We start from the raw sequence: 227,275 nt of genomic DNA on the forward strand, positions 1-227,275 counted from the left end.
CTACAACAACGCGGTTCAGCCGAAACACGCCATCGCTGCCGAGTAGGAATGCTTGGAATAGCACTTACCCAAGGGCGGCTTCGGCCGCCCTTTTCGTTGCGTCCGGCGTGCATCGACGCTTGGAACGGCCGCTGGCTCGGACTTCAAGGGCGGCGTTTGGGTGGACGTTCGTGCTGAAGCAGCCTATCTCCCTCGACGAGATACAAGGAGAAACAAGCCTATGGGCCAACTCAATGCCGGCGTCATTCCCGTCACAGCCTTTCAGCAAAACTGCACGATCCTGTTCGATACCGAAGACAAAGTCGGCGTGGTGGTCGATCCGGGCGGCGACGTCGACCAGATCCTTGCGGCGCTGACTGAAAACAAGATCAAGGCCGAGGCGATCTGGATCACGCATGGCCATATCGATCATGCCGGCGGCGCCATGGAACTGAAGGCTGCACTTGGGGTCGATATCATCGGGCCACATGAGGCGGACAAGCCGCTGCTGGACAATATCGAAGAACAGGGCAAACGCTTCGGCTTTCCAGGTGCCGTGCAGAACTGCGTGCCCGACCGCTGGCTTGCCGAGGGCGAGACGGTGTCCTTCGGTTCCCATGTCTTCGAGGTTCTGCACTGCCCCGGCCACGCACCCGGCCATGTCGTGTTCTACAATCGCGCGGCCAAGTTCGCGCATGTCGGCGATGTGCTGTTTCGCGGCTCGATCGGGCGTACCGATCTGCCCGGCGGCGACCATGCGGCGCTGATCCGGTCGATCAAGGAGAAACTCTTGCCGCTTGGCGACGATATCGGCTTCATCTGCGGCCACGGGCCGGGCAGCCGTTTCGGGGACGAACGGCGCGGCAACCCGTTTCTGGTCTGATCGAAAAAAGAGGCGGCGCACTCCGAGGAATGGCGCCGCCAGTCAGGCAGGAATGTCTTTGGCCGGCCGCGTCAGTTGGCGACGCAGAAATGCTGCTGGCCGTCATAGCCGGTGAAGGTGCCGGAGCGCGGCTGGAAGCTGCGATAGCGATCCTGGCAATAGGCGTACCACTCCGGCGTCCAGGGCTCGATCGAGGGCCGGTAGCTTGCATAGCCGCCGGAATAGCCGGGTTGTGGAGCAACCGGATAGTAATTGCGAACCGGAGCAGGGCGCTGGATTGGCGCACGGCGCAGCGGAGGATCGTAATAATCCGGATCGGGCGCACGCTGGTTGTTGAGCGCGCCGACGATCAACGCGCCTGCGGCGAGACCGAGCACGCCCGCGGCCAGGGCATCGCCATTGTTGTTGCGGTGCCGGTATTCGTAGCGCGGCCTGTCGTAGTCGCGGTAATGCCTGCGCCAGCCATCGCCGGCATAAGCAGCCGACAGGGCAGTCAGCGTGGACGCCGCGACTGCGGTTCCCAAAACGGCGGTCTTCAAAAAGCGGTTCATGGTTTTGTCTCCTTCGCGACCGCGCAACGCGTTCGATCACTGAGGACAAAAGTATCCGTTTCTATCTGAACGCAAGCTGAACAAAAGAGTGCCTGCTATGTCAGGGCCGGCGGATAGCTGAAGGGACGAGAGCAAGGCCTGTCGGCAAAGGCTAGTCGCGACCGTCACGAATTGGCGGGATTGCCGTGCTTGAAAAGACTACGACCGTCTTTGAACATGAACACATGTATCCGGTGCGCGTCCCGCCCGGAGTTTCCTTCGGATCGCCGTCTGGCGACGGCGCGAAAGGCGAGCCGGCCCGGCTCAGCCCACTGTCAGGTTTACCGCCTTCGGACCCTTGCCGCGCTTGTCAGGTTCGGTGTCGAAGGTCACTTTTTGTCCGTCTTCCAATCCGGGCAATCCAGATGCCTGCACTGCGGAGATATGCACGAAGACGTCCTTGGCGCCATCGTCCGGCGTGATGAAGCCGAAGCCTTTGGCGTGATTGAAGAATTTGACAGTGCCGGTCTGCGGCATTGGGAAACTCCTTTTACCCAACGATAGTTCAACGAGCCCGCTGGAACTCGAAGTAGAAATTTGTCCTTTATTTTTTTGGGTTGGGCAAGCGAAACTTTGATGCACTTCCGCGTCAATATAGTCGTGCCGATCAACGGCACCTCGATCAAAAAAGCGGACGAAACCCTTGGGGCCTCAAGACGGCGTAAGTGTCGAGGCCAGGATGGGTTTCAAATCAGCATAAGAAATAAGCAATTGCCTGCTCTATACATGTCTCAAAAAGAAAAAGGCGCAACGGAGGCCCGTCGCGCCTTTCAAAGACGATGTTTGGTCAGCTTAAGCCGCGCGCAGATTAACCGCCTTGGGGCCTTTGCCCATGCGGTCCGGCTCGACGTCGAAGGTAACCTTCTGGCCGTCGAGAAGCGTGCGGAGGCCGGACTTTTCGATCGCGGAGATGTGGACGAACACATCCTTGGCGCCGTCGTCCGGGGTGATGAAGCCGAAGCCTTTAGTCGCGTTGAAGAACTTTACGGTGCCGGTCTGGGCCATTTGGGAGAACTCCTTCACCCGTTTGGTAGGTTGGGACGATCTCCGCCTGCCGTCGGAGTAACATCCCGGTGGTTGCTTTGGCGGTCATGCATTCGCGCACAATATACCCCCCGCCTAAACGGGGCCGTCAGAGATTCACAGTGTCGGGGATAGGGTCGCGCAAAACGTTCCAGTCTCCGGGTCAGCAAATGCCCGAACACGATATTTATTGCACGGAAATATAGGGCTGGCAAGCACTTGGATGTTAGAGTTCAGCAAGCTCCAGCGTCCTCCTTATAGTCCTTTCGTTCCATATGAATATCAGCCAGATCGCGGCATCGATAGGTACAGCGATCAAAGCTGGCAACGCGGTCGATCATTTCAGCATCGTGCAAGTCGTGACTTTGCAAAGTCTTCTATCCGCTGCAGGATCGAACTTGCCGCTGGCGCGTTATTCGCTGGCGGGAAATAGGAGAGGGATTATGAGGCCGAATTTGAGGACTATCGTGCGGACGGGCGCGGTTGCCTTTTCGCTTTCCATGGTGCTGGCCGGCTGTACGGTCGTCGTCGACGAAGGGCAAGGACCGGGGCCTCGTCCGCCTCGACCGGGGCCTGGTCCGCAATTCTGTACGCGCGAGTATCAGCCGGTCTGCGGCGAACGGCGCGGCGACCGCACAACCTTCGCCAACCCTTGCGAGGCCGATCGCGCCGGGTTCCGGATCGTTCACGGCGGCCAATGTCGTGGCGGAGGAATACGCCCTGGACCCGGCCCTTGGCCAGGCCCAAGCCCATTCCCCGGTCCACGCCCGCCGCGTCCCGAGCCGGCGCCGCAATTCTGCACGCGGGAATACCGTCCGGTTTGCGCCCAGCGCGGCCGTTCGCTGCAGACCTTCGGCAATGCGTGCGAGGCCGATGCAGCCGGGTTCCGGGTTATCGACCGCGGACCTTGCTGAAGAACGACATTCCTGCAGCAATGCAGCTTGCTTACCAAAAAGGCGCCGAAGTCATCTGACTTCGGCGCCTTTTACAATTTATCGGCCCGGGCGCCCAGACTTCCCCGGCTTGCGCTTCTGCCGCGCGGCATCGGCGGGGTCCTCGTAGGAGCCGATGCCAGCGCGCTCCCGGCGCACCGGCTTGGCATCGTCGGCTCCCTTGATCGGTGTCGGCCTGGGGCCTTCGACCGGCTTTTCCGTGCGTCGCACCGTCATCTCGTCGAGGCTGTTCTTCTTGAACAGCGATCGTGAGACCGCGCCGGCCGGCTGTTCCATATCGGTGCCGGGGCCCATATTGTCGAGCGACGGTTTGCCGAACAAGGATTGCTTGCCGTCGTCTCCGACCGCGCGATGGATAGCGCGGCCCTTGTTGTGCTTGCCCTTTTCCCGGCCGGAGACGGGGCTTTCCATGTCGGCATATTTGGCCAGCGGATCGTCGGAGATCGCCAGTTCCATGTCGCGCAGCCGCTTGATCTCGTCGCGGATGCGGGCGGCTTTCTCGAAATCGAGATCGGCCGCGGCGTTGCGCATCTGCTTTTCCAGCGCCTCGAGATGGGCCTTGAGATTGTTGCCCATCATAGCGCCCGCATCGTCGGTGAACTGCGAGATGTCGGCGCGGACATGATCTTTCTCGTAGACCGAGTCGAGAATGTCGGCGATGCGCGACTTCACGCTTTCCGGCGTGATGCCATGAGCCTCATTATAGGCGACCTGTTTTTCGCGGCGGCGGCCGGTCTCGGCCATGGCGCGTTCCATCGAGCCTGTGACTTTGTCGGCATAGAGGATGACCTTGCCGTCGACATTGCGCGCCGCGCGGCCGATGGTCTGGATCAGCGACGTTTCCGACCTCAGGAAGCCTTCCTTGTCGGCATCGAGGATCGCCACGAAGCCGCATTCGGGAATGTCGAGACCCTCGCGCAGCAGGTTGATGCCGACGAGCACGTCAAAGGCGCCAAGCCTGAGGTCGCGGATGATCTCGATGCGTTCCAGCGTGTCGATATCTGAGTGCATGTAGCGTACGCGAATACCCTGCTCGTGCAGATACTCGGTCAAATCCTCGGCCATGCGCTTGGTCAGCACAGTGACCAGGCTGCGGTAGCCGGCTTTGCTGGTCTCGCGGATTTCGCCGACCACGTCATCGACCTGGTTTTTCGCCGGTCGGACCTCGACGGGCGGATCGATCAGTCCGGTCGGCCGGATGACCTGCTCGGCGAACACGCCGCCGGCCTGTTCCATCTCCCAGGTGCTGGGGGTGGCGGAGACCGCCACAGTGAGCGGGCGCATTGCGTCCCACTCCTCGAAGCGCAGCGGACGGTTGTCCATGCAGGAGGGCAAGCGGAAGCCGTATTCGGCCAGCGTCGCCTTGCGGCGGAAGTCGCCCCGGTACATGCCGCCGATCTGCGGGACGGTGACGTGGCTTTCATCGATGAAGACGAGCGCGTTGTCGGGGATGTATTCGAACAGGGTCGGTGGCGGATCGCCGGGCTGACGGCCCGTGAGGTAACGGGAATAGTTTTCGATGCCGGCGCAGGAGCCGGTTGCCTCCAGCATCTCCAGGTCGAAACGCGTGCGCTGCTCGAGCCGTTGCGCCTCGAGCAGGCGGCCCGCCCGCTCCAGTTCGACCAGTCTGCCCTTCAGCTCCTCCTTGATCGACTTGGTGGCCTGGTTGAGCGTGGGGCGCGGCGTGACATAGTGCGAATTGGCGTAGATCTTCACGCTTTTCAGTTCGCCGGTCTTGTGTCCCGTCAGCGGATCGAACTCCACGATCGACTCGATCTCGTCGCCGAACAGCGAGATGCGCCAGGCCCTGTCTTCAAGGTGGGCGGGGAAGATCTCGATGGTGTCGCCGCGTACGCGGAAGGAGCCGCGCACGAAGTTGATGTCCTGCCGCTTGTACTGCTGCGCCACGAGATCGGCGAGAAGCTGCCGCTGGTCGAGCCGGTCGCCGATCTGCATCTGGAAGGTCATGGCGGTGTAGGTTTCGACCGAGCCGATACCGTAGATGCAGGACACCGAGGCAACGATGATAACGTCGTCGCGCTCCAGCAGCGAGCGCGTCGCCGAGTGGCGCATGCGGTCGATCTGCTCGTTGATGGTCGATTCCTTCTCGATGAAGGTATCGGTGCGCGGCACATAGGCTTCCGGCTGGTAGTAGTCGTAATAGGAAACGAAATACTCCACCGCATTGTCGGGGAAGAAGTTCTTGAACTCGCCATAGAGCTGGGCAGCGAGCGTCTTGTTCGGCGCCAGGATGAGGGCGGGGCGCTGCGTCTGCTCGATCACCTTGGCCATGGTGAAGGTCTTGCCGGAGCCGGTAACACCGAGCAGCACCTGGGTGCGCTCATGCTCGTTGACGCCCTCGACCAGGTCGCGGATCGCGGTCGGCTGGTCGCCCGCCGGCTCGAATTCCGACTTCATGACGATCTGAATGCCGCCTTCCGACTTCTCGGGTCGGGCCGGGCGGTGGGGTGTCCAGATCTTGCCGTTCTTGTGCAGCGGATTGCCGCTTTCGATCAGCGCCGACAGGGCCGCGACGGTTGCCGTGACACCGTCCGAGGACAGCGACTCGGCATCTTCGAGGCTGATGTCCAGCCCGGCAACGGGGTTGAGACCAGCCGCCGCACGCTCCTTCGGCGAGGCGGCGCCACCCATCGACGTGCCGCGCGCGCTGCGCGTCGGTGCAGCGGAACGCTCAGGGATTTTCTTCGTCTTGCTGCTCTTTTCGCCGCCCTTTGCCCGTGGGGACAAACCTTCCTGCTCGGCTTCGCGCGCGATCTGTTCGGCCCAGTCCGAGATCGAGCCGGACAGCGGCGCGCCGGTGAACTCTGCCTGTGCCGCCTCTTCGAACCCGCCGCCGCGATGCAGCGGCTCGGAGGCATCGAGATAATCCGTCACCGGACTGCCCCGCTTGCGCGGCGCCGAACGGTCTTCTGACACCTTCGCAGGTGTTTTCTTTTCAGGAGCTTTGGCCATGCCGCGAATATGGTGAGAGTCTCGCGAAATGGAAAGGGTCGGCGGCGGGGACAGGATGTGGAAATGCCGCATACTGACAGGAGGGTGTCAGGATGCGGCTGTGGTGAGTGATCTCAATACGTCCGGTATCTCGCTTGCCGCTTCCATGTTAGATCGGAACGACCAAACAGGGAGGCAGGAATGGCGGCAGCAGATTTCCTTCCGCACGACGCAGCGGTCGCCGGCATCAAGGATGTCATTTCGAGACTGGAAGCCGAACGCGCCGCCGCACAGCGCCGAACCCGCTGGCTGCCTTTCGTAGCCGGTTTCTGGCTGATCGTTGGCGTCGTCGCGCTGTCTCTTGTCTTCAACGTCTATGCCGATCCTGCCGAGCAATGGTTCTCACCGCTGCATGTGTTTCTCTATGTCGGCGCCTTCGTGCTGGCTTATGCCGTCTACTACTGGACCAGCCGGCTCGACCCTTCGCTGCGGCAGAGCCAGCGGCTGGCGATCCTGTCGGCCGCTTTTGGTTTTCTGCCGGAAGTGCGTATCGGCCGTGGCAGCAAACCGTCGTCCTTTGCCCGCATGCCGCGCGAGGTGGCGGGAGATTTCGACGGCGAGAGCTTCGATGACGTCATTGCGGGACGCTACGAAGATTTCGGCTTCGAGCTTTACGAGGCTCGGCTGACGAAGGGTTCAGGCAAGTCGCTGGATGTTGCTTTCAAGGGCGTGGTCGTCGCGTTCGAACTGGTCGTGCCGTTTCCCGGTGTTCTGGTGGCCACGCGGAAGCTGGAACGGCAGACGGGTTTCCTGCGCGGCCTGTTCGCGCGCAGCCTCGAACCGGTGGAGAGCGGTGTGGCGGGGTTGGATGCGTCCTACGCCTTCCTGACCGACAACCCGCAGGCGGCGCAGCCTCTGGTGACGGGACAATTGCCGAAGGCGCTGGACTGGCTCGCCGAGGCGTGGCCCGAAGAGCCAGCGCGCGTCGCGCTGAATGGCAAGGACGGTTTTCTGCTGCTGCCGCTGCGCAAGAACTTCTTCGAGCTGCCGCCGGCGACGGAGCCGATCGACTACACGCTGCATGTCGAACCGATGATCGCCGATCTCAGCGCGATGCTGGCAACCGCCTCGCTGGTTCGGAAGATCGGCGCCGACGCTCAGCCGTAACGCAGCTCGACGCTGATAATCACAAAGGTGATGCCGTTGGCCATGACGATGGGCCACGAGCCGGCAGGAGAACTATGGCTCCTGAGATGTCGGTTTCCTGTGTGCTTTCCACTGTTGCGGAGCTTTTCGTTACACAGCCATCAGGATGTTCGCCTAGTCTGGCGGCGGAATAACGAGAAAAGGACGTGATGAATGAGCCGAATCCTGCTTGCAGCCGCTTTCATACTGTCGGCAACGGTCTTGGCCGCCGCCGATACGAAGGCTTATACGCTGAGCATCGGCGGCCGCGACTACCAGATCGATGCGGGCGACAGCGTCGAGGTGGACCTGCCGGACGGCCAAAAGGCGACGGTCAAGCTCGAACGCAACCCGTTCGCGCGCTATGCCGGCGAGAGCTTCGCCTTCGAACATCCGGCAGGCACCACGGTGGGACGGTCTGAGATCGACAAGACCATCGATCAGCATCTTCTGGCGACTGCGCTCGGCACGCTGATCATCCTCCAGGAATATAGGACACTCGATCCCACATCGCTTGACCAGCTGATGCTGCAGCAGCTGACGCAGGACGGAATCCGCGCCGGAGCAAAAGTTTCGCAGCAACCGGCGACGCGCACCCTGTCCGACGGAAAGCAGCTCAAGGGACTGACTGCCAGCGAAACCAGCCGTACTGAAACCATCGACTATGAGATCGTCAGCTATGGCGAAGAAGATCGCGGCGTGCTTGTCGTCACCCGGATCGACCAGGACAACAATGCCGCCGATGGTGAGATTCTCAAGCGGTTCTGGGAAACGCTGAAGATAGGCTTCTAAGCATCACTGCCCGTTGCGGAGCTTCGCGAGGGGCCGAGATAGCGCCACCCGCTGTTCAAGTGATGTCTCGCATCCGTGAAACTCCGATTCAAGCTGCTGCGGAGTTGAATCCGGCAGATGATACAACGGATTGTTCCGGCATATTTTCGGCACTGCGAGATGAGCGGAAATCTCCATGTCGCGGACGCCTGCTTGCGCGTTTCCCGGCAGACGGCTAGCAAAGGCCGACGCTTGCATGCCGCGCACAAAGGGAGGCACCATGGTTCAGTATGTCGAAGGCAGGCCGGTAGGCGAACTGACGCTGCGCACGCTGGCGATGCCGGCGGATGCCAATGCCGCCGGTGACATTTTCGGCGGCTGGGTCATGGCACAGATGGATCTTGCATGCGGCATCCGTGCTGCCGAGCGGGCCAAGGGCCGCGTGGTGACGGCGGCGGTGAAGGAAATGTCCTTCGCCAAGCCGATGAAGATCGGCGATACGCTGTGCATCTACACCCATATCGAGCGTGTCGGTCGGACCTCGATGACGCTCAAACTGCAGGCATGGGCGCAGCGCTATCTGTCGGATGTGATGGAGAAGGTCACCGAGGCTGACTTCATCATGGTGGCGCTGGACAAGGACGGCAAGCCGTCTCCGATCCCGGCTGAATAGATTAAGCCTCCTCGCGGGACAGGTCGAATCGGATCCGCGCGGCCTGCACGCGGTCGATGTTGCCGCGCGCCCAAGTGCCCAATGCGCTGACCGGCACCAGCAATTCTCGGCCGAGATCGGTCAGTTCGTACTCCACCTTCGGCGGGATGGTCGGATGGACGGTTCGCGTCACGAAACCATCGCGTTCGAGGCCGCGCAGCGTCGTCGTCAGCATCTTCTGAGAGATACCGCCGACGGCATGGCGCAGTTCATTGAACCGCAGCGTTCCCCCGCCCAGCGTGCTCACCACCAGAACGGTCCACTTGTCGCCGATATGCTGCAGGATATCGCTGACCGCCCGGCAGTCTTCGCTTAAGTGCAGGTGCCTTGGTTTCATAAAAGTGCCTTCTTGCGCGGTTTCGACCAGGTAACATAAATAGCGTCGGTATCCTTTTTATACCACAATGCGAATGGAGAAAACGCATGCCGAACGCTAAAGTCAAGATTGCCGTCGTTGTCGGTTCGATCCGCGAGAACCGCTTTGCCGAAAAACCGGCGCGCTGGATCGTCGATCTCGCCAATGCGCGCGGCGATATCGAGGCGGAACTCGTCGACCTCAAGGATTATCCGATGCCGCACTTTGCCGAGCCGACGTCGCCGGTATGGGGGCCTTCCAAGAACGAACATGCTCAACGCTGGCAAGCCAAACTCGACACGTTCGACGGCTATATCTTCACTGCGGCCGAATACAACCATGCGCCGTCGAGCGTGCTGAAGAACGCATTCGACTATGCCGGACCGCAAATCTTCCGCAAGCCCGCCGGATTCGTCGGCTATGGCGGTGTCGGCGGCGCGCGCGCAATCGAACATCTTCGGATGATCGCGGTCGAGATGCAGATGGCGCCCGTAAAAGCCGGCGTTCATATCCTCTGGCCCGACTACGTCACGATCCAGGGCGGCGCCGCGATGGAGACGCTCGACCACCTCAACCAGGCCGGCAAAGCATTGCTCGAAGACATCGCCTGGTGGAGCAAGGCGTTGCGCGATGCCCGCACTTCCGAGTTGAAGGCGCAGGCCGCTTGACTTGTTCGTGAGCTGAACAAGGCAGGGCCTGTCGAAACCAGGCTCTGCCGATCAAACGATGGGGAGTTCTCTCGCCAGAACCTTGTCGATGCGGCGTCCGTCGAGATCGACCACCTCGAAGCGCCAGCCCTGGGCGTCCACCGTCTCTCCCGTGACGGGCAGGTGGTGCAGCTGCGCCAGGACATAACCGGCCAGGGTTTCATATTCGCGATTTTCCGGCACCTCGATGCCCAGCAATTCGCCCATCTCGTCCGCCGGCATGTAGCCGGCCAGCAGCCACGAACCGTCTTCGCGTTGCACCGCATTCTCGGAATCGTTCTCGTCCAGGTCGGCGCGGAACACGCCTGTGATGGCCTCCAATATATCGGCCGGGGTGACGATGCCTTCGAAGTGGCCATACTCGTCATGCACCAGCGCCATCGGCACATCGGACTGCTTCAGCGTCGAGAGCACATCGAGCGCATCGGCCTGGTCATGGGCGATGGGCGCACTGCGGACATGCTTGCGCGGATCGAAGGGCTCGCCCTGCAGCAGGGTGGCAAGCAGCTCGCGCGTCTGGATCACGCCGATCATCGAATCGACGCTGCCTTCGCCCACCGGAAGGCGGGAATGCTGGGTTCCGATCAGCAGCTGACGCAGCGTTTCCTCGTCGGCTTCCAGGTTGAGCCAGTCGACATCGGTGCGTGGCGTCATCACCGCCCGGACGGCACGGTCGCCGAGGCGCATGACGCCGGCAATCATGCGGCGTTCGTCGGATTCGATGGTGCCGTGATGCTCGGCTTCGGCCACAAGCATCTTGATTTCCTCATCGGTGACCTTTTCGTCGGATTCGCCGCGTTGGCCGAGCAGCCAGAGAACCGAACGGCCGGAGATGTCGAGCAGCCAGACAAGGGGTGCCGCGACTATGGCAATCAACGCCATGGTCGGCGCCACCTTCGACGCGACGCGTTCGGGGTCGCGCAAAGCGATCTGCTTGGGCACGAGTTCGCCGATGATGAGCGAGGCGTAGGTGATCAGAGCGACGACGACAGCGACGCCAAGTGCATTCGCCGTCGTCTGGCTCAGGCCCGCCAGAACCAGCGTTTCCGCCAGGCGCTGACCGAGCGTGGCGCCCGAAAATGCACCCGACAGCACGCCGACCAGCGTGATGCCGATCTGGACGCTGGACAGAAATTTGCCTGGATTGGCACCGAGCTCGAGGGCCTTTGCCGCGCCGCTAACCTGTTTGTCGACCATCGCCTTGAGACGCGCTGGCCGCGAGGAAACGATCGCAAGTTCTGACATGGCCAGCAGGCCGTTCACGCAAATGAGGACGGCAACGATCGCAATTTCAAGGTATAACATCTGGTCTCAATAACATCAGGCCCGCACCCTAGGGAAGAGTGCAAGAGCAAGCATAGTGGCGTTTCCAGGATCAGTTCACAAGAGCATTGCAGGCTCGTGACGCTGCCTGCCGCTGTTCCGGCACAAAGCTATTTGCAGGCGCGGTATCCGTTTCGGCGCTTCATCAGGTCGAAATGGAAGTGGTCGGCATGGGCGGCGTTGTAGCCCGGCCCAAGCACGGTGGTGAAATACTGGCACCCGTCGGCGCGCACCGTGTTGAGCAGGCCGCGCTGGCGGAAGGCGAACAGGCCTGGCTTGCGCACTTCGATGTCGCTGCCATTGTTGAGCTCGATGCGCATGATGTCGATCGCGTTGCCCTCGCCATGGGCGGAGAGGGTGCGGCTGCCGGCGATGCGGCGGCAGGAGTAGCTCGATCCCTGATGGATCGTCTTGACGCCCGACCAATAGCGCAGGCGCGCCGCCGGTACGAGTTCGCGCCGGGTCCACATGCCGAGGCTGGACGCCATGTCGCAGGTCAATGTGGCCGCCGGACTGATTTTGACGCCGTTGATCGACGACACCTGAACGGCGTTGTCGATGCCGCAGCCGCCGCCCCCGCCGCCGTTGCCGACGCGGCCGAGTTCGCGATAGACAACGCCGAGTTTCTTCAAATCCCTGCGGCACTCCACGTCGTCGGCGTTCAGCGCGTTTGTGGGCGCAGAACGCGTCGGGTTCTGCACAGGCGGGTAGGCAACCATCATCGGGTTCGACGGCACAAGCGTCTGCATGCCGACGCCGGCTCGCGGCGTTGCTGCTTGGACTGGTGCGGGCTCGGTGGGATAGGGCTGAACCGGAGCGACTTCGACAGGATCAGGCTGAACAGGGGCGACGTCGACCGGCGCGACCTCAATCGGAGCCGGCACAGGCTGCTCGGGCACAACAACCGCGGCCGTCTGGGTGCCGACATCGACGGCGGGCTCAAGCGAAAAGACATCGCCGGTGGTGCAGGCCGAAACGGCCAGCCCGGCCAGAACCGTGCCGGCAATCAAGAGCGAAATGCGTGCCCGCCGGAAGCGCCCAGCCGGATTGGCGGCGCGGGATTGTGCGGCCATGCCACTGGTTCCTTGCCTTTTAAAGACAAAGACTAGCGGCCAAGAGTAAAGGAATGATCAGCGCCGCCGTTTACCGATACGGCGAAACTGGGGCGCGCTTACTGGCAAAAAGTGCCGCCATTGCGCCGTATGGCGAGATCTAGGTGCAAATGGCTGGCGTGGTCGGCATCGCTGCCGGGACCCAGAACGGTCTTGAAAGGTCCGCACGCCGCTTTGCGCACCTCCTCGACAAAGGTTTTCTCGGCTCCCGCGCTTTCCTTGCCGACTTCGAGGCTCGTGCCATCCGAGAAGTTGAAGCCGGCAATATCGAAGGCGTTGCCGAACGCATGCTCAGACAGTTTGCGGGTGCCGTTGCGCGGGCGGCAGACATAGCCTGAAGCCTGCGCAATACCGCTGACGGTCTTGTTCAACGTCTTCTTGGCAATGGGCTGAACGGTATCCGAGATGAAACGCGCAGCCCGTTCGGCCAAGCCGCAGGTGACGATCAGGCCGGGTTCGACCTCTATGTCTTTGCCGAAGCTCTTGAGGCTGAGCGGAAAGGGCAGGGCGCAGCCGGCGGGATCATTCTCGGAAGCCTGGCCGTCTTCGAAGTCCACGCCGATCTCCTTGAGACGAACCCGGCAGGCCTTGGCATCTTTGGGCATGGTCTCTGCCATCGGAAGGGTCGAGCGCGGATCGGGAAGCATGGATTCGTCTTCGTCGGGCTCAGCTTCTTCGGCCTCTTGTTCAGGCTCTGGAGCGTCCTTGTCGTCCGGTTTGGCTGTGTCTTCCGGCTTGGGTGTCGGCAGCGGCGGTTGCGCGCTATCGGCGGGAGCCTGTGCGGGCGGCTCAGGCTTTTCGTCCGGGCGGTCGGCTTGCTCCGGTATAGGGGCGCTTCTGGGCAACACCGTCGTCTCCGGCGCCGCCAGAGCTGTCGCCAGGAACAAACCGCTTATCGCAATCGAAAAATAAAAAACCCGCTTGCCCGCCATGCCAGCAAAACGACCCGATGCCGTAGCAGTTGCCGAGCATCGGTATCACTTTCGGTGACGGCTGATTACCGTCTCAGGCGCCGAGTGCGTCCAGCCCGCTTTCGAGGTAGTCGCCAAGCAATGGCATTCCCAGGAGATATTTTGCCGTCCGCTTGTTTCCGCGCTGGAGCGCTTCCGAGACCGCTTCCTGCCACTCGCCCGCTTCGTAATCGCCACGTCCCAGCCAGACCAGCGCGACGAGTTCGGCTGCCTCATCGACATTAAGGTCGTTGATCAGCTCGCGCAGTTCGATTTCGGTCAGGTTTTCGGACTCTTCTTCCGCCAGTCCGTCGTGCTGGTGCGTGTCATGACCGTTGCCGTCGAATTCGACTTCACGGTCGCCGCCGTCTTCATAGTCTTCGTTCACGCCGGCGCTGATCGCCTTTGCCTTGAGAATGAACAGCCGCACGGTATCGGGGTCGATTGAGAGATCCCACTCTTTTTCCGGCTGCATCTGCACGGCTTTCCTCCTTTAAGGCATGTTTTTGGACATGATAGCCGGAATTGTTCCTACGTCACCTGTCCGATGCCCCACTCCTGCCGAATTCCGTTGACAGGGCAGTTCGCCGCGATGAAATGGCGCCGTTTTCCCTCATTCATGGTTTTCCCAATGGCTACGCTGCTCTCGCCGAAAGTGCTGCCCATACTCATGCTTATCGCCTCGAACGTCTTCATGACGTTTGCCTGGTACGGGCATTTGAAGTTCAAGACATCAGCGCTTTACGTCGTGGTGATGGTTAGTTGGGGGATCGCCTTTTTCGAGTACTGGCTGGCCGTGCCCGCCAACCGCATCGGCAGTGACGTCTATTCGGCAGCGCAGCTCAAGACCATTCAGGAGGTGATTACCCTGACGGTCTTTGTCGCCTTTTCCGTATTTTATCTCAAGGAAGCGATCACATGGCACCATGTGATCGGCTTTGCCTTCATCGCGCTCGGCGCCGGCCTGATCTTTAGAGCGTAACTACTCCGAGCCGCTCCGCGAAAGCCTGACGATCAGGCCGTTGCTCTCGTCGGTCACCAGCCAGAGCGAGCCGTCGGGAGCGGCGGTGATGTCGCGAATGCGGCCGAACTCGCCTTCGAGCATGCGTTCCTCACCCGTCACCGCGCCCTTGTCGTCGCGGTCCAGGCGCGACAGGAGCTGGAATTTCAGCGAGCCGACAAGCAGGTCGCCCTTCCATTCCGGAAACATTTCGCCGTCATAAACGACGAGACCGGACGGTGCGATCGATGGATCCCAATAATGGATCGGCTGTTCGTAGCCCTCGGCTTCGGTGCCTTCGCCAATCTTCGAACCGTCGTAGTTGACGCCGTATGAGATCACCGGCCAGCCATAGTTCTTGCCGGCTTCAGGATAGTTGACCTCATCGCCGCCCTTGGCGCCATGTTCGACCGTGACGAGCGTGCCGGACTGCGGATCGAGTGCCGCGCTCTGGAGATTGCGATGGCCCTTGGACCAGATTTCAGGCAGGTGCTTCGACCCGTCCGGCGAAGGGTTGTCGGCCGGAATGGAACCATCTGCATTGATGCGCAGCACCGCACCCGCATGGTCCTGCATATCCTGGGCACGCTTGCCATCGCCGCGGTCACCCGTCGTCACGAACAGCGTGCCGTCGTCGTTGACGACGATCCGCGAGCCGAAGTGGTTGCCACCGTTGCTTTTTTTCGACATCGAGAAGATGACTTTCACATCGTCGAGCCGGGCTGAAGCTCCGTCGCGAACGAGCTTGGCACTGGCCACCGCCGTGCCCGCGCCGCCGGAGCCGGGTTCGGAGAACGAAAAGAACAGCGTGTTCGACGTCTCGAAGTCTTGTGCCAGGGCGATGTCGAGCAGGCCGCCCTGGCCGACGACGGCAACTTCTGGCACCCCTTCCAGCGGTTCGGAGAGGCCTGTCTCGGTCAGGATGCGGATGCGGCCGGGCAATTCGGTCACGATGACTGCGCCGTCCGGCAGGAAAGCCATGCCCCAGGGATTCTCGAGTCCGCTGGCCATGGTCTCGGCACGGATTTCGACCTCATCTGTCTTGAAGGTCCTGTCCTGCGCCAAGGCAGATGACGCAAAGGCGAAAAGGAGGGTTGGCAGGAGGGCGGCTTTGGCGGTGCTGTCGAGTGTGATCATGGAACCCGACATAGGTATGAGGTGGTATGAGGCAACCTTTAGGTCGGATTTAAATGCGCATGCGCTGATCACAAGGCGTTTATGTCAGTGTGATCGCGTGAGCCTGACTTGTTGCGCTGATAGGTGTTGCAGACTATCCAGCCTTATCTAGCGACGGGGGCCAAACGAACGCACAATGTCTTTTCGACCGACCAAGCGGCTGTGTTGGTAAGGCGAGGTAATGGATTTCGCCGCCTATTTCGGGCTTTTCGCCGCCGCGCTCATTGCCGCTTCGATCCTGCCGGGACAATCCGAGGTCGTCGTCGTGGCGATGCTGATTGCCGACTACTCTCCGGCGCTGGTGCTTGCGGTTGCGACTGTGGGCAATGTGCTGGGATCGGCTACCAGCTGGTGGCTTGGAACGCAGGTCGAGCGGTTCAAAAACAAAAGCTGGTTCCCCACCGATTCGAAAAACTTCGACCGGGCCAAGGCCTGGTATCACCGCTATGGCCGCTGGTCGCTTCTGCTGTGCTGGGTTCCCGTGGCGGGCGGACCGCTGACGCTGGTGGCGGGCGTCCTGCGCGAACCTCTCTGGAGTTTCATGGCGCTCGTGTCGATTGCCAAATTCGCCCGCTACGCCGTCGTAGCCGCCGTAACGCTGAACCTGTTTTAGAATTGTTTGCGGCGTCGGCAAAACTTTTTCAGGTGAAAAACCGGCGGCGTGTTGCTATATTCGTCGCGGATTGAGTTGGAACGGTCCCGTGAGCCGAGGCTTTCGGACCGTTTTCTTTTTGTGTCCGCCGTCGAAGGGTCGACGTCGGTTGGAAGGTCAGGAAAGGTTCAGGGAACAATGAACAAGGTGCCGATGACCGCTGGTGGTTTCGAAGCGCTCAAGGAAGAGCTGCGCTGGCGTCAGCAGGAAGAACGTCCCCGCATCATCGAAGCGATCTCCGAAGCGCGTGCCCATGGCGACTTGTCCGAAAATGCCGAATACCATTCGGCCAAGGAGGCGCAGAGCCTCAATGAGGGTCGGGTCAACGAACTCGAGGACTACATCGCCCGCGCCGAGGTCATCGACGTGTCGAAGCTCAGCGGCGACAAGGTGAAGTTCGGCGCCACCGTGGTTCTCGTCGACGAGGATACCGAAGAGGAAAAGACCTACAAGATCGTCGGCGACCAGGAAGCCGATGTGAAGTCGGGCCGCATCTCGATCTCGTCGCCGATCGCGCGTGCGCTGATCGGCAAATCCGTCGGTGAGTCTGTCGAGGTCAATGCGCCCGGCGGCGCGCGCGGCTACGAGATCATCAAGATCAAGTTCATCTGAGGCCAGTTCCATGCCGCATGCGGACAAAGGCCGGCAATCCGCCGCCGTCGATATGTCCCGCATCGAGGTCATCGCGCCCAATCTGAAAAAACGCCTGTCGGGGGTCACCAGCACCATCGTGCAACTGGTCCCCGTGCAGGCGCGCACTCTCGGCATCGCCACCATCGGGCCGGGCCTGCCGGACAGCCTGCCCAAGATCGGCCCGGCGCAGTTCTTCGGATTGTGGCGCAGGCCGGCTTCTGGTCGCAAGCGCATCTGGCATGCGCGGCGCAACACCGAGATGGTCGCAGGCCTGGTCCTGCGAGCGCTCGGCGCGCCCTTGCATCTGGTCTTCACCTCCGCCGCCCAGCGCCACCACCGACCGTTTACCCGCTGGCTTATCCGTCGGATGGATGCGGTCATCGCCACCAGCCGCCGATCGGGCAGCTTTCTGGAAGTGCCGCACGATGTCGTCATGCATGGCGTCGATGTCGCGGACTTTCATCCCGCTTCCGGGCCGGAGGATAAGTTCGCCGCGTCTGGATTGGGGGGCACCTGGGCCGTTGGCTGCTTCGGGCGGATCCGTCATCAGAAGGGCACCGATCTGTTCGTCGACGCCATGATTGCGCTTCTGCCGGCCCATCCTGGTTGGACGGCCGTCATCAGCGGCCGCGTGACGCCGGAACATGCCGCATTCGCTGACGAGCTGAAAAGCCGCATCGCTGATGCCGGACTGCGGGATCGCATCGTCTTCCTGGGCGAGGTGCCTGATATCAAGCTCTGGTATCGGCGGATTTCGTTGTATGTCGCGCCTTCGCGCAATGAGGGGTTTGGCCTGACGCCGCTCGAAGCCATGGCTTCCGGAGTGCCGGTGGTGGCGAGCGACGCCGGCGCTTATGCCGAAATGATTGTCGACGGCGAAACCGGCTCGGTCGTGCCGGCGGGGGACGGTCCGGCGCTTGTGCGAGCCATCGAGCCTTTCCTTGCCGATCCAGCCTACACCGCCGCCTGTGGTCGAAAAGCATTGGCCGATGTCGCGGCGCGGTTCCCGCTCGAGGGTGAGGCTGCCGGCATTCGCGCGGTCTATGAGAAGGTATGGGCGCGTGGCTGAATCCGCTCTGCCCGATTGGCTGTTCGTCGCGCGCGACAACAATTACGGGCTGACGCGCGACGTCGAGTTGCTGATGGAGGCTATCCGCCATGCGGGCGGTACAGCAAGCTTTGCCACCGTGCGAAGCCGTGGCCTCCTGGACATGCTGCTGCGCAGGCGGATCGCGAAACGCATCGTCCATGTCGAGCGGATCTTTCCACGCTGGTTCTCGGCGGGTGACGAGAACTGGCTGATCCCCAACCAGGAGCGCTTTCCGCGCCGGCATCTCAAGCGGTTGCGCCGCATCGACCGCGTGCTGGCAAAAACCCGGCATGCCGAGGCGATATTTTCATCCCTTGGCAAGGCGACCAGCTATCTCGGTTTTACCTCAGAAGACCGTCTCGATCCGACGGTTGAAAGGAACTGGCGCCGTTTCTTTCATCTTGCCGGCGGCAGCACGCTGAAGGGCACGGAGGACATTCTGGAGCTCTGGCGCGCGCATCCCGAATGGCCCGAACTGGTGCTCGTCCAGAAGGCGGACAACGCGCCGAAAACCGTCCCTGCCAATGTCACGCTCCTGTCCGGCTATCTCAGCGATGCGGAGCTCAAACGCCTCCAGAATGCATGCGGCGTCCATCTCTGCCCGTCGCGTTCGGAAGGCTGGGGCCACCATATCGTGGAAGGACTTTCCGTCGGCGCCGTTGTCGTGACCACCGACGCGCCGCCGATGAACGAGCACATCGACGACGGTTGTGGTGTCGTCGTGGCGGCACGGCGCTCCGAACCGCGCCATCTCGGCACGAATTATTTCGTCGACTCGACGGCATTGGAGCGGGTGGTAGAGTCGCTGATCGTGATGGACGACACAGAAATGGCTGAGATCGGCATCCGCGCGCGCCAACGCTACGAACGGATTAGCGCCGATTTCGCGGTTCGGCTGCGCGATATCTTCGCGCTATAGATCCTGAGGCTCACCGAGCGAGAGCCTGTACAGCTTGGTTTCGGTCAGGAAGCTGTAATGCGCGGCAAAGCTCGCATAGATGAAGCCGGCCTTGCCGCACAGCAGATAGCGCTGCATCACGTAAACCTTGAGGAAGCCCAGAAGCGGCGCGAACATCAGCCGGCCAAACGAGGTGCGGCGGCCGCGCGCGAACTTCTCTAGCGCCTTCAAGCTGCTGTACTCGTCCATTTTCTGGGCTTCTTGTTCGGCCGTGAGCGCCCGCATATGAAACATTTCACCGCCGGTAAACTTGGCCACGGGTCCGTCGCAATGAATCGCTTCATGGACCAATGCCGAGGTGTCGAAATGCGCGCGATCCTTGCGAACGAGACGCAGCAGCCAATGGGCATGGACCTGACGGGGAGGGTAGCCGAATCCTGGAAGATAGTCGCGCCGCCTGATCCGCAAGCCCACCGCGCCGAGGGCATCGAGGTCAGTTTCCATGAGTGTCTTCGATGTTCTCTCGTCAAGCCGTTCGTCGGCATCGAGCGAGAGGCACCATGGACCGGCGGTCTGGTCGAGCGCAAACTGCTTCTGCTTTGCGTAGCCTTCCCAGCGGTGTTCGATAAAGCGGATCGGATAGCCCTGGGCCTCGTATCGGCCGACCACGTCGCGCGTCGCATCCGTGGAGCCTGAATCGACGATGACGATCTCGCGGCATCCTTTCAGGCTTTCGATGCAGCGGCCGATGACGTCCATCTCATTCTTGCAAATGATGAATGCCGAGATCTGGCTCTTGAAGCTCACGTCCATGGTGCCCTCTACAGCGCCACCACGCCCTCGTCTTTCACCTTGCGCACCGTCAGCGCGGTGCGAACGGTGTCGACATTCGGCGACGATGTCAGGTCCTCGATGACGAAGGTCTGGAACGAGGCCAGGTCGCGGGCCACACAATGCAGCATGAAGTCGGAATCGCCCGAAACCATCCAGGCGTCGCGCACGATCGACCAGTTTCGCGTGCGTTCCGAGAATGCCTTGAGTTCGGCGTCGGACTGGTGCTGCAGGCCGACGAGGCAGAAAGCCACCACATCCATGCCAAGGGCCGGCGCGTTCAACAGGGCGCGATAACCACGGATGATGCCGTCATCCTCGAGTCGCTTGACCCGGCGCAGGCAGGGCGGCGCAGAAATGCCGACGCGGCGCGACAGCTCGACATTGGTCATCCGACCGTCGCTTTGCAGCTCGCGCAGAATCTTCCAGTCTATGGCGTCAAGGTCTGCGTTGACCGGCATGGCCGCTCCGAATCTCGCGCAACAATCTTTCGTGTTTTCGTAGTTAAACGAGTTTTAGGGTTTGAAAACCCTGGGGTGGGCAATTCGCCCTCTGTCCCGGCCGCAAATCCGCCGTGAATAAGGGGCTTCTGCACAGCTTTCGTTGGAGTTCTTCAAGCCAGCCTTGCATGGTGCGCATAGGAACACCTAAATTAGGGGCGATTTCGGCATGGCTTCATGCCGTTCGTTCGTCTCATCAAGTCTGAAGGCCTGTCATGACAGCCAAACATGCGCCTGTTCTCATCATCGGGTCCGGCCCGGCCGGTTATACCGCAGCGATCTATGCCGCGCGCGCGATGCTCAAGCCGATGCTGATTTCCGGCATGCAGCAGGGCGGCCAGCTTATGATCACCACCGACGTCGAAAATTATCCCGGCTTCGCCGACGCGATCCAGGGGCCGTGGCTCATGGATCAGATGCGCGCCCAGGCTGAGCATGTCGGCACCGAAATGGTGCATGACCTCATCACCGAGGTCGATCTCGACGTGCGGCCGTTCCGGCTCAAGAGCGACTCCGGTACCGAATACACCTGCGATGCCCTGATCGTGGCGACGGGAGCCCAGGCAAAGTGGCTGGGCCTGCCCAGCGAGCAGCTGTTCCAGGGCTTTGGCGTATCCGCTTGCGCGACCTGCGACGGGTTTTTCTACCGCAACAAGGATGTTGTCGTCGTTGGCGGCGGCAATTCGGCGGTGGAGGAAGCGCTGTATCTGTCCAACCTTGCCAAGACCGTGACGATCGTTCACCGCCGTGACCATTTCCGCTCCGAGCGTATCCTGCAGGAGCGGGTATTCGCCAAGGAAAACATCAAGGTGGTGTGGGACGCCGTGGTCGAAGAGATCGTCGGACAGCCCGCGCAAAAACCCTTGCCGCCTTCGGTCAATGGCGTGCGTCTGCGCAACGTCCACACCGGAGCGGTCACGGAGATGGCGACCGACGGCGTTTTCGTCGCCATTGGTCACGCGCCGTCCGTCGAGCTCTTTGTCGGCAAGCTCAAGCAGAAGCCGAATGGCTATCTCTGGACCGCGCCCGATTCGACCCGGACCAATGTTCCGGGCGTTTTCGCAGCGGGCGACGTCACCGACGATATCTATCGGCAAGCCGTAACCGCAGCGGGAATGGGCTGCATGGCGGCGTTGGAAGCCGAGAAGTATCTCGCAGGCATGGAGGTTCATCGCGAAGCGGCGGAATAAGCCAGGCGATGCGCCATTAACGACAAGAGGGGAATAAGCAGTTGGACTGGGATAAGTTACGCGTGTTCCACGCGGCCGCCGAGGCCGGTTCGTTCACGCATGCGGCCGAGGCGCTGCGTTTGTCTCAGTCTGCGATTTCACGCCAGGTCAGTGCGCTCGAGCACGAAATCGGTGTCCCTCTGTTCAACCGCCATGCGCGTGGGCTGGTGCTGACAGAGCAGGGCGAGTTGCTGTTTCGCACCGCCCATGACGTGCTGATGAAGCTCGACAACATCAAGACGCTGTTGACCGAGACCAAGGACAGGCCGTCCGGTGTGTTGCGTGTGACCACCACGGTCGGCCTCGGCGCAGGCTGGCTGACCGAGCGTGTGCATGAGTTCCTGGAGATCTACCCCGACATTCAGTTGCAGCTGATCCTCGCCAACGAGGAACTCGACCTGACCATGCGGCAGGCCGACTGCGCTATCCGCCTGCGCCAGCCGCAGCAGCCGGACCTCATCCAGCGCCGGCTGTTCACCGTGCATTTCCATCTCTACGCATCGCCGTCCTACGTCAACAAGTTCGGCAAGCCGGCGTCTATCTCCGAGCTGAAGAACCATCGAATCGTGACCTTCGGCCTTCCTGTGCCGGTACATTTGAGCGAGCTCAACTGGCTGGAGACCTTGGGCGACTTCGAAGGCGGCCAGCGCGTCGCCAATCTCCAGATCAACGACATCCTCTCCATCAAGCGTGCCGTGCAGTCGGGAGCCGGCATAGCGATGTTGCCTGACTACGTAATAGGCAAAGATGCTGGACTGCTTCAAATCATGCCAGAAACCGAAGTGCCGTCTTTCGACACCTATTTCGCCTATCCCGATGCTATGAAAGAGCAGGCAAAGCTCCATGTTTTCAGAGACTTCATTATCTCGAAGGCGCGTAGCTGGTCCTATTGACGCGTCGCGGACTGGTCCACAGCTCTAGCCTTTTTGCATGAATGCGATGCAAAAAACGTGATTGTTTATTAAGCAGTGAAGGCTCATATATTCATCATCTCAGGGGCGTGTTCTCCTCCCATTACCGCCCCCGAGTGTTCCCCTCTGGAGGTTGGCCCTAACGGGCGACTCCAATCAAACTCAGCCGGATCATTCTCGATCCGGCTTTTTTGATTCTGGGCTTAGCTTTGCATGACTGCACCGGCCCCATCCCGCGAGACCTCGCCTCCGGTCAACTCGCCGACGCGTGTAACGGTGACATGTAACCTGCGTAACGTTCTGCGCGGCCGCTGTCTGCCGTATCACTTGCAACAGGACGCGGTGTTGCGCGGTCGGAAGATGGGGGCATCGGATGATCGCGCGGGCTCAGGCAAGCCGCCGCGTCTCGCTGGTTTCCAGTCCTACTCTGCCACCCGCTTCCCCTACGGTGTTGGAGGTTACAGGGCTATGCGGCGGACCTGACGTCACGGCCTCCCGGCGGAAGTGGTTCGCATCAAGGCGGCGTTCGCAAAAGCGGACGTCGCCTTCTTTTTTAACATGAGTTCTTGAGCGCTGCTCGTCGGTTGCCATACCAATTATGGCGTGTGCGGGAAGCTGTGACCGGGTAGTGCCAAGGGATCCGATCAGCAACACCTTGAAACGCAGAGCCAAGGTGATTTCGCCAAAAATATCGGCAAATGCCGACTATCGCCTGTCGTTCAAGCGGCCAGAATGCTGCACCGCTTCATAACGACAGGAGGACAACGCAATGCCGACAATCCGCCAGGACCAGGCAGGTGATCCCATCCAGATTTTGACAGAGTATCTCGACCGGGACGGATGGGGGATCACCAATCTGACCGCCACCAGTTTCCGCTGGGCTGATGTCACCGGCCCCGTCTACACTTTGGGTTCGATGACGGTGACCGGGGTGAACTTCGTTCCCAATGCCTTGCTCGGAACGATCCATTCTCTCAAGATCAATCCCGGTTTCATCGTACCCGGTCAGCCGCCCTACGTGCCTTTAGAGATCACCGGGCTGAACATCACCGTCGCCCAATTGCTTTCGGCATCGCTGCAAGGCGAGGCGGCGGTCTACGATCTGCTCGCCGACTATGCCTGGACTTACCGGGGGTCGGACGGCGACGACACGTTCAAGGGCGGCAATCTCGCCGACTCGATCAAACTCGGCGATGGCAATGACACCGCTTATGGCGGGAATGGCGACGATTTCCTGGAAGGCTGGGCCGGCAACGACAAACTTTATGGCGGCGACGGCGCCGATCTGTTTTACGGCAATACCGGCAACGACACCATCTATGGCGATGCCGGGAACGATGTGGTCTACGCCGCGGAGGACGATGACAAGGTCTATGGCGGCAGCGGCGCGGATACGCTTTATGGCGAGGCCGGAAATGATCTGCTCAACGGAGGCACGGGCGCCGACACGATGAGCGGAGGTACCGGCAACGATATATTCTACGTCGACAACGCAGCGGACAAGACGATCGAGGTCAACGGGCAGGGCAACGACAAGGTGATTTCGACGGTGTCGTACTCGCTTGCCGGCCAATATATCGAAACGCTCGACCTCGTGGGGACCGGCAACATCAATGCCACCGGAAACAAGCTCAACAATGTGCTGGACGGCAACAACGGTTCGAACATTCTGAACGGCATGGCCGGCAAAGATACGCTGACCGGCAAAGGCGGTGCCGACCGCTTCGTGTTCGATCAGGCGCTTGGCGCGTCGAATGTCGACACGATCACCGATTTCCATGCGCCGGACGACAGCATCCGCATCGACAACGCTGTGTTTTTGGGGCTTTCAGCAGGCAATCTGTCGTCCGCCGCGTTCCGGGCGAACACAACGGGCAACGCCGCCGATGCTTCGGACAGGATCATCTACGAGACCGATACCGGCGAACTCTATTTCGACCGCGACGGCAGCGGCAGCACCTATCAGCCGGTCCTGTTCGCCATCCTGTCGAACCAGGAAACCATAAGCTACAAGGATTTCCTGGTCATTTGACGGGCAGCTTCGCTGCAGGGGCCGGTTCTGCACTGGCCCCTGCGCTCACATGTAAAGCGTGCTTTCATCCATGCCTTTGTAGAGGCCGGCGACCTGTTCGCCATAGCCGTTGAACAATAATGTCGGCACCCGGTCGCCAGTATGCAGCACGCGTTCCATCGCCTGGCTCCAGCGTGGATGCGGCACTTTCGGGTTCACATTGGCCCAAAAGCCGTATTCGCTCGGCTGTATCGCCTGCCACAGCCCTTCCGGTTGCTCCTCGACAAACTCGATCTTGCGGATCGACTTGATCGACTTGAAACCGTATTTCCAGGGCAGGGCGATGCGGATCGGCGCGCCGAACTGCTTCAGCAGCGGCTTGTCGTAAGCGCCGGTTACCACGAAGGCGAGGTCGTTGGCGGCTTCGGCCATGGTCACGCCCTCGACATAGGGCCAAGGGTAGAGAAAGTCGTTCTGGCCCGGCGCCATGGCTGGGTCGAGAAAGGTTTCGAAACGCACGAACTTCGCCGCCGATGTCGGTTTGGCAAAGGCCACGAGGTCCTTCAGCGGAAATCCCGTCCAGGGAATTGTCATCGACCAGGCTTCGACGCAGCGGTGACGGTAGAGCCGGCTTTCGAGCGGCATCTTTCGCACAAGGTCGTCAAAGCCGATTGTCATCGGCTTTTCGACCAGGCCGCCGATCTCCAAATCCCACGGTCGAGTTTTCAGTTCCTGCGCATTGGCGGCGATTTCCTTGTAGGTGCCGTATTCGTAGAAATTGTTGTAGTTCGCGTTGATCTTTTCGGGCGTCAGGCTGCGGTCGAGCGTGTAGGCCTCGTTCTTCTTGGCCGGATACAGATCGGCCGTCGGGTCGGCGTCCTGCGCGCGCGCGCCGCGTGTGCCGGCAAACATGGCGGCGGTCGCCATGCCAAGCCCCATGCTTTGCAGGAGGGCTCTTCGGTTGAGAAAAGCCGACTCGGGTGTGGCTAGATGCTCGGCGATGGCCCAGGTCGGGCGGCGATGAATGAAAACCATGGCTTCGTCTCCTTCGGGAGATGCTTTGGAACGCCTGTCTGCACAGGCATCTTATAGAAGCCACTACGGTTCGAAAGCGCCGGATGTTTCATTGACGCCTCTATTTAACGATCAAATAGCGGTGATCGGCCGCGTCCCGTTGGATGCGGGCGCGGCCGACAGGTCATTCAGGCGGCTTTTCCGGCATTCACAGCCTGGTCCGCCAGCCGTCCGCTGAGCTCGGCCATATGATCGAAGATGGCGCTGTAGCTTCCAACACCCGCCGTGGCCGAGCGCAGTTCGACGATCAGGTCGCCGATCTCCGACTGCGGCATCGAAGCCTCAACGATGTCCCACCCGGGCCAGCCGGGCCGGGCGTCATAGCCGAGAATCTGGCCGCGCCGTTGCGGGACCAGCGCGGTGACGCGGGCGGTCGCATCGGACGGCGTGTAGATACGCACCTTCATGATCGGTTCGAGAAGCACCGAGCCGCAGGCGGTGATGCCTTCCTTCATCGCAAGCTTGGCCGCCATCTGGAACGCCATGTCTGACGAATCCACCGTGTGATACGAGCCGTCCGAAAGGTTGACGGTCAGGTCAACGAGCGGAAAACCGAGCGGACCCGATTTCAGGAAATCGCGTATGCCGGCCTCGACCGAGGGGATGTATTGCTTCGGCACCACGCCGCCGGTGATGCTGTCGGTGAAGGAAAAGCCTTCGCCGCGCGGCAGGGGCTTGATGTCGAGGACCACGTCGCCGAACTGGCCATGCCCGCCCGACTGCTTGCGGTGGCGTCCGCGCTGTGTGACGCCGCGCTTGATCGTCTCGCGATAAGGCACGGTCGGCGGATGGCCTTCGACGCCGATCTGGTTTCGGCCTTCCAGCTTCTCGCGCACCACGCGCAGATGCATCTCGCCCTGGCCCGACAAAATGGTTTCGCCGGAATCCTGGTTCTGCAGGAAACTCACCGAGGGGTCTTCTTCACCCAGCCGCTGCATCGCGGCAGAGAGCTTCACATCGTCCTTTCGCTCCTTCGGCCGCAGCGCGAATGAGAAGACGGGCTCGATCGCCGGAAGCGTGAACAGGGCAGGGATGCCGCCTTTCGCGGTACTCAACGTATCGCCGGTGCGGACGCCGTCGAGCTTGCCGAGAGCCACGGTCTCGCCGGCTGCTGCGGAAGGCTGCTTGGTCTGATCCTTGCCGAGAAGCCGGTATAGGCCGGAAACCTTCGCATTCGGGCCGCCCGCGCGCCAGAGCTCGGCGCCGTCGGCAATGTCGCCGCAGAGGATACGGCAGACCGACAGCTTTCCGCCATGCGCGGTGTGGATGGTCTTCATGACCTGGGCGACGCCGGCGGCTCCTTCGGGAACGCCCAGCCGCCTGCGGGTTTCCTCCACGCCCGGCGCATCGTGGCGGATCGCCTTGAGCAGGCGGAACACGCCATTGCCGCGCTCGGCCGTGCCGATCATGACGGGTGTGACCGACCCGTCGCGCAAATCGGCCGAGAGATCGTCGAACACTTCGTCCTTCGGCGGTTCGCGCTCCTCCAGCAACTGCTCCATCAAAAGGTCGTCATGGTCGGCGAGCGTTTCCAGCATCGAGAAGCGCGCTTCGATCTCGCGTTCCTTGTCCTCGCCCGGAATGTCTACGATTTCGGCGGTGGAAAAATCCTTCCAGATGTAAGCGCGCTCCAGCGCCAGATCGATCGAGCCGACCACGGCTTCGCCCTTGCGCAGCGGGATCTGCCGCAGCAAGAGCGGCGCGGCGCTGGCGGGCTGCAGCATTTTCAGCGTGTCGCGGACGCCCAGCGTCGCCTTGTCGATCTTGTTGACAAACACGATGCGCGGCACGCCGAGATCGTCGAGGCGGCGCATGATCATCTGGACGGCAGGTATCTTCTTCTCGTCGGGCTCCACCACGACCACCGCCAGATCGCAGGCAGCGAGAACCGCCTCCGCCTCATAGGCGAATTCCACCGATCCCGGGCAGTCGACGAAGGTGATGCTTTCGCCCATGAAGCTGCAGGTGGCGAACACTGCCTCCACGCTCATCGCATGCGCGCGTGCCTCCGGACAGTGATCGGACACGGTGTTGCCCGACGATACGGAATTCTGCTTGGCGATTGCCCCGGTGCGGGCAAGAATGGCTTCAAGAAGAGTGGTCTTTCCGCTGGCGTGGGGACCGACGATGGCAATGCATTTCGGTCCCGTGCGTCTTCCTCCGGCGCGATTACCCATGACGAGCTGACCTCCACTCAGGCGTTTCCTCCGATGAGCGGCGGCCGGCCTGTTCGGCCGTCGCGGACGCGGTTTTCAGCGCTAACCGTTTGTCCGCGGGCATGGTCCCACGGCTTGCCTATCAGGGCAAGAGGTTTGAAATCGAGGCTTCAGGCAAAGAAAAGCCCGGCAGGTTTGCGCCTGCCGGGCTCCGCGGTCGGACGGTGAAGCCGTCAGTCCCTGTCGCTGAGATCCGTACCGAGCGTGTCCTTGATGAAGATCATGCCGATGATCAGCGTCATGGCTGCAATCGCTATCGGGTACCAGAGGCCGTAGTAGATATCGCCCCTGGCGGCGCTCATGGCGAAGACGGTCGCCGGCAGCAGTCCGCCGAACCAGCCATTGCCGATGTGATAGGGCAGCGACATGCCGGTGTAGCGGATGCGGGTCGGGAACATCTCGACCAGGATGGCGGCAATCGGGCCATAGACCATGGTCACATACAGCACGAGGATGAACAGGACGCCGATGACCTTCGGCCAGCTGACCTGCGCCGGATCGGCCACCATGGCATAGGTGCCTGTAGCCTCGTTCAGCACCAGCGGGTAGCCCGCATCGTGCAGCGACTTGTGGACCGCGTTGTTGAAGGCGGTGGTCTGTGCGGCGGCATCCGCGCCGGCCTGTATGGCATCGAACGACGCAACCGTCTCGCTGCCCACCGTCACGGTCGCCGGGGTGCCAGGCGCCGCTGTCGTCACCACGTCGTACGGCACCGAGTTGCGGGCGAGGAAGCCCGTGGCGATGTCACAGGAGGTGGTGAACTTGGCGGTGCCGACCGGGTTGAACTGGAAGGTGCAATCGCCGGGAGCGGCGGTCACCGTGGCGCGGATGTCCTGCTGGGCCTGGGCGAGGGCAGGATTGGCAGCCCAGGTCAGTGCCTTGAACAGCGGGAAGTAGGTGACGATGGCGAGCGCCAGGCCGGCCATGATGATCGGCTTGCGGCCGATTTTGTCAGACAGCCAGCCGAAGAAGACGAAGAAGCCGGTGCCGAGCGCAAGTGCGATGGCGATCATGATGTTGACCGAGACGCCGTCCACCTTGAGCACGTTCTGCAGGAAGAACAGCGCGTAGAACTGTCCGGAATACCAGACCACGGCCTGGCCGGCGGTGAGGCCGAACAGAGCGAGCAGGGCGATGCGGGCATTCTTCCACTGGCCGAAAGCCTCAGACAGCGGAGCCTTGGAGCCCTTGCCCTCTTCCTTCATGCGCTGGAAGGCGGGCGATTCGTTCAGCGACAGGCGGATCCAGACGGAGATGCCCAGAAGCGCGGCCGACAGCAGGAACGGTACGCGCCAGCCCCAGGCGGCGAACGTTTCCTTGCCGAGCCAGGTCTGGATGACCAGGATGACGACCAGCGACAGGAACAGGCCCAGCGTCGCCGTGGTCTGGATCCATGAGGTGTAATAACCGCGGCGGTCATCGGGCGCGTGTTCGGCGACATAGGTCGCAGCACCGCCATATTCGCCGCCCAGCGCCAGGCCCTGCAGCATGCGCAGGATGATCAGGATGATCGGAGCGAGAATGCCGATGGTCGCGGACCCTGGCAGCAGGCCGACCAGGAAGGTCGACAGACCCATGATCAGGATCGTCACGAGGAAGGTGTATTTACGGCCGACGAGATCGCCGAGGCGACCGAACACCAGCGCGCCGAATGGGCGCACGAGGAAGCCGGCGGCAAAGGCCAGCAGGGCGAAGATGTTGCGAGTGGCTTCGGGATACTGGCTGAAGAAGGCCGTTCCGATAAAGGCGGCGAGCGAGCCGTAGAGATAGAAATCGTACCATTCGAAGACGGTACCGAGCGAGGAGGCGAAGATGACCTTCTTCTCCTCGCGCGTCATTGAACGGCTGCGCGAGCCGCTGGTGGCCGAAATTGCCATGTGCTGTGTCTCCTCCCGAGATCGTGCCGGCGGACACGCGGAAATCCCCTCCTGGAAATCCACCGACCTTGACGACTCAGGAATCGTAACCCTGGAGTACCGCCCGCGCCAATCGCTGCTTTGGGCTTATGACCTTAGTCGTAATTTCGGGCGCCGAGATGCCAGCGGACGAACCGCACCGCAAGCGGGGAGCGGGAGACGCTGCGTCTCCCGCAGAGCCGTTTCAGGCTGCCTTGTCTTCGCCGTGCTCGAGATAGCCACGGTCGCGCAGCCAACGTGCGATGATGAGTTCCACCATGGAGGAAACCGAGCGGTGGTCTTCCTTTGCGGCCTTGATCAGCGCTTCCTTGAGGTCGCGTTCGATGCGGAAGCCGAGAGGGTGCGTCTTGGTCATGTCGTATCCTTGAAAAGTGCCTGAGCGCCTTGGCCTTCAATCGAGGGGGCGCGGGGTATTGCCGCGATCGAGCGGCAGGGCTTTTCAGGAAAGAGCCGGCGGGCCTCGTGGCGCGGCATCCCAAAGGTTCTGGCGCTCTGCCGGCGCAATCGGCTGATCGGTCCGGTTCGGCGCTGAAAGACGATTGCGATAGAGGTCCTTGGGCAGCGCAGTTGCGGACCCGTCGGTGTCGAACTCGACGAAGGCGAAGCTTTTCTTGTCCTCGTCGGGGACACCTTGATCAGGCAGGCCAGCGGAATTCGTCGGGAGGATGGGGAGGTCGGCGGATGTCGAATGGCCGGCAGATTTGATGCCGGTCGTTCCAAACCCCGTGGCCGCACGCAGGGGCACGAGCGACAATGCCAGCACGCAGATGAACAGCAGCAAGGTGCGAAGTTGCACTTTGCCCCGATCCGTCCGCTGCTGTTGACGTTTCTGCATGATGCCGGCCGAGAGTCCGTGTCCTAGGGGTCAATCCTAGCAAGTCGGGCGGGCGCATACAATGTATGAGGAGTCACGTTTTTCGTGAAACCAAGAAAAACCCTTGTTCCAGCAATGATTTTGGCTGGAGCGGGATCGATGGCGTAGATGGAGCTCGAAGGGTCCTAGAAGAGGCCGAGCTTGATGTCCGGTTCCGCCGCAACGGAAATGGACTGCACCTTGCGGCTGCGGACGCGATCCCGGCCGAGGCCGGTCTCGTCGAGCAGGCCTTTGCGCTTGGCATCGAAATAATAGCCGCGCTGGTAGAGCTTGTCTGCCAGCCTCTGGTCGCCGTCAGCGACCATGAAGGCGCCGCGCAGATATTTAACGGAGTATTTAAGGTTGGTCTCGGCATCGAGCAGGCCGTTTGCCGGGCCGTCATAGCCCATGCCGCGCGCCGTCGCATGCTTGATCTGCATCAGGCCCCAATGACCCTTGTTGTAGGCTTCGGCGCGGAAATTGCTCTCGCGCTTGACCACGCTGCGGACGAGATCGACCGGAACCTCGTAGAGAGCGGCGTATTTCACGATCAGGTTTTCGAGGCCGCTGCCGGATTTCGCAGGCGCCGCAGGCACCGGAATTGTCGCAGGCTTATCCAACTTGGCAAAAGCCACGAGCTGGGCCTCCGGCTGTTCTTCTGCAGGCGCTTTTTTGGCAGCAGTTGCCGTCTTCGCGGCCGTTGGGATCAGCGTCGGAGCCGGCGGGAAGACCGTGGTGTCTTCGCTCTTGGCAACGGTCGCAGCCTCGGCTTTGGGCGCCTGTTCCGTCTCCGCTGCTTTCACAGGGGCCGGAGCGACGGCCTGCGGGGCCGGCATTGAGGCAGTTTGGGTCGTCGCAGCTGCTGCATTTTCGGGCGTAGCGTCCGCGATGGCGGGCTCCTTGGCCGCTGCTTCGGCTGTTTCAGCCTGTGCCGTCGGCAGTTGAGCGGTCTGGAATGCAGCGGTGGTGGTGGTTTTCACCGCCGCGTAGGAAACGGGAACTACGGCAACAGTGTCGGGAAGGGCAAGATCGGCGTCGGCTGTTGCCGTGCTCTGCGTGGCGGGAGCAAGGCTCGTCGAAAGCTCATTGCTTGTGGTGCTGCAGCCGGAGAGTTGGGCGCCTGCGGCAATCGTCACGGCAGCCAAAAAGAAGGTGTTGCGCTTCATCCCAGCCCTTGAAAGCTGTTTCTCATTAACCAGCAAAGTCACGTTCATTACCGATCGTTAACTTCTGCCCGCTCGAAGCCCATGTACACCAGCAACGATAGTTGAGCAATCCGGGAGCGGATGAACAAGTATTTCACCGAGATAACAGGATGTTTTCACTCACTATTTTTGGCCTGATCCAAAGATGGGGAAATCCATGTTCCATATTTGTTCTTGGATTGGATCACTGCTATAGTTAGCCGTTGGAGGTCGCCGTGAATGCTTCGCACAAACCAGTCCATGGACATCAGCTGTTCGAAACCGCCTTGGGGTGGATGGGTGTGGCGTGGAGCGAAAAGGGCGTAAGGCGGTTTCAATTGCCCGACCGCGACAAGGATCGAACCGCCAGTCAGCTTGCATCGCGCCTACCCACCGGCCTCGTCTCGACAGCCGCTGCGCCTGATTGGATCGATCGGCTGATTCAGGATGTAAAGATGTATGCTGAGGGTGCCCCAATCCAGTTCGCGTCCGTTCCGGTCAATCTCGATGGTGTCGATGCGTTCAGGCTGGCGGTCTATGCCCGGACTCGCCAGCTTTCCTACGGCGAGACCCTGAGCTACGGAGAGTTGGCGGCGCGTTCGGGATATGAAGGGCTTGCGCGTGAGGTCGGCCAGGCGATGGGTTCCAATCCGGTGCCGCTCATCATTCCATGCCATCGCGTTCTAGCCGCCGGAAACCGTATCGGCGGCTTCTCAGCACCGGGCGGCTCTGCCAGCAAACAGCGCATGCTTTCGCTGGAAGGCGTCAGAACCGGGCCGCCGCCCCCGGCGCAGGCGTCATTCGGCTTCTGAGGGCCGGCTTCTGAGGACGTAACCGCTCAGCGCCGGGGGAAAATGAAAAAGTCGTCGCTGCGAATCTTCATCTTGCAGTTGTAGACGGGGCAGGATTGGCGGTCGGCGCTTGGAACGAAGGCGCGTGTCGCCTCCATGCCAGGCGAACAATATTGGTCGGCAAGAACATAGCGATCATAACGCTGTACGCCCGATTGCGGCGATTTCCAGCGCAGGATGACGGCGCCTTCATTGACGACGGCGGATTGAATCTGCCGACACTGCATCGATGTCGACGTGTAGCGCGAGATTGCCTGGGCATCGGCGGCTATCAGGCAGAGGCAGGCGGCCAGCAAGAATTTTTTCATGGGATCCTCCGGGAACCTAGACCCGTTGATCATAACACCGTTGCGGGATTTTTGTTGCCCGCCGCCGCCGACTTTTTCGCGCGGTTTTGGCGAGATGAGACCAATGTCTCTTGTGCTGTCGCTTTATTTGCCTTATATCTGCGGCGTTGATATTTGGCCGATTGATCCGGGCCTGCGGTTTTCCCGTTTGCTGACGTCTATCTCCAAAATTTCGATACCATCAGTTGGGTAAGGCCCTGGCTGGAGTCAGCGTTTAGATACAAAGGAAAACTATCATGGCAACCGGAACTGTTAAGTGGTTCAACGCCACCAAGGGATTTGGTTTCATTCAGCCTGACGCAGGTGGTGCAGATGTGTTCGTTCACATCTCCGCAGTCGAGCGCGCAGGCATGTCGAATCTGGTCGAAGGCCAGAAGATCAATTTCGAGATCGAGCAGGACCGCCGCACCGGCAAGTCGTCTGCTGGTTCTCTGAGCAAGGCAGCCTGATTTTCGAGCGCGCGCCGGACGAAGGTCCAAGGCGTGCGGCGAGTCACGGATGTACTGGCAGTCGCGTGTTGAGCGCGCTGGAGTTTGAAGACTGAAGGACGATGCGGCAGATTGCCGTGGGCCTTTGTCTGAAACCTCTTTATCAGGCTACCAAGCCACGGAAGGCGGGATCTGTCCCGCCTTTTTTGTTGTCTGCAAGACCCTTCTGGACGGGTAGGCGACCCGACTGCTGACAGAGGAAATCCGGCGAGGTGCGCTCCCTAAGCGGGCAGCCAATCCATCGGCACATGCCCCGGATCCTGTTCGACGCGCCTCAGCCATGCTGCAACCGCCGGATAGCGCTGCACATCGAAACCGCCTTCATCCGCGACATGGGTATAAGCGTAGAGTGCGATGTCGGCGACGCTGAACTCATCTCCCGCAAAGAAATCGTTGGCCGCGAGATGCTTGTCCATCACGCCGAGCGCCTTGTTGCCGCGTTCCAGTGTGGCGGCGAGACGCTCGGGCGTCGCATCCTTGGCCCGGTTGGGGAATGTCAGCAAAGCGCGGCGCACCGCGATATAGGGTTCGTGGCTGTATTGCTCGAAGAACAGCCACTGATAGGTCAGCGCGCGCGCATATTTGTCCTGGGGCAGAAGCCGTGTGCCCTCGGCAAGAAACAGAAGCATGGCGTTGGACTCGGCGATGAAGCGACCGTCTTCGAGCTCAAGCAGCGGCACCATGGCATTGGGATTTTTGGCGGTGAACGCGGCCGAGCGCGTTGCGCCGTCATGCGAGCTGACTTCCACATTGCGGAAGGGGATGCCCAGCTTGGCCATGGCCAGGCGTGGCTTGTAACAGTTGCCGCTGTCGATCATCCCATAAAGCGTCATCATTGCCGGTCGCTCCCATTCTGCACGCGCTTTATCGCGCGCAGGCAGGCATCAATCCAACGATTTGTTTTGCAGCGATCCATCAGCGAAATTGAAGGATCGTCGGTTCACCCGAACAGCGGGACGACGACGCCTTCTCTGGGCCGCAGCGCCGAAAGCGCTCGCGCCGTCATGTCGATCACCATGCCCACCGGTTGCGTCATCTGGAGATAGCGTCCCTGTAGAAGGTCCGCCTGAGAGGCTATGGCGACGTCGAGATGGTGCTCGGTCTCGATGCCCTCCACAAGGACCGTCATGCCCTGGTCCTGAAGGCCGGCAACGACCGAGTGGAACAGGTGGATCGTCGCCTTGTCGCGGCACGCCTGGGCGATCAGCGTGCGGTCGATGCGCACAAGATCGGGGCGCATGATCTCGATGGCGTTGGCGTCGGGCTGATCGGCGCCGCCGAGCCGGAGCGCGACACGGATGCCGAGCGCGCGCATGCGGTCGGCAGCGGCCAGAAGCTGCCTGGTGCTCTGGGCGGCGGCGATATGGCAGATAAGGCGGCTGGCGCGGATCGAACCCAGCTCGATCTGCGCGGTCATGAAGGCGAGCTTTTCGAAAACGCGTGCCGCCGTTTCGCTGCGGGCAGGGGCTTCCATGCTGAAGATCAGCGCCATGTCCGTGGCGCAGAGCTGGCGGTGGTTGGCGAGTTGAAGCATGCCGAGCATTTCGGCAACCAGCCTGCGGTCCTGCGCCCTTACAGTGTCGAAGAACTCTGCGAAGGTGGCCGGATGGCCGTGACGATACGGGACGAGAAAGGTCTCCATCGCCGCCGGTACGACCGTCACGCCATCGCAGGCGAAGGCGGCCTTTGTCATGTTGCGAATGCGGTACTCGCCGTACACGCCGTACTCGATCCCCAGTTCGTCGGCAACGATGGCCCGCTCGAACATCGGGGCGTCAACGCCCTTGTCTGTCACTCAATCACTCTCCGTCCGATGATCCCGACCGGTCTCTCGCCGGTCCGTCCAGGGGTTCGGGGTCTGTTTCCTCTGGGCCTGTTTTCGATGCCGACGGATCTGCGCCCGCCTTGTGCTGCTCGCCGTCTTCCGCCGCGAAGACCTCCGGTACGATCTGCGGGCGGGCGAGCGCAAAGCCCTGCATCATCGAGACGCCCGCCTTCTCGGTCAGTTCGATCTGCCAGCCCTGCTCGATGCCCTCGAAGACGGTGCGGATGCCCTTGGCCTCGAAATTGGCGACCAGTGCCGACAACAGGCCGTAGCCCGCGGACGAATCCATCAGCCGGTTTATCCAGCGGCCGTCGAATTTGATGATGTCGGGCCGCAACTCGCGGATGCGGTTCATGTCGGATTCGTCCGAACCGTAATCGTCGACCGCGATGCGGAAGCCGCACTTGCGGAGAGCCTCGACGAGCTGGCGCAGCGCCTCGCGGGAGCCCGATTTCTGCTCGGTGACTTCGCACACCAGCCGCGCGGGCGCGATGCCGGCGATGTCGAGCACGGAGCGCATGTCCTGCAGCGCTTGTTCGACGACGGTCTGGTGGGTGAACAGCGACGGGTTGAAATTGACGAAGATGTCGGCCTCGACCGGCAGGAAGGCGGCTGCGTTGACGAGATGCAGATTGCGCGTCAGCGTCTCGATGTCGAGACGGTCGGACGGCGCCAGACGCGACAGGAAGATGTAAGGCGACAGAGCCTCTTCGCCATGGAATGGCCGCATCAGACCTTCGAAGGCGATAACCACGAGGCGCTCGTCCTTGAAGGCAAAAATCGGCTGGAAGGCGCTGTGCAGAACGTATTCGCCCCACACGCCAACTGAGGACCCGTCATCCTGCCGGATGATATGGGCGAGCGCGGTATTGCGCGGCACGGTCCGTTCCACTCCGGGGCTGAATGCGATGCTGAGCATATCATGGCACAGAGAGTTTTATTCAGCGTTAACATCGAACGGCGCCGATGTGCCAGGCGACACAGTCCATTGCGCCGGCCGGCCCGAAAACCGGGCCAAACGGCTTGCGATTCGGCCCTATATGCGGCAATGGAAGCGCGCGCGTTTTGTGAGCCGCGCCAACCCAACCCGGAGACCCGATCATGGCGTTCCTTGCCGATGCACTTTCCCGCGTTAAGCCTTCTGCGACCATCGCGGTCACCCAGAAAGCCCGCGAGCTGAAAAATGCCGGCCGCGACGTTATCGGCCTCGGCGCGGGCGAGCCCGATTTCGACACGCCCGACAACATCAAGAACGCCGCCATCGATGCGATCCGCCGCGGCGAGACCAAATATCCGCCGGTGTCGGGCATCGCGCCGCTGCGCGAGGCGATCGCCAGGAAGTTCAAGCGCGAGAACAATCTCGACTACAAGCCCGAGCAGACCATCGTCGCCACCGGCGGCAAGCAGATCCTGTTCAACGCCTTCATGGCGACCTTGAACCCCGGCGACGAGGTCATCATTCCGCGTCCCTACTGGGTCAGCTATCCCGAGATGGTGGCGATCTGCGGCGGCACATCGGTGTTCGCCGAGACCTCCATCGCCAACGGCTTCAAGCTGACGGCCGAGGCGCTCGAAAAGGCGATCACGCCGAAGACCAAGTGGCTGTTGATGAACTCGCCGTCCAACCCCTCGGGCGCGGCCTATACCGAGGCCGAGCTGCGCGCGCTGGCCAACGTTTTGCTCAAGCATCCGCATGTCTGGACGCTGACCGACGACATGTATGAGCACCTGACCTATGGCGACTTCGTCTTCAAGACCATCGCCGAGGTCGAGCCCGCGCTCTACGACCGCACGCTGACCATGAACGGCGTCTCGAAAGCCTATGCCATGACCGGCTGGCGCATCGGCTATGCCGCCGGTCCCGTCCAGCTGATCAAGGCGATGGACATGATCCAGGGCCAGCAGACCTCGGGCGCCTGCACCATCGCGCAATGGGCTTCGGTGGAGGCGCTGAACGGGCCGCAGGATTTCATCCAGCAGAACAAGGCGATCTTCCAGGCCCGCCGCGACCTCGTCGTCTCGATGCTCAACCAGGCGCGCGGCATTTCCTGCCCGTCGCCGGAGGGCGCGTTCTATGTCTATCCGTCCTGCGAGGGGCTGATCGGCAAGAAGACGCAAGCCGGTACGGTGATTGCCGACGACGCTGTTTTCACCTCCGAGCTTCTGGAGGCCGAGGGCGTCGCGGTGGTGCAGGGCACGGCCTTCGGCCTCGGCCCGAATTTCCGCATCTCCTATGCCACCTCGGAAAAGCTGCTCGAGGAAGCCTGCACCCGCATCCAGCGTTTTACCGCCTCGCTGGTGTAACGCTTCACGCCGTTTCGACCTTGCTGAGCCCCGGAGCGATCCGGGGCTTTTTGCATTCTGGGTGCGCCCTTCGAGGCGCGCCCTGTGAGGGTTTCGCTTTGGTTTGGGGCGTCTTGCAGGCTCGCGCCTCGGGATGAGGGCGGTCGGCGCGGGGCGGGGAGCCAAGGCGCGGACTGCTCCGCATCTCCCGGCTTTGTCCAACTCCGCTGAAACTTTGCTGACAGAAACGTCGGACCGCGAACAATCGGCCAACGGTTTTGGCGCGCGCAGGCGTGGCTGCGCGACAGCGGACAAAGCTGTTCTGTCGACAGGACGGCCGGTCATGAACTGTCGGGATGCTCCAGCGTCCACAGCGCCAGGCCGTGCACATCGTCCAGGGTGCGGTCGACCTCGCGGGCGTGGCGCGAGCCCGGTGCCCGGCCGCCGGGCGGCGGCCCGCCGCGCAGCGGCGACAGGCGATGACACGCGCCGCGCCGCCGCCGCTGCCGCCAGCGCACGAAGCGCCGGGCCTGGCGCGGCAGGTCGTCGAGCGCGCGGCCAAGCGCTGCGAGCCTGAGCCGCAGGCGGTCGGCATCGAGCGGATCGTCTGGCTCCGGCACCGGGCGGGCCGGGATAAGCGAGGGCGCGTCAAGCCCAAAACCGAAGCCGCGAATGCGCGGCACGACGGTCGGGCGCGACAGCTTGTGGCGGGGCAGGCGCAAGGGATCGAGCAGCGGCAACGCCATGGTCTGGGGCGCGGGACGGGGCGGCATGGCTCCTTTCGGCATCACGATGCCGGTGCCGCCGGGCGCACGCAGGAAGGCGGAGTGTTGCTGCGAAGTTCCAAGACGCGGGCGCTGGTGCGGCACAACCATGCCGCGCGCGGCGAGAATGATCAGCCGTCTTGCCGCCGCCTCTGCGGGACGCAGCAGCCGGAGAATGGCGCGATGCAGATGACGCGGCAGGGTGTTTTGGCCGACATCAATGCCGGCCGCACGTTGGCTTTCGCCAGCTGCGACCGTCATGCCGGCCATGGCGACGAGCAGGGCAAGCAGGCGCTTGAGCGCTGCCTGATGCTTGTCGATCGCCCCTGCCCAATCCATCGCCGCCTCCTTTCGATTTTCCAAGGCGGTGGGAGTGTAGAGCGGGGATGGGGAGTGTGGATAAACCGTGGGCGATTTTAGCGCCCGCACTTCACTCTCCCCCACCAAGGGGGAGATAGCGCCGGCATCGACGCCACCTTCTCCCCTTGCGGGAGAAGGTGCCCCGAAGGGGCGGATGAGGGGTGCTGGAAGAAACGAGGCGATGGGAGGAAGGGGAAACTTGTGCATCGGCGTGCAATACGCAGCCTCTCACTCCGTCCAACACCCCTCATCCGTCGCCTGTCTTTCGCTCTCTGCGTTCGCTCAAGGGCGACACCTTCTCCCGCAAGGGGAGAAGGGGGGGCGTCGGCGCTGACGATGCACTACCGCCAGGGCTCCGGGCGTTCATCACTTCAATCGACAAATCGTTGTCGATTGATCGGCTTCGCCGACCGCTCTTCACCCCGCAAGGGGAGAAGGGGGCGCGCTCCTTTCTGCCTTCGCAGGTGTTCCTCGTAAGTCACGGAATGGATTCCCGGGTTTCCGCCTTCGCTGCGCTCGGGCTGCACCCGAGAATGACGAAGGTGGGGTTGGCTCCGCCAATCTCCAGCGTCGGAGCTTGGCCGAGCCAATCCCACCTTCGTCATTCCTGGGCAAGCGAGGCGCAGCCGAGCGCGACCCGGAATCCATTCCGTGACAATGATGAGAGTACCAGCGGTGAAGAAAACTTGCTTTTCGTTTCCGCGGAGATAGCGTTTCATCATGACCGGCTATGTCTACATGACAGCAAGCAAGAAAGGCGGCACGATCTACATCGGCGTCACCAACAGCCTTGGCCGGCGTCTGCCCGAGCACAAGTCCGGCACGGGTTCTGCGTTCGCCTCGCGCTACGGCGTGCAGCGCCTGGTCTGGTATGAGGAGCATTTCGATATCCGCGACGCCATCCAGCGAGAGGCCTCTCTGAAGCGGTGGCCGCGCCAGTGGAAGATCGACCTGATCGAAAAGACCAACCCGGAATGGTTCGAACTGTTTCGCGGAACGGGGTGGTGAGTGGCGTGGGGTTTGCTCTGCGGTGCCTGTCCTTTACGTCAGGGAATGGATTCCCGGGTTTCCTGGCTGGGATCTGCTGGAGCACAAAGACCGCACGGGATAGCGATCTGTCGTCTGTGGAGTGACCGCGCCGTATGTGCGGTCAAGTTGAGAATAATGAAATTTAATAAGATCTTCGTCGCTTTGATCTTTATATTTTCGGGGAATACCCCTTATTTGATCTTTCATGCTCCAATCGAGCGGCTTCGATTTTTTATCCAACCACTCGCAACGTTCATTTTTTACCCAATTTTCCCTGACAAGAAGAATGCCCGGCAGGCCTGAGTCTCCATAGCCAAATTCGACGCTGCAGCACTCGCAGAACCAGAAAGTAGGATCGTTCCCGGAACTACCCCAAGGCATATAGGGATAGTGGTTCAAGCCGCAAACGCGGCATTTATACTTGTCCATTCAAGTGCTGGTTGTCCAAATTGGGATAAAGCAGGGGATACCCCCTCACTTCGACGCATACACCGTGCAGCGGCCGGCGGTTTTGACCTTGTATTTGGTGAAGACCGAGTTGCAGTCGGCCAGAGCGCGCTCCTCGGCGGCTTTTTGCGTCGGCGCGTTGTAGGAGCGGCCGCAGAAGAAGGCTTCGGTTTCGGCGCGGTGCGTTTGCGCATAGGCCGAGTGGCCGGAGGCGGCGACATAATCCTTGTAGGCCTGCTGGCAGGGGCCTTTCGTCTGGCCGAACTGCGCCGCGTAGCGCTGGTCGCCGACCTTGCCGGCAAGCGATTCCGCCGATGCCGCGAGAGGCGCTGCGGCGACAAGTATTCCCGCCAGCATCACGACGAATGCCGGCCGCACAGATTTCAGTATCATTCCCAAATCCCCCGATGGATGAAGGAAATCTAGCCGCCCTCAAGACGATCGAAAAGGGGGTGTTCGGGAAAGTCGCGGGTTTATTTGAGCGGGGAAGGCGGTTGAAGCAAAATTTCCGGGGTTCAGCGGTGGTTGTTTGAAATGGTAAACAACGATTGCGGGTCGTTGGCCCCTCACCCTGCCGAACTTGACTCACAAGGATGGTCGATGGGGGCATTCTACGGCGCCCCCCTCTGCCCTGCCGGGCATCTCCCCCGCATGGGGGGAGATCGGATGTCATCGCCGCTTTCGCTAACAGCCAGCATTGCAAGAAAAGCGACAACGTTAAAACTGCCAATCTCCCCCCATGCGGGGGAGATGTCCGGCAGGACAGGGGGGCAACCTCGAACTTGGTTTTCGCCTATCGCCCCTCGCGGTCTACCCTCAGACAAAATACTCCTGCAGCGGGCGGACTTCGAGATTGCCGGCGCGCAGCGCCGCGATGGCTTCGGCGACGGCAGCCGCGCCCGACAGCGTGGTGTAGTAGGGCACGCGCTGCATCAGCGTGGCGCGGCGCAGCGATTTTGAGTCCGACAGCGCCTTCTGGCCGTCGGTGGTGTTGAAGACAATCTGCACCTGGCGGTTGCGGATGGCGTCCTCGATATGCGGGCGGCCTTCCAGCATCTTGTTGATCTTTTCGGCCTCGACGCCATTGTCGCGCAGGAAGCGCGCGGTGCCGCCGGTGGCGAGCACGCGGAACCCTTCGCCGGCCAGGCGGCGCACCGCCGGCAGGATGCCCGCCTTGTCCTCGTCGCGCACCGAGACGAACAAAGTGCCCGAACGCGGCAGGTCGACGCCGGCGCCGAGCTGGCTCTTGGCGAAGGCGAGCGCGTAGTTGGTGTCGAGCCCCATGACCTCGCCGGTGGATTTCATCTCCGGCCCGAGCAGGATGTCGACGCCGGGGAATTTCGCAAACGGGAACACCGCTTCCTTGACGGCGATGTGGCCGGGATTGCGCGGGTCGGGTTTCGGACCGTAATGGGCAAAAGCCTCGTCCAGCGTCTCGCCAGCCATGATGCGGGCGGCGATCTTGGCGATGGGGCTGCCGATGGTCTTGGCGACGAAGGGCACGGTGCGCGACGCGCGCGGGTTGACCTCGAGAACGTAGATCTGGCCGTCCTTGATGGCGTATTGCACGTTCATCAGGCCGCCGACATGGAGCGCGCGCGCCATGGCCGCCGTCTGGCGCTCCAGCTCGTCGACCATTTCGTCGGACAGCGAGTGGACCGGCAGCGAGCAGGCCGAGTCGCCGGAATGGATGCCGGCTTCCTCGATATGCTCCATGATGCCCGAGACGAAGGTGGACTTGCCGTCGCACAGGCAATCGACATCGACCTCGATGGCGCCCGACAGATAGGTGTCGAACAGAAGCGGGTTCTTGCCCAGAAGCGTGTTGATCTGGCCGGTCTTGTCGTTGGGGTATTTCTGCTTGATGTCTTCCGGCACCAGGCCGGGCACGGTGTCGAGCAGATAGGACTGCAGCATGCCCTCGTCATGGATGATCTGCATGGCGCGGCCGCCCAGCACGTAGGACGGGCGCACGACCAGCGGGAAACCGAGCTCGGAGGCGACAGTGCGGGACTGCTCGACCGAATAGGCGATGCCGTTCTTGGGCTGCAGCAGGTCGAGCTTGCGCAGAAGCTTCTGGAAGCGGTCGCGGTCCTCGGCGAGGTCGATGGCGTCGGGCGAGGTGCCGAGGATCGGGATGCCGGCCTTTTCGAGCGCATCGGCGAGCTTGAGCGGGGTCTGGCCGCCGAACTGGACGATGACGCCGACGAGTTCGCCGTCGGCCTGCTCGGCGCGCAGGATTTCCAGCACGTCCTCGGGCGTCAGCGGCTCGAAATAGAGCCGGTCGGAGGTGTCGTAGTCGGTCGACACCGTCTCGGGGTTGCAATTGATCATGATGGCTTCATAGCCGGCGTCGCGCAGCGCGAAGGCGGCATGGCAGCAGCAATAGTCGAACTCGATGCCCTGGCCGATGCGGTTGGGGCCGCCGCCGAGGATAACCACCTTCCTGCGCGCCGAAACCTGAGCCTCGGAGCGGGCCTCGCCGGCAAACGGCGTCTCGTAGGACGAGTACATATAGGCGGTGGGGGAGGCGAATTCGGCCGCACAGGTGTCGATGCGCTTGTAGACGGGGTGAACGTCAAGCCTGTCGCGCAGCTTGGCGACGTCGGCTGGTTCGGCGGAGGTCAGCGAGGCAAGGCGGGCGTCGGAAAAGCCCATCGCCTTCAGCATGCGCAGATTGGCGGCATCGCGCGGCAGGCCGTGCTCGCGCACCCGCGCCTCGGTGGCGATGATGCCGGCGATCTGTTCGAGGAACCACGGGTCGATCTTGCACATGTCGTGCACGTCTTCCAGCGAGGTGCCCATGCGGATCGCCTGGGCGACCATGCGCAGCCGGTCGGGCGTCGGCGTGCCAAGGGCCGCGCGGATGGCGTTGCGGTCGTCGCCTGTGCCGATGCCGGGAATCTCGATCTCGTCCAGGCCGGTGAGGCCGGTCTCGAGCCCGCGCAGCGCCTTTTGCAGCGATTCAGGGAAGGTGCGGCCGATCGCCATGACCTCGCCGACCGACTTCATGGCCGTCGTCAGCGTGGTCGAGGCGCCGGGGAATTTCTCGAAGGCGAAACGCGGGATCTTGGTGACGACATAGTCGATGGACGGCTCGAAGGAGGCCGGCGTGGCGCCGCCGGTGATGTCGTTTTCCAGCTCGTCCAGCGTGTAGCCGACGGCGAGCTTGGCCGCGACCTTGGCGATGGGAAAGCCGGTGGCCTTGGAGGCGAGCGCGGAGGAGCGCGAGACGCGCGGGTTCATCTCGATGACGACGAGCCGGCCGTCGGCGGGGTTGACGGCGAACTGCACGTTGGAGCCGCCGGTCTCGACGCCAATCTCGCGGAGGACCGCGATCGAGGCGTTGCGCATCATCTGATATTCCTTGTCGGTCAAGGTCAGCGCCGGCGCGACGGTGATCGAGTCGCCCGTGTGCACGCCCATCGGGTCGATGTTTTCGATGGAGCAGATGATGATGCAGTTGTCGGCTTTGTCGCGCACCACCTCCATCTCGTATTCCTTCCAGCCGAGCACCGATTCCTCGATGAGGACTTCGGTGGTGGGGGAGGCGTCGAGGCCCGAGCCGATGATGTCGAAGAATTCGGTGCGGTTGTAGGCGATGCCGCCGCCGGTGCCGCCCATGGTGAAGGAGGGGCGGATGATGGCGGGCAGGCCGACATGGTCGAGCGCCTGGGCGGCGATGCCCATGGCGTGGTTGATGTAGCGCTGCTTGCGGTCGCCTTCGCCGAGGTTCCATTCGGTCTCCAGCGCATCGAGGGCTGCGTCGAGCTCGGCGGGGTTCTCCGCCTTGAGCTCAGCGCGGCGCGCCTCGTGCTTCTTGCGGTCCTCGTCCTTGGCGGCGGATGCGTTGGCCAGCATGGAGCGCGGCGTCTCAAGCCCGATCTTGGCCATGGCCTCGCGGAACAGAGAGCGGTCCTCGGCCTTGTCGATGGCGTCGGCGTCGGCGCCGATCATCTCGACATTGTAGCGCTCGAGCACGCCCATCCGCCGCAGCGACAAGGCTGTGTTGAGCGCGGTCTGGCCGCCCATGGTGGGCAGAAGTGCGTCGGGACGCTCCTTGGCGATGATCTTGGCGACGACTTCGGGGGTGATCGGCTCGATATAGGTGGCGTCGGCCAGTTCCGGGTCGGTCATGATGGTGGCGGGGTTGGAGTTGACCAGGATGACCCGGTAACCCTCTTCCTTCAGCGCCTTGCAGGCCTGGGTGCCGGAATAGTCGAACTCGCAGGCCTGGCCGATGACGATGGGACCGGCTCCGATGATCAGGATGGACTTGATGTCGGTGCGTCTTGGCATGGTGCGGTCCGTTCTTGCGTGTTCTGCGCCAAGTCCCGGCGCGGGAATGCCGGCCGGTGGCGCAGGGAAGTCTCAGAGTTGGGCTAAGGGCGCCTTATAGGCAAATGCGGGCTGAGGTGTAACCCCGAAAATCGCGATTTTTCGCCGCGTCAAGGGGTTGTCCGCATGAGATTCAGAGCAAAACGCCGGTCGCGGGGATGGGCAGCGGGCCATGCGCGCGCGCAGCCTCGCCGGAAGCCGCCAGGATGCTGTCCAGAAGGCCGGGAAAGCGGGCGTCGAGATCGGCTGCGCGCAAGGAGATGAGGCGGCTGGTGCCGGCGATTTCGGTGCGGGTGATGCCGGCCTCGCGCAGCTTGGCAAGGTGATAGCTGATGTTGGTCTTGGAACCGAACTCGGCGAAACCGCCGCAAGCGATCGGGGCGTTGCCGCTATCCGCCAGCATGCGAACGATGGCGAGCCGCGTGGGGTCGCCAAGGGCTGCGAGGACATGGGGCAGGCTGATCTGGTCGGCGGCGATATGCGGCAGGCTCATGGACGATAACGTTTCCGGCGCAGGATGTGTTGACTGTCTCAGGGGACATTGACATGGGAGGCGATGAAGTTCAATAGTTCAATGAATTTTGAACAAAGGCGTCTTTCATGGATCCTCGCATCGTCTGGCTCGGCGTCGGCTCGTTCGCCATGAGCACGGTCGGCTTCGTCTTTTCCAGCCTGCTTCCGGCAATCGCCGGCGAAACGCATGTGTCGGTGCCAAGCGCCGGCTATCTGATCATGGCGTTTTCGCTCGCCTATGCCGTCGGGGCGCCTGTGCTGTCGGCGGTGATGGGTGAGGCGGACAGGCGCCGCGTGCTCGCGCTGACCATCCTGGCCTTCGTCTGCGGGAACATCGTCGCCGCCACCAGCGGTTCGTTCGGCGGGCTCTTGGCCGCGCAGATCCTGATGGGCGGAACGGCGGGACTTTATGCCGCCACCGCGCAGGCAACCGCAATCGCCTTGGCCGGGCCGGAGCACAGGGCGCGGGCCATTGCCGTGGTGCTCGGCGGCACGACCTTCGCGGTCGCGCTGGGCGCGCCGGCCGGATCGCTGATCGCTAATCTGTGGGGATGGCGCGGCACCTTCGTGGCAATCGCTGTTTTGGGAGCGGCCTGCGCGTCGATCCTTTGGGTCCGGTTGCCGCGCGACATGCACGGCACCCACCTGCCGCTGTCGCAGCGTTTCCGGGCGATAGCGCTGCCGGGGATCACGGCGTCTCTGCTCGTGACGCTGCTTTATCTCGCCGGCGGCTTCGTCATGGTGTCGTATCTGGCGCCGCTTGCCATGGACGGGGCTGGGCTCAGCGCCATGGCGCTGCCGGCGCTGCTGCTTGCCTTCGGCGCCGGTGCGGTGCTGGGCAATCTCGGCAGCGGCTATCTCTCCGACAGGTTCGGGGCGACGACGGTCGTCACGCTGGCGCTGCTCTTGTCCTCGGCGATCTGCGTGGCCATGGCGTCGGTGGTCACCTTCCTGCCGCATGCACTCGCCGGTCCGATCCTCATCGGGCTGATGGTTCCATGGGGAATCATCGGCTGGTCGTTCCCGCCCGCGCAGGCGAGCCGCATCGTCGGCCGGTCGCCCGAGATCGCGCATCTGACCTTGTCGCTGAACGCCTCGGCAATGTATTTCGGCATCGCGCTGGGAACGGTCGTCGGCGGCAGGATTCTGGAATTCTCCAGTGCCGCGAGCTTGGGATTTTTCGCCGCGGGGTTCCCGCTGATCGCGCTTGCCGTGCTGCTGGCGACGCGGAAGTCGATGCAGGCGGGGGCACCTTCAAGGCTTGCCGTATAGAGGTCGGTTCGACCTATGTCGCGCTTCGAGGCTGACACCGAGCATGTCGCGCTCTGTCCTGCGCTTTCGCAAAACCGCCGCTGCCCACCGGCCAGCATGACCGCATGCGCGCCGAGCGGGCGTTGAACCGGCTCGTTGCGCTGGAGGAGCAACAGTCCTGATTTCAAGGCAAAAAAACCCGGCTCGAAAGCCGGGTTTGTAACCATAGATTCGGCGTGTTCCACCTTACTGCAGCAGATCCTTGACGATGCCGCTGGCCCTGGCGAAGTCCATCTGCCCGGCATATTTGTCTTTGAGCACGTTCATGCAGCGGCCCATGTCGCGCAGGCCTTCGGCGCCGACGTCCTGTACCACCTGCTTGCAGACATGGCGCACGTCGGCCTCGCCGAGCTGCTTGGGCAGGAAGTCGGCGATGATGGCGATTTCCTCGCGCTCCTGGGCGGCAAGCTCCAGCCGCGCGCCTTCCTCGAAGGCACGCGCGGATTCCTGGCGCTGCTTGACCATCTTGGTCAGGATCTGCAGGATCTCGTCGTCGCTGACGGGATCCTTGCCGTTGCCGCGATTGGCGATGTCGCGATCCTGAATGGCAGCCTGGATCAGGCGCAGCGTGGAGACGCGGCGCTTGTCCTGCAATTTGAGCGCCGACTTGAGCGCTTCGGCGATCTTCTCGCGCATGGTCCTGTTCCTTTTGGCGCCGGGCGAAGCGTTCCTTCGCACATGCGAACTTGTATCCTGGCCCGCGGCCGGAAGCTATAGTTTGAACGGCGGCACGCCGCCTTTTCGGGTTGAACTTTTCGGCCCAACGTTCGGTAGAGCGTTTCCTGTTTAGATTGAACCGGTTCTGTTTCGCCGATGACGCCCGCCATCCGGAAACCCTTCGGGCCGGGTCAATTCGGGCGTCCTTCGGACCCATTCGGGGCTCATCTCGTCCGGGCCACCAGCCCGACCATCGACGATCCCCTCGACCTTGTCCCGAATTTCCTCCGGCAGAACGATTCAATCCAAGCAGGAAACGCTCCAGAACGATTGACCCGCTCGCTGCCTTCGCCTATTGCTCGGCACCTGCATAGACATGTTCGATATGAGCGGGCAGCCAGCGAAAGCGCGGCGTTCCGTGCTTTTCACTGCGCCCATATGGCCCGTCGGTCGCTTTCTTTCAAGCCCACGGTCCGCGCGCGGCAGACACTGGAGTGGATAGATGACCGGCACTGCACCCTGGAGCGTGGACAAACCCACCGCCCTTCTCGTCCTCGCGGATGGAACGGTCATCGAGGGCCGCGGGCTGGGCGCCACCGGCAGCGCGGTTGCCGAAGTGTGCTTCAACACGGCGCTGACCGGCTATCAGGAAATCCTCACCGATCCGTCCTATGCCGGGCAGATCGTGACCTTCACCTTCCCGCATATCGGCAATATTGGCACCAATGACGAGGACATCGAGGACCTCAATCCGGCAGCGCGCGCGGGTGCGGTGGGCGCGGTGTTCAAGGCCGATGTCACCAACCCTTCGAACTACCGGTCCGCCGCCGATCTCGACCAATGGCTGAAGCGGCGCGGCATCGTCGCCCTTGCCGGCATCGACACGCGCGCCTTGACCGCGCTGATCCGCGAGAAGGGCTCGCCCAATGCGGTGATCGCGCATGCGCCGGATGGCGTGTTCGACGTCGAGCACCTCAAGCAGCGCGCCAAGGCCTGGGGCGGCCTTTTGGGTCTCGACCTCGCCAAGGACGTCACCTCCGGCCAGTCCTCGGTGTGGACGGAGACGCCCTGGGTTTGGGACGAAGGCTATGGCGAGCAGGACGCACCGTCGATGCATGTCGTGGCGATCGACTATGGCGTGAAGCGCAACATCCTGCGGCTTCTGGCCGGCCTCGGCGCCAAGGTGACGGTGGTGCCGGCGACGACGCCGTCGGAAGACATCCTGGCGATGAGCCCGGACGGCATCTTCCTGTCCAACGGTCCCGGCGATCCGGCCGCGACCGGCGAATATGCCGTGCCGGTGATCCAGGACCTGCTGGAGACCGAACTGCCGGTGTTCGGCATCTGCCTGGGCCACCAGATGCTGGCGCTGGCTCTGGGCGGCAAGACCGAAAAGATGCATCAGGGCCACCATGGCGCGAACCATCCGGTGAAGGACCACACCACCGGCAAGGTGGAGATCGTGTCGATGAACCATGGTTTCGCGGTGGATGCCGATTCCTTGCCCGAGGGCGTCGAGGAAACCCATGTGTCGCTGTTCGACGGATCGAACTGCGGCATCGCGCTGACGGGACGGCCGGTGTTTTCGGTGCAGCACCATCCCGAAGCCTCGCCCGGCCCGCAGGATTCGCACTATCTGTTCCGCCGCTTCGTCAATCTGATCCGCGAACAGAAGGGCGAACCGGCCCTGGCGGAACGGTAAGCCGTCAACTACCGCTTCGCCTGCGTCTGCGTGACGACGACGCCGGCGAGGATGAGGATCACGCCGAGGCCGGTGGCCCAGAGCGTTGTTGGGGCGGCGAGGACGAGGTCGAGCAGCACGCCCGAGACCATCTGGCCGCCAATGACCAGGATGGCGGTGTTGACCGCGCCGATGCGGGCGATGACCCAACTGCCGGCGGCGACGAAGACAACGCCGATGGGGCCGCCGACATAGGCGTGCCATGGCGCGTTTTCCGCACCCGGCGGGATGAGTCCGCCGACGACGAGGCCCAGAACGGTCAGCGCCGCGAAGCCGACGGCATGATTCCAGAAGGACGAGATCAGCGGCGAGGTGGAGACCGCGAGCCGGCCGTTGAGCTGTCGGCTGAGGCCGACCAGAAGGCCCGCCAGGCAGGCGACGAGGATCGGCATGGTCATGATTCAAAGCCCCGGAACAGGATGATCAGGGCGCTGCCCGCCAGGATGAGCGCAAGGGCTGCGAGATCGCGCAGTGTGGGGCGGCGCCTGGGCAGGCCGAACAGGCCCCAGAGGTCCGCGCCGAGGCTGAACACGACCTGGCCGGCGAGACCGAGCGCCAGCGTGCCTGCAAGCGCCAGCGGCGAATTGACCGCGAGCGAGGTCAGCATGACGGTGGCTGCGCCCGACAGGCCGCCGAGATAGGCCCAGAACGGCGCGGGCAGGCGTTCGGCGGTGTTCCTTTCGCGGCGGCGGTAGAGCAGGGCCAGGAACAGGATGGCCGCGACCGTGCCGGTGCCATGTGCGCCCCAGGAGGAGAACAGCGCATTGCCGTAGCGGCCGAGCTCGCCGTTGAAATGCACCATCAGCGTGAGCAGGCCGCCGGTGCCGAAGGCGGCCATGAAATGGATGAGCCGGGGCCGCGGCGTCGAGGTGGTCATGCAAAACTCCGGCGCTGAGGGTCTCGATGCATTCTTACAGCATCGCGCCGGCAATCAGAATCCGCGCGATGCTGAAAGATGCCCCCTTCGGCCCAGACCTGCGGCGGGGGAGAAAACCGGGCCGTTTCCGGGACGCCGCTGCGGCTTGGCCAAGGCAGGCGGATCAACGGCCGATCCGGGCGGCAAGCGCGGGCCAGTCGCGCATCAGGGCGTCCTTTGTGCGGATGCCGCCAGACGTGGTGTGACGCTTCTCATCCTGGGCAAGGCGGGCGAAGACCAGGGTGGCATCGCCTTTCTCGGCCCAGCCGACATACCAGCCCCAGCCGGCGGCGCGGTTGAGGCTGCCGTCGGCGTTGCGGGGATAGGCCGAGCCGGTCTTGCCCGAGACCTGCCAGCCGCCGACGTTGGCGCTTTCGACGACGCTTCTCGTCTTGTCGAGTACGTCGGGCCGGATCGGCAGCTTTCCGGATAACAGTCTTTGCAGGAAGGCTGTCTGCTCAAGCGGCGAAATCTTCAGCGACGAGCTGATCCAGGCCCGCTCCAGCCCGTTGTCCTTGCCGGGGTCGCCGGAGAAGTCTGCGTTTCCGTAAGCGAAGCGCTTGGCGTAATCTTCGAGACGGGCCCGCCCCAGGGTCTCGGCCATGCGCTGCGAGTACCAGACGACGGAATGTTTCATCCAGCTGGTGGGATCGATGGGCTGGCGCCAGGCGTCGCCGCCCCAATCGGCATAGCCCTTCTTGAAGGGCAGAACCGGCGCATGCGCATCGGTGAGGACGCCTGCGTCGAACCCGATCACGGCGAGCGCGAGCTTGAAGGTGGATGCGGGTGTGACGCGGCTTTCACAGTCGCCATCCTGCAGCAGGACCTTGCCGCTGCGAGCATCGGCGAGGACGGTGCAGATGTCGCGGGCTTGCGCCGCGGATGCCGAGATAAGCAGCGTCAGGGCGGCCAACAGGATCGATTTTTTCATCATGGTCCTCGCATATCAGTTGGTGCTGCCGGATATCGCAGAATGCCGAGACAGGGAAGGGCGGGCCAACGGCGCGGACTGCCGAAGCAAAGGTAATCTCAAGCCGCGTCTTATCGAGGGATCGAAGCCAAGCCGTGCGGTTTCCCGCGCATTTGGACGCAGGACCGATTGTCCTATCGGAACTGAACAAGAAACCCTTACGTTTAAGGTATGGGCGGCACTGCATGACTGGATGCCGCCGCGAAGGAAACGCCATGGACCACTCCGCCTATACGCCGACGACGAACCCGATGATGACGGGCATTCGCGGCCGTTGCCCGCGCTGCCAGGAGGGGCACCTGTTCGATGGCGTCTTGAAGCTTGCGCCGCGCTGCGATGTCTGCGGGCTCGATTATTCCTTTGCCGACCCCGCGGACGGCCCGGCGTTCTTTTCGATGACGATCGTCGCGGTGCCGGCGCTGCTGTTCGCGCTCTGGCTGCAACTCAGCTACGAACCGTCGCTGTGGGTGCATGTCGTGACGACGCTGCCGCTGACCCTGCTGGGGTCCTTGCTGCTGCTCAGGCCGCTGAAGGGCTGGCTGGTGTGTTCGCAGTTCTTCCACAAGGCCGAGGAAGGATCGATCGACCGCGAGTGGCACAGCCGCGCCGCCCGACCGGGCGGCACGGACGAGTGATGTCGATCGGGATCGTATCGATCAAATCTGCCCGCTGAAGGTATCGCAGTCCGACAGCTTGCCGCTTTCGAAACCGCGCGCGAACCAGCGCTGGCGCTGTTCGGACGTGCCGTGGTTGAAGCTTTCCGGCACGACATAGCCCTGCGTGCGCTTCTGCAGCGTGTCGTCGCCGATCTGCCGGGCGGCGTTCAGCGCCTCGTCGACATCGCCCTTTTCGAGCAGCCCCTTCTGATCGGTGAAATGACCCCAGACGCCGGCGAAGCAGTCGGCCTGAAGCTCGACCATCACCGACATGCGGTTCGATTCCGCCTCGGACATCTGCTGGCGCATCTGGTTGAACTTGGGTAGCACGCCGATCAGGTTCTGGACGTGGTGGCCGACTTCATGCGCAATCACATAGGCCTGGGCGAAGTCGCCGGCGGCACCGAAGCGCCGTTCCAGTTCCGTGAAGAACGAGGTGTCGAGATAGACCTTCTGGTCGTTGGGGCAATAGAACGGACCGGCCGCCGACGAGGCATAGCCGCAAGCCGACGATATCTGCCCTGAGAAGAGGACCAGGCTCGGCTCCTTGTAGGTCTGCCCTTCCGCCTGAAACACGCCGTTCCAGACGTCTTCCGTTTCGGCCAGAACGGTGGAGACGAACTGCTTCATCTCGTCATTGGCGGGCGATGCGCCCTGCGTGACCTGACCGCCGCCGCCGGGAACGCCGCTGCCGTCACTGGACATTTCCGACAGCGGATCGATGCCGCACGACCGCAGCGCGAAATAGAGGATGACCAGGATGATGATGCCGCCAATGCCGAGGCCGCCGCCACCGCCGCGTCCGACAGGGATGCGGAATCCGCCCCCGCCCGGCATTCGTCCGCCGCCGCCTTGACCGCGTGCATCCTGAACATTGCCGCTCTGACGACGCCCTTTCCAAAGCATTGAATTCCCTCTCGCATTGTGATGGCCGCGTGCGGCCCCATGCAACAACCGAGAAGTAGCCGAACCGGTTCCTTGAGTCACATGATTTCCATGGCGGAGCGGCGCTCAACCGGGGAGGCGCATAAGCGGTTCGTTAACCATAAACCGCTAAAAACGCCTGAGATTCCAACGGGACAATTCCAATGTCGTGTTTTCGCCTCTCAAAGCTGGCGGCGCTCGCCGGCTGCATGGCTCTTGCGGCCTGCGCCACACCGGTCAAGAAGGCCGAGACGCTGGAGGCGAGCAAGCTGGCTTTCGCCAACCTGCCGGTGGAGCAGCGGGTGGCAGGCGCGGAAAGCTTCCTCGCACCCGGGCCGCGCAGCCCGCTGGCGGGGCGTACGATCGTCGTGCATCAGATTTCGGATATCCAGTTGCAGCCGAAGGAAGTGGTGCTGACCTTCGACGACGGCCCGGTGCCGGGCAGGACCGAGCGCATTCTAGACGCCCTGAACGCCAGGGGCGTGAAAGCGACGTTCCTGATGGTCGGCCAGATGGCGCAAGCGCATCCGGATATCGCCAAGAAGGTCGCCATTGCCGGCCACACAATCGGCACCCACACGCAGGACCATGCCAATCTCGCGCATCTGAGCCTGCCGCGCGCCATGAGCGAGATCGAGCAGGGCAAACGCAGCGTGGCGGCGGCACTTCTGCCGACGCGCTACAAGGCGGCACCGTTCTTCCGCTTTCCCTATTTGGCGGATTCGCCTGCATTGAGAAACCGCCTCGCAGCCGAGGAGACGGTGGTGATCGACGTCGATATCGATTCCAAGGACTACTTCCAGTCGACGCCGGACCAGATCCGGCGCCGCACGATGGACGCCCTGGCGCATCGTGGATCGGGCATCATCCTGATGCACGACCTTCATGCGCGCACAGCGAGAATGCTGCCCGGGCTGCTGCAGGACTTGCAGGCGCAAGGCTACAAGGTGGTGCATCTGGTGCCGGGCAACAGAAGCATCAGCGAAGGCGGTCTCGTCGCCTCCATCCGGCCGGAGCCGGGAGCCGGCTCTGATGAGACGATGCTGGGCTACGCTATGCCGAAGAACTCAGTCCTCCTGCTTAGCGCCAGCGCTCTGTCCGTCGGAGCTTTTTGACCGCTCTTCGAAACGGTCCTCGCCTTTCTTGAGATCGTGGCCGGTTTCGGCCTCGACCTTGCGCTCTTCCTTCAACGTTTCCTGCCTGAGGCCCTCGGCGGCCTGCTTGCCTTTTTCGGTCGGGGCTTGTTCGACACCCATGGCGGTCTTCTCCGTTTAAAAGAGAAGAACGAATTTCGCTTCTACCGGTTCCGAGGGGCGGCGGGGCGTGAATCTCGGGCAAGACGTCCTGCGACTGCCAAAAAAGCCGCTCCAACCCAGGTCTCAGACAAGCCCCTTGATCTTCAGCATGCCGAATGTGGCGACCGTTCCGGCGTCGCAGATCGTCCCGTCCTTGATCATCTCTTCGAATTCGCTCAGCGCAAACCAGCGCGAGACCAAATCCTGTTCGGTGATCTCGCGGTGCGCTGTGCCGGCGGAGAGGCCGGTTGCCAGGAATATCCTGTAGCATTGGTTGATCGTGCCGTAGAGAGGGAACAGCCGCCCCACCTCCACGACGGTGCCGGCCGTCAATCCGGTTTCCTCCTCAAGCTCTGTCCGGGCGACGTCGGCGGGATCCGCTGTCGCGCCGCCTTCGACACTGCCTTGCGGGAACTCCCACTGACGGGAATGGATGGGGTAGCGGAACTGCTGGACGAGATGGACGCGGTCGCCGTCGATCGGGGCAATGATCACGAAATCGGGCTTGTCGACGAAACCGTACAGGCCTTCCGAGCCGTCGCGGAGAAGCGTCTTGTCTTCACGTACCTTCATCCAGCGGTTTTCGTACACGACCCGGCTGGAGAGCGTCCTGATATCGTCGTCCGACATTCGAATCCCCTTTTTCGAACTGTGCTTCGATCCGGAAGTCTGTCTGTCAGGGACACAGAAGGCGGGCAAGAGCCTGCGCAGACCTATGTGGTTGCTGCCTGCAGCCGCGAGCCGCGCAGCAGGCCCTGCTGCTCCAGCACCGGATAGGCGATGGAGGCGAGCAGCGAGTTGATCTGCTTGAGGTCGCGAATGGTATCGAGATGGATGGTGCTGGTTTCCATGCTCTTGACGGTACCGTCGCGCAGCCGCTCGAAATGGCGCTGACTGGACTGTTTTTCCATGTCGCGCAGCCGGTCTTTTTCCAGCACGATCTGGCGCGCGGTCTCGGGGTCGCGGGAAATCAGCACGTTGAAGGTCAGCCGCGCATTGGTCAGCACCGCATCGTGGAAGGCGGTGATTTCGCGCCAGCCCTCGTCGGTGAAGGTCAAGCCGCGCTCCATCTTCTTGCTGACATGGGCGAGCATGTTGCGCACGATGATGTCGCCGACCTGTTCGAGCTTGACGCAGGCGCCGAGCAGTTCCTGGCAGCGCAGAGCCTCGGTCTCGGAGAGCGAGCGGGTGGTGAGCTTTGCCAGATAGAGCTTTATCGCGGCATGGCGCTTGTCGATCCGGTCGTCCAGCAGCGACAGGGCGGCGATCTTCTGCTCGTCGGCCTTGTCATAGAGGTCGATGATGCGGTTGAGCATGATCTCGACGGTCTCGCAGACATGCACGACCTCGCGGGTGGCGTTGGCCAGCGCCTGGCCTGGGTGGTCGAGCGCCTTTTCATCGAGCGCGCTGAGTTCGGTGTCCGCCAGGGCGTTGGCAGGCTCCGGCGGCGTGCCGAGTTCGACGATCTTCTGGGACAGGCGATAGACCAGCGTTGCCAGCGGAAGGCCGGCTATCAGGATGATGCAGTTGAACAGGATATGCGCATTGACGATCTGGTCGGGCACCGTCGAGCCCAGCATGGCGACCGGGGGATCGAAGGCGAGGAACAGCACGAGCATTGCCAGCGATCCCGCGCCGCGCATCAGAAGGTTGCCGATGGGAACGACGCGTATGCCGGGATCGGCCCGGCGCGTCAGGATCGGCGCGATGATCGAGCTGCCGAGATTGACGCCGAGCACCAGAACGATACCGAGTTCCGGCGGAATGAAGCCGCGGCCGGCCAGCGTCGCCATCAGCAGGACCGCCGCGATGGAGGAGTGGAACAGCCAGGTGACCAGGGCCGCCAACAGATAGGCGGTGACCGGATCGCCCGCGAAATAATTGACGATCATCGGCATCAACTGGCTGTCGCGCAGCGGTTCCGACGCCTGGCCGATCATTTCGAGAGACAAAAGCAGCAGGCCGATGCCGATGAGGATGCGGCCGAACTGGCGCCAGTCGCGCCGCTCCGTCGCCATGAACATGACGGTGCCGGCGGTGAGGCACAGCGGAACCAGCAGGGAAAGGTCGAATGTGAGCAGCTTGACGACGAGGGCGGAGCCGATCTCCGCGCCGCGCACGGCGAGCTGCCCGGCAATGCCGCTGACGATGCCGGCGCCGGCGAAGGAGGCAACGAGGAGGGTGACCGCGGTCGAGCTTTGGAACGCGACGGCAAGGCCGGTGCCGGCCAGCACCGCCATGAGCGGGTTGCGCATGGTGGCGCGCAGCTTGTGGCGGAGCACATCGCCATAGGCGCGCTCGACGCCGGTCTTCACCAGGCGCGTGGCAAACAGCATCAGCGCAATGGCGCCGGCCAGATGAAGCAGGACGACGGAGCCGCTCATGAGCGCGTCCCAAAGCCCAGGCAAGATTGCCTGCGCCCTTTCGGCGCTGAAAATGGTGAGGCGGGATGCATCGTCGTCAATCCGCAGAAAAGCCCAGAGTTCCGAGCCATATTACATTAGCCGGGTAATAGTGTGGCGCGGTTTGCGCGCAACCGCAAGCTCAGAAGCGACACTAGTCGAGCTTCTTACGAAAGAAAAACGAAAACAATGAGAAAATCACGCCCTTCGTTGTCGACATGCCAAGCTGTGGAAAGCGGGTATGGCTGAACTTGGCTGTCGTCGTGGGGCCTCTCCGGGTCTATATAAGGTTTGGAGACACAATCCACGATGCGCTTTCCGCCCGCCTTTCTCGACGAAATACGCGACCGCGTGCCGATTTCTTCGGTCGTCGGCAGCCGTGTGTCCTGGGATCGCCGCAAGACCAATGCCCAGCGCGGCGATTGGTGGGCGTGCTGCCCGTTCCACGGCGAGAAATCGCCGAGCTTCCATTGCGAGGACAAGAAGGGCCGCTACCACTGCTTCGGCTGCGGCGTTTCGGGCGATCATTTCAAATTCCTGACCGAACTCGACGGAATGAGCTTTCCCGAAGCGGTCGAGCGGGTCGCCGACATGGCGGGCGTTCCGATGCCGGCGCGCGACGTGCAGGCCGAACAGCGCGAGCGCGAACGCGCCTCTCTGACCGATGTGATGGAGATGGCGACCGTCTTTTTCCAGGAGCAGTTGCAGTCGGCGGCGGGAGCCAAGGCGCGGTCCTATCTGCGCGAACGCGGCCTGACCCCGGCCACGCAGCAGGCGTTCCGGCTCGGCTATGCGCCCGAAAGCCGCAATGCGCTGAAGGAGCACCTGGCCTCCAAGGGGGTGGGCAAGGCGGAGATCGAGGCCTGCGGACTGGTTCGCCATGGCGCGGATGTGCCGGTGTCCTACGATTATTTCCGCGACCGCATCATGTTTCCGATCCCGGATTCGCGCGGCCGGATCATCGCCTTCGGCGGACGGGCGCTGGCTGCGGATGCGCTGGCCAAATACATGAATTCGCCCGATACCGAGCTCTTCCACAAAGGCAACGTGCTCTACAATTTCGCCCGCGCGCGAAAGGCGCTGGCGCGGGGCGGGACCGTGATCGCGGTCGAAGGCTATATGGATGTGATCGCGCTGGCCCAGGCCGGCTTCGAGCATGTGGTGGCGCCGCTCGGCACGGCGCTGACGGAAAACCAGCTCGAGCTTTTGTGGCGCATGTCGGGCGAGCCGCTTCTGTGCTTCGACGGCGACGCGGCGGGCCTGAAAGCCGCGCACCGCGCCGCCGATCTGGCTCTGCCGGAGATCGCGCCCGGCCGCACCGTGCGCTTCGCCCTGTTGCCGGAGGGCAAGGACCCCGACGATCTGGTCAAGTCGGAAGGGCCTGACGCCTTCCGCGCGGTGCTGGCGGAGGCCAAGCCGCTCGCCGACCTGTTGTGGATGCGCGAGACGGCGGGCGGCGTGTTCGAGACGCCGGAGCGGCGCGCGGAACTGGAAAAGACGCTGCGCGAACTCAGCAACCGCATCAAGGACGAGAGCGTGCGTTTCCATTACCAGCAGGAAATGCGCGACCGGGTGCAGAGCTTCTTCGGCGCGCAGCGCGCCCGCAACAACCCGCGCGGCAACCAGGGCGGCGGCCGCGACCGCAACGGTTTCGGCAACCGGGGGCAGGGCGGCGGCCAGTGGTCGCGCGGCGGATCAGCGCAGCGCATGACGATGAGCGAGAGCCTGGGCCGGTCGGCGATGGTGCGCCGCGTCGGCGAACAGATGTCGGTGCGCGAGGCCACCATCGTCGTGGCGCTGGTCAATCATCCCGCTTTGGTCGATGAGAATTTCGAGCATGTCGAGTTTCTCGATCTCGCCAATGCCGATCTCCGTCGCCTTCACGCCGCCCTGCTGGATGCGCTGGCGCATGGCGAGCACAGCCGCGAGCAGGTGCTTGCCGCCATCGAACGCGCCGGGCTTTCCGAGATATGGGAGCGGGCGATGAGCCTGATGCGCAAGGCGCGCGAGTGGACCGCGCTGGAGGATGCCGCCATCGAGGATGCGCGCGACGCGTTTGCCCAGTCGCTGCACTTGCACCGAAGCGCGCGTACCTTACATAAGGAGCTGAAACAGGCCGAGACGGCACTGGCGACCGATCCGACAGACGAAAACTACCGGCATCTGATCGAAATCCAGGCTCAATTCCGCGATGTGCAGGCAACCGAGGCCCTTATCGAAGGCTTCGGCGTTTCGTCCGGAAGGGCGGGGCGCGCCTGAACACAGATGGGCTCTGCCGCAATTGATTCGCTTTTTTGAGGCGAATCGTGCGACAGGCGCTTGACCTTCGTTCAGAATAACGGAATCAGGACGATTCGAAACGTTAACCTTTGTGCAACGCCGGATCATATACGGCTTGCCCGAACAACGAGACGCTATCCTTGAAAACTGGACAGCGGAGAAATCCGCACCAGATATCACGGTTAATCTCGAGTTAAATACGGTGCCGGAATCGCCTTCAAGGCTGGTACGGCACATGTCTTACGCGGTCGACGGACCGCCTGGAGAAAACAAAGCATGGCGAAAAACGAGAAGGAAGAGGGCGAGACCGAACGCGAGGCCACGACCGATGGCCCGCTGCTCGACCTTTCCGACGACGCTGTCAAGAAGATGATCAAGCTCGCCAAGAAACGTGGCTATGTCACGATGGACGAGCTGAATGCCGTGCTGCCTTCCGAAGAGGTGACCTCCGAGCAGATCGAGGACACCATGTCGATGCTGTCCGACATGGGCATCAACGTCGTCGAGGACGATGAGCAGGCCGAGGAAGGCGAACAGGAAGGCGATGCCGAAGAGGAAGCCGGCGAACTCGCCGAGCGGACCGGCACGGCCGTCGTCGCCACCACCACGAAGAAAGAGCCGACCGACCGCACCGACGATCCCGTCCGCATGTATTTGCGCGAAATGGGTTCGGTCGAGCTGTTGTCGCGCGAGGGCGAAATCGCCATCGCCAAGCGCATCGAGGCCGGTCGCGAGACGATGATCGCGGGCCTCTGCGAGAGCCCGCTGACGTTCCAGGCCATCATCATCTGGCGCGACGAGCTCAATGAAGCCAAGATTCTGCTGCGCGAGATCATCGATCTCGAGGCCACCTATGCCGGCCCCGAGGGCAAGCAGGTGCCGGTCGTCGAGCGCGTCGAAGAGGACGCCAAGCCCAAGGTCGAAGAGGCCAGGGGCGGCCGCCGCCGCGAGGACGAAGACGACATCACCAATGTCGGCGGCGATACGCGCACCGAGGAAGACGACGAGGACGAAGACGAGAACAGCCTGTCGCTGGCGGCCATGGAAGCCGAGTTGCGGCCGCAGGTGATGGAGACGCTCGACGTCATCGCCGACACCTACAAGAAGCTGCGCAAGCTGCAGGACCAGCAGGTCGAAAACCGCCTGGCTTCGGCCGAGGCGCTGTCGGCCAGCCAGGACCGCCGGCTCAAGGAGCTGAAGGACCAGCTGATCACGGCGGTGAAGTCGCTGGCGCTCAACCAGAACCGCATCGAGGCGCTGGTCGAGCAGCTCTACGACATCAACAAGCGCCTGGTTCAGAACGAGGGCAAGCTGCTGCGCCTCGCCGAGAGCTACGGTGTGCGCCGCGAGGAGTTCCTGCGCGAGTATCACGGTTCCGAGCTGGACACGAGCTGGGCTGAACGGATCGGCACGCTGACGACGCGCGGTTGGAAGGAGTTCACCAAGAACGAACGCCCCAACATTTTCGAGCTGCGGTCCGAGATCCAGAACCTGGCAACGGAGACCGCGATCTCGATCGCCGAGTTCCGCAAGATCGTCAATCGGGTGCAGAAGGGCGAGCGCGAAGCAGCGATTGCCAAGAAGGAGATGGTGGAAGCCAATCTCCGCCTCGTCATCTCCATCGCCAAGAAATACACCAACCGCGGCCTGCAGTTCCTGGATTTGATCCAGGAGGGCAATATCGGCCTGATGAAGGCGGTCGACAAGTTCGAGTATCGTCGCGGCTACAAGTTCTCGACCTATGCGACCTGGTGGATCCGGCAGGCTATCACCCGTTCGATCGCCGACCAGGCGCGCACCATCCGCATTCCGGTGCATATGATCGAGACGATCAACAAGATCGTCCGCACGTCGCGCCAGATGCTGCATGAGATCGGCCGCGAGCCAACGCCGGAAGAGTTGGCCGAAAAGCTTGCCATGCCGCTGGAAAAGGTGCGCAAGGTGCTGAAGATCGCCAAGGAGCCGATCTCGCTCGAAACGCCGGTGGGCGACGAAGAGGACAGCCACCTCGGCGATTTCATCGAGGACAAGGGTGCGATCCTGCCGATCGACGCGGCGATCCAGGCCAATCTGCGCGAGACGACGACGCGCGTGCTGGCCTCGCTCACCCCCCGCGAGGAACGCGTGCTGCGCATGCGCTTCGGCATCGGCATGAACACCGACCATACGCTGGAAGAAGTCGGCCAGCAGTTCTCGGTCACCCGCGAGCGCATCCGCCAGATCGAGGCGAAGGCGCTGCGCAAGCTCAAGCATCCCAGCCGTTCGCGCAAGCTGCGCAGCTTCCTGGACAGCTGATCGAAACGCACTTCAGCGAATTCGAAGAGACAGAGGGCGGCTTTCGGGCCGCCCTTTCTTTTGGCTGCAAAACAGCGGCAAAAGAACTGCTTGCGTGGTTCTGTATCGCCGAAAACTATCTATCGCTTAACCTTGGGACGTGAAGACCCAGCATGACTTGCTGATTTCGGTTGCGAAGTTTTCGCCCAGGAGTGATGTTTGGGCATTGTTTCAGGGGGATACAATGCGGTTGATCTTACTGGCGCTGGCTGCGCCCGTTGTTTTCGTTCTTTCCGGCTGCACGACGACGGCCGACGCCAACAAGCAGATGCGGTCCGACTATATCGGGCGGCAGAGCGATGCGTTCTTCGCGCGATACGGCCCGCCTTCATCATCCTACAAGCTGAACGGCGGCGGCACGGTCTATAGCTGGCGCGGCGGCCAGACGACGGTCACCGTTCCGGCCCAGTACAAGACAGTGGATACGCCGGTCTACGATCCGTTCGGCAGCACGAGCACGCGGACATCCACCACCATCACCAGGCCGGACGACAACACCACCGTGACCGAAACCAGGACCAGCAGAACCGATATCCGCACTGTGCAGCAGCAGGTGCTGGTGTCGCCAGCGCGTGAAAAGTCGCTGTTCTGCGAGGCGCGCATCACGGCGGACGAAAAAGGCGTTGTCACCGACATCGCAGTCAGCCGCGATACCGATGGCGAGGGCCTGAGCCTGTCGCGTTGTGCCGAGGTTTTCGGCGCCAAGGGGTGATCGCAGCCGGATCGGCTTTCCTCCAGAGCGGCGCTGATTTATGGTCGCGTCGCTGTGGAGGCGCTTCGCGTTGTCTCGTCATGAGGCGACAGGCGGGAGGGCCGCATCCGAAGACTTGCGTGGAGACCTGATATGTCATTCTTGAAACGGCTTTTCGGCGGTGGCGGCGACAAGCCGGAAGCGGCCCCCAAGGCGGCGGAAGCCATCGAATACAAGGGCTACACGATCAGCGCCACGCCCTATAAGGCCGACGGCCAGTTCCAGACCTGCGGTCTGATCTCCAAGGAAATCGACGGCGTTGTGAAGGAACACAAGTTCATCCGTGCCGACCGCTTCGCAGCGCTCGAAGACGCCGTGCAGGTATCGTTCGCCAAGGGAAAGCAGATGGTGGACGAGCAAGGCGAGCGCATTTTCGGCTGACGTCACCTCCCGGCGTCAAACTGGAATGCACAAAGGCCGGCGTTGCATCAGCGCCTGCCTTTGTTCTGATTGTGGCGGTTCAAGCTGCTGCGGCGACCTTGTCTGCCTGTGCGGCAACCAACGCATCGATGCGGGATTTGGCCTTGTCCAGCGCGGCGGCCGTCGCTTCAGCTCCCATGCCGACGCCTTCGACGCGGATGACCTCGACATCGGTCATCCCAAGAAAATTCAGGACGCTCCGCAGATACGGGATGGCATGATCCATCTGCACCGCAGCGCCTTCGGAATAAATGCCGCCGGAAGCCAGCACGACATAAACCTTTTTGCCGTTGACCAGCCCTTTAGGGCCACCCTCGCCATAAGAGAAGCTCCTGCCCGCGCGGGCGATGTGGTCGATCCACGACTTCAGCGTCGAGGAAATGCCGAAATTGATGAAGCCGGTCGCGAGGATCACCGCGTCGGCGGCGAACAGCTCATCCAGAGCGGCGTCCGAGACCGCCACGACCTCGGCCTGGCGCGGCGTGCGAGCTTCGACCGGCGTGTAGATGCCGGTGGAGTAATCGGCATCGATATGCGGCAGCGGGTTGGCAACGAGGTCTCTGACCACCAGCTTGGAGGAAGGGTTGGCGGTGCGCAGCTTGGCAGCAAGGTCGATAGCGACGCGGGTAGAGTGGGACGCAGCGCCGCGCGGACTGGAGGTAACGAGGAGGATTGAGGACATGGCTAAATTCCGTAGGCGGGTTGATGTTGCCGCCAATATGGTCATTTCAATTCATTCAAAAAACCGGTATAATTTCTATTTAATCCATCCGGAATGTGGATAGGTCATGCAACCAAATCCGACCCTCGATCAACTCCAGATGCTGGTCGCCGTCGCCGACACCGGCAGTTTTTCCGCTGCCGGGCGCAAGCTGAACCGGGCGCAATCCGTGATCAGCTACGCTATAGCCAATCTGGAGGCGCAGCTCGGGCTGAAACTGTTCGAACGGGAAGGGACGCGCGAGCCCACCCTTACAACCGTGGGCAAGGCCATGCTGGCCGACGCTCGAAAAATGGTTGGCATGCTTCACGACATCCGCTCCCGCGCCGAGGGTCTTAAGCAAGGACTTGAGGCCGAGCTGATCATTGCAGTCGATGTGACAATGCCTTCGCCGGCCCTCATCAGGGTGCTTGCAGCTTTCGAAGCCGAGTTCCCGTCTGTCGGGCTCAAGATGAACATCGGTACGCTCGGCATGCTCTGGGACCAGTTGATGACCCGCAGCTCCAATGTGAGCTTTGGCGGCCAGCCGGTGAACTTCAACGAAGAACTCGTCGCGGTGCGCATCGGCGATGCGTCCATGACGCCGGTCGCAGCACCCGGCCATCCGCTGGCGACATACAAAGGCAGGGTGCCGCTTTCTGAGGTGCGCGAGCATATCCAGCTTGTCATCTCCGATGGGTCGCAGATGACAAAAGGCAAGGATTTCGGCGTCTTCGCCTATCGGACATGGCGCATGACCGACATGTCGATGAAGCGCGAATTGATTCTGTCAGGCCTGGGTTGGGGCGGCCTTCCGACCTGGATGATCCTTGACGATGTAGCGGCGGGGCGGCTCGCGGTGCTCGACCTCGAACCCTATTCAGAGCGGCATTATCAACTGCACGCCTTCTATCGGACCGACTCGCCGCCAGGACCTGCCGGCACCTGGCTCATCGAACGGTTCAAGCGGGAACTGCCAAAGGTCTGCGCAACATTGCCGAACGCGCTTCGGCACAGGATTGATAGCGCTGAGGCTCAGCAAAGCAATCGTAACGATGGTCCTGCCACGGACCCTTACGAAGGAACGGGCCTCGACAGCCCATCGAGAAGCGCCTCAAGCACGGCGCGGTAATCTTCGGCGTTTGCGCCGGCTTGTATGGCGAGAGCTACGCGGTCGAAGGCAGCCGCCAGCACAGCCGTGCAGGCATCGACAGGCAGCTTCGGCATCGAGCCTTCCCGCATGGCCGCCACCAGGCCCTCGCGCAACGTGCGGTTGCCATGGCGGTTGTCGATCTCGTCCATTTCAGCCCGCCCGAGCACGGCCGGGCCGTCGAGCAGCAACAGGCGCGTGCGGCCCGGATGCGCCATCGCAGCCAGATAGGCGTCCGAGCCGGCCAGCAGCGCGTCGCGCGTCGGCATTCCATCCGGTGCGGCGGTCTCGATTTCGGCGGCTACCGCCGACGCCTCTGCCTCCACGACCGCCTTGAACAGTGCCTGCTTGTCTTCGAAATGGTGATAGAGCGCGCCGCGCGTGACGCCGGCCTGCTTTACGATTTCCGGGGTGCGGGTCTCGGCATAGGAGTTTTCGATAAACAGCTTGCGCGCCGCCGCGATCAGGTCGCCGCGGGTGGCGTCTGTTCGCTCGCGGTTAGAGCGCCGTTCCTTCATCTCTTGCATACATGCAGCCTGTATGTTAATTGGCATGCAGATTGTATGTTTTTTACGGGAGAAAGAAAAGCCATGAAGACGACCAGCTATTACCCGGTGCTGATGGCCGACGATGTGGCGGTCACGATGCGCTTCTATGTGGAGCATTTCCGCTTCAAGCCGCTGTTCGAAAGCGACTGGTATGTGCATTTGCAATCGGTCGAGGAAAAGAGGGTCAATCTCGGCATCGTTCGGTTCGATCACGAGACCGTTCCCGAAGAGGGCAGGGGCCGGGCGTCGGGCCTGCTCATCAATTTCGAGGTGGAATATCCCGATGCGGTCTATGGGCGTATCGTCGAGGCAGGCCTGCCGATCCTGCGCAGCCTGCGCGACGAGCCGTTCGGCCAGCGCCATTTCATCACCCGCGACCCCAATGGCGTGCTGATCGACGTCATCAAGCCGATCCCGCCGAGCAAGGCGTTTCTGGCGCAATATGCCGAAGGCGTTGCATAGTGGTTCAGGTGCATTGCCGGGCCGGAGGGTGTCGCAAAAGAATGCCCGGCTGACGATGTCAGCCGGGCATTCTCAGTGACGGGTCGGAGCGTTCCGATCAGTTGGCGCTGGCCATGGGAGCGACCAGGGCCGTGATGCGCCGGATGGCGACGCGGCGGTTTTCACGCTCGGGCGCTGTGGTGTTCACCTTCAGATACTGCTCGCCATAGCCCTGCGTGGACAGGTTTTCGGGGGCAATTCCAAAGACGTTGGTCAGCGCGTTGGCGACCGCTTCGGCACGGCGGTCCGACAAAGCGAGGTTGGCGACATCGCTGCCGACAGCATCGGTGTGACCCTCGATCAGGAAGGTTTCGGCCGGGTTCTTCTCCAGAAGCCGTTCCATGGCCTGCGCTACGCCTTCGAGCTTGGTGATCTCGGCTTCCGGAATGGTGGCGGAGCCGAACTCGAAGGTGAGCGTGTCGAGATCGATGCGGCGAGCAATGTCTCGGACACGTGCCGAACGCTTGACCTCATCAACCGAATAGAGACGCTCGACGCGTTCCACAGGGGGCTGCTCGAGGAAGGTGTAGTAGTCGTCGGAGCTGCGTCCCGGTTCCGATTCGAGAATGTACTGCTCGCGCGGAATGTCGAGCCGCAGCGGCGGCAGGTCGTAGCCGGCGTCGCGTCCGTCGTCGATGCGGTCGTAATTGTCCTCATCGACATAGCTCAGCACATATTCCCGACCGTCCGGCGTGATGCGCGAACGCTGCACGATGTCGCCGTAGCGGTTGCGAACCGTGACGATCTGGTTGCCGTTCGGGCGCACGATGGTCTCGCGGGTCCGGCCACGCGGTAGTTCCTCATAATAGACGTCACGAGCATCGCGGGTCATGCGCGGACGATCGCTGCTTTCGACGCGGGTCTGACCGCCGAACTCGATAATCAGCCGGTCGCCGAGTTCGCGAACGATATCGGCACCGTCCCGACGCTCACGGTCGCGCAGTTCAGGACGACGGTCGATGCGGCGCCCCTGTTCTTCCTCGACAGGACGGACACGCTCGGGCCGGATCGCTTCCTGCGCGGCACGGTCGTCGGCGGGCGGCGGTCCCTGGTCGACGCGGGGACGCTCCTGCTCAGGCGCCTGTCCATCGGGGCGTTGTCCATCGGGACCGGGGCGCTCGCCCGGCTGTCCGTCGGGACGCTGGCCATCCGGACGCTGACGGTCAGGACGCTGGGCGTCGCGGCCGGGACGTTCCTTCTGGCTGTCCAGCAACGGCGCCTCGCCTTCGGGCCGGGGCGCCTCGCCTTGCGGCTGCTCTGGCAGGCCGGGGCTCTGTTGTGGCGTGGCGGGACGTTCGCCCTGCTCACCTGCGCCCGGCAGGGCGGGAGGTTCGCCTTGCTCACCTGCACCCGGCAGGGCGGGACGTTCAGACGGCGTGGGCTGCTCGCCCTCCGCAGGACGCGGCCGCGCCGGTGTCGGAGCATCGGGCGGGGTCGGTGCGGTTTCAGGTGTCGGCTCGGCCGGACGCGGCTCGGGCGCCGGGGCTTCGGTGCCGGAGGGCTGTTCCTGGCGCTGCTGGCGACGCGGGGTGTCCGGCTCGGCAGGCTGCTCTGCTTCTGGACGGGGTGCCGGCTGTTCCTGCTCCGGCTGCGCCGGACGGGGCTCTGGCTGTGCCTCCGCCGGGCCAGGCTGGGGCCGGGGTGCCGGTTCCTGCTGGGCTTCCGGCTCCTGGCGTTGCTCGCGGCGTGGCCGCTGCGGGGCTTCCTCGGGCTGGGCTCGGGGCTTCTCGGCCTCAGGCGCCTGCTCCTGCTGACGCTGCTCGCGGCGCGGACGTTCGGCAGGAGCTTCCTCGGCCGGAGGAGCTTCCTCGGCCGGCTGCTGGCGGCGCTGCTGACGCGGCGCTTCCGGTTCAGCCTGCTCGCGCTGTGCGCGGGGGGTGGGTTCAGGAGCCTGCTCCTCCTGCGGTTGTTCACGGCGCTGGCGCTGCGGCGCCTCCTGTTCCTGTTCGCCGCCGCCCTGCTCACGCCGTTGCTGGCGCGGCTTGCCTTCTTCCTCTCCTTCGCCTTGCTGCTGCCGCTGCTGGCGGCGCGAGTTCGGCGCACATTCCTGGCCTTCCGGGCAATCCTGCACCAGAAGAATGCGGGCGCCGGACAGATCCTGCGCTCCCGCCTGGCCGCCGCCGAACGAAAGGGGCGCAGCCGCCAGCGGCGCAGATGCCATCAGCAGGCCGAGCGCGGTCCCTGCCAGAATCCTGGGTTGGCGTTTCATGTAAAATCTCCTTGTTGCGTCCCATCCGCGCCTCCAACAGCCGGAGACGCCCTTTGGTTCCGCCATCAGCCTTTTGCCACGCGTTACAGGCATTAGCCGGTCGGGAAGGTGGCAGGATCGTGGCGCGGATGCGGCGCAAACCCGCTGGCTGCTTGACCCGGCCGCCATTCCGGCCCACATGCGCGGCATGGCTGAATCGTTCTGGAAGACCAAGACGCTCGAGGAGATGGACGTCGCCGAGTGGGAATCGCTCTGCGACGGCTGCGGCAAGTGCTGCCTGTCCAAGCTCGAGGACGAGGACACCAGCGACATCTACTGGACCAGCGTCGGCTGCCGCCTGCTCGACACCGAAAGCTGCCGCTGCGCCGACTATCCGAACCGGCTGGCGCGCGTTCCCGATTGCGTCGGGCTGACCCCGGAAAAAGTGCGAACCCTGCCGTGGCTGCCGTCGACCTGCGGCTATCGGCTGGTTGCCGAAGGCCGTGACCTCTATTGGTGGCATCCGCTGTTGTCCGGCAGCGCGGAAACCGTCCACGAGGCCGGCATTTCCATACGCGGGCGCGTCACCGCGCTCGAGACCGAACTTGCCGAACCCGAGGACTACTTCGAGCACATTCTCGACGAAGAACCCTGAGAGGGCGGTCCCTCCGGCGCGTTAACATCCCTGAACCGCCGATGAACATGCGGTTCCGAACCCGTTCAGCCTCCTGCCTCTAAGTTCGCCTCATCGCCTCGGCGAGGAACAACGGATTTTCAGGAGACGAACCATGTTCAACACCATCAGAATCGCTGCACTGTCCGCACTCGTCGGTCTCGGCGCTCTTGCCGGCGCACCCGCCGTCGCCCAGGCCGAAGGCATCTATCTCAATATGGGCGGGCATGACGGCGCTCGTTTCGGCGTGCAATATCATGGCGGCGGTCCGCGCTGGCATCAGCCGCGCCAGGATCGGCGCTGGCAGCAGCCGCGTCCCGACCACCACTGGCAGCGCGGCTGCACGCCCAACCGCGCCGTCGACAAGGCCGAGCGCATGGGCCTGCGCTGGGCGCGCGTGGTCGATGTGAACCGCAACACCATCAAGGTGGCGGGACGGAAGTTTCACCATCGCACGACGGTAACCTTCGCCAAGGCGCCGAACTGCCCGGTCGTGCGCTGGTAGGACTTTTCCGGTAGATCAACGCTCTCGAAGAGCAGTAAGCCAAATATCCGCACTATGAATAATAATGGCGAACGCGATCCACGAGCTGTGGGTCGCGTTTTTTCTTTCGGGTTGTTCATAAGACCTTTTCGAATGACATTTTCCGAAAAAATCAGGTGCTGGAAAGGTGACAAGGTACTTTGTTGAAGTTTGCTGAGAATTTTGAAATACATATTTTCTTAAACTTATACATTCTGCGAAAGATGAATGGCTTTGTCCGATTTGCCTGCGGAAGTCATGTTGTAGATAAACCAAAATTTTTCTTTCATTTTTTACTCATAAAGCCATGCTAGTATCCTCTCGGCCTGGGCTTACAAGAATTTCAAACACCGAGAACCGCGGGGCAGCGGGGGAGCGAGCGAATGGACCTCAATACGGTTCGAGCGGTGAGGACGCCTGCGCGCCTCGACGAGATTGCGGATTGGCCGAGCGGCCATGCCTGGCTCGCCGGCGGCACCTGGCTGATGTCGGAGCCGCAACTGGCCGTCGACACGCTGGTCGACCTGCACGGCCTGGGCTGGGAGGATCTTGCCGTCAGCGGCGAGGGGGTCGAGATCGCGGCGACATGCCCGATTTCCAAGGTTGCCAACTTCGTCGGCCCTGCCGAATGGCCCGCCGCGCCCTTGTTCAAGGCTTGCGCGCACTCGCTTCTGATGTCGTTCAAGGTCGCCGGCGTGGCGACCGTTGGCGGCAATATCTGCATGTCGCTGCCGGCCGGCGCGATGATCTCGCTGACGGTCGCGCTCGAGGCGACCTATACGCTGTGGCCGCGCGATGGCGCGCCGAGAACGGTGTATTCGGGCGATTTCGTCACCGCCAACCATGCCAACATCCTCGCGCCTGGCGAGTTGCTGCGCTCCATTCACATCCCGGCAGCAGCACTTTCCAAGCGTTTCGCCATCCGCCGCGCCTCGCTGACGCATCTGGGCCGTTCGGCGGCCCTTCTGATCGGCACCAGCGGACCGGACCGGGATTTGCTCCTGACCATCACCGCCGCCACGCCGCGTCCGATCCAGCTGCGTTTCGGCGCCCTGCCGAGCGCAGAAGAGGTGCGCGCAGCCATCGATGCCGCCATCCCGGCCGATGGCTATTTCGACGACGTCAACGGCACGCCCGCCTACAAGCGGCATGTCACCTATCATTTCGCGGAAGAAATTCGCGCCGAACTCGCGGCGGTGGAGAGCAAAGCGTGAGCTACACGATCGATTCCAAGGCGGTCTCCCAGGAACCGCGCCCGGGCCAGTGCCTGCGCACTTTCATCCGCGACGCCGGCGTGTTCGGCGTCAAGAAGGGCTGCGACCAGGGCGACTGCGGCGCCTGTACGGTCTGGCTCGACGGTGTGCCGGTTCACTCCTGCCTGATGCCGGCGCACCGCGCCAAGGACAAGCAGGTCACCACCGTTCAGGGCCTGGAGCATGACGGGCACCTGCACCCGGTGCAGCAGGCGTTCTGCGACGCGCAGGCCTTCCAGTGCGGCTTCTGCGCCGCCGGCATGATCATGACGGTGGCAGCGCTCGACGAAGAACAGCGCGCCGACCTGCCGCGCAACCTCAAGGGCAATCTGTGCCGCTGCACCGGCTATCGTGCGATCGAGGACGCGGTGCATGGCATCCGCTCCACAGATGACGATATCGCGGGCGCCGCCTGCGGGGCCAGCCTGCCCAATCCATTCACGCAAGGCATCGTCACCGGCCATGCGCGCTACACCATGGATGTGGCGGTCGAAAACCTGCTGCATCTGAAAGTGCTGCGTTCGCCGCACGCCCATGCCCGCATCGTCAGCATCGACCAGAGCAAGGCGCGCGCCATTCCCGGCGTCGTCGAGGTGTTCACCTGGGAAGACGTGCCGCGCAAGCTCTTCTCCAGCGCGACGCATGAGGACCATCTGGTCGACCCGGACGACATGTATGTGCTCGACAATGTCGCGCGTTTCGTCGGCCAGCGCGTCGCCGCTGTCGTCGCCGAAACCGAAGCCGCGGCCGAAGCCGGCTGCCGCGCGCTGCAGGTCGAATACGAGATCCTGCCGGCGGTGTTCGACCCGGTCGAGGCGATGCAGGACGGCGCGCCGATCCTGCACAGCAAGGGCAACGAGGCAAAGGGCAATATCTTCGTCACCATCAAGGGCGAAGTCGGCAATGTCGAAAGCGGCTTCGCCGAAGCTGCCGTCGTGCACGAAAAGACCTACTCCACCTCGCGCGTCCAGCATGCGCATCTGGAGACGCACGGTTCCATCGCATGGCGCGGCGAAGACGGCCGTCTCCATGTCCGCACGTCCACCCAGGCGCCGTTCATCGCACATCAGAAGCTCTGCTATCTGTTCGGCATCTTTCCGCATGACCTGCATGTCTTCACCGAGCGGGTCGGCGGCGGTTTCGGCGGCAAGCAGGAGATGGTGTCGGAAGATCTGTGCCTGATGGCGACGATGAAGCTTGGACGTCCCGTGAAGTGGGAGTTCACCCGCGAAGAACAGTTCATCGGCGCCACCACGCGGCACCAGATGACAACCAAGGTGAAGCTCGGCGCGAAAGCCGACGGCACGCTGACGGCGCTGGAAGTCCATGTCGTGTCCAACACCGGCGCCTATGGCGGCCATGGCAGCGAAACGCTGGCCGCGTCGCTGGGCAGCCCGCTGTCGGCTTATCGCTGCAAGAACAAGAAGGCGGACGGTCACGCCGTCTACACCAACATGATCCCCGGCGGCGGCTTCCGCGGCTATGGCGCCTCGCAATCCACCTTCGCCATCGAATGCGCGATGGACGATCTCGCCGAAAAGCTCGGCATGGACGGCTTCGCCATTCGGCGCAAGAACATGATCGGTCCGGACGACGTGATCGAATCGGTCTGGAGCGACCCGAGCGACGTGTCCTTCGGCAGCTACGGTCTGGACGAGTGTCTCGACCTGGTCGAGGCCGCACTTGCCAATGGCGAAGGGCTTCCGGCGCCGGAAGGCAACTGGGCCGAGGGAACCGGCATCGCGCTTTCGGTGCTGGAATCCGGCCCGCCCACCGAGCATCGCTCGGGCGGCGAAATGCGGCTGCTGCCGGACGGTTCCTACCATCTCGCCGTCGGCTCGACGGAGATGGGCAACGGTTCGATCAATTCGCATCGCCAGATCGCTGCCTCGATCCTCGGCACGCGCGGCAACAATGTCGACATCATCAATGCCGACACCGACCTGACGCCTTACGACACCGGCACCTTCGCCAGCACCGGAACGGTGGTGGCCGGGCAGGCCGTCGCGCTGACGGCAAAAGCGCTGCACGACAACATCGTCAGCTATGCCGCCCGGATCACGGATACGCCGGTGGAAGACTGGTCGCTGGTGGACGACGCCGTGATGAACGGCAACCGCCGCATCGAACTGACCGAGCTTTACAAGATCGGCACCGAGGCGGGCCACCGTTTCGATGCCAAGCGCAAGGCCTATCTGTCGCCGCGCACCATCGCCTTCAACGTCCAGGGCGTGCGGCTGGCCGTGCACCGGGTCACCGGCGAAGTTCGCGTCCTGCACAGCGTGCATGCCGCCGATATCGGCCGGCCGATCAACCCGATGCAGTGTCGTGGGCAACTCGAAGGGGCCGTTGCGATGGGCTATGGCTGGGCGCTGACCGAGCACATGGTCTATGACGACCACGGCAAGATGCTCAATCCGGCGCTGCGCAACTACCACATCCCCGCCTTCGCCGACACGCCGCGCACCAAGATCATGTTTGCCGATACGCACGACACGATCGGGCCGCTTGGCGCCAAGGCACAGGGCGAATGCGCCATCAACGCGGTGGCGCCCGCCGTGTCCAACGCGCTGGCGAACGCGACGGGGGTGCGCTTCGCACATCTGCCGTTCTCGCCGGATCGTATCTTCGACCAGTTGTCCGTGACCGCGTGAGCGAGGGCATGGACGGCTCGGTCACCATCGTCACCCAGACGCGGGTTCTGGATGGCTTCGAATCCGACTTCGCCGCCTGGCAAGAGGCGACGAAGGCTGTCGTAGCCGGTTTTCCCGGCTTCATCGAGCAATCGATCACCTCGCCCAATCCGCCGACCCAGGTGGACTGGGTGATCCTGCAGCGCTTCTCCACGTCGGAAGCAGCCCTTGCCTGGCTGAATTCCGCGCAGCGGCAGACGCGGCTGGCGGGCATTCATCACATGCTCGCCGGCCGCGACGACGTTCACCTGGTCACCGACAGCGCGTCCGGCGTGCTGCCGTCGCCGGTCTCGGCTGTCATCTCGACCCGCGTCAAACCGGGCCAGGAAACCGCCTACCGCGCCTGGGAACAGCGCATCTCGGCGGCACAGAGCCGCGCGCCCGGCTTTCAGGGCTACCGCATCGAGGCGCCAATAGCGGGGGTTCAGGAAGACTGGCTGTCGATCCTGCGCTTCGACACCGAAGCCAATCTGAACAACTGGCTGGCATCGCCGCAACGGGCAGCGCTTCTAAAAGAGACCGACGCCTTCATCGAAGAGTTCCACGCCCGTGTGGTCCATACCGGATTCGATCAGTGGTTCGCATCGCCGTCCGGCAAAGCGCCGCCGACGTGGAAGCAGAACATGCTCGTCGTGCTGATGCTTTACCCGGTGGTGTTCCTGTTCGGAATGCTGGTGCAGACGCCGTTCCTGCTCGGTCAGGCCGGGCTGCCGTTTCCGGTCGCGCTGTTCATCGGCAATGTGGTGAGCGTGCTTTTGCTCAACTATCTCGTGCCATGGGTCAGCCGTCGGTTCGCCTGGTGGCTGCAGCCGCAAGACAGCGCGAAAACCACGCTCGGCATCGGCGTCATCCTGGCGCTGTATGCGGCGATGATCGTGGTGTTCACGCTGCTCTGAATCGGAAGACGCGGCGGCACAGGCCGCCGCGTCCTTCCCTTACGGGCGCGTTGCCACCCACAGGACGTGGCGCGCGCCGCCGCGCTTGCCATTGGCGCGCACGCCCACCTCGTCGACGCTGAAGCCTGCCTCGCGCAGGCGGCGCGTAAAGGCGCTGTCCGGGCCTGACGACCACACGGCGAGAACGCCTTTCGGGCGCAGGGCGGCCCTGGCGGCCTGAAGGCCGCTCCGGTCGTAGAGACCGTCATTGGAGGCGCGCGTCAGCCCATCGGGACCGTTGTCGACATCCAGCAGGATCGCGTCATAAGCGGATGTCGCGGACCGGATCAGCGGGCCGACATCGCCGATGTGGATATCGACGCGCGGATCGTCCAGCGTGCCCTTGTGGATCTCAGCCATCGGGCCGCGCGCCCACTCGACCACGGCGGGAACCAGTTCGGCGACGGTGACGCGGGCATCTTGCGGCAGTGCGCCGAGGGCCGCGCGCAAGGTAAAGCCCATGCCGAGCCCGCCGATCAGCATGCCGGCGTTCTTGCGCCCGGCGATCCGCTCGCAGGAAAGGGTCGCCAGCGCCTCTTCGGAACCGCTGAGCCGGCTGTTCATCAATTCGTTCGCGCCCAACATGATCGAAAATTCGCCGCCGCGCCGCTTCAGGCGCAACGCCCCGCCATCGCCAGGGATGGTGGCACGATCAAGCTGGATCCAGGGAAGCATCGGCGGGTCTCGTCGTTTGGCAGGAGCGCCTCCTACCACAGCCCGCGCTTTGCCGATACGGCTGTGATGCCGGACCGTCCTGGGACGATCCGGCGTAGGCTTTTCGTCGACTATTTCAGCTCGAAGGTGACGTTGACCTGCACCTTGTAGGCGTTTTCACCGGCCTGCACGGGCACGGCATCCGCGGCCTCGAACGAGCGCGCCTTGGCCAGAATCGGGCCGGGCGGGGGAGCGAAGGACTGGTCGGTGATTTCGAGCACGCGGCCCAGGTTCACGCCGGCCGCTTCCGCGAGCGTCTTGGCCTTGGCAATCGCATCGGCGACCGCCAGCTTGCGCGCCTCGGTGATGGTGGCGGAGGGATTGTCGTTGGCGAACGAAATGCCGCCGCCCTGGTTGACGCCCAGCGACACCGATTTGTCGAGGATTTCGCCGGTCTTGGAGATATCGCGCACCCGAACCGACAGCGTATTGGTGACCTGGTAGCCGATCAGCTCGGCATCCTGGGTGCCGTCGGGCTTGTTGGTGTAGTTGTAGCGCGGCTGAATCTGGACCCCGGCGGTCTGCAGGTCGCGATCCTCGATGCCGGAGGACTTCATCGCCGCAATCACCGCGGCCATGGCGTCGTTGTTGGCATCCAGCGCTTCGCGCGCCGTCTTGGCCTCCCGCATGACGCTGAGCGACAGCAATGCGAGGTCCGGCGCGGCGGTGGCTTCGCCTTCTCCCGTCACGACGATCCGAGGCTGCTGCGGCGGGACCGGCGCCTGGGCATGGGCCAGCGAGGCGGGCAGGGCTATGGCGGCTGCCAGTGCAAGCGCCAGATGTTTGTTTTTCATGCGATTCTCCATGGTATGCGCGTTCCTTCGCTCCAATCGGGTATGAGCCGATTGTGGGATGATTGCGGCGCGATGAAATTGATCGTCGCTAGCCGCTTGTGCCAGAGCCAAAAAGAAACTATCCAGCGCTTGCGTGGGGCCTGTAGCTCAATGGTTAGAGCCGGCGGCTCATAACCGCTTGGTTGGGGGTTCGAGTCCCTCCGGGCCCACCATCTACAGCAGTTTGCTGTTTGTTTTCAGATGCTTAGTTGATTTTGATGTGGGTTAGCCAGCGAGTAGCCGCTCAGACTAACCATGCGCGCCAATTGTTCGGAATGTGGCGCGCGAATCTGGAGTCCGCACGTCCGCGGCGCACCCATCTCACAAAAATGCCTCCGGGTTGCGAAACCCGGAGGCATGATGGTTTGACGTTTCGGTCGTTGGATCAGCTGTGGGTGATCTTGGTGCCGAGCACGGCCAGGCATTCGCGCATGAAGGCGGCGAGGGCGGTCCAGCCCTTGGCCGACACCATGTTGCCGTCGACATAGGCCTCGGTCGGCTTGAGATCGATATAGATGCCGCCGACAGCGGTGACTTCCGGCTCGCAGGCGCCCAGTCCGGCGACCTTCCTGCCCTTGAGAACGCCGGGCACGGCCATCAGGATCTGCACGCCATGGCAGATGGTGAAGATCGGCTTGCCGGTGTCGTGGAAATGGCGAACCATGTCCTGGATGCGCTTGTCGGTGCGGATATATTCCGGGCCGCGCCCGCCTGCCGCATACACCGCGTCATATTCCTCAACCCGAACCTCGGAAAAGGTCTTGTTGATGTCGGCGTAGTGGCCGAGCTTTTCGGTGTAGGTCTGGTCGCCTTCGAAATCGTGAAGCGAGGTCTTGATGCGGTCGCCTGCCTTCTTGTCCGGGCAGATGACGTGCACCGTGTGGCCGACGGCTTCCATCCCCTGCTGGAAAACGAAGATTTCGTATTCCTCGGTGAACTCGCCGGTCAGCATGAGGATTTTCTTGCCGCTCATGTCGTGTCTCCTGTTGTCGTCGTTACGGTGACGCCCGGCTGAGAGCCAGGCGTCATTTCGGGGATCAGAATGGGGATTCGGGGAAATAGAACTGGTCTGCGTTTTCCGGCGTGATGAGCGGCGCACCGAGCAGGAAGCTGCCACGCATCGGCGCCTGGCCGGCGAACTGCGCGGCGGTCATGTACATGGCGGACTTGATCATCGAAGGCGGGTAGGGGGTCGAGACCGGCGTGCGCTCGTCGCCTTCCTTGACCATTTCGATGACCTGCTTCATGCCGTTGCCGCCGAGCGCATATTTGATGTCCTTGCGGCCGGCCTGGTCGACTGCCTCGATGACGCCGAGCAGCATGTCGTCGTCATTGGCCCAGACGGCGTCGATCTTCGGGTATTTCGCCAGATAGTCCTGCATCAGCTTGAAGGCTTCGTCCTGGTTCCAGTTTGCATACTGGATGTCGAGGATCTTGATCTTCGTCTTGCCGATGACGTCGGAGAAGCCCTTGATGCGCTCGTCGTCGATGACAGTGGGGATGCCGCGCAGAACCACGATCTCGCCTTCGCCGCCGAGCTTGTCGGACAGCCAGGTCGCCGTGTTGGCTCCGACGGCGATGTTGTCGCCCGCGACATAAAGGTCCTGGATGGACGGGTCGGCAAGGCCGCGGTCAACCACGGCGATGAAGGTTCCCTTCTCCTTGACCTGCGCCACCGGGCCGGTCAGTTCCTCCGAGGTGAAAGGCAGGATGACGAGCGCATCGAGCTTGCGCGTCGAGGACAAATCTTCCAGCGACGAAACCTGGGCAGTGGCCGACGATGCGGTCGACAGGACAACGTCGATGTTCGGGAACGCGGCTTCGATTTCTTTCTCGGCCTGCTCGGCGTGGTAGACGACGCCGCCGGTCCAGCCATGGGTCGCCGCCGGAATGGACACGGCCATGGTGATGTTTCTGTCCTGGGCTTGCGCTGCGCCAAAGGACAGGGCCAGGGCGGTGGTCACGGTCGATAGAAGTAGTCCGGTCTTAAGGGTCATTGACTTCATTTTCTCCTCCTCAAAAGTCTGTGCTGTATTCAGCGGTTGGCAGTAAAACGATGCGCCAGCATGGCGATGATGATGATTGCGCCTTGCACGGCGGCGACCAGATATTCCGAGACCATGTCCGACAGGACCATGACGTTGGCGATCACCTCGAGGATGAGCGCGCCTGCCACCGTGCCGCCGATGCGGCCCCTGCCGCCGCGCAGCAGCGTTCCGCCGATCACCACGGCGGTGATGACCTGCAGTTCCCAGAGCTGTCCGGTGGTGGGGGTGGCGGCGCCGAGCCGGGGCACGTAGCAGATGGCTGCGACGGCGACGCAAAAGCCCTGGATGACATAGGCTATGGTCCGGACCTTGGCGACGTTGACGCCGGAAAAGCGGGCGACCTCGACATTGGAACCCGCCGATGTCAGGCGGCGGCCGTATTTCGTCTTGTAGAGCAGGAACGCGCCCACCATGACGACGGCGAAGGTGATGAGAACCGGGTAGGGCACGCCGAGGAAATTGCCGAAATAGACCGGGCGGTAGGCTTCCCGCAGGCTGCGATCGATCGACAGCGAGCCGCCATCGGTCATGAAGGTGATGAAGGCGCGGAATATGCCCATCGTGCCGAGCGTGACGATAAACGGCTCGATCCGCCCCATGGTCACGATGAGGCCGTTGAACAGTCCGCAGAGCGAGCCGACGATCAGCGCTACGCCCGCGCCCATCGGGATGGCCCAAGGTCCGAAGGCCGGCGCCAGATAGTTCATCGCCATGATCATGATGCCGGTGATGAATGCCATCATCGAGCCGACCGACAGGTCCAGCCCGCCGGAAGAGATGACGAAGGTCGCGCCGACGCCAATGATGGCGATGAAGGCGCTGCGCGTGATCACGTTGAGAAGGTTCGCCGACGAGACGAAGTTGGAATTGACCAGCGCGCCGAACAGAACGATCAGGGCGAGCGCGATGAACGGCGCCAGGTCTGCCCAACGAATGCGGCTTTCCTCGCCGGCAGGCGCGATGGTTGTTGTCGCTAAGCTCATGTCAATGGTTCTCCGCGCTTCCATATCCGCCCGTCGTGGCGGCATAGACGACGTTTTCCTCGTTGATGTCCTCGCCGCGAAGCTCCGCGACGATCTCCCCGCCGCGCATGACGATGACGCGGTCGGCGAGGCCCACGAGCTCGGACATTTCCGACGAGATGACGATGCAGGCCTTGCCCGACCGCACCATGGCGTCGATGAAGTCGTAAATCTGGCTCTTGTTGCCGATGTCGATGCCGCGTGTCGGCTCGTCGATGATGATGACCGAGGGATCGGACAGCATCACCTTGGCAAGCAGCAGCTTCTGCTGGTTTCCGCCTGAAAGCTGGCCGGCTTCGAGCCGCAGCGAACGCACGCGGATATCGTAGTCCTCAACCGCCTTCTCGAGGCGGGCGGTTTCCCCGCGCCTGTCGAGCACGACGCCCGGATTGGTCGAATCCAGGGCCTGCAAGGTGAGGTTGGGGGCGAGCCTCTGCTCCAGAAGCAGTCCCTTACCCTTGCGGTCTTCGGTCAGGTAGACGAGGCCGGCATCCATCAGGGCGCCGACGGACCGGTTCGTGATCTCCTTGCCTTGCAGGACGACGCGTTCCGCCTGCGACGGACGAAGACCCATCAGCCCTTCGATTGCCTCGGTGCGTCCCGCGCCGATCATGCCGCCGATGCCGAGAACCTCTCCGGGGCTGACGCTGAACGAGACCTTTGTCTCGGCATGGTCGACCGACAGATTGGTAACCGACAGGATGGGGGCTGCCGTTGTGGGCGGCCGCTTGTGCGGGTAGAGCATCTCGAGCTTCCGCCCCACCATGAGTTCGGCCATCTCGCGCTGGTTGAGGCTCGCGCCCGGCCAGGTGCCGATCATGCGGCCGTCGCGCAGCACCGTGATGCGGTCGGCAAGCGCCTGCACCTCGTCGAGACGATGCGAGATGTACAGGACGGCGACGCCATGATCGCGAAGGCTGCGCACGATATCGAGCAGCGCCGCGACCTCGTCATTGGCTAGAACCGCGGTCGGCTCGTCCAGGATGACCACCTTGCGCTCTTCCAGGAGGGCGCGTGCGATCTGAACCAGTTGCCTCTGGGCCAGCGGCAGATCGCCGACCCGGTCGCGCGGCCGTGCGGTCGACCCGACCCGCGCCAGCAGTTCGGCGGCGCGACGGTTCATCGCCCTGTCGTCGACCATCAGGCCACGGCCGATTTCGCGGCCGAGAAAGAGGTTTTCCGCGACCGAAAGGTCGGCGGCGAGCAGGATTTCCTGATGAACCAGAACTATGCCGGCGTTTTCGGCCTCGACCGCATTGGCGAAGTCGACCGGCCCGCTTTCGAGGGCCAGTTGCCCGACCGTCGGTGCGACATAGCCCGACAAAAGCTTCATCAAGGTCGATTTGCCGGCGCCGTTCTCGCCGATGATGGCATGAACCTCGCCTGACAATACGTCCAGCGTGACGTCGGACAGGACGGTTATAGGGCCGTAGGCCTTGCCGAGACCTTCGGCGCGCAAGGCGACGACCGCCGCCTTGGCCTCCGGCAACCGGTAGCTGGACGCGACCGTGTTCATTCGAACGCCGAAAGCAGACGCTCGCTGGAGCGCTCGATATGCGTGAACATCGCCGCGTAAGCAGCGTCCGGATCGCCGGCGCGAAACGCGGTCAGCAGGTTTTCGTGTTCCTCGAGAGCTTCCTGGGTGACGCGGGTGTGGAACATCAGGCGGAAGATGTGCAGGTGGACATGCTGGTTGGACAGCGTGCTGCGGATCACTTCATTGCCGGCGATTTTCAAGATGTCGTCGTGGAAATGGGCGTCGGCACGGGCGAAGCGGGAATATCGGGTGTTGCGGTCGACCGGCGGCGCACCATTGCCCATGTCGGCGGCTGAATTTTCAAGCTGCTGCAGCGCCTCGGGAGTCATGTTGCGGGCGGCGAGCTTGGCTGCTTCAGGTTCGATAAGAAGACGGAAGGCGTAGAGGTCCTCGAATTGCTTGCGCGCCCACTGGGGAGCGGCACTGTAGCCTATCAAATGCTCCTTGCGGACGAGGCCTTCGCGTTCAAGCCGGCTCAGGGCTTCGCGCACGGGTGTCTGCGATACATTGAGTTCGCGGGCAAGCACGTCGATCGGAATGCGGGCGCCCGGCGCGATCTCCAGCGCCATCAGGCGGTGATAGATGCCGTCATAGACGCCATCCACGACGCTGCTGGGGCGGATATTCGCAATCCTGCTGTCCCGCTCCATCGCAACTGCCACTGTTATCCTCCTCAACCGCTTCTTGACATCTCGATGTTTGTTGCAAATAAGATATCGCATGTCAAATACAATATCCTATACGATCCGATATACGATCCCGTAAAATGTTGAGAGGCGGGCTGTCCCACTGCCGTGCAGCGGGAGGTGCGCCACTCAGTTCCGTTCTGTTTTCCACTCAAAAGGGCACGCGCCGCGCAAGGACTAAAGGCATGAACTTATTCGGGACAATCCGAGCACCGCGCGAAGTGCTGTTCGGCGGGGGTCAGCGCCATGCCCTGGGCGCGATAGCGGCAAAGCTCGGCCGCCGCGCGCTGGTCGTCACCGATGCACGCCTTGCCGCCGACGGCGATTTCCTCGCCATGATGGCGCAGCTCGAGCAGGCCGGCCTGTCGGTGCTGGTCGACAGCTCGACCATGCCGGACGTGCCGGTGGACTCGGCAATTCAAAGTGCTGAAAAGGCCGCGGGCTACGGCGCCGATCTGGTGATCGGCGTCGGCGGCGGCTCATGCCTCGACATGGCGAAATGCGTGGCCGTGCTGCTGTCGCATGGGGGCAGGCCGCAAGACTATTATGGCGAGCACAATGTGCCTGGGCCGGTCATGCCGCTGATCGCCATTCCCACCACGGCCGGTACGGGCTCCGAGGTTACCCCGGTGGCCGTTCTCTCCGATCAGGAAAGAAGTCTCAAGGTCGGCATTTCGAGCCCGTATATCATCCCGACCGTTGCCATTTGCGATCCCGAACTGACGCTGTCCTGCCCGGCGAGCTTGACGGCGATTGCCGGAGCCGATGCCTTGACGCATGCCATCGAAGCCTTCACCGCGACGCGACGCGAGCCCGTCCCGGGCATAAGCCAGGAGCGGGTCTTCGTCGGCAAGAACGAGCTTTCCGATCATTTTGCGCTGCGTTCCATCGCCCTGTTGTGGCAAAGCCTGGAGGCAGCATGCACGGATGGCGGCGATGCCGCCGCGCGTGAGCGGGTCATGCTCGGCGCAACCTTGGCGGGTCTGGCGTTCGGCGTGGCCGGCACGGCCGCCGCGCACGCCATACAATACCCGGTCGGTGCGTTGACCCATACCGCGCACGGCCTGGGAGTCGCCTGCCTGATGCCTTACGTCATGACCTGGAACGCCCCGGCCATCGCCGACGAATTGTCCCAGATTGCCGACGCCGCCGGACTTGATGGGCCAGACGAGGTCATCCCCTCGCTGAGCGGCTTGTTTGAGCGTATCGGTATTCCGCGCAGCCTGCGCGATCTCGGACTGTCCGAGGACCGGATCGGTTGGGTCGCGGAACAAAGCTGTGGGATATCCCGCCTGATTCAAAACAACCCGCGTCCGCTGACGCTGGATGACATGACCAACCTCTTAACCGCTGCCTATTCCGGCGACCGCGCCGCCCTGAACTGATCTGTCGAAGGACCTGCACATATGACATTCCATGCCAAGATGTCCGGCTATGCCGATCCCTCTCTCCATGCCCACGGCCTCTATATCGGCGGCGCGTGGAAAAAGGGGCAGGGCATTCCTGTTCTCGATCCGTCTACCGGCTCTGTGCTCGCCGAGGTGGCCGACGCGACGGTGGAAGACGCCATGCGCGCAGTGGATGCGGCGGAGGCGGCGGCCAGCGGATGGCGTGCCACGTCTCCGCGCCAGCGCTCGGAAATCCTGCGCCGCTGGTTCCAGCTCATGACGCAGCATGCCGAGGAACTCGCCACGCTCATTGCGCTCGAAAACGGCAAAGCCTTGCCCGACGCGCGCGGCGAAGTCGCCTATGCCGCAGAATTCTTCCGCTGGTATGCGGAGGAGGCGACGCGTATCCCCGGCGAATTCAGGCACACGCCGTCCGGTTCGCACAATATCCTCGTTGATCATGAGCCGATCGGCATCTCCGTCCTGATCACGCCATGGAATTTTCCCGCCGCCATGGCGACCCGCAAAATCGGCCCTGCGCTTGCCGCAGGCTGCACGGTCATCCTCAAGCCGGCATCCGAGACGCCGCTGACCGCCTATGCCATGGCGCGTCTGGGCGAAGAGGCGGGCGTGCCCGCGGGCGTCGTCAACGTGCTGACCACGACCAATCCCAGCGGGGTGACGAATGCCATGCTGGGCGATCCGCGTGTGCGCAAACTCTCCTTCACCGGCTCCACCGGCGTCGGCCGCACGCTGCTGGCCGAGGCCGCGAAGACGGTCGTCAGCTGTTCCATGGAGCTTGGCGGCAATGCGCCCTTCATCGTTTTCGACGACGCCGATCTCGAAGCGGCTCTCGATGGCGCGATGATCGCGAAGATGCGCAATGCGGGCGAGGCCTGCACCGCGGCCAACCGCTTCTACGTCCAGGCGGGCATCCACGACGCTTTCGTCGAAGGGCTGACGGCTCGCATGGCGGCTTTGAAGATCGGACCGGGCTACGATCCCGCGACGCAGTGCGGCCCGATGATCACGAAGAAAGCCGTCCAGAAGATCAACCAGCTCGTCATGGACGCGATGGAACTGGGCGCCAGCGCCACCACCGGCGGCGCGCCGCTTGCCGGAACCGGTTATTTCTATCCGCCAACCGTGCTCCAGAATGTGCCGGTGGATGCAGCCATTGCCCATGAGGAAATCTTCGGTCCGGTGGCGCCTGTCTACAAATTCGAATCCGAAGAAGACGCCATACGCATGGCCAACACCACCGAATACGGTCTCGCAGCCTACATCTATTCGCGCGACCTGAAACGCGCGATGCGGGTCGGCAAGGGGGTCGAGACCGGCATGCTGGGGATCAATCGCGGTCTGATGTCCGATCCGGCAGCACCCTTCGGCGGTGTCAAGCAGAGCGGTCTCGGTCGCGAGGGCGGAGTTACCGGTATCCTCGAATTCATGGAAGCCAAATACTACGCGGTCGAGTTTTAAGGCTGCCGGAGGACACCATGACAGGGCAGGATCCATATCTCATCCGCGATTTCGTCCCGGATTTCGATGCGCTGGCTGCGGAGTTCGCCAAACGCAGCCACGCGCTGTCCATGCGTGCGGAGATGCGGACGGATATCCCTTACGGCTCGCGCCCGCGCGAAACGCTGGATGTGATCCTGCCCGATCGGGCCAAAGGCGACCTGCCGATGCATGTCTTCATCCATGGCGGCTACTGGCGTTCGGGCGAAAAGGCGAACTACCGGTTCGTCGCTGCCCCCGTCCTGGCGGCTGGCGGGGTGGCGGCTTTCATCGAATACGACCTTATGCCCGGCCAACGGCTTTCGGGCCTGGTCGACCAGGCCCGACGCGCGGTGTGCTGGCTGCAGGCCCATGCGGCGGATTTCGGAGCCAGTCCGGAGCGGATCACAGTCAGCGGCCATTCGGCGGGCGCGCATCTGGCGTCCTATCTTGCTGCCACAGGCCCACAGGAGCTTTCTTCGCCGTCTCTGCCGGCCCTTCGCGGGCTGCTTCTCGTCAGCGGCATCTACGACCTGTCCGATATTCCCAACAGCTTCCTTCGCGATGAAGCCGAGATGACCGCGGCGGAAGCGGCGGCGTGGTCGCCATTGTCGTCGCAGCAACGTCCCGGCGTGCAACGGATCATTGCCTATGGCGGCGATGAAACCGCGCCGTTCCACGATCAAGCGCGCCGACTGCACGCAGTTTTGAAATCGAATGGAGAAGATGCCGAGCAGCTGTCCGCGCCCGGCCTCAACCATATGAGCGTTGTGCTCGATCTCGCGGACCCGAATGGAATTCTGGGACGACGCCTGACGGATCTGATTGTTTCCAGCTGAGCGCCGCCTGCGAGCGTGGCGCGGAAATGTCTTACTTGCGGTCGCGCCGTTTCGACTGGTGCGCGCCGGGATCGGTTGCCAGGTCGGACAGAAACACCAGCACAACGACGCCGATCACCGCGATGGCCAAAGCCGCGACAATCGTCAATATAACCGCAATCCAGAACATAGGCGCCCCCCAACGCGCGTACTATAAATGGCGCAAGGCCCCGATCAAGCTACCGTCACGCTCTAAGAGCCTTCGGGGCGCTGAGCGGGGCGGTTTCCCTTACGGTAATTGCGATGGACATGATAGGCAGTTGCGCGCATCATGGGCTTCAAATGCGCTCACCGACTGCTTGGGCAGGTCGCCGCTATTCCGCAGTGCCGCCGCTTTCAGGGCGTCGGCATTTGCCGACTATACGGCTGGTTCTGAGCGCGTAAAGTAACCTTGGGGAAGGTGGGGACGTCTACGAGGGACGCCCGAAATGGCTGATGCGAGCAGACCACGCCATGGCCGGCGCACCAGCCGGTCGTGGTTCGACGCGAGTGCTCAAACCCACATTGCTGCGGCACTGCGGGCGTGTTGCCGTGAGGTAGACGGTGTCGCTTCCCATCTGGCTGCGACAGGCTGGAGGGGCTGAGGTGGCATCCTTCATCGAAACGATCATCGGCTTCCTGAAGGACAATCTGCAGGGCAACCCGGCTGCCGGCGATCCGCTGCCGCCCGGCAAGCTCGCGGATATTCCGGGCATCATCGACAAGCTCACGCAAATCCAGCTCGGGACGGGCAGCAACGGACCGACCGATTGGCTCGAAACGATTAAATCGGCGGTGCAGGATGTGGAACTGCGCGACACGATCATCGTCCGCGCCTTGCAGTTGCGCGCACCCAGGGTGGCCGAAGCGCTTGTCATGGCGGGGTTGATCGAAGTCAGCTTCAGGGGAGGAGCCGAACCGCGCGCCTTCGCGTTCAACATCGCCTGGAACAAGCTCGACGCCTATATGTCCGATCCCGGTCAGGAAGTGCTGAACACGCTGTTTTCGGGTGTGCAGGACATCGACGACCTGAAAGTGGCGCAGGTCCTGGCGGGCAAGCTCCTGACCGCGCCGCGCGAACTGCTTCTGATGGAATATGCCGAGCAGGGATTTGCCGCCTTGCCGAACCCCGAACCGGCCGGCCCGGTGGACCTCATCGATCTCGTCGACAAACTGATCAATTCGCCGCTGGCCATTGCCTTGCCGTTCAGCCCGCCGCTGACCGGAGCGCAGCTGGAGGCGCTGGTGCAGGCGGCGCGGGCCAACCCCGCCGCCGATCGTCTCGCGCTGCTCGGACCGGACGTGCTCGGCGCAAACAGGCTGGACGGTTTCGGCGTCGAACTGCAGCTGAACGACCCGCAGGCGTTCGCGGCGAAAAAACTGGATCTCGGCGGCGGCTGGAAGCTCAGCGCCTCGACCACCGCGACCGCGGGCAAGACGTTCAAGCTGGTGCTGCAGAACGGCCGGATCGACCTTGCCGCAGCGCCGGGCGCGACCTTCGACGTCAAGCTCAGCCGCGTGCCCGCCGGCGGCAAGACGGTGGTCGGTCCCTCCGATGGGACGCGGATCGAGATCGGGCCGCTTGGGTTGGGCTTGCGTTTCGAGGCGGGCACGCAAGGGCCCAACCCAGTCGAGGATCGATATCTGTTTTCCGTACGGGCGTCGGCAGAGCAGATGTCGTTCGTGCTGGCGATGAAGGATCTGGGCGTCCTGGGCAAAATCCTGCCGCTGCCGGCCGAGGTGAAGCTCAGCGGCGATGTCGCCGTCAGCTATCGGCAGGGCAAGGGTTTCGAGGTCGATGGAGGCGCGGACGCCCCGATCTCGCTGGAGTTCCCCCTGCCGGTCGACCAGGGCCTCAGTTCAGTCGGGACGGGGATCAATCTCGACCATGTGGTAGCGCGACTGGAAGCGCGGCCTGCGGCGGACGGGCTGGAAAGCCGGGTCATGCTGCGGCTCGGCGCGCGCGGCGAACTTGGTCCGGTCAGCTTTTCCGTCGAGGGCCTGGGCGGATGGTTCGGCAAATGGGGCAATGACGCCTTCGGCTTCCTGCCGCCGACCGGCATTTCGCTGTCGTTGAATGCTGGGCCGGTGGAGGGGGGCGGTTTCCTTGCGGCGTTGGACGGAAACCAGTTTGCCGGCGGGCTGGACCTAAAGGTCATCGGCATCGGCATCGGCGTCGGCGCCTTCGCGCTTTTCGGCGAGGCGGAAGGCGCGCCCGCCTTCGTTGGCGTGCTGGGCATCCGCCTGCCGATGCCCGGCGTGCAGATCGGCTTCGGCTTTGCCGTTACAGGCGTGGGCGGCGTGGTCGGCGTCAACCGGCGCGCCGATACAGACGTGCTGCGCGAGCAGCTTGCCACGGGCACGAGCGCCACGATCCTGTTCTGCGACAACCCGTCGGGCAACGGGCTTGCCGTCATCGGCCAGTTGCCGCGACTGTTCCCGGCCGAAAAAGGCGTGTTCCTGATCGGGCCGACCTTCCAGATTTCCTGGCTCGGGCTTTTCAAGGTCGACGCCGGCCTGTTCATCGAATTGCCCGGACCGCGCCAGATTTTCGTGGCAGGGTCGGCTCGGCTTGTCATCGGCACGGAATCGGCTGCACTTGTCTATCTGCGTGCGGATTTCGTCGGCGGCGTCGATCTGGTGAAAAGCCTGATCTATTTCGACGCGGTGCTGGTGAACTCCCAGGTTCTGCAGGTCTTCAAGGTCACCGGTGGCGTCGCCCTGCGCATCGCCTATGGCGACAACGGCTATTTCCTGTTCAGCATCGGCGGCTTCCATCCCTCGTTCAATCCCGGCGGCCTTGAGGTGCCTGCGCTGGCCCGCGCCGGCACCAGCGCCTCGGTCTCGATCGCCTGGCTCAAACTGGAAAACTACTTCGCGCTGACCAGCAACACGTTCCAGATCGGCGCGGGCGTGGAGGCCGGCGTCAAGATCGGACCGATAGCGGCGCATGGCTGGTTCCGCTTCAACGCGCTGGCGCAGTTCGAGCCGTTCAAGTTCACCGCCGGCATCGATGCGGGCTTCGACGTCGAGGTCAAGGGCGTGTCGCTGTGCGGCGTCCGCGTGACCGGAACGATGAGCGGGCCGGGTCCGATCGTGGTCTACGCCAAGGCCTCGGTGAAGGTTCTCTTCGTCCGCATCACCAAGGATGTGACGGTGCGGTTCGGCAGCGAGGCCGGCAGCGGCATCCAGCCCATCACCGATGTGCTGAGTTTGATCGTTCCCGAACTGCAAAATCCCGACAACACACGCTGCGAGGGCGACGACCCCAGCGTGACGCTGAAGCCCGATGCGCCGACCGTGTTCAACGGCGCAGCGCTTGTGGGCGTCAAGGGAGCCGTGGTCTGGGAACAGAAGCGGGTGCCGTTCGGCGTCGATCTGCAACGCTTCGAGGGCGTGCCGGTGAAGCCGGGCGAGGGTGGCGCGCTGCACAGGCTGATGATCGAGAGCGACGACCCTGCGGTGACGCCGGAAAACGACTGGTTCGGCGTCGGCAGTTTCCTGGAGATGAAGGATTCCGAGGCGCTGAACAACGCCCGTTTCGTGCAGGCGCAGTCGGGGCTGCGGCTTGGCAGCGGGGCGATGAAAACGGGGCCTTCTCTGCCCTGCGAGGTGAAGATCGATCTGGTCAAGCTGCCCAAGCGCGTGCTGTTCCAGGATATCGGCCTTGTCGGAAGTTATGTCTCGCCAGCGCTTGCCAGCCTGCGCGGCGAGCGGAGCGGTACGGCGCGACCGGTGTCGGGCGGTCCGAGGTTGAGCGCGAGGCAGGAAGAATGGAGCGCCGTCGACAAGGCCGGCAACACCCTAGTGTCGCTGGGGTCCTCGATCCAGGCCTTTTCGGCTGCACGCAACGGCGGAGGCATCGCCCATCCCGCCGCTCTCGGCGCTGTCGATCTGCAGGGAGTGTTCTGACTATGGCGACGATGACCTTCCACAGTTGGCAGCGGCCGGCGCTGCTTGCGGATGCGACGGAAGATGGCGGGCGGTTGCGCGGAGCGATCCCCCTGCAGATTGACGATGTGGCCGATGCGCAAGGTCACACTGAAACATCGATCCCGGTCTATCTGCGATCCGCCGCCGATGTCGCCACGCTCAACCCATCCGCCATCCGCCATATGGCGCCGCGCCCCTCTACGGCGGATGCGGAGACCACCAAGCTCGTCCATCTCGATTTCCACGAAGCGGACCTGCCGTGGCGCTATAGCCCGAAAGCGTCGCCGCAAGGGGGCCAGACGACGCCATGGCTGGTTCTTCTGGTCGGGACCGAGGACGAACTGAACCTGCAGGGCGGCATCGTGGTACCCGGAGCGGGCGTCCTGCAGGCGCATAATCTCGCCCATGCCCATCGCTGGGCTCATGTGCATGACGAGAACGGCATGCGATTTTCACGGCTGCTGTCGCCGCGCATCCTGGCGCCGTTGCGCGGCCATGTCGCCGCTCTGGTCCCGGCCTTCGACGCCAACGGGCAGTTCTGCTGGAATGGCGGCGCGCTGACCGGCAGCCATTTGCCGGTGTTTTACAGCTGGCGGTTCCGGACCGGCGAGGCGGGCGATTTCGAGACGCTGGCGGCTGCCCTTCGGGTGCGCAAGGCGGGCAGCCTGGGCATGGCCGATATCCGCTATCGCCGACCTTTGACCGATCTGGACGAAACGCTTCGGGCAGGCGGTGCGATCACCTCGCTGCAGGCTCTGCCGGACCAGAGCGAGGCAGTCGGAAAGGTCAGGGCCGATCTCGACAGGCTCAACGATCGGGTCGAGGACGAGATTCCCGATGTAATACCCCAGCCGCCGGAGCGTGAGATCATGCAGCTTCCGCGCTATGGCGGCTTGTGGCTGGACGATGTCGACGCGGTGCGCTGGTCGAAGTCGATGAATGACGACCCGCGCAACCGGGGTATCGGCGGGTTGGGCGTCCGGATGGGCGTGGTCGAACAGGAACCGCTGATGGCGGCCGCCGTGGAACAGGCCGGCGCATTGCAGGATATCGGCCAGCGCATCTCGTTCCTGGCCGCCGGGCTGGGCCTTTCCGGCCGGCTGTGGAACCGGCGCCTGCCGGACAGCGCCGAACAGCGTCTGCAACTCTTCGGTCCGGCGATGGGCCGCATGATGAGCAGCGATGGGCAAGGCGTGCTGGATCGCGTCACCGGACCTGACAGCGTGCTGCAACGCAGCCTGTTTTCGAGTGCCGCAATGCGGCTGACGCGCGCGGGATCCGGCCGCTCGCGCTTCGCCGCTGGCGGGAAGGTCGATCGTCGCAAGATTATGCAGCTGGCCAACCAGCCGATAGAGCCGCAGCAAGCGAATGCGGAGGGCATCATCCACGCCGATGGGCTCGCCGAGCAGTTCGGCATCAAGCCGCTGGGCGATGCCTTGGGTCTCGACGAGATCGACAAGGTCATCGAAGAGCTGTTCGCGAAGTTCGAAGGGGCACCCGTCAACAACGACAGTGTAGGGACGTTCATCGAAAGGACGGCCGAGCTTCTCGGCCTGCGCTGCTACGACCGGATGGGCGTGTATTTCGGGGAACTTTCGCCGCAGCCCGACTTTTTCGAACGCGAGATGATGATCGGCGCGATCAATGCCTGTCGTGCCAGCGCGCTCGACGAACTGGCCATCAAGTACGGCATCGACCAGTTGCTGCCGGGCTACGATCCGCCCGACCGCCGCCGACCGATCAATCTCGATGCGCTCGACGCGGCGGTGACCGGATCCATCGACCCAACGGTCGCGCGTCCGCCGGCCTGGGTGCGCGTGGAAAGCACGATCGACGGCATCAAGCTGGTTTCGCTCGCGCCTCCGGAAGCGCCGATCGGGCTGGACTATCCGACCTGGACGATGCTGAAGCGCCACGACAAGGAATGGCTGCTGCCCGGCGCAAACGCGGTGCTGCCGGATTCGGTGATCGCGCTGAGAACCAATCCGGCTTTCGTCGATGCGTTTCTGCTGGGGCTGAACACCCAGTTCCTGGCGGAAATGCGCTGGCGCAACCTGCCCGCGCCGCGCGTCAGCACGCCGCTCAGGATGTTCTGGGGCTATGTCGATCATGACGAGGGCAAGCGTGCGCCCGACATTCAGCCTTTCGACCGCTGGCTTTCCAAACCCGTGGGGGCCGCCGATGCCGACGATCTCGGGCACCGCTCGCATCAGGTGTTCGAGTTCGCCGCGACGTCGGGCGAGGGCAATCTGGTGATCGCCTTCCGTACGGCGCTGTTCCGGCGATATCCCTCCACGCTGGTCTATCTGGTGCGCACGCCGGCGGGCGGCGAGGCCGCTCTGGACGCCTTGCTGACCACGCAGCCGCAGTTCCGGCAGGCGACGGGAATGCCGGACACGCGCGACTATATCGGCCCGATCTTCCAGGGCGAGATCATGCCGGACCTCGTGTTTTTCGTCTTCGACGTCGAGCCCGAGGCGCTGGACAAATACTGGCTCGTTCTGGACGAACCGCCCGCAGAGTTGCGCTTCCGCAACGACAAGTCGCTGAACTGGAACAATGCAGCGGAGTTCGCCGTCAAGACCATCGACAAGCCGACGCGCGTGGCCATCAGCGGCACCGCTCTCGAAACGCTGGGCGAAGCGCCATGATGAGCTTTCGATATCGCGATCTCAGGCAGGCATTGGTGGCGAAGGCCATCGCACAGCTTGGTGATTTGAGCAAACCTGGAAAGCTGTCGGAGAAATTGCCCAAGGGCGGTTTTGGGCAGCGGTTTCCCGATCTGGCCGCCCGTGCCGCTCTTTCGGCCCTGCGCAAGGAGGACAAAGGGCTGAAGGGCGACCGCTATGAGGCGAGCGACGGCTTTGTCGCGCTTCTGGCAGCGGACTGGATCGTGCGCCACCGGCTGGGGCTTGCGGCAGCCGCGGCGAACGATGTCGCGTTCACCGTGCTGAAGCAAAAACCGCTGGTTTCCGGGGTAGCGCTGCAACGCTTGTTGCTACGGCCGGCCCAGCCAAGCGCTGCGTTTTTCGCAAGGGTGGTGAAAGCGGTCGGCGACGAGGCCGCGGCCGAACTTGCCGGCATCGCGCTGGGCGAATGGGTCAGGACCGAGCCGCAGCTTCGCAACTATCCGCTGCGCGATGTCGGGGTGATGCTGCCGTTGCGGCTTGAGACGGTGTTCAAGCAGACGGAAGGCGGCTGGCGCCTGCTGCTGCGCGTCACGCCGGATGAGCCTTCGATCCTTCGCGACAACAAGCAGGTCAGCGCGGTGGAGGCGGACCTGCTCGGCGAATTCTGGGCGCGTTCGACGGCGATGGACATGTCAGGCAATCCGCCGGCGGTGCAGTGGCTGGATGACGATCACGGCGCAATTGCCTGGCGGGAGCTTTGCGACGCGATAGGCGCACCGCGCGCCGCCTGGCTTGTCGCCGAATTCCCGCCGGTGCTGACGGAGGGTGTTTTCGTATGCGCCGTGCCGCCCGACCGGATAGGTGAAAGCACCGAGTCCAGGGTTTCGGGCCTGCCGCCGGAGCTGATCGTCACCGCCTTCGACAAGGCAGGCGACCGATACGATCTGGCGGTGCTCAAGCCGCAGCAGGACGGCATCGACCTGTCGCTGCCGACAGAGGCGGGCGACAAGGCGAACTGGCTGACCGATTGGGATGCTGCCAAAAGCGTGGGGCTGGGCGTCGAGGCTGACCTGCCGGACGGGTTGGGGCCTGACACTATGCTGTCGCTCTATGTCTATGGGCTCGGGGATGAGAAGGCCGGGGCGCATTTTTCAGCACAGGCACAATCGGGCGTGATGGGCATCCTGAAGCCGGGAGTGCCGACCAACACCGTTGAAGGTGGGCAGGCGGCCGACCTGGGCAAGGATGTCGACGCCTGGCGAGGGATTGCTTCGCTGCGCATGCAGGATGTTCGGCAGGCCGGCACGGAAGCCATGGCGGAGGCATTGTGCGGAGACGGCAAGGCTGTCGACGCCATACCGGGCGGCAACCATACGACGGAGGAAAGCCGCCGCCTCGTCCAGGTTTTGTGGCCGGCGCTCTGGGGTCATGGACTGCGCGACGTGTGGACCCTGCGCGACCGCGCGCATGAGTTGTGGGACTGGGCGAACCAGTGGCTCGCGCCGGAAGGTCCGCTGCCGCCGTTGCGGTTCGACGCGCAGCCTTACGGGGTGCTGCCTGTGGTGTCTCTCAACCGGATCAAGAGCGACGGCAGCTTTGTTTCATCAGCCGAGGAACGCATCGTGCAAGGGGTGCTGCATCTTCTGCCGCAATGGGAACAAGCGACGCAAACGCGCGGCACTGTGGTGGAGGCCGATGAAGAAAGGCTGCTCGATCTTCTCGCGCGTACAGGCGTGAGCTCCAATTACGACTACCGAACCTATGTGTCGGCGGAAATCCTGGCACAGTTCTACAACCAGGTGCCCTATGGCGAATTCATGGATGCCGCCATGAAGGTCTGGTCGCCGGCCATCGACATGCTCGGCGAGAAGCCGGCCAAGCCCTATATCGGCGTCTGGAACGCGCGACCGCTGCATCTGCCGCTGATCGGTGCCGAGCGTATGCCTGCCGAACCGCTCAAAGATGCGTTCGAGCGGCTTTACCGGGATGTGCGGACCAACCACTTCGCCGACGCCTTCTTCATGAACGAGAAGCGGGCGCCTATCATTCCCGACAGCCTGCTGATCCGGCTGATGATCTGGTCGGGCGTGCTCGCCAAGGCCTGGTACAACCAGTCTGTCGATGGCCCTGACGGGTTGCTGATCAATCCAGACGGCTGGAATGCGCAGAGCGTCGTTTCGGTGGAAGCGGAGCAGAAGAACTTCCAGTTCCATTTCGAGCAGGGAGCGGGCGCCGAGCCCGCAGCCGGACTGGTCAAGGATCATTTCTACCGGCTGCTCGATCTGGCCGGAGATCTTGGCCAGTACCGCGAGGAGATGAAGGATCCCGAGAACCCCGGCATCCCCTATTCGCGCATGACCATCCCCGAGGAGCGCAAGGCGGAACTGGAAAGGGCGTTTCGCGCCACGCTGGACACTGCCTCGCACCGGATCGATCCCTGGGCCACCGGCGTGGCGATGTCGCGTCTTGCCGAACAGGCGGGAAGCGGCAAGGCCAACCATCGTCTCGGTGCCTATGGCTGGCTGGAGGGTCCGTTCCTCGGCAAGCTGGGCCCGAATGCGTCGGGCAGGCTGCACGCCCCGTCCTACGACCAGGCGCTGACCAGCATCATCCTGCGCGACAAATATCTCGCCGATATGGACCAGCCGGGCGAGAACAAGTGGAGTACCATGCTGGATTCCGCCTCCGTCCGCGTCGCGCTTGGGTTCGCACGGGACATCCGCAGCGGCTTCCACATCTTCGAAGTGCTCGGGCGGCGCGTCGAGGAAATCGTCGAGGGGCGAGACCAAATCCTGCGCCTGCGCGACGTGAAGCCGATGCGGCCGGAGCGGCCCGACCGGCGCGATGTCTGCCAAGGGCTGCAAGCGCTGGCTGGACTGCTCGACGGCAGCGTGACCGATGTATTGTCGGTCGATGCGGCCAGGAACGCCGAGCAGATCGAGCGGTTGCGGGCGCTGGACGCCGGGCTGGACGCCTTCGCCGACCTGCTGGTGGCGGAGGGCGTGTACAATGTCGTCGGAGGGCAGGCTGCCCTTGCCGCCGATCCCATGGACGCCGCCGCAGGCTTTGCCCGCCCGCCGGAGTTCGACGTGGTGAGCACGCCGCCCTCCGGCTACCGCCTTACCACCAGCACGGTGGCGGTCATGCCCTATGTGAGCGCGAAGATATCCGGTTCGCCGCTCGAGCAGGCCGATGCGTCGCTGGCGGCCTTTCTGGCCGAAACATTCGGCGCACTGCCGCTTTGGAATTTCCATGCCGAGTGGCCTGAGGGCGGAGCGCAGCAGAGCGCTGAGGTGGCGCTCGGTGTCTTTGGGCTGACGCCGCTCGAAGCTGCGCTGGTGCCAGAGGATTTTCTGGCGGAGATGGTGCGCGACCGGCTCGGGCAACCGACCGCTGCTGTGGCGCAGCCGCAAGGGCACCGGCTGATGCGGCAGATGGCCGGCGCTTTCGGAACTCAACCCGCGCTTGCCGACGACATTTCGGCCGTGCGCGGCGAAGCGGCGGATCAGGCGATCGACGGGCTTATCCAAGAGGACATGCTCAAGCGCTATCTCGTTCTCAATGAGGCTATTTCCAAGCTATCCGACACCGGAGCGGGCGGCGACGCGGCGGCGAAGGTCGTCTTCCTGAGGACGGCCTTGTGCTGGGGCGTGGTCGGTTCGCCGGAACCTGCTTCGCGCAAGGCGCTGATCGGCGCGCTGTTCAAGGATGAGATGCCTGAGGACGCCGTCCTCGACGCCTTGGTGGAGGCCGCTGTCTCCGGCCTCAAGGCGCGTTTGAAGGCGGCACCCGATCCGGCCGATCCGAAGACCGCGAGCCTTTCGGCGGCAGCGCTGGCGCGTGCCATCGGCGATCTGACGGTACCTGGAGGACGGCTTTCCGTCACCGCGCACTGGACGGTGGCTCAGTTCAAGGACCGCACCGGCCTGCGCGATGCGGAGGAACCGACGCTGGATACCGAATGGCTTCCGGTGGTGGCACCTTTGCGTCCGGCGCTGGCGCGCATCGAAGCGGTTCAGCTCGAAGGCGGATTGCTCGGGACATTTCCGCCGCTGAAGGCATGGAGCGCAGCACCCGCCGGCGATCCCTGGCGGCTGCAGATGGTCGAGGCCAACAGCGACGCGCGGAACCTCGACCTGACGCAACTGGATATGAGCCGGCTGGTGCATGCCTATGGCGGGCCGGACGCGTTCGAGGACGAGAGCGTGGCGGTGGCGCTGATCGACCAGTTCAGCGAAGGTGTGCCGATGCCGCGCCGCACGACCTTTGCCGCCTTCGGCTTCAATGCGCCGGCCTCGCGGGCGCCGCAGGCGATCCTTTTGGCCGCGCCGCCGAGAAGCGACAAGCGGCTGGAAAACGACGACGTGCTCGACATCCTGATCCAGACGCGACAACTCGCGCATGCGCGTGCGGCCAGACCGGAACACGGCGCGGCCCATCCGGTGATGCCGGCCATGTGGTTCCAAGCTTCGGGACCGTTCAGGGTGCGGCTCGACACCGGCACGCAATATACGAGGTAACGGCATGGCTGCGCAGCGCATCGACCTCTACAACCGGCTGGAAACGCGTCGTGGCGACCGCGACATGGACAATGGCTTTGCCGCGCGGCTGCACGATCCGCTCTGGTTCCTGGCGCGGCAGTGGCAGATGGGCGAATATCAGGGCGAAAACGCCTCGACGCCGGTGCGCGTCGATGTCGAGGTCACGCGCAGTCCGATCCTGCCTCTGGAGGGTGAGGCGGCGTTCGATCCCCGCATCGTGCCGGCCGAAGCGCTGGTGGAATCCGAATTGGAGGACTGGTGGACGATGGGCCGCCGCATCCGCGCGGGGCATCGGATCGCATCGCTTTCACCCGGACTGATCGACCAACCGCAACTGGTGTTCCAGGATCCGCCGCCGCCCTATCAGGCCTTTGCCGGGCGGCTGGACGGCCTGGCCGTCTGGCTTATCCGGGAGAGTCTGGGCGTTCAGATCGGCGACTTTGGCGACGATGCGCCGCCGCGCGACAGTCCCGACCGATGGGATTCCAAGAAACTCAGCTATGGAGCCAGCTTCGATTCCCCGGTTGCGGAGCTTGAGATCCGCGATCATCGCGGCGGATCGGTCGACTGGTATTCAGCCGATGCGGACGAAGCGGCGGCGCAAGGCGACACCCCGGAGCCCGAAGCTGTCGCGGTGATCCCCACGCCGCTCGAATATCCCGGCGCGCCGCATAGTCGTTTCTGGGAAATCGAGGACGCCCAGGTCGATATTGGCGGCTATGCGCCGGATACCGCGCATTTCGCGACCATGCTCCTGGTGGAGCTGATCTACTCGCATTCGGATGACTGGTTCCTGTTCCCCGTCAATGCCGAGGTCGGCTCGGTCGTCTCCATCGACGGCATGACGGTCACCGACGGGTTCGGGCAGGTGTTCGATGGCACGGAACTGCTCGATGACGGCACGCCTGTCTATCCCGGGTTGTCGGCGCCGGAGGATTTCTCGCTGTATCGCAGCACCGGTCTGCCGGCGTCTTCGCTGGTCATATGGCCGGTGGCGGAGGGACCGCTTGAAAGCCAGCCGATCGAGCGCGTGCAGTTCGGCGTCGACGAGCAGTCGAACGTATTGTGGGCGCTGGAGCGGGTCGTCGACGGACGAGCGATTGCACGCAAGCCGGTGGAGCCCAACGCCGCGCATCCTTCATACCCGCCGATCAGACCTTCGGGCGATCTGAGCAAGGCCAAGACCTACGCCTACAAGCCTGCCGACGGGATCGAAAGCCACTGGCACCCCTATCAACTCGACTGGAGCGCGGAGGGAGGTCCTGCCTATCTGCGCGGCGGCATGGCCGACTATGGTCTGCAGCAACCCAGGCCGACACCGCATCCGGGCGGGCGGCTGCTCTATGCCGGCACGCCCGAAGCGCCTGAGCTGCACAGCATATCGGCTGGTGTCATGGCCGGCGGCGGTTTTGAGCTGGAGCGGCGCTGGCAGCTTGCCCGCGGAGTGGACGGCAGGCCGGTGCTGTGGGTCGAGCGGCAGCGTCATATCCTGCGGTCGCCGCCTGCCCGCAATGTGCGTTTCGACGTTCTCGAAGAAAGCGGTGGAGAGTAAGTGCTTGCTTACCGGCCGATCCGGCTCTCGATCGACCAGCGGGCCGCGACGAAGTTCAGGATCGCCGCTGCCACAACGCCGATGATTTTTGCCGGCCAGACACCGAGCGTCGATGTGAGCGCGATGAGCGACAGGTTCGACACGCCCAGCGAGATCAGCGCGCCGAGCGACACGAAGCGCAGGAAGCTGCTGATCAGGCCGAGCGTGCGGTCGCGTTCGAACGACCAGAAGCTGTTGGCGGCGAAGGAGAAGACGACCGCTACCGCCCATGCCAGGACATTGGCCATGAGCGGGGCCATGCCGAGCCACAAAAACAGCGAAAACGCGGCTAGGTCGATGCCGGTGTTGGCAAAGCCGACGATTGCGAAGCGGACGAGCTTGCTGACGAGCGAACGGCCGGCGGGACCTTCGGCGGTCATGTGGGCTCGTTCACGACATGGACGCCGGAGCGGACGAGCAGACCGCCGAACGCATCGGACGCCAGATAGCGGTGCTCTGCCTCACGCACATCCAGCATCGGATCGCGCGCCTTCAACACATCGTCGACATGGCCGGGATGGCACATGAACACGCCGCTTTCCGGAAGCGACGTCAGGGCTTTGTCCAGGGTTGGCGCGAAGGCGGAAGGGTTCTGCCAATCGTAGATCCCCGCCAAGGGTTTCCAAAGCTGGAAGCCTGCCTTCTGCATGGTCGCGTCGAAGCCAGTCGCAAGACCCGCAATCGCGGCGATTTTCAGCGCGGTGCGGGAGAGGGCGGTTTCATATCTGGGCGCGCCTCGCAGAACAGGCCGCTGCCGCCATGTGCGCGTCGACAGCCATGTCCGCACGACAGGCAGGAAATGCACATGCTGGTGGCCATCGATGAAGTCCGGCTCGTGGCCTATCGCGTCGACAAAGCGGGCAAGCTGGGCGTCGAGCTCGGCATGGATATCGGCCTCGTCCAAGCCTGCGCGCTTGAAGGGAAGGGCGAGGCGCGACAGCGGCGGCAAGGTGCCGCCCGGCGCAAGGCTCGACACGCCAGTCGCCGCGGGCTGGTCGGTGAGGGTGAGATGCAGGCCGATCATGGTCCGCAAATGTCTTATGCGCGCGGCATGATCGGGCCACTCGGGAAAGGCCGTCATGCAGCCGGTGCCCGACAGGCGGCCGCGTTCGATGAGGTCGAGGATGGCATCCGATACGCCGGGCGACAGACCGTAGTCGTCGGCGATGAGGCGGATGCCGCGCGTCATTGCTGTGTGTCCCGGCTGCGGCTTTCGACCACGTCGCGGACGATGTAAACCGGCCGGTCCTTGCTTTCGCTGAGGGTGACCCAGACATATTCGCCGATCAGGCCGAGCATGGCGAGGTTGAGACCGCCGAAGAGCATGACGCCGACCGCGAGGCTGGGATAGCCGGGTACGGCGACGCCATAGAAGAGCACCTCGATCAGCACCTTCAACCCGTAGGCCGCACCGGCAAAGGCGGCGAGAAGTCCCGCGACGCTGACGATTCGGAGCGGCACGACGGAAAAGGATGTAAATGCCTCCAGCGAAAAGGCGAGCAGGTTGAGGCCGTTCCACTTGCTGACGCCGCCGACCCGTTCGGCCGGCGAATAGGGGATGGCCTTGTCGCGGAACCCGGCCCAGGCATACAGCCCCTTGTTGAAGCGGCGCTTGTCGCGCAATTGCGTCAGAGCCTTGGCGACGGGACGGCGCATGACGCGGAAGTCGCCGGCATTGGCTGGTATGTCGAAACGCTGGCTGCTGTTGATCAGCTTGTAGAACAGCTTGGAAAGACGGCCGCGGCTGTGGGAGCCTTCGCGGCTGTTGACGGCGTAGACGACGTCCAGCTCCGGTTCGGCCAGAAGGGCCGCGATAAGCTCTAGGCTCACATCCTTGGAATGCTGCAGGTCGGCATCCATGATCAGAACCAGATCGGCATCGGCGCGGTCGAGGCCGGCCAGAACCGCGACCTCCTTGCCGAAATTGCGGCTCAGGCGGATGATCTCCCAGTTGCCGGTCAGGGATTTCGCAAACCGGCTCGCGCCATTGTCGCGGCTGCCATCGTCGACCAGGATGGTGCGGACCGAACAGTTGAAGCGGGCGGCGATCTCCACCTCGAGGTCGGCCAGCATCGCGGCGAAGGCGACGGCGGATTCGGCCTCGTTGAAGAAGGGGGTTACGATATCAAGACTTTGCCTGGTATGCGGCATGCGCACCGGTTCTCACATGTTGGACGGACCGGCGAGCCTGGCTGTAGTACCACCACAGGACCGTCATGGTAATGACCGTCACGGCGATGGACCTGAACCATGGCTGGAGCAGTTCGTTGACCTCGCGGACGATGCCGGTCAACCCCGCGGCCATCAGCGCGCCGGCCAGCAGGACACGGAACAGCCCGCGCCCCTCTGTCTGCCATATATAGGTGATCGCCATGCCGCAAGGCACCGCAAGCATTGCATAGGTGCTGCTTTCCACCCGGGGGTTGAACACGCACATGTAAAATGCCGCCAGCACGAAGACGACCAGCGCGACCAGCTTGGCGTCGAGATTGCGGTCGTACCAGATCACCGCCGCAAGGGTCAGCAAAGCCGCGACCAGACGGATGCCGGTCGCGACGTCTGTTGAGATCGGCATGCCGAACTCGGCAAAGGGGGAGGTGAAGTCGGCGGTGATGAAGGCAGCCGACTTGTCGACCGACATCGCGGTCATCAGCCCGAGGAAGTCGCTGTTGAGCCTGTTGATGTAGCCGAACGGTCCGAACGCATAGGGGATCACCAGCACGAAGACGACCGACAGGATCAGCACGGGGATCATTCGAAACCGCAAGGCGCCGACGAGCAGCAGCATGACGATCGCGGTCGGCTTGGCGATGATCGCCAGGGATGCCCAGAGGAAGGTTTCGGCCTTCTTGCCTTCCAGCGCCGACAAGGTCAGCAGCCAGCAGGCGCCGGTCAGCAGGACGGTGGCCTGGCCGTTGCGCAAGGCTCCGGCCGTCATCGGCAAGGCCAGGAAAAGCGTGCAGGACATGAACCAGATCGGGTTCGGATTGCCGATCCGGCGCATCTGCCGGTAGACGGCATAGGTAAGCACCGCAATGCCGAAAAGCCGCCACAGCGAGTCGCCGAGATGGGCGCCGAGATGCATGAAGGGGATGTAGAGAACGGCGAAGGCAGGGGTGTAGAGATAGCCCATTGCCACCTTGATGTTGTAGGGCGATTGACCTGCCAGGAACGCCTCGCTGCCGAAGCGGTAGTTGACGACGACGGAGCGCGCATCCGGATTTTGCCAAGCCAGAACCAGGATGATCACGCAGACGAGCGACCACAGGATCAGCCCGCCCCAATCGACAAGCTTCTTCCAAATCTCTGCCATCGCGTGTCCCCCGGCACCTGTCGCTGCCAACCTTTGCGGCGGCACCGCGGCTCGCCGCGTCCCCGATATCAGCTTTGCAGGTGAAATTACAGCGTCATGCTGACCTGAGCCGGCAGAATAGTGGCGGTGGCGAAAGGGGGTGGGCGGATGCCAAAAGCTCCCCGCCGGCTAGCCGGCGGGGAGCTTGCAAGCTCAGATCACGAGGAAATCGTTGTAGCTGATCGTCTCATGATTGGAGAGCGTGGCGAACAGGACCGCGTCGTAGGTCGAACCCGATCCGTCCCGGTCGAAGAACAATTCGCCGGTGTCGGAGTCATAGAGGATGCGATCCGAGGCATCGACTGTGCCGGAGCCGATGTCCTTGAAGGCGGACGCCGAGAGAGCGCCGTCGGCGAGGCCGAGGAAAACGGCGTTGTCGAGGCGGATGCTGTCCGAGGGGGCATCGAAGTCGGTGATGGTGTCGACATTGTTGGCGCCCAGGGCGGTGCTGAAGACGAAGCTATCGGCGCCGCCGCCGCCGGTCAGGAAGTCGTTGGCATCCATGCCATTGATGATGTTGTTGCCTGAATTGCCGATGATGGTGTTGAACAGCTTGTTGCCCGTGGCGTCAACGTTTGCGTTGCCAACAAGCTTGAGGTTCTCGACATATTGGCCTTTCAGCGAGTAGCTGACGGACGCCTCGACATTGTCAAACCCGCCGCCATCGATCTCGACGGCGAGATCTCCGACATTGTCGACGATATAAGTGTCATTGCCGTCCCCACCCTTCAGCGTATCGGCGCCGCCGGCACCATCGAGAATATTATTGTCGGCGTTGCCGGTGATGATGTTGGCGAGCTTGTTGCCGGTACCGTTAAAATTGCCGGCGCCGATGAAGGACAGGTTCTCGATATATTGGCCGGCCAAGGAGAAGCTCACCGAGCTCTGGACGGTGTCGATGCCCTGACCGTCCGCTTCGATCACCTTGTCTCCGGCGTTATGCACGAAATAGGTGTCGTTGCCCTTGCCGCCGGACATGATGTCCGCGCCAAACCCGCCATAGATCGTGTCGTCGCCGGCACCCGTCTTGATGGTGTCGTCACCGGCTCCGCCCGTGACATAAATTTGTCCATTCGTCTCAAGCGAGGCGTCGAACACGAGTGTGTCGGTAGAACTAAGATTAGCCGCGTTGACTTCCAAAACCTTGCCAGCGGCCAGATTGCCGTCGGCGAGTTTCAAATTATAATCATTGCCGGTGTAGAAATCGATCCGCTCGATGTTCTTGAAGCTATCGTTGGTCAGGGCGAGTTGCTGCGCGGAACCCTTCACAAAGCGAACCGTGTCGTAATCGCTGCCGCCATCGATGCGGTCGGCCGCGGTGAAATTATCGTCGAGCCAGAAAATGTCCGTACCGGCATTGCCTTTGGCGATATCGACGCCCTCCCGATTGAGCAAGAAGAAGGTATCGGCCTTGGCGCCGCCGATGAGGGTGTCATTGCCATGGCTGCCGGTCAGCTCGAAAGAACCGTTGGTTTCCGCCGAACCATCGAATTTAAAGCTTCTGCCCGGTTCAATCCAATAGGCGCTGACGGCCAATGTCTTGCCGGCCGCCACCAGGGAGTCCTGGGTCGTGACGTCGTAACTGTAGTCGCCGCCCAGACTGATGCTTTCGACATTGATGAAGCGCGAACTGCCAAGCGTCAGGCTTCCATAGCTCCCTGAAAGATAGACGCTATCGTCACCAGCGCCGCCATCGAAGAAATCATTAGAAGACAGCTTGCTGCCGAAATCTGCGGAATCGTCACCTGCGCCGCCGTAGAACTTGTCGGTGCCGCCCTGATAGCCGGTGAAATAGTCGTCCTTGGCGCCGCCCTTGAAGATATCGTTGCCTTTGCCGCCGTAAAACTCGAAGCTTCCGTCGGTCTCGGCGGAACCGTCCACCTCGAGTTTGTCGCCAGCTTCAAGATACCCGCCTACGACATTCAACGTGGCGCCAGCCGCCACATTGCCGTCATGCAGCTTGATCTTGTAGTCGAAACCGCCGCCGAAACTGAGAGTCTCCATTCCGTTGAACGTAGCGGCGCCCATGGTCAAGCCTGCGGAGTAGTCGCCTTCCAGGCTGAGCCAGTCCTTGCCAGCACCCCCTGAGACGATGTCCTCGTTTCCGAGGGCGGCACCCATATAGAAGGTGTCGTCGCCACCCTGGCCGGAGAGAAAGTCCGAACCATCACGATAGGCCTCGAAACGGTCTCCCTGCTGTCCGCCGATGAGAAAATCATCGCCGATGCTGTCGCGAATGGCGAAAGTCCCGTTCGTTTCGGCAGAGCCGTTGAAGATGAGCTTGCCGGCTCCGGTAATGCCTTCAGCGGTGATGTAGAGGTTCTTCCCGGAAGCGACGAGGGAATCTTCTGTCACCAGATTGTAGGTGAAATCTCCGCCGACGCCGATGGTCTCGATGTTCTTGATGAAGGTGCCATCCAGTTGCATGGAGTAGTTGCCGCGCAGATACAGCACGTCGCTGCCTTTGCCGCCGTCGACGAAATCGTCCTGGTTCAGCGAATCGCCGAACGAGATGACATCCTCGCCACTACCGCCATATACGGTATCGTTGCCGCCGCTGAGGCTGAACGTATCGCTAAGGGCGCCACCCTTGAAGGTGTCGTTGCTCTGGCTGCCGTCATACATCAGGAAGCTGCCGGTGGTTTCCGCGGACCCGTCCACGACCAGCGTTTCCCCACTGGACATGTAATAGCCGTCGATTTTGAAGACCTGGCCGGCCTTGACCATGCCGTCATGGGTCTTGATCGCGTAGCTGTGCCCGGCGTTGAAGCGGATTTCCTCGACATTGCGCAGCGTGTTGAGTTCCATGGTCAGGCCGGCGGAATAGTCGCCGGTTAGGTCGAGCAGGTCATAACCGTCGCCACCGTCGACGCGGTCGGTCGCATCGAACTTGCCGCCGCCGAACAGAATGTCGTCGTCACCCAATCCCTTGACGATATCGCTGCCGCCCTGGCTGAAGTTGATTTCGTCCTTGCCGCCTGTGCCTTGCAGCGTTTCGCTTGCAGATGTTCCAATGATCATGCGCTTCGTCCCTTGATATTGCCGGCGTGTTGACGCTACGGCATTTCCGTTCGGGGGCGCTTTTCGATCATTTGTGTTTCGTAATGATGTCGGCTTGCATTCGTTTTGGTGCGATTTGTCGCATCGTGTCGAGATGGTTTGTTACGCGACATCTGAAAGGCGTGTGATCTGCCAATTTCGGACGGCGAGGAAGCCGTCGGAGGCCACAGGCAGTTACCTGTGCGAACCTACGAGCACTCGATTGGCAGTCTATCGACTGTGATTGTTTCAACCGGTTGCCACGCCGAGCGGAAAACCGCGCATTTTGGTTTCGTGCGGATCAGGCGCTGGCGGTTCCATGGCTTTGCATGGAGGCGGCGCGGTTGCGCAGTTCCTGCTGGATGGCGTCCTGGAGCGAGAGAATTTCGGTCCGGATTTCTGTGTCCACGACACCCGACTGGCGGAGGTCGGAGACGATGCCGGCAATCCGGTCGCGCCAGAAGACGTTGGCGGCCGGACCATTGACGCGCAACAGGTCGTCGACCATCGATTGAACGAGACCGGTACGGGCGGGAAGGGGAAACAGAATCACTTTTGCCATGTCCCCAAGTTCGACCGAATGTGGTTTATAGTTGGTGAACTCGCGCAAAGAAGGTGGGTTCCGAGCTTCCAACCCAGAAATCATGGCAGCGCAGCTATCGACGTGACGGCTGTTCCTTATGAAAATCAGAAGTCGCGCAGCGGCAGCGGACGCTGATCCTCTATCGCCTCCATGGCGAAATAGGAGGTGACGGCATCGAGTTCGACCTTGTCGATCAGGCGCTGATAGACCTTGTCATAGGCGTTGATGTCGTGGGCCACGACTTTGAGAAGATAGTCGTAGTCGCCGCCGATCCGGTAGAAATCGATGACTTCCGGAATGGCCGACACATGTTGCCGGAACGTTTCGAGCCATTTCTTGGAGTGGTGCCGGGTGCGGATCATCATGAACACCGTCACGCCGAGTTCCAGCGCCTGGCGGTCGAGCTTGAGCGAATAGCCCTTGATGAGCCCGCTCTCGCGGAACATGCGCAGCCGACGCCAGCAGGCATTTTGCGACAGACCGACGATATCGGCCAGTTCGCGCTGGGACAGCGACGAGTCGTTTTGAAGGGCGCGCAGGATACGAACGTCCAAATGATCGAGTTTTACCGCTTTCATCAGCTCAAATGACCCAATAATTACGCGTCTGGCAAGGATAACTGCGCTTTTTCTTACACGAATTGGTGAAATGATCGAGCAATCGATCTCCAAGCCAATAGGTGACCCAATGGCTCTGTCGTCAGACCCTGAAAACCTCCTGTCGAGCTTCCGTAACATGTTGGAAGATGGAGACACGATTGCCGCGCTCAGAAGCGGATTGATCGGCGAGGGCATGGCGATTCCAGGTCCGTTCGGGCCAAAGCCGCTGATCTATGCCGACTATGTGGCCTCCGGCCGTGCGCTCAGGCAGGTCGAGGATTTTGTTCTGGAAAACGTTCTGCCTTATTATGCGAACAGCCATACCGAGGCATCGTTCTGCGGTCAGTATGTGACAAGGCTTCGCCGGTCGGCGCGGCAAACAATCGCCCGGCTGACGCAGGCGACAGACGACTACGCCGTCATTTTCCTGGGGTCTGGCGCGACAGCCGGCATCAACCGTCTGGTCCACCTGTTGGGTGTGCCCGAGGCGGCACAGTGCGGCGAACGACCCGTCGTGTTCATCGGTCCTTACGAGCACCACTCCAATATCCTGCCATGGCGCGAGAGCGGGGCGGAGGTCATCGAGATACCGGAGGCTGACGAGGGCGGGCCGCACATTGCCTCACTGGAAGCGGTGCTGGAATTGACCGCCGAGCGGTCGCTGCGCATCGGCGCGTTCTCGGCGGCCTCCAACGTGACCGGTATCACCACCGACGTCGATGCCATTGGCGCGCTGCTCAACCGCCATGGCGTGGTCAGCGTCTGGGACTATGCCGGGGGCGGCCCCTATCTGCCGATCCGGATGGGTGCGGACAGCCCGGCGCGGAAGGATGCGGTCGTGCTTTCGCCGCACAAATTTCTCGGCGGACCCGCCGCATCGGGGGTGCTGATCGTGCGCAAGGCGGCGGTCAAGTCAACCAAGCCGGTCAATCCGGGGGGCGGCACCGTATCGTTCGTCTCGCCCTGGTTTCATGATTATTCGCGCGATCTTTCGGCACGCGAGGAAGCCGGTACGCCCGATGTGGTCGGCGACATTCGCGCGGCATTGGCTTTTCTCGTCAAGGACGCCGTCGGAGACGATTTCATGCACCGCCGGCATGTCGAACTGACCCAACGGGCGCTTTCGGCATGGAGCCGCAATCCGAATCTCGTCCTGCTGGGCGGCGAGGGCAAGCCACGCCTGCCGATCTTCTCGTTCCGCGTGCGGGACGCAGCGAAGGGCGGCTATGTCCATCACCAGCTTTTCACCCGCATGCTCAGCGACTGCCACGGGGTGCAGGCGCGGGGCGGATGTGCCTGCGCGGGTCCCTACGCGCACCGGCTTCTGGAACTCGATGCCGACCAGTCGTCGGCATTGCGGGCGGCCATTCGCGGCGGCGCCGAGATCGACAAGCCGGGTTGGGTGAGGCTCAATTTCAGCGCTCTGTTGACCGACGAGAAGGCCGACACGATCATCGACGCCGTCGATGCTTTGGCGCGCAATCCGTACCCGTTTGCCGATGACTACCGCTGCGATCTGTCGACCGCGCGGTTTCATCCGCTGAAGGCGGCGTAATCGGCGTCAGTCCTTCGTCTTGCGCTTGGCCTTCGGCTGCCAGGTCAGATCGACGAAACAGACGACGGCTGCGAAGAAAGCGAAGACGGCAAGAACGCCTGTGATCGTTACGATGGTTTCGGTTGGCATGGCGCATCTCCATTGGTATCGAGCGCACGATGGAACCGTTGCGAGGCAATCGCCTTGATTTCGATCAAGCGGACTCGGCGGAGACTTGCGACGGGGTGTGCCTGATGAAACGAGCGTGCTAATTCTGATGCAAAGGAGCTGATGATGGTCTTGAGCAACCAGGATATCGCCGATCTCGTCGCCTGGCGGCGCAAGCTGCATGCCATGCCGGAGATTTCAGGCGAGGAGCGCGAGACGGCGCGGGAGGTGCAGCAATTCCTGTCGCATACCGGACCCGACCGGGTTCTCACCGGTCTGGGCGGAGAGGGCGTCGCCGTGGTCTATAACGGTGCCGAGGCCGGTCCGACAGTGATGTTCCGCGCCGAACTGGATGCGCTGCCGATCGAGGAACTGGGCGATGTGCCGCACAAGTCCGGCATCGCCGGCAAGGCCCATCTCTGCGGCCATGACGGGCATATGGCCATTCTTGCAGCCCTCGGGCGGGGGCTGGGACGCGAGCGGCCGCAACGCGGACGCGCGGTACTGATGTTCCAGCCGGCAGAGGAAAATGGTGCGGGCGCAGCAGCCGTACTCGCCGACCCGCGCTTTGCCGAGATCAAGCCGGAATACGTGTTTTCGCTGCACAATATGCCCGGCATTGCGCTTGGCCATGTGGAACTTCGCGAGGGCCTGGTGAACTGCGCCTCACGCGGCATGAAAATCGTGCTGACGGGCAAAACAGCGCATGCCTCGATGCCGGAGACAGGTGTTTCGCCGGTGCCCGCGGTTGCGGCGCTCATGCCTCGATTGACTGCGCTTGCGCAAGGCGTCTTTCCGTCAGAGGATTTTGCGATGGCCACGGTAACGCATTGCACGGTGGGCGAGGCGGCTTTCGGCATTGCGCCGGCGCATGGCGAGATCTGGGTGACGCTGCGCAGCATGGCGGATGCCGGCATGCTGCAACTCTGTGCCCGCGCCGAAGCGCTGGTGCGGGAGGCGGCCGACGGGGCAGGGCTTACCTCTGAAATCTCCTACCACGACATCTTCGATCACTGCGACAACGATCCGGAGGCGGTCGCGCTGCTGCGCCAGGCGCTCGATGCGGAGGCTGTCCGGCATGCTCCGGGCAGGCCGTTGCGGGCGTCCGAGGATTTTGGGCGTTTCGGCGCGGTCGGGAAGTCGGCGATGTTCTTCCTGGGTGCCGGGGTAGACCATCCCAGCGTGCACAATCCCGACTATGATTTCCCCGACGACCTGATCCCGATCGGCGCGAAAGTCTTCATGCGCACGGCGCGCGATCTTCTGGGCTGAGGGATGAAAACCATTGGCTTCATCGGCGGCATGAGCTGGGAAAGCTCGGCCGAGTATTATCGCATCGCCAATCAGGAGGTGCGACGGCGGCTCGGTGGCGTGCACTCTGCGAGAAGCCTGATGTGGTCGATGGATTTTGGCGAGATCGAACGGTTGCAGCATTCCGGCAACTGGCAGGCTTTGGCCGATCAAATGATCGACGCGGCCAGGTCCCTGGAACGAGGCGGCGCCGACTTCATCGTCATCTGCACCAACACCATGCACCGCATGGCAAGCGAGATTGCCGCCGCCGTGTCGATCCCGCTGCTATACATCGCGGATCCGACAGCGGAGCAGATCAGGGCGGCAGGCTACCGACGCGTCGGGCTGCTGGGTACGGCCTTCACCATGGAGCAGGATTTCTACAAGGGCCGGCTTTCCGACAAGCATGGGCTGGAGGTTCTGGTGCCCGACGAGGCTGACCGCAAAACCGTGCATGACATCATCTATCGCGAGCTGGTCGCCGGCAAGGTGGAAGACAGTTCGCGCGAAGCCTATCGTGCCGTGATCGCGCGGCTGGTCGAGCGCGGCGCACAGGCCGTCATCCTTGGCTGCACGGAGATCATGCTGCTGGTTTCAGCCGGCGACAGTCCGGTGCCGTTGTTCGACACCACCGAAATCCACGCTTTGGCCGCCGTCGACATGGCCCTGGCATAGAATCTACCGGTTGAAGCCGAACAGCGTTTCGTCGCTGTCTTTCTGGCCACTCAGCTGTGCTGCGATCACTTCGGAAGCGATCTGCGAGAATGTGATGCCGTTGCCGCCGTAGCCCATCACCGCATAGACGTTTTTCTTGCGCGGTACAGGGCCGATGAAGGGCAAGCCGGTCGGCGTGGTGCCGAACGAGCCGGCCCAGGCAAAATCCGGCTCCGGATCGATGTCTGGCAACAGGCGCTTGAGCTTCTCGGAAATGCGGGCGCTCTTTTCGCCGATCAGCTCGTCGCGCAAGGCTTCGTCGGTGAAGTCCTCATCCTCGCCACCGCAAATGACCCGGCCGTCGGCGGTGGCGCGAAGATAGAGATAGGGGTCGGATGCTTCCCACATGAAGGCGCGCTCCGGCCAAAGCTTGGCCTTCTGCGGCTTCGTCGCAATGGCCCAGGTCGAGACGACGGAGTGGTTGGCTTCGGGCACGGAGTCCAGCAATTCATAGCCGCTGGCGATGACCAGATGCTGCGCCGAAATGGTGGGGCCGTCCTTGGTGGCGACGGTGACGCCGCTCTTTCCGGCTTCGAAGGCGCCGACTTCCACCGGAGCATAGAGGCGCGCACCGCGCTGGGCGGCGATGCGCAGCAGCGAAGCCGTCAGTTTGCGCGGATCGAGCTCGAGATTGCCCTGGCTGAGCAGGGCGGCATCGCGTTCGATGCCGAAATCATCCTTGAGTTCAGATGCGGTCAGATAGCGCGTGCGCAATCCCGCCCTGTCGCGCGCCGCCGCCTCTTCCTTCAGATCGGTGGGTGACAAGACATTGCCCGCTATATAGAGCGACGGTCTTCTTTCCAGGCCGCAGGAAATGTCGAGATCGACGATGCGTGAGCTGAGGTTTTCGACAGCCAGCTTCGAGCGCCGCCATGCTTGCTGGGCCTTGCCGATGCCGATCATTTCAGACAACACCGAAAGCGGCTGATCGATTTCGTGTTGCACCAAGGCTGTGGTCGCCGGCGTGGAGCCTTTCAATGGACCGCGCCGGTCGAGGCAAACCACATCCATGCCGCGCGCGGTGAGGGCTTCGGCCATCATCGCCCCGCTGATGCCCATGCCGACAATGGCGACTTCGGTCTTGATATCGCGCTGTAGCGGCGCAGTCGCGACCGTACGGACATTGTAGGCGAACCAGACCGGCGTGCCGCTCCTGAGATCAAGCTTGCGTTTCATGCACGTGGATTCATCTGTAGGGGCTGACCGCGGGGCGAATGGCCGATCACGGGGCAATGTGGAAGGGACATAAAAAGCAGGCCGGCGAATGCCAGCCTGCTTTGACTACCCAGAAACCTGAAGTCTTACTGGCAGCGGTCTTCGAACGTGACCGGGCGACCGTAATTGTCATAAACGGGCCGTCCGCGTGAATCGACTTCCTGGTAGCGGCAACGGCCAGGCGCGCTCGCAGCGCCGATCAGGGAGCCGGCCGCGCCGCCGATCAGCGCTCCAGCGACCGTGCTCCGCGTGTTGCCGCCAATGGCCTGGCCTGCGAGGGCGCCGGCACCTGCGCCGATCACGCCGCCGCCCACCGCGCGTTCGCCTGGTGTGTTGCACCCTGTCAAAACCATCGCTGTAACGGACAGCACCGCAAAGGTTGAAAGCAGCTTGTTCATGATCCGATCTCTCCTATGTCGCCGCCCGGCTGTTTCTGCACAAGCGACTGTGCCATTGCGGCAGTGTCCCAACTGCCCCTTAACGTCCACGGTGGCCGTAGGTTGCAGAGCGGGGATGAGAGTCGTTCCTAACGTGCGAGATCGGCATTCACGCCTACGTCGATCCGCGTAACCATGTAGCTGAAAAACGGGTTGGAGGACGCCCGCATGAGTGTGTCGAGCGACGCGATCAGCGTCCCGGCTTCGCCGCGCGAGGCGAGCGCGCCGAGATTCACCCCGAAATCGTCGAGCGGGTCCGGCTGCATACCGTAGAGCCCGTCCGAAAGCGGAAACGGCAGCGCGATGTGCGACAGCGAATAGAGATCGTAGGGGTAGGCGATGCCGAGATCGCGGCGTGTCTCGGTCACATCACCGGCAGCCGCGCGGCGCTCACGCGTTTCCGAAGAGCCGGCGCTGTTCTCGATGATTGTCGCGGCATAACGCCGTGGGCCGGGAGGGAGAATATGCGCGATGGCGCTGTCGGCGGCGGGATCGATCACCAGTGAAAAGGTGGAAGCGCGGTTGATGTCGAACAGGACGAGTTCGCTGCCGTCATTGTGCAATTGGTCGAACAAGGCGGTGACGACGGCGGGTGTGCTGACGGTGAAATCGACGATCGACTGGAAGGCGAGAATGGGCGGCAGTTCCGTCGTGCGTCCGGCGGTCGCGACCCGGTTGATCGCGGCTTGCAGGTCGCGCGTCAGCTCATAGGACTGGCGTGCGGCATTGACCGGGAAGGAATTGTATTTGAACGGGTTGAACTCCGGCAGGATGCCCAGCCAGGACGCCTTGACGAAGGCGGGGAAGACGGCGGGTATAGCGGCAAGACCGGCGAAGCGCGCAAAGGCGGTGATGCCGATCATCGGCGACATCAAGGAGATACGCGTCGGCTTCGGCATTGTCTGGTCGTCGAGCGTATCGATGGTATATTTCACCGCGAGCGCACCGCCGTTGGAATAGCCGACGAGATGCAGCGGCACGTTCGACCCCGCCCGGGCGACCGCCTCGCGCACCGCCAGACGTGTCGCCGCCATCCAGGATTCCCAATGCACCTCCGTCAGCCCGCCAGGCACCGTGCCATGGCCCGGCATGCGGATGACGACGGCCACGAAACCTTTGCCGCGATAGTATTCCGCGAAGTGCCGCATGCTGTAGGGGCTGTCGGTCAGGCCGTGCAGCAGCACCGACGCACCCTTCGGCGCGCCGTCCGGCATGAGCAGGAAGGACCTGTTGTAGTTTTGCGCGAAACCTGTCGGGTTGATCGGGCTGCCGGCGAAGTATCTGTTCCACGCCGCACGGTCCTCGACGTCGAGCTTGCCGGTGACGTTTTTCAGGATTTCGTCGTACAGCACGTCTTCGTGGGCGAGATAGGCGGTCCAGTCGGCAGCGTCGATCTCGGATGGCGACAGTTCATCGGGCACGAATTTGTGCCAGACCTCCAGCGGCGGTCCACGCAGGGAATCGAAGGCGCGAACGCCGAACACCGTCACCACGCAGGCAAGCAGGAGCATGACGACCCATTTGAGGGTCCGCTTGACGCCCCTGACGACGAACCCCTTCATGATGCTCCCCAAAGCGCTCGCATTGCCCCGTTGGACAAGGCCTAGAGGCTGTACGCAGCAGCGTCAATCGGTCCAAAGAAAAGCACCGTCGCAGGCCCCGGTGCTTTTCTAGAACTGCCGCGTCGGGCTCGGTTCAGACCGCGGGCGGTACCGGGCTGATGCTGTCGGCATGCTTTTGCAGGGCATCGCGCAGCAGCTGTTCCTTGCTCTCGTCCAGCGAGGTCTTGAGAACCGTGCCGCCGAAGTTCTGGATGTCCTTGAGCACCTTGTCCTCGGTCATTTCGCGGATCAGCACGAACAGAGCGCCGTTGCCGGGCTGGATGCTCTCGGCCAGTTCCTTCATGAACGTGTCGTCGATGCCGACATCGGTGAGCGCGCCACCCAATGCGCCGGATGCGGCACCGACGGCCACGCCAAGCAGCGGGTTCAGGAAGATGACACCGACGAGCAGTCCCCAGAAGCTGCCGGTGACGGCGCCGGCTGCCGTGGTGTTGACGAGCTGGTTCAGCTTGATGTGGCCGGACTCAGTCTTCGTGGCGATGACGGCATCGGCGAGCGAAATAAGGTGCTCTTTCTGAAGCTGGAAGAGATGCTGACGGACTTCTTCGGCCTTCTGTTCGGTCGGGTAGACAATGACGACGAGCGTAGACATGGGTTTCCTCGCGATGGGCCGCGGCGCGGCTGGTGTAGGACGGCAACAGAAATAACCGTAACACCGGAAGATGTCTTTTCAATTTGACCTGCGTCAAGCCGGATGCCGGTTCGACACCTCCTTCCGTCCATAAGATATTGCTATCGGACGTCGATGGAATTGCCGTTGCAAAGCATCGTTACCCACCGCTGATCGCCGTGAGGATAAAAACCTCACAGCCCGGTCGGAGAGGGGCGCTCAGTTTCAGCTTGTCGCCATCGACGAAGACGTTGATGTGCTTGCGGATGGCCGGCCGCGTGTCGCGCAGACGGTCGCCCATGCCGGGGAATTGCCGGTCGAGTTCGTCGATCACCTCCGCGACGGTCGCAGCCGTCATCTCCAGGCGTCGGGGCGCGCCGGGAAACAGGTCGACCAACACGCCGGGCAGACGCACGACGACCGTCTGGTTCGAAGCCGCCATGTCAGCCGGTCCGGGTCAAGGTCTCGACCGACAGGATCGTCGGCAGGTGCTGGGCGATGCAGGTCCAGCTGTCGCCCTCGTCGGCGCTGGCGAAAACCGAACCCGAACTGGTTCCGAAATAGACGCCGGCCTTGTCTAGCCGGTCGGTTGCCATGGCTTGTCTGAGCACGCCGAAAAAGGCGTTCTGCTGCGGCAGGCCGTCGCGCAGATCCTGCCAGCTCTTGCCGCCGTCGCGCGTGCGCCATACGGCTGCGGCCGCGTCCGGCACATAACGGCCCTTGATGTCGCCGTTGAGCGGCAGCAGATAGAGCGTGTCCGTGTCGTGCGGGTGGGCTGCGGCGGGGAAGCCGAAGCTCGACGGCAAGCCGTCCTCGATGCTCGTCCATTTCCGGCCGCCATCGTCGGTGCGGTACATGCCGCAATGGTTCTGCTGGTAGAGGCGGTCGGTAGCGTTGGCTGCCATGACGATGCAATGGACGCATTGGCCGAATTCGGGATAGTTTTGGCCCTCGGGCATGAAATCGGCTCGGGTGCCGAGGTTGCGCGGCTCCCAGGTCTTGCCGCCGTCGCTTGTGTGAAAGACGCCGGCGGCCGAGATGCCGACCCAGATGCGGCCGTGATCTTGCGGATCGACGACCAGCGAATGCAGGATCAGCCCCGCGCCGCCGGGCGACCAGTCGGGACGGGTCGGATGGTCGCGCAGGCCATGGACGTGCTGCCAGGATTGCCCGGCATCGTCGCTGCGAAACAGGCCGGCAGGCTGGACGCCGGCATAGAGCGTGCCGTTCGAAGCGGCGACGCTCCAGGCCGAGGTGATCGGTTCTTCGCCTTCGGGATAGCTGAGACCCTGGCTCGAATGGCTCCAGCTTTCGCCGAGATCGGTGGATTTCCAGATGGCGGGGCCGAACCACTCATTGCCGCCCGCGCCATAGATGGCACCGGTGTTGGGGTCGGCGATGACATGATTGATCGGCCAGGTCTCGCAGAAGGGACCGCGCAGGGTCCAGTCGGCGCGTTTTTCGTCTCCGTCGAGGATGAAAACGCCTTTCTTGGTCCCGAGAAGTATGTGAACTGAGGCGGCCATGTCTTCCTCCTTCATGACGCCGGTTAAATCTTGTCTTCCTCGCCTTGCGGGCCGTGCGGAATGTCGCACCCCGATGCCGGCTCATTATTCTTCTTTCAAGTCGGGCATCCCGACGCTATATGTGCGTTGATATCAACTTAATTGAGCCATGTCAAAACCATCGCAAGTTCCCTATGACGTCACGATCCTGGTGCGCGACACCTGCCTCTGCCTGCATGTGCAGCGTGCGGCGCGGTCCCTGGCGCGCCGCTTCGACGAGGCGTTTCGTCCGCTCGGGCTGACGCATGGCCAGTTCTCGCTGATGATGTCGCTCAACCGTCCGGAGCCACCGAAGATCAGCGACGTTTCGCAGCTTCTCGCCATGGACCGCACCACGCTGACGGCCAATCTCAAGCCGCTGGAGCGGCGGGGGATGGTCGAAGTGGCGGTGGACAAGAATGACCGGCGCGGCCGTCGCCTGTCGCTGACGGCGGAGGGCGAAAGCCTTTTGAAGGAAGCGACGCCGATCTGGATCGCTGCCCATGCGCAGATCGAAAAGGCGCTTGGCGAGGGTATGCCGGAGACGCTGCGCGGCGCCCTGATGAAACTTTCCTGAGTTCTTTTTAGCGTCAATTCCGGTGGCCGTGGCGATAAATCCGTTGGCGCAGGCGCTGTTGTCGGGTACCGAATGCGCGGAGAAAACTGACCTCTGGGAGGAATTGCCTATGGCTATCAATGTAGCACCGGTTGGACTGGCGCGGGATTTGATTGAGCGTGGCAAGACGGGCAAGCCGATTCGGATCGGCCTGATCGGCGCGGGCGAGATGGGCACCGACATCGTGGCTCGGGTGGCGCATATGCCCGGCATCGAGATCGGTGCGATTTCGGAGCTGAACCTGCCCAATGCCGGCAAGGCGGTCAGCATCGCCTATCAGGAAGAGGGCCATTCGCGCGAGGTGACCACCGGTTCGGCGCTGAACGAGGCGATCGAGGCGGGCAAGGTTGCGGTGACCAGCGATGCGTCCCTGGTGCTGGAAAGCGGGCTGATCGACGTGGTGATCGACGCCACCGGCGTTCCGGCCGTGGGGGCCGAGATCGGCCTGCGCGCGATGGAGCACGGCAAGCATCTGGTGATGATGAATGTCGAGGCCGATGTCACCATCGGCGCCTATCTCAAGCACGAGGCCGACCGGCTGGGCGTGACCTATTCGCTGGGCGCGGGCGACGAGCCGTCGTCCTGCATGGAGCTGATCGAGTTCGTCTCGGCGATGGGCCACACCATCGTGGCGGCGGGCAAGGGCAAGAACAACCCGCTCAACATCGATGCGGTGCCGCACGACTATGCCGAGGAAGCCAAGCGCCGCAACATGAATGTGCGGATGCTGGTGGAGTTCGTCGACGGCTCCAAGACGATGGTCGAGATGGCGGCGATTGCGAATGCCACCGGCCTGGTGCCCGACAAGCCCGGCATGCACGGCCCGGCGGCGACGCTGGGCGAACTCAACAAGACGCTGGTGCCTGAGAAGGATGGCGGCGTGCTGTCGAAGGTCGGCGTGGTCGACTATTCCATCGGCAAGGGGGTGGCGCCCGGCGTGTTCGTCATCGCCGATATGTCGCATCCGCGGATTTCGGAGCGGATGGAGGATCTGAAGATGGGCCATGGCCCGTACTTCACCTTCCACCGGCCCTATCATCTGACCTCGCTGGAAGTGCCGCTGACCTGCGCGCGGGTGGTTCTCTACGGCAAGGCGGACATGGTGCCTTTGGCGACGCCGGTGGCGGAGGTCTGCGCGGTGGCCAAGAAGGACATGCAGCAGGGGGAGACGCTGGATGCGATCGGGGAGTATTGCTACCGCGCCTGGATCATGACGGTGCCGGAAGCGCGCGCCGCCAAGGCCATTCCGTGCGGGCTGTTGCAGGGCGGCAAAGTGACTGCGCCGATCAGGAAGGGCGAGCTGCTCACCTACGCCAATTCAGCCGTCGCCCCCGGCTCCAAGATCGCCGAGCTCAGGGCAAGGCAGGACAAGATCGTCTACGGCTTGTGATAAACGACGAGCCGGGCAACGATGCTGCCCGGCTCTCCGTATTCTGCCCCAAATCGGTTGTCAGGCCTTTTTCACCCAGCGCTTCATCAGCGGCAATGAACGCACGAATTGGGGAGCGGTCTCGATATCGACACCGAGCGTGGCGGCTGCGCGCCACGGCCAGCGGGGGTCTGCAAGCATCGGCCGGGCCAATGCGACCATGTCGGCCTTGCCTTCCGATACGATGCTTTCGGCGAACAGCGGATCGTCGATCATGCCCACGGCGCGCACGGGAATGTCCGCACCCTCGCGGATCGCGGTTGCCAGATGAACCTGATAGCCCGCGCCCAGCGGTATGTCTGAAGCCGGCACGTTGCCGCTGCTCGAACAGCAGATATAGCTGACCCCTGCCGCCTTCAGCGCTTTTGCGACTTCGACCGCCTCTTCAGGCGAAAAGCCGCCATCCACCCATTCGGTGATGGATAGGCGTGTACCCAGCATCAAGTCGGGCACGGCCTTGCGAACCCGCTTCGCGGTCTCGACCAGAAAGCGCATCCGGTTTTCCAGGGAGCCGCCCCAACGGTCGGTGCGCTTGTTGGAGAGCGGCGACAGGAACTGGTGGAACAGATAGCCATGCGCACCGTGCAGCTCGATGAAATCGAACCCGGCGCGCCTGGCCCTGAGAGCGGAGCGTTCGTAAAGGTCGATGAGGTGCTCGATCTCCTCGTCTTCCAGTGCGCGTGGCACCTGCCAGCCGTCGTCGTAAGCGATTGCGGACGCGGAGACGACCGGCCAGGGGTCTTCATTGGCGGCGAGCGGGCCGCTGCCTTCCCAAATGCGCCTGTTGGATGCCTTGCGTCCGGCATGGGCAAGCTGCGTCCCGAACTTCACACCGGGTGCCGCCACGGCTTTTGCAGCATCCAAGGCTCGCTTGGCGGCAGCTTCGTTGTGGTCGGAATAGAGCCCGAGACAGCCATGGCTGATGCGGCCGCGCCGTTCCACATCCGTCATCTCGACGGTGATCATGCCCGCGCCCGACATGGCCAGATTCATCCAGTGATAGAGATGCCAGTCGGTCGCCGAACCGTCGTCGGCGGAATACTGGCACATGGGCGCCACGGCGATGCGGTTGGGAAATTCGAGGCCGCCGAGGGTTATCGGCGAAAACAGCTTCGCGGTCATGCTTTGCTCCGGATGGGATGTCAGGTTACTGGAATGACGTCGACCAGCTGTTCGCCAGCCTGTCCGCCGGTGGTCTTGAGGACGCCAACGATAGGCGATACGTCGGAATAGTCGCGGCCGTAACCCACGATGATGTGATCGTTGGAGGCGCGCATGTCGTTGGTCGGGTCGAACTCGATCCAGCCGGCCTCGCGCCCGCACCAGACCTTGACCCAGGCATGCATGGCGTCCGCGCCTTCCAGCCGTTCCTTGCCGGCCGGCGGAATGGTGCGCAGAAAGCCGCTGACATACCCCGCCGGAATGCCGAGCCCGCGCAGGCCGGCGATCATGACATGGCTGAAATCCTGGCAGACCCCGCTCTTCAGCTCGAAAGCCTGGGCAGCATTGGTCGTGACGGTCGTGGCCTCGCCGTCATAGGTGAAGTCGGTATGGATGCGGTGGCAGAGGTCGTGGGCGATGGCGGCCACCGACCTGCCCGGCGAAAGGCTCTCGGCGGCATAGCCGGTCATGTCCCCGTTGGGCACGGCGAAGGGCGTGCCGGCGAGAAAGTGATGCGGCGACAGCGGCACCAGCGACAGCAGCGCCAGCAACTCGTCCTTGAGATCGGCCAAGGTTGGCGACACGTCGAAACCCGGTTCCGGACGCGCCACCATCACCCGTGCCGTCATCTGCACCGACAGGCTTTCATGCGCGCTGCGATAGGCGACGGAGGTGACGTTGTTTTCGAAAAAGTCGACGAAATCAGAGCGTTCCGCCGGTTGCGGAGAAAAACTCAGCGCGGCGGCGACCACGCGCTGCACCCCTGGAAGGTTGAGCGGCAGCACTCGGATCTGGTGCCGCCCGCCGCCGACGCCATCCGCGTAATCGTAATTCATCCTGAGCTTGATGTCGTATTGCATGGCGCTCAACCGAAGTAGGATTTCGACAGGCTGCTGTAGAGCCCGCCAATGTCGTATGCCAGCTGGTCGAGGACTTCCGGCGACATGTCGCCTGGTTCCTTGACCGCAAGCGCGGTGTGCAGCTTCAGCACCTCTTTGGCCACCGGCGAGAGATGTCCGCCGCGGCTGGCTCCCGGCAGCGTGTCAATCTCTTCCTTGAGCCGTTCGAGCTGGAAGACGATGGAGCGCGGGTCGAGCGGATCGAGCGCGAGTAGGTCGATGACGGTGCGCCGGTCGGTGTGGGCGGTGTATTGCCGGCGATGAGTCATCACGCTGTCGCCGATCTCCAGCATCATGTCCAAGGCGCCATCCGGCGCATCGGCGCGCCCCAGCCAGGCAAGCGAGCGGGCGATCTGAATCCCGCGCTCCAGCCGCCGCCCGATCTCCAGGAACCGCCAGCCGGTGAAGCGGTACATGTTTTCGTGCACGAGGCCCGAGAAGCCCGACAGCTTGCGCAGTAGAACGGTCATGGCGCGCACGGCATCGTCGCCCGGTGCCACCTTGGAAGCGAAGTCGTGGACCGTCTTGGACAGGTCGCGCAGAGCGAGCCAACCATCGGGCGAGAAGCGGTCGCGAATCTGGCCGGCGCTGTAGACCGCGCTGTCGATCACGCCGATCAGCCCGGCGGGTATGGCCGAATCGACCTCGATCCCCAGCGGCTCGAGATAGTCGCGTGTTTCGACAAGCAGCGGCATGTCGGGGTCCGAGGTCTCGGCCAGCCGGACATGATAGGCACGCAGGATGCGCACCATGTCTTCCGCCCGCTCGATGTAGCGGCCCAGCCAGGTCAGATTTTCTGCCGCGCGGCTGGGCAGGCTGCCAAGCTGCGCCCGGCTGAAGGCGCCGCGCTCGCCGGGCAAAAGCGTGTCGCGGTCGACCGGACCGCTGTCGACGACCCACACGTCGGCGGCCTGGCCGCCGCGTTGCATGGCAATCGCCGTCGGGTCCTGGCTGAAGCCGACGCGGGCGAAGCCGCCGGGCATGACGCTCCAGCCGTTTTCGGTACGGGCGAGATAGACGCGCAGGCTGGCGGGGCGGGGCACGAGAGCGCCGCCGACGAAGACCGGCGTCGTCGACAAGGTCACCGCTTCCTGCCCGACGAAGGCTGGACCGTCCGCTTCGATGCGGGCGATCAGCTCGGCCTTTTCCTCTGGCGAAAGCGACGAGCCCAGCCGGGTCGCGCCTTCGTCTTCGAAGGGCATGCGGGTCGACAGTGCGGGGCCGATCATCAGCCGGTCGATCTTGTCGATGACGTGCCGGCGCTCGGAGCCCTGGCCGCACCACCAGGTCGCGATCGACGGAAGGATCAGCTCCTCGCCGCGAAGCGCGCGCACGATGCGCGGCAGGAAGGCGAGCAGTGCGCGCGTCTCGAGAATGCCAGATCCCAAGGCGTTGACCATCGAGACGGAGCCGTTGCGCACGGCTTCGACCAGCCCCGGCGTACCCAGGCGGGACACAGGATTGAGTTCGAGCGGGTCGACGAAGGAGGCATCGAGGCGGCGCCACAGCACGCTGATAGGCTTCAGCCCGGAGACGGTGCGGACCATCAGCCGGCCCTTGGTGACCGTCAGGTCCTCGCCTTCCAGAAGCATGATGCCGAGATAGCGGGCGATGTAGGCATGCTCGTAATAGGTTTCGTTGAGCGGACCGGGCGTCATGATCGCAAGCTGCCCGGACTCGGCGGCTGCCAGATCGTGCAGCGCGTCGCGAAAGCCCCTGAAGAAACCGGCGAGGCGGTGAACCGGCATGTCGCCATAGATGTCGGAGAGGGCGCGTGTGGTGGCGACGCGGTTTTCCAAAGCGAAACCCGCACCCGACGGCGCCTGGGTGCGGTCGCTCAGCACCCACCACTGCCCGTCCGGGCCACGGCCGAGCTCGAAGGCGCAGAAATGCAGGAAATGACCCCCCGAGGGCACGGCCCCCGAGACGGGACGGAGATATTCCGGGCTCGACGCGATCAGCCCGGGCGGCAGCAGCCCGCGTTGCACCAGCGTGTTGTCGCTGTAGATGTCGGCGACGATGGATTCGAACAGTTCGGCGCGCTGCACCAGGCCGGCGCTGATGGTGCGCCATTCCGGCTCGTCGATGAGCATCGGAACATGCGCCAGCGGCCATTCGCGCTCATTGGTGCCGACATTGTCGTAGACGCGGTAATAGACGCCGGCGTCGCGCAGATACTGGTCGGCGCGCGCGAAACGACGCGACAGCTCGTCCGGGCCGAGTGCGTCGAGGGCGGCGATGAAGGGTTTCCAGACGGGACGGGTCTCGCCGGCCGCGTCGACCATTTCATCCGGAACGCCGTCGAGCGGGCGATAGCCCGCAAGCAAGCTCCCGCCCTGAACAGGCATTGCGACTCGCTTCTGATCTGCGGTTTCCATGTTCGATCACAATCGGGGTGGACGCCTCAGGTCAAGGGTCAGCGGGAAGTCTTCCGAAGGATACTCTTCGGCCAGGCGATAGTTTCCGGCCGTATGGCCTTGGCCTTCGAAGCGCGCCAGCCTGCGGGCCTCGGCTTCGTTGGAGTTGACTGGGAAAGTATCGTAGTTGCGGCCGCCGGGGTGGGCGACGTGATAGATGCAGCCGCCGATCGCCCGGCCGGTCCAGCGGTCGTAGATGTCGAACACCAGCGGCGTGTTGACCGGCAAGACCGGATGCAGACCGGACGCCGGTTGCCATGCCTTGTAGCGCACGCCGGCGACGGCCACGTCGCGCGTATCGGTGCGCCGCATCGGCACCATGCGACCGTTGCAGACGATGGCGTGGCGTTCGGGATTGAACCCCTCGGCGCGGAGCTGTAGGCGTTCCACGGAGGAATCGACGAAGCGCACGGTGCCGCCGATGGCGCCCTGTTCGCCCATGACGTGCCACGGCTCCAGCGCCTGGCGCAGTTCCAGCTTCACGCCGCCATATTCCACCTCGCCGCAGAAGGGGAAGCGGAATTCGAGCTGGGCGGCGAACCATTCCGGACGGAAGGTAAAGCCGTGCTGCTTGAGATCGTCCAGCACGTCGAGGAAATCGGCCCAGACATAATGCGGCAGCATGAAGCGGTCGTGCAGCGAGGTGCCCCACCGCACGAAACGGCCGTCGAGCGGCGTCTTCCACAACCGCGCGATGATGGCGCGGACGAGAAGCTGCTGGGCCAGGCTCATGCGCGCATTGGGCGGCATCTCGAAGCCGCGGAACTCGACCAGGCCGAGGCGGCCTGTCGGCCCGTCGGGCGAGAACAGCTTGTCGATGCAGATTTCAGACCGATGGGTGTTGCCGGTCATGTCGACGAGAAGGTTGCGGAACAGCCGGTCGACCAGCCAGGGCAGGGGGGCGGAGCCCTTGTCGGGATGCGGAACCTGCGACAGGGCGATTTCCAGTTCGTAGAGCCCGTCGTGACGGCCCTCGTCGATGCGCGGCGCCTGGCTGGTAGGCCCTATGAACAGGCCGGAAAACAGATAGGACAGCGACGGGTGACGCTGCCAATGGAGCACAAGGCTCTTGAGCAAATCGGGCCGGCGCAGGAACGGGCTGTCGTTCGGCGTCGCGCCGCCGACCACGACATGGTTGCCGCCGCCTGTGCCGGTGTGGCGGCCGTCGATCATGAACTTGTCGGCACCCAGGCGCGACTGCCGCGCCTCTTCGTAGACGGCTTCGGTAGTGGCGACGCATTCCTGCCAGTTGGCGGCGGGATGGATGTTGACTTCGATGACGCCGGGGTCGGGGGCGACGCGAATGACGTTGAGGCGCGGATCGTGCGGCGGTGCATAGCCTTCGATATGCACCGGCAGGCCGAGCTTCTTGGCGGCGGCTTCCGCGGCGGCGATCAGTTCGAGATAGTCTTCGACAGCCTCGACCGGCGGCATGAACACGCTGAGGCGACCGTCGCGAGGCTCGACGGAGATGGCGGTGCGGACCGCGCCGCCGATTTCGCCCAGCGCCTGCTCGATCCGCTCCTGCTGCGGCGCCGCGGCAGTGAAGGAGGCTGCCGTCTGCTCGTGTTCGGCATCGGTCAGCAGTTCGCCGGGCAACAGCTTGTCGTGGCTGGGAAGCGCGCCGCGCTCGACCGAAGGATCGACCGGCACGACATAGGGGTATTGCGCCGGCGGCACATAGGGCAGCGAGCCGAGCGGCAGGCGGTAGCCGACCGGAGAATCGCCGGGCACGAGGAAAAGGCGCCCGCGTCGCGTCGTCCACTTTTCCGAACGCCAGCGCTGGCCCGTGGCGGCAGCGTTCCAGCGCTGGACGGGCAGCACATAGCCCGAAGGCGTCGTCAGGCCGCGTTCGAAAACGCGCGCCATGCGGTTGCGCTCCTCGGGGTCCTCCAGCTTGGAATTGGCGGGATCGACATTGTCGGGCAGCTTACCTTCCTTGAGCAGCCACTCGCCTGGATCCTCATAGGCTTCGGCGATCATCGTCGGTTCGATGCCGAGCTCTTCGGCCATGGCGGCCATCAGCTTCTGGGCATCGTCCGGGGTGACGCCGGCATCCTGTTTCTCGCGCGCGATCAGCGACGCATCGCTCCACACCGGTTCGCCATCGGCGCGCCAGTAAAGCGAAAAGGTCCAGCGAGGCAGGCTTTCGCCGGGATACCATTTGCCCTGGCCGTAATGCAGGAAACCGCCCGGCGCGAAGCGGTCGCGCAGACGGCGGATCAGGTCGTCGGCCTTTTCGCGTTTCGTCGGGCCGACGGCCGCCGTGTTCCATTCGGCGGATTCGAAATCGTCGATGGAGACGAAGGTCGGCTCGCCGCCCATGGTCAGGCGAACGTCTTGTTCCTTCAGCACCGCGTCGACGGACTTGCCCAGGGTATCCAGAGCCTGCCAGCTCTCTTCCGAGAACGGCTTGGTGATGCGGGGATGCTCGGCCACGCGCGTGACGCGCATGTCGAAATCGAATTCGACATTGGCGAAGCTCGCGAGACCGCTGATGGGGGCGGCGTTGCGGTAATGCGGTGTTGCGGCCAGCGGCACATGGCTTTCGCCCGTCAACAGGCCCGATGTCGGATCGAAGCCGATCCAGCCGGCGCCGGGCAGGTAGACCTCGCACCAGGCGTGCAGATCGGTGAAGTCCTGAGCTGTGCCCGCCGGACCGTCGAGCGAGACGAGATCGGGTTTGAGCTGGATCAGATATCCCGAAACGAAGCGCGCGGCAAAACCCAGATTTCGCAAAACCTGCACCAGAAGCCAGCTCGAATCCCGGCATGAGCCCAAAGCGCTTCCGAGTGTCTGGTTGGGCGTCTGAACGCCGGGTTCCATGCGGATGACATAGCCGATTTCGCGCTGGATGCGGGCGTTAAGCTCGACGAGAAAGTCGACAGTGTTGCGCGGCGTGCGGTCGATGGAGGCGAGGAAATCGACCAGAAACGGTTCGGCGGGTTCCGGTGCGCGGTAGATCGCCAGATCTTCGCGGATATCTTCGGGATATTCGAACGGGAAGGTTTCCGCACTTTCCTCGACGAAGAAGTCGAAGGGGTTGTAGACGGTCATGTCAGCAACCATGTCGACTTCGATCTTCAATTCCATCACCGGCTCGGGAAAGACAAAGCGGGCAAGGAAATTGCCGTAGGGGTCCTGCTGCATGTTGACGAAGTGGTTCGCCGGCGAGACCTTCAGCGAATGCGACAGAACCTTGGTGCGCGAATGCGAGGCGGGGCGCAGTCTTATGACCTGCGGACCCAGCACCACCGGGCGGTCATATTTGTAGTGGGTGAGATGATAAACGGCCGCGAGAATCGCCATAAGGTTCCTGTCGTGCGCTGACTGTAGCTGCTGCGCTTAGCTTCACACAGGAACCCCTCCTACTCCAAGCGCTTATTGCAGCGCAGCACCCGTCCGGCGCTTCCGGTTTCCGCCTAAGCGGTGGGAAAAACCTTCCAGCGTCGCGGACGGAAGGCGATACGGCTCTTCTGCGTCGCTGCATGTTCGATCGGCAGTTCGATCTCCACCCGCTCGCGGCCACCGCCGATTTCCAGCTCCACCCGCCGCGTGCCTGCAACACGACGGCTTGCCACGACGGTGCCGGCGATGCAGCCGCCGCAGTCGTCGAGCAGGTCGACCTCATGCGGACGGAAATAGAGCGTTGCCGGCCCATCCGGCTCGCCTGACGTGATGGGCAGGCCGATTGGGCGGTCCGACACCCAGACCTGACCGTTTTCGACCTTGACGGGAAGCGTGCTGGAATCGCCGATGAACCCGTAGACGAAGGGCGATGTGGGGTGGTCGTAGACATCGTCGGCGGTGCCGACCTGTTCGATCCGGCCCTGGCTCATCACGACCACACGGTCGGCAAGCTCCAGCGCTTCCTCTTGGTCGTGGGTGACGAAGACGGTGGTGTGGCCGGTGGCCTCGTGAATCTCGCGCAGCCAACGGCGCAATTCGCGGCGGACCTGTGCGTCGAGCGCGCCGAACGGCTCGTCGAGCAGCAGCACTTTGGGTTCGATCGCCATGGCGCGAGCCAGCGCCACGCGCTGCCGCTGCCCACCGGAGAGCTGCGCGGGATAGCGGTTTTCAAGGCCCGGAAGCTGGACCAGATTGAGCAGTTCCGTTGCACGGCGGCGGATATCTGCCTTGGACGGCCGGGTCGCACCGGGCCGGACCTTGAGGCCGAAGCCGATATTGTCGGCCACCGTCATGTGCCTGAAAAGAGCGTAATGCTGGAACACGAAGCCGACATTGCGTTCCTGGATGGAGCGATGCGAGGCGTCCTGGTCGCCGAAATAGATCTGGCCGCGCGTCGGCTCCTCCAGTCCGGCGATCAGGCGCAACAACGTCGTCTTGCCGGAGCCGGACGGGCCGAGCAGTGCGATCAGCTCGCCGGACTTGATATCGAGAGAAACGTCGTGCAGCGCCGGAAACGTGGCGAATTCCTTGCGGACGTTGGAAACGCGAACTTCCATAAAATGCCTCTGTCAGTGCCCGCGCGTGGCGGCGATTTCTGCGCCGTACCGCATTTCGAGAAGGGTCTTCAGGACCAGCGTCACAAGGGCGAGACCGGCCAGCAGGGAAGCCACGGCGAAAGCGCCGACGGCATTATATTCATTGTAGAGAATTTCGACATGCAGCGGCATGGTGTTGGTCACGCCGCGTATATGGCCGGACACCACCGACACCGCGCCGAACTCGCCCATGGCGCGCGCATTGCACAGCAACACGCCATAGAGCAGGCCCCATTTGATGTTGGGCAAGGTGACGAACCAGAAGGTCTGCCAGCCATTGGCGCCCAGCGACAGCGCTGCCTCCTCGTCGCCGGTGCCCTGTTCCTGCATCAGCGGGATCAGTTCGCGCGCCACGAAGGGGAAGGTCACGAACACCGTCGCCAGCACGATGCCGGGCACGGCGAAGAGGATGACGATACCGTGCATCTTTAGCCACGGTCCGAGGAGGCTGGTGGAACCGAACAGCAGAACATAGACCAGGCCCGAAATGACGGGCGAGACCGAGAAGGGCAGGTCGATCAGCGTGATCAGGAACGCCTTGCCCTTGAACTCGAACTTGGCGATGGCCCAGGCGGCGGCCACGCCGAAGACGAGGTTGAGTGGCACCGAAATGGCGGCGACGATCAGCGTCAGCCTGATCGCGGACAGCGTGTCGGGATCGGCGATGTTTTCCAAAAACGGCGCCAAGCCGCGCGAAAACGCCTCGGTGAAGACGATGACCAGCGGCATGACCAGGAAGATGGCGAGGAAGGCGAAAGCCACGCCCATCAGGATGATCCGGGTGATCAACCGCTCTGCCGTGGCGGCCGATCCGGTGGCGTAACGGCCGGGATTGGAGGAGGTCACCTGTTCAGCCATAGCGTTTGCGGCTCCATGACTGGATCAGATTGATGACGAGCAGCATGGCGAAGGACAGGCCAAGCATGATGGAGGCGATGGCGGTCGCAGCCGCATAGTCATATTCCTCGAGCCGGATGACGATCAGCAGCGGCGCGATTTCCGACACATAGGGCAGGTTGCCGGCGATGAAGATGACCGAGCCATATTCGCCGACACCACGGGCGAAGGCGAGCGCGAAACCCGTGACGATGGCGGGCGCCAGGCCCGGCAGCAGCACGCGCGAAATGGTCTGCCAGCGGTTGGCGCCAAGCGTGGCGGCTGCTTCCTCGACCTCCTTGTCGATCTCCTCGATGATCGGCTGCACGGTGCGCACGACGAAGGGCAGGCCGATGAAGATCAGCGCAATGACGATGCCCAGCGGCGTATAGGCGACCTTGATGCCCAGCGGCATCAGCAATTGCCCGATCCAGCCATTGGGGGCGTAAAGCGTGGTCAGCGCGATACCTGCGACCGCGGTGGGCAGGGCGAAGGGCAGGTCGACCATCGCATCGACGATGCGGCGGCCGGGAAAACGGTATCGTACCAGGATCCAGGCGACGATGGTGCCGAAGACGACATTGACGAGGGCCGCGACGATGGCCGTCCCGAACGACACTTCAAGCGCCTTGACGGTGCGTTCGTCGGTGGCAATGGCCCAGAAATCCGCCCAGCCAAGGGAGGCCGAACGCCACAACAGGCCGGCGAGCGGTATGAGGATGATCAGCGTGAGGTAGGCAAGTGAGAAGCCGAGTGTCAATCCGAAACCCGGAATGACACTCGGCGCCTTGAACCGCCACCCCGCCTGGGCGGGTGTTGTGCTCATGTCGTCTCTATGACCGCTCTTTATTTCGCAGGCTTGTATATCTGGTCGAAGATACCGCCGTCACCGAAATGGTAGGGTTGCGCCTTGGCCCAGCCGCCGAAGATCGGATCGTCTATGGAGATCAGCTTGAGTTCGGGCAGCTTCTGCAGTTCGTCGGCCGGGACAAGTTCGGGCTTGGACGGACGATAGTGGTGCTTGGCCGCAATGCGCTGGCCTTCCTCCGAGTAGAGATACTTCAGATAGGCCTCGGCCTGCTTGCGCGTACCCTTGGCGTCGACATTGGCGTCGACCACCGTGACGGGCGGCTCCGCGAGAATCGAGGACGGCGGGATGACGATGTCGAACTGATCGGCGCCGAACTCGTCGAGCGCGAGATAGGCTTCGTTTTCCCATGCCAGCAGCACGTCGCCGAGGCCGCGCTGGGCGAAGGTCACCGTCGAGCCGCGCGCACCGGTGTCGAGAACCGGAACATGGGTGAAGAGGTTGCCAATATATTCTTTGATCTTGGCTTCGTCGCCACCATACTGCTGATGCGCCCAGGCCCAGGCCGCCAGGTAGTTCCAGCGTGCGCCGCCCGATGTCTTGGGGTTCGGGGTGATGATCTGGACGCCATCCTTGACCAGATCGCCCCAGTCGTTGACCCCCTTTGGATTGCCCTTGCGCACCAGGAAGACGATGGTGGACGTGTATGGCGAAGAGTTGTTGTCCAGCCGACCGCGCCAGTCGGGGGCGATTTTCTTGGAATTTTCGACGATGGCGGTGATGTCGCTTTCCAGCGCCAGCGTCACCACATCCGCATCGAGGCCGTCGATGACCGAGCGGGCCTGTTTGCCCGAGCCGCCATGCGACTGCTGGATGGTGACGGCTTCGCCGGTTTCCGCAAGCCAATGCTTGGCGAAGGCTGCGTTGTAATCCTTGTACAGTTCCCGGGTCGGATCATAGGAAACGTTCAAAAGCGTGGTGTCTGCGTAAGCCAGTCCGAGCCCGCCGAGCTGGACCATGCCCGCAACCACGCCAGCCAGGATGAAGCGCGATCGTAATGCAGCCATGGGTGTGCCTCCGTTGATGTCAGGCATACCCTAGTGATTTTATAGAAATTTGATTGCGCGGCTATTGCTAATTTCGAGCGGCGGGCGAAACGGTCATCACGTTTTTGCCAGAAAAGCAGAAAAAACCGTTCGGCGTGCGGGCACGCATCACTCGACGAAAATGCTGACGCTCGCCGATCTGCCGGCGGCGTCGATGACGGTGAGCGTTGATTGTCCCGCGCTGTCGGGGAGCCAGGTGGCCTCGCGCCGTCGTTCCACCCCGGTCAACGCCTTGCCATTGGCGAGCCAGCGGAACGGTGCGCGGCCACCTTGAAGCTTGAGCACCAGCGGCGATGTCTCCTGGATCGACACGCCGAGGTCTATCCGCGAACCGTTGGGTGGGAAGACGATCTGCGGCGCTGGTTCGGTGACGGAGGCGACGGTGGGCAACTGGTTCGGCGGTGTGAAGCGCGTCAGCGTCACCGGCAGCTGGTTGCGGGCCGTATGCAGCGCGCCGGCGGGTGCTCGGGGCAGCGCGATGCTGGGCAGGCCGGAACGCACGAAGCCTTCGAACAGGATGGGTGCTGCCGAAACATAGCCGGACAGGCCGGGCACCGCGCCGGAATCCGCGCGGCCTGCCCAGACGCCGAGCACATAGCGGCCGTCATAGCCGACGGACCATGCGTCTCTGTAGCCGTAGGATGTGCCGGTCTTGTAGGCGATGGCGCGCGCGGGCGCGCCGTCGGGAGGGCGGACGCCGAGAAGGATGTCGGAGACCTGCCATGCAGCCTGCTGTTCCAGCACAATGCCGTTGGCGAGCGACTGCGGTGTCTCTGCTTCGGTGCCGTCGCGCAGGGCCTTGGCGGTGCCGCCATTGGCAAGGCCGGTATAGAGCTGGACGAGGTCGCGCAAGGTCAGCCCGACGCCGCCCAGGCCGATGGCAAGGCCGGGCGTCTCGCCGGGCGGCAGGGAGGGGGTGACGCCCGCCTGTCGGAACCGTGCGGTCAGGCGGGCGGGGCCGACCGCGTCGAGCAGGCGGATGGCCGGAACGTTGAGCGACAATTGCAGCGCCTGCCGGATCGTCACATCGCCCTGATAGCCCATGTCGAAATTCTTCGGCCGATAGCCCGAGAAATCGGTCGGTCGGTCCTCGATCATGGTCTCCTGCGCGATCAGCCCCTGTTCGAAGCCGAGCCCGTAGATGAAGGGTTTCAGCGTCGACCCGGGCGAGCGGCTGATGCGGGTCATGTCGATCCAGCCGGAACGGCTTGCGTCGAAGAAATTGGCCGAGCCGACCGCGCCGAGAATCTCGCCGGTGCGGGCATCTGCCAGGACCATGGCGACGGAGATGCGGTGGCCGAGCTTCGTCGCGGCCTCGCGCGCCACCGCTTCCAGCCCCTGCTGGACGCTTTTCTTGAGCGTGAGCTGGTGGGTTTCCGCTTCCGGTCGATTGCGCAACGCCGCCTCCGTCGCATGGGGGGCGAGCGAGGGCAGGGCAAGGCGATAGGACGGCACGGTTTCCAGTGCGGCGCGCGCAGCTTCCCGTTCCGACAAATTGCCGGCATGCACCATCCGGTCCAGCACGCGGTCGCGCGCCTTGCTCGCACCTTCGGCGTTGCGGTCGGGCCGGCGACGCTCGGGCAGTTGCGGCAGCGCGACCAGAAGCGCCGATTCGGAGACGGTCAGCCGCTTGGGCTCCTTGCCAAAATAGGCAAGCGACGCCGCGCGGACGCCTTCGAGATTGCCGCCATAGGGCGCAAGCGTCAGATAGCGGTCGAGGATGTCGCGCTTGGCCAGCCGCCGTTCGATCTGCAGCGCGCGGAACATCTGCCTTGCCTTGGTGAACAGGCTGCGGTTGGCGCGCGGCTCGATCAGCCGCGCCAATTGCATCGACAGGGTCGAGCCGCCGGACACGATGCGGCCATTGCCGGCAAACTGGCCGGCAGCGCGCAGCAGGGCGATGACGTCGACGCCGCTGTGATTCCAGAAGCGCTTGTCCTCATAGGCGACCAGCATGTCGACGAATTGCGGGTCGACCTGCTCAACAGTCGTGTTGAGACGCCAGCGTCCGTCTGGGGTGGCAAAGGCGCGCAGGAGCTGGCCGTCGCGGTCGACGACCTCCCTGGAGGTCGAGGTCTTTTCCGGCAGCGGGGGCGGGTAGGCAGCGTCGAGCGCGAAGAATCCACCGACGCTGACCGTCGTCAAGGCGGCTAGAGAAGCTGCAGAGATTGCGATCCAGCGAAACGTTTTGGGCCGCATGGGGTTCAGCCCGCTGCCGGAAGGTGAAATTCCGCTTTCGGCTGTCGTGCGATCGCCCCCTCACCGGTTTGCTTCGCAAACCACTTCTCCCCCGCTTCGCAGGGGAGAGGAACCGCTGCTTCGTAGAGAGCGGGCAATGCAAGACGAGGGTTCCTCGCCCCCATGACATGGGGGAGAGGTGGCGAGCCCGAAGGGCGAGACGGTGAGGGGGACGACTGAACCGCGACCGCGTTTATCGTCATCCCGCTCACGGCTCGGTCACCTCCATCATGCCGGTGGCGGTGCGGGCGGAGAACTGCGGACGGTACATGTCCTCCACCTGCGCGGCCGGATGAGTGTAGATGCCCGGCGTGACCGCGCGGACGACATAAGCGAGGGTGAACTCGGAATCTGAGCCTTCGCCCTGGTCGAGGGCCGCGACGAAACGGTCGTTGCGGAACTCGAGATGGGCGGCTTCCGTTTGCGCCAGCCAGTCGAAGTTCGACAGATCCGCGCTCGACACGAGCGAGGGGTTGTCGATCTCGAAGCCGGCCGGAAGCATGTCCGTCACCAGGAGCCGCGACGGCCAGTCATGCAGTTCGGTGACCTTGAGCACCACCAGGAACCGCTCGTTCTGAGCGGCCTGGGTGATGTTCGCCTCCTCGCCATCCATGCTGTAGTAGGTGCGTTCGATGGTGAAGCCGTCGCCGCCGGCCGGAAGCGGTTCGACCGGGGCGGCCACCGTTGTCACAACCGCCTGCAGCGCGCTTTGGCCGGTGTTGGTCACCGTGATCGGCTCGTTCAACAGGTCCGCGCCGCTCACCTCCCGTGCATAGGCGCCCTTATGCGCACTGCCATTGACGGTAAGCGCGATGGCGTCGTTGCCGGCCTTGAGCGCCCGCGCCGCAAGCAGCATCCAGGCATCGTCCTGGGTGCTGGTCCAGCGGGTCTTGGCGCGTTCGGCGGAGACGAGTTTCATCAGTTCCGGGATGACCGGCGGCACGGGCCGGCTTTCGGCAGCGAGCGCGAGGACGGCGGAACCGTCACGCAGGCGCGAACCGTAGTCGCCGCGATGCCAGTCATAGGTGGTGTTGGACTTCATCAGGCGAAGGGCCGTCGAGAAGGCCTGCTGCGACCGTTGGGCATCGCCGTACAGCGCAAGCGCGGCGCCGAGCTGGGCCACCGCCATGGGGCTGGAGAAGGCTTCGAGCTTGGTGTCGACATAATAGCGGAGGTCGCCGACGGAGGCCTTCTTGTTTCGGGCGAGCACATAGAGCGCGTAGCCGATCTCGCTGCCGCGATCCTCGACATCGATGTCATAGGAAAGCGAGTTCTGCAGGTTGCTGAGCGCCTGCATCATCGCACCCTCGGGCACATCGTATTTCTGTTCGCGAGCACGTGTCAGGAAGTCGGTGACGTAGGAATCCAGCCAGAGATCGCCGGAGCCAGGGCTCCAGAGGCCGAAGCTGCCGGCTGACGACTGATAGTTCATCAGGCGGTAGATCGCGCTCTGCACCCGCTCGCGCAGATCCGGATCGGCGGCCATGCCCGATTCGACGGACAAGTCGCTGACATAGAGCAGCGGCAACGCACGGCTGGTGGTCTGCTCGGCGCAGCCATAGGGGTAGCGGTCGAGGCTCATCAGCAGCGACGGCACGTCGAAGGCGGAGGTCTGCGAGACGCCGACGCTGACCGAGGCATCTTCCAGGATGCTGGCGGCGAGCAGTTCCTTGTCCACCCGCAGCGACCCGCCATTGCCGGCGAGGTCGACGACCATGCGCGTGGTGATCGGAAGCTGGCCGGGGCGGACGGGCAGAGACAGGTTCTGTTCGACGCTGAGGCCGTCGGGATGGGTGAGGCGCACGGTGATGCCGCCGGTCCCCGCAGCCTGTGCGTTCAGCGGTACGGTCAGCGTTTCGCGTTTGCCGGCGGTCAGGCTGATTATGGCCGGCACGTCGCTGACGGTCAGGCCGCCGCCGGTCTCGATGGCGAGCGCGTAGTCGCCGTCGGGCGCGTCGGTGTTGGCCACGTCGAGCCGCATGGTGGTGGCGTCGCCGGGGGCCATGAAGCGCGGCAGGCCGGCGGTGATGACCACGGGATCGCGAACGATGACATCGGTCGAGGCGTGACCTACGGCCGTCTTGGTCCAGGCCACGGTCATGATGCGCACCGTGCCGTTGAACTGCGGAATGTCGAAGGAAACCAGCGCCTTGCCCTCGGCATCGAGTTCGACGATGCCGGAAAAGAAGGCGACGAGCTTTTCGGTCGGCGGGTTGCCCTGGGCGGTGACCGCGCCGCCGTCGCCGCCGGTGCGCAGCTTGCCGGTCGTGCCCAGAGAGCCGTCGATCAGGCGGCCATAGAGGTCGCGCAGTTCGAGCCCCAGCATGCGCTGGCCGAAGTACCATTCCTCCGGATCGGGCGCGGTGTATTTCGTCAGGTTCAGGATACCGACATCGACGGCTGCGACCATGACATAGGCTTTTTCGCCAGCCTTCGCTCCTGCGACGGAGACGGGGATCGGCAGCATCTGGCGCGGCTCGGATTTTTCCGGCGGCGTCATCGACACATCGAGCTTGCGGGCGCCAGGGTCGATCTTCAGCCATTTCAGGCCGATGGCGCGGCCCGGCATGCGGGATTCGCGCGCGTCGCCCGGACGGAACAGCGTGGCCGTCACATAGGTGCCGGCGCCCCAATCCTCGCCCACGGCGATGTCGACGGTGCTGCCGCCTTCCGGCACGGTGGCCGTCACGGTCTTGAGCAGCGTTTCTGAACCGATGGTGACGAGAAGCTCGCCGGCAAAGCGCGGCGACACTTTCAGCTTGGCCACGTCGCCGATCGTATAGCTGTCCTTGTCGAGGGCGATTTCCAGCCCGTCGGGCGTTTCGGTCGAGGTGGCGGAGACGTACCAGCCCGCATCGAATTCATAGCTGGAAACCGGGCCTTCCGGATCGGCAGTCTCGACCTGAAGGCGGTAACGGCCCCAGTCGACCGGCATGCTGATGGTGGCGTCGCCATCGGCAGCGATATCGACCGTGCCGCTGGCAACCGATTTGGTCTGGGTTATCGGCTCATAGTTCCAACTGCTGCCGGAACGATACCATTGATAGTTGCGCTCGACCTTGACCAGCGACCATTGCGCGCCCTGCAACGCCTGGCGGGCGGCTGAAGGGTCTGCTGCCAGCAGGCTGAACTTGGCCACGCCGCCTTGGGGAACCTCGTCGCCCGAAAAATCCGGGCGGATGCCGATGGCGGTGGTTTTCGGCCGGATGGAGATGTCGAGGGAGCGTTCGACGGCACGGCCGCCGCCTTCGCGCATCCGCACCGTCACGCCGGCATTCACCAGCCTTGTGGTGGAGGGCAGTTGATCGAGGGTGAAGGGGAACGTGGCCTTGCCGTCGTCACCGATCACAGGCAGGTCTTCCAGCGGAATGCGCGTGGCGTCGCCCTGCTGCTCGTCGGCCAGGCCGAAATAATAGCCTTTGAAGCTGTCCCACTGGCGCGAGGTGGTCAGCGCGATTTCGCCTTCCAGCGCAAGTCCGGCGGCCGGTGCGCCATAAAGGAAGCGGCCGTCGATCTCGATAGTGGCGGTGTCGCCGGCAGCCATTTCCTTGCGGTCGGCGGTCATGTCGAATTCGATGCGGTCGGGCACGAAGTCCTCGACCAGGAAGTTGCGGCTGGCGACGGCCGGCTGCTTCGGGTCGGTGTAGATGCTGAAACTCCAGGTGCCGCGCATGGCCGAACTGGACAGCGCAAGCTGCGCGGCATGACCGCCGGCGGCTGTGCCGTCGGTGACGATGCGGCGATCCTCGACGCCGTCGGGCCGTGAGAAGACGAAGGTCAGCGGCAGGTTCTCGACCGCGTCGACGGCGCTGTCGCGGGCAAGGGCCGCGGCATGCACTGTCTCGCCGGCGCGGTAGATGCCGCGCTCGGTCCAGGCATAGACGTCGAGCGCGCCGGGCGAGGCGCGACCGGTGACGCCACGGTCGGACAGGTCGAAGCCGGCCCGGGTCATGTCGAGGAAGACGAAATCGTCGTCCGCTCCGCTGGCCATCAATGCTGCCGGCGCCATGCCGCCTTCGCCGCGAACGAGACCGGCCGTCAGCGTGGCGCGGCCTTCGGCGTCGGTGGTGGCGGTGCCGAGGATCTCATTGTTGCGGGCGAGCAGCGTCAGTTGGACATTGGCGAGGGGCTTGGCCGAGCCGAGCGAGCGGGCAAACACATGCAGCCCGTCCTGCCCGGTATAGGTGGTCAGGCCGATGTCGGATATGACGAACCATTGCGTGGCGCGCGAATCCCAATTGTCGGAACGGTCGTTCAGGGGCTGGGCGGTCAGCACGTAGACGCCCGGCTTGCGGTTGGGCAGGGCCTGGTCGACTGGGAAACTGGTGGTGACTTCCTTGTTGAGCTGGTTGGCGATCTCCATCTCGCCCTGCCAGACGGGTTCGCCCATCTGATCGCGGATGCTGTCGAGATCGTAGGAATCGAGCTGGCGCAGGAACTGATAGCCCGACAGAAGCTGCGCCAGCGAGCGGTCGCCGATGCGGAACACCTTCAGGTCGGCGGCTTCCATATTGATGCTGACGACGGGGATGCCACGGCGGGCGTGCGACGGCAACACGAAGGCATCGCCGGTGAAGCGTACGGTCTGGGCGCGGTCCTGGACATAAACGCTGAGCACAATCGGCGCGGTCAGCACCTCGCCGACAGCGGCCGGCAGGCCGGCGCGGAAGGCAACGCGATAGTGCTTGCCATGCTCGAGCCCGTCCACGCACAGCTGCTGGTCCTTGGCTTCGACGCCCTTGGGTGCCGCGTCATCCACCGTGACGAAAGGCGCGTAGTCGACTCCGGTTTTGACCAGTTGTTCCGAGAACTGGGCGCAGACTCGCGGCGAGGCGGTGTCTGCATCGATGCTGTGATCGACTATGCGGAAACCCTTGCGCGCCTTCAGGTCTTCATAGGCCGCGCGGACACCGGCATCGTTGGCGAAGGAGAGGCTCGCCTCATAGGCCTGCAGGGCAGGGCGGAACAGTTCGCGGCGGTCGAGCGCTTCGGCCAGGACGGCAAGCGCTTCGGCTCGGGTGTCGGCGGTGCGCAGCAGCAGATAGGCGTTGTAGGCCGCCGACGAGCCGTCGCGCTGGAATTGGACTCGCTCCTGTGCATTGGCGGGTGGGGTGGCCATGATGGACCGGGCGAGCTTCATCCACAGCGTGCCGTCGTCGGGCTGGATGGCGATGGCCGAGGTGAATTTTCCCATCGCGTTACGGGGATCGGCGGTGCGCATGGCGTCATCGCCAGCCTGGGTCAGGCCGCCAAGGCCCTCCGCGCCGACCGCGACTGAGCCGTTGGTCAGGCTCGCGCGGTACATGCGGGCTTCGTCCACCATCCATGCCGGCACGAAGCTGAGAGCCGCGGGCGCGCCGATGTCGGGCTGGCTGTTGAAGGCAACGATCTTGCCGGCGACCGCGCCGTTGAACGGCTTTATCGTCGCGAAATCTGATTTGAGGAAACACCACTTGGCTTTGGTGTTATAGGTAAAGGAGCGGCATTGGGTGTCGCCGAGACATGAGGTCTTGCACTGGTCGAGCGTAACGTTCTGTTCGGATCTGAGGTCGAAGCCGAAGTAGTCGCTGTTTTCGGTGGTCACCACCATGCGCGGCTCCGCCGACTGCGCCAGTGCGCCGGAAGAGAACAGGGCGGCAAACAGCGCCGTCGCCAAAACCGTTTTGAAGAACCTCATCGTCCCCTCCCATCACGTCCACGCAGAGACCTGCATGTTCCGCTTGTCTTATACCGTGTCAATATGGCCGCATGCGGGAGAAACCCTATCCCCATATCAGAAGACGTGCTTGTCTTCGAGCGTGCCCATGATATTCCGCATTCCGGAATGATGGCGTGCTTTTTGCCAAACGAATGTTTCAGCAGGATTTCGCGCGAGGCGGCCTCTGGAAGCTTTCGCGAAATCTCAGCAGATCGATTGATATGCTTGATGAAAGGCTAAAATGTTTATTCCAATTTTAGGTTTGGGCCATAACTTGACCTGATGTCGACAGTACGAGTGCAGAGTATCAGAGGTGTAAAAGCGGGTCGCGCGCGCGTTCGCACGACCGCGGCTTTGCTCATTTCCGTGTCTCTGGTCGCCATCCAGACCCATCAAGCCATGGCGTTCGAGATTTTCGGCATCCGCCTGTGGGGCTCTGCGGAAGAAGAGACGACCGATATCGTCGATCCGCTGCGCTATGCCGCGACTCTCGAGGTTACCGGCCCTGATACCGAGGAACTGACCGATGTCATGAACACGGCGTCGCTTCTGGTCAGCGACCAGGAAACGCCGGTTTCCGGCTCGCTCGGCCTTCTGTCACGCGCGCGCAGCGACCGTGAGCGGCTGGTCGCAGCGCTGTTTTCCAAGGCACGTTATGACGGCGTGGTGACGATCTTCATCGACGGGCGAGACCTGGATGATCTGCCCCCCGACGCTGAATTCACCGGTCCGCAACCCATCGCAGTCGCGATCCGCATCGATCCGGGATCGAGATTCGTTCTAGGCGACATCAAGCTCCAGGGCGATGCCGCCAAGGTCATAGGCGCCGACTACGGCCTGATCTCGGGAGGCGATGCGTCTTCAGACAACATTCTCCGGGCTGAAGCGCGCATCGTCAGGGCGCTGCAGGAAGAAGGTCGTCCGTTGGCGAAGATCACAGGTCGCGAGGTCGTGGCCGATCACAATACTCTGACGCTCGATGTGACCATGGATGTCGAGGCTGGCCCCATTGCCGGCTATGGCCCGACCACGGTCGAAGGCACGGAAGCCGTCGACCGCGATTTCACCGCCTATATGACCGGGCTTCCCGAGGGCCAGACCTATTCGCCCGAGGAGGTCGACGATGCGCGTGACCGCTTGCTGGCGCTCGAAGTGTTCAACAGCGTTGCCGTCAACAAGGCAGACGCGTTAAACGCGGCTGGCCAGATTCCGATGAATGTTCAGGTAACGGAGCGCAAGCAGCGCTATCTCGGTGTCGGCGCTACCGTTTCCAACACCGACGGCCTCGGCCTTGAAGGCTATTGGGGTCATCGCAACCTGTTCGGGCGGGCGGAAAAGCTGCGCATCGAAGGCTCCATAAGCGGCATCGGCAGCCAGGACCTCGGCAAACTCAATTACAATGCCGGGATCATGTTCGAGAAGCCGGGCGTCGTCGGCCCCAATTCGAAATTCTTCTCGAACCTGAAGACAGTCTTCGAGCATCCCGACGCCTATGACCGTTTCTCGGTGAAGGGCGGCGTGGGCCTCTCCTATGACCTCACCAAGACGCAGCAGGTCTCGGCGGAGTTCTCGCTGGAATATGCTGATGTAACCGACGCGTTCAACCCGGACGGCAAGGAATATCTGCTCGCCAGCATACCCTTGCAGTACCAGTTCGATAATCGCGACGACAAGCTGAACCCAACGACGGGATGGCGAGCGCTCGCCTATATCGAGCCGACTTACGACATCGAAAACACCAAGGCATTCGCGAAGGTTCGCGGTGAGGCTTCGACCTATTACGCCATCGACGAGGATGCGAAATACATCATCGCCGGCCGCATCAATGCGGGGTCGGTCGTCGGCGCAAGCATCGAGGACGTGCCGGCAGACAGACGCTTCTACGCGGGCGGTGGCGGGTCGGTGCGCGGCTATGCCTATCAAGGCATCGGACCGCGCAACGCCGACGGAACGCCGCTCGGCGGACTGTCCTTGCTGGAAGGCTCCGTTGAGGTCCGCGCCCAGGTGACAGATACGATCGGCGTCGTGCCGTTCATCGACGCGGGCGCCGTCTCCGAAGAGCAGTTTCCGGACTTTTCCAATTTGAAGGTGGGCGCGGGCGTCGGCCTGCGCTATCTGACACCTTTCGGGCCGCTTCGCGTCGATGTCGCGGTGCCGCTCAATCCCGAACCGCATGACCCCGACTACGGCATCTATGCCGGCATAGGCCAGTCATTCTGAGGAAGCGGCCATGAAACTCGCCAAGCGGCTACTTCGCATTCTTCGCAACGTTGTGCTGCTCGTGCTCGCACTCGCCATCGGTGCGGTCGCGGTGTTCACGCTGACGGCGCGTGGCCGAGACAACCTTGCCGGCCTGATCTCGACCATGGCGTCGTCGCCCGACATGACGGTCAGGATCAGCGGCATAGACGGTATATGGTCCGGCGCGCTGACGGTCGAAAACGTCGTGATCGGCGATCGCGATGGCGCCTGGCTGGCTCTGCGCGATGTCGCTGTCGACTGGTCGCCGACCGCGCTGTTGTCGCGGACCTTCCGTGCCGAGTCGATTTCCGCCCAGCGTATCGAGGTGGCAAGGCTGCCAAAGGCGAGCGAAACGCCGTCCGAGCCCAGCAGCACCGGTTTCTCACTGCCCGTATCGATCGACATCGCCAAGATCGACCTGCCCGATATCGCCATGGGCGAGGTTTTGGCCGGCAGCGGCGTTGCGCAGCTGTCCGCCGACGGCATGTTGCGGGTGGACCGTTCCATAAACGCTATCGAATCCAAGCTGAATGTCGCCCGCACCGATGGCAAGCAGGGTACGATCGTCGCCGACATCAATTTCGCACCGAATGAAAACACGCTGGTGCTGAACCTGCAGGCATCCGAGCCGCAAGGCGGCATCATCGCCAATCTGCTCGGCCTTTCGGACCAGCCCGCGGTGCAGGCGACACTGTCCGGCGAGGGTCCGCTGGCGGATTGGAGCGGGCAGGGCAACGTCACCATCGACGGCGCCGTCATCGCCCAGCTTTTGGGCCGCCATCAGGCCGTCGACGGCGGCAACCGCTTTGAGGTCAAGGGCGACGGCCAGTTCGACCGTTTCGTGCCGGACGCGTTCAAGCCCGTGCTGACAGGTGCGACGAACTTCGACCTCGCCGGCACGCTGTTGTCGGGCGGCGGCGTCGAACTCGAGCGTGGCAACCTCAGCACCGGCGCCTTGACCGGTTCGGGGTCCGGCATCATCAATCCGCAGGGCGCCAGCGATTTCTCCTTCCAGCTCGACACGACGGATCAGCCGGTGGCGCTGAGCTTCGGCGATGCGCAGCGCATAGACGTGGCCGTCAAGAACGCCACGGTGCGTATCTTCGGCGATGGGGCCGAGCCGATGCTCGATGTCGGCGCGTCGCTTGCCTATGTGTTTGCCGGCGGCACCAAGGTACACAACCTCGACGCGACCATCCATTCCGATGGCTTCAACGTCGCCGACCGCAGCGGGCCGGTTGACATCAACCTGGCCGCCGGGCGGTTGGAAACCGACGTTGCAACGCTTGCGCCGCTGGTGGCTGGACAGGTCAAGGCGACGCTGGGCGGCAGCATCAGCCAGGAAGAGGTTGTCGTCAACAGCGGCACCATCACCAGCGACACGCTCAACGGCACTGTGACCGCGAAAGTCACACTGGCCGATCTTGCGGTCGAGCTTGCCATGAGCGCTGATGTTGCGACCATCGCGTTGCCGGAAGCTGTAAGGGCGCCGCTGGACGAACGGGTGCAGTTCTCGGCAACCGCGACGCGCGACGCGGAAGGCGCGTTTGCCGCCAACGAAATCCAGCTGACCTCGGGCGCGCTGACCGCGACCGGGCTTGGCAGCCTGAGCGGCGATACCATTTCCGCCGATATCAAGGGGTCCTACTCCGACATTTCGCGGGTCTCGCCGGTGGCCAAGGGCGCCATCGATTTCGCGCTGACGGCGCGTGGGCCGCTTTCGGGTCCCGACCTGTCCTTCGACATCAGCAGCAGCCGGCTGGAAGCCGTCGGCCGCGAGATCAACGATCTGAAATTGACCGCAACGGGCCGCGCCGATTTCGCCAATCCGGCAGCCGATGTGAAACTGTCGGGCAGCGTGGGCGGCGAGGCGCTTTCAGGCAATGCCGTCTTGCGCACCACTGACGGTCAACGGCGCATCGATGGGCTTGCCCTTTCGCTGGGTGAGAACAAGATTGCCGGCGATATCGTGCTGGACGAGCAGTTCCTTCCGGTGGGCAAGCTGACGATCAACCTGCCGGATATCAGTCCGCTCGCAGCTTTAGCGCTCGACAGCGCATCCGGCGACGTGACCGGCTCGGTGGACTTCACCAAGCCGGGCGGCGTTCCGCAGGTGCAGGTCGTCCTCAACACCGCCTCGCTGACGCGCGGCGATCTGTCGGCCCAAACGGTCGCGATCGATGCGCTGCTGACGAACTACGTCGAGATGCCGACCATCGCCGGCACAATCAAGGCGGAGACCGTAACCTCCGGCACCACCGTTGTGCGCGATGTCGATGTCGCGCTGACCAGCGATGGCGAGTGGACGAGCTTCGACGGCGGCGCTGTCGTGACCGACATTCCGGCGCGCGCCGCAGGCCGCGTGCGCATTGCCAATGGCGTGACCACGGTCGAACTCGCTTCGGCGGATGCCACAATTCGCGGCCTCGCGGCGGCGGTTTCGAAGCCTTCGACCATCACGGTGGCCAATGGCACGGCGGAGCTGAACGGTCTTGCTGTCACGGTGGGCGGTGGCACTGCAACCATCAACGGGACGGCCGGTTCGACGTTGAACCTCGATGTCGCGCTGGCCAATGTGCCGGCTTCGCTTGCCAACACTTTTTCGCCTGAGCTCGGGCTCGCCGGCAGCATCAACGGCACCGTGAAAGCCACAGGCGAGGCCTCCAACCCCTCGGTCGCCTATGACATTAGCGCCACGGGCATGCAAACCGCCAAGCTTGCCGGAGTTCCACCCGTCGACATCAACTCGACCGGTAATCTCGCCGACAACCGGCTGACCTTCCAGGCGACGGTCGCCAATGGCGGCGGGCTGAACATTCGCGGCGACGGCAGCGTCACCATCGCCGATACGCCGACGCTGGACATCAACGCCACGCTGGCCAATGTGCCGGCGGCGCTCGCCAACAGCTTCTCGCCTGGTCTCGGCCTCGCCGGCACGATCAACGGCACTGTGAAAGCCACCGGTCCAGCCACCAGCCCGACTGTTGCCTACGATCTTCGTGCGACCGGTTTGAGAACCGCTCAGATGGCCGGCATTCCGCCGCTCAACGTCAACTCCACGGGCAATCTGGCGAACAATCGGCTGACGTTCCAGGCTACGGTCGCCAATGGCGGCGGCATGAACATTCGCGGCGAAGGCAGCGTCAGCATTGCGGGCACGCCGACGCTGGACGTCAACGCCACCCTGGCCAATGTGCCGGCGGCGCTCGCCAACAGCTTCTCGCCCGGTCTCGGGCTCGCCGGCACCATCAACGGCACGGTCAGGGCAACCGGTCCCGCGACCAGCCCGAACGTCGCCTACGATCTGCGGGCCAGTGGTGTGCAGGCAGCTGCGCTGAGCAGTGCCGGCGTCGGCTCGCTCAACGTCACCTCGACGGGCAATCTGGCCAATAACCGGCTGACCTTCCAGGCGACTATCGGCGACGGTTTCGGAACAAGCATCCAGGGCGGCGGCAGCGTCAACATTGCCGGGACGCCGGCGCTGGACCTCACTTTCTCCGGCCGGGTGCCATTCGCCATCCTCGACCGGCAACTGGCCGCGCAATCGGTTGCCATCGACGGCGCCGCCGATGTCAATGTCACCGTGCGCGGTCCGGCTTCTGCTCCCGTCATAACCGGCTCCGTAAGGGCCTCCGGCGCGCGCGTCGTCTATGCGTCGGCGGGGCTCGCGGTGAACGACCTGTCGCTGGACATAGCCATCGCCAACAACGTCGCCACCATCAACCGCATGGACGGCACGCTGTCGAGCGGCGGCAGGCTGTCGGTCAGCGGCACCGTCGGTACCGCGCCGGGGTCCGGGTTCCCGGCCAACATCACCATCACGGTGGTCGACGGGCGCTACACGGACGGGCAGGTTGTGGCGGCGAATTTCAGCGCCAATCTGGCGATACGTGGTCAGCTGGTGTCGTCCCCGACCTTGTCGGGATCCATCGATCTCGCGCGGACGGTCATTACCATTCCGACCAATCTGCCGGCGTCATTGGCACAGCTCAACGTGCAGCATCGCAACCCGCCCCCTGCCGTGAAGGCCCAGGACAGGGCCTTGAGGCCCGAAGAGGCTACCGGTGGGCAGAGTGGGCTCAAACTCGACATTGACATCAGAGCGGCGAACCGGATCTTCATCCAGGGCCGTGGCGTCGACGCTGAAATGGGCGGCAATCTGAAGCTTGTCGGCCCGGCAACATCGCCGAGCGCGGTGGGTCAATTCACCATGACACGCGGGCGGCTGGAAGTGCTGGGCCAAAGGCTCGATTTCAGCGCGGGCTCCGTCACCTTTGCCGGCTCGCTCGTTCCGACACTGAACTTCACAGCCGAATCGAGCGCATCGGACGCGACGGTCACCATCAACATCACGGGTGCAGCCAACAATCCCCGTTTCACGTTCAGCTCGGTTCCGGCATTGCCCGAGGACGAGGTGCTGGCGCGCCTGATCTTTGGTCGCTCGATGTCCAATCTGTCGCCGCTGCAGATCGCCCAGCTTGCGTCCGCCGCCGCTGAGCTTGCAGGGGTCGACGGTGCGACCTCGCTGCTGACGACCCTGCGCAACCGGCTCGGCGTGGACGACCTCGACCTGCGCACCACCGAAGGCGGCGGCACCGCTGTCTCGGTCGGAAAATATCTCAACGACCGCACCTATCTGACGCTCGAAAAAGGCGACCAGCCGGGTTCCGGTCGGGTCGGCATCGACCTCAGGATCGGCCGTGGCGTCAAGCTGCGCGGCGAAGCGCGCGACGATGGTGAGGCCAAGGGCGGTATTTTCTACGAAAAGGAATATTGAGGAGTTCGGACCGGAAAAGTCGAACTATTTTCCCGGCTTCAGCCCGTCGATGAAGAGTTGTTCGAGAAAGCGCGCGGCATCCTCGAACCGCCCGTCGCCGCCCCGGTCCGGCCCCAGCACGGAACGGACCTGAACGTCGAAATCGGCGTAATGCTGGGTCGTCGCCCAGATGGCGAAGATCAGGTGCCATGGATCGGTGCGGGCGATCTTGCCGGCGCGCATCCAGCTTTTGATGATGTTGGCCTTCTCGTCGACCAACGAGCGCAACTCGCCTTCGAGCAATTCCTTGATGCGTGGCGCACCCTGCAGAATCTCATTGGCGAACAGGCGGCTTTCGCGCGGGAAGTCGCGGGACATCTCCAGCTTCTTGCGGATGTAGCTGCGCAGCTCGGTGACGGGATCGCCAACATCGTCGAGTTCGCGCAGCGGCGCCAGCCAGGTTTCGAGCAGACGCACCATCAGCGTGGTGTGCATGTCTTCCTTGCCGCGGAAATAATAGAGCAGGTTGGGCTTAGACATGCCGGCGGCTTCGGCGATCTGGTCGATGGTCGCGCCCCGGAAGCCATTGGCCGAGAAGACGTCCAAGGCTGCCTCGAGAATCTTTTCGCGCTTCTCCTGCTGGATGCGCGTGGTGCGGCGAGGGGCGGCTGCCTCGATGCTCATGGTAGAATTCCACTGGCTTCCGGATGCAGCTGGACCAATCGGCTGGACCAGTTCTTCCAGTTCTGTGGAGCGCGTCGGAGACAGACCATTTCCGCTACTATTTCCTTGACCGTCGATAAGACGGTGCTAACGTTTGTCCAATTGGTCAAAAAATGCCTAGCATGAAAAACCGGGGAAGACCAAGCGTTGGCCGCAATCAAACAAGGTCATCGATAAAGAGGAGAGCTTGGTAATGTCGAACAGACTCAACGCCGTGCCCAACGATCTGTCGGCATTCTGGATGCCGTTCACGTCCAATCGTCAGTTCAAGCAGTCGCCGCGCATGCTGGTTTCCGCGAAGGACATGCACTACACCGCCAGCGACGGCCGCAAGATTCTCGACGGCACCGCCGGCCTGTGGTGCGTCAATGCCGGCCACTGCCGCCCCAAGATCACCGAGGCTATCCAGCAGCAGGCCGCCGAACTCGACTACGCGCCGGCCTTCCAGATGGGCCACCCCATTGCCTTCGAGTTTGCCAACCGTCTCGTCGATATGGCGCCCAAGGGGCTCGACCATGTGTTCTTTACCAATTCCGGTTCCGAATCGGTCGAAACCGCGCTGAAGATCGCGCTCGCCTATCAGCGCGTCGCGGGCCAGGGGTCGCGCACGCGCCTGATCGGCCGCGAGCGCGGCTATCACGGCGTCAATTTCGGCGGCATCTCGGTCGGCGGTATCGTCGGCAACCGCAAAATGTTCGGCACGCTCTTGACCGGCGTCGACCACATTCCGCATACGCATCAGCCGGGCAAGAACGCTTTCACGCGCGGCGAGCCGGAGCACGGCGCCGAGCTTGCCGACGAGTTCGAGCGCATCATCACCCTGCATGACGCTTCCACCATCGCGGCCCTCATCGTCGAGCCGGTTGCGGGGTCTACCGGTGTGCTCATCCCGCCGAAGGGCTATCTCAAGCGCCTGCGTGAGATTTGCGACAAGCACGGCATCCTGTTGATCTTCGACGAAGTCATCACCGGCTTCGGCCGTCTCGGCGCGCCGTTCGCCGCCGACTATTTCGGCGTCATCCCCGACATCATGGTCACCGCCAAGGGCGTCACCAATGGCGTAATCCCGATGGGCGCGGTGTTTGTGAAGAAGGAAATCCACGACGCCTTCATGACCGGACCCGAACACCTCATCGAGTTCGCGCATGGCTACACCTATTCCGGCAATCCCATCGCGGCCGCCGCTGGTCTCGCCACGCTCGAGACCTACAAGGAAGAGGGGCTGCTGACGCGCGGCGAGGAACTGGCGCCCTATTGGGAGGATGCGCTGCATTCGCTCAAGGGCGAGCCGCATGTCATCGACATCCGCAATATCGGCCTGATCGGCGCCGTCGAACTCGAGCCGATTGCCGGCCAGCCTACCAAGCGTGCGTTCTCAGCCTTCCTGAAGGCCTATGAGCGCGGCGCGCTGATCCGCACCACCGGCGATATCATCGCGATGTCGCCGCCGCTGATCATCACCAAGGGCCAGATCAACGAACTGATCGATCATGTGCGCGAAGTGCTGCGGATGATCGACTGACTTTGACATAGCGCGAGGCCGGCGACGGGAACCGCCGGCCTCTCGATCGAGTGGAATGGAAGGAATGACGTGCATGGCCGCGCCCGGCGAGAATTTGCGAATCAACTCCGATCGTTTGTGGGATTCGCTGATGGATATGGCGAAGATCGGCCCCGGCATTGCCGGCGGCAACAACCGCCAGACCCTGACCGACGAAGACAAGGAAGGGCGCGACCTCTTCAAGTCGTGGTGCGACGCCGCCGGTATGACCATGGGCGTCGACAAGATGGGGACCATGTTCGCCACTCGGCCGGGGACCGACCCGGACGCGTTGCCGGTCTATGTCGGCAGCCATCTCGATACACAACCGACCGGCGGCAAATATGACGGGGTTCTGGGCGTTCTGTCGGCGCTTGAAGTGGTGCGGTCGATGAACGACCTCGGCATCAAGACCAGGCATCCGATCGTCGTGACCAACTGGGCCAACGAGGAAGGCGCGCGTTTCGCGCCGGCCATGCTGGCTTCTGGCGTGTTTGCCGGGCAGCTTTCGCTGGATTACGCCTATTCGCGCAAGGATCCCGAGGGCAAGACCTATGGCGACGAGTTGAAGCGTATCGGCTGGCTCGGCGACGAGGACGTCGGCGCGCGCAAGATGCACGCCTATTTCGAGTATCACATCGAGCAGGGTCCGATCCTGGAAGCTGAAGACAGGCAGATCGGCGTCGTCACGCACTGCCAGGGCCTGTGGTGGCTGGAATTCACCTTGACGGGCAGGGAAGCGCATACCGGCTCGACGCCGATGACCATGCGCGTCAATGCCGGTCTGGCCATGAGCCGGATCATCGAAATGGTGCAGGATGTCGCCATGTCGGAGCAGCCCGGCGCAGTCGGCGGGGTAGGGCAGGTGTTGTTCTCGCCCAACTCGCGCAACGTGCTGCCCGGCAAGGTGGTGTTCACTGTCGATATCCGTACGCCCGATCTCGACAAGCTCAACCGCATGCGCGCCAGGATCGAGTCGGAAGCCGCGAGGATCTGCGAGGAGATCGGCGTGGGCTGCTCGGTCGAGGCGGTCGGGCATTTCGATCCCGTCACATTCGATCCCACGCTGGTCGGCCGCGTCCGGTCCGCTGCCGAAAAGCTCGGCTATTCGCATATGGACATCATTTCCGGCGCCGGTCACGATGCCTGCTGGGCTGCGAAAGTGGCCCCCGCGACGATGATCATGTGCCCCTGCGTCGGTGGTCTCTCGCACAATGAGGCGGAGGATATTTCCAAGGAATGGGCCGGCGCCGGCGCGGACGTGCTGTTCCACGCCGTGCTGGAGACGGCGGAGATCGTGGAGTAGAATGGAACTCTGAGCCGTTTGACAGGAGAGTTGCAATGGGGCGACCTAGGGAAATCTCGCAAGAGGAACGTGCTGAACTCATCCGCCAGGGTTACCGGCCAATCGAAATTTGGGTGCCCGACACTACAACCGACGTCTATCGTCGGGAGGCGGCTCGACAGGCTCGCGCTGCCGTCGAGGCTGATCGTGAGGCCGGGATAATAGAGCTTATCGATGATCAGGCTCATCAAGACTGGGATATGTCGTGATCCTAGCCCGCGGCGACATGGTTACGGCGGCGTTCCAAGGTGATCTCGGCAAACCACGACCCGCCGTCGTTCTGCACGCTGACGAATATATAGAGATGCATGAGACGTTGATCCTTTGCCCTCTGACGACCTTTCTCGCCGACGCGCCAAATTTCAGGCCAACCATCAACCCGTCGCCAGAAAATGGCTTGCAGAATGTTTCGCAGATCATGGTCGACAAGGTGACGCATCTGCGGAAGTCAGCGATGAGCCGAGTGATCGGCCGGTTGGCAGATAAGGATATGTGGCGGCTGGAAGCCGCATTGATCAACATAACCGGTTTGAGGCAGGCAATCCTTCCTCTGCCGATGAAGGAAGGGAACGGGGAGCAATAATGTCCAAAGTCATCAAGAACGGTACCGTGGTCACCGCCGACCTGACCTACAAAGCCGATGTGAAGATCGAGGGCGGCAAGATCGTCGGTATCGGGCCGAACCTGTCGGGCGACGAAACCTTCGACGCCACGGGCTGCTATGTGATGCCGGGCGGCATCGATCCGCACACCCATCTCGAAATGCCGTTTATGGGCACCTATTCCGCCGACGATTTCGAAAGCGGCACCCGCGCAGCCCTTGCCGGCGGCACAACCATGGTGGTCGACTTCTGCCTGCCCAATCCGGGGCAATCGCTGCTCGACGCGATCAAGATGTGGGACAACAAGTCCGTCAAGGCCTGCTCGGACTACACCTTCCACATGGCGATCACCTGGTGGAGCGAGCAGGTTTTCAATGAGATGGCCGAGGTGGTCGACCGCGGCATCAACACCTTCAAGCACTTCATGGCCTATAAGGGCTCGCTAATGGTCAATGACGACGAGATGTTCGCATCGTTCCAGCGCTGCTCGGCGCTCGGAGCGCTGCCGCTCGTCCATGCCGAGAATGGCGACCTGGTGGCGGCCATGTCGCAGAAGCTTTTGGCAGAAGGCAATAACGGTCCGGAAGGCCATGCCTATTCGCGTCCGCCGGAAGTGGAAGGCGAGGCGACCAACCGTGCGATCATGATCGCCGATATGGCCAATGTGCCGCTCTATGTCGTGCATGTTTCCTGCGAGCAGAGCCATGAAGCCATCCGACGCGCGCGCCAGAAAGGCATGCGGGTTTATGGCGAACCGCTGATCCAGCATCTGACGCTGGACGAGAGCGAGTATTTCGACAAGGACTGGGATCATGCGGCGCGCCGCGTGATGAGCCCGCCGTTCCGCAGCAAGCAGCATCAGGATTCGCTGTGGGCGGGGTTGCAGTCGGGTTCGCTGTCATGCGTGGCGACGGACCATTGCGCCTTCACGACTGAGCAGAAGCGCAATGGCGTTGGCGATTTCACCAAGATCCCGAACGGCACCGGCGGTCTCGAGGATCGCCTGCCGGTGTTGTGGACCAAGGGCGTGGCGACCGGACGGTTGACGATGAACGAGTTCGTCGCCGTGACGTCGACCAACATCGCCAAGATCCTCAACATGTATCCGAAGAAGGGTGCGATTCTGGTCGGATCGGACGCCGACATCATTGTGATCGACCCCAAAGCGTCCAAGACGATCACCGCGAAGAAGCAGCAGTCGGTAATCGACTACAATGTGTTCGAGGGATTCGAGGTGACCGGCCTGCCGCGTTTCGTGTTTACGCGCGGCGAACTGGCTGTGCAGGAAAGCGAGATCAAGGCGAAGCCGGGAACCGGCGAATTCGTTGCCCGCGAGCCGAACGGCGCGGTCAACCGCGCACTGTCGACCTGGAAGGAACTCGTCGCGCCGCGCAAGATCGAGCGCAGCGGCATTCCGGCCTCGGGCGTCTGAGACGTCGATGCGGAGGGCTATCGGGTCCGCATCGCAACGTTTCTCCCATCAGGCCCGGCGGCTAATTCGCCGCCGGCAAGACGGCATCCAGTTCCGGCAGCAAGACGACGCTTTCCTGCTCGTTCGGGTCGGTGCGGGCGATGACGGCGGTGCACGGTTCGCTGCCGATGTTTTCAGGCACATGCGGCACACCTGCGGGAATATACATCATCTCGCCGGCGACCATGTCGGTGAACTGTTCCAGCCGGTCGCCGAACCAGGTGCGGGAAACTCCCGACAGGATGTAGACGGCGGTCTCGTGCGCTTCGTGCAGATGCGCCTTGGCGCGCCCGCCCGGCGGGATGGTGACGACATGCATGCAGATGCCCGTCGAACCGACGCTTTGCGTGGAGATGCCCTTGGTATAGGTGAGACCCTGCTTGCCGCCATAGGTATCGGCGCGCCGCACGACCTTGCATGTGGGCTTCGATGACGCATCCATCACGGCTATCCTTTCCCGGAACGACAGTGCAGTCTCAGTCAACCTGCCAGCCATATGAGTTCGCATGATAGGAAATACGCAAACCGTCGTCCAGGCAAACGGCCTCGGGCTGACCTTCCGGACCAATGACGGTCCCGTCGTAGCCCTCACCGATGTCGATCTGACCATCAAGAAGGGCGAATTCGTCTCCTTCATCGGCCCGTCGGGGTGTGGCAAGACGACGTTCCTGCGCGTGATCGCCGATCTGGAGCAGCCGACATCCGGCACTATCTCGATCAATGGCATGACACCGGAGCAGGCGCGCCATGCCCGCGCCTATGGCTATGTGTTCCAGGCCGCCGCGCTTTATCCGTGGCGGACCATCGACCGGAACATCGCTCTGCCGCTCGAGATCATCGGCCTGTCGAAAGCCGAGCAGCAAGAGCGGATCAAGCGCACGATGGATCTGGTCGAACTGAGCGGGTTCGAGCACAAATATCCCTGGCAGCTTTCGGGCGGCATGCAGCAGCGCGCCTCCATTGCGCGCGCGCTGGCCTTCGATGCCGATCTGCTATTGATGGACGAGCCCTTCGGCGCACTCGACGAGATCGTGCGTGACCATCTCAACCAGCAGCTTTTGAAGCTCTGGGCGCGCACGCAGAAGACGATCTGCTTCGTTACCCACTCCATTCCGGAGGCGGTCTATCTCTCGACCCGCATCGTGGTGATGTCTCCGCGCCCGGGACGCGTGACGGATGTCATCGAATCGACGCTGCCGCACGAACGGCCGCTCGACATCCGCGAAACGCCGGAGTTCCTGGAAATCGCAGCACGTGTGCGCGACGGCCTGAGGGCAGGGCACAGCTATGATGATTGAGGATGTGTCGTCACATGGAGGTCGGCACTTTATGGCGCCCCCCTCTGTCCTGCCGGACATCTCCCCCGCAAGGGGGGAGATTGGCAGTTCCATGCTGTCCGCCTTTTCTGCAACCTGGATAATTAGCGAAAGCCGAAATGACGGCCCAATCTCCCCCCTTGCGGGGGAGATGTCCGGCAGGACAGAGGGGGGCAACGTCGAAAGCGGATATCCTTGCCACGGAGCGTCGGCATGACCTCCCTCCGCTCCAAGATCATCCCTGTCCTCACCTTGCTCGCCGGGCTGGTGGTGCTCTGGTACGCCTTCGCGGTCTATATGAACGCGCCGTTCCAGCGTGACCTCGATCGTCGCGCGGGCGAGGCGCCGGGCATCGTCGAGTTTATCGGCAAGACATTGTCGCAGCCGAAACCGACCGTGCCGGCGCCGCATCAGGTCGCCACAAACTTCTTCGAGAACACTTTCCTGCGAAACGTGACCAGCAACCGCAGCCTGGTCTATCATGCCTGGGTGACGCTTTCCTCGACGCTGCTCGGCTTTGCGTTCGGCACGGTTCTCGGGATCGTGATCGCCGTGGGTATCGTCCATGTGACGACGCTGGACCGCAGCCTGATGCCGTGGATCATCACCTCGCAAACCATCCCCATCCTGGCGGTGGCGCCGATGATCATCGTCGTGCTGGCGGCGGTCGGCATCACAGGCATCGTGCCGAAAGCGCTGATCTCGACCTATCTGTCGTTCTTCCCGGTCGCGGTCGGCATGGTGAAGGGCCTGCGTTCGCCGGAAAAGATGCATCTCGACCTGATGCGTACCTACAATTCGAGCAAGACGCAGACCTTCTGGAAGCTGCGGGTGCCGGCTTCGGTGCCTTATCTGTTCACGTCCATGCAGGTGGCGGTCGCAGCCAGCCTGGTCGGCGCCATCGTCGGCGAGTTGCCGACGGGAGCGACCGCCGGCATCGGCGCGAAGCTTCTGCTGGGGTCCTATTACAGCCAGACGATCGACATGTGGTCGGCTCTTGTCGCAGGCTCCGTCGTCGCCGCGCTGTTGGTCACCATCGTCGGGCTCGTCGGACAGGCCGTGCAGCGCTCCATGGGCGGGAGGCCGGCATGATCGCAAAACCCGCCTGGCAGGCGCTTCTGGCGCTGGTTCTGGTCCTGGCGGCCTGGCTGCTGGGACCGATGACGGTTCCGGAAGCCGACTCGTTGGCCAATCCGACGGCGAGCGTGACCTTTCCGTTCGTGGCGACGAAGCCGCTTATTTATGGACTGCTGCTGGCAGCCATTGTCCTGTCGATGACCCGCCTGTCGGCCGCTGCGCGGGCGGCAATTTTGTTTGTCGGTGCGCATGGCGCGGCCTGGTTTCTGCTTCACGGTATCTATGGCTTTGAAGGCACCGCGCGCGCGCCGTTCTTCCTGCTGGTGGCTGCGGCCTGGCTTCTGGCGTGGCAATGCGTGACGCTGCTGTCTTCCCAGCGACCTTTGCAACGCTGGCTGGACACGGCCTACAGGCTGTTGGTTCCGGCGATCTTCGGGATATGGATTCTGATCCTGTGGGAGGCGGCGACGCGCGGTGCCGGCATCCCCTTCATCCTCCTGCCGCCGCCCACCGCGATCGGGGCGAAGCTGGCCAGTTCGATCGACATCATCGCCGCCGATGTCCGCCAGACCATCTTCAAGGCCGTCATCGTCGGCTATGTCGTGGGCTGTGGCGCGGGCTTCGCGGTCGCGATCCTGGCCGACAGGGTCGATTTCCTGCGCCGGGGGCTGCTGCCCATCGGCAACATGGTGTCGGCGCTGCCGATCATCGGCGTGGCACCGATCATGGTCATCTGGCTGGGCTTCGACTGGCAGTCGAAGGCGGCCGTCGTCATCCTGATGACGTTCTTCCCGATGCTGGTGAATACGGTCGCAGGGCTGGCGTCGACGGGGCATATGGAGCGCGACCTGATGCGCACCTATGCGGCGGGATATTGGCAGACGCTGCTCAAGCTCCGGCTGCCGGCCGCCGCCCCCTTCATTTTCAACGCCTTGAAGATCAATTCGACGCTGGCGTTGATCGGCGCCATCGTGGCCGAATTCTTCGGCACGCCGGTCGTCGGCATGGGCTTCCGCATCTCAGCCGAGGTCGGGCGCATGAATGTCGACATGGTCTGGGCCGAAATCGCTGTTGCAGCGGTCGCGGGTTCGGTCTTCTATGGTGCGATCGCCCTGATCGAAAGGGCCGTCACGTTCTGGCATCCGTCTGTCCGTGGTGGATAGACGCGGTCGTTGCCTCCGCGGGGGCGCAGCGACCCAACTTCAGAGGGTAAAAAATGAGAAAACTGACTGTTTCGTTGCTTGCGAGCGCCATGTCTCTCGCCGCTGCCCAGGCATTCGCGGCGGATGCGGTGGCGCTGCAGCTTAAATGGGTGACGCAGGGCCAGTTCGCCGGCTACTACGTAGCCGCCGACAAGGGCTTCTATGAAGAAGAGAATCTCGACGTCACCATCAAGCCGGGCGGCCCCGACATCGCTCCCGAGCAGGTGATCGCAGGCGGCGGCGCCGATGTCATTGTCGACTGGATGGGTGGTGCGCTGGCTGCGCGCGAGAAGGGCGTCGGCCTCGTCAACATCGCACAGCCCTTCGCCAAGGCCGGTATGGAACTGGTTTGCCCGAAGGATGGTCCGATCAAGACCGAAGCGGACTTCAAGGGCCATACCCTCGGCGTCTGGTTCTTCGGCAACGAATATCCGTTCTATGCCTGGATGAATAAGCTTGGTCTGCCGACCGAAGGCGGCGCTGACGGCGTGACGGTGCTGAAGCAGAGCTTCGACGTACAGCCGCTGATCCAGAAGCAGGCGGACTGCATCTCGGTCATGACCTACAACGAATATTGGCAGTTGATCGACGCCGGCTACAAGCCCGAGGATCTGACGGTCTTCAACTATTCGGCGATGGGCAACGACCTGATGGAAGACGGCCTCTACGCCATGGAAGACAAGCTGAAGGACCCGGCCTTCGCCGACAAGATGGTGCGCTTCGTGCGCGCCTCGATGAAAGGCTGGAAATACGCCGTCGAGAACCCGGACGAGGCTGCTGAAATCGTCATGGACAATGGCGGCCAGGACGAGAACCATCAGAAGCGTATGGTGGGCGAGGTTGCCAAGCTGATCGGCGACGGCAAGCTCGAAACCGCGCTCTACGACCGCACGGCCAAGGCGTTGCTCGATCAGAAGATCATCACCAAGGAGCCGCAGGGCGCCTGGACGCACGACATCACCGACAAGGCGCTGTGATCGGACACCGGTACCGCTCGTCTAAAAACGAAAGCCGCGGACCTGGGAGGTCTGCGGCTTTCGCGTTAGTGGCTTTGCCAAGTTCGCTATATTCTTGCGAAACAGGAGATGGTCGGATGGCGACGAAAAATGTCAGCATGCCGAAGGAAATGGCGGAGTTCGTCGAGCGCGAAGTCGCCAGCGGCGAATACAGTTCGTAAAGCGAGGTCGGGCGCGAGGCTTTGCGGCTGCTGCGCCACGATAAGGCGCAAGAGGAGGAGAAGCTTGCGATTCTCCGTCACGAGATAGGAATTGCGATTGAAGAGGCGGATGCTGGCAAAATTGTAAGGATAAGTGCGACGGACATCGCCCGTGACATTCTGAACGAGACGTCCAACAGTTGAACTACGAACTTGCGCCAGCGGCTGTGTAGGACATTCGCGGCATCTTGAATGATAGGATGCGAATGTTCGGCCCGAGACGATTAAATGCCTATGCGGCGTTGATCGATCGCGGCATGGAAGCACCTGCGGAAAATCCTAAGTTACACGGATCTTCCGATCAGTCAGCGTTTATGATGGCGTCGTTATTCTTCGCTTCCTCCATGAACATATGGAGCCAAGGCACCGCGTCATGCGATCACTTTCGAAGTGGATGAAACGCGATTAGTCGAGGCCTCTACGTCTTCTCCCTGATCTGCGTCAGCGTCTTGCTCGGTGTAATCGCTTCGGGGTCGAGCTTGATCTCGATGATCGACGGCTTGCCGCTGGCGCGCGCGCGTTCGTAGGCCGGAGCGAAGTCCTCCGTCGCCTCCACCGTTTCGCCATGGCCGCCATAGGCGCGGGCGAGGGCGGCAAAGTCGGGGTTGATGAGGTCGGTTCCGGAAACGCGGCCTGGATATTCGCGCTCCTGATGCATGCGGATCGTGCCGTAAGTGCCATTGTTGATCAGCAGAACGATGATCGGCAGGCCATATTGGACGGCGGTCGCGAATTCCTGGCCGTTCATCAGGAAGCATCCATCGCCGGCAAAGGCGACGACCTCGCGTTCCGGAAACAGCGCTTTGGCGGCGACGGCAGCGGGCGTGCCGTAGCCCATCGAGCCGGAGGTCGGTGCGCCTTGGGTGGCGAAACGACGAAACCGGTGGAAGCGGTGCAGCCATGTGGCATAGTTGCCAGCGCCGTTGGTCATGATCGCATCGCCGGGGAGGTTTTCCTCCAGCCACGCCATGACCGGACCCATCTGGACCGCGCCCGGGCCGGTCTTGGGTGGCGTCGACCACGCCAGATATTCGCCGTGCAGCCTTGTGGCTTCTTCCTCCCAGGCGGGCGGCGCCTTCGGGCTATGCTTTGCGAAGGCCTCGACAAAGGCGGCAGGCGAGGCGTTGATCGCCACGTCGGGCCGGTAGACGCGGCCAAGCTCGTTGGCGTCCGCATGGACATGGATCAGCGTCTGGTCGGGATAGGGGCTCTTGAGCAGCGTATAGTCCGACGACGGCATTTCGCCGAACCGGCCGCCGATCATCAGCACAAGATCGGCCGACTTCACATAGGCGGCGAGCCTGGGGTTGGGGCCAATGCCGATATCGCCGGCATAGCAGGGGTGGAGGTTGTCGAACAGCATCTGCCGTCGGAACGAGCATCCCACGGGCAGCGCCCAGGCTTCCGCGGCGTTTTCGAAGGCCGATTTGGCCCGCTCCGTCCAGCGTGTGCCGCCGAGGATGGCGATGGGACGTTTCGCGTTTTGCAGCCGTTCCAGAAGCGCATGCATCTCGTGGTCGCCGGGACGCGTTTCGACCGGCGTGTAGGGCTTTGCCTCGGGAGCCTCGACTTCGCTCGTCAGCATGTCCTCGGGCAGGGAGATGACCACCGGGCCGGGCCGTCCCGAGGTTGCGACGGCAAAAGCGCGGGTCAACAATTCGGGAATGCGCGCGGCATCGTCGATCTCGACCACCCATTTGGCGATGTCGCCGAAGAAACTCTTGTAGTCGACCTCCTGGAAGGCCTCACGCTCCTTGGCGTGGCTGGCGACCTGGCCGATGAACAGGATCATCGGCGTGGAATCCTGCATGGCGATGTGAACGCCCGCCGAAGCATTGGTGGCGCCGGGCCCGCGCGTGACGAAGCAGATGCCGGGCTTTCCGGTCAGCCGGCCCTCGCAATCGGCCATCATGGCGGCTCCGCCTTCCTGGCGGCAGACGATGGTACGGATTTCGGAGTCGTGCAGGGCGTCCAAGACCGCCAGATAGGATTCGCCGGGGACGCAGAAGATGCGCTGAACGCCGTTCGCTTCCAAGGCCTCGACGATCAGTTGTCCGCCCGATTTCATCAGCTTCGCTTCTCCCATAAGTTTCGATGTCCATCCAGCCTTAGCAAGGTTTTCGGCCTGCATCACCCCTATTCGGGTGAACCAGTAGCTGAGCTGTGTTCTGCCAGAACACGATCCAGCCATGTGGCGAAATCCGCCATGATGACGTCTCGATTCAACTCGTTGAGAGATTCGTGGCGCGTGTCGGCGTAAATCCTTGAAACCAGATTCGAAAAGTCCATCCGACGCAGTCGCTCGGCGAGCGCGTTGACTGCTTTGCCGTTGTCGGTCGCAGGATCTTCTCCGCCTCCAACCAGAAGAAAGGGCAGGTCCTTTCGGATGCTTGCGAAGTTCCGGTCGTCCGCGCCGGCGATGATAAGGCGGAAGACATCGCGCCACATGCTGACCGTCGCATCCCAGCCGCACAGCGGGTCGGCGATATAGGCATCGACCTCGGCTGGATCGCGCGACAGCCAGTCGGCCTCGGTGCGGCGGCCATCGATTTGTTTCGCCCAACTCCGAAACGTCAGTTTCGGAAGGATGCGGGAGGGAACGTCGGAACCCAGCCGGAACTTCTCGTAGGCAAGTACTGCTAGTGCGGCCTGCGCCAGAATGCCTGCGGAGAAGTTGGCGTTCCAGATTGCCGCGCCATGCACCATCGCCGAGTGGCGAAGGACGAAATTGAGCGCCACCAGCCCCCCCATGGAGTGACCGAAAACGACGACTGGCACGTCGGAATGGCGCTCGCGGATCATTCTATGCACCGCCAGTACGTCGGCGACGACGGCTTCATCGCCACCGGATGGTGCGAAGACCCCAAATGGTGCGCCTTCAGCTTTGGTAAGGCCGTGCCCACGATGATCGTGGGCATAGACATGATGGCCGCGCGTGGCGAGGTAATCGGCGAACCCCGCATAACGGCCGGAATGTTCGGCCAAACCGTGATTGATCTGCACCACGCAGCGCGCCTGTCCTTCGGGATGCCGGGCATAGACGTTGAGCGCCGCACCCGTTGGTGAGGCCAGGATGAAAGTCTCGTCGAATGCCATTGGATGCCTCAGCCTCCCCAGGAAAGCCCATGGCAAGCATGGAATCGCGTCAGGCGGAAGCGGAAACCGCTTTGCTTCAAAAATATGCAATAAAGTGTTTTGCTGATTTGTGCGGCAAAAAAGCTTGCCAACATTGTATGAGCTTTGTTTGATGGCGCCACCAAAGAACAAGGGGAATTGGGATACATGCTCACACGCAGACGTTTTTCGCTTGCGGCCACGGCGCTGGCAGCCGCCATGCTTGGCGGCGCCATGCAGCCGGCCTTCGCCGAGACCGACATCAAGTTCACGCTCGACTGGAAATTCGAAGGACCCGCAGCCGGGTTTTTCCTGGCGATGGATAACGGCTACTTCAAGGAAGAGGGCCTAAACGTCACCATCGATTCGGGTAACGGTTCGGTCGAAGCCATTCCGCGCGTCGCCACAGGCGCCTATCAGCTTGGCTTCGGCGACATCAACTCGCTGATCAAGTTCCTCGACGAAGATCCGTCGCAGAAGGTCAAGGCGGTCATGGTGGTCTATGAGCGCCCGCCATTCTCCATCATCGGCCGCAAGAGCCTCGGCATCACCAGCGACCCCAAGTCTGTGGAAGGCAAGAAGCTCGGCGCGCCGCCGCCGGACGGTGCGTTCGCGCAGTGGCCCGCCTTCATCGAAGCTGCCGGTATCGATGCGTCCAAGGTGACGATCGAGAGCGTCGGCTTTCCGGTACGCGAACCGATGCTGGCTCAAGGCCAGGTTGACGGCATCTTCGGCTTCGCCTTCTCGTCCGTGCTGAACCTCAAGTCGCAGGGCGTTCCCGAGGACGACATCGTGCCGATCTTGATGGCGGAGAACGGCCTCGACCTCTATGGCAACTCGATCATGGTCAACACCGATTTCGCCGCGTCCAATCCCGATGCGGTCAAGGGGTTCCTGAAGGCGCTGGCCAAGGGTTTTGCCGATGCGGTGAAGGACCCAGTTGCCGGAGCCGAAGCCGTGATGAAGCGCAACGAAATCCTCAACAAGGACATCGAAGTCGAGCGTCTGGAAATGGCCAATGCCATGAACATCCGCACGCCCTACGTGGTCGAAAACGGCTTCGGCGGCATCGACGAAGGCAAGTTCGCCAAATCGATCGATTTCCTGAAAGTGTCGATGAAGCTCAAGGGCAATGTCGGCGCGAAGGAAGTGTTCGATGGCAGCTATCTGCCGCCCAAGGAAGAACGCATGCTGCCCTGATCGGGCCGACTGCACAAAGGTGGCGCTCCGGCTGCCCGATGCGGTCGGGGCGTTCTCTCCATAGCGGGCGATGGGGCCGATGAAAAATCTCGTAACGATCGACAATGTCGACATGCGCTACGGCGGCGCGGACGGCACGCTTGCCGTCGAAGGGCTGACGCTGCATGTCGAAAAGGGCGAGTTCGCAGCCGTGGTGGGGCCATCGGGCTGCGGGAAGTCGACGCTGATGAAGCTCGTCACCGGCCTGCACATCCCTCAGAAGGGAGTGGTGACGGTGGCCGAGGAGCGGGTGACCAAGCCGGTGTCCATCGTCGGCATGGCGTTTCAAAACCCGACCATGCTGCCATGGCGCACCACGCTCGACAACATTCTGCTGCCGCTCGAAGTGGTGGAGAAACATCGCGGGCGGTTGCGGATGAACCGCGCCGAATATGTCGCCAAGGCCGAAAAGCTGCTCGAAACGGTGGGTCTCAAGGGTTTCGGATCGAAGTTTCCCTGGCAGCTTTCGGGTGGCATGCAGCAACGCGCCAATCTGTGCCGCGCGCTGATCCACGAGCCGGACCTGCTGATGCTGGACGAACCGTTCGGCGCGCTCGATTCCTTCACCCGTGAAGAATTGTGGTGCGTCATCCGCGACCTGCATTTCGAGCGTAAGGTCACCATCGTTCTGGTTACCCACGATCTGCGCGAGGCCGTGTTCCTGGCAGACCGGATCTTTGTGATGAGTTCGCGTCCGGGCCGCATCATCGAGGAACGCACCGTGCCCTTCGCACGTCCGAGAGATCTGGAGATCATGTATCAGAAGGAGTTCAACGACATCGTCCACGAATTGCGCGGGTCGATTGCGGATGCGAGGAAAGCGGCATGAGCGCAGCGTCCAAGAACTGGATCAAGGCAGCGCCCTGGCTGTGTACCATCGGACTGTTTGTCATCTGGGAACTGGCGGCCCGACTGTTCGGCCTGCCGCAGTATATTCTGCCGGCGCCGACGGTGGTGTTCAACGCCATCGTGCAATATTGGCCGGCGATCTGGAAGAACTCGCTGCAGACGCTTTACACCACCACGCTGGGTTTCGCCCTGGCGGTTGCCGGCGGCCTTGGCCTCGGCATCCTCGTGGGCTGGTCGCGGCTGATCTATTCCGGCCTCTATCCGCTGATGGTCGGTTTCAACGCGATCCCCAAGGTGGCGCTTGTGCCGATCCTGGTGATCTGGTTCGGCATCGGCACGATCCCCGCCGTGTTGACGGCGTTCCTCATTTCGTTCTTCCCGATCGTGGTGAATGTCGCCACCGGCCTCGCCACCATCGAACCCGAGATGGAAGATGTGTTGCGGGCGCTCGGCGCACGTAAGATGGACATCATGCTGAAGGTCGGTATCCCGCGCTCGATGCCGTATTTCTTCGGCTCGCTGAAGATCGCCATCACGCTCGCCTTTGTCGGCTCGGTGATCGCCGAGACGGTCGCCGCCAATTCCGGCTTGGGCCACATGATGCTGGCGGCGCAGTCGCAGTTCAACGTGCCGCTGGTCTTCGCTGGCCTCATCATGCTCGCCGTCGAAGGCATCATCATGTACGCCGTCATGGCGTGGGTTGAGATGCGCATGACCGGCTGGGCACATCGCGGACAAGGCGCGACCGCGTGAGCAGCGATCAAATGCGGACGCTTCGCAGCGGCGGTTGCCCCGCCGCCTGCTTTCGCCTACATAGCGCCCAACTCCACAATCGATTGAGACAGGGAAGCGCGCGTGGCACGCCAGTTCATCTATCATATGTCTGGGCTCAGCAAAGCCTACGGCACCAAGAAAGTCCTCGAGAACGTTCATCTCTCCTTCTACCCCGACGCCAAGATCGGCATTCTCGGCCCCAACGGCGCCGGTAAGTCGACGATCCTGAAAATCATGGCCGGGCTGGACAAGGAATATACCGGTGAAGCCTGGCTCGCTGAGGGCGCGACCGTGGGTTATCTCGCCCAGGAGCCGCATCTCGACCCCACCAAGACGGTGTTCGAGAACGTCATGGACGGCGTGGTCAAGAAAACCGCGATCATCGAGCGCTACAATGAGCTCATGATGAACTATTCCGACGAGACGGCCGATGAATCCGCCAAGCTGCAGGACGAGATGGATCGCCTCAACCTCTGGGACCTGGAACAGCAGGTCGAGATGGCCATGGACGCGCTGCAATGCCCGCCCAAGGAGTCGGAGGTCACCAATCTTTCGGGCGGTGAGCGCCGCCGCGTGGCACTCTGCAAGCTGCTCTTGTCCGAGCCGGACCTTCTGCTGCTCGACGAACCGACCAACCATCTCGACGCCGAGACGACGGCCTGGCTGGAAAAGCACCTGCGCGCCTATAAGGGCTCGGTGTTGCTCATCACCCACGATCGCTACTTCCTCGACAACGTCACCGGCTGGATCCTCGAGCTCGACCGTGGCCGCAGCATCCCCTACGAAGGCAACTACACCGCCTATCTGGAAGCCAAGGCCAAGCGCCTCAAGCAGGAAGGCCGCGAGGACGACGCCCGCCAGCGCGCCATCAGCCGCGAGCGCGAGTGGATCGCCTCCAGCCCCAAGGCACGCCAGACGAAGTCGAAGGCGCGTATCCAGGCCTTCGAGGATTTGCTCGTGCAAGCCGACAGCCGCCGCCCCAGCGACACCCAGATCGTCATCCCGCATGGCGAACGCCTGGGCAATGTCGTCATCGAGGTCGAGGGCATCAACAAGGGCTTCGGCGATGAACTGCTGATCGAGGATCTGTCGTTCAGGCTGCCGCCCGGCGGCATTGTCGGCGTCATCGGACCGAACGGCGCGGGTAAAACAACGCTGTTTCGGATGATCACCGGCCAGGAAACACCTGACAGCGGTTCGATCCGCGTCGGCGAGACCGTCAAGCTGGGCTATGTCGATCAGAGCCGCGACGCGCTCGATCCGAACAAGACCGTATGGGAAGAGATTTCCGGCGGAGCCGAGGTGGTGAAGCTCGGCAAGTTCGAGGCCAATACGCGCGCCTATTGCTCGTCCTTCAACTTCCGGGGCGGCGACCAGCAGCAGAAGGTCGGCAATCTTTCGGGCGGCCAGCGCAACCGCGTCCACCTTGCCAAGATGCTGAAGAACGGCGGCAACGTGCTGCTGCTCGACGAACCGACCAACGACCTCGACACCGAGACGCTGGCCGCACTCGAGGACGCGCTGGAAAACTATGCCGGCTGCGCCGTCATCATCTCCCACGATCGCATGTTCCTCGATCGCCTGGCGACGCATATTCTCGCCTTTGAAGGCGACAGCCATGTCGAGTGGTTCGAAGGCAACTTCGAGGACTATGAGAAGGACAAGGTGCGCCGCCTCGGCGCCGACGCGCTCAACCCGCACCGCATGACCTACAAGCGGTTGACGCGGTAACCCATCCACGACGCCCCGCCGGTAACCCGGCGGGGCGTTTTTCATGGAATGGCTGGATCGATTGCGATGAAAGACTGGTCGGCGGCACAGTATCTGAAATTCGAGGATGAACGCACGCGGCCCGCGCGCGACCTGCTGGCACAGATACCGCTCGACCGGCCGGAAACGGTGGTCGATATCGGCTGCGGCCCGGGCAATTCGACCGAGCTTCTGGTCGAGCGCTGGCCGGAGGCCAAGGTCTTAGGCTTCGATACCTCTCCCGACATGATCGACAAGGCACGCAAGCGTCTTCCAGCCGTTGATTTTACGCTCGGCGACGCTGCTCATTGGGCGCCGGACAAGCCGGCGGACGTGCTGTTTTCCAACGCCGTCTTCCAATGGCTGCCGAACCACGCCGAGATGATGGTGGGCCTTCTGGGCCATCTCGCCCCTGGCGGGTGCCTTGCGGTGCAGATGCCGGATAATCTGATGGAGCCGTCGCATCGCCTGATACGGGAGGTGGCCGCGGAGGTGCCGTTTGCCGACAAGATCGCCGGCGCTGCGCGCAAGCCGCTGCCGCCGGTTGCGTTTTATTATGATTTGCTGCGGCCGCATGTGGGGCGCGTCGACATCTGGCATATGTTCTACAACCACCCGCTGGCCGACGCGTCGGCGATCGTAGAATGGGTGAAGTCGACCGGCCTCAAACCGTTTCTCGATCCGCTGGATGAGGCCGAGCAGGCTGAATTTCTCAGCCGCTATCTCGAAAAGATCGCAGCGGCCTATCCGCCTCTGGTCGACGGCAAGGTGCTGTTGCGCTTTCCGCGCCTGTTCATCATGGCGCAGAAATCCGCCTGAACCCCTGCTTGACCGGCATCGGCAGGCGTGGCCTTCTTGGCATGGGTTTCTCGGGGGATATGCAGATGGTCGTTCGGATTTCCATGGCTGCCGCTGTGGCGGGGTGCTCGGTGTTTTTGGCGCTCGCCGGGCCGGCGTCGGCCAAGCCGGCGCGCTGTTTCACCACCGATGACGGCCAGTATCCATGCACTTTCACGCTGGTCGACAAGGATGGAAGTTTCCAGATTTCCGCGCGGGGGAAGCCGACCTTCATCCTGAACATGGACGGTCCGGGCCGTGCCTATGGGCTGGTGAACTTCGGCGAGCGCAACATCTTCCTGCCCGGCACCTATACGCGCGATGCGGGCGACAAGGCATGCTGGGTCAATACCGACGCGACCAACACCAGGATTTGCGCATGGTAGCGCCAAAGCGCTGCACAAAATCCTTTTCATTCGTTAAGCAATAAGGCGCAATTTGAACTATAGAATGCCGAGTCGGTTAACAATTCAAACGGCACAGCATTTGCGCGGCGAAAACGGACTGAAGCATGCATCGCGTTATCATCAGCGGCATCGGCGTTGAAATCCCGGAAGCCTCCATCACCAACGAAGATCTGGTTGCGAGCTTCAATGCCTGGGTCGATCTGGAGAATGTCAGCCGGGCTGAAACCGGTCTGGCGCCGCTGCCCAAATCCGATAGCGAGTTCATCGTCTATGCCTCTGGCGTGAAATCGCGTCACGTCCACACGCTCGACGGCATCCTCGACCCGCACAGAATGACGCCGCATATTCCGCCGCGCGCTGACGATGCGCTGTCGGTGGAGGCGGAATTCGGTCTGGCGTCGGCCCGTCGCGCGCTGGATCATGCCGGACTTTCGGGTGAAGACATCGATCTGGTCATCTGTGCCGCCTCGCACCAGCAGCGACCCTATCCGGCGCTGTCCATCGAGATTCAGAAGGAACTCGGTGCAGGCGGCGCTGCCTTCGACATGAATTTGGGCTGTTCGTCGGCGGGGGCGGCGCTTCACGTCGCCAACAATCTGGTCAAGGCGGGCGCGCATCGCCGCATCTTGGTGGTGACCCCTGAGATCATCACCGGGCATCTGAATTTCCGCGACCGACAGACGCATTTCATCTTCGGCGACGCCTCCGTGGCGATGGTGGTCGAGCGGTTGGCGGATGACGAGACCCGGCCGGGCCGTTTCGAAATCCTGTCGACCCAGAACTGGACTCAGTTCTCCAACAACATCCGCACCAATTTCGGGTTCCTGCTGCGGGCCGGGCAGGACAATGTCTCCGTCGTCGAGATGGAAGGCAACATGATCACCCAGGTGGGCAACAAGGTGTTCAAGGAGGTGACGGTGGCGGCCAATCGCTTCATCGTCTCCTTCCTGCAGGAAAACGGCTACGATACCGCCCATATCAGGCGCTTCTGGCTGCACCAGGCCAATGCGCGGATGAACGCCATGATCCTCAAGCTCGCGCTGGGCCACGAAGCAGATCACGACCGCGCGCCGATGGTTCTGGAGCGGCTCGGCAATACGGCGGCGGCGGGCGCGATCATCGCGCTGCAGGAAAACCACGAAGACCTCAAGCCGGGCGACCTAGGCCTGATCTGTGCCTTCGGCGCCGGCTATTCGATTGCTGGAACGCTGGTGCGGATGCTCTGATCCATCAACGCTATTGCGTCGACGCATCAGCCTTTTTGGCTGGATTTTCGCGTTGCGTGATGGTCATGGTTCCGTTTTCGCACGAAAGAACCGACATTGGCCGACCTGTTTCCCCATTCCGAACCTGAAATCATCCCTGGCCGCAAGCTGACAGCCTCCGTGACCGGCCTGTATTTAGCGGCGCGGCGCGATTTCGTCACCGAAGCCGTCGACAGCCTCGATCTCGGTTTCGACGGCATCGCAGGCGATTTCCACACCGGTATCACACGCCGCTCGGGCGGGCGCGAGCCGTGGTATCCCCGCCGCACCGAGATTCGCAACGAGCGGCAACTGTCGATCGTCGCAGCGGACGAGCTTGCTATTGTTGCGGAGCGAATGGGCATCGCCGAGGTGAGGCCGGAATGGATCGGCGCGAACCTTCTGCTCGAAGGCATTCCGATGCTGTCAAAGCTGCCGGCCGGGACGCTGTTGTTCTTCAAGGGCGGTGTGGCGGTCAAGATCGATGCGCAGAACGGACCATGCCGGTTGGCGGGCAGGGCGGTTGCCGAGCGGGCGGGCATGCCAGATGTCGAGGCCGGAGCGCTGCTTTTTCCCAAAGCCGCGAAACGTTTGCGTGGACTTGTTGCCTGGGTGGAGAAGCCGGGCCGCATTTCCGTTGGTGAAGAGATATCGGTGCGCGTACCCGAGCAGTGGATCTACAGGCCTTAGAGCCTTTATTCGGCGTCGTCGTCCGGATCGAGCAAGCGGGTGGCGCGCCAGCGGGTGAGGGTGGCGTTGACCTGGTCGAGTACGAAGAAGCGCGCGGAATCGCGATCGTAGCCTTCGCCGAGCAGTTTGTCGTAGTCGGTGTGCACATGCCTGACATGGGCGACGGTGGCGAGCCACACGGCAATGCTCGGCGGCAATGTCTTCATATGGCGTGCGCCGGCATCGGCCCTGATCTTTTCGGTGTCGGCATAGGGCGCAAGCGGCACGAGCAGCGTCAGCGCCTTGGCGATGGACCGGCGGCGGCCCGTCGGTTCGCTCATCGGCTGCCCTCCCGGCCGTCCACAACGGCATCGGGAAACGCATCGATGGAGGGCATATAAGGCTTGAGGTCGACGATCGGGGTGCCGTCGAGCACGTCGATGGCGTCGATTTCGAGGATGCCGGCCGCGATATCCAGGCTGAGAAGCCGGGCGACATGCAGGCCGATGGGGTTTGGCCGGGCGGGGGAGCGCAGTCCGAAAACACCTTTCACGTCAGCGGCATGGCGGGGCTTTTGCACAATCAGATTCCGCGGCGAGCGGTCGAGCCAGGTCAGAACAACGGCGTGGCTGGCGCGCTCCAACCCCGCAAGGCCGGGGCGATAGGCGCTGTCGATCTGCACACGCGCGGCTTTTCCGGTTTCGCGCGCGGCGCGCATGTTCTTAGGGCACTCCTCCCGCAGTTTCCAAGGCGAGACGACATGGCCGATGAAGACCACCGATGCGTCGGGCGCCATCTGTGCCGGATCGCGTTCGAGCCGTACTTCACCCTCGCGCGGGCCGAAGGCCGGTTCCGTGCTGTCAGGCGCCCGCGTCATTTTCTTGTCCATGCGAGACATTGCCTGTTGCGGTGCACGACAGCATCATATAAACATATCTTTATATCTTTCAACGAAGAACGCCCCCATGCATGTCACGCTCGACACGATGGTAGATATATTGAAGGCGGCGGCCGAATCCAGCCGCCTTCGGATTCTTGCGCTTTTGTCGCGCGGCGACCTGACCGTGTCGGACCTCACCGACATTATGGGCCAGTCGCAGCCGCGCGTGTCGCGCCACCTCAAGCTGTTGCTCGAAGCCGGACTGATCGACCGCTACCAGGAAGGCTCGTGGGCGTTCTTCCGGCTTGCCGATGCCGATGCGGCGCGCGAATTCTCCGAAGGGCTCGTGGCCTGCGTGCAGGATGGCGACCAGCAGATTACCCGCGATCTGGAGCGCCTGGCCGAGGTCAAGCGCCGCCGGCAGGACCGGGCAGGCGAATATTTCAGCCGCAATGCTGCGAGCTGGGATGAAATCCGTTCGCTGCATGCCTCTGACAAGGCGGTGGAAGCAGCGATGCTGAAGATCGTCGGACGCCGCCCGTTCCAGGCCATGCTCGACCTCGGCACCGGCACGGGCCGGCTGCTGGAGATTTTCGCGCCGCTCTATCGTCGTGGCGTCGGCATCGACCTGTCGCGCGAGATGCTCGCAGTCGCGCGCGCCAATCTCGACAAGGCCAGCATCACCAATGCCCAGGTGCGGCAGGGCGACATCTTCTCGCCGCCGGTGGAACGCGACGCCTACGACCTGGTGACGATCCATCAGGTGCTGCATTATCTCGACGACCCCGCGCGCGCCATTGTCGAGGCGGGAAAGTTCCTGCGCCCCGCCGGGCGGCTGATCATCGTCGATTTCGCCCCGCATGGGCTGGATTTCCTGCGTGCCGAGCATGCGCATATGCGCCTTGGTTTCGCCGACCGGCAGATCGAGGAGTGGCTGACGGAAGCCGGTCTCGACCTCGAAGAGGCACAGGAATTCGAGCCGCGCGCCTCGGCGCGCGCAGGTCTCACCGTCAAGCTCTGGGTCGGTCGCGACCGCCGCCTGCTTATCGCCGATCCTGCAACATCCATTCAACCGGCCAGGGAAACCGCCTGATGAACCAGTTCCGCTTCTCCCGCCGTCCCGATATCGGCGACAAGATCAACGTCTCGTTCGAGTTTTTTCCGCCGAAATCCGACGAGATGGAAGCGCGCCTGTGGGAGACCGTCACGCGGCTCGAGCCGCTGGCTCCCGACTTCGTGTCGGTGACCTATGGCGCCGGCGGTTCGACCCGCGAGCGCACTGCGCGCACCATCCGCCGCATCCTGAACGAAACCAACCTGACGGCCGCCGCCCATATGACCTGCGTCGACGCCAGTCGTGAGCAGGTCGACCAGGTCATTGCCGAGTTTGCCGGGATGGGCGTGAAGCGCTTCGTGGCGCTGCGCGGGGATCCCGCCTCCGGCGTCGGCGAGGCCTACCAGCCTTATCCCGACGGTTATGCAAACGCCGCTGAATTGGTGGGAGCGCTCAAGCGCGTCGCCGATTTCGATATTTCCGTATCCGCCTATCCCGAGAAGCACCCGGAAAGCCCGGACTTTGCCACCGACATCGACATGCTCAAGCGCAAGGTCGACCAGGGCGCGACGCGCGCGATCACCCAGTTCTTTTTCGACAACGATCTTTACGAGCGCTATGTCGAGCGGGTTCGCCGCGCCGGCATCTATATTCCGATCGTGCCGGGCATCCTGCCGATCCACAATTTCGGCCAGGTGTCGAATTTCTCCGCTCGCTGCGGCACCCATGTGCCGGCCTGGCTGGCGGAGCGTTTCGAGGGGTTGGAGAAGGACCCGCAGACCCATGCGCTGGTCGCGGCCGCGGTCGCAGCGGAGCAGGTCATGGATCTGGTCGAGCGCGGCATCGTGGACTTCCATTTCTATACGATGAACCGCGCCGACCTTGCCTTCGCCATCTGCCACATGATCGGTATCCGTCCGCGCGCCATAGCGCGTTCGGCCAGCGCCGCCGCCGCCTGATTTCCAGCGCGGACAAACGAAAGGCCGGTTTCCCGGCCTTTCGCAGCTTTTCTCTCGGAAGGTATTTTGCTTTTTCCGTAACTCCCGGTTACGGCATAACGCCCATGACCACTGCTGCAATTACCGCAAATGCAGCGCAGATCATCAATGCATTGAGCGGCCTTGTCAGTCCCATGCACAGCCTCCCTGTTGCAAGCTATGACGTGGAGTCTAGGAGCAATCGCTTCGGCGGCAAGCGAAATCTATGCTGCAGCGCAGTCGGAAGCCGCAGGTTCTGAGTAGGCGAGGGCGGCAAGGTGCCGATTTATCTCGCTAAAATGTCGTTTCGTGACATGTATGAAAAATTTGTTATCGCCGTCGGAAAAGTCTGCCGTCGATGACGAGCAGGCCAATTCCGATGAAAGCCATGCCGGCGAGTTCGAACGCCTCAAGCCTTTCCTGCAGAAACAAGGTTCCCAAAAGCATGGCGCTGACCGGGACGATGAGGGTGACAAGCGATGCATTGGTGGCGCCCGCGGACGCGACGATGCTGAAATAGAGGATGTAGGCGAAAGCGGTGGATAACAGCGCCAGCGCCAGGACGGCGAGCCAGACAGGCCCGGTGGCCGAGAAGAGCCCAGCCGGTCCATTGGTCAGAAGCACGATCGGGATCATAATGACGGTCGAGCAGGTGAGCTGACCGGTCGCGATGACTTCGGATGGCACGCCCTTGAACTTGCGCGCGACGATGAGGGCGAAGGCGTAGGAGATCGACGCGCCAATCAGCGCGAATTTGGCCCAGACAGGGCCGCCGAGGCTGCTGACAAGGCCCGGGCCGATCATCAGGGCGGTTCCCGCTATGCCCAGTCCGACACCCGCGAGCTTGTTCCAGCTCAGCTTTTCATCGCTGGTCAGCGTGTTGGCAACGAGTATTGTCCAGAACGGCGTCGTCGCGTTGAGCACGGAGGCGAGGCCCGCGCCGAGCTCCGTCTGACCGGCGAAGATCAGCGAGAACGGGAGGACGTTGTTCAAAGCGGCGAGCAGAAAGAACAGGCCGGTATAGGGGAAGGCCAGCCGGAACGATGGACCGAAGGCCAGGAGATAGACATGCAGCGCCAGCGCTGCGATGGCGACCCGGAACAGGACGAGGTTGAGCGGCGGAATTTCCGCTACCGCAATACGGGCGAAGAAGAACGATCCGCCCCAGATAGCGCCGAGAATCAGAAGTTTCGTCCAGTCGGCGGCATTCATGCTGCCTTTCTGGGATATGACGGGCGTGGTTGTCATGGAGCAGCCTTCTCTTGCGTCTATCAGCGGTAGCGCCGATGCGGTCGAGCGGCCACCCGAATCGCGCCGCTGCCGCATCTGCTGCGCTGAACTGGCCCAAACCAGCGTAAACTTTGACCTTCGGCCAGCTTCGCCTAAGTTCCGTTCCAGTAGAAGGAGTGCGCATGCAGCGATTCGAAAATGCCCGCGAGGCGGCCCTGGCCCTTCGCCCCGACGAGCCGGTCTACTGCTTTCGTCCGGAAGTGCTGAAAGCCGATGCCCGCAGTTTCATGGCAATGTTTCCGGGCCGTACGGCCTATGCCGTCAAGACCAATGGCGAGGAGTTGGTGCTGAAGACGCTTGCCGAAGCGGGGGTCGACATGTTCGATGTGGCATCTCCCGGAGAATTCGCGGCGGTGCGCGCTGTCTCGGCGGATGCCGAGATGATCTACATGCATCCGGTCAAGGCGCAGTCGGATATCCGGCTCGCGCTGGAAAAATACGGCATTCGGGTCATCGCGGTGGACCACGAGGACGAGATCACCAAGCTGATGCGGGTGGTGCGCGCGCTCGACATCGATCCCGGTGGCCTCACCGTTTTCGTGCGCATTCAGACCAAGGGCCATGCTGCCTACGAGTTGTCCAAGAAATTTGGAGCAGGCCCGGCCTATGCGGTGGAGCTTGCCCAGCGGCTGAACCGCCACGGCTACAAGGTGGGCCTGTGCTTTCATGTCGGCAGCCAGATTGAAGATCCCGACACCTATGAACGCGCGCTGGCTTCCGCCGACTGGATCCGCAACCGCGTCGGTTTCGAGATTGCCGGGCTGGATGTCGGCGGCGGCTTTCCGGCGGAATATGGCCACGACCCCAACAGCAAGAAGCCGCAGATGCCGTCCATTGGCCAGATCATGTCGCGGCTGCGATCCGACATCGAGGAGTACCAGTTCGATACGATGCCCCTGGTGGCAGAGCCGGGCCGGGTGATCGTCGCCAAGGCATTTTCGCTGATCGTGCGCGTGCTTCTGCGCAAGGGCAGACGGCTCTACATCAATGACGGCATCTGGGCGTCGCTGTCGGATTCATGGACGGGCAAGATCACGCTGCCGGCACGCTTCATCCCCGATCCGGCGATCCGTACGCGCAACGGCAACGACAAGACCATCGTTCCCTTCAAGGTGTGCGGCGCGACCTGCGATTCCGTCGACATCCTGTCGCGGCCGTTCTGGCTTCCCGAAACCATCGACACCGGCGACTGGATCGAGATCGGCCATATCGGCGCCTATTCGCTGTCGTTGCGGACGCGCTTCAACGGCTTCTATCCGGACACCTTCGTGGAGGTGACGACACCCTTCGACGAGGGCGAGGCGCCGGAGGGGTTTGCGAGTTTGGAGACGATGGCGGATTGAGTGAATAGCGAGTAGCCAATAGCGAATAGGTTTTTTGCTTGCGGTAGCCGGAGATTGAGAAAAAACTCGCTACTCGCTACTCGCTACTCGCTACTCTCACAACCTCGCCATCAGTTCTTCCGTCGGCCAGCCATCGACGGGCAGACCGAGCTTCATCTGCTCCTGGCGGATCGCCTCGCGGGTGTTGTTGCCCAGAATGCCGTCAATGCCGCCGACATCGTAGCCCTTGTCCTGCAGCTTCTGTTGCAGCGCCTTCATGGCATCGCCGACCAGGCCGGGCTCTGGGTTGCGCAGTTCGAAATGCGGATCGCCGGCAAGGCGCGAGGCGAGGTGGGCCGCGGTCAGCGTATAGGTCGCCGACTGGTTCCATTCGAGATAGACGTCGTAATTATCATAGGTCAGAAAGGCCGGGCCCTTGTGCCCCATGGGAAGGACGAGACCGGCCTTCAGGCCGTTGTCCTGCAGCGGGCTGCCATCGCGGTTGGTGACGCCCCACTGGCTCCATTGCGCAATCGGCAGCTTGTTCTGTCGGCCGGTTTCCTCCCAGGGCAGTTGCTCGGGTGCGCGGACCTCCTGAATCCAGGGTTGATCGCGTTTCCAGCCGCGCGACAGAATTTTGTTGGCCGTGGTCATGATGACGTCGGGTGCGCTATTGCGCAGGTCGACAATGCCGTCGCCATCGCCATCGACGCCGCGGTTGAGGTAGTCGAGCGGCAGAATCTGCGTCTGGCCGATCTCGCCGGCCCATGCGCCGGTCACGTCGGCGGGCAGCACGCCACGGTCGATCAGCGTCAGAAGCGGCACGATGTGCTTGCGGAACAGGTCGGGGCGGCGGCAGTCATGCGCGAGCGTGACCAGCGCGCTCAGCGTATGGAAATCGCCCTGCACGGCGCCGAAATCCGTCTCCAGCGCCCAGAAGGCTGCGATGACGGGTCCCTGGACGCCGAACTCCTTGTCGGCTCGGGCGAAGACATCCGAATACTTCTGGAGATTGGCCGCGCCGTTCTTGAGCCGGTAGGCGCTGATCATGCGGTCGGAAAATTGGGCGAAGGTCTGCGAGAAAACACCTTGTGCGCGGTCGCGCTGCAGAACCTTGGGATCGATCTCGACGGCTGCAAGCGCCTCCAGCCCGCGTTCGCTCACGCCGGCTGCGCGGGCTTCGTCGCCCATTGTCTTTTTCCAAGCCTGGAAATCGCCACCGCATTCCTGCGCTACGGCAGGCGAGGCAACCGCTATCATGAGGACGGTCGCCAGAATTCCTACGCGCGATGTCATGGCAATCTCCTGGCCGCTTGTCGATCCGGGGCATGTGCGGGTGCACCATGGCGAAAAGCAGGCGCCGGGGGCGCTGTCAATCTATCCGTTTGCAGAATATCAGCGGGTGTTGGCTTTCAGCCACTTTCGCCATTGGGCTTCAGTGCCGTTGAAGACGTTGATGTCGGCGTTCCCGGTTATGCCCGGGACGATGCCGGTGCCGGTGTACTGCCAGAAATGGAACGGGTGGTCGCCGTAGCGCGAGGTCGGGTGGCCCGCCACGGAACGGAGCCAGTAGTGGTAGCCGTGGAAAGTGCTCAGCTTGTTGTCGTCAAAGAAGTCGATCGAGGTGTAGATGATCGGTTTCTTGCCATAGTGACGCTCGACGATGTCGAGGAACTTCTTCATTTCGCTTTGAACCGTCGCCGCGGAGGGCCGCAGCTTGCAGGTCGGCGATTGCGGGTTCCACTCCATGTCGAGCACAGGCGGAAGGGCAGACGGTTCGTTGGGAACGTTCTTGATGAACCAGCGCGCCTGATCTTCCGCCGTGCGGCAGAAATAATAGAAATGATAGGCGCTGCGTGGCACGCCGGCTGCCTTCGACGCGCGCCAGTGTTCAGCGAAATAGTCGTCCACGCGGTCGCCGCCTTCGGTGGCCTTGATGAAGGCAAACGAAATGCCGCTGTCGCGGGCTTTTTCCCAATCGACGGACCGCTGGTATTTGGACACATCGGTGCCGTGCACGTCATAGTGCCAGGGCGCGCCGCTATCCCATGTATGCGGGTCGCTGTCGCTGAAGCGCGGCTTGCGGACCATGACCTTTGCGGCCGTGCCGCTGCCGGCGGAGGTGCCGCCAGGCGCAAGGCCCATATCGTCCACAGTCGTGCATGCGCTCAAGGCGGTCAGCAACAAAACAGCCAATAGGCGACGCATCTTCTTCCCCCACCCCGCGCCTATCCCGTATGTTCGGAAAGGCCGTAGAAATTTCCAGGCATCGGCGGTCCGCGACTTCCGCGTGACATATCCATTGCCTGGTTCACTGATCGTCCAACATGGTTGATTTTCGGTTGATCGCACGCGACACAGTATAAACTTTGCGTGAGCGAGGGCGTAAATTGCGAAAATTCCTCAAGGCTTTGCTGCTGTCCGTCCTGCTGCTCATCGTGGCTGCGGGGATATGGCTGGCTATGGCGCCGCCGGCGACCATCAAAATCGCAGCGGGCTATTCGGCAAAGATCGTCTGCTCCAACGTGTTTCTTGCCGGCCGCGATGCGGAAGAGGTGTTGCGCGTCGACGTGCAGGCGCCGGGGCACCCGGTCCTGCGGCTGATGTCCGTCCAGGTCGACCACGACGCAAGGATCGTGACGGCGGCGCTGCTTGGTCTGTTCGGCAAGGGCGTGGCCGTTTACCGCGAGGGCCTGGGGTGTACGACCGTTCCGGAAGGCAACATGGACAGGCTTGCTGCAGCTCAGCCGGGTCCGGCAAAACCTCCGGCGGTTTCCGATGCGACGTGGCCGCAGGGCAGCCGCGTCGACACTGCCAACGATCCCGCCGTCCGCGCACTGCTGGACGACGAGGCGATGGCGGGACCGGGGATGCGGGCCATCGTCGTGGTCCATGACGGCCGGATCGTCGGCGAGCGCTATGCCGAAGGGTTCGGCGTCGACACGCCGCTGCTGGGCTGGTCGATGACCAAGACCGTCACCGCCGCCATCATCGGCACGCTCGTTGATGCAGGCCGCATGAATGTAAGCCGCAGTGGGCTTTTTCAGGAATGGCAAGGCGACGCCAGAAGCACGATCAAAGTCTCCGATCTGATGGGAATGTCGAGCGGGCTCGAATTCAACGAGGACTATGGCGACGTCACCGACGTGACCCGCATGCTCTATCTCGAACCTGATATGGCAGGTTTTGCCGCATCCAAACCGCTCGCGGGCGGGGTTGGAGAGGTGTTTTCCTATTCCAGCGGCACGACACTCCTCCTGTCGCGGCTCTGGCAAGAGGCGGTTGGCGAGCGGCAGGCGGCAGTCGACTGGCCGCGCAAGACCCTGTTCGATCCGATCGGCATGGCAAGCGCGGTGATGGAGCCGGACGCTTCCGGAACCTATGTCGGTTCGTCCTATCTCTATGCGACCGCGCGAGACTGGGCACGGTTCGGCCAGCTTCTCCTGCAGGACGGATCCTGGAGCGGCCAGCAGATCCTGCCGCCCGGTTTCGTCGAATGGATGCGGCAGCCAGCGCCCGCGTCGCAAGGCACATATGGCTACGGCCAACTCAGTCTTTCGGGGCCGGGCGAGGCGACCCGGCGAGGCAATACCAGCGACAACGGTTTCGATTTGCCGACGGATACCTACTGGCTGCTTGGGCATGACGGGCAGTCGATTGCGATAGCGCCGTCCGCGCGTCTCGTTGTGGTTCGCCTGGGCCTTACACCCTCAAGACTTGGTTACAAGCCACAAGCTTTATTTGGAGCTCTGGCAAAAGCGATGAAATAATTCCTCGCTCCCCGATGACGAAATGTTACGCAGGTATAGCCTATGTGACGAAACATATTTTCCATCAGGGCATTTACTCTCCGACCGCCTTACGAGGTGGCTTAGTGGATTTTGTAGAAGGAGAGATGTGATGAGGAAACTTATTCTTGCTTCCGTTTCGGCCGTCGCTTTGTTTGGTATTGCCGCTTGCAGCGACAGCACCGACAACACCACGACGCAGAGCGTGAACCCGCCCGCGACCGAGACACCGGCAACGCCGCCTGCAACTGATGCAGCGCCGCCCGCCGATCCCGCCCCGGCACCTGCAACGCCTCCGGCGGCTCCCGCACAGTAATCGCGTCAGCGGTGAGATAAGAAGCCCGGCCTACCAGCCGGGTTTCTTTGCGTTTGAACTATGAATGCGAGGTCCGTACCGTCACTCGGGTGCGTCGACCCAACATAACAACACCTACGACGGCGATGGCAAAGATGACGGTCGCCGGAGTGATCGGCTCACCGAGAAAAAGGGCCGCTAAGCCGATCGTCACAAAGGCCTGAATCAATTGCACCTGGCTGACCCGCGCCATGCCGCCCATCGCAAGCCCGACATTCCATGCGAAAAAGCCCAGGAACATCGACCCGAAAGACAAATAGAGAAAAGCGCTCGCCTGAACGGCGCTCGCTTGCAGGAATGCGGGATGCCAGCTCAGGTACGCGGCGGGTAGCGAGATCGGTGCGGTTAAAACGAGGCACCAGCAGATCACTTCCCAACCCGACATATGCCGCGACACCTTGCCGGAAATGACGTAGCCGAGGCTTGCGGAAACCGCGGCGCCAAACAACCAGACATCTCCGCCGGTCAGATGCATTCCATTTTCATTGAGCGCGAAGCCGATAACCAGCGCGGCTCCAACCACGCCGCACACCCAGAACAGCGGTGAGGGCCTCTCGCCCGCGATAAGCGTGGCGAAAATACTGGTCAGAAGCGGGAGGATCGCAAGAACCACGCCGCCATGCGACGCCGGGACGGTCTGAAGCGCAATGGTGGAGAAGATCGGGAAGCCGAAGACCAGCAAGGCTCCGGCGAGGAGAAGATTGCCGAGATGCGCGCGCGGAAACGATTTCCGCAAAAGCGCGAGAAGCAAACCTGCTGCGATGCTGGCCATCGCGGCCCGGCCGAAGACGATGAACCAGGGGCTGAACGCTCCGAGTGCCACGCGCGTCGCCGGCAATGTTCCGCCGAAAATGGTGACGCCGAGCAGTCCCAGCGCCATTCCAACGCTCTGGCGCGATGTCGAGAGGGGCTTGCCGCCGAATTTCTGCTCCATTTTCGAGCCGTATCTTGTCGCGTCCAGCATGTATTGATGAATCGCTTGGACCAGCCGCCTCGGTCGCGGAAAGCTGGCGATGGTATTTATTTGTTCATCCGGGTTTTCTCCTTCTTCGTCAGGCACTAAGAAACCGAAATGTCGATCTGGAACAGTATCAGCGAGTTCATCGCCTACATTTCCAATGCCGCTTCCGCCGGTATGGCGGACGTGGTGGACGCCGTGCGTTCGCGATTTGCCGCTAATGCCGATCTTCGCAGGCGCGTGGCTTTTTCGGTGGCGATGATCGCGCTGTCGGCAAAGATGGCGAAGGCGGACGGCGTCGTCACCCAGGACGAGATCCGCGCTTTCCATGAAATCTTCGAGGTTCCGGCGCGGGAACAGCGCAATGTCGCGCGGCTTTACGATATCGCCAAGCAGGATGTCGCCGGCTTTGAGATTTACGCCGCGCGCATGGCCAGATTGTGCGGCTCGGGCAAGGAAAATTGCCCGGTGCTTGAGGATATCCTCGACGGGCTGTTCCATATCGCAAAAGCTGACGGCGCGATGCACGAGTTGGAAGGCACCTTCCTTCGCGAGGTCGCAACCGTGTTCAAGATCAGCGAGGCGCATTACGAAACCATCCTCGCACGGCATATCGACCTGGGGCAGGCCGACCCATGGCGCGTGCTGGGTATCGAACGCGGACAGCCCTTCGCGGATGTGAAGAAGCAGTATCGAAAGCTGGTGGCCAACAACCACCCCGACAAACTCATCGCGCGCGGTCTTCCGGAAGAATTCATCCGCATCGCGACGACCCGCATTGCCGCGATCAACGCCGCCTATGAGATGATCGAGCGCGGGCTCAAGCCTGCATGACCGGCTTTGTGCCCGATCATGTGGGAGCCGAGGTGAGGGTATCGCCCAATTTCGGACCGCGCAGGGGGCCTTTCCGTCCGGATATGATCGTGCTGCACTATACCGGCATGGAAAGCGGAGATGGCGCGGAAGCGTGGCTGTGCAATCCGGCCAGTGAAGTTTCCAGCCATTATATCGTCCATGAGGACGGCCGCATCGTCCAGATGGTGCGCGAGAGCGACCGCGCCTGGCACGCCGGCAAGAGTTCCTGGCGCGGCCATACGGACATCAATTCCAGTTCGGTCGGCATCGAGATCGTCAATCCCGGCCATGCCTTCGGCTATCCGGCATTCCCGAAGCGTCAGATCGAGGCCGTCATTGCCCTGTGCAAAGGAATTGTGGCGCGGCATGCCATCGGGGAGGAGCGCATTTTGGCGCATTCGGATATCGCCCCGGGCCGAAAAGTCGATCCCGGCGAAAAATTTCCGTGGCGGATTCTAGCGGATCAAGGCCTTGGGGTTTGGCTGCGGCCGTCGCCACGCGGCAAGGGAACCGTGCTGCGCGAGGGCGACGAGGGAGCCGCGGTCGAGGAGTTGCAGTCGATGCTCGCGCTCTATGGATATGGACTTGAAATCACGGGCGTTTTCGATGAACGGACCGGCATCGTCGTGCAGGCTTTTCAGCGCCACTTTAGGCCGCGTCTCATCGACGGCGTCGCCGATAGATCGACTTTGATGACCTTGCGTCGTCTTCTCAATCGGGTGCCTTTCAGTCGAATTCTGTAGCCAATAAGATTACAAAATGAAATGGAAAGTGATTGGCAAGGTCATCTTTGGCGCTCAATCAATCTTAAAAGCCTTATCCCGCAAGTGCTGGACAATCTGGTGGGAGTTGTCCTGTCGATAATCACAAGGCGTTGTTCTTGTCTTTCAGGCAACGCTTAGGACAACAAGGACAATATGAAAAATCTTTTTGTTTTGCCGGTGGCGTTTGTTGCTGCCGCCTTTTCTTCTGCTGCCTATGCCGACTCCGCCAAGCCGGCAGCTTCCAAGACCACAGCACAAATCGAGCGCGTCAGCACGACAGCGAAAGTCGAGGAAGATGCTGACTGTCCCTATCTTTTCGGCTGCGGAAGCCGTGAGAAGAAGGTTCTCGATATCACCAAGACGGGCTCCATCGGAAGCAAGACGGGAGCCGATGCGTCGGGTGCCGCCAAGAGCGTGGGCAAAGCCTCCAAGGTGCCTTACGCCGTGATCATCGAGCGCTATGCGTCCAGCTACGGCGTTCCGCTTTCCCTGGCGCATGCGGTGGTCAAGATCGAAAGCAACTACCGTCCCAACGCGCGCGGCAGCGCCGGCGAGGTCGGGCTGATGCAGATCAAGCCGGCGACTGCCCGCATGATGGGCTACAGCGGTTCTACGAAGGGGCTCTACGATCCCGAGACCAACATCAAGTTCGGCATGAAGTACCTCGCCGAAGCGCATAGGCTGAGCGGTGGAGAGACCTGTGGCACCATCCTCAAATACAATGCCGGCCATGCCGCCAAGCGGATGAACCCGGTGTCGTCTTCCTATTGCGGCAAGGTAAAGGTGCAACTGGCCGGGGCCTGAGCGAAAACGTCTTACGGCAAGTGTTTTCGTTTGCGTTTTGCGACGCGACACCCTTTATACGCGATGCCAGCCGGCCGGGCGGCCGCATCCGCAAAGTCGAAAGGCTGCGGATGAGGAAAGTCCGGGCTCCATGGAAATACGGTGCCGGTTAATGGCCGGCGGGGGCGACCCCAGGGAAAGTGCCACAGAAAGCAAACCGCCTCGGCATGCCGGGGCAAGGGTGAAAGGGTGGGGTAAGAGCCCACCGCGCGACTGGCAACAGGAGCGGCACGGTAAACCCCACCGGGAGCAAAACCGAATAGGGGCGACGCGAGGGGAAACTCTCAGGGCTGTTTCCAGCCTGTCGCCCGGGTAGGTTGCACGAGGCGTATGGCAACATGCGTCCAAGATGAATGGTCGCCACGTTTCGCCGCTGCAAGGCGGCGAGGCCATACAGAACCCGGCTTATAGGCCGGCTGGCAATTTTCTCCTTTTCAGCCAAGGACTTAAGATTTTATGCGGGTTTTTTGATTCAAGCGCTTCAGGCGATGAATCAACCTCGTGCGCCGCTTCACCAACGTTAAGCCCGATCGGTATTCGACCGTTGTCGCTAACCGTTCGTAAACCTTAATGGAGGATAAAAACCGGGATGCCGTGAAAAGGCCGACTGGCCCGGATGGTGTCGTCCGATCCACCCCGTTCCCGTTGACGCCCATATTGGCCCATGATATCCCATTCGGACCATCAGCACTTCGTTCCAGTACAGGGTGAAGCGTTCGCCAAACCCGCAGTCGTTTCGACTGTGGCGCGGGCCGTTCGCGCACTTGGCGAAGCGCGTGGGCCAGCGATTGGGCCGTGCTCCGAGGGCATGGCCTTGAACGAATTCCGGGGTGCGGGGGCAACCGAAAGGATCGATGGACCGGTTTCTGTCAAACGCAGTCAACAGGATCGACGCCAAGGGGCGCGTTTCCGTGCCTGCGCATTTCAGGACGGTGGTTCAGAAGCGCGGCTATTCGGAACTGTACGCGCTGCGGGCGCTGGAAGTGCCGGCGCTGGATGTCGGCGGACCGGATCTTCTCGACCGCTACGAGCAGCGCATCGCGCAGGAGGATCCGCTTCTGGGGCTTGCGGACGAAATCTCCTTCTTTTGCCATGGCGACGGCAGCTTCCTGAAAGTCGATCAGGATGGCCGAATCACCATGACCGATTTTTTGCGGGAGCACACCGGCATCACGACGGAAGTGGCGTTCGTGGGCCGTGGGCATTTCTTTCAGATGTGGGAGCCGGAACGTCTGCGCGCCCATGGCGCTGCGGTGCGCGCGCGGCTGTTGAAGCTTCGGCAGGGGACGAAGCCTGGGGAGGTACCGGAATGATGGCTGGCGACAGCGACCGACCAGTCGTCGTTGGCGACGAAACCCGCCACATTCCGGTTCTCCTTGGCGAAGTTCTTGAAGCGCTGCGGCCTTCCGAGGGCGAGACCATCGTCGACGGCACCTTCGGCGCAGGCGGCTATACCAGGTCCATTTTGGCAGCCGGCGCATCGGTGGTCGGTTTCGACCGCGACCCCGATGCGATTGCCGCGGGCCGGGATATGGAAGCTGCGTCGAACGGGCGCCTCAAGCTGGTTCATGCAGCCTTTTCCGACCTGGCAAGCCATGTCTCGGAGGTCGACGGCGTCGTGCTCGACATCGGCGTCTCGTCCATGCAGATCGACCAGGCGGAGCGCGGTTTTTCCTTTCGTTTCGACGGTCCGCTCGACATGCGCATGGCGCAGACCGGGCCGAGCGCCGCCGATGTCGTCAACACGTTCAAATCCACCGATCTGACACGCATCTTCGGCCTTCTGGGCGAGGAACGCCATGCCGGCCGCATCGCTCGCATGATCGAGAAGCGGCGCGAGAAGCGTCCGTTCGAGCGCACGCTGGAGCTTGCCGACGCCATCGAAACGCATGTCGGCCGCAACCCCAAGGACCGCATCCATCCGGCGACGCGTGTGTTTCAGGCGCTGCGCATCTTCGTCAACGACGAACTCGGCCAGCTCGCGCACGCGCTGTTTGCGGCGGAGCAGGTCTTGAAGCCCGGCGGCAGGCTGGTGGTGGTCACGTTCCATTCGCTCGAGGATCGCATCGTCAAGCGCTTCATCGCCGACCGTTCGACCAATCCGGCGGGCTCCCGCCATCTTCCGCAGGTTCGCTCGAAGGACATTACCTTCGATAGGGATGGCGGTGCGGTCGAGCCGAGCGAAGCGGAAACGGCTATCAACCCACGCGCCCGCTCGGCCAAGCTGCGCGCGGCGGTCCGCACCGATGCTCCGGCACGGGCGGCGGATTTTTCCTTGTTCGGATTTCCAAGGCTTCCCGAGATCCTTTCAGCGGGAGAGAGGTGAGACGTGTTTCGCACGACCGACATAGTATTGATTGCGGTTATGGTCTCGGCGGCAGCCTTTACCTACAAGACCAAGCACGAGGCGGAAAACCGTCTCGACACCATCCGTAAAATCCAGGCGCAAATTCGCTATGAGGAGGACACGATCGACCTTCTCAACGCGGACTGGAGCCTGCTTACACAGCCGGCCCGCCTGCAAAAGCTGACCGAAACCTTTCAGGAAGACCTCAAGCTGCAGGTGACACAGCCGCAGCAGATCGTCGGCTTCGGCGACATACCCGAAAAGCCCGTCGAACTGCCGGAAGTCAGCGACGAGAAGGTGGTCAGCAACGGTCGCCAGACCAAGGACAAGGTCGTCACCGGGAGCATTGCACGATGATCGGCTTGAAGCGGTGGAAGAAGGCAAAGTCCGACGACGCTGAGGCGATCGTCATCAACGGCGCACGCAAGTCGACAGGAGGACGGACCAAGACCCGCGTGGTGATGACCATGGCGGTGTTCTTCGGCATTTACGCCACCATCGCCGGCCGCCTCGTTTTCTACGGATTGCAGAACCCCGATGAATCACGCGGACCCGCATCGCGCGTTACCGCCTCGCGTCCGGATATCGTGGATCGCAACGGCGAGGTGCTGGCCACCGACATCAAGACCTTTTCGTTGTTTGCCGAGCCGCGCCGCATCGTCGATGCCGACGAGGCGGTTGAAAAGCTGTCGACTGTGCTCACCGATCTCGATGTCGAGCAGACCTATCACAAGCTGAAGAGCGGCACCGGTTTCGTCTGGCTCAAGCGCCAGCTGACGCCAAGGCAGCAAGCCGACATCATGCAGCTCGGCCTGCCTGGCATCGGCTTCCGCACCGAAAAGCGGCGCTTCTATCCAGCTGGAGAGACGACGTCGCACATCGTCGGCCTGACCAATATCGACAACAAGGGTATTTCCGGCCTCGAGAAATATATCGACGATCAGGGCCTTGCCGATCTCCAGGCCTCGGGATTGGCCATTGCGTCCGACCTCCAGCCTGTCCGGCTGTCGGTCGATCTGCGCGTGCAACACATCGTGCGCGACGAAATCGTCAACGCGATGCAGAAATACCATGCGATTGCCGCGGGCGCCGTCGTGCTCAACGCCAAGACCGGGGAGGTCGTTGCCATGGCGTCGGTGCCCGACTTCGATCCGAACAACCCCTACAATGCACAGGACAAGGATCGGCTGAACCGGATGTCCGCCGGCGTCTACGAAATGGGTTCGACGATCAAGAGCTTCACCACCGCGATGGCGCTCGATTCGGGCAAGGTGAACATGAACAGCACCTTCGACGCCCGCCGGCCGATCACCATCGGCCGCCAGACGATCCGCGACTTCCATGGCAAGGGCCGGGTGCTGACCCTGCCGGAGGTGTTCATCTACTCGTCGAACATCGGTTCCGCCCGCGAGGCCGACGTCGTCGGCATCGACGGCCACCGCGAGTTCCTCAAGCGCATCGGCCTGCTCGACAGGATGAAGACCGAGCTGCCCGAGGTGGCACGCCCGACTGAGCCACGCGTCTGGAAGAAGGTGCATTCGATCACCATCGCCTTCGGTCACGGCATGTCGACCACGCCGCTGCAGACGGCAGTGGGTGCGGCGGCGCTGATGAATGGCGGCAAGCTGTTCGAGCCGACCTTCCTTCCGCGCAGCCAGGCCGATGCGGACGCGCATTCCAGCCAGATCTTGAATCCGCAAACCAGCATGGACATGCGCTATCTCTACAATCTGAACGCCACCGCGCCAGGCGGCTCCGGAAAGCGCGCTACCGTGCCGGGCTACCGCGTCGGCGGCAAGACCGGAACCGCGGAAAAGGTTGTCAACGGCCGCTACGCCAGCGACGTTCGCTTCAACGCTTTCCTGGCGGCGTTCCCGATGGACGATCCTCAATATGTCGTGCTGAGCATCATCGACGAACCGAAGCCGGAGAAGCCTGGACTTCCCGCGACGGCCGGCATGAATGCGGCGCCGATCGTGTCCAACATAATCCGCAGGGCAGCGCCCATGCTTGGCGTGCAGCCTGATTTCAGCCAAGAAACCGAAGCAAAGCTCGCATCCTATCAATGATTCTCAGGCGCGCCGGGGATGGCGCGCCAACCCTCGACGAACGGACATCCATGAAGTTCAGAGATTTAGCCGGAATTCTGCCTATGGAGGGATCGTCCCTCGACAACGAGGCGGTGAGCGGGGTCACCTCGGATTCGAGGCAGGCCGCGCCCGGTTTCGTCTTTGTCGCCATTCCCGGCACCAAAGCCGACGGGGCCGCTTACGTGGCCGACGCGGTTGCGCGCGGGGCTGTCGCCGTGGTGGCCGACCGCAACGCGAAAATCTCTGCCGGTGCAGTCCCCGTCTTTACCGTCGACGAACCGCGTCAGGCGCTGTCGCGTCTCGCCGCCAGGTTCTATGCCCGCCAGCCTGAAACGATGGTCGCGGTGACAGGCACCAGCGGCAAGACCTCAGTCGCAGCTTTCACGCGCCAGATATGGGAACAAGCCGGTTTCGCAGCCGCCAGCATCGGCACCACTGGCGTCGTCGCCCCGGGCCGCAACGATTATGGCTCGCTGACCACGCCCGATCCCGTCGCGCTGCACCAGCTTCTGGCCGAACTCGCCGATGCCGGCGTTACCCACGCTTCGATGGAGGCCTCCAGCCACGGCCTCGACCAGCATCGCCTCGACGGCGTGCGCCTGGCTGCGGGCGGCTTCACCAATCTCGGTCGCGATCATATGGATTACCATCCCACGGTCGAGGACTATCATCGCGCCAAGCTGCGGCTGTTCGGCGAGCTGTTGCCAAAGGGCGCGCCCGCTGTGGTCTTCGCCGACGATCCATGGTCCGAGCCGACGATAAAGGCCGCAAGGGCGGCTGGGCTCGACGTGCTGACGGTTGGACGACACGGCGATTATCTCAGGCTCAAGCGCGTCGAGCATGAGCGGCACCGGCAGCGGGCGGAAATCGAGTTCGAAGGTATCATTCACGAGATCGACCTGCCGCTGGCCGGCGATTTCCAGATTTACAACGCACTGGTCGCCGCTGGCCTGGCGATTTCGACAGGTACGCCGGCGGCAAAGGCACTGACCGCGCTCGAAAAACTCAAGGGGGCTCCCGGTCGGCTCGATCTGGTCGGTACAACGCCCGCGGGCGCGCCAGTCTATGTCGACTATGCCCACAAGCCCGATGCGCTGGAGAACGTACTGACTTCCGTCCGGCCGTTCACCACCGGACGCGTCATCGTCGTCTTCGGCTGCGGCGGCGACCGTGACCGCGGCAAGCGACCGATCATGGGCGAAATCGCAACACGGCTGGCCGATGTGGTTGTGGTGACAGACGACAATCCTCGCTCGGAAGTGCCGGAGTCCATCCGTTCGGCGATCCTTGCGGCTGCGCCCGGCGCGACCGAGATCGGCGACCGGCACGAGGCAATCGCCGAAGCCGTAAAGATGCTCCAGGGCGGCGATACCTTGATCATTGCCGGCAAAGGCCACGAGGAAGGCCAGACCATCGGCGACCAGACGCTTCCCTTCTCGGATCATGCCGAGGTGCGCCGCGCTCTGCAGGAGTTGAGCGCATGAGCTTTTTGTGGACCTCCGACGCCCTGGTGGCAGCCACCGGCGGCAGACCCTTCGGACAGATGCCGGACGGCATCACAGGCATTTCCATCGACAGCCGCTCGCTCAAGCCGGGCGAGGCCTTTTTCGCCATCAAGGGCGACAAGATGGACGGGCACGACTATGCGACGGCTGCCATCAAGGCGGGGGCCGCGCTGCTTGTCGTGTCCGAAGGCAAGCTGCCGGCCATGGGGCGTCTGACCACGCCGATGATCGTGGTGCAGGATGTGCTGACGGCGCTGGAGAAGACGGGCAACGCAGCGCGTGCGCGCACCGATGCGCGCATCATTGCCGTCACCGGCTCGGCCGGCAAGACGAGCACCAAGGAAGCGCTGCGGTTTGCCCTGTCCTCTGTCGGCAAGGTGCATGCGTCGGACAAGTCGTTTAACAACCATTGGGGCGTGCCGCTGACGCTGGCGCGCATGCCGCAAGATTGCGACTACGCAATCTTCGAGATCGGCATGAACCATCCCGGCGAAATCCAGCCGCTGGTGAAGATGGTCCGGCCGCATGTCGCGATCATCACGTTGATAGCCGCCGCCCATCTCGGTCATTTCCACAATCTCGACGAGATCGCCAAGGCGAAGGCCGAGATTTTCGAAGGTATCGAAAAAGGCGGCGCGGCGCTGCTGAACCGCGACGATACGCGCTGGAAGTTGCTCGACCGCATGGCCAAGGATGCCGGCGTGGAGAATGCGCCGACCTTCGGCGAAAACGCGCGCTCGACCTTCCGTCTGATGAAGGCAGAGCTGTATGCCGATCATTCGATGATCGTCGCCCGCATCGGCGGTCGCGAAATCGCCGCCCGCATCGGTGCACCCGGGCGCCACATCGTACAGAACGCGCTTGCCGTGCTCGGCGCCGCCCATCTCGTGGGCGCGGACGTGCCCACCGTCGCGGTTGCTTTGTCGGGGCTGACGGCCGAACGCGGCCGCGGCCAGCGTCACATCCTCTATCATCCCGATGGTCCGTTCACCGTCATCGACGAAAGCTACAACGCCAACCCCGCTTCGATGAAAGCCGCCATCGACCTGCTTGACGCCACGCCAGTGTCAGGCGAGGGCCGACGCATCGCCGTTCTTGGCGACATGCTGGAACTCGGCGAGCATTCCGGCCGGCTGCATTCCGCACTCGGCGACTATGTCGGCTCGACCAATACCGACATGGTCATGATGGCGGGACCTGAAATCAAGGTCATGTCCGAAAACCTGCCGGACAAGATTTTCTCGATCTATCGCCCGACGGTAGACGAGTTGCAGCCGGTGCTGCTCGAAACCGTCCGTCCGGGCGACGTCATCATGATCAAATCGTCGAACGGCATCGGGTTCTCCCGATTGGTCGACACGCTCGTTACATCATATCCGGTGCGCTCCAGGGCGGCCGACCGTACATGAACAGTCTGGGGACACCGATCGCATGCTAACCTTTCTCGTTGCGTTCGCGGATCAGTTCGCCGCACTGAATGTCTTCCGCTACATCACCTTCCGTACCGGTGGCGCGCTGATCACCTCAGCGCTGATCGTCTTCATTTTCGGACCGGCGATCATCAACTCGCTTCGCGTGAGACAGGGCAAGGGCCAGCCGATCCGCGCCGACGGACCGCAGACCCACTTCAAGAAGGCCGGTACGCCGACAATGGGCGGCCTGATGATCCTGTGCGGCATCATCGGTTCCTCGCTGCTCTGGGCGAACATCACCAGCATTTATGTCTGGGTCGTGCTTCTCGTCACGGTTGGCTTCGGCGCGATCGGTTTTTATGACGATTATCTCAAGGTCACCAAGCAGTCGCATATGGGCTTTTCGGGCAAGGCGCGCCTGGGGATCGAGTTCCTGATCGCCGGTATTGCCGCTATCTTCATCATGCAGGCCGGCCAGACCAACTTCTCGTCTTCGCTGACCTTCCCCTTCATCAAGGATCTGGTGATCAATCTCGGCTGGTTCTTCATTCCCTTCGCCTGTGTCGTCATCGTTGGCGCCGGCAATGCGGTGAACCTGACGGACGGGCTCGACGGGCTCGCCATCGTTCCGATCATGATCGCGGCCGCCACCTTCGGCATGATCGCCTATCTCTCGGGCAACGCGGTGTTCGCCGAGTATCTGCAGATCCATTTCGTGCCCGGCACCGGCGAACTGGCCGTGGTGCTCGGTGCGGTCATCGGCGCCGGCCTCGGGTTCCTCTGGTTCAACGCACCGCCGGCCGCGATCTTCATGGGCGACACGGGCTCGCTGGCGCTGGGCGGCCTGATCGGCACTGTGGCGGTGGCTACCAAGCATGAGATCGTGCTGGCAATCGTCGGCGGCCTGTTCGTCATGGAGGCGCTCTCGGTCATCATCCAGGTCGGCTACTTCAAAATGACCGGCAAGCGCGTGTTCCTGATGGCGCCGATCCATCACCATTTCGAAAAGCTCGGCTGGACCGAAAGCCAGGTGGTGATCCGGTTCTGGATCGTCGCCGTCATCCTGGCTCTCGTCGGCCTTTCCAGCCTCAAGCTGCGCTGAGGCTACGATGATCCCAGCCACCACATTCTCCGGCAAGAAGGTCGCCCTTTTCGGCCTCGGCGGATCGGGCATTGCGACAGCACTTTCGCTGCTGCAGGGTGGCGCTGCGGTCATCGCGTGGGACGACAATCCCGAAAGCGTTGCCAAGGCCGAGGCGCAGGGTATTATGACCGGCGATCTGCGCAGCGCGGATTGGGCAGGCATTTCCTCTTTCGTGCTGTCGCCGGGCGTGCCGCTGACCCACCCCAAGCCGCATTGGACGGTGGAACTCGCGCGGGGCGCGGGCGTCGAGATCATCGGCGATGTCGAGCTGTTCGCACGCGAACGGATCGCGCATGCGCCGGGTTCACCCTTCATTGCCATCACCGGCACCAACGGCAAGTCGACGACGACGGCCCTGATCGCCCACATCCTCAAGACAGCGGGCCGCGACACCCAGATGGGCGGCAATATCGGCCGGGCGGTGATGACGCTGGATTCGCCGACCTCGAAGCGGCATTACGTGGTCGAATGCTCATCCTACCAGATCGACCTCGCGCCTTCGATCAATCCGACAGCCGGCATCCTGCTCAACCTGACGCCGGACCATCTCGACCGCCACGGCACGATGCAGCACTACGCCGCCGTCAAGGAGCGTCTGGTCGCCGGCAGCGATACGGCGATCATCGGCGTGGACGATGCCTATTGCGCGCAGATTGCCGACCGTCTGGAGCGGGCGGGCCGAGATGTCGTGCGCATTTCCAAGCGCCTGCCGCTGACCGATGGTTATTTCGCGGATGGCACCCGGCTGATGAAGGCGTCGGCTGGCCGGTATACCGAAGTCGCGTCGCTCGAAGGCATCGGCTCCCTGCGCGGCCAGCACAATGCGCAGAACGCACTCGCGGCCATCGTCGCCTGCCTGAAGGCCGGACTGCGGCTGCCCGAAATCCGCGCCGGGCTTGAAAGCTTCCCGGGCCTTGCCCACCGCATGGAGCAGGTCGGGCGCAAGGATCACGTGCTCTTCGTCAACGATTCCAAGGCCACCAATGCGGATGCGGCTGCGCCGGCATTGTCGAGTTTCCCGCGAATCTACTGGATCGCCGGTGGCCTGCCAAAGGAAGGCGGCATCGAATCTCTGCGCGGTTTCTTCCCGCGCATCGCCCGTGCCTATCTGATCGGTGAGGCGGCACCCGCCTTTTCGGCAACGCTGGGCGAGGCAGCACCTTACGAGATTTCCGGAACGCTGGCTGCGGCTGTCGAACATGCGGCTCGCGATTCGGCTGCCGATCCAGCCGGCGAGGCGGTGGTTCTGCTGTCACCCGCCTGCGCCAGTTTCGACCAGTTCAAGAACTTCGAAATCCGCGGCGAAGCCTTCAGGCAAGCTGTGGCTGCTATTGATGGGGTGAAATCCATCGGAGGGACACGATAATGGCCGCGACAAGCCGTCTCGATACCAGTCCAGTCGCCGTCTGGTGGCGGACTGTCGACCGTTGGTTCCTCGCGGCATTCCTGTCGCTGATGGGGCTCGGCATCGTGCTGTCCTTCGCCGCCAGTCCGGCGGTGGCCGAGCGCATCGGCCTCGACAGCTTCCATTTCGCCACCCGTCAGATCATCTTCACGCTTCCCGCACTTGGCGTGATGCTTTTGGTGTCGTTCCTGAAGCCGCGCCAGATTCGCCGTCTGGCGCTGTTCATGCTGATCGCGATGCTGATTTGCATGGTCGCCGTGCTGTTTCTGGGCGTCGAGGTCAAGGGCGCGCGACGCTGGCTGTCTTTCGCCGGCGTGTCGATCCAGCCCTCGGAATTTCTCAAACCGGCCTTCGTCGTCATGTGCGCATGGCTGTTTGCTGAGCATAAGCGTCAGCCGGATATTCCCGGCAACTTCTTTGCCGTCGGCCTGCTGATCGTCGTGGTGACGCTGCTGGTCGCACAGCCCGACATGGGCCAGACGATTCTGGTTCTCGGCACCTGGGGCATCATGTTCTTCATGGCCGGATTGCCATGGTTCTGGATTGCGCTGTTGGGCGGCCTTGGCGTCGGCGGCGGCTTCGTCGCCTATGAGATGTTCGACCACGTCCGCGGCCGCATCGACCGCTTCCTGACGGGCGAGGGCGATACGTTTCAGGTCGACATGGGTCGCGATGCGCTGATCAATGGCGGCTGGTTCGGCGTCGGTCCGGGCGAGGGCACGGTCAAGCGCGTCATTCCCGATAGCCATGCCGACTTTGTCTTCGCGGTTGCGGGCGAGGAATTCGGGCTGTTCCTCTGCTTCGTCATCATGGTTCTGTTCGCCTTCATCGTGCTGCGCGGCCTGAGCATCGCGCTGAAGGAGCATGACGATTTCACCCGCTATGCGGTGGGCGGACTGGTCGTGGTCTTTGGCCTTCAGTCGGTCATCAACATGTGTGTGAACCTTCAGCTGATGCCTGCCAAGGGCATGACGCTGCCCTTCATCTCCTATGGCGGCTCCTCGCTCATCGCCATCGCCATCTCGATGGGCATGGTGTTGTCGCTGACCCGCAAAAAGCCGGAGAAGCGCCGTCAGATGGGCCTCGGCGCCAGCGTGCCTCCGCACAGCGTACCGGCAGAATAAGATGAGCAAGGGGGTCGTTCTGCTGTCCGCCGGAGGAACCGGCGGCCATCTTTTTCCTGCCGAGGCACTTGCCCATGAACTGGCCGCTCGCGGCTGGGAGGTGCATCTTGCTACAGACGCACGCGCCAACCGGTTCGCCGGCCATTTCCCGGCAAAAGCCGTCCATCCCATTGCTTCAGCGACGTTCGGCTCGAAGAATCCCATCGCGCTGATGCGATCCTTCTGGACGATCTGGAAGGGCGTGCGGCAGGCAACCGCCTTGCTGGCCAGGATCAAGCCGGTGGTGGTCGTGGGATTCGGCGGTTATCCGACGCTGCCGCCGCTCTATGCCGCGACGCGACGCGGCGTGCCCGCCATGGTGCACGAGCAGAACGCCGTGATGGGCCGTGCCAACAAGGCGCTTGCGGCGCGCGTTTCGGCCATTGCGGGAGGGTTTCTCAGGCCGAGCGGCACCTATGCGGACAAGATCGTTCAGGTCGGAAATCCGGTCCGGCCGGCTGTTCTGGCTCTGCAAGGCGCTGCTTTTGAAGCGCCTAAAGAGCACGACGCCATCAAGCTTCTCGTTTTCGGTGGCAGCCAGGGGGCGCGCTTCTTTTCGGAGATGGTTCCCGAAGCAATCGCCAAGCTGCCCGACGCTGTGAAAAAACGTCTGCGCGTCACCCAGCAGGCGCGCGCTGAGGACGAGACGAGGGTCAATGCGCGCTATACCGAGCTAGGTGTTTCCGCCGAAGTGGCGCCCTTCTTCTCCAACCTGCCGAACAAGATGGCCGACGCCCATCTCGTTCTCTCGCGGGCGGGGGCGTCGACGGTGCTGGAACTTTCCGTCATAGGCCGCCCGTCGATCCTCGTGCCGTTGCCGCACGCCCTGGATGACGACCAGGGTCACAACGCCCAGCTTCTGGTCGATGCAGGCGCGGCGTTGCTGAGGCGGCAACCCACCATTGATGCCGACAGCTTGGCCGGCGACATCATGTCGTTGATCGGCGAGCCTAATGGGCTTGCCAGGATGGCAGCCTCCGCACGCGGCGTCGCGCAAACCAACGCGACACAGTTGCTCGCCGACCTCACCGAGGCTATTGCGTCCGGCAAAACGATAACGGAATTCAAGGAAGGAATGCGCCCATGAAGATGCCGCAGACCATCGGTCTCGTCCATTTCATCGGCATTGGCGGCATAGGCATGAGCGGCATTGCCGAAGTGCTGCACAATCTCGGCTACAAGGTCCAGGGATCGGACCAGGCCGAGAGCGCCAATGTTCAGCGCCTGCGTGACAAGGGCATCGAGTGTTTCGTCGGCCATCGCGCCGAGAACATCGGGGATGCCGAAGTGGTTGTGGTCTCCACCGCGATCAAGAAGTCGAACCCTGAACTCATGGCAGCGCGCGAGAAGCTGCTGCCCATCGTTCGCCGCGCCGAGATGCTGGCGGAACTGATGCGCTTCCGCAATGCCATCGCCATCGGGGGCACGCACGGCAAGACCACGACGACCTCGATGGTCGCGACCCTGCTCGAAGCCGGCGCTCTCGACCCGACCGTCATCAATGGCGGCATCATCAACGCCTATGGCACCAACGCCCGCATGGGCGAGGGCGAGTGGATGGTGGTGGAGGCCGACGAGAGCGACGGCACCTTCCTGAAGCTGCCGGCCGACGTTGCCGTCGTCACCAATATCGATCCCGAGCATCTCGACCACTATGGCAATTTCGACCGGGTGCGCGAGGCGTTCCGCCAATTCGTCGAGAACGTGCCTTTCTACGGCTTCGGCGTGATGTGCACCGACCATCCCGAAGTACAGGCTCTTGTCAGCCGTATCGAGGACCGCCGTGTCATCACCTACGGCAACAATGCGCAGGCCGATGTTCGCTTCACCAATCATCGCATGGAAGGTGCCGCTTCGCTGTTCGACGTGGTCATCCGCAACCGGAAGACCGGAGGCGAGACCGTCATTTCCGAGCTGCGCCTGCCGATGCCAGGCCGACACAACGTCTCCAACGCTACGGCAGCTATCGCGGTGGCCTTCGAGCTCGGCATCGCGCCGGAGGCGATCAAGCGCGGCTTGTCGTCCTTCGGTGGTGTCAAGCGCCGCTTCACCCATACGGGAACCTGGAATGGGGTGGAGGTGTTCGACGACTACGGCCACCACCCCGTCGAGATCAAGGCGGTGCTGCGCGCCGCCCGCGATGCTACGAAGGGTCGGGTCATCGCCATTGCCCAGCCGCATCGCTTCACCCGCCTGCGCGACCTGTTCGACGATTTCTCGGCCTGCTTCAACGATGCCGATACGGTGATCCTCGCGCCCGTTTACACGGCGGGCGAAGATCCCATCGAGGGCATCACGTCGGAGTCCTTGACCTCGCGCATCCGCGCCGGCGGCCATCGCGATGCACGCTATATCGAAGGTCCGGACGCGATTGCGCCGCTGGTCCGTTCGCTGGCCAAGTCCGGCGACTTTGTCGTCTTCCTCGGCGCCGGCAACATAACCCAATGGGCCTATGCCCTGCCGAAGGATCTCGCGGGAGCGGGATCATGACAGCCGGCGACGCGCTGCTCGCCAGGCTTGGCGACAGGCTTTCGGGTCTGCGCGGCCGTATGACGCCCAATGCCGAGATGGAGAAGATCACCTGGTTCAGAGCCGGCGGTCTGGCCGACGTACTCTACCAGCCCGCCGACGAGGATGACCTCGCGGCTTTCCTGAAGGCTGTGCCGCTGGATGTGCCGGTTGTGGTGGTGGGCATCGGTTCCAACCTTCTGGTGCGCGAAGGCGGCATTGCGGGCTTCGTCGTCCGCTTGTCGGCGAAGGGTTTCGGCGAGGCGGAGGTGATTTCCGAAACGCGGATCAGGGCGGGGGCTGCCTGTCCCGACAAACGCTTGGCGGGCGTCGCGCTCGAAGCCGGCATCGGCGGATTTCATTTCTATCATGGCATTCCGGGCGGCGTCGGGGGTGCCCTGCGCATGAATGCGGGCGCCAACGGCGTCGAAACCCGCGAGCGGGTGGTCGAAGTCCGCGCACTCGACCGTCAGGGCAACCTGCATGTGCTGTCGAATGAAGAGATGGGCTACGCCTACCGCCATTCCTCGGCCGCAGCCGATCTCATCTTCACCTCGGCTGTCTTTGAAGGATACCCAGAAGACAAGGCTCGAATCCGCGAGGCGATGGTCGCCGTCCAGCATCACCGCGAGACGGTTCAACCGATCCGCGAGAAGACGGGCGGCTCGACCTTCAAGAACCCCGAAGGCACGTCCGCCTGGAAGGAAATCGACAAAGCAGGCTGTCGCGGGCTTCTGATCGGGGGCGCGCAGATGTCACCGATGCACTGCAACTTCATGATCAACACCGGAACGGCCACCGGCTTCGACCTTGAATTTTTGGGAGAGACGGTGCGCGCTCGCGTGCTTGAGGCTTCCGGAATTCGCCTGCATTGGGAAATCAAGCGAATAGGGCGATTCAAGTCCGGACGCGAAGTGCAGGAATTCCTTGGGCAATTGCTCTGAGGCTAAAGTGCTTCCTGAAGGCCTTGCGCAAGCTTCGCGAAGGCCTCCTCATCTAAGTGTAAGGCAAAGTGAATCAATCGGAATCTTGAGGACTTGCCTCTGAATCCAGTCTCTGATTCTTTGGCCTAAAGCGTTTCCTGATTTGAGTCGTTTCGACGCGTAACGCGTATCTTCCGTCTGGAGGGGCAACCTGCCGGAAGACTCGGACTCACTTCAGAATTTGGTGTTCGTGTAGAGAGGGGAAAATGGGGAAATGAAGTCCAAGCATGTTGCCGTGCTCATGGGTGGCTTTTCGTCCGAGCGTCCGGTTTCCCTGTCTTCCGGCAAGGCGTGCGCCGATGCGCTCGAGGTCGAAGGGTATCGCGTGACCCGCGTGGACGTGACCCGCGACGTCGGCGCTGTGCTTGCTGAGCTTCGTCCCGATGTCGCTTTCAACGCTTTGCATGGCCCATTCGGCGAAGACGGGACGATCCAGGGCATCCTCGAATATCTCGGCATTCCCTATACGCATTCCGGTGTTCTAGCCTCAGCGCTTGCCATGAACAAGGAGCGGTCCAAAACGATCGCCAGGGCGGTGGGTATCCCCGTCGCTGAATCGAAGGTCGTCTCCCGCTTTTCGATTCGCAACGAACACCCCATGAAGCCGCCCTATGTGGTGAAGCCAGTGGCTGAGGGATCGAGCTTCGGCGTGGTCATCGTGAAGGAGGATCAGTCGCATCCGCCGCAGGTCATCAGTTCGTCCGAGTGGCGTTATGGCGATACCGTGATGGTCGAGCGCTACATCCATGGCCGAGAGCTGACCTGCGCCGTTATGGGCGATGTCGCGCTCGGTGTTTGCGAGATCATCCCGACCGGTCACGCCTTCTATGACTACGACTCGAAATATGTTGCCGGCGGCTCAAAGCACGAATGCCCGGCAAAACTTTCACCAAATATTTACCAAAAAATACAAACACTCGCACTCAAGGCTCACCAAGCGATCGGCTGTCGGGGCGTCTCCCGATCTGACTTCCGCTATGACGATCGCGTCTCCGAAGAAGGGGAGGTCGTCTGGCTGGAGGTCAACACTCAACCCGGCATGACGCCGACCTCTCTGGTGCCCGAAATCGCTGCGCAGGCCGGTCATCCGTTCGGCGGTCTGTTGAGTTGGATGGTGGAGGACGCGTCGTGTCTTCGTTGAGATTTGGGACATCGGGACGGGGATGCGGCGATTCGCTGCTGCCTTTCGGCGGCTCCCGTTTGCGCCGCTATCTCGTGCTGCCGCGCTTCATGCGCCGGCACGTTCGCCATGCCGGCCGCCTGATGCGCGGGGACTTCGTCGCGCCCCGTTATGCCGCAACGATGCTGTCGGCGGCCTATATCGGCGGTGCGGTGGCCTATGGCACCTATCTCGGCGGTCATATGCCGGAAGTGGTTCAAACCATCACCGCCCATAGCGGTTTCGCAGTCGATGAGATCCAGGTTTCGGGCAATCGCGAGACGTCGGAGATCGATGTGCTCGACCGACTCGAGCTGAACGGATGGACATCGCTGATCGGCTTCAATCCCGACGAGGCGCGCGAGCGCATCCAGAGCCTGCCCTGGGTGGAGACCGCGACCGTCCGCAAGACCTATCCCGATTCGATCGAAGTGAAGATCGTGGAGCGTGAAGCCTTTGCAATCTGGCAGACGGCGGGTCAGCTCAATGTCATCGAGCGTTCCGGCCGCATCATCGCACCGTTCGACGGCGGGCGGCAGGCCTCGCTTCCACTGATCGTGGGCGCCGGCGCGCCGGAAGGCGCCATCAGCTTCATCGACCGCGTGGCGGCCTATCCCGAACTCGCCGCACGGGTGAAGGGATATGTCCGCATCGGCGAACGCCGTTGGGACATTCGGCTTGAAAACGGCATCACCGTGAAGCTGCCGGAGTTCGGCGAGGAAGCGGCAATGGCGGATCTGCTGCAGCAGCAGCGCGAAAACGGACTGTTGGACAAGGATATCGCTGTCGTCGACATGCGTATCGCCGACAGGATGGTCGTCCAGTTGACGCCGGGAGCGATGGAGCGCCGCGAAGCGGAGCTGAAGCAGCGCGGCAAGACCAATGCAGGTAAGCGCATATGAGCTGGCTGGGCGGAAAAAACGAAGGACCCTCGCGCCGTTCCGGCGTGTTGACGGTGCTGGACATCGGCTCCAACAAGGTCTGCTGCATCATTGCGCGCCTGAAGCCACGCGAAGGTGCGCGGCTGCTCAAGGGACGTACCCACGACGTTCAGGTCATCGGCATCGGCCACCAGAAATCGCAAGGTGTGAAGTCCGGCGTCATCGTCGATCTCGCCAAGGCCGAGCAGGCGATCCGCCTCGCGGTCGATGCGGCCGAACGCATGGCCGGCCTGACGGTCGAGTCGTTACTGGTCAATCTCAGCGCCGGGCGTCTCAAGAGCCAGGCGTTTACCGCGAACGTCAATCTCGGCGGACATGAGGTCGACGAGAACGACGTCACCCGCGTGCTCGCAGCCGGCGCCAAGCAGGCGCTGCGGGCCGAGCGCGAAGTCATTCACTCCCTGCCTGTCGGCTTTTCGCTCGACGGCGAGCGCGGCATCCGCGATCCACGCGGCATGGTCGGCGAGACGCTTGGCGTTGACATGCATGTGCTGACCGGCGACGCGGCGCCCCTGCGCAATCTGGAGCTCTGCATCAACCGCTCGCATCTGTCGGTCGAGCAACTGATCGCGACCCCTTATGCCAGCGGCCTTGCGGCGCTTGTCGACGACGAGCTGGAAATGGGTGCTGCCTGCATCGACATGGGCGGCGGTACGACGACGATGTCGATCTTCTCCGAGGGCAAGCTGGTTCGCGCCGATTCGGTGCCGATCGGCGGCAATCATGTAACGCTCGACCTCGCCAAGGGTCTTTCGATGCGTCTCGAAGACGCCGAGCGTCTCAAGGTGATGCATGGTTCGGCGCTGTCGGGCAGTGCAGACGACCGCGACCTGGTGACCATCCAGCCGATCGGCAGCCTCGACGACGGCGAAGTGCCGGTGCAGGTGCCGCGCTCGGTGATGATGCGCATCATCCGGGCCCGCGTCGAAGAGACGCTGGAAGCGATGCGCGACCGAATCAACAAGTCCGGCTACGGCAACGCGGTGGGCAAGCGGGTGGTTCTGACGGGTGGTGCAAGCCAGCTGGTCGGTATGCCGGAAGCGGCAAGGCGCATCCTGGGACGCAATGTCCGGATCGGTCGTCCGCTCGGTGTGGCCGGGCTGCCGGAAGCGGCGAAAGGCCCAGCCTTCGCAACGTCGGTAGGTCTTTTGATCTATCCGCAAGTCGCGAGTTTCGAGAGCCGGTTTGCGAAAGGCTCCTCCTCGTTCCGGATGACCGGGACGGGAGGGCGCTTCTCGCGGATGGGCCAGTGGTTGAGAGACAGTTTTTGAGTAATGACGGGGTCAGCCCCAGTGGCAGCCGCGGCGGCGCAGCGGCGGGAAAGGCGAAAAGGACGACATCAATGACGATAAATCTTCAAAAACCCGATATTACGGAGCTGAAGCCACGGATCACCGTGTTCGGCGTCGGCGGCGGCGGCGGCAATGCCGTCAACAACATGATCACGGCCGGTCTGCGTGGCGTCGAATTCGTCGTCGCCAACACCGATGCGCAGGCCTTGACGATGTCGAAGGCCGAACGCCTGATCCAGCTGGGCGCCCACGTCACGGAAGGTCTCGGCGCCGGATCGCAGCCTGAAGTCGGTCGCGCCGCTGCCGAGGAGTGCATCGACGAGATCATCGATCATCTGTCCAACACGCATATGTGCTTCGTCACCGCCGGCATGGGCGGGGGCACCGGAACCGGTGCTGCTCCCGTTGTTGCCCGCGCTGCCCGCGAAAAAGGCATTCTGACGGTTGGCGTCGTCACCAAGCCGTTCCACTTCGAAGGCCAGCGCCGCATGAAGACGGCCGACCTGGGTATCGAGGAACTGCAGAAGTGCGTCGATACCCTGATCGTCATCCCCAACCAGAACCTCTTCCGTCTCGCCAACGACAAGACGACCTTCGCCGACGCTTTCGCCATGGCTGACCAGGTTCTGTATTCGGGCGTTGCCTGCATCACCGACCTGATGGTCAAGGAAGGCTTGATCAACCTCGACTTCGCCGACGTCCGTTCGGTGATGCGCGAGATGGGCAAGGCGATGATGGGCACCGGCGAAGCTTCGGGCGAGGGCCGCGCAATGGCCGCTGCGGAAGCTGCGATCGCCAACCCGTTGCTCGACGAAACCTCGATGAAGGGTGCGAAAGGCCTGCTGATCTCCATCACCGGCGGCCGCGACCTGACCCTGTTCGAAGTGGACGAAGCCGCGACCCGCATCCGCGAGGAAGTCGACCAGGACGCCAACATCATCCTGGGCGCGACCTTCGACGAGGAACTGGAAGGCGTCATTCGCGTGTCGGTCGTCGCGACCGGCATCGACAAGACGGCTGCCGAAATCGCCGCAGCCCCGATCACCATCCGTCAGCCGATCAAGCCGTCCCCTCGGCCGGCGGCTGATTCGCGTCCGGCTCCTGCACAGCAGGTTCAGCTGGATCAGCCGCGGTTAGAAATTCGTGCCGCCGACCCCGTAGCAGAAGCCATGCAGATGGCTGAGCAGAATGCCTTCCATGCCCAGCCGCGCCCCGCAGCCCCGCATGCCGACGAGTTCCGTCCGCAGAGCAAGCTGTTCCAGGCGCCTCCGGCTGCTCCGGTCGCCCAGGCTCCGGTTCAGCATGTACAGCCGCAGCCCGCACCCGTTGCCCAGGCCCCGCTGCGCGAGGCCGTGCAGCAGCCCGCTCCCGCGCCTGTCCAGCCGCGCATGCCGCGCGTCGAGGACTTCCCGCCGGTGGTGCGTGCAGAGGTCGAAGCCAAGAGCCATCCGGTCGATCATGAAGAGCGCGGTCCGATGGGCCTGCTCAAGCGCTTGACCAATGGTTTGACCCGGCGCGAGGAAGAACCGGCCCGTCTGCAGCCCGCAGCACAGGCGCCGCGCGAGCCGAAGTTGCGCCAGCCGGCACCTGAAACCCGCCGTGCGCCGAGCCAGGAAGCCCAGCTCTATGCGCCGCGGCGCGGTCAGCTGGACGACCAGGGCCGTGTCTCGCCGCAGCCGCGTGCGACTCATGAAGAAGATCAGTTGGAGATTCCGGCCTTTCTTCGCCGCCAAGCGAACTGATTGTTAACGTCTTGTAACAATCATTAACAGGCGAGCGTACCCACGTTCGCCTGTTTTCGGTTAAAAGAGATTAAAATCAATAGCTTGCCTATGTATAGGAATGTGGTTGCGTCGTTACATGGAGTAAGAAACCGTGATTTGGAGTCTCAAGTCCGGAATACTATCTTCGCCGCGTTATAAGCTCGGTTGGATGGTGATTTATGGGGATGGGGTCCCTCCGATCGATGCAAGAAAGAGCCGCGCTCCTTCCTTAGGTGAAGCGGACCTAGGCTGAATGGGCGCATGGGGATAATTTTGCACGACTATCAAACAACTCTGAAGTCCCGCGTCACCCTGTCTGGTGTTGGAGTGCACAGCGGCAAGCCGGTGTCTCTGACCTTCCTTCCCGCAGATGCGGATACGGGCGTGGTGTTTCAGACGGCAGGCCGCGACCTGCGCGCGCTCGTCTCCGAAGTCGGCGCCACCGACCTTTGCACGATGCTTGGTGATCCGGCCGGCGAACATGTCGCCACCGTCGAGCACCTCATGGGCGCGCTGTTTGGGCTTGGAATCGACAACCTCGTGATTGAGATCGATGGCGGCGAAGTGCCGATCATGGACGGCAGTTCCTCGCATTTCGTCGAGGCCATCGATCAGGCCGGCATCGAGACGCAGAGCGTAAAACGCCGTTATATCCGTGTCTTAAAGCCTGTTCGCATCGAAAACGGTGCATCCTGGGCGGAGTTTCGTCCCTATGGCGGCACCCGCTTCGAGGTCGAGATCGATTTCGAAAGCCCGGTCATCGGACGGCAGTCTTTCGCCTCGGACATCAACGACGACATCTTCCGCAACGAGATTTCCCGCGCCCGCACCTTCGGCTTCATGAAGGATGTGGAGCGGCTGTGGGCCGCCGGCTACGCGCTCGGCTCGTCGCTTGAGAACTCGGTGGTGATCGGCGACGACAACCGCGTCATCAACATGGAAGGCCTGCGCTTCCCCAACGAGTTCGTGCGTCACAAGACGCTGGACGCGATGGGCGATCTGGCGCTTGCCGGTGCGCGCTTCATCGGTTGCTTCCGCTCCTATCGCGGTGGACACCGCCTCAACGCGGCAGCGCTTCGCCGGCTGTTGTCGGATCGTTCGGCCTTCGAGATCGTCGAGACGACCCGTCGCGAGCGCGGCAGGTCGGCTGAAATGATCGCGGTCAATGCCGCCGTCTATGCGCCGTGGATGCTCTGATCCCTCGTTTGCGCCTCAGATCTGTTGTTTTCATGCATCACTCCGCGCGGAAAAGCGTTGTCGCTTTTCTCGCGGGTAACGCGCCACAAAAATGCGCGAATGCGCGCCGATAGCGTTGCCGGGTAAGGCCAGTTATGATCTATGGCGTGTGGCCGGTGGGCTAAACGACGCCGAAGGGACGGAATTCCGCAATGATTCTGAAATCAGCCGATGAGACGAGGCATCCTTTGCGCACGGCGCTATTGGCGGTCTCGCTGCTTGCCCCGGTGGTGCTCGCAGGTTGCCAGTCGGCCGAGAAGGATCTCGATCTTTCGACCTATGTCGAGACGACCGAACCCGCCGACGTTCTTTACAATCAGGGCCTCGCCAACCTGGAAGCCGGCCGCCTGAAAGAGGCGAGCCGTAAGTTCGACGCGCTCGACCGCCAGCACCCCTATTCGGAATGGGCGCGCAAGGCCAAGGTGATGGGCGCATTCGCCAATTACCGCCAGGGCTCGTATGAGGATGCGATTGCCGGCGCCAAGGGTTACCTTGCGCTCTATCCGTCCTCCGAGGACGCGGCCTATGCGCAGTACATCATCGGCCTCAGCTATTTCCGCCAGATCCGCGACGTGACGCAGGACCAAAAGGAAGCCCGCCGCACCATCGAGGCGATGGAAGAGCTGATCGAGCGCTGGCCCGACTCTGAATATGTCGACGATGCGCGTGACAAGATACGCTTCGCCCGCGACCAGCTCGCCGGCAAGGAAATGCAGATCGGCCGCTATTATCTCGAGCGTCGTGAATATATCGCCGCCACCAAGCGCTTCCGCAATGTGGTCGAAAACTATTCCAACACGCGCCATGTCGAAGAAGCCTTGGCGCGTCTGGTCGAGGCCTATTATGCGATGGGCTTGACGTCCGAAGCGCAGACGGCCGCCGCCGTTCTGGGCCACAATTATCCGGACAGCCCGTGGTACAAGGACTCCTACAAGCTGCTGCAGACGAACGGCCTCGAGCCGCGCGAAAATGCCGGTTCGTGGATTTCAAAAGCCGGAAAGATGTTCTCGGGAGCCTGATCGGCCAGCAATGTTAGCTCGACTGTCGATCCGCGATATCGTCCTGATTGAGCGGCTGGATATCGATTTTGCTTCCGGGCTGTCGGTGCTCACCGGCGAGACTGGTGCGGGAAAATCCATTCTTCTCGACGCTTTGTCGCTCGCGCTCGGCGCGCGCGGCGATGCCTCGCTTGTCCGCCATGGCGTCAACCAAGGCCAGGTGACGGCGGTGTTCGACGTTCCCGGCAACCACCCCGCACGCAGCATCCTCGCCGACAATGCTATCGAAGACGATGGCGATATCATCCTGCGCCGTGTGCAGACTGCCGATGGCCGTACGCGTGTTTTCGTCAACGACCAGCCGTCGAGCGTGACTTTGATGCGCGACATCGGTCGCGCCCTGGTGGAAATCCATGGCCAGCACGATGACCGCGCTCTGGTCGACGCCGCGGCGCATCGTGAGTTGCTGGATTCCTTCGGCGGGCATGTCGGCGAGGCAAGGGCGGTTGCCGCCGCATGGCGCCAATGGCGTACCGCCGAGCAAGAGCTTTCGCGGCATCGCGCGCGCGTCGAGGCTGCGGCACGCGAGGCGGATTATCTGCGTGCCGCGGTGGCCGAACTGATCAAGCTCGATCCCCAGCCGGGCGAGGAATCCGAACTGGCCGAAATCCGCGCCTCGATGATGCGGGTGGAGAAGATCGCCTCGGAAATCCAGGATGCGCAGGATGTACTCTCCGGCCCGTCATCGCCGCTGCCGCAGATTGCCAGCCTGCTCCGCCGCCTGCAGCGTAAATCAGCCGAAGCGCCGGGCCTGCTCGACGAGGTGGTGAAGTCGCTCGACGAAGCTTTGATTTCGCTCGATGCCGCCCAGTCCGGGGTCGAGGCGGCCATGCGGGCGAGCGAGTACGATCCGCAGAAGCTGGAAAAGGCCGAGGAGCGACTGTTTGCGCTGCGCGCAGCCTCGCGCAAGCACAGCGTCCAGGTCGATGACCTCGCCCAGTTGCGCGACACGATGTCGGCCGATCTGGCCGATCTCGATGCCGGCGAGGAGAAGCTGGGCATTCTGGAAAAGCAGGCAGCCACGCTGCGCGATGCCTATGACAGGCTTGCCGCGCATCTATCGGAACTGCGTCAAACGGCGGCCATCGCCTTGCGCAAGGCCGTGATGTCGGAATTGCCGGCGTTGAAGCTGGAGCGTGCCGACTTCATTGTCGAACTTGCCACCGAGGCCGACAACAGGCTTGAGGAGGGCATCGACCAGGTCGAATTCTGGGTGCGCACCAATCCCGGCACCCGCGCCGGCCCGATGATGAAGGTTGCTTCCGGCGGCGAGCTGTCGCGCTTCCTGCTGGCGCTCAAGGTGGCGCTGGCCGATCGGGGCTCCGCACCCACACTGGTCTTCGACGAGATCGATACGGGCGTTGGCGGCGCTGTGGCAGATGCCATCGGGCAGCGGCTGGCGCGTCTTGCCGGCAGCGTGCAGGTGCTGTCCGTCACGCATGCGCCGCAGGTCGCGGCACGCGCCCACACCCATTACCTGATCTCCAAGTCCGGCAATTCCGACCGTGTGGCCACCGACATTGCCGAGATGGACCGACCGGCCCGGCAGGAAGAGATTGCACGCATGCTGGCCGGCGCCACCATCACCGAGGAAGCCCGCGCCGCCGCCGAGCGCCTGCTGCGGGAAAATACGGCTTCCTAAGCTGGCAACTTGAGTCAGGAGCGGCGCGTAAATGCCTGCCCGACGTAGAGATTTGCCGAATCTGGCTTCCGCGCTTTCTACCGCTTGCGCTATGGTCCGGCCAAACAAGCCGGACCCGCAGTCATGACCCAAAAGCCCGTCGACAGCCTCACCGAAAGCGAAGCGGAAGCCGAGCTGGCGCGTCTTGCCGGGGAAATCGCCGCGCATGACGAGCGCTACTACAACGAAGATGCGCCGACCGTCGACGACGCTGAATATGATGCGCTGCGCCGCCGCAACCTCGCCATCGAGCAGCGGTTTCCGGGTTTGGTGCGTGAGGACTCGCCTTCGCGAAAGGTCGGCGCCACTGTTTCGGAGAAATTCGGCAAGGTCACGCATTCCATCCCGATGCTGTCGCTGGACAATGCGTTCGCCGACGAGGACGTGGTGGAATTTGTCGCCCGCATCCGCCGCTTCCTGCGGCTGGCGGCAGACGCCCCACTGCCAATCACTGCCGAACCCAAGATAGACGGCTTGTCGCTGTCGCTGCGCTACGAGCAGGGCAGGCTGGTTTCGGCGGCGACTCGCGGCGACGGCACGACGGGCGAGAACGTCACCGCCAACGCCCGCACCATCGCCGACATTCCCAACGTGCTCTCGGGCGATTATCCCGACATCATCGACGTGCGCGGCGAGGTCTATATGAGCCATGCCGATTTCGCCGAGCTCAATCGGCGCAATGGCGAGGCCGGCAAGCAAATCTTCGCCAATCCCCGCAATGCCGCCGCGGGCTCCCTGCGCCAGTTGGATACGGCCATCACCGCTAGCCGGCCGCTGCGGTTTTTCGCCTATGCCTGGGGCGAGGTGAGCGAGCTGCCCGCCGATACCCAGATGGGCATGGTCGAGGCTTTCGAACGCTATGGGTTCAAGACCAACCCTTTGATGAAGCGGTTCGACGATGTCGAGGGACTGCTGAGCCAGTATCACACCATCGAGGAGAACCGTGCCGGCCTCGGCTACGACATCGATGGCGTGGTCTACAAGGTCGACCGGCTCGACCTGCAGGAGCGCCTCGGTTTCGTGTCGCGCTCGCCGCGCTGGGCGATTGCACATAAATTCGCCGCCGAAAAAGCAATGACGGTGCTGACCGGTATCGACATCCAGGTCGGCCGGACCGGATCGCTGACGCCGGTGGCGCGGCTTGTCCCGGTGACTGTAGGCGGTGTGGTGGTAACCAATGCGACACTGCACAATGAGGACTACATCAAGGGCATCGGCAACAGCGGCCAGCCGATCCGCGAGGGCCGCGACATCCGCGTCGGTGACACGGTGGTGGTGCAGCGCGCCGGCGACGTCATTCCGCAGATCCTCGACGTCATTCTGGAAAAGCGTCCGGCCGACGCCCAGCCCTATCGTTTTCCGACCACCTGTCCGGCCTGCGGCAGCCATGCCGTGCGCGAGGAGGGGGAGGTCGTGCGGCGCTGCACGGGCGGGCTGATCTGCCCGGCGCAGGCGGTCGAGCGGCTGAGGCATTTCGTTTCGCGCAATGCGCTGGACATAGAAGGGCTTGGCGAAAAGCAGATCGAGTTCTTCTTCAACGCCGAGGACCCGGCGCTGCGCATCCGGACGCCGGCCGACATCTTCACGCTGAAAGCGCGTCAGGAACAATCGTTGACCAAGCTCGACAACATTGACGGTTTCGGCGCGGTGTCGGTGCGCAAGCTGTTTGCCGCCATCGACGAGCGCCGTAAGGTCGAGTTCTCGCGCTTCCTGTTTGGGCTCGGCATTCGCCATGTCGGGGAAACCAACGCCAAGCGCCTGGCGCGGCATTTCACCAGCTTCGCCGAGCTGCAGCGTGTCGCGAGCAACGCTCAGATACCCGAAGGCAAGGGCGACAAAGGCAACGCCGAATGGCAGGAACTCAACGGGGTCAACGGCATCGGGGCTATCGTCGCCGAGGCCGTTGTCGAGTTCTTCCGCGAAGGCCACAACCTGGAAGCACTCATAGCGCTGCTCGAGGAGGTGACGCCGCTGGACGAGGAAAAGGTCGGCGCTGTCGATTCGCCTGTCGCGGGCAAGACGGTGGTGTTCACGGGCTCGCTGGAGAAGATGTCGCGCGACGAGGCCAAAGCCATGGCCGAAAAGCTGGGCGCGAAGGTGGCGGGCTCGGTGTCCAAGAAAACCGATCTCGTCGTCGCCGGTCCGGGGGCGGGCTCCAAGCTCAAGCTTGCCAGCGAACTCGGCATCGAAGTCATCGACGAGGACGCCTGGTTCGAAAGGATCGGGCGCACCTGATGCGCCGTGATCGAAATGCTCAATTCGGTTGATCCTTGGCTCAATGAAATTGGCGTGACTGCGCAGGTGCGCTCCCCTACTGATCTCTCCGCATCGGAGAAGAGTGTGTCGTCAGCCACCAATCTGGACGAGTTCATAGCGGGGGCGCGCACCTGCCTTCCGGCAACGGTAGCTTCGGCGCCGTTCGGCTTGCTGTTCGGTGCGCTTGCGATCGAGAACGGCTTTTCGATATTCGAAACCTGCCTGATGAGCCTTACGGTTTTTGCCGGAGCGAGCCAGATGGTCGGGCTCGAACTCTTCGGCCAGAAGGTCGCGCCGTGGCTGATCGTGGTGTCGATTTTTGCCGTCAATTTCCGGCATGTTCTGTATTCGGCATCGCTGGGACGACGGATTTCCCATTGGCCGCTGTGGCAGCAGGCGCTTTCGTTCTTCGTGCTGGCCGATCCACCTTATGCCGAAGCCGAGCGCCGGGCAGAGCAGGGCAAGCGCATCACCTTCGCCTGGTATAGCGGCGTCGGCGCCATGCTCTATGTCTGCTGGCAGATCGAGACGCTGCTGGGGGCGATCTTTGGCAGCCTTCTTCCGAACAAGCAGGCGCTCGGCATCGATTTTCTTTTGCCGATCTATTTTCTCGGCCTCGTCATGGGGTTTCGCAAGCGTCCGCGCTGGCTACCCATCGTGCTGGTCAGCGCGGCAGCGTCGATGCTGGCCTACAGGCTCGTCGGCTCACCATGGCATGTGTCGATCGGCGCGCTTGCCGGCATCGTGCTCGCGGCAGCACTGCCGCTCCAAGAGGCGAAAGACGAAACGCCATGAGCGTCAATGTCTGGATCATCCTCGCAGCGGCCGTTGCGACCTACCTGACCCGCATCGGTGGGCATCTGGTGCTGTCACGCTTCCCACGGATCCATCCGCGCGTGCAGGCCGGCCTCGACGCCGTGCCCGCGGCGGTTCTTACCACGCTCGTGGCGCCCGCAGCATTGACCGCCGGGCCTGCCGAATTCACAGCGCTTCTGGTGGCGGCGCTGGTTGCCTTGCGTTTGGGGCTGATGCCGATGTTCCTGGCCGGCGCCGTCACGCTGATCCTGCTCCGGCAGGTCATGAGTTAAACAACGGGCGCAGTCGCCTTTTCCAGCCAAGACAACGTTTCGCCATCCACCATCGGCCCGATCTCGCGCAAGACGCGGGCGTGATAGGCGTTCAGCCAGTCCAACTCCTCGCGCGTCAACAGATCGGTACGCAGCAGGCGTTGGTCGAACGGAGCAAGCGTCAGCGTCTCGAAGCCGTGCATGGCGATGGCGCCGTCTGCGATCTTTTCGGCTGGTGTCACGAGGATCAGGTTCTCCAGCCGGATGCCGTACTCGCCTTCCTTATAGTAGCCGGGCTCGTTTGAGACGATCATGCCCTCGAGCAGCTTCTCTGTGCCGGTCTTGGCGATGCGCTGCGGTCCTTCATGGACGGCGAGGTAGGAACCGACCCCATGGCCGGTGCCATGGGCATAGTCCAAGCCGTGTTTCCAGAGCGCAATTCGGGCGACCGCATCGATGTCCCGGCCGCGTATGCCGGCGGGAAACCGCAGCATGGACAGGCCCATCATGCCTTTCAGCACCAGGGTGAAGCGCTCGCGCATTTCCTCGCTGGGCGTGCCGATGGCAATGGTGCGGGTGATGTCCGTGGTGCCATCCTGAAATTGTGCGCCCGAATCGAGCAGGAACAGCTCGCCGCCCGACAATGTTCGGCTGGTGGCGCGCGAGACGTGATAGTGGATGATCGCCCCGTTCGGGCCGGCGCCGGAGATGGTATCGAACGACACGTCGCGCAGCGGCATCTGGGTATCCTCACCCGCCTGCTTGCGTACCTCCTCCAGCTTGGTCACCACGGCGATCTCGTCGACGGTGCCGGGTTCCTGCCGGTCAAGCCAGCACAGCAGTCTGGCCACCGCGGCACCGTCGCGGCGGTGGGCGGCACGGGTGCCTTCGATCTCGGCGCGGTTCTTGGTGGCGCGCGGCAGCCGGGCCGGATCACTGGCGAGGACCACGGCGCCGCCGCTGCTTTCGATGACCAGACGCAACTTTTCCGCTGCCAGCGCCGGGTCGAGCGCGATGGTCGCGCCGTTTTGGGCAAGCGTCGAAAGCGTGTCCTCCAACGCGTCGGGTTGGCTGATGTCGGCGAGTTGGGTCAGATAGGCGCGCTCGGTGATGCCGAGCTTGGCTTCGTTCATGAACAGCTGGTGTTTGCCATCGGCAGCCAGAATGGCAAAGCCGAGCGCCAGCGGCGTGTGGGGCACGTCATTGCCACGAATGTTGAAGGCCCAGGCGATGGAAGAGGGATCGGTCAGCACCGCGTGGCTTGCGCCCTGCTTGGAGAGTGTTGCGGCAAGTCTCGCCAGCTTGTCCTTTGCCAATTCGCCTGCGAACTGGATGGGATGGATTTCAACTGCCGCCTTGGGCGCTTCGGGCTGGTCGTTCCATATGGCGTCCACCGCATTGCGTTCGACTGGCACCAAGACGGCGCCGGCCTTCTCGGCGACGGCTTTCAATGCCTTGGCTTCGGCAATCGTATGCAGCCACGGATCGAAGCCCAAACGCGCGTTGGCCGTCAGATTTTTCTCGAGCCATGCCGGCGGCGGGTTTTCGATCAGGCTCTCGATGCCAAACGTGTCGAGGTCGACCTGTGCGCGCACCTGCAACGTATAGCGTCCATCTACGAATATCGCAGCACTTTCGGCCAGCACCACGGCGACGCCGGCCGAACCGGAGAAGCCTGTCAGCCATTTCAGGCGTTCGGCGCGCGCGGGCACGTATTCGCCCTGATGCTCATCTGCGCGAGGCACGACAAACCCGTCCAATCCTTCCGATGCGAACCACTGCCGCAGCCTCGCGACGCGGTCGCGTCCCTTTGAGGGATCGTTGGTGGAGTCGAATGTCTGGAACATGAAACGCGCCTGCTGCTCTCGCAAAGTTGGGCGGACGTTAAAGCATTTCGACCGCGGTTTGAACCGATTCCGTCGTCGTGCAAATGGCTGCAACGTCCCGATGGTGCGATGCAGCATTTCCTTCGCATATGCAAAAAGGTGAGGGATGTCATGCAATCCTGTCACTACTCAATTAGGTCAGTGTAACTTACCTAGTTGTTAGAGAATTGCAGAGTTGGATTTCCTGAAAGGAACACGACAATGGCCAAGAAGACCGGTTTTTTTGCGAACGCTTTTGATGCCCTGGTTACCGCCCGTCAGCGCCAAGCAACTCGTTATGTGAACGGCGTCCTGCTCACGATGGACGACGCCACGCTGAAGCAATATGGCTATGACCGCAAGAACCTCGAAAAGAACGCAGGTTTCGCGGCTTATCTCTAATCAGCCGAACGGCGCTTCATGCGACGCACCTGACCAGGCGCCTCAGCGCTTGAGGTGGATGGTTACCCATCCTTCCTTGTGCAACGTGCGTACGTGCCGGAACCTCTGGCCGTTATAGGCTGCGAGCACGGCATCGCGCTGTCGGTCAAGAATGCCGGACAGGATGATCGAGCCGCCCGGCGTTAGATGTCGGGCCATTTCGGGCGCCAGCCGCATCAGCGGCCGCGCCAGGATGTTGGCGACGATCAGGTCGAACGGCTTGTGCGCGCCGAACAAAGGGTGATGAAACCCCGGCGCGTTTTCCGCCTTCACGAAACGTCCCACATGGTTGAGGCCGGCATTCTCCGCTGCCACCCGCGTTGCGATCGGGTCGATATCGGTCGCCAGAACCGGAATGCGGGCGAGGCGCGCAATGGCGATAGCCAGCACTGCGCTGCCCGTGCCCAGGTCGAGCGCATTGCGCGGGCGCTCGCGCATTACAACGCGCTCCAGCATTTCCAGGCAACCCGCCGTCGTGCCGTGGTGGCCTGTGCCGAAGGCAAGGCCTGCTTCGATCTCGATGGCGATCTGTCCGGCGCGTCGCTTCTGGCGGTCGTGCGCGCCATGCACCAGGAAGCGACCGGCGGCGACCGGCTTCAGCCCCTCCAGCGACTTCGTGACCCAGTCGATATCCGGCAGGACCTCTCGGTCCAGCGCCTGGTCCAGACCCAACCCGTCCATGACCTGGCGCATCTCGGCAGCGATGTCTTCGACCTCGCCGTCGACATAAAGCGACACTTCCTGGATGTCCTGTTCTTCATCGACTTCAAGAATCGCAACGGGCCAGCCGTCCTCCTCGAAGGCGAGATCAAGAGCCGTGAAGGCACGGTGCGCGTCGATGCGTCCGGTCCTGAAGAAGAGGCGGGTCTGGGACATGGTTTTCCGGGCTGAACTGCGTCAGCCCTTTTCGACCAGACGCTTCAGCTTTGCAACGGCGGTGTCGCTGTTTTCCCCGTAGGCGATGGTACCGAAGAAATCGCCCTGACCGTCCAGAAGCAGCACGGAGGCGGTGTGATCCATCGTGTAGTCGTCGCCCTCCAGCGGCACCTTCTTGTAGTAGATCTTGAATGCTTTCGCCATGTCCAGCACCTTGGCGGGCTCGCCTGTAATGCCGGTGATACGGTCGGAAACATTGCCGACGTAATTCTTCAACACCTCGGGCGTGTCGCGCTCGGGATCGACGGACACGAAGTAGGCGCGGATATCCTTGCCCTCGTCACCCATCGACTTCAACCAGCCGTCGAGTTCGAACAGCGTCGTCGGGCAAACCTCAGGACAATGGGTGAACCCGAAGAACACCGCGGTCGGGTGACCGCGGAAGGCGGCTTCGGTGATCGGCTGGCCGCTACCGTCGACCAGCGAGAACGGCTCGCCAAAAGCCGTGGCCTGACCCTCTGAGCGATAGAAATCGAAGGTCAGCCAGCCGACGGCGACAGCCAGGAGCACGAGAATACCGACCAGAATGGAGCGCATTGTAATAAATCCGTTGACTGAAAGCGCGTCAGAAGCACCAGGAAAGACCGGCTTCGACGGTGGAGAGAAAAATAGCCGCGCTGTTTTCCATCCACAGCGCGAAGGCCAAACCGCTCACGGCGGCAAATGCCGCTGTGCCGAGCGCAAGCCAGCCAGCCGTTGCACGCGTGATTGGAGGCCCCTTGATCATAGGGAAGTCATAGCGCGCCGCCGCTTGGCGAAAAAGAGGACATCTTGCCCAATGTGAGGCATTGAAGAACACCATTTCGCGAGCGGGAAGCGCTTGTGGCGGGTTCATTGCCTGGATAGTCTGGTTGGGGATGGAGGCCAAGCCATGTCGTTAGCCAGGCCCAACGGTTATTCCAAGCTCCAGATCAGCCTGCATTGGGCTGTTGTGTTGCTTGTCCTGTTCCAATTCCTCGCCAATGGCGCCATGGGCGACGCCTGGGATGCGGTGCGCGAAGGCGCGCCGGTGCCTCCAGCCGATGTGCTCGGCTCCAATGCCCACGCCGTCGCCGGTATTCTCGTGCTTCTGCTCGCGATCGGTCGAATCTTTCTCCGGCTTGCGCGCGGCGCGCCACCGCCACCCGAAAACGAGGCAGCGCCGCTGCGCATTCTGGCGCGTGCTATACATGGGCTGATCTATCTGCTGCTATTTCTTGTGCCGCTGTCCGGCATGGCCGCCTGGTTCGGAGGCGTGCATGCCGCAATCGGCGTCCACTTGATCGGCAAGACAGTGCTGATGTGGCTTATCTTCCTGCACATCGCCGGAGCCTTGATGCAGCATTTCGTTTTTCGCAGCCCGGTGCTACGCCGCATGATGGTGCCGGACAATAGCTGATTTTGCTTGCAAAGAGAGGGGCAGGCTCCCACCTCTAGCGCCATCAGGCCTTGCAAGGAGACCAGCCTATGCGCGCAGCGTTCGTTCCCATAGCAGCCATGCTGCTGACCGCGGTTTCCGCCGCCTCGGCGCAGGAAGTCGGCGAGGTCGGCGTCGACTGGCTGGGCAACGACATCATCGTCGAGGCGATCAAGGATCCCAAGGTCCAGGGCGTGACCTGCCACGTATCCTATTTCGATCGTGGGGTGATCGACCGGCTGCAGAAGGGCAACTGGTTCGAGAACCCATCCGATTCTTCCATCGCCTGCCGTCAGACCGGGCCGATCACAATCGGCGACATCGACATGGACAAAGAGGGCGAGGAGGTCTTCAAGCAGGGCATCAGCCTTATCTGGAAGGAGCAGGTGGTCAACCGCATCTACGACAAGGCCAACGATACGCTGATCTATCTGTCGCATTCCCGCCAGGTGCAGGATGGCTCGGCCAAGATGTCGCTGACAACGGTGCCGCTTTATGGCCAGCAGGTCGTCTGGACCAACGGCAAGCCACAGTAGCCGCCATATTGCAGACCGGCGCGGGGCGGATTACAGCCGTTTCATGGAAAACGAGCCCGACCTGCGCTTCAAGGATGACGAACCGCGCATCCATCCGACAGCCGAACTTAAGGCTTGCCGGCTGGGCCGTCATGTCGCTGTCGGCGAACGCTGCGTGCTGCGCGAGGTCGTCATCGGCGACTATTCCTATTTCGAGCGCCATGCCGAGGCGATCTACACCACCATCGGCAAATTCTGTTCCATTGCTGCCAATTCGCGCCTCAACGCGCTGGAGCACCCGGTGGAGCGCATTACCACCCATAAGCTGACTTACCGCCCCAACGAATATTTCCGCTATCTCGGCGTCGACGCCGACTTCAAGGCACGCCGGCAAGGCAAGGCGGTCACCATTGGTCATGATGTCTGGATCGGGCATGGCGCGGTCGTCATGCCCGGCGTTACCATCGGCAACGGCGCGATCATCGGCGCCAACGCAGTGGTGACGAAAGAGGTCGACGCTTACACCATCGTTGCGGGTGTTCCCGCCAAACCGATCCGCAGACGTTTTTCACCTGAGATCGCCGCTCGCATTGAAGCAACGATGTGGTGGGACTGGCCACGCGACAAACTCTTTCAGGCCATCCCCGACATGCAGGCGCTGTCCATCGAGGCGTTTCTCGACCGCTGGGCGGAAACCTGAACGCAAAAAGCCCGCGCGATTTCCTGCGCGGGCCGTTTCTGAATGTCGTCGCCTAAAGAGAGAGTTTCTGGTTGGTGCCGGGGTCGGCCTTCTGGCCAGTCACCGCGCTTTTTAACATTTCCCAATTCGCCTTCAGCTTGGACGAATCCCAATATTCCGCAGCGCGCGGATTGAGGATCATCACCACCGCATCCGCTTTCCCATTTTCGAACCAAGGTTCGGCGTCGGCGGTCCAGAGTTCGTCGATATCGCTTGGATCGCTGGAAAGCATGATATCGCCCGATACCGAAATCCATTCGCCATCGTCAGCGAATACGACATTGGCTGCGGGGTCTGCATTTGCCTCGTCGATCTTGTGGGTGTGTCTGGAGGTCAGGAAACGAATAGAACCATCGGGGTTGCCGACATATGGCTTCATCGGACGCGAGCGCAACATGTCCGCATCGCGCGTCACCAGCATCGCCGTGTCGAAATCCTCAAGGTCTTCATAAAACTCTTCGGTGGTTTTTTTATCCATAGTGCGTCCTTCCTGTGGTCGTTGCAGGCAAAACGCATCAGGCGAAGCGGTGTTCCGACAAAAAATGGGGGTCCGAAAATGGGCGCGCAGCCCCTCCCATCTGGCCATAAAACGAGCATGGTCGCGGAGCAGTCAGGGCGCGAAGGCGGACAGATCGAGTTTGGATAGGCCGTTCTCAGCCCTTCTTGAGGAACATGGTCTTGAGCACCAGGCCCTTGACCTTGTCGGTGCGGCCTTCGATCTCATCGGGATTGTCGGTCAGGTGAATTCCCCTGATCACCGTGCCGCGCTTCAGCACAGTTGACGAGCCCTTGACCTTCAGATCCTTGATGACGTGAACGGTGTCGCCCTCTTTCAGGATAGTTCCGTTGCTGTCCTTGACGTCCATAATGCGCCTCTCTGTCGTTGACGCCATGCGCCGGTGATGGAGAGGCCTATAGTCGCCAATGTCGGTAAAGGCAAAGCTTTCGGTAGATGTTCACGCCGCCATGACGAACCCGTCCAGAACGCGTTTCTGACCGGCCTTGTCGAAGTCGATGGTCAGCTTGTTGCCGTCGATAGCCGAGACATAGCCATTGCCGAATTTCTGGTGGAACACGCGGTCGCCGACCGCGAAGCGCGAAGGCTCGTTGGAGACGGATTTCGCGACCAATTCGCCCTCGATGGTCCGGCCCTTGACGCTGGTGCGGCCGGCGCCAAAACCGGAGTCCGTCTCGCCATAGCCGATGCGCTCGACCTGATGACCGGAGCGTGTGCCCCAGTTGCGGTCTGTGGCCTCGGTCTTGTTCTGCTGCGCCCGTTGCCAGCCAGGCGTGGAATAGGTGTTGGAAAACGAGCCGACATTGTCGAAGCGCGAAGCGCCATAGGGGTTTTGCCGCCCGCCATTACCGGAACCGTATCCGCCATAGGAGTTGCTGGCTTCGGTAACCTCAACATGCGCTTCGGGCAGTTCGTCCAGAAAGCGCGACGGGATCGTCGACTGCCACAAGCCATGGATACGGCGGTTGGAGACGAACCAGATATGCAGGTTCCGTTTGGCGCGGGTGACGCCGACATAGGCGAGGCGGCGTTCTTCTTCCAGGCCTGAGCGTCCGCCTTCGTCGAGCGCGCGCTGGTGCGGGAACAGACCCTCTTCCCAACCGGGCAGGAACACGGTTTCGAATTCCAATCCCTTGGCCGAATGCAGCGTCATGATGCTGATGGCGTCGAGCTGATCGTTCTGCTCGGCATCCATGACCAAAGCGACATGTTCCAGGAAGGAGCGCAACGACTCGTAGTCCTCCATGGAGCGAATCAGCTCCTTGAGGTTTTCGAGCCGCCCTGGCGCCTCCGCCGAGCGGTCGTTCTTCCACATGTCGGTATAGCCGGACTCTTCGAGGATCGTCTCGGCCAGCTCGGTATGCGGTGTGGTCTCGAGCGACTTCTGCCAGCGCTCGAAATTGGCCGCGACTTCACGCAGCGCGGCGCGCGGCTTGGGCTTCAGCTCATCGCTTTCGGCGAGCTTTGCTGCCGCCTCCAGCATCGGTACGCCGAGTGCCCGGGCAGTGTCATGTACCTGCCGGATCGTCGCTTCTCCGAGCCCGCGCTTGGGCACATTGACGATGCGCTCGAAGGCAAGATCGTCGGCCGGCTGGGCGACGACGCGGAAAAACGCCATGGCGTCACGGATTTCCTGCCGCTCATAAAAGCGCGGGCCGCCGATGACGCGGTAGTTCAGACCGATCTCGATGAAGCGGTCTTCGAAAGAGCGCATCTGGAACGAGGCGCGGACCAGGATCGCCATGTCGCTGAGATTGTGCTTCTGGCGCTGGAGCTGCTCGATTTCCTCGCCGATGGCGCGCGCTTCCTCGTCCGAATCCCATGCGGCATGGACATTGACCTTGGCGTCGTCGGGGTCGGACCTGTCGGTGAACAGCGTCTTGCCCAGACGGCCTTCATTATGCGCGATGAGATGAGCGGCAGCGCCGAGAATATGCGCGGTCGAGCGGTAGTTGCGTTCGAGCCGAATGACGGTGGCGCCGGGAAAATCTTTCTCGAAGCGCAGGATGTTGTCGACCTCCGCGCCGCGCCAGCCATAGATCGACTGGTCGTCGTCGCCGACGCAGCAGATGTTGACGGCGGCGCCCGCCGGACGCTGGGCCAAAAGCCGCAGCCACATATATTGTGCGGTGTTGGTGTCCTGATACTCATCCACCAGGATGTATTTGAACCGCCGGTGATAGTCCTTCAGGATATCGGGATAAGAGCGGAAGATGCGGATGGGATGCAGCAGAAGGTCGCCGAAGTCGCAGGCATTCAGAGTCAGCAAGCGATCCTGATATGCCTTGTAGAGTTCGCGGCCCTTGCCATTGGCGAAAGCGCGCGCGTCTCCCTCGGGAATTTCGGCGGGGCCGAGGCCCTTGTTCTTCCAGCCGTCGATCATCATGGCGAACTGGCGCGGCGGCCAGCGCTTGTCGTCCAGACCTTCCGCCTGGATGAGCTGCTTGATCAGCCGGATGACGTCGTCAGTGTCGAGAATGGTGAAATCGGAGCGCAGGCCGGCAAGCTCGGCGTGGCGGCGCAGCAGGCGTACGCCGATGGAGTGGAACGTGCCGAGCCACGGCATGCCTTCGACAGCTTCGCCCACCAGCATGCCGATGCGATGCTTCATTTCGCGCGCGGCCTTGTTGGTGAACGTCACGGCCAGGATCTGGCTGGGAAAGGCACGGCCGGTGGCCAGGATATGGGCGATGCGCGTGGTCAGCACGCGGGTCTTACCGGTTCCGGCACCAGCCAGAACCAGCACCGGACCTTCCGTGGTTTCGACCGCAAGGCTTTGTTCGGCGTTCAGGCCGCGAAGGTAATCAGGCGCGGCAGGCTGTTGCCGTGCCGCCATGGCGCGCGCGGCAATGCCGCCTCCTGCGGGCCGGGCCGCAGGAGGCCCGCCGGCTGGGCCGTCGAAGAACGGCATATCGTCGGGAAAATCGGACATTTCAGGGGAATGTAGTGATTCGGCGCCGAAAGGCCAGAAAAAGCCGGATCGAGTTGGCAGGAATGGAGCGGCGCGCCAGCATCGGCATCGGCCGGTGGTGTCTCATTCGGCAGCCAAAACCCTGTTATTTCAGCATTTCAGGCGGTCTAACCGCGTCATCAAACAGACCAGCCGCGTTTCAGGCGCGCCTGCTTGATGATCGCCCGCCAGCGAATCATCTCCAGCGGGATGGGCGCCTTGCGGGCGCTGAGTGCGAAGATTTCATTGTTCAGGTTTTTCAGCGACCGCCAGAAGTCGTAGTCGGTCACCCGCGAATCGCCCGCCAATCTGCGCGCCTCCGTCTCGATATCGGTTTTCGAGCTCATGCGCAGCGCGCCGTTTCCCGAAAGAGCGTGGCTCATTTACCTATCCATATACGATACGATACCAAGTGTTTCGCAGGCATTTTAGGATGCCGTTTACGGCTTGTTAAGGATAAGATCGGCTCCTCCAGTGGCATTTCAAAGATAGCGAGACTTCCCCGCAACAGTGCCATCACTGAGAGATTGTCGGGCGTCCACTCTTCGGCGGGCGCCCCGCCTTCGTCAGGATGATCTCCTGGGAATTCCGACCGCGCGACCGATGCGGTCCGGCTTCGGCAGAACGGCATGGGCATTCTGCATGGCTGCGATCTTGCCCAGAATGTCGGCGGGAAAGGGCGACACTTTGGGCCCGCTGGTGTGGACATGCAGCGTCAAGCTTTCCGATGTCGCCGCAAGCCATCCGTCGGCATGACGCAGTTCCTGATAGACATGGAGGCGCTTGGCATCGTGGTCGATGACCTGGTTCCACACGACGACCGGGGCGCCGCGATGCAGTTCCCTGACGTAGCAGACATGGACTTCGGCGGCGTATGTCGTGCCGCCGCGCTTTTCGCGGTAGGTTTCGCCGAGACCGAGCGCTTCGAACAAATAGTCCACGCTGCGGTCGAACAGGACATGGTAGTAGGCCATGTTGAGGTGCCCGTTATAATCGATCCATGCGTCTTCGACCGTCATGGCTGGGGAGATGTAGGGGGCGGGCAGGGCAGTCATCTCTTCTCCGGCGGGCTGGACAAAACGTCGACGGTGCGAGATTACCCTGCGGTAAAAGCTCCGCAAGGCGGAACGGACAGGGAGGCGAGGGATCATGGCGCTCAAGGACCTCAAGGTCATGCAACGCAACGAGGCGGGCATCGCCACCGTGCTGGGGATATTCAAGCAGCGCTTCGGCGAACGCTTCCAGACCGGGCAATCGATCCGCGAACAGCACGGCCACACCACCACCTATCTGCCGAATCAACTCCCCGACGGCGTCGCCTTCGTCGAGACGACAGAGGAAGTGCAGGAAATCGTCCGCGCCTGTGCCGAACATCGCGTGCCGGTCATCGCGTTCGGCACCGGAACGTCGCTCGAGGGCCACGTCAACGCGCCGGCCGGCGGCATTTCGATCGATACCAGTCGCATGGACAAGGTGCTTTCCGTCAATGCCGAGGACCTCGACTGCACGGTACAGGCAGGCGTCACCCGCGAGGCGCTGAACACGCATCTGCGCGACACCGGGCTGTTTTTTCCCATCGATCCCGGCGCCAATGCCAGTCTGGGTGGCATGACGTCGACCCGCGCCTCCGGCACCAATGCGGTGCGCTACGGAACCATGCGCGAGAACGTCCTGTCGCTTAAGGCTGTGATGGCCGACGGCGAGATCGTCACCACGGCGAGCCGGGCGCGCAAAAGTTCGTCCGGCTATGACCTGACGCGCTTGCTCGTCGGCTCCGAAGGCACGCTGGGGGTTATCACTGAGATCACCTTGCGGCTGCAGGGCATTCCGCAGGCGATTTCGGGCGGCGTGTGCCCGTTCCCGAGCGTCGAGGCGGCCTGCAACGCCGTCATCATGACCATCCAGATGGGCATTCCGGTGGCCCGTATCGAACTGGTCAACGCCTTGCAGATGAAGGCGATGAAGATCTATTCGAACCTCGACTATCCCGAAAGCCCCTGCCTGTTCGTCGAGTTTCACGGCAGCGAGGCTGGCGTGGCCGAGCAGGCCGAAAGCTTTGGCGAGATCGCCAGCGAGTTCGGCGGCGGGCCGTTCCTCTGGACCACGGTTGCTGAAGAACGGGCCAAACTGTGGAAGGCGCGGCATGAGGCTTATTGGGCTTCGCAGAGCCTGCGGCCGGGCGCGCGCGCGCTTTCTACAGACGCCTGCGTGCCAATCTCGCGGCTTGCCGAATGCATCGGCGAGACAGAGGCTGACATTGCCCAGGCGGGTCTGGTCGCGCCCATCGTCGGCCATGTCGGCGACGGCAATTTCCATGTTCTGGTGCTGATGGATCCGAACGATCCTACTGAGATCGCCAAGGCCGAGGCTTTCGTGACACGGCTTGCGGAGCGCGCGATTGCAATGGACGGTACCTGCACCGGCGAGCACGGCATCGGGCAAGGCAAGGTTGCATTCATGGAGCGCGAGCATGGCCACGGCGTGGCTTTGATGCGCACCATCAAGCAGGCGCTCGACCCGCTCGACATCATGAACCCGGGCAAAATGCTGCCCCTGTGACCGGCCGAGGGTAGCGACAGGTTCAATTGCCACTTTATCGACACGCATCTTGCTCTAAAGTGCGGGTGTGCCCCGACTCTCCGGTTTGTCAACGAGGCCATGCTCGCACGTCTTTTCGTTTTTTTCGGTGGTCTTTTCGTCCTGGCGCTGCTCGCGGCGCTGGTCGGGCCGCTTTTCATCAACTGGACGAACTACAAAGCCGACTTCGAAGCGGAGGCGAGCACTATTTTGGGCCGCCCCGTCACGGTCGAAGGCATCTCGTCCGCGCGGTTGTTGCCGTTTCCGTCGGTGACCTTTTCGAACGTTTCTGTCGCGGGCATTGGCGATGGCAAGCCCGCGATGACGGTCGAAACGTTTTCGATGGATGCCGAATTGGCACCGTTCATGCGCGGCGAGTTCCTCATTTTCGACATGCGGCTGGAGCGGCCGACGGCGACAATCCGAGTCGACAAGGACGGCGTCATCGACTGGTCGATCCGGCCCTCGACGCGCTTCGATCCAAAGCAGGTTGCAATCGAGAAGCTGACGATCACCGACGGCACGCTGGTGGTCGAGCGCGGCGCCAGCGGCGCGAGCCATACGCTCTCCGGCATCAACGCCGACGTTTCGGCCAAGTCCATTGCCGGGCCGTGGCGGCTCGACGGCGTGTTTGGACTGGACGGGCGCGGCATGACGTTGTCGGCTTCGACCGGAACCGTCGGCGATGACGGTCAGATGCGTGTCCGGTTGCGGACCCAGGCCTATGGCTCGCCTTTTACAATCGAGACCGATGGCAACGCCGGCCTGACCGAAGGTGCGGGGCGTTATGCCGGCACGTTCAGAGTTCTGACCGCGGTCGACGCTGAAAAAGCATCGGCTGCAGCGTCCAAGTCAAAGAGCGACGACCCCGGCATGCGCCTGAGCGGCGATTTCGCGCTTCGCCATGACGATCTGGCGATCAGCGCTTTTCGTTTCGAGACCGGACCGCTCGACAATCCCTATACCGCCGATGGCAGCGCAGACATCAAGCTTGGCGCCGAGCCGAGCTTCGCCGTGACCGCAAAGGGCGCGCAGGTGCGCTTCGACGAGGCGGTGGGCGGCGACCGCGGCAGTGCTCTGACGATACCCCAGCGGCTCGATGCGCTGGAAAGGACGCTTGTCGGCCTGCCGCAGCCCTCCATTCCCGGCACGGTCGAGGTCAGCCTTCCGGCTGTTGTGGCTGGGGACACGACGGTGCGTGACGTGCGGCTGTCCGCCGAGCCGACCGATGGCGGCTGGCTCATCAAATCCGCCGCAGCAACCTTGCCTGGCCGGACCACTCTCGAGGCGGACGGCTATCTGTCCACAGGTGCCGGCATCGGCTTCAAAGGCAATCTGCTTCTGGCTGTGGCGCAGCCCTCGGGCTTTGCCGCCTGGGTATCGAGCGATATCAACGAGGCGATCCGCCGGCTGCCGGCTGCCGGCTTCAGCGCCAATGTCGACATGACCCGCGCCAAACAGAGCTTCAAGAATGCCGAACTGATCCTTGGCGATGCCAAGTTCACCGGCGAGTTGGAAAGTGCCGAAGGCGGTGACGCTCGGCCGTCGATGAGCCTTCAACTCAGGGGCAATGCGCTCGACCTCGACGGTCTGCGCGCGTTCAGTTCGTTGTTCGTAACCGAAGACGGCCTCAACCGCTTCGGCGAACGCGATCTCGATTTCGACATCGTCGCAGGTCCGGTCACGGTTGGCGGCATGACAGCCGACACGCTCGATACCGCGCTCCGGCTGCGCGAGGGTGTGGTGGAGATCGACCGGCTGTCGATCGGCGGGCTGGGTGCATCGCTCAGCGCCACAGGTCGCGTCAGCGATTTTGCCAGCGCCCCGACCGGCAACATCGACGCTTCGCTGGTGGCTGTCGATCTCGCGCCGCTGATCAAGCTGGGTGCGGCGCAGTTTCCCGACAACCGCCCTTTGCAGGAACTTGCATCCCGTGCCGAGGCGCATGGCGACTTGTTCACCGATGCCCATCTCGACGTGGTGGCCAGTGTGGCTGGCAATGATGACGGCAGCACTGGCCTTGCCCTGAGCGGCCAGGGTGAAGCAGGCGGCTCGAAATTCTCCGTCACCCTGTCGGGCGAAGGCGACCGCGCCGCGCCGCGGGATGCGCCTTTGACCTTCAGCCTTACCGCAAGCAATGACGATGCGACGCAGCTTCTGGCGCTGGTCGGGCTGCAGACCTTGCCGCTTGGCATGACCGGGCGCGGCGCCGTCGATCTCAATGCCAAGGGAACGCTGACCGAAGGTTTGTCGACCACCGCCGCGTTCCGGGGCGACGGCATTACCGCCGATTTTGACGGCAGCGCAGGCTTCGGCGAGCAGGGACCGACCATACGCGGCAAAGTTACGCTCGAGGCTGAGGACATCGAGCCTTGGCTGATGACCACCGGGCTCGGCCTGCCGGGCATGGGTGTCGGCACCGCGCTCAACCTGACGACCGAGGCCGACTATGGCAACGGCCTCTTGGTGCTCAACGAGTTGAATGGCGCGGTCAACGAAGCCTCCGTGGCTGGCGACGTGAACCTAACGGCCGCCGATGGATTGCCGAAGCTGAGCGGGGCGCTGCAACTCGATGAACTGGATATGGCCCCGTTCGCGGCAATGCTCTTGGGCGACCAGATACGCGGGACTGATCAGGCCGCCAGGGAAACGCCTTTCTCGCAAAAATCGGTGGCGCCATTCGCCGCCGATCTCGATATCTCTGCTGGAACGCTTTCACTAGGAACGGCGGCAACTGCCTATGATGCACGGCTTTCGCTGGTGGTCTCGCCGCAGGCGTTGCGGGTGTCGGATGTCACTGCGACTCTTTTCGACGGCAAGTTGACCGGGCTCGCCGAGATCAAGAACGAGGGCGGAACGGGACTTTTGGCAACCCAGTTCAGCCTTGACGGCGTCGATCTGCAGAGTGCGTTGGCCGATTCCGGCCTCAACGGCACTGGCAAGCTCACGGCGTCGCTGACTGCGAGCGGTAAGACGCTGGATGGGTTGTTTGCCAGCCTGTCGGGCTCGGGTACTGCTGCTCTGGGCGATATCGTCATTGACCGGCTCAATCCGGACGCGTTCAAAGGGTTCATCGCCAGCGCCGATGCGGTCGGCCGCGACATTGACGGGGCGCGGGTGGCCGAGTTCGCACCCTCCATCGCCACCGATGGGCGGTTTGCCGCCAAGCCGGTGGATGTGGCCTTCACGGTCGCCGGCGGGGTGCTGCGAATCCCGCCTGTGACATTGGAAAACGCATCCGCTGCGCTGTCGGCGGATCTGCGTGCCGATCTCGCACAGGGTACCATAGCGTCGAGCGGCACCATCTCCTACCAGCCCGGCGACGAAGCGATTCCAGGCTCCGAACCATCCCTGCGATTCACCCTGGAAGGCTCTCTGGTGGATACCGAGCGGCTGTTCGACACCGAACCTTTGGCGCAGTTCCTGACCCAGCGGGCACTGGAAAAAGAGCAGGCTCGGGTCGAGGCGATGCAGGCCGAGCTGCTGGAAAAGCAGCGGCTCAGGCGCGAAGTGCGTTATTTCACCGAGCTCGATGCGCAGCGCAAACGTGCGGCCGAAGAGGCCGCCCGCCGTGAGGAGGAAGCGCGCATCCGCGCCGAGGAAGAGGCGCGGGCGAAAGCGGAGGCGGAAGCCAAGGCAAAAGCCGACGCGGAGGCAAAGGCGCTCGAGGAACGGCGCATCGCCGAGGAAGCTCGTCTTGCAGCCGAAGCCAAGGCGGAGGAGACCCGCCGCGCCGCGGAAGCTAAGGCTGAGGAACAGCGTCGCGCCGCCGAAGCAAAGGCCGCTGCCGAAAAGGACGAGCAGGAGCAGATAGACCGCGCCCCGCAACCCACGCCTTCACCGCAACAGCCACCGGTCGCGCCGCTCAAGCTGGACGGATTGTTTTAAGTCGGAATCTTATTCGCTTTCAGGTCGCTTCCCTCTCACCCAATCCAGCACGAAGACGCGCAGGGCCGACGATAGGTTGGATTGGCGCGGACGGGTGGCGTCGACTTCCGCCACAAGGGCGGCAAGCGGCATCTCGCGCACCGTGGCGATGCGCAGAAGTTCATCGAAAAAGGGTTGTTCGAGCGAATAGCTGGTGCGGTGGCCGCGGATCGAGATCGAGCGCTTCTGAACGCCGGTCATGTGTCGGTGTCGCCGGAATCGGATCTTTCGCGGCGATGCGCGTCGATAAAGCGGGTGGCGTTGTCCGCCTCAAGCCGGTCGCGCTGTTTGTCGGCTTTGGTGCGACCATGCAGCAGACGGTTCTGCTCGGCTGCCGCATCGTGTTCGGCGCGCGCCTTGCGCTTTTTGAACTGCCTGAGATTGACGACATCCGCCATGGCAGGCCGCTGCCTCACTTCTTCCGGAAGGCGTCCAGCGACACGACGTCTGCACCCTTGCCGGACTCGGCCGTGGGCGCTTCGCCCTTCTGGTCGTCATCTTTTTTGGCTGCCGCCGGCTTGCGCTCTGCAGGCGCGGGAACCGCCTTGATCGGCTCGGGCGCCATCGCAATGGGCTGCTCCGCCATAGGTTCGGACTTGACGTCGAATTCGAGTTCAAAATTGACGGAGGGATCGTAGAAGCCACGCACCGCCGAATAGGGGATTTCGAGCTTCTCGGGCACATCGGAGAAGGACAGGCCGATTTCGAAGCCGGTCTCGGTCACCTTGAGGTCCCAATATTGGAACTGGATGACGATGGTCATCTGTTCGGGATAGCGCTCGCGCAGGCGGCTGGAAATACGCACACCGGGCGCGCCGGTCATGAAGGTAATGAAAAAATGATGGTTGCCGGGCAGGCCGGTCCGCGCGACCTCGGCCAGGACCTTACGCATCACTCCGCGCAACGCCTCCTGGGCAAGAATGTCATATCGGATCTGGTCTTCGGCCATGGGTCGGTAAGCACTTCCGGTGAATCGTCGGCTTAGCTGTAATCAAGCTTTGGCCCGGCGTAAACCAGATATAGCGTCGTCATGCCGAGAGGCCAGAGCGGGGCTGCTGGCCGAAGGCACGCAGGAAGGTCTTCACCGCATTGTCTGCGGATATCCGCAATTGCTCCTCGCCCGGATTGTCGCCGAGCATGGTGGAGACGTGCAGATCGGCATTGATCAGCGCGAAGAACTGGCGCGCGGCGACATCCGGGTCGTCCAGTTCGAGAAAACCTGTCAAAGCGAGCCGGGCAAAGCGCGCCGCCAGCGCCGAAGAGACGCGGCCCGGACCTTCTTCGCGCCAATGCCGGAACAGGGCCGGGTAGCGCGAGCCTTCCATCAAGATCATCTTGCGCAGGAATTTGCTGTCGCGGTTACAGATGCAGTTCCGGGTCAAGCGCAGAGCGAACTCGACAAGTTCGGCATGCAGATTTTGAGGACGGTCGGGGAAACTGTCGAGCGTTTCGAAAAAACGCGCATTGGCGCGGTCGGTGATCTCGCGCACGACGGCGATGAAAAGGGTCTCCTTATCGCCGTGATGATTGTAGACGGTCTGGCGCGAGACGCCGGCTTCGGCCGCTATGACGTCGATATTGGCGCCTGCGAAACCCTCGCTGCAAAACACTCTGGCCGCGGCCTCGACGATGGACACCCGCTTGGCGGTCTGGGAGCGACTCTGCAAAACGGTGTCAGTGGCTGTGTCAGCTGTCATGGGTTTATTATATAGTCGTGATTGACGTTTTGGACAAGACTGTCTAAATTCTTGGCCAAGGATGATGGGTCGCACATAATGCGCTGCGTCATTCGTATTTCCAGATCAGGCACCGACAGATCGTGCGGACTTCCAGCGCGGTCGGCCTTTTAGTCTGAACAAAGGTTCGACCCATGTCTTCCAGCTTCCTGCGCACGGCCTTCATTCTTGGTCTGCTTTCGGCAATCGGTCCGTTCGCGATCGACATGTACCTGCCGGCGCTGCCTACCATCGCGGCTGATTTCCAGGTGAGTACCGCCGCCGTGCAGATGAGCCTGCAGATTTTCTTCCTCGCGGTTGCCTTGGGGCAACTGGTGGTCGGGCCGCTATCTGACATGTATGGGCGCAAGGCGCCGCTCTATTTCGGCCTGGCGCTGTTTGCGCTCGGCAGCGTGGGTGCTGCGCTGGCGCCGAGCGTCGAATGGCTGAACGTCTTCCGCTTCATTCAGGGCCTCGGCGCTTGCGCCGGCATGGTCGTGCCGCGCGCCATTGTCCGCGATCTCCATACGGGCAACGATGCGGCGAAGCTGATGTCGCTGCTGATGCTGGTTTTCAGCGTGTCGCCCATTCTTGCGCCGCTGACCGGCAGCTTCGTTATCGAATCCTTCGGCTGGCGTGCGGTGTTCTGGGTGGTGATGGGCGCTGCTTTGCTCGCGATGCTGATGGTGTTTTTCAAGCTGAACGAAACCAGGCCCGCCGAGCAGCGCGTCGGCAGCACGATGTCGAGCGCGGTGGGCAACTATGCGTTTCTCCTGCGCGACCGCTATTTTCTCGGCGTTTCCTTCATGGGCGGCTTCGGTGTTGCCAGCTTCTTCACGTATCTGGCGACCTCGTCCTTCGTGCTGATCGAGCATTACGGCCTGTCGCCGACGGTCTACAGCATGTTCTTCGCCATCAATGCCATCGCCTTCATCGGCAGTTCGCAGTTCACCGCCACGCTGGCCAAGCGCTTCGGCATGAAGCAGGTGGTGCGCGTCGCGGTCACCGGCTACGCGTTGACAATGGTCACGATGCTGGTGGTGTTTGCGGCCGGTGTCGACCGGCTCGACGTGCTGGCGGCGATGCTGTTCGTTGGCTACGGCTTCCTCGGTCTCGTCATCCCGGCGTCATCTGTGCTGGCGCTGGACGATCACGGTACGCGCGCTGGAACCGCCTCCGCGCTGATGGGTACGCTGCATCTGGTATCCGGCGTTGTCGCCATTCTCGTCGTGTCGCTGTTTTTCAACAACACGCCGCTGCCGATGGTGGCGGGCATAGCCGGCTGCTCGGTGATCTCCTTCGTGTTGGCGCAGATCACCCTGCGCCGCCAGCCAGTCATTGCCCAGGCGGCTGCGGAATAAGGGCCGTAGGAGCGTTTGGCGTAACACTCTGAAAAGGTTCATGCTGTAGACTTCCGCCAATTTTGAATGTCCGGAGAGGGCGGTTGAGCGACAGGTTGCAGCGTCCTTCCGACAGTATGGGTCGCTGACGTGACCCGGCTTGGCAATGCGCTGTTTTTCGTGGCCGCGTTCGCGCTGTTCTGGATCACGACGACGCCGTTCCTGGATCTGAGAAATCCGGACGTCCTGCTGCCCCAGGAGGCGGGAAACACCAGCAATCAGGTCGCAGTTCTGCTCGTGCTGTTCATGTCGTGCGTCGTGCTCTGGCAGAACAAACAAGCTGCCCTGACCGCCCTTTCGCCGGCCATGCTATGTGTACTGGCCTGGCAGTTGGTGACGGTCTTCACATCCAGCCATATCGACCTGTCGGTCCGCCGCTATATCCTGCATATCTCGGTTGTTGTCATCACCTTGGCTTGGCTGCTTGCGCCCCAAGACACCCGCCAGTTCCGGCGCCTTTTACGATGGGCGGGGATGTTCGTGCTCGGTCTCGCCTATTTTGGTGTCGTCTTCTTGCCTGAAGTCTCCATCCACAGCGCGAGCGATGTGCTGGAACAGGTCAATGCCGGGGGGTGGCGCGGCCATTTCATGCACAAGAATGTGGCAGGCCCGGCCATGGTCGTGTTGTTGCTCTACTGGCTCTATCTGGCGCAGACGGCGGGAAAGACATCGGCAAAGGCGACCTACTGGGCGCTCGCGGCTCTATCGCTGCTGTTTTTGTATCATACCAACAACAAGACCTCGATCGGGCTTTTGCTCGTGATGTTCGTTCTGGCGTTCGCGATCCAAAAGGCGCGGCTTTTGTCGCTGCAACTGGTTTTGGGCCTCGTCCCGACAGGCTTGATGGCGCTGTTGACTGTCGGCTCGGTCATCTTCAAGCCGGTGGGCGACTGGGCCGAGATGATGCTGTCCGATCCCACCTTCACGAACCGTACCGATGTGTGGCGGTTCGCGCTCGATCAACTGCGGGGTCACATGGTGGCCGGCTTCGGCTTCGAAGCCTATTGGGCCACGTCCGATCTGGTGAACAGTTTCCGCGAGACCTGGGCCAACACCGCCGGTCATGCCCATAACGGGCTCATCAATGTCGCCTTGTCGAGCGGCCTGGTAGGGGCAGGTCTGACGATCTGGTGGCTGGTGCTGAACCCGCTGAGGGATTTTCACAAGAGCCAGCAAAGTGGCAACGATCCGCAGTTGGGACTGTTGTTCCTGCGCATCTGGCTGTTCATGATGCTGTATGCCAATCTCGAATCGCCGTTTTATGTCGGACGCGGCCAGGTCTGGTTCAGTCTTTTGGGCGCGGTGTTCGGGCTGAGGCTTCACGCCCGACTGAAACAGGTGGCTGCGCCGTCATTGCAGAAACCAGTCTCAAGCCCCGCGGCGGGCATGGAGCCAGCGCGGTAACGATCGATCATCCGTCCGAAAGCGTCTCCATCAGGAAGGCTATGCGGTCTGCCACCGTTCCGCGCGGCACCTCGACGCAGTTGTAGCCGTAGCGTGCATAAGTCTGCCGCATCGCGGCCCATGTACGCTCGGCCTCCTCGAAAGACTGTTTCCGCTCGGTGTCCTGGTCGAATATTTCCGGCCATGGCGGCAGCAAAAAAACGGTATCGGCATAGCGGACGGTTTGCGCAGCCTTGTCGACATGGGCGGGAACGGGCAGGCTGCAGAGTTTGAGATAGCCGGCGACATCTGGCACGCCTCGGTCGAAAAAGACCGGGCCGGTGGCTTTCGCGGCAAGCGCATGGGAGCGCATTTCCCACGACAGCATGAGTTCGGCATACAGCGCCCGGTCAGCCCAGGGCAGGGCGGCGCCCGAGATCGAGACCTGATCGCGGATGATGCGGCGCCCAGCCTCTTCGGTGGTGGCAAAGCCGCGGCGGGCGAGCGCCTCGATCAGCGTCGTCTTGCCCGATCCAGGACCGCCGGTCAGGACATGAAAGCGTTCGAAGTCGAAATGCAAGCAATCCTCCATTGGTGGAAAAGCCAGCGGAATGACGCGCGCAAAAACCCTGCGAGCGGATGCCGGCGGGAGATTTTTGGAAACAGTTCGGGAGGGAGAGAAGTGGAGGTTTCTGTTGCCAGGTACCTCCGAACCCCGCCTAAAGGTGCTAACCCGTAGGGCTTGATTCGAGACTATCGCGCCGCATTAAGCAGCGAGACGTGCCTCAGCATAGTTGTCGTTTGCAACTACAAGTTTAGCCCGATAACGGTGGTACAATGCCGGGCAAAAGTCCGATCTTTACACCCTCGTCGATCCTATTTCGCCCCCATCATAAACCGTCGCGAACGGCGGTTTATGGTGGAGGCGCCGGGTACCGCCCCCGGGTCCGAAAGGCTTATTTCATCGGCCGTTTATCACCATAGTCAGACAAGCTGACGCGCCGTATATAGGCGCTGAGCCGGCGCTTGGAAAGAGGGGTGCGCCGGCTTTCCGTCTGGACATGTTGGGGACGACAGCGCATCCGGTTTTGTCTGCGGCGCGGTTCGTTGTATGATCGACTGCCCACACGGACCGAATCCTATGCGCCAGTATCTCGATCTCCTCAGCCATGTGCTCGAAAACGGCTTCGACCGCAGCGACCGCACCGGCACCGGCACGCGCTCGGTGTTTGGCTACCAGATGCGGTTCGATCTGAGCGAAGGTTTTCCGGTGCTGACGACCAAGAAATTGCACCTGAAGTCGATCATCCATGAACTGCTGTGGTTTCTGGCAGGCGATACCAACATCAAATATCTCAACGACCATGGCGTCACCATCTGGGACGAATGGGCCGACGAGAACGGCGACCTCGGCCCGGTCTATGGCAAGCAATGGCGATCGTGGCCGACCAAAGATGGCGGCGAAATCGACCAGATCGCGAATCTTCTCATACAGTTGCGCAGAAATCCTCACTCGCGCCGGCTGATCGTCTCGGCCTGGAACCCTGAAGAGGTGGATCAGATGGCGCTGCCGCCCTGCCATTGTCTGTTCCAGTTTTATGTGTCGGACGGAAAACTGTCCTGCCAACTCTACCAGCGCTCCGCCGACATCTTCTTGGGCGTGCCGTTCAATATCGCATCCTATGCGCTGCTGACGGTGATGGTCGCGCAGGTGGTAGGGTTGAAGCCCGGCGATTTCGTTCACACGCTGGGCGACGCGCATCTTTATTCCAACCATTTCGAACAGGCACGCGAGCAACTGACGCGCAGGCCGAAGGCACTGCCGACGCTGTGGATCAATCCCGATGTGACGGATCTCTTCGCTTTCCGGTTCGAGGATTTCCGTCTGGAGAATTATGCCGCGGATCCGAGCATCCGCGCTCCCATCGCGGTGTGACGTCGGGTAATGGACTTCGGTTGCCGCTGGCGTCATGCATGATCCAGAGGCATGGTAGGCGCTTCGAAGGGGATTAAGGGGGGATGATGTCTCGAACTTCTGTCGCGGCCGCGATGCTGCTTGCAGCCTGTCCCGCATTTGCCAACGATACTACGGCGGTGTTCGAAACCGGTGGGCTGGTGTTCGGTCGTACATTCGATATCGAGATGGTCAAGGAAGACCTATTCATTTCGCAGGAGAAGGTGACGGTCGACTATGTGTTCCGGAATTCGTCGGACAAGGATGTCACCACGATCGTCGCCTTCCCGATGCCGGACATCGAGGCCTCGCCCTATTCCGATGTCGGTATTCCCGACACCGCGAGCGACAATTTCCTCGACTTCTCCGTAGAGATGGACGGCAAGGCGATCGAGCCGAAGCTGGAGCAGCGCGCCTTTGCCGCCAGCATAGATGTGACGGAGGAATTGAAGGCGCACAATGTGCCGTTGCTGCCGTTTGGCGATGCGTCCACGGCTGCGCTGAAGACGCTTTCCGCTGACATCACCGACGACTGGCAGCGCCGCGGCATCGTCATTCCCGACGGCTACAATGACGACATGGACACCATGGTGCCATACTGGAAGCTGCGTTCGACTCATTGGTGGGATGCGACATTCCCGGCCGGGAAGGATGTCGCGGTCTCGCATGTCTACAAGCCGAGCGTCGGCGGCACGGTCGGGACCAGCTTCTATTACGAAGGCAAGTTCCAGCCCAATTTCGTCGGCTACCAGGAAAAATACTGCGCCGACGACACGTTCAAGCGCGCCATCGAACAGGCCACAAAGGCCAACAAGGATGGCTACACGCCCTATACGGAAACCTGGATTTCCTACATTCTGACCACCGGCGGCAATTGGAGCCTCGGCACCATCGGCGATTTCACGCTGACCATCGACAAGGGCGACCCCAAGAATCTCGTCAGCTTCTGCGGCAAGGGCGTGAAGAAGATTGGGCCGACGACCTTCCAGATGAAGGCTAAGGATTATTATCCCGAACACGACGTCGATATCCTGATTATGAAGCCGGCCAATTTCGATGCGCCGGCTGAGGACAATGGCAAATGACCAAAACAGCGATCTATGTTGCCATTGCCGAAAACGGCGTGATCGGTCGTGATAAGGGTCTGCCCTGGAAATTGTCGACCGATCTCAAACGCTTCAAGGCCGGGACCATGGGCAAGCCGATGGTGATGGGGCGCAAAACCTTCGAGAGTATCGGGCGACCGTTGCCGGGCCGGCGGAACATCGTCATCACCCGCAATTCCAAGTTTCGTGCGGACGGCATCGAGACCGCGGCCACGCTGGACGAAGCGTTGAATTGCGCGGGCGCCGGATCCGGCGTCGAAGAAATCTGCATCATCGGCGGTGGAGAGATCTATCGCCAGGTTCTCCCGGTCACCGACCTGCTTTATGTTACGCATGTGCTCGCCGATGTGGACGGCGACACTTTTTTCCCGGCTATCGATCCCGATATCTGGGAGGTGATCGAGAGCGAGGAAGTGCCCGCAGGCGCGACCGATAGCCACGCGACACGCTATAACGTTTACCAAAGACGCCTAAACGCGCATTCAAACAATCTCTAACAAGCCGGTATGCGTTGAAAGCGGGCGTTGGCATCCCTATAGAAGGCTTAAGCGTAGGGAGTTGTGCTGCGGCGCGGCTTGGGTAACGGACTGAAAGGACATTCATGCCCTGGAACAATCAAAGCGGCGGCGGTGGCGGCCCTTGGGGTGGCGGCGGAGGCAATGGCGGCGGCGGTCCTTGGGGGCAGGGACCTCAAGGCGGCGGCCCTCGCGGCCCGCAAGGCTCCCCTCCCGATCTCGAAGACATCATTCGTCGCGGCCAAGACAGGCTGAAGAACATCGTGCCAGGCGGCGCGAGCCCTGCCGTGATCGGCCTGATCGCAGTCGGTGCGGTGGTACTCTGGGCGTTCCAGTCGGTCTACACGGTCCAGCCGGACGAGTTGGCGGTCGAACTTCTGTTCGGCAAGCCGAA

At 62.7% G+C, this 227,275-nt stretch carries 200 protein-coding genes, 1 tRNA gene and 2 other RNA genes (2 of these 203 cut by a window edge); 109 read left to right on the top strand and 94 right to left on the bottom strand.

Features of this window, described 5'->3' with window-relative positions; all coding sequences use genetic code 11:
• Both ICI42_RS07840 and ICI42_RS07845 read left to right on the top strand, forming a co-directional pair.
• Positions 1-46 carry the 3' end of a branched-chain amino acid aminotransferase gene (locus tag ICI42_RS07840; protein WP_188164000.1) on the top strand. Its footprint begins 848 nt before the window's first position, so 46 of the gene's 894 nt are visible here — the last part of the coding sequence; the start codon falls outside the window, past its left edge; the stop codon is at positions 44-46.
• Between the two features lie 174 nt (positions 47-220).
• Positions 221-862: an MBL fold metallo-hydrolase gene (locus tag ICI42_RS07845; RefSeq protein WP_188164001.1), complete on the top strand. Its 642-nt coding sequence runs from the start codon at positions 221-223 to the stop codon at positions 860-862.
• 71 nt (positions 863-933) lie between these two features.
• Here ICI42_RS07845 and ICI42_RS07850 read toward each other — a convergent pair whose 3' ends face one another.
• The 3 genes from ICI42_RS07850 to ICI42_RS07860 all read right to left on the bottom strand — a co-directional run bounded on the left by ICI42_RS07850 (position 934) and on the right by ICI42_RS07860 (position 2,457).
• Entirely contained in the window at positions 934-1,413 is a 480-nt protein-coding gene (locus ICI42_RS07850) for a BA14K family protein (RefSeq protein ID WP_188164002.1), read from the bottom strand.
• A gap of 303 nt (positions 1,414-1,716) precedes the next feature.
• Entirely contained in the window at positions 1,717-1,929 is a 213-nt protein-coding gene (locus ICI42_RS07855; RefSeq protein WP_024925394.1) for a cold-shock protein, read from the bottom strand.
• 315 nt (positions 1,930-2,244) lie between these two features.
• Positions 2,245-2,457, bottom strand: coding sequence for a cold-shock protein (locus tag ICI42_RS07860; protein WP_188164003.1), 213 nt, complete (start codon positions 2,455-2,457; stop codon positions 2,245-2,247).
• A gap of 518 nt (positions 2,458-2,975) precedes the next feature.
• Here ICI42_RS07860 and ICI42_RS07865 point away from each other — a divergent pair.
• A complete protein-coding gene (locus ICI42_RS07865; protein WP_330999144.1) occupies positions 2,976-3,389 on the top strand; it encodes a Kazal-type serine protease inhibitor family protein in 414 nt (137 codons plus the stop codon).
• Between the two features lie 78 nt (positions 3,390-3,467).
• On the opposite strand, the gene uvrB is transcribed toward ICI42_RS07865, so the two are convergent.
• Entirely contained in the window at positions 3,468-6,401 is a 2,934-nt protein-coding gene (gene uvrB / locus ICI42_RS07870) for an excinuclease ABC subunit UvrB (RefSeq protein WP_188164005.1), read from the bottom strand.
• Positions 6,402-6,581: 180 nt separating this feature from the next.
• Between uvrB and ICI42_RS07875 the strand changes: the two genes are divergently transcribed.
• The 3 genes from ICI42_RS07875 (at position 6,582) to ICI42_RS07885 (ending at position 9,009) form a co-directional block, all read left to right on the top strand.
• Complete coding sequence (locus ICI42_RS07875) at positions 6,582-7,547, top strand: DUF3137 domain-containing protein (RefSeq protein WP_188164006.1); 966 nt, start codon at positions 6,582-6,584, stop codon at positions 7,545-7,547.
• A 192-nt stretch (positions 7,548-7,739) separates the two neighbouring features.
• Positions 7,740-8,357 carry a hypothetical protein gene (locus ICI42_RS07880; RefSeq protein ID WP_188164007.1) on the top strand — a complete coding sequence of 206 codons (618 nt, stop codon included), beginning with the start codon at positions 7,740-7,742 and terminating at the stop codon, positions 8,355-8,357.
• Between the two features lie 259 nt (positions 8,358-8,616).
• Positions 8,617-9,009, top strand: a complete 393-nt coding sequence (locus tag ICI42_RS07885) for an acyl-CoA thioesterase (RefSeq protein WP_188164008.1) — start codon at positions 8,617-8,619, stop codon at positions 9,007-9,009.
• 1 nt (position 9,010) lies between these two features.
• On the opposite strand, the gene ICI42_RS07890 is transcribed toward ICI42_RS07885, so the two are convergent.
• Positions 9,011-9,385 (bottom strand): winged helix-turn-helix transcriptional regulator, encoded by a 375-nt coding sequence (locus tag ICI42_RS07890; RefSeq protein WP_188164009.1) that lies wholly within the window; start codon positions 9,383-9,385, stop codon positions 9,011-9,013.
• Between the two features lie 86 nt (positions 9,386-9,471).
• Here ICI42_RS07890 and ICI42_RS07895 point away from each other — a divergent pair, with 86 nt between their 5' ends.
• Positions 9,472-10,071, top strand: a complete 600-nt coding sequence (locus ICI42_RS07895) for an NADPH-dependent FMN reductase (protein WP_188164010.1) — start codon at positions 9,472-9,474, stop codon at positions 10,069-10,071.
• Positions 10,072-10,122: 51 nt separating this feature from the next.
• On the opposite strand, the gene ICI42_RS07900 is transcribed toward ICI42_RS07895, so the two are convergent.
• From ICI42_RS07900 to ICI42_RS07920, 4 genes are all read right to left on the bottom strand, one after another.
• Entirely contained in the window at positions 10,123-11,415 is a 1,293-nt protein-coding gene (locus ICI42_RS07900) for a hemolysin family protein (protein ID WP_188164011.1), read from the bottom strand.
• 128 nt (positions 11,416-11,543) lie between these two features.
• On the bottom strand, positions 11,544-12,506 hold the full coding sequence (locus ICI42_RS07905) for an extensin-like domain-containing protein (RefSeq protein WP_230980219.1): 963 nt from the start codon (positions 12,504-12,506) through the stop codon (positions 11,544-11,546).
• 98 nt (positions 12,507-12,604) lie between these two features.
• Positions 12,605-13,393 (bottom strand): extensin-like domain-containing protein, encoded by a 789-nt coding sequence (locus ICI42_RS07915; protein ID WP_330999128.1) that lies wholly within the window; start codon positions 13,391-13,393, stop codon positions 12,605-12,607.
• A 157-nt stretch (positions 13,394-13,550) separates the two neighbouring features.
• Positions 13,551-13,970, bottom strand: a complete 420-nt coding sequence (locus tag ICI42_RS07920) for a DUF3775 domain-containing protein (protein ID WP_210317101.1) — start codon at positions 13,968-13,970, stop codon at positions 13,551-13,553.
• Positions 13,971-14,126: 156 nt separating this feature from the next.
• On the opposite strand from ICI42_RS07920, the gene ICI42_RS07925 reads away from it, so the two are divergent.
• Entirely contained in the window at positions 14,127-14,477 is a 351-nt protein-coding gene (locus ICI42_RS07925; protein ID WP_188164014.1) for a DMT family protein, read from the top strand.
• Here the strand turns inward: ICI42_RS07925 and ICI42_RS07930 are convergent, their stop codons facing one another.
• Positions 14,478-15,632: a PQQ-dependent sugar dehydrogenase gene (locus ICI42_RS07930; protein ID WP_188164015.1), complete on the bottom strand. Its 1,155-nt coding sequence runs from the start codon at positions 15,630-15,632 to the stop codon at positions 14,478-14,480.
• 220 nt (positions 15,633-15,852) lie between these two features.
• Between ICI42_RS07930 and ICI42_RS07935 the strand changes: the two genes are divergently transcribed.
• The 4 genes from ICI42_RS07935 (at position 15,853) to ICI42_RS07950 (ending at position 18,965) form a co-directional block, all read left to right on the top strand.
• Complete coding sequence (locus tag ICI42_RS07935) at positions 15,853-16,284, top strand: YqaA family protein (protein WP_188164016.1); 432 nt, start codon at positions 15,853-15,855, stop codon at positions 16,282-16,284.
• Positions 16,285-16,461: 177 nt separating this feature from the next.
• Positions 16,462-16,935, top strand: a complete 474-nt coding sequence (gene greA, locus ICI42_RS07940; protein ID WP_188164017.1) for a transcription elongation factor GreA — start codon at positions 16,462-16,464, stop codon at positions 16,933-16,935.
• 52 nt (positions 16,936-16,987) lie between these two features.
• Complete coding sequence (locus ICI42_RS07945; protein ID WP_188164460.1) at positions 16,988-18,025, top strand: glycosyltransferase family 4 protein; 1,038 nt, start codon at positions 16,988-16,990, stop codon at positions 18,023-18,025.
• Positions 18,018-18,965 (top strand): glycosyltransferase, encoded by a 948-nt coding sequence (locus ICI42_RS07950; RefSeq protein ID WP_330999129.1) that lies wholly within the window; start codon positions 18,018-18,020, stop codon positions 18,963-18,965. The genes ICI42_RS07945 and ICI42_RS07950 overlap by 8 nt, the downstream gene beginning before the upstream one ends.
• On the opposite strand, the gene ICI42_RS07955 is transcribed toward ICI42_RS07950, so the two are convergent.
• Both ICI42_RS07955 and ICI42_RS07960 read right to left on the bottom strand, forming a co-directional pair.
• A complete protein-coding gene (locus tag ICI42_RS07955) occupies positions 18,960-19,757 on the bottom strand; it encodes a glycosyltransferase family 2 protein (protein ID WP_188164019.1) in 798 nt (265 codons plus the stop codon). The genes ICI42_RS07950 and ICI42_RS07955 overlap by 6 nt on opposite strands.
• A gap of 8 nt (positions 19,758-19,765) precedes the next feature.
• Positions 19,766-20,236, bottom strand: coding sequence for an Lrp/AsnC family transcriptional regulator (locus ICI42_RS07960; RefSeq protein ID WP_188164020.1), 471 nt, complete (start codon positions 20,234-20,236; stop codon positions 19,766-19,768).
• Between the two features lie 254 nt (positions 20,237-20,490).
• Between ICI42_RS07960 and trxB the strand changes: the two genes are divergently transcribed.
• From trxB to ICI42_RS24100, 3 genes are all read left to right on the top strand, one after another.
• Positions 20,491-21,465, top strand: a complete 975-nt coding sequence (trxB, locus tag ICI42_RS07965; protein ID WP_188164021.1) for a thioredoxin-disulfide reductase — start codon at positions 20,491-20,493, stop codon at positions 21,463-21,465.
• A 41-nt stretch (positions 21,466-21,506) separates the two neighbouring features.
• Positions 21,507-22,397, top strand: a complete 891-nt coding sequence (locus ICI42_RS07970) for a LysR family transcriptional regulator (protein WP_188164022.1) — start codon at positions 21,507-21,509, stop codon at positions 22,395-22,397.
• A 787-nt stretch (positions 22,398-23,184) separates the two neighbouring features.
• A complete protein-coding gene (locus tag ICI42_RS24100) occupies positions 23,185-24,447 on the top strand; it encodes a calcium-binding protein (RefSeq protein WP_188164023.1) in 1,263 nt (420 codons plus the stop codon).
• A 45-nt stretch (positions 24,448-24,492) separates the two neighbouring features.
• On the opposite strand, the gene msrP is transcribed toward ICI42_RS24100, so the two are convergent.
• From msrP to ICI42_RS08005, 6 genes are all read right to left on the bottom strand, one after another.
• Positions 24,493-25,461, bottom strand: coding sequence for a protein-methionine-sulfoxide reductase catalytic subunit MsrP (gene msrP, locus ICI42_RS07980; RefSeq protein ID WP_188164024.1), 969 nt, complete (start codon positions 25,459-25,461; stop codon positions 24,493-24,495).
• A 167-nt stretch (positions 25,462-25,628) separates the two neighbouring features.
• Complete coding sequence (locus tag ICI42_RS07985; protein ID WP_188164025.1) at positions 25,629-27,677, bottom strand: elongation factor G; 2,049 nt, start codon at positions 27,675-27,677, stop codon at positions 25,629-25,631.
• 212 nt (positions 27,678-27,889) lie between these two features.
• A complete protein-coding gene (locus tag ICI42_RS07990) occupies positions 27,890-29,593 on the bottom strand; it encodes an MFS transporter (RefSeq protein WP_188164026.1) in 1,704 nt (567 codons plus the stop codon).
• 223 nt (positions 29,594-29,816) lie between these two features.
• A complete protein-coding gene (locus tag ICI42_RS07995) occupies positions 29,817-29,987 on the bottom strand; it encodes a hypothetical protein (protein ID WP_188164027.1) in 171 nt (56 codons plus the stop codon).
• 84 nt (positions 29,988-30,071) lie between these two features.
• On the bottom strand, positions 30,072-30,428 hold the full coding sequence (locus ICI42_RS08000) for a hypothetical protein (protein ID WP_188164028.1): 357 nt from the start codon (positions 30,426-30,428) through the stop codon (positions 30,072-30,074).
• A gap of 203 nt (positions 30,429-30,631) precedes the next feature.
• Positions 30,632-31,699, bottom strand: a complete 1,068-nt coding sequence (locus ICI42_RS08005) for a lytic transglycosylase domain-containing protein (protein ID WP_230980220.1) — start codon at positions 31,697-31,699, stop codon at positions 30,632-30,634.
• Positions 31,700-31,965: 266 nt separating this feature from the next.
• On the opposite strand from ICI42_RS08005, the gene ICI42_RS08010 reads away from it, so the two are divergent.
• Positions 31,966-32,481 (top strand): methylated-DNA--[protein]-cysteine S-methyltransferase, encoded by a 516-nt coding sequence (locus ICI42_RS08010; RefSeq protein ID WP_188164462.1) that lies wholly within the window; start codon positions 31,966-31,968, stop codon positions 32,479-32,481.
• Between the two features lie 26 nt (positions 32,482-32,507).
• On the opposite strand, the gene ICI42_RS08015 is transcribed toward ICI42_RS08010, so the two are convergent.
• Positions 32,508-32,828, bottom strand: coding sequence for a hypothetical protein (locus ICI42_RS08015; protein WP_188164029.1), 321 nt, complete (start codon positions 32,826-32,828; stop codon positions 32,508-32,510).
• A 275-nt stretch (positions 32,829-33,103) separates the two neighbouring features.
• Between ICI42_RS08015 and ICI42_RS08020 the strand changes: the two genes are divergently transcribed.
• Positions 33,104-33,316 carry a cold-shock protein gene (locus tag ICI42_RS08020; protein WP_188164030.1) on the top strand — a complete coding sequence of 71 codons (213 nt, stop codon included), beginning with the start codon at positions 33,104-33,106 and terminating at the stop codon, positions 33,314-33,316.
• A 260-nt stretch (positions 33,317-33,576) separates the two neighbouring features.
• On the opposite strand, the gene ICI42_RS08025 is transcribed toward ICI42_RS08020, so the two are convergent.
• The 3 genes from ICI42_RS08025 to ICI42_RS08035 form a co-directional block, all read right to left on the bottom strand.
• A complete protein-coding gene (locus ICI42_RS08025; RefSeq protein ID WP_188164031.1) occupies positions 33,577-34,191 on the bottom strand; it encodes a glutathione S-transferase family protein in 615 nt (204 codons plus the stop codon).
• A gap of 104 nt (positions 34,192-34,295) precedes the next feature.
• Positions 34,296-35,150 (bottom strand): EAL domain-containing protein, encoded by an 855-nt coding sequence (locus ICI42_RS24105; RefSeq protein WP_188164032.1) that lies wholly within the window; start codon positions 35,148-35,150, stop codon positions 34,296-34,298.
• Between the two features lie 4 nt (positions 35,151-35,154).
• Entirely contained in the window at positions 35,155-36,060 is a 906-nt protein-coding gene (locus ICI42_RS08035) for an EAL domain-containing protein (protein WP_188164033.1), read from the bottom strand.
• Between the two features lie 221 nt (positions 36,061-36,281).
• On the opposite strand from ICI42_RS08035, the gene ICI42_RS08040 reads away from it, so the two are divergent.
• Positions 36,282-37,484, top strand: coding sequence for a pyridoxal phosphate-dependent aminotransferase (locus ICI42_RS08040; protein ID WP_188164034.1), 1,203 nt, complete (start codon positions 36,282-36,284; stop codon positions 37,482-37,484).
• A 320-nt stretch (positions 37,485-37,804) separates the two neighbouring features.
• Here ICI42_RS08040 and ICI42_RS08045 read toward each other — a convergent pair whose 3' ends face one another.
• Positions 37,805-38,566: a hypothetical protein gene (locus ICI42_RS08045; protein ID WP_188164035.1), complete on the bottom strand. Its 762-nt coding sequence runs from the start codon at positions 38,564-38,566 to the stop codon at positions 37,805-37,807.
• Between the two features lie 741 nt (positions 38,567-39,307).
• On the opposite strand from ICI42_RS08045, the gene ICI42_RS08050 reads away from it, so the two are divergent.
• Positions 39,308-39,595 (top strand): GIY-YIG nuclease family protein, encoded by a 288-nt coding sequence (locus tag ICI42_RS08050; RefSeq protein WP_188164036.1) that lies wholly within the window; start codon positions 39,308-39,310, stop codon positions 39,593-39,595.
• A 495-nt stretch (positions 39,596-40,090) separates the two neighbouring features.
• Here the strand turns inward: ICI42_RS08050 and ICI42_RS08055 are convergent, their stop codons facing one another.
• The 3 genes from ICI42_RS08055 to ICI42_RS08065 all read right to left on the bottom strand — a co-directional run bounded on the left by ICI42_RS08055 (position 40,091) and on the right by ICI42_RS08065 (position 44,894).
• Positions 40,091-40,456, bottom strand: a complete 366-nt coding sequence (locus ICI42_RS08055; RefSeq protein ID WP_188164037.1) for a hypothetical protein — start codon at positions 40,454-40,456, stop codon at positions 40,091-40,093.
• A 423-nt stretch (positions 40,457-40,879) separates the two neighbouring features.
• The gene (gene carB, locus ICI42_RS08060; RefSeq protein WP_188164038.1) at positions 40,880-44,362 is read right to left on the bottom strand and encodes a carbamoyl-phosphate synthase large subunit; all 3,483 of its coding nucleotides are present in this window, start codon (positions 44,360-44,362) and stop codon (positions 40,880-40,882) included.
• Between the two features lie 172 nt (positions 44,363-44,534).
• Complete coding sequence (locus ICI42_RS08065) at positions 44,535-44,894, bottom strand: ArsR/SmtB family transcription factor (RefSeq protein ID WP_188164039.1); 360 nt, start codon at positions 44,892-44,894, stop codon at positions 44,535-44,537.
• Positions 44,895-45,001: 107 nt separating this feature from the next.
• Here ICI42_RS08065 and ICI42_RS08070 point away from each other — a divergent pair, with 107 nt between their 5' ends.
• A complete protein-coding gene (locus tag ICI42_RS08070) occupies positions 45,002-46,186 on the top strand; it encodes an MFS transporter (protein ID WP_188164040.1) in 1,185 nt (394 codons plus the stop codon).
• A gap of 225 nt (positions 46,187-46,411) precedes the next feature.
• On the opposite strand, the gene ICI42_RS08075 is transcribed toward ICI42_RS08070, so the two are convergent.
• Positions 46,412-46,861, bottom strand: coding sequence for a GatB/YqeY domain-containing protein (locus tag ICI42_RS08075; protein ID WP_188164041.1), 450 nt, complete (start codon positions 46,859-46,861; stop codon positions 46,412-46,414).
• 523 nt (positions 46,862-47,384) lie between these two features.
• Here ICI42_RS08075 and carA point away from each other — a divergent pair.
• The gene (gene carA / locus ICI42_RS08080) at positions 47,385-48,584 is read left to right on the top strand and encodes a glutamine-hydrolyzing carbamoyl-phosphate synthase small subunit (RefSeq protein WP_188164042.1); all 1,200 of its coding nucleotides are present in this window, start codon (positions 47,385-47,387) and stop codon (positions 48,582-48,584) included.
• Positions 48,585-48,592: 8 nt separating this feature from the next.
• On the opposite strand, the gene ICI42_RS08085 is transcribed toward carA, so the two are convergent.
• The 3 genes from ICI42_RS08085 to blaOXA form a co-directional block, all read right to left on the bottom strand.
• A complete protein-coding gene (locus ICI42_RS08085) occupies positions 48,593-49,021 on the bottom strand; it encodes a DMT family transporter (protein ID WP_188164043.1) in 429 nt (142 codons plus the stop codon).
• Complete coding sequence (locus ICI42_RS08090) at positions 49,018-49,500, bottom strand: DMT family transporter (protein WP_188164044.1); 483 nt, start codon at positions 49,498-49,500, stop codon at positions 49,018-49,020. The genes ICI42_RS08085 and ICI42_RS08090 overlap by 4 nt, the downstream gene beginning before the upstream one ends.
• Before the next feature lie 163 nt (positions 49,501-49,663).
• On the bottom strand, positions 49,664-50,473 hold the full coding sequence (gene blaOXA / locus ICI42_RS08095) for a class D beta-lactamase (RefSeq protein WP_407945143.1): 810 nt from the start codon (positions 50,471-50,473) through the stop codon (positions 49,664-49,666).
• Between the two features lie 251 nt (positions 50,474-50,724).
• Between blaOXA and ICI42_RS08100 the strand changes: the two genes are divergently transcribed.
• Complete coding sequence (locus ICI42_RS08100) at positions 50,725-51,144, top strand: DUF983 domain-containing protein (protein WP_188164046.1); 420 nt, start codon at positions 50,725-50,727, stop codon at positions 51,142-51,144.
• A 21-nt stretch (positions 51,145-51,165) separates the two neighbouring features.
• Here the strand turns inward: ICI42_RS08100 and ypfJ are convergent, their stop codons facing one another.
• Complete coding sequence (gene ypfJ, locus ICI42_RS08105; RefSeq protein ID WP_188164047.1) at positions 51,166-52,071, bottom strand: KPN_02809 family neutral zinc metallopeptidase; 906 nt, start codon at positions 52,069-52,071, stop codon at positions 51,166-51,168.
• Between the two features lie 182 nt (positions 52,072-52,253).
• Between ypfJ and ICI42_RS08110 the strand changes: the two genes are divergently transcribed.
• Positions 52,254-53,204 (top strand): polysaccharide deacetylase family protein, encoded by a 951-nt coding sequence (locus tag ICI42_RS08110; RefSeq protein ID WP_188164048.1) that lies wholly within the window; start codon positions 52,254-52,256, stop codon positions 53,202-53,204.
• Here ICI42_RS08110 and ICI42_RS08115 read toward each other — a convergent pair.
• From ICI42_RS08115 to ICI42_RS08125, 3 genes are all read right to left on the bottom strand, one after another.
• On the bottom strand, positions 53,157-53,345 hold the full coding sequence (locus ICI42_RS08115) for a hypothetical protein (RefSeq protein ID WP_188164049.1): 189 nt from the start codon (positions 53,343-53,345) through the stop codon (positions 53,157-53,159). The two genes, ICI42_RS08110 and ICI42_RS08115, sit on opposite strands and share 48 nt — an antisense overlap.
• 123 nt (positions 53,346-53,468) lie before the next feature.
• Complete coding sequence (locus ICI42_RS08120; RefSeq protein ID WP_230980221.1) at positions 53,469-54,014, bottom strand: NUDIX domain-containing protein; 546 nt, start codon at positions 54,012-54,014, stop codon at positions 53,469-53,471.
• Between the two features lie 83 nt (positions 54,015-54,097).
• A complete protein-coding gene (locus ICI42_RS08125; protein WP_188164050.1) occupies positions 54,098-55,768 on the bottom strand; it encodes a Na/Pi cotransporter family protein in 1,671 nt (556 codons plus the stop codon).
• 327 nt (positions 55,769-56,095) lie between these two features.
• On the opposite strand from ICI42_RS08125, the gene dnaG reads away from it, so the two are divergent.
• From dnaG to ICI42_RS08145, 4 genes are all read left to right on the top strand, one after another.
• A complete protein-coding gene (gene dnaG / locus ICI42_RS08130; protein WP_188164051.1) occupies positions 56,096-58,045 on the top strand; it encodes a DNA primase in 1,950 nt (649 codons plus the stop codon).
• A 297-nt stretch (positions 58,046-58,342) separates the two neighbouring features.
• Positions 58,343-60,361, top strand: a complete 2,019-nt coding sequence (rpoD, locus tag ICI42_RS08135) for an RNA polymerase sigma factor RpoD (protein ID WP_188164052.1) — start codon at positions 58,343-58,345, stop codon at positions 60,359-60,361.
• A 223-nt stretch (positions 60,362-60,584) separates the two neighbouring features.
• On the top strand, positions 60,585-61,112 hold the full coding sequence (locus ICI42_RS08140; protein ID WP_188164053.1) for a hypothetical protein: 528 nt from the start codon (positions 60,585-60,587) through the stop codon (positions 61,110-61,112).
• A gap of 132 nt (positions 61,113-61,244) precedes the next feature.
• Positions 61,245-61,532, top strand: a complete 288-nt coding sequence (locus ICI42_RS08145; RefSeq protein ID WP_188164054.1) for an HlyU family transcriptional regulator — start codon at positions 61,245-61,247, stop codon at positions 61,530-61,532.
• Between the two features lie 79 nt (positions 61,533-61,611).
• Here ICI42_RS08145 and ICI42_RS08150 read toward each other — a convergent pair whose 3' ends face one another.
• Positions 61,612-62,253 carry an FMN-dependent NADH-azoreductase gene (locus tag ICI42_RS08150; RefSeq protein WP_188164055.1) on the bottom strand — a complete coding sequence of 214 codons (642 nt, stop codon included), beginning with the start codon at positions 62,251-62,253 and terminating at the stop codon, positions 61,612-61,614.
• Positions 62,254-62,359: 106 nt separating this feature from the next.
• On the opposite strand from ICI42_RS08150, the gene ICI42_RS08155 reads away from it, so the two are divergent.
• On the top strand, positions 62,360-63,403 hold the full coding sequence (locus tag ICI42_RS08155) for a LysR family transcriptional regulator (RefSeq protein WP_188164056.1): 1,044 nt from the start codon (positions 62,360-62,362) through the stop codon (positions 63,401-63,403).
• On the opposite strand, the gene ICI42_RS08160 is transcribed toward ICI42_RS08155, so the two are convergent.
• Complete coding sequence (locus ICI42_RS08160; RefSeq protein WP_188164057.1) at positions 63,346-63,948, bottom strand: TetR/AcrR family transcriptional regulator; 603 nt, start codon at positions 63,946-63,948, stop codon at positions 63,346-63,348. The two genes, ICI42_RS08155 and ICI42_RS08160, sit on opposite strands and share 58 nt — an antisense overlap.
• Before the next feature lie 63 nt (positions 63,949-64,011).
• On the opposite strand from ICI42_RS08160, the gene ICI42_RS08165 reads away from it, so the two are divergent.
• A complete protein-coding gene (locus ICI42_RS08165) occupies positions 64,012-64,431 on the top strand; it encodes a VOC family protein (protein WP_188164058.1) in 420 nt (139 codons plus the stop codon).
• Between the two features lie 97 nt (positions 64,432-64,528).
• Here ICI42_RS08165 and ICI42_RS08170 read toward each other — a convergent pair whose 3' ends face one another.
• Complete coding sequence (locus ICI42_RS08170) at positions 64,529-66,679, bottom strand: OmpA family protein (RefSeq protein WP_188164059.1); 2,151 nt, start codon at positions 66,677-66,679, stop codon at positions 64,529-64,531.
• A 187-nt stretch (positions 66,680-66,866) separates the two neighbouring features.
• Here ICI42_RS08170 and ICI42_RS08175 point away from each other — a divergent pair, with 187 nt between their 5' ends.
• The 5 genes from ICI42_RS08175 (at position 66,867) to ICI42_RS08195 (ending at position 72,696) form a co-directional block, all read left to right on the top strand.
• A complete protein-coding gene (locus ICI42_RS08175) occupies positions 66,867-67,313 on the top strand; it encodes a YcgN family cysteine cluster protein (RefSeq protein WP_188164060.1) in 447 nt (148 codons plus the stop codon).
• Between the two features lie 133 nt (positions 67,314-67,446).
• On the top strand, positions 67,447-67,836 hold the full coding sequence (locus ICI42_RS08180; protein ID WP_188164061.1) for a hypothetical protein: 390 nt from the start codon (positions 67,447-67,449) through the stop codon (positions 67,834-67,836).
• 401 nt (positions 67,837-68,237) lie between these two features.
• Entirely contained in the window at positions 68,238-69,068 is an 831-nt protein-coding gene (locus ICI42_RS08185; RefSeq protein WP_188164062.1) for an FAD binding domain-containing protein, read from the top strand.
• Entirely contained in the window at positions 69,065-71,761 is a 2,697-nt protein-coding gene (locus ICI42_RS08190; RefSeq protein ID WP_188164063.1) for a molybdopterin-dependent oxidoreductase, read from the top strand. The genes ICI42_RS08185 and ICI42_RS08190 overlap by 4 nt, the downstream gene beginning before the upstream one ends.
• Before the next feature lie 8 nt (positions 71,762-71,769).
• Positions 71,770-72,696 carry an antibiotic biosynthesis monooxygenase gene (locus ICI42_RS08195; protein WP_188164064.1) on the top strand — a complete coding sequence of 309 codons (927 nt, stop codon included), beginning with the start codon at positions 71,770-71,772 and terminating at the stop codon, positions 72,694-72,696.
• A gap of 39 nt (positions 72,697-72,735) precedes the next feature.
• On the opposite strand, the gene ICI42_RS08200 is transcribed toward ICI42_RS08195, so the two are convergent.
• Both ICI42_RS08200 and ICI42_RS08205 read right to left on the bottom strand, forming a co-directional pair.
• Positions 72,736-73,410 (bottom strand): spermidine synthase, encoded by a 675-nt coding sequence (locus tag ICI42_RS08200; protein WP_188164065.1) that lies wholly within the window; start codon positions 73,408-73,410, stop codon positions 72,736-72,738.
• 110 nt (positions 73,411-73,520) lie between these two features.
• A complete protein-coding gene (locus tag ICI42_RS08205) occupies positions 73,521-74,243 on the bottom strand; it encodes an SIMPL domain-containing protein (protein ID WP_188164066.1) in 723 nt (240 codons plus the stop codon).
• Positions 74,244-74,379: 136 nt separating this feature from the next.
• Here ICI42_RS08205 and ICI42_RS08210 point away from each other — a divergent pair.
• Positions 74,380-74,455: transfer RNA gene (locus ICI42_RS08210), tRNA-Ile, on the top strand.
• Positions 74,456-74,667: 212 nt separating this feature from the next.
• Here the strand turns inward: ICI42_RS08210 and ICI42_RS08215 are convergent.
• The 5 genes from ICI42_RS08215 to ICI42_RS08235 form a co-directional block, all read right to left on the bottom strand.
• Entirely contained in the window at positions 74,668-75,255 is a 588-nt protein-coding gene (locus ICI42_RS08215) for a DJ-1/PfpI family protein (protein WP_188164067.1), read from the bottom strand.
• Between the two features lie 64 nt (positions 75,256-75,319).
• Positions 75,320-76,288 (bottom strand): substrate-binding domain-containing protein, encoded by a 969-nt coding sequence (locus ICI42_RS08220; RefSeq protein ID WP_188164068.1) that lies wholly within the window; start codon positions 76,286-76,288, stop codon positions 75,320-75,322.
• A gap of 29 nt (positions 76,289-76,317) precedes the next feature.
• Positions 76,318-77,313, bottom strand: a complete 996-nt coding sequence (locus tag ICI42_RS08225; RefSeq protein ID WP_188164069.1) for an ABC transporter permease — start codon at positions 77,311-77,313, stop codon at positions 76,318-76,320.
• A gap of 1 nt (position 77,314) precedes the next feature.
• Positions 77,315-78,868 carry a sugar ABC transporter ATP-binding protein gene (locus ICI42_RS08230; RefSeq protein WP_188164070.1) on the bottom strand — a complete coding sequence of 518 codons (1,554 nt, stop codon included), beginning with the start codon at positions 78,866-78,868 and terminating at the stop codon, positions 77,315-77,317.
• Positions 78,865-79,557: a GntR family transcriptional regulator gene (locus ICI42_RS08235; protein ID WP_188164464.1), complete on the bottom strand. Its 693-nt coding sequence runs from the start codon at positions 79,555-79,557 to the stop codon at positions 78,865-78,867. The genes ICI42_RS08230 and ICI42_RS08235 overlap by 4 nt, the downstream gene beginning before the upstream one ends.
• Before the next feature lie 203 nt (positions 79,558-79,760).
• On the opposite strand from ICI42_RS08235, the gene ICI42_RS08240 reads away from it, so the two are divergent.
• Genes ICI42_RS08240 through ICI42_RS08250 form a run of 3 tightly spaced genes read left to right on the top strand, consistent with a single transcriptional unit; the run spans position 79,761 to position 83,302 of the window.
• The gene (locus tag ICI42_RS08240; protein ID WP_188164071.1) at positions 79,761-80,960 is read left to right on the top strand and encodes an iron-containing alcohol dehydrogenase; all 1,200 of its coding nucleotides are present in this window, start codon (positions 79,761-79,763) and stop codon (positions 80,958-80,960) included.
• Between the two features lie 21 nt (positions 80,961-80,981).
• Entirely contained in the window at positions 80,982-82,445 is a 1,464-nt protein-coding gene (locus ICI42_RS08245) for an NAD-dependent succinate-semialdehyde dehydrogenase (RefSeq protein WP_188164072.1), read from the top strand.
• 17 nt (positions 82,446-82,462) lie between these two features.
• Positions 82,463-83,302 (top strand): alpha/beta hydrolase, encoded by an 840-nt coding sequence (locus ICI42_RS08250; RefSeq protein ID WP_188164073.1) that lies wholly within the window; start codon positions 82,463-82,465, stop codon positions 83,300-83,302.
• A gap of 31 nt (positions 83,303-83,333) precedes the next feature.
• On the opposite strand, the gene ICI42_RS08255 is transcribed toward ICI42_RS08250, so the two are convergent.
• Positions 83,334-83,471, bottom strand: coding sequence for a hypothetical protein (locus ICI42_RS08255; protein ID WP_188164074.1), 138 nt, complete (start codon positions 83,469-83,471; stop codon positions 83,334-83,336).
• A 455-nt stretch (positions 83,472-83,926) separates the two neighbouring features.
• Here ICI42_RS08255 and ICI42_RS08260 point away from each other — a divergent pair, with 455 nt between their 5' ends.
• From ICI42_RS08260 to ICI42_RS08275, 4 genes are read left to right on the top strand one after another with little or no spacing between them, the layout of a single operon-like run.
• On the top strand, positions 83,927-87,232 hold the full coding sequence (locus tag ICI42_RS08260; RefSeq protein ID WP_188164075.1) for a DUF6603 domain-containing protein: 3,306 nt from the start codon (positions 83,927-83,929) through the stop codon (positions 87,230-87,232).
• A 2-nt stretch (positions 87,233-87,234) separates the two neighbouring features.
• On the top strand, positions 87,235-89,904 hold the full coding sequence (locus tag ICI42_RS08265) for a hypothetical protein (protein WP_188164076.1): 2,670 nt from the start codon (positions 87,235-87,237) through the stop codon (positions 89,902-89,904).
• Positions 89,901-94,403: a hypothetical protein gene (locus ICI42_RS08270; RefSeq protein WP_188164077.1), complete on the top strand. Its 4,503-nt coding sequence runs from the start codon at positions 89,901-89,903 to the stop codon at positions 94,401-94,403. The genes ICI42_RS08265 and ICI42_RS08270 overlap by 4 nt, the downstream gene beginning before the upstream one ends.
• Positions 94,404-94,407: 4 nt before the next feature.
• Positions 94,408-95,976, top strand: a complete 1,569-nt coding sequence (locus ICI42_RS08275; protein ID WP_188164078.1) for a hypothetical protein — start codon at positions 94,408-94,410, stop codon at positions 95,974-95,976.
• A gap of 8 nt (positions 95,977-95,984) precedes the next feature.
• Here ICI42_RS08275 and ICI42_RS08280 read toward each other — a convergent pair whose 3' ends face one another.
• The 7 genes from ICI42_RS08280 to ICI42_RS08310 all read right to left on the bottom strand — a co-directional run bounded on the left by ICI42_RS08280 (position 95,985) and on the right by ICI42_RS08310 (position 103,567).
• The gene (locus tag ICI42_RS08280) at positions 95,985-96,395 is read right to left on the bottom strand and encodes a GtrA family protein (protein ID WP_188164079.1); all 411 of its coding nucleotides are present in this window, start codon (positions 96,393-96,395) and stop codon (positions 95,985-95,987) included.
• The gene (locus ICI42_RS08285) at positions 96,392-97,204 is read right to left on the bottom strand and encodes a ChbG/HpnK family deacetylase (RefSeq protein ID WP_188164080.1); all 813 of its coding nucleotides are present in this window, start codon (positions 97,202-97,204) and stop codon (positions 96,392-96,394) included. Before ICI42_RS08285 ends, ICI42_RS08280 begins: the two co-directional genes overlap by 4 nt.
• Complete coding sequence (locus tag ICI42_RS08290) at positions 97,201-98,166, bottom strand: glycosyltransferase family 2 protein (protein WP_188164081.1); 966 nt, start codon at positions 98,164-98,166, stop codon at positions 97,201-97,203. Before ICI42_RS08290 ends, ICI42_RS08285 begins: the two co-directional genes overlap by 4 nt.
• On the bottom strand, positions 98,141-99,328 hold the full coding sequence (locus tag ICI42_RS08295) for a glycosyltransferase family 87 protein (RefSeq protein ID WP_188164082.1): 1,188 nt from the start codon (positions 99,326-99,328) through the stop codon (positions 98,141-98,143). Before ICI42_RS08295 ends, ICI42_RS08290 begins: the two co-directional genes overlap by 26 nt.
• 192 nt (positions 99,329-99,520) lie before the next feature.
• Entirely contained in the window at positions 99,521-102,388 is a 2,868-nt protein-coding gene (locus ICI42_RS08300) for a calcium-binding protein (RefSeq protein ID WP_188164083.1), read from the bottom strand.
• 319 nt (positions 102,389-102,707) lie between these two features.
• Positions 102,708-102,968, bottom strand: coding sequence for a DUF6074 family protein (locus ICI42_RS08305; RefSeq protein WP_188164084.1), 261 nt, complete (start codon positions 102,966-102,968; stop codon positions 102,708-102,710).
• 125 nt (positions 102,969-103,093) lie between these two features.
• Positions 103,094-103,567, bottom strand: a complete 474-nt coding sequence (locus ICI42_RS08310; RefSeq protein WP_188164085.1) for an Lrp/AsnC family transcriptional regulator — start codon at positions 103,565-103,567, stop codon at positions 103,094-103,096.
• A 109-nt stretch (positions 103,568-103,676) separates the two neighbouring features.
• Between ICI42_RS08310 and ICI42_RS08315 the strand changes: the two genes are divergently transcribed.
• Positions 103,677-105,143: an aminotransferase class V-fold PLP-dependent enzyme gene (locus ICI42_RS08315; protein ID WP_188164086.1), complete on the top strand. Its 1,467-nt coding sequence runs from the start codon at positions 103,677-103,679 to the stop codon at positions 105,141-105,143.
• 6 nt (positions 105,144-105,149) lie between these two features.
• On the opposite strand, the gene ICI42_RS23940 is transcribed toward ICI42_RS08315, so the two are convergent.
• Positions 105,150-105,272, bottom strand: a complete 123-nt coding sequence (locus ICI42_RS23940) for a hypothetical protein (protein ID WP_269140759.1) — start codon at positions 105,270-105,272, stop codon at positions 105,150-105,152.
• Positions 105,273-105,416: 144 nt separating this feature from the next.
• Here ICI42_RS23940 and ICI42_RS08320 point away from each other — a divergent pair, with 144 nt between their 5' ends.
• Positions 105,417-106,562 (top strand): amidohydrolase, encoded by a 1,146-nt coding sequence (locus ICI42_RS08320; protein WP_188164087.1) that lies wholly within the window; start codon positions 105,417-105,419, stop codon positions 106,560-106,562.
• A gap of 3 nt (positions 106,563-106,565) precedes the next feature.
• Positions 106,566-107,258, top strand: a complete 693-nt coding sequence (locus ICI42_RS08325; RefSeq protein WP_188164088.1) for an aspartate/glutamate racemase family protein — start codon at positions 106,566-106,568, stop codon at positions 107,256-107,258.
• Positions 107,259-107,261: 3 nt separating this feature from the next.
• On the opposite strand, the gene ICI42_RS08330 is transcribed toward ICI42_RS08325, so the two are convergent.
• The 6 genes from ICI42_RS08330 to ICI42_RS08355 all read right to left on the bottom strand — a co-directional run bounded on the left by ICI42_RS08330 (position 107,262) and on the right by ICI42_RS08355 (position 112,707).
• A complete protein-coding gene (locus ICI42_RS08330; RefSeq protein WP_188164089.1) occupies positions 107,262-108,473 on the bottom strand; it encodes an NAD(P)/FAD-dependent oxidoreductase in 1,212 nt (403 codons plus the stop codon).
• 125 nt (positions 108,474-108,598) lie between these two features.
• Positions 108,599-108,910 (bottom strand): glycine zipper 2TM domain-containing protein, encoded by a 312-nt coding sequence (locus ICI42_RS08335; RefSeq protein ID WP_188164090.1) that lies wholly within the window; start codon positions 108,908-108,910, stop codon positions 108,599-108,601.
• 128 nt (positions 108,911-109,038) lie between these two features.
• The gene (locus tag ICI42_RS08340) at positions 109,039-110,511 is read right to left on the bottom strand and encodes an alpha/beta hydrolase (RefSeq protein WP_188164091.1); all 1,473 of its coding nucleotides are present in this window, start codon (positions 110,509-110,511) and stop codon (positions 109,039-109,041) included.
• A gap of 133 nt (positions 110,512-110,644) precedes the next feature.
• The gene (locus tag ICI42_RS08345) at positions 110,645-111,163 is read right to left on the bottom strand and encodes a DUF1269 domain-containing protein (RefSeq protein WP_188164092.1); all 519 of its coding nucleotides are present in this window, start codon (positions 111,161-111,163) and stop codon (positions 110,645-110,647) included.
• Positions 111,164-111,341: 178 nt separating this feature from the next.
• Positions 111,342-111,623: a MoaD/ThiS family protein gene (locus ICI42_RS08350; RefSeq protein WP_188164093.1), complete on the bottom strand. Its 282-nt coding sequence runs from the start codon at positions 111,621-111,623 to the stop codon at positions 111,342-111,344.
• 1 nt (position 111,624) lies between these two features.
• Positions 111,625-112,707, bottom strand: coding sequence for a WD40/YVTN/BNR-like repeat-containing protein (locus ICI42_RS08355; protein ID WP_188164094.1), 1,083 nt, complete (start codon positions 112,705-112,707; stop codon positions 111,625-111,627).
• Between the two features lie 148 nt (positions 112,708-112,855).
• Between ICI42_RS08355 and ICI42_RS08360 the strand changes: the two genes are divergently transcribed.
• Positions 112,856-113,302, top strand: coding sequence for a MarR family winged helix-turn-helix transcriptional regulator (locus ICI42_RS08360; protein WP_188164095.1), 447 nt, complete (start codon positions 112,856-112,858; stop codon positions 113,300-113,302).
• A gap of 109 nt (positions 113,303-113,411) precedes the next feature.
• A complete protein-coding gene (locus tag ICI42_RS08365; RefSeq protein ID WP_188164096.1) occupies positions 113,412-114,731 on the top strand; it encodes an NAD(P)H-dependent oxidoreductase in 1,320 nt (439 codons plus the stop codon).
• A gap of 60 nt (positions 114,732-114,791) precedes the next feature.
• On the opposite strand, the gene ICI42_RS08370 is transcribed toward ICI42_RS08365, so the two are convergent.
• From ICI42_RS08370 to ICI42_RS08415, 10 genes are all read right to left on the bottom strand, one after another.
• Positions 114,792-115,892, bottom strand: a complete 1,101-nt coding sequence (locus tag ICI42_RS08370; protein WP_188164097.1) for an NADH:flavin oxidoreductase/NADH oxidase — start codon at positions 115,890-115,892, stop codon at positions 114,792-114,794.
• A 20-nt stretch (positions 115,893-115,912) separates the two neighbouring features.
• Positions 115,913-116,791, bottom strand: coding sequence for a transglutaminase family protein (locus ICI42_RS08375; protein WP_188164098.1), 879 nt, complete (start codon positions 116,789-116,791; stop codon positions 115,913-115,915).
• 5 nt (positions 116,792-116,796) lie between these two features.
• The gene (locus ICI42_RS08380; RefSeq protein ID WP_230980222.1) at positions 116,797-119,178 is read right to left on the bottom strand and encodes a circularly permuted type 2 ATP-grasp protein; all 2,382 of its coding nucleotides are present in this window, start codon (positions 119,176-119,178) and stop codon (positions 116,797-116,799) included.
• A gap of 36 nt (positions 119,179-119,214) precedes the next feature.
• Positions 119,215-122,556 (bottom strand): transglutaminase family protein, encoded by a 3,342-nt coding sequence (locus ICI42_RS08385; protein WP_188164100.1) that lies wholly within the window; start codon positions 122,554-122,556, stop codon positions 119,215-119,217.
• A gap of 113 nt (positions 122,557-122,669) precedes the next feature.
• On the bottom strand, positions 122,670-123,713 hold the full coding sequence (locus ICI42_RS08390) for a sulfate/molybdate ABC transporter ATP-binding protein (protein WP_188164101.1): 1,044 nt from the start codon (positions 123,711-123,713) through the stop codon (positions 122,670-122,672).
• Positions 123,714-123,725: 12 nt separating this feature from the next.
• Entirely contained in the window at positions 123,726-124,610 is an 885-nt protein-coding gene (cysW, locus tag ICI42_RS08395; protein WP_188164102.1) for a sulfate ABC transporter permease subunit CysW, read from the bottom strand.
• Positions 124,603-125,454 carry a sulfate ABC transporter permease subunit CysT gene (cysT, locus tag ICI42_RS08400; RefSeq protein WP_188164103.1) on the bottom strand — a complete coding sequence of 284 codons (852 nt, stop codon included), beginning with the start codon at positions 125,452-125,454 and terminating at the stop codon, positions 124,603-124,605. The genes cysW and cysT overlap by 8 nt, the downstream gene beginning before the upstream one ends.
• 20 nt (positions 125,455-125,474) lie before the next feature.
• Positions 125,475-126,503: a sulfate ABC transporter substrate-binding protein gene (locus ICI42_RS08405; RefSeq protein ID WP_188164104.1), complete on the bottom strand. Its 1,029-nt coding sequence runs from the start codon at positions 126,501-126,503 to the stop codon at positions 125,475-125,477.
• Positions 126,504-126,650: 147 nt separating this feature from the next.
• A complete protein-coding gene (gene pbpC / locus ICI42_RS08410; RefSeq protein WP_188164105.1) occupies positions 126,651-128,741 on the bottom strand; it encodes a penicillin-binding protein 1C in 2,091 nt (696 codons plus the stop codon).
• A 247-nt stretch (positions 128,742-128,988) separates the two neighbouring features.
• A complete protein-coding gene (locus ICI42_RS08415) occupies positions 128,989-134,457 on the bottom strand; it encodes an alpha-2-macroglobulin family protein (RefSeq protein WP_188164106.1) in 5,469 nt (1,822 codons plus the stop codon).
• A 303-nt stretch (positions 134,458-134,760) separates the two neighbouring features.
• On the opposite strand from ICI42_RS08415, the gene ICI42_RS08420 reads away from it, so the two are divergent.
• Both ICI42_RS08420 and ICI42_RS08425 read left to right on the top strand, forming a co-directional pair.
• Positions 134,761-136,698 carry an autotransporter assembly complex protein TamA gene (locus ICI42_RS08420; protein ID WP_188164107.1) on the top strand — a complete coding sequence of 646 codons (1,938 nt, stop codon included), beginning with the start codon at positions 134,761-134,763 and terminating at the stop codon, positions 136,696-136,698.
• Between the two features lie 10 nt (positions 136,699-136,708).
• A complete protein-coding gene (locus tag ICI42_RS08425) occupies positions 136,709-141,496 on the top strand; it encodes a translocation/assembly module TamB domain-containing protein (RefSeq protein WP_188164108.1) in 4,788 nt (1,595 codons plus the stop codon).
• Positions 141,497-141,520: 24 nt separating this feature from the next.
• Here the strand turns inward: ICI42_RS08425 and ICI42_RS08430 are convergent, their stop codons facing one another.
• A complete protein-coding gene (locus tag ICI42_RS08430; protein WP_188164109.1) occupies positions 141,521-142,159 on the bottom strand; it encodes a TetR family transcriptional regulator C-terminal domain-containing protein in 639 nt (212 codons plus the stop codon).
• Between the two features lie 232 nt (positions 142,160-142,391).
• Between ICI42_RS08430 and ICI42_RS08435 the strand changes: the two genes are divergently transcribed.
• From ICI42_RS08435 to hydA, 5 genes are all read left to right on the top strand, one after another.
• On the top strand, positions 142,392-143,720 hold the full coding sequence (locus ICI42_RS08435) for an aspartate aminotransferase family protein (RefSeq protein ID WP_188164110.1): 1,329 nt from the start codon (positions 142,392-142,394) through the stop codon (positions 143,718-143,720).
• A gap of 73 nt (positions 143,721-143,793) precedes the next feature.
• The gene (locus ICI42_RS08440; RefSeq protein ID WP_188164111.1) at positions 143,794-145,044 is read left to right on the top strand and encodes a Zn-dependent hydrolase; all 1,251 of its coding nucleotides are present in this window, start codon (positions 143,794-143,796) and stop codon (positions 145,042-145,044) included.
• A 35-nt stretch (positions 145,045-145,079) separates the two neighbouring features.
• Complete coding sequence (locus ICI42_RS08445) at positions 145,080-145,292, top strand: antitoxin MazE-like protein (protein ID WP_188164112.1); 213 nt, start codon at positions 145,080-145,082, stop codon at positions 145,290-145,292.
• Positions 145,289-145,666, top strand: a complete 378-nt coding sequence (locus tag ICI42_RS08450) for a type II toxin-antitoxin system PemK/MazF family toxin (RefSeq protein WP_188164113.1) — start codon at positions 145,289-145,291, stop codon at positions 145,664-145,666. Before ICI42_RS08445 ends, ICI42_RS08450 begins: the two co-directional genes overlap by 4 nt.
• Positions 145,666-147,117, top strand: coding sequence for a dihydropyrimidinase (hydA, locus tag ICI42_RS08455; protein WP_188164114.1), 1,452 nt, complete (start codon positions 145,666-145,668; stop codon positions 147,115-147,117). Before ICI42_RS08450 ends, hydA begins: the two co-directional genes overlap by 1 nt.
• A 61-nt stretch (positions 147,118-147,178) precedes the next feature.
• On the opposite strand, the gene ICI42_RS08460 is transcribed toward hydA, so the two are convergent.
• Positions 147,179-147,598, bottom strand: coding sequence for a cupin domain-containing protein (locus ICI42_RS08460; RefSeq protein WP_188164115.1), 420 nt, complete (start codon positions 147,596-147,598; stop codon positions 147,179-147,181).
• A 64-nt stretch (positions 147,599-147,662) separates the two neighbouring features.
• Between ICI42_RS08460 and ICI42_RS08465 the strand changes: the two genes are divergently transcribed.
• The 4 genes from ICI42_RS08465 to ICI42_RS08480 all read left to right on the top strand — a co-directional run bounded on the left by ICI42_RS08465 (position 147,663) and on the right by ICI42_RS08480 (position 151,728).
• Positions 147,663-148,454, top strand: coding sequence for an ABC transporter ATP-binding protein (locus ICI42_RS08465; protein WP_188164116.1), 792 nt, complete (start codon positions 147,663-147,665; stop codon positions 148,452-148,454).
• 231 nt (positions 148,455-148,685) lie between these two features.
• On the top strand, positions 148,686-149,564 hold the full coding sequence (locus tag ICI42_RS08470; protein WP_188164117.1) for an ABC transporter permease: 879 nt from the start codon (positions 148,686-148,688) through the stop codon (positions 149,562-149,564).
• Complete coding sequence (locus ICI42_RS08475; RefSeq protein ID WP_188164118.1) at positions 149,561-150,712, top strand: ABC transporter permease; 1,152 nt, start codon at positions 149,561-149,563, stop codon at positions 150,710-150,712. Before ICI42_RS08470 ends, ICI42_RS08475 begins: the two co-directional genes overlap by 4 nt.
• 53 nt (positions 150,713-150,765) lie before the next feature.
• Entirely contained in the window at positions 150,766-151,728 is a 963-nt protein-coding gene (locus ICI42_RS08480) for an ABC transporter substrate-binding protein (RefSeq protein ID WP_188164119.1), read from the top strand.
• Between the two features lie 657 nt (positions 151,729-152,385).
• On the opposite strand, the gene ICI42_RS08485 is transcribed toward ICI42_RS08480, so the two are convergent.
• Both ICI42_RS08485 and ICI42_RS08490 read right to left on the bottom strand, forming a co-directional pair.
• Positions 152,386-154,035 (bottom strand): thiamine pyrophosphate-binding protein, encoded by a 1,650-nt coding sequence (locus ICI42_RS08485; RefSeq protein WP_188164120.1) that lies wholly within the window; start codon positions 154,033-154,035, stop codon positions 152,386-152,388.
• A gap of 68 nt (positions 154,036-154,103) precedes the next feature.
• Positions 154,104-155,063: an alpha/beta fold hydrolase gene (locus ICI42_RS08490; RefSeq protein WP_188164465.1), complete on the bottom strand. Its 960-nt coding sequence runs from the start codon at positions 155,061-155,063 to the stop codon at positions 154,104-154,106.
• A gap of 186 nt (positions 155,064-155,249) precedes the next feature.
• Here ICI42_RS08490 and ICI42_RS08495 point away from each other — a divergent pair, with 186 nt between their 5' ends.
• From ICI42_RS08495 to ICI42_RS08530, 8 genes are all read left to right on the top strand, one after another.
• Complete coding sequence (locus ICI42_RS08495; protein WP_188164121.1) at positions 155,250-156,281, top strand: ABC transporter substrate-binding protein; 1,032 nt, start codon at positions 155,250-155,252, stop codon at positions 156,279-156,281.
• Positions 156,282-156,360: 79 nt separating this feature from the next.
• Positions 156,361-157,149 carry an ABC transporter ATP-binding protein gene (locus tag ICI42_RS08500; RefSeq protein WP_188164122.1) on the top strand — a complete coding sequence of 263 codons (789 nt, stop codon included), beginning with the start codon at positions 156,361-156,363 and terminating at the stop codon, positions 157,147-157,149.
• Positions 157,146-157,922, top strand: a complete 777-nt coding sequence (locus ICI42_RS08505; protein WP_188164123.1) for an ABC transporter permease — start codon at positions 157,146-157,148, stop codon at positions 157,920-157,922. The genes ICI42_RS08500 and ICI42_RS08505 overlap by 4 nt, the downstream gene beginning before the upstream one ends.
• Before the next feature lie 102 nt (positions 157,923-158,024).
• The gene (ettA, locus tag ICI42_RS08510; RefSeq protein ID WP_188164124.1) at positions 158,025-159,674 is read left to right on the top strand and encodes an energy-dependent translational throttle protein EttA; all 1,650 of its coding nucleotides are present in this window, start codon (positions 158,025-158,027) and stop codon (positions 159,672-159,674) included.
• Positions 159,675-159,740: 66 nt separating this feature from the next.
• On the top strand, positions 159,741-160,511 hold the full coding sequence (gene tam / locus ICI42_RS08515; RefSeq protein WP_188164466.1) for a trans-aconitate 2-methyltransferase: 771 nt from the start codon (positions 159,741-159,743) through the stop codon (positions 160,509-160,511).
• A gap of 65 nt (positions 160,512-160,576) precedes the next feature.
• Positions 160,577-160,915 (top strand): hypothetical protein, encoded by a 339-nt coding sequence (locus ICI42_RS08520; protein WP_230980223.1) that lies wholly within the window; start codon positions 160,577-160,579, stop codon positions 160,913-160,915.
• 125 nt (positions 160,916-161,040) lie between these two features.
• Complete coding sequence (locus tag ICI42_RS08525; protein ID WP_188164126.1) at positions 161,041-162,162, top strand: beta-ketoacyl-ACP synthase III; 1,122 nt, start codon at positions 161,041-161,043, stop codon at positions 162,160-162,162.
• A gap of 96 nt (positions 162,163-162,258) precedes the next feature.
• The gene (locus tag ICI42_RS08530; RefSeq protein ID WP_188164127.1) at positions 162,259-162,870 is read left to right on the top strand and encodes an MOSC domain-containing protein; all 612 of its coding nucleotides are present in this window, start codon (positions 162,259-162,261) and stop codon (positions 162,868-162,870) included.
• Between the two features lie 5 nt (positions 162,871-162,875).
• Here the strand turns inward: ICI42_RS08530 and ICI42_RS08535 are convergent, their stop codons facing one another.
• The gene (locus ICI42_RS08535; protein WP_188164128.1) at positions 162,876-163,190 is read right to left on the bottom strand and encodes a DUF2293 domain-containing protein; all 315 of its coding nucleotides are present in this window, start codon (positions 163,188-163,190) and stop codon (positions 162,876-162,878) included.
• Positions 163,187-163,738, bottom strand: a complete 552-nt coding sequence (gene tsaA, locus ICI42_RS08540; RefSeq protein ID WP_230980224.1) for a tRNA (N6-threonylcarbamoyladenosine(37)-N6)-methyltransferase TrmO — start codon at positions 163,736-163,738, stop codon at positions 163,187-163,189. The genes ICI42_RS08535 and tsaA overlap by 4 nt, the downstream gene beginning before the upstream one ends.
• A gap of 76 nt (positions 163,739-163,814) precedes the next feature.
• Here tsaA and ICI42_RS08545 point away from each other — a divergent pair, with 76 nt between their 5' ends.
• Both ICI42_RS08545 and metF read left to right on the top strand, forming a co-directional pair.
• A complete protein-coding gene (locus ICI42_RS08545; protein ID WP_188164129.1) occupies positions 163,815-164,822 on the top strand; it encodes an ArsR/SmtB family transcription factor in 1,008 nt (335 codons plus the stop codon).
• Positions 164,822-165,742 carry a methylenetetrahydrofolate reductase [NAD(P)H] gene (gene metF / locus ICI42_RS08550; protein WP_188164130.1) on the top strand — a complete coding sequence of 307 codons (921 nt, stop codon included), beginning with the start codon at positions 164,822-164,824 and terminating at the stop codon, positions 165,740-165,742. Before ICI42_RS08545 ends, metF begins: the two co-directional genes overlap by 1 nt.
• A 348-nt stretch (positions 165,743-166,090) precedes the next feature.
• Here metF and ICI42_RS08555 read toward each other — a convergent pair whose 3' ends face one another.
• Positions 166,091-167,008, bottom strand: coding sequence for a DMT family transporter (locus ICI42_RS08555; protein WP_230980225.1), 918 nt, complete (start codon positions 167,006-167,008; stop codon positions 166,091-166,093).
• A gap of 164 nt (positions 167,009-167,172) precedes the next feature.
• On the opposite strand from ICI42_RS08555, the gene ICI42_RS08560 reads away from it, so the two are divergent.
• Positions 167,173-168,393 carry an alanine racemase gene (locus ICI42_RS08560; RefSeq protein WP_188164131.1) on the top strand — a complete coding sequence of 407 codons (1,221 nt, stop codon included), beginning with the start codon at positions 167,173-167,175 and terminating at the stop codon, positions 168,391-168,393.
• Between the two features lie 96 nt (positions 168,394-168,489).
• On the opposite strand, the gene ICI42_RS08565 is transcribed toward ICI42_RS08560, so the two are convergent.
• Both ICI42_RS08565 and ICI42_RS08570 read right to left on the bottom strand, forming a co-directional pair.
• On the bottom strand, positions 168,490-169,668 hold the full coding sequence (locus ICI42_RS08565; RefSeq protein WP_188164132.1) for a lytic murein transglycosylase: 1,179 nt from the start codon (positions 169,666-169,668) through the stop codon (positions 168,490-168,492).
• A 99-nt stretch (positions 169,669-169,767) separates the two neighbouring features.
• Complete coding sequence (locus tag ICI42_RS08570; RefSeq protein ID WP_188164133.1) at positions 169,768-170,580, bottom strand: glycoside hydrolase family 25 protein; 813 nt, start codon at positions 170,578-170,580, stop codon at positions 169,768-169,770.
• A 182-nt stretch (positions 170,581-170,762) separates the two neighbouring features.
• Here ICI42_RS08570 and ICI42_RS08575 point away from each other — a divergent pair, with 182 nt between their 5' ends.
• Positions 170,763-172,142 (top strand): serine hydrolase domain-containing protein, encoded by a 1,380-nt coding sequence (locus tag ICI42_RS08575; protein ID WP_230980226.1) that lies wholly within the window; start codon positions 170,763-170,765, stop codon positions 172,140-172,142.
• A gap of 130 nt (positions 172,143-172,272) precedes the next feature.
• Positions 172,273-172,476, top strand: coding sequence for a hypothetical protein (locus ICI42_RS08580; protein ID WP_188164134.1), 204 nt, complete (start codon positions 172,273-172,275; stop codon positions 172,474-172,476).
• 58 nt (positions 172,477-172,534) lie between these two features.
• On the opposite strand, the gene ICI42_RS08585 is transcribed toward ICI42_RS08580, so the two are convergent.
• Positions 172,535-173,479, bottom strand: coding sequence for a DMT family transporter (locus ICI42_RS08585; protein ID WP_330999132.1), 945 nt, complete (start codon positions 173,477-173,479; stop codon positions 172,535-172,537).
• A gap of 108 nt (positions 173,480-173,587) precedes the next feature.
• Here ICI42_RS08585 and ICI42_RS08590 point away from each other — a divergent pair, with 108 nt between their 5' ends.
• The 26 genes from ICI42_RS08590 to ICI42_RS08715 all read left to right on the top strand — a co-directional run bounded on the left by ICI42_RS08590 (position 173,588) and on the right by ICI42_RS08715 (position 202,966).
• Positions 173,588-174,307, top strand: coding sequence for a J domain-containing protein (locus tag ICI42_RS08590; protein WP_188164136.1), 720 nt, complete (start codon positions 173,588-173,590; stop codon positions 174,305-174,307).
• On the top strand, positions 174,304-175,071 hold the full coding sequence (locus ICI42_RS08595; protein WP_188164137.1) for a peptidoglycan recognition protein family protein: 768 nt from the start codon (positions 174,304-174,306) through the stop codon (positions 175,069-175,071). Before ICI42_RS08590 ends, ICI42_RS08595 begins: the two co-directional genes overlap by 4 nt.
• A 174-nt stretch (positions 175,072-175,245) precedes the next feature.
• Positions 175,246-175,896 (top strand): lytic transglycosylase domain-containing protein, encoded by a 651-nt coding sequence (locus tag ICI42_RS08600; protein ID WP_188164138.1) that lies wholly within the window; start codon positions 175,246-175,248, stop codon positions 175,894-175,896.
• Positions 175,897-175,962: 66 nt separating this feature from the next.
• Positions 175,963-176,359, top strand: an RNA gene (gene rnpB / locus ICI42_RS08605) — RNase P RNA component class A.
• Positions 176,360-176,789: 430 nt separating this feature from the next.
• Positions 176,790-177,248: a division/cell wall cluster transcriptional repressor MraZ gene (mraZ, locus tag ICI42_RS08610; protein WP_188164139.1), complete on the top strand. Its 459-nt coding sequence runs from the start codon at positions 176,790-176,792 to the stop codon at positions 177,246-177,248.
• Positions 177,245-178,261 (top strand): 16S rRNA (cytosine(1402)-N(4))-methyltransferase RsmH, encoded by a 1,017-nt coding sequence (rsmH, locus tag ICI42_RS08615; protein WP_188164140.1) that lies wholly within the window; start codon positions 177,245-177,247, stop codon positions 178,259-178,261. The genes mraZ and rsmH overlap by 4 nt, the downstream gene beginning before the upstream one ends.
• 3 nt (positions 178,262-178,264) lie before the next feature.
• On the top strand, positions 178,265-178,639 hold the full coding sequence (ftsL, locus tag ICI42_RS08620; RefSeq protein ID WP_188164141.1) for a cell division protein FtsL: 375 nt from the start codon (positions 178,265-178,267) through the stop codon (positions 178,637-178,639).
• Entirely contained in the window at positions 178,636-180,351 is a 1,716-nt protein-coding gene (locus ICI42_RS08625) for a peptidoglycan D,D-transpeptidase FtsI family protein (protein ID WP_188164142.1), read from the top strand. The genes ftsL and ICI42_RS08625 overlap by 4 nt, the downstream gene beginning before the upstream one ends.
• A gap of 50 nt (positions 180,352-180,401) precedes the next feature.
• Positions 180,402-181,856, top strand: coding sequence for a UDP-N-acetylmuramoyl-L-alanyl-D-glutamate--2,6-diaminopimelate ligase (locus ICI42_RS08630; protein WP_188164143.1), 1,455 nt, complete (start codon positions 180,402-180,404; stop codon positions 181,854-181,856).
• Complete coding sequence (locus tag ICI42_RS08635; RefSeq protein WP_188164144.1) at positions 181,853-183,286, top strand: UDP-N-acetylmuramoylalanyl-D-glutamyl-2,6-diaminopimelate--D-alanyl-D-alanine ligase; 1,434 nt, start codon at positions 181,853-181,855, stop codon at positions 183,284-183,286. Before ICI42_RS08630 ends, ICI42_RS08635 begins: the two co-directional genes overlap by 4 nt.
• 22 nt (positions 183,287-183,308) lie before the next feature.
• Positions 183,309-184,391 carry a phospho-N-acetylmuramoyl-pentapeptide-transferase gene (gene mraY, locus ICI42_RS08640; RefSeq protein ID WP_188164145.1) on the top strand — a complete coding sequence of 361 codons (1,083 nt, stop codon included), beginning with the start codon at positions 183,309-183,311 and terminating at the stop codon, positions 184,389-184,391.
• 7 nt (positions 184,392-184,398) lie between these two features.
• Positions 184,399-185,799 carry a UDP-N-acetylmuramoyl-L-alanine--D-glutamate ligase gene (gene murD / locus ICI42_RS08645; protein WP_188164146.1) on the top strand — a complete coding sequence of 467 codons (1,401 nt, stop codon included), beginning with the start codon at positions 184,399-184,401 and terminating at the stop codon, positions 185,797-185,799.
• Positions 185,799-186,962, top strand: a complete 1,164-nt coding sequence (gene ftsW / locus ICI42_RS08650; protein WP_188164147.1) for a putative lipid II flippase FtsW — start codon at positions 185,799-185,801, stop codon at positions 186,960-186,962. Before murD ends, ftsW begins: the two co-directional genes overlap by 1 nt.
• Position 186,963: 1 nt before the next feature.
• Positions 186,964-188,088 (top strand): undecaprenyldiphospho-muramoylpentapeptide beta-N-acetylglucosaminyltransferase, encoded by a 1,125-nt coding sequence (murG, locus tag ICI42_RS08655; protein ID WP_188164148.1) that lies wholly within the window; start codon positions 186,964-186,966, stop codon positions 188,086-188,088.
• Positions 188,085-189,491, top strand: a complete 1,407-nt coding sequence (gene murC, locus ICI42_RS08660) for a UDP-N-acetylmuramate--L-alanine ligase (RefSeq protein WP_188164149.1) — start codon at positions 188,085-188,087, stop codon at positions 189,489-189,491. Before murG ends, murC begins: the two co-directional genes overlap by 4 nt.
• Entirely contained in the window at positions 189,488-190,453 is a 966-nt protein-coding gene (gene murB, locus ICI42_RS08665; RefSeq protein WP_188164150.1) for a UDP-N-acetylmuramate dehydrogenase, read from the top strand. Before murC ends, murB begins: the two co-directional genes overlap by 4 nt.
• A gap of 253 nt (positions 190,454-190,706) precedes the next feature.
• The gene (locus ICI42_RS08670) at positions 190,707-191,633 is read left to right on the top strand and encodes a D-alanine--D-alanine ligase (protein WP_188164151.1); all 927 of its coding nucleotides are present in this window, start codon (positions 190,707-190,709) and stop codon (positions 191,631-191,633) included.
• A complete protein-coding gene (locus tag ICI42_RS08675) occupies positions 191,621-192,553 on the top strand; it encodes a cell division protein FtsQ/DivIB (protein ID WP_188164152.1) in 933 nt (310 codons plus the stop codon). Before ICI42_RS08670 ends, ICI42_RS08675 begins: the two co-directional genes overlap by 13 nt.
• Positions 192,550-193,863, top strand: a complete 1,314-nt coding sequence (ftsA, locus tag ICI42_RS08680) for a cell division protein FtsA (RefSeq protein WP_188164153.1) — start codon at positions 192,550-192,552, stop codon at positions 193,861-193,863. The genes ICI42_RS08675 and ftsA overlap by 4 nt, the downstream gene beginning before the upstream one ends.
• Before the next feature lie 71 nt (positions 193,864-193,934).
• A complete protein-coding gene (gene ftsZ / locus ICI42_RS08685) occupies positions 193,935-195,626 on the top strand; it encodes a cell division protein FtsZ (protein ID WP_188164154.1) in 1,692 nt (563 codons plus the stop codon).
• Between the two features lie 282 nt (positions 195,627-195,908).
• Positions 195,909-196,844 carry a UDP-3-O-acyl-N-acetylglucosamine deacetylase gene (gene lpxC, locus ICI42_RS08690; RefSeq protein WP_188164155.1) on the top strand — a complete coding sequence of 312 codons (936 nt, stop codon included), beginning with the start codon at positions 195,909-195,911 and terminating at the stop codon, positions 196,842-196,844.
• Positions 196,845-197,035: 191 nt separating this feature from the next.
• On the top strand, positions 197,036-197,902 hold the full coding sequence (locus tag ICI42_RS08695) for an outer membrane protein assembly factor BamD (protein WP_188164156.1): 867 nt from the start codon (positions 197,036-197,038) through the stop codon (positions 197,900-197,902).
• A 10-nt stretch (positions 197,903-197,912) separates the two neighbouring features.
• Positions 197,913-199,583, top strand: coding sequence for a DNA repair protein RecN (gene recN / locus ICI42_RS08700; protein ID WP_188164157.1), 1,671 nt, complete (start codon positions 197,913-197,915; stop codon positions 199,581-199,583).
• 123 nt (positions 199,584-199,706) lie between these two features.
• Positions 199,707-201,857, top strand: coding sequence for an NAD-dependent DNA ligase LigA (gene ligA / locus ICI42_RS08705; protein WP_188164158.1), 2,151 nt, complete (start codon positions 199,707-199,709; stop codon positions 201,855-201,857).
• A gap of 105 nt (positions 201,858-201,962) precedes the next feature.
• Positions 201,963-202,673 carry an AzlC family ABC transporter permease gene (locus tag ICI42_RS08710; protein WP_330999133.1) on the top strand — a complete coding sequence of 237 codons (711 nt, stop codon included), beginning with the start codon at positions 201,963-201,965 and terminating at the stop codon, positions 202,671-202,673.
• Entirely contained in the window at positions 202,670-202,966 is a 297-nt protein-coding gene (locus tag ICI42_RS08715) for an AzlD family protein (RefSeq protein ID WP_188164160.1), read from the top strand. The genes ICI42_RS08710 and ICI42_RS08715 overlap by 4 nt, the downstream gene beginning before the upstream one ends.
• Here ICI42_RS08715 and ICI42_RS08720 read toward each other — a convergent pair.
• A complete protein-coding gene (locus tag ICI42_RS08720; protein ID WP_188164161.1) occupies positions 202,963-204,792 on the bottom strand; it encodes an aminopeptidase P family protein in 1,830 nt (609 codons plus the stop codon). The two genes, ICI42_RS08715 and ICI42_RS08720, sit on opposite strands and share 4 nt — an antisense overlap.
• 240 nt (positions 204,793-205,032) lie before the next feature.
• On the opposite strand from ICI42_RS08720, the gene ICI42_RS08725 reads away from it, so the two are divergent.
• The gene (locus ICI42_RS08725) at positions 205,033-205,212 is read left to right on the top strand and encodes a hypothetical protein (protein WP_188164162.1); all 180 of its coding nucleotides are present in this window, start codon (positions 205,033-205,035) and stop codon (positions 205,210-205,212) included.
• Positions 205,213-205,254: 42 nt separating this feature from the next.
• Here the strand turns inward: ICI42_RS08725 and ICI42_RS08730 are convergent, their stop codons facing one another.
• The 3 genes from ICI42_RS08730 to ICI42_RS08740 are packed head-to-tail and all read right to left on the bottom strand — an operon-like array spanning position 205,255 to position 207,055.
• Positions 205,255-206,127: a 50S ribosomal protein L11 methyltransferase gene (locus ICI42_RS08730; protein WP_188164163.1), complete on the bottom strand. Its 873-nt coding sequence runs from the start codon at positions 206,125-206,127 to the stop codon at positions 205,255-205,257.
• 21 nt (positions 206,128-206,148) lie between these two features.
• The gene (locus ICI42_RS08735) at positions 206,149-206,724 is read right to left on the bottom strand and encodes an SCO family protein (RefSeq protein ID WP_188164164.1); all 576 of its coding nucleotides are present in this window, start codon (positions 206,722-206,724) and stop codon (positions 206,149-206,151) included.
• A 28-nt stretch (positions 206,725-206,752) separates the two neighbouring features.
• A complete protein-coding gene (locus tag ICI42_RS08740; RefSeq protein ID WP_188164498.1) occupies positions 206,753-207,055 on the bottom strand; it encodes a hypothetical protein in 303 nt (100 codons plus the stop codon).
• Positions 207,056-207,058: 3 nt separating this feature from the next.
• Between ICI42_RS08740 and ICI42_RS08745 the strand changes: the two genes are divergently transcribed.
• The 3 genes from ICI42_RS08745 to ICI42_RS08755 all read left to right on the top strand — a co-directional run bounded on the left by ICI42_RS08745 (position 207,059) and on the right by ICI42_RS08755 (position 208,798).
• Positions 207,059-207,565 carry a cytochrome b gene (locus ICI42_RS08745; protein WP_188164165.1) on the top strand — a complete coding sequence of 169 codons (507 nt, stop codon included), beginning with the start codon at positions 207,059-207,061 and terminating at the stop codon, positions 207,563-207,565.
• Positions 207,566-207,633: 68 nt separating this feature from the next.
• Positions 207,634-208,119, top strand: coding sequence for a CreA family protein (locus tag ICI42_RS08750; RefSeq protein WP_188164166.1), 486 nt, complete (start codon positions 207,634-207,636; stop codon positions 208,117-208,119).
• A 43-nt stretch (positions 208,120-208,162) separates the two neighbouring features.
• Positions 208,163-208,798: a DapH/DapD/GlmU-related protein gene (locus tag ICI42_RS08755; protein WP_188164167.1), complete on the top strand. Its 636-nt coding sequence runs from the start codon at positions 208,163-208,165 to the stop codon at positions 208,796-208,798.
• Between the two features lie 52 nt (positions 208,799-208,850).
• Here the strand turns inward: ICI42_RS08755 and ICI42_RS08760 are convergent, their stop codons facing one another.
• From ICI42_RS08760 to ICI42_RS08780, 5 genes are all read right to left on the bottom strand, one after another.
• On the bottom strand, positions 208,851-209,423 hold the full coding sequence (locus tag ICI42_RS08760) for a pyridoxamine 5'-phosphate oxidase family protein (protein ID WP_188164168.1): 573 nt from the start codon (positions 209,421-209,423) through the stop codon (positions 208,851-208,853).
• A gap of 67 nt (positions 209,424-209,490) precedes the next feature.
• Positions 209,491-209,703, bottom strand: a complete 213-nt coding sequence (locus tag ICI42_RS08765) for an alkylphosphonate utilization protein (RefSeq protein ID WP_188164169.1) — start codon at positions 209,701-209,703, stop codon at positions 209,491-209,493.
• Positions 209,704-209,793: 90 nt separating this feature from the next.
• A complete protein-coding gene (locus ICI42_RS08770) occupies positions 209,794-212,286 on the bottom strand; it encodes an ATP-dependent helicase (protein WP_188164170.1) in 2,493 nt (830 codons plus the stop codon).
• Positions 212,287-212,444: 158 nt separating this feature from the next.
• Positions 212,445-212,687 (bottom strand): hypothetical protein, encoded by a 243-nt coding sequence (locus ICI42_RS08775; protein ID WP_230980227.1) that lies wholly within the window; start codon positions 212,685-212,687, stop codon positions 212,445-212,447.
• A 183-nt stretch (positions 212,688-212,870) separates the two neighbouring features.
• Positions 212,871-213,359: a thioesterase family protein gene (locus ICI42_RS08780; RefSeq protein ID WP_230980228.1), complete on the bottom strand. Its 489-nt coding sequence runs from the start codon at positions 213,357-213,359 to the stop codon at positions 212,871-212,873.
• A 94-nt stretch (positions 213,360-213,453) separates the two neighbouring features.
• Between ICI42_RS08780 and ICI42_RS08785 the strand changes: the two genes are divergently transcribed.
• Positions 213,454-214,863 (top strand): FAD-binding oxidoreductase, encoded by a 1,410-nt coding sequence (locus ICI42_RS08785; protein WP_188164171.1) that lies wholly within the window; start codon positions 213,454-213,456, stop codon positions 214,861-214,863.
• 99 nt (positions 214,864-214,962) lie between these two features.
• Positions 214,963-218,769 carry an AsmA family protein gene (locus tag ICI42_RS08790; protein WP_188164172.1) on the top strand — a complete coding sequence of 1,269 codons (3,807 nt, stop codon included), beginning with the start codon at positions 214,963-214,965 and terminating at the stop codon, positions 218,767-218,769.
• Positions 218,770-218,778: 9 nt separating this feature from the next.
• Here ICI42_RS08790 and ICI42_RS08795 read toward each other — a convergent pair whose 3' ends face one another.
• The 4 genes from ICI42_RS08795 to ICI42_RS08810 form a co-directional block, all read right to left on the bottom strand.
• Positions 218,779-219,009 carry a ribbon-helix-helix domain-containing protein gene (locus ICI42_RS08795; RefSeq protein WP_188164173.1) on the bottom strand — a complete coding sequence of 77 codons (231 nt, stop codon included), beginning with the start codon at positions 219,007-219,009 and terminating at the stop codon, positions 218,779-218,781.
• Positions 219,006-219,206, bottom strand: coding sequence for a DUF4169 family protein (locus ICI42_RS08800; protein ID WP_188164174.1), 201 nt, complete (start codon positions 219,204-219,206; stop codon positions 219,006-219,008). Before ICI42_RS08800 ends, ICI42_RS08795 begins: the two co-directional genes overlap by 4 nt.
• Positions 219,207-219,220: 14 nt before the next feature.
• A complete protein-coding gene (locus ICI42_RS08805) occupies positions 219,221-219,757 on the bottom strand; it encodes an SspB family protein (RefSeq protein ID WP_188164175.1) in 537 nt (178 codons plus the stop codon).
• Between the two features lie 79 nt (positions 219,758-219,836).
• The gene (locus tag ICI42_RS08810) at positions 219,837-220,505 is read right to left on the bottom strand and encodes a TetR/AcrR family transcriptional regulator (protein ID WP_188164176.1); all 669 of its coding nucleotides are present in this window, start codon (positions 220,503-220,505) and stop codon (positions 219,837-219,839) included.
• Between the two features lie 173 nt (positions 220,506-220,678).
• Between ICI42_RS08810 and ICI42_RS08815 the strand changes: the two genes are divergently transcribed.
• Both ICI42_RS08815 and ICI42_RS24110 read left to right on the top strand, forming a co-directional pair.
• Complete coding sequence (locus ICI42_RS08815) at positions 220,679-221,884, top strand: multidrug effflux MFS transporter (RefSeq protein WP_188164177.1); 1,206 nt, start codon at positions 220,679-220,681, stop codon at positions 221,882-221,884.
• Positions 221,885-222,013: 129 nt separating this feature from the next.
• Positions 222,014-223,327 carry an O-antigen ligase family protein gene (locus ICI42_RS24110; protein ID WP_188164178.1) on the top strand — a complete coding sequence of 438 codons (1,314 nt, stop codon included), beginning with the start codon at positions 222,014-222,016 and terminating at the stop codon, positions 223,325-223,327.
• Positions 223,328-223,334: 7 nt separating this feature from the next.
• Here the strand turns inward: ICI42_RS24110 and ICI42_RS08825 are convergent, their stop codons facing one another.
• Together ICI42_RS08825 and ssrA are read right to left on the bottom strand one after the other, a co-directional pair.
• The gene (locus tag ICI42_RS08825) at positions 223,335-223,886 is read right to left on the bottom strand and encodes an AAA family ATPase (protein WP_210317054.1); all 552 of its coding nucleotides are present in this window, start codon (positions 223,884-223,886) and stop codon (positions 223,335-223,337) included.
• A 101-nt stretch (positions 223,887-223,987) separates the two neighbouring features.
• Positions 223,988-224,343, bottom strand: a transfer-messenger RNA (tmRNA) gene (gene ssrA / locus ICI42_RS08830).
• A gap of 104 nt (positions 224,344-224,447) precedes the next feature.
• Between ssrA and ICI42_RS08835 the strand changes: the two genes are divergently transcribed.
• The 4 genes from ICI42_RS08835 to hflK form a co-directional block, all read left to right on the top strand.
• Positions 224,448-225,242: a thymidylate synthase gene (locus ICI42_RS08835; RefSeq protein WP_188164180.1), complete on the top strand. Its 795-nt coding sequence runs from the start codon at positions 224,448-224,450 to the stop codon at positions 225,240-225,242.
• An 86-nt stretch (positions 225,243-225,328) separates the two neighbouring features.
• The gene (locus ICI42_RS08840; RefSeq protein WP_188164181.1) at positions 225,329-226,345 is read left to right on the top strand and encodes a DUF4424 domain-containing protein; all 1,017 of its coding nucleotides are present in this window, start codon (positions 225,329-225,331) and stop codon (positions 226,343-226,345) included.
• Positions 226,342-226,863 (top strand): dihydrofolate reductase, encoded by a 522-nt coding sequence (locus tag ICI42_RS08845; protein ID WP_188164182.1) that lies wholly within the window; start codon positions 226,342-226,344, stop codon positions 226,861-226,863. Before ICI42_RS08840 ends, ICI42_RS08845 begins: the two co-directional genes overlap by 4 nt.
• A gap of 104 nt (positions 226,864-226,967) precedes the next feature.
• Positions 226,968-227,275 carry the start of an FtsH protease activity modulator HflK gene (gene hflK / locus ICI42_RS08850; RefSeq protein ID WP_188164183.1) on the top strand. The gene runs 793 nt beyond the window's last position, so only the first 308 of its 1,101 coding nucleotides appear in the window; its start codon is at positions 226,968-226,970; the stop codon falls past the right edge of the window.

Origin of the sequence: Oryzicola mucosus (assembly GCF_014534685.1) — a bacterium.
Taxonomy (GTDB): domain Bacteria; phylum Pseudomonadota; class Alphaproteobacteria; order Rhizobiales; family Rhizobiaceae; genus Oryzicola; species Oryzicola mucosus.

Excerpts from the sequence above, each read along its gene's own strand:
- ICI42_RS08010 (WP_188164462.1), top strand. The coding sequence starts at position 31,966 with ATGGGTGTGGCGTGGAGCGAAAAGGGCGTAAGGCGGTTTCAATTGCCC.
- ICI42_RS08300 (WP_188164083.1), bottom strand. The coding sequence starts at position 102,388 with ATGATCATTGGAACATCTGCAAGCGAAACGCTGCAAGGCACAGGCGGC.
- ICI42_RS08565 (WP_188164132.1), bottom strand. The coding sequence starts at position 169,668 with ATGACATCGCGCGTAGGAATTCTGGCGACCGTCCTCATGATAGCGGTT.
- ICI42_RS08365 (WP_188164096.1), top strand. The coding sequence starts at position 113,412 with ATGGCTATCAATGTAGCACCGGTTGGACTGGCGCGGGATTTGATTGAG.
- ICI42_RS08075 (WP_188164041.1), bottom strand. The coding sequence starts at position 46,861 with ATGCGCGAGAAGATCGCCGAAGCGCTCAAGTCGGCGCTCAAATTGCAG.
- ICI42_RS08350 (WP_188164093.1), bottom strand. The coding sequence starts at position 111,623 with ATGGCGGCTTCGAACCAGACGGTCGTCGTGCGTCTGCCCGGCGTGTTG.
- ICI42_RS07985 (WP_188164025.1), bottom strand. The coding sequence starts at position 27,677 with ATGGGTAATCGCGCCGGAGGAAGACGCACGGGACCGAAATGCATTGCC.
- ICI42_RS08255 (WP_188164074.1), bottom strand. The coding sequence starts at position 83,471 with ATGTTCTGGATTGCGGTTATATTGACGATTGTCGCGGCTTTGGCCATC.
- ICI42_RS08845 (WP_188164182.1), top strand. The coding sequence starts at position 226,342 with ATGACCAAAACAGCGATCTATGTTGCCATTGCCGAAAACGGCGTGATC.
- ICI42_RS08280 (WP_188164079.1), bottom strand. The coding sequence starts at position 96,395 with ATGACCGCCGAAGGTCCCGCCGGCCGTTCGCTCGTCAGCAAGCTCGTC.
- blaOXA (WP_407945143.1), bottom strand. The coding sequence starts at position 50,473 with ATGATGAAAAAATCGATCCTGTTGGCCGCCCTGACGCTGCTTATCTCG.
- ICI42_RS07875 (WP_188164006.1), top strand. The coding sequence starts at position 6,582 with ATGGCGGCAGCAGATTTCCTTCCGCACGACGCAGCGGTCGCCGGCATC.
- ICI42_RS08625 (WP_188164142.1), top strand. The coding sequence starts at position 178,636 with ATGATCGGCTTGAAGCGGTGGAAGAAGGCAAAGTCCGACGACGCTGAG.
- ICI42_RS08125 (WP_188164050.1), bottom strand. The coding sequence starts at position 55,768 with ATGAGCGGCTCCGTCGTCCTGCTTCATCTGGCCGGCGCCATTGCGCTG.
- ICI42_RS08570 (WP_188164133.1), bottom strand. The coding sequence starts at position 170,580 with ATGCGTCGCCTATTGGCTGTTTTGTTGCTGACCGCCTTGAGCGCATGC.
- ICI42_RS07850 (WP_188164002.1), bottom strand. The coding sequence starts at position 1,413 with ATGAACCGCTTTTTGAAGACCGCCGTTTTGGGAACCGCAGTCGCGGCG.
- ICI42_RS07925 (WP_188164014.1), top strand. The coding sequence starts at position 14,127 with ATGGCTACGCTGCTCTCGCCGAAAGTGCTGCCCATACTCATGCTTATC.
- ICI42_RS08050 (WP_188164036.1), top strand. The coding sequence starts at position 39,308 with ATGACCGGCTATGTCTACATGACAGCAAGCAAGAAAGGCGGCACGATC.
- recN (WP_188164157.1), top strand. The coding sequence starts at position 197,913 with ATGTTAGCTCGACTGTCGATCCGCGATATCGTCCTGATTGAGCGGCTG.
- ICI42_RS08055 (WP_188164037.1), bottom strand. The coding sequence starts at position 40,456 with ATGATACTGAAATCTGTGCGGCCGGCATTCGTCGTGATGCTGGCGGGA.
- ICI42_RS08120 (WP_230980221.1), bottom strand. The coding sequence starts at position 54,014 with ATGTCGGACGACGATATCAGGACGCTCTCCAGCCGGGTCGTGTACGAA.
- ICI42_RS08555 (WP_230980225.1), bottom strand. The coding sequence starts at position 167,008 with ATGACAACCACGCCCGTCATATCCCAGAAAGGCAGCATGAATGCCGCC.
- ICI42_RS08180 (WP_188164061.1), top strand. The coding sequence starts at position 67,447 with ATGTTCAACACCATCAGAATCGCTGCACTGTCCGCACTCGTCGGTCTC.
- ICI42_RS08770 (WP_188164170.1), bottom strand. The coding sequence starts at position 212,286 with ATGTCCGATTTTCCCGACGATATGCCGTTCTTCGACGGCCCAGCCGGC.
- ICI42_RS08800 (WP_188164174.1), bottom strand. The coding sequence starts at position 219,206 with ATGGCGGATGTCGTCAATCTCAGGCAGTTCAAAAAGCGCAAGGCGCGC.
- ICI42_RS08470 (WP_188164117.1), top strand. The coding sequence starts at position 148,686 with ATGACCTCCCTCCGCTCCAAGATCATCCCTGTCCTCACCTTGCTCGCC.
- ICI42_RS08270 (WP_188164077.1), top strand. The coding sequence starts at position 89,901 with ATGATGAGCTTTCGATATCGCGATCTCAGGCAGGCATTGGTGGCGAAG.
- ICI42_RS08170 (WP_188164059.1), bottom strand. The coding sequence starts at position 66,679 with ATGAAACGCCAACCCAGGATTCTGGCAGGGACCGCGCTCGGCCTGCTG.
- ICI42_RS08725 (WP_188164162.1), top strand. The coding sequence starts at position 205,033 with ATGGCCAAGAAGACCGGTTTTTTTGCGAACGCTTTTGATGCCCTGGTT.
- ICI42_RS08505 (WP_188164123.1), top strand. The coding sequence starts at position 157,146 with ATGAGCGCAGCGTCCAAGAACTGGATCAAGGCAGCGCCCTGGCTGTGT.
- ICI42_RS08435 (WP_188164110.1), top strand. The coding sequence starts at position 142,392 with ATGTCGAACAGACTCAACGCCGTGCCCAACGATCTGTCGGCATTCTGG.
- ICI42_RS08805 (WP_188164175.1), bottom strand. The coding sequence starts at position 219,757 with ATGGCCGAAGACCAGATCCGATATGACATTCTTGCCCAGGAGGCGTTG.
- ICI42_RS08720 (WP_188164161.1), bottom strand. The coding sequence starts at position 204,792 with ATGTTCCAGACATTCGACTCCACCAACGATCCCTCAAAGGGACGCGAC.
- ICI42_RS08325 (WP_188164088.1), top strand. The coding sequence starts at position 106,566 with ATGAAAACCATTGGCTTCATCGGCGGCATGAGCTGGGAAAGCTCGGCC.
- ICI42_RS08835 (WP_188164180.1), top strand. The coding sequence starts at position 224,448 with ATGCGCCAGTATCTCGATCTCCTCAGCCATGTGCTCGAAAACGGCTTC.
- ICI42_RS08630 (WP_188164143.1), top strand. The coding sequence starts at position 180,402 with ATGAAGTTCAGAGATTTAGCCGGAATTCTGCCTATGGAGGGATCGTCC.
- ICI42_RS08810 (WP_188164176.1), bottom strand. The coding sequence starts at position 220,505 with ATGACAGCTGACACAGCCACTGACACCGTTTTGCAGAGTCGCTCCCAG.
- ICI42_RS08275 (WP_188164078.1), top strand. The coding sequence starts at position 94,408 with ATGGCTGCGCAGCGCATCGACCTCTACAACCGGCTGGAAACGCGTCGT.
- ICI42_RS08315 (WP_188164086.1), top strand. The coding sequence starts at position 103,677 with ATGGCTCTGTCGTCAGACCCTGAAAACCTCCTGTCGAGCTTCCGTAAC.
- ICI42_RS07890 (WP_188164009.1), bottom strand. The coding sequence starts at position 9,385 with ATGAAACCAAGGCACCTGCACTTAAGCGAAGACTGCCGGGCGGTCAGC.
- ICI42_RS08250 (WP_188164073.1), top strand. The coding sequence starts at position 82,463 with ATGACAGGGCAGGATCCATATCTCATCCGCGATTTCGTCCCGGATTTC.
- ICI42_RS08265 (WP_188164076.1), top strand. The coding sequence starts at position 87,235 with ATGGCGACGATGACCTTCCACAGTTGGCAGCGGCCGGCGCTGCTTGCG.
- ICI42_RS08545 (WP_188164129.1), top strand. The coding sequence starts at position 163,815 with ATGCATGTCACGCTCGACACGATGGTAGATATATTGAAGGCGGCGGCC.
- ftsZ (WP_188164154.1), top strand. The coding sequence starts at position 193,935 with ATGACGATAAATCTTCAAAAACCCGATATTACGGAGCTGAAGCCACGG.
- uvrB (WP_188164005.1), bottom strand. The coding sequence starts at position 6,401 with ATGGCCAAAGCTCCTGAAAAGAAAACACCTGCGAAGGTGTCAGAAGAC.
- ICI42_RS08040 (WP_188164034.1), top strand. The coding sequence starts at position 36,282 with ATGGCGTTCCTTGCCGATGCACTTTCCCGCGTTAAGCCTTCTGCGACC.
- ICI42_RS07955 (WP_188164019.1), bottom strand. The coding sequence starts at position 19,757 with ATGGACGTGAGCTTCAAGAGCCAGATCTCGGCATTCATCATTTGCAAG.
- lpxC (WP_188164155.1), top strand. The coding sequence starts at position 195,909 with ATGGGGATAATTTTGCACGACTATCAAACAACTCTGAAGTCCCGCGTC.
- ICI42_RS08220 (WP_188164068.1), bottom strand. The coding sequence starts at position 76,288 with ATGAAGTCAATGACCCTTAAGACCGGACTACTTCTATCGACCGTGACC.
- ICI42_RS08360 (WP_188164095.1), top strand. The coding sequence starts at position 112,856 with ATGTCAAAACCATCGCAAGTTCCCTATGACGTCACGATCCTGGTGCGC.
- ICI42_RS08110 (WP_188164048.1), top strand. The coding sequence starts at position 52,254 with ATGTCGTGTTTTCGCCTCTCAAAGCTGGCGGCGCTCGCCGGCTGCATG.
- ICI42_RS08485 (WP_188164120.1), bottom strand. The coding sequence starts at position 154,035 with ATGAAATCGGGCGGACAACTGATCGTCGAGGCCTTGGAAGCGAACGGC.
- msrP (WP_188164024.1), bottom strand. The coding sequence starts at position 25,461 with ATGGTTTTCATTCATCGCCGCCCGACCTGGGCCATCGCCGAGCATCTA.
- ICI42_RS08205 (WP_188164066.1), bottom strand. The coding sequence starts at position 74,243 with ATGAAAAACAAACATCTGGCGCTTGCACTGGCAGCCGCCATAGCCCTG.
- ICI42_RS08695 (WP_188164156.1), top strand. The coding sequence starts at position 197,036 with ATGATTCTGAAATCAGCCGATGAGACGAGGCATCCTTTGCGCACGGCG.
- ICI42_RS08580 (WP_188164134.1), top strand. The coding sequence starts at position 172,273 with ATGAGGAAACTTATTCTTGCTTCCGTTTCGGCCGTCGCTTTGTTTGGT.
- ICI42_RS07930 (WP_188164015.1), bottom strand. The coding sequence starts at position 15,632 with ATGATCACACTCGACAGCACCGCCAAAGCCGCCCTCCTGCCAACCCTC.
- ICI42_RS08415 (WP_188164106.1), bottom strand. The coding sequence starts at position 134,457 with ATGAGGTTCTTCAAAACGGTTTTGGCGACGGCGCTGTTTGCCGCCCTG.
- ICI42_RS08525 (WP_188164126.1), top strand. The coding sequence starts at position 161,041 with ATGCATCGCGTTATCATCAGCGGCATCGGCGTTGAAATCCCGGAAGCC.
- ICI42_RS08440 (WP_188164111.1), top strand. The coding sequence starts at position 143,794 with ATGGCCGCGCCCGGCGAGAATTTGCGAATCAACTCCGATCGTTTGTGG.
- ICI42_RS08475 (WP_188164118.1), top strand. The coding sequence starts at position 149,561 with ATGATCGCAAAACCCGCCTGGCAGGCGCTTCTGGCGCTGGTTCTGGTC.
- metF (WP_188164130.1), top strand. The coding sequence starts at position 164,822 with ATGAACCAGTTCCGCTTCTCCCGCCGTCCCGATATCGGCGACAAGATC.
- ICI42_RS08535 (WP_188164128.1), bottom strand. The coding sequence starts at position 163,190 with ATGAGCGAACCGACGGGCCGCCGCCGGTCCATCGCCAAGGCGCTGACG.
- ypfJ (WP_188164047.1), bottom strand. The coding sequence starts at position 52,071 with ATGCTTTGGAAAGGGCGTCGTCAGAGCGGCAATGTTCAGGATGCACGC.
- ICI42_RS08240 (WP_188164071.1), top strand. The coding sequence starts at position 79,761 with ATGAACTTATTCGGGACAATCCGAGCACCGCGCGAAGTGCTGTTCGGC.
- ICI42_RS08285 (WP_188164080.1), bottom strand. The coding sequence starts at position 97,204 with ATGACGCGCGGCATCCGCCTCATCGCCGACGACTACGGTCTGTCGCCC.
- ICI42_RS08200 (WP_188164065.1), bottom strand. The coding sequence starts at position 73,410 with ATGCTTCCCTGGATCCAGCTTGATCGTGCCACCATCCCTGGCGATGGC.
- rpoD (WP_188164052.1), top strand. The coding sequence starts at position 58,343 with ATGGCGAAAAACGAGAAGGAAGAGGGCGAGACCGAACGCGAGGCCACG.
- ICI42_RS08015 (WP_188164029.1), bottom strand. The coding sequence starts at position 32,828 with ATGAAAAAATTCTTGCTGGCCGCCTGCCTCTGCCTGATAGCCGCCGAT.
- ICI42_RS07860 (WP_188164003.1), bottom strand. The coding sequence starts at position 2,457 with ATGGCCCAGACCGGCACCGTAAAGTTCTTCAACGCGACTAAAGGCTTC.
- ICI42_RS08520 (WP_230980223.1), top strand. The coding sequence starts at position 160,577 with ATGGTCGTTCGGATTTCCATGGCTGCCGCTGTGGCGGGGTGCTCGGTG.
- tam (WP_188164466.1), top strand. The coding sequence starts at position 159,741 with ATGAAAGACTGGTCGGCGGCACAGTATCTGAAATTCGAGGATGAACGC.
- ICI42_RS08560 (WP_188164131.1), top strand. The coding sequence starts at position 167,173 with ATGCAGCGATTCGAAAATGCCCGCGAGGCGGCCCTGGCCCTTCGCCCC.
- cysT (WP_188164103.1), bottom strand. The coding sequence starts at position 125,454 with ATGAGCACAACACCCGCCCAGGCGGGGTGGCGGTTCAAGGCGCCGAGT.
- ICI42_RS08815 (WP_188164177.1), top strand. The coding sequence starts at position 220,679 with ATGTCTTCCAGCTTCCTGCGCACGGCCTTCATTCTTGGTCTGCTTTCG.
- ICI42_RS07990 (WP_188164026.1), bottom strand. The coding sequence starts at position 29,593 with ATGGCAATTTCGGCCACCAGCGGCTCGCGCAGCCGTTCAATGACGCGC.
- ICI42_RS07865 (WP_330999144.1), top strand. The coding sequence starts at position 2,976 with ATGGTGCTGGCCGGCTGTACGGTCGTCGTCGACGAAGGGCAAGGACCG.
- murD (WP_188164146.1), top strand. The coding sequence starts at position 184,399 with ATGATCCCAGCCACCACATTCTCCGGCAAGAAGGTCGCCCTTTTCGGC.
- ICI42_RS08420 (WP_188164107.1), top strand. The coding sequence starts at position 134,761 with ATGTCGACAGTACGAGTGCAGAGTATCAGAGGTGTAAAAGCGGGTCGC.
- ICI42_RS08750 (WP_188164166.1), top strand. The coding sequence starts at position 207,634 with ATGCGCGCAGCGTTCGTTCCCATAGCAGCCATGCTGCTGACCGCGGTT.
- ICI42_RS07935 (WP_188164016.1), top strand. The coding sequence starts at position 15,853 with ATGGATTTCGCCGCCTATTTCGGGCTTTTCGCCGCCGCGCTCATTGCC.
- ICI42_RS08100 (WP_188164046.1), top strand. The coding sequence starts at position 50,725 with ATGGACCACTCCGCCTATACGCCGACGACGAACCCGATGATGACGGGC.
- ICI42_RS08245 (WP_188164072.1), top strand. The coding sequence starts at position 80,982 with ATGACATTCCATGCCAAGATGTCCGGCTATGCCGATCCCTCTCTCCAT.
- ICI42_RS07885 (WP_188164008.1), top strand. The coding sequence starts at position 8,617 with ATGGTTCAGTATGTCGAAGGCAGGCCGGTAGGCGAACTGACGCTGCGC.
- ICI42_RS07995 (WP_188164027.1), bottom strand. The coding sequence starts at position 29,987 with ATGACCAAGACGCACCCTCTCGGCTTCCGCATCGAACGCGACCTCAAG.
- carA (WP_188164042.1), top strand. The coding sequence starts at position 47,385 with ATGACCGGCACTGCACCCTGGAGCGTGGACAAACCCACCGCCCTTCTC.
- ICI42_RS08340 (WP_188164091.1), bottom strand. The coding sequence starts at position 110,511 with ATGAAGGGGTTCGTCGTCAGGGGCGTCAAGCGGACCCTCAAATGGGTC.
- ICI42_RS08160 (WP_188164057.1), bottom strand. The coding sequence starts at position 63,948 with ATGCAAGAGATGAAGGAACGGCGCTCTAACCGCGAGCGAACAGACGCC.
- ICI42_RS08065 (WP_188164039.1), bottom strand. The coding sequence starts at position 44,894 with ATGAGCCTGCCGCATATCGCCGCCGACCAGATCAGCCTGCCCCATGTC.
- pbpC (WP_188164105.1), bottom strand. The coding sequence starts at position 128,741 with ATGCGGCCCAAAACGTTTCGCTGGATCGCAATCTCTGCAGCTTCTCTA.
- ICI42_RS08370 (WP_188164097.1), bottom strand. The coding sequence starts at position 115,892 with ATGACCGCGAAGCTGTTTTCGCCGATAACCCTCGGCGGCCTCGAATTT.
- ICI42_RS08335 (WP_188164090.1), bottom strand. The coding sequence starts at position 108,910 with ATGAACAAGCTGCTTTCAACCTTTGCGGTGCTGTCCGTTACAGCGATG.
- ICI42_RS08745 (WP_188164165.1), top strand. The coding sequence starts at position 207,059 with ATGTCGTTAGCCAGGCCCAACGGTTATTCCAAGCTCCAGATCAGCCTG.
- trxB (WP_188164021.1), top strand. The coding sequence starts at position 20,491 with ATGACAGCCAAACATGCGCCTGTTCTCATCATCGGGTCCGGCCCGGCC.
- ICI42_RS08405 (WP_188164104.1), bottom strand. The coding sequence starts at position 126,503 with ATGGCTGCATTACGATCGCGCTTCATCCTGGCTGGCGTGGTTGCGGGC.
- ICI42_RS24100 (WP_188164023.1), top strand. The coding sequence starts at position 23,185 with ATGCCGACAATCCGCCAGGACCAGGCAGGTGATCCCATCCAGATTTTG.
- ICI42_RS08155 (WP_188164056.1), top strand. The coding sequence starts at position 62,360 with ATGCAACCAAATCCGACCCTCGATCAACTCCAGATGCTGGTCGCCGTC.
- ICI42_RS08730 (WP_188164163.1), bottom strand. The coding sequence starts at position 206,127 with ATGTCCCAGACCCGCCTCTTCTTCAGGACCGGACGCATCGACGCGCAC.
- ICI42_RS08085 (WP_188164043.1), bottom strand. The coding sequence starts at position 49,021 with ATGACCATGCCGATCCTCGTCGCCTGCCTGGCGGGCCTTCTGGTCGGC.
- ICI42_RS08215 (WP_188164067.1), bottom strand. The coding sequence starts at position 75,255 with ATGAGCGGCAAGAAAATCCTCATGCTGACCGGCGAGTTCACCGAGGAA.
- ICI42_RS08380 (WP_230980222.1), bottom strand. The coding sequence starts at position 119,178 with ATGCCTGTTCAGGGCGGGAGCTTGCTTGCGGGCTATCGCCCGCTCGAC.
- ICI42_RS07945 (WP_188164460.1), top strand. The coding sequence starts at position 16,988 with ATGTCCCGCATCGAGGTCATCGCGCCCAATCTGAAAAAACGCCTGTCG.
- ICI42_RS08480 (WP_188164119.1), top strand. The coding sequence starts at position 150,766 with ATGAGAAAACTGACTGTTTCGTTGCTTGCGAGCGCCATGTCTCTCGCC.
- ICI42_RS08755 (WP_188164167.1), top strand. The coding sequence starts at position 208,163 with ATGGAAAACGAGCCCGACCTGCGCTTCAAGGATGACGAACCGCGCATC.
- ICI42_RS08225 (WP_188164069.1), bottom strand. The coding sequence starts at position 77,313 with ATGAGCTTAGCGACAACAACCATCGCGCCTGCCGGCGAGGAAAGCCGC.
- ICI42_RS07855 (WP_024925394.1), bottom strand. The coding sequence starts at position 1,929 with ATGCCGCAGACCGGCACTGTCAAATTCTTCAATCACGCCAAAGGCTTC.
- murG (WP_188164148.1), top strand. The coding sequence starts at position 186,964 with ATGAGCAAGGGGGTCGTTCTGCTGTCCGCCGGAGGAACCGGCGGCCAT.
- ICI42_RS08140 (WP_188164053.1), top strand. The coding sequence starts at position 60,585 with ATGCGGTTGATCTTACTGGCGCTGGCTGCGCCCGTTGTTTTCGTTCTT.
- ICI42_RS08310 (WP_188164085.1), bottom strand. The coding sequence starts at position 103,567 with ATGAAAGCGGTAAAACTCGATCATTTGGACGTTCGTATCCTGCGCGCC.
- ICI42_RS23940 (WP_269140759.1), bottom strand. The coding sequence starts at position 105,272 with ATGCCAACCGAAACCATCGTAACGATCACAGGCGTTCTTGCCGTCTTC.
- ICI42_RS08150 (WP_188164055.1), bottom strand. The coding sequence starts at position 62,253 with ATGTCCTCAATCCTCCTCGTTACCTCCAGTCCGCGCGGCGCTGCGTCC.
- ligA (WP_188164158.1), top strand. The coding sequence starts at position 199,707 with ATGACCCAAAAGCCCGTCGACAGCCTCACCGAAAGCGAAGCGGAAGCC.
- ICI42_RS08795 (WP_188164173.1), bottom strand. The coding sequence starts at position 219,009 with ATGACCGGCGTTCAGAAGCGCTCGATCTCGATCCGCGGCCACCGCACC.
- mraZ (WP_188164139.1), top strand. The coding sequence starts at position 176,790 with ATGGACCGGTTTCTGTCAAACGCAGTCAACAGGATCGACGCCAAGGGG.
- murC (WP_188164149.1), top strand. The coding sequence starts at position 188,085 with ATGAAGATGCCGCAGACCATCGGTCTCGTCCATTTCATCGGCATTGGC.
- ICI42_RS08330 (WP_188164089.1), bottom strand. The coding sequence starts at position 108,473 with ATGAAACGCAAGCTTGATCTCAGGAGCGGCACGCCGGTCTGGTTCGCC.
- ICI42_RS08585 (WP_330999132.1), bottom strand. The coding sequence starts at position 173,479 with ATGCTGGACGCGACAAGATACGGCTCGAAAATGGAGCAGAAATTCGGC.
- ICI42_RS08840 (WP_188164181.1), top strand. The coding sequence starts at position 225,329 with ATGTCTCGAACTTCTGTCGCGGCCGCGATGCTGCTTGCAGCCTGTCCC.
- ICI42_RS08295 (WP_188164082.1), bottom strand. The coding sequence starts at position 99,328 with ATGGCAGAGATTTGGAAGAAGCTTGTCGATTGGGGCGGGCTGATCCTG.
- mraY (WP_188164145.1), top strand. The coding sequence starts at position 183,309 with ATGCTAACCTTTCTCGTTGCGTTCGCGGATCAGTTCGCCGCACTGAAT.
- ICI42_RS08425 (WP_188164108.1), top strand. The coding sequence starts at position 136,709 with ATGAAACTCGCCAAGCGGCTACTTCGCATTCTTCGCAACGTTGTGCTG.
- ICI42_RS08165 (WP_188164058.1), top strand. The coding sequence starts at position 64,012 with ATGAAGACGACCAGCTATTACCCGGTGCTGATGGCCGACGATGTGGCG.
- ICI42_RS08390 (WP_188164101.1), bottom strand. The coding sequence starts at position 123,713 with ATGGAAGTTCGCGTTTCCAACGTCCGCAAGGAATTCGCCACGTTTCCG.
- ICI42_RS08025 (WP_188164031.1), bottom strand. The coding sequence starts at position 34,191 with ATGATGACGCTTTATGGGATGATCGACAGCGGCAACTGTTACAAGCCA.
- ICI42_RS08020 (WP_188164030.1), top strand. The coding sequence starts at position 33,104 with ATGGCAACCGGAACTGTTAAGTGGTTCAACGCCACCAAGGGATTTGGT.
- cysW (WP_188164102.1), bottom strand. The coding sequence starts at position 124,610 with ATGGCTGAACAGGTGACCTCCTCCAATCCCGGCCGTTACGCCACCGGA.
- ICI42_RS08090 (WP_188164044.1), bottom strand. The coding sequence starts at position 49,500 with ATGACCACCTCGACGCCGCGGCCCCGGCTCATCCATTTCATGGCCGCC.
- ftsA (WP_188164153.1), top strand. The coding sequence starts at position 192,550 with ATGAGCTGGCTGGGCGGAAAAAACGAAGGACCCTCGCGCCGTTCCGGC.
- ICI42_RS08385 (WP_188164100.1), bottom strand. The coding sequence starts at position 122,556 with ATGGCGATTCTCGCGGCCGTTTATCATCTCACCCACTACAAATATGAC.
- greA (WP_188164017.1), top strand. The coding sequence starts at position 16,462 with ATGAACAAGGTGCCGATGACCGCTGGTGGTTTCGAAGCGCTCAAGGAA.
- ICI42_RS07960 (WP_188164020.1), bottom strand. The coding sequence starts at position 20,236 with ATGCCGGTCAACGCAGACCTTGACGCCATAGACTGGAAGATTCTGCGC.
- ICI42_RS08775 (WP_230980227.1), bottom strand. The coding sequence starts at position 212,687 with ATGAGCCACGCTCTTTCGGGAAACGGCGCGCTGCGCATGAGCTCGAAA.
- ICI42_RS08320 (WP_188164087.1), top strand. The coding sequence starts at position 105,417 with ATGGTCTTGAGCAACCAGGATATCGCCGATCTCGTCGCCTGGCGGCGC.
- ICI42_RS08715 (WP_188164160.1), top strand. The coding sequence starts at position 202,670 with ATGAGCGTCAATGTCTGGATCATCCTCGCAGCGGCCGTTGCGACCTAC.
- ICI42_RS08500 (WP_188164122.1), top strand. The coding sequence starts at position 156,361 with ATGAAAAATCTCGTAACGATCGACAATGTCGACATGCGCTACGGCGGC.
- ICI42_RS07845 (WP_188164001.1), top strand. The coding sequence starts at position 221 with ATGGGCCAACTCAATGCCGGCGTCATTCCCGTCACAGCCTTTCAGCAA.
- rsmH (WP_188164140.1), top strand. The coding sequence starts at position 177,245 with ATGATGGCTGGCGACAGCGACCGACCAGTCGTCGTTGGCGACGAAACC.
- ftsW (WP_188164147.1), top strand. The coding sequence starts at position 185,799 with ATGGCCGCGACAAGCCGTCTCGATACCAGTCCAGTCGCCGTCTGGTGG.
- ICI42_RS08600 (WP_188164138.1), top strand. The coding sequence starts at position 175,246 with ATGAAAAATCTTTTTGTTTTGCCGGTGGCGTTTGTTGCTGCCGCCTTT.
- ICI42_RS08375 (WP_188164098.1), bottom strand. The coding sequence starts at position 116,791 with ATGCAATACGACATCAAGCTCAGGATGAATTACGATTACGCGGATGGC.
- ICI42_RS08590 (WP_188164136.1), top strand. The coding sequence starts at position 173,588 with ATGTCGATCTGGAACAGTATCAGCGAGTTCATCGCCTACATTTCCAAT.
- ICI42_RS08635 (WP_188164144.1), top strand. The coding sequence starts at position 181,853 with ATGAGCTTTTTGTGGACCTCCGACGCCCTGGTGGCAGCCACCGGCGGC.
- ICI42_RS08780 (WP_230980228.1), bottom strand. The coding sequence starts at position 213,359 with ATGACTGCCCTGCCCGCCCCCTACATCTCCCCAGCCATGACGGTCGAA.
- ICI42_RS08345 (WP_188164092.1), bottom strand. The coding sequence starts at position 111,163 with ATGTCTACGCTCGTCGTCATTGTCTACCCGACCGAACAGAAGGCCGAA.
- ICI42_RS07905 (WP_230980219.1), bottom strand. The coding sequence starts at position 12,506 with ATGGCCGCACAATCCCGCGCCGCCAATCCGGCTGGGCGCTTCCGGCGG.
- ICI42_RS08735 (WP_188164164.1), bottom strand. The coding sequence starts at position 206,724 with ATGCGCTCCATTCTGGTCGGTATTCTCGTGCTCCTGGCTGTCGCCGTC.
- ICI42_RS08005 (WP_230980220.1), bottom strand. The coding sequence starts at position 31,699 with ATGAACGTGACTTTGCTGGTTAATGAGAAACAGCTTTCAAGGGCTGGG.
- ICI42_RS08070 (WP_188164040.1), top strand. The coding sequence starts at position 45,002 with ATGGATCCTCGCATCGTCTGGCTCGGCGTCGGCTCGTTCGCCATGAGC.
- ICI42_RS08115 (WP_188164049.1), bottom strand. The coding sequence starts at position 53,345 with ATGGGTGTCGAACAAGCCCCGACCGAAAAAGGCAAGCAGGCCGCCGAG.
- ICI42_RS08195 (WP_188164064.1), top strand. The coding sequence starts at position 71,770 with ATGGACGGCTCGGTCACCATCGTCACCCAGACGCGGGTTCTGGATGGC.
- carB (WP_188164038.1), bottom strand. The coding sequence starts at position 44,362 with ATGCCAAGACGCACCGACATCAAGTCCATCCTGATCATCGGAGCCGGT.
- ICI42_RS08490 (WP_188164465.1), bottom strand. The coding sequence starts at position 155,063 with ATGGCATTCGACGAGACTTTCATCCTGGCCTCACCAACGGGTGCGGCG.
- ICI42_RS08145 (WP_188164054.1), top strand. The coding sequence starts at position 61,245 with ATGTCATTCTTGAAACGGCTTTTCGGCGGTGGCGGCGACAAGCCGGAA.
- ICI42_RS08430 (WP_188164109.1), bottom strand. The coding sequence starts at position 142,159 with ATGAGCATCGAGGCAGCCGCCCCTCGCCGCACCACGCGCATCCAGCAG.
- ICI42_RS08760 (WP_188164168.1), bottom strand. The coding sequence starts at position 209,423 with ATGGCCAGATGGGAGGGGCTGCGCGCCCATTTTCGGACCCCCATTTTT.
- ICI42_RS08045 (WP_188164035.1), bottom strand. The coding sequence starts at position 38,566 with ATGGATTGGGCAGGGGCGATCGACAAGCATCAGGCAGCGCTCAAGCGC.
- ICI42_RS08670 (WP_188164151.1), top strand. The coding sequence starts at position 190,707 with ATGAAGTCCAAGCATGTTGCCGTGCTCATGGGTGGCTTTTCGTCCGAG.
- ICI42_RS08460 (WP_188164115.1), bottom strand. The coding sequence starts at position 147,598 with ATGGATGCGTCATCGAAGCCCACATGCAAGGTCGTGCGGCGCGCCGAT.
- ICI42_RS08785 (WP_188164171.1), top strand. The coding sequence starts at position 213,454 with ATGGCGCTCAAGGACCTCAAGGTCATGCAACGCAACGAGGCGGGCATC.
- ICI42_RS08495 (WP_188164121.1), top strand. The coding sequence starts at position 155,250 with ATGCTCACACGCAGACGTTTTTCGCTTGCGGCCACGGCGCTGGCAGCC.
- ICI42_RS08790 (WP_188164172.1), top strand. The coding sequence starts at position 214,963 with ATGCTCGCACGTCTTTTCGTTTTTTTCGGTGGTCTTTTCGTCCTGGCG.
- ICI42_RS08290 (WP_188164081.1), bottom strand. The coding sequence starts at position 98,166 with ATGCCGCATACCAGGCAAAGTCTTGATATCGTAACCCCCTTCTTCAAC.
- ICI42_RS08185 (WP_188164062.1), top strand. The coding sequence starts at position 68,238 with ATGGACCTCAATACGGTTCGAGCGGTGAGGACGCCTGCGCGCCTCGAC.
- tsaA (WP_230980224.1), bottom strand. The coding sequence starts at position 163,738 with ATGGACAAGAAAATGACGCGGGCGCCTGACAGCACGGAACCGGCCTTC.
- ICI42_RS07880 (WP_188164007.1), top strand. The coding sequence starts at position 7,740 with ATGAGCCGAATCCTGCTTGCAGCCGCTTTCATACTGTCGGCAACGGTC.
- ICI42_RS07895 (WP_188164010.1), top strand. The coding sequence starts at position 9,472 with ATGCCGAACGCTAAAGTCAAGATTGCCGTCGTTGTCGGTTCGATCCGC.
- murB (WP_188164150.1), top strand. The coding sequence starts at position 189,488 with ATGACAGCCGGCGACGCGCTGCTCGCCAGGCTTGGCGACAGGCTTTCG.
- ICI42_RS08465 (WP_188164116.1), top strand. The coding sequence starts at position 147,663 with ATGATAGGAAATACGCAAACCGTCGTCCAGGCAAACGGCCTCGGGCTG.
- ICI42_RS08595 (WP_188164137.1), top strand. The coding sequence starts at position 174,304 with ATGACCGGCTTTGTGCCCGATCATGTGGGAGCCGAGGTGAGGGTATCG.
- ICI42_RS08175 (WP_188164060.1), top strand. The coding sequence starts at position 66,867 with ATGGCTGAATCGTTCTGGAAGACCAAGACGCTCGAGGAGATGGACGTC.
- ICI42_RS08445 (WP_188164112.1), top strand. The coding sequence starts at position 145,080 with ATGGGGCGACCTAGGGAAATCTCGCAAGAGGAACGTGCTGAACTCATC.
- ICI42_RS07920 (WP_210317101.1), bottom strand. The coding sequence starts at position 13,970 with ATGCAGCCGGAAAAAGAGTGGGATCTCTCAATCGACCCCGATACCGTG.
- hydA (WP_188164114.1), top strand. The coding sequence starts at position 145,666 with ATGTCCAAAGTCATCAAGAACGGTACCGTGGTCACCGCCGACCTGACC.
- ICI42_RS08305 (WP_188164084.1), bottom strand. The coding sequence starts at position 102,968 with ATGGCAAAAGTGATTCTGTTTCCCCTTCCCGCCCGTACCGGTCTCGTT.
- ICI42_RS08230 (WP_188164070.1), bottom strand. The coding sequence starts at position 78,868 with ATGAACACGGTCGCGTCCAGCTACCGGTTGCCGGAGGCCAAGGCGGCG.
- ICI42_RS08355 (WP_188164094.1), bottom strand. The coding sequence starts at position 112,707 with ATGGCCGCCTCAGTTCACATACTTCTCGGGACCAAGAAAGGCGTTTTC.
- ICI42_RS07900 (WP_188164011.1), bottom strand. The coding sequence starts at position 11,415 with ATGTTATACCTTGAAATTGCGATCGTTGCCGTCCTCATTTGCGTGAAC.
- ICI42_RS08765 (WP_188164169.1), bottom strand. The coding sequence starts at position 209,703 with ATGGACGTCAAGGACAGCAACGGAACTATCCTGAAAGAGGGCGACACC.
- dnaG (WP_188164051.1), top strand. The coding sequence starts at position 56,096 with ATGCGCTTTCCGCCCGCCTTTCTCGACGAAATACGCGACCGCGTGCCG.